The sequence below is a fragment of the Pseudomonas sp. NFPP24 genome, from assembly GCF_900112095.1.
Lineage (GTDB): Bacteria > Pseudomonadota > Gammaproteobacteria > Pseudomonadales > Pseudomonadaceae > Aquipseudomonas > Aquipseudomonas extremorientalis.
In genome coordinates, this window is sequence record NZ_FOKD01000010.1 from 1 (window position 1) to 230,686 (window position 230,686).

The 230,686-nt window shown below is 60.9% G+C and carries 184 protein-coding genes and 4 pseudogenes (1 of these 188 cut by a window edge); 100 read left to right on the forward strand and 88 right to left on the reverse strand.

Features of this window, described 5'->3' with window-relative positions; translation table 11 throughout:
- Positions 1 to 1,766: 1,766 nt before the first annotated feature.
- Positions 1,767 to 1,910 (reverse strand): annotated as a pseudogene (locus BM026_RS28990) (DNA polymerase V subunit UmuC); the annotation flags it as partial.
- Between the two features lie 345 nt (positions 1,911 to 2,255).
- Here BM026_RS28990 and BM026_RS20920 point away from each other — a divergent pair.
- From BM026_RS20920 to BM026_RS20935, 4 genes are all read left to right on the forward strand, one after another.
- On the forward strand, positions 2,256 to 2,555 hold the full coding sequence (locus tag BM026_RS20920; RefSeq protein WP_093513337.1) for a hypothetical protein: 300 nt from the start codon (positions 2,256 to 2,258) through the stop codon (positions 2,553 to 2,555).
- A 109-nt stretch (positions 2,556 to 2,664) separates the two neighbouring features.
- The gene (locus BM026_RS20925; RefSeq protein ID WP_093529917.1) at positions 2,665 to 3,285 is read left to right on the forward strand and encodes a LysE family translocator; all 621 of its coding nucleotides are present in this window, start codon (positions 2,665 to 2,667) and stop codon (positions 3,283 to 3,285) included.
- A gap of 3 nt (positions 3,286 to 3,288) precedes the next feature.
- Positions 3,289 to 3,681 carry an ester cyclase gene (locus tag BM026_RS20930; protein ID WP_093529919.1) on the forward strand — a complete coding sequence of 131 codons (393 nt, stop codon included), beginning with the start codon at positions 3,289 to 3,291 and terminating at the stop codon, positions 3,679 to 3,681.
- Between the two features lie 34 nt (positions 3,682 to 3,715).
- Positions 3,716 to 4,198: a VOC family protein gene (locus BM026_RS20935; RefSeq protein ID WP_093529921.1), complete on the forward strand. Its 483-nt coding sequence runs from the start codon at positions 3,716 to 3,718 to the stop codon at positions 4,196 to 4,198.
- Here BM026_RS20935 and BM026_RS20940 read toward each other — a convergent pair.
- Entirely contained in the window at positions 4,195 to 5,091 is an 897-nt protein-coding gene (locus BM026_RS20940) for an SGNH/GDSL hydrolase family protein (protein ID WP_093529923.1), read from the reverse strand. The genes BM026_RS20935 and BM026_RS20940 overlap by 4 nt on opposite strands.
- 207 nt (positions 5,092 to 5,298) lie before the next feature.
- Between BM026_RS20940 and BM026_RS20945 the strand changes: the two genes are divergently transcribed.
- From BM026_RS20945 to BM026_RS20960, 4 genes are all read left to right on the forward strand, one after another.
- Positions 5,299 to 6,690 (forward strand): hypothetical protein, encoded by a 1,392-nt coding sequence (locus tag BM026_RS20945; protein ID WP_093529925.1) that lies wholly within the window; start codon positions 5,299 to 5,301, stop codon positions 6,688 to 6,690.
- Between the two features lie 293 nt (positions 6,691 to 6,983).
- A complete protein-coding gene (gene dapA / locus BM026_RS20950) occupies positions 6,984 to 7,847 on the forward strand; it encodes a 4-hydroxy-tetrahydrodipicolinate synthase (RefSeq protein ID WP_092243979.1) in 864 nt (287 codons plus the stop codon).
- A 116-nt stretch (positions 7,848 to 7,963) separates the two neighbouring features.
- Positions 7,964 to 9,340: a pyridoxal-phosphate dependent enzyme gene (locus BM026_RS20955; protein WP_093513340.1), complete on the forward strand. Its 1,377-nt coding sequence runs from the start codon at positions 7,964 to 7,966 to the stop codon at positions 9,338 to 9,340.
- On the forward strand, positions 9,337 to 10,503 hold the full coding sequence (locus tag BM026_RS20960) for a cystathionine gamma-synthase (protein ID WP_092243985.1): 1,167 nt from the start codon (positions 9,337 to 9,339) through the stop codon (positions 10,501 to 10,503). Before BM026_RS20955 ends, BM026_RS20960 begins: the two co-directional genes overlap by 4 nt.
- Positions 10,504 to 10,743: 240 nt before the next feature.
- Here BM026_RS20960 and BM026_RS20970 read toward each other — a convergent pair whose 3' ends face one another.
- Entirely contained in the window at positions 10,744 to 12,942 is a 2,199-nt protein-coding gene (locus tag BM026_RS20970) for an OsmC domain/YcaO domain-containing protein (RefSeq protein WP_093513341.1), read from the reverse strand.
- 222 nt (positions 12,943 to 13,164) lie between these two features.
- Here BM026_RS20970 and BM026_RS20975 point away from each other — a divergent pair, with 222 nt between their 5' ends.
- Both BM026_RS20975 and BM026_RS20980 read left to right on the forward strand, forming a co-directional pair.
- A complete protein-coding gene (locus BM026_RS20975; protein ID WP_371914417.1) occupies positions 13,165 to 14,670 on the forward strand; it encodes a methyl-accepting chemotaxis protein in 1,506 nt (501 codons plus the stop codon).
- Positions 14,671 to 14,955: 285 nt separating this feature from the next.
- Positions 14,956 to 15,576, forward strand: coding sequence for a LysE family translocator (locus BM026_RS20980; protein ID WP_093529929.1), 621 nt, complete (start codon positions 14,956 to 14,958; stop codon positions 15,574 to 15,576).
- On the opposite strand, the gene BM026_RS20985 is transcribed toward BM026_RS20980, so the two are convergent.
- Positions 15,563 to 16,225 (reverse strand): O-methyltransferase, encoded by a 663-nt coding sequence (locus BM026_RS20985; protein WP_092243996.1) that lies wholly within the window; start codon positions 16,223 to 16,225, stop codon positions 15,563 to 15,565. The genes BM026_RS20980 and BM026_RS20985 overlap by 14 nt on opposite strands.
- Positions 16,226 to 16,336: 111 nt before the next feature.
- Here BM026_RS20985 and BM026_RS20990 point away from each other — a divergent pair, with 111 nt between their 5' ends.
- On the forward strand, positions 16,337 to 16,969 hold the full coding sequence (locus BM026_RS20990) for a TetR/AcrR family transcriptional regulator (RefSeq protein WP_093513344.1): 633 nt from the start codon (positions 16,337 to 16,339) through the stop codon (positions 16,967 to 16,969).
- 148 nt (positions 16,970 to 17,117) lie between these two features.
- Here BM026_RS20990 and BM026_RS20995 read toward each other — a convergent pair whose 3' ends face one another.
- Positions 17,118 to 17,630 carry a GNAT family N-acetyltransferase gene (locus tag BM026_RS20995; RefSeq protein ID WP_093529931.1) on the reverse strand — a complete coding sequence of 171 codons (513 nt, stop codon included), beginning with the start codon at positions 17,628 to 17,630 and terminating at the stop codon, positions 17,118 to 17,120.
- 162 nt (positions 17,631 to 17,792) lie between these two features.
- Between BM026_RS20995 and BM026_RS21000 the strand changes: the two genes are divergently transcribed.
- Complete coding sequence (locus BM026_RS21000; protein ID WP_093529933.1) at positions 17,793 to 18,353, forward strand: cysteine hydrolase family protein; 561 nt, start codon at positions 17,793 to 17,795, stop codon at positions 18,351 to 18,353.
- A gap of 143 nt (positions 18,354 to 18,496) precedes the next feature.
- Here the strand turns inward: BM026_RS21000 and BM026_RS21005 are convergent, their stop codons facing one another.
- Complete coding sequence (locus tag BM026_RS21005) at positions 18,497 to 19,999, reverse strand: FAD-dependent oxidoreductase (protein ID WP_093529935.1); 1,503 nt, start codon at positions 19,997 to 19,999, stop codon at positions 18,497 to 18,499.
- Positions 20,000 to 20,048: 49 nt separating this feature from the next.
- Between BM026_RS21005 and BM026_RS21010 the strand changes: the two genes are divergently transcribed.
- A complete protein-coding gene (locus BM026_RS21010) occupies positions 20,049 to 20,546 on the forward strand; it encodes a MarR family winged helix-turn-helix transcriptional regulator (protein WP_256575534.1) in 498 nt (165 codons plus the stop codon).
- A gap of 231 nt (positions 20,547 to 20,777) precedes the next feature.
- Here BM026_RS21010 and nirD read toward each other — a convergent pair whose 3' ends face one another.
- Entirely contained in the window at positions 20,778 to 21,140 is a 363-nt protein-coding gene (nirD, locus tag BM026_RS21015) for a nitrite reductase small subunit NirD (protein ID WP_093121166.1), read from the reverse strand.
- Positions 21,140 to 23,680: a nitrite reductase large subunit NirB gene (gene nirB / locus BM026_RS21020; RefSeq protein WP_093529939.1), complete on the reverse strand. Its 2,541-nt coding sequence runs from the start codon at positions 23,678 to 23,680 to the stop codon at positions 21,140 to 21,142. The genes nirD and nirB overlap by 1 nt, the downstream gene beginning before the upstream one ends.
- A gap of 580 nt (positions 23,681 to 24,260) precedes the next feature.
- Between nirB and BM026_RS21025 the strand changes: the two genes are divergently transcribed.
- The 3 genes and pseudogenes from BM026_RS21025 to BM026_RS29660 all read left to right on the forward strand — a co-directional run bounded on the left by BM026_RS21025 (position 24,261) and on the right by BM026_RS29660 (position 30,324).
- Positions 24,261 to 28,235, forward strand: coding sequence for a bifunctional nitrate reductase/sulfite reductase flavoprotein subunit alpha (locus BM026_RS21025; RefSeq protein WP_093529941.1), 3,975 nt, complete (start codon positions 24,261 to 24,263; stop codon positions 28,233 to 28,235).
- A 232-nt stretch (positions 28,236 to 28,467) separates the two neighbouring features.
- Positions 28,468 to 29,469 (forward strand): annotated as a pseudogene (locus BM026_RS29655) (cache domain-containing protein); the annotation flags it as partial.
- Between the two features lie 87 nt (positions 29,470 to 29,556).
- Positions 29,557 to 30,324, forward strand: coding sequence for a methyl-accepting chemotaxis protein (locus tag BM026_RS29660; protein ID WP_371322060.1), 768 nt, complete (start codon positions 29,557 to 29,559; stop codon positions 30,322 to 30,324).
- Between the two features lie 34 nt (positions 30,325 to 30,358).
- On the opposite strand, the gene BM026_RS21035 is transcribed toward BM026_RS29660, so the two are convergent.
- Genes BM026_RS21035 through BM026_RS21045 form a run of 3 tightly spaced genes read right to left on the reverse strand, consistent with a single transcriptional unit; the run spans position 30,359 to position 32,688 of the window.
- A complete protein-coding gene (locus BM026_RS21035; RefSeq protein WP_093529943.1) occupies positions 30,359 to 31,135 on the reverse strand; it encodes a nucleotidyltransferase domain-containing protein in 777 nt (258 codons plus the stop codon).
- Entirely contained in the window at positions 31,132 to 31,611 is a 480-nt protein-coding gene (locus tag BM026_RS21040; protein ID WP_093529945.1) for a P-loop nucleotide/nucleoside kinase family protein, read from the reverse strand. Before BM026_RS21040 ends, BM026_RS21035 begins: the two co-directional genes overlap by 4 nt.
- Positions 31,612 to 31,659: 48 nt before the next feature.
- Entirely contained in the window at positions 31,660 to 32,688 is a 1,029-nt protein-coding gene (locus BM026_RS21045) for an apurinic/apyrimidinic endonuclease family protein (protein WP_093121171.1), read from the reverse strand.
- Positions 32,689 to 32,862: 174 nt separating this feature from the next.
- On the opposite strand from BM026_RS21045, the gene BM026_RS21050 reads away from it, so the two are divergent.
- From BM026_RS21050 to BM026_RS21060, 3 genes are all read left to right on the forward strand, one after another.
- The gene (locus BM026_RS21050) at positions 32,863 to 33,276 is read left to right on the forward strand and encodes a DUF2231 domain-containing protein (RefSeq protein ID WP_071487887.1); all 414 of its coding nucleotides are present in this window, start codon (positions 32,863 to 32,865) and stop codon (positions 33,274 to 33,276) included.
- Positions 33,273 to 34,565 (forward strand): PQQ-dependent sugar dehydrogenase, encoded by a 1,293-nt coding sequence (locus BM026_RS21055; RefSeq protein WP_093529947.1) that lies wholly within the window; start codon positions 33,273 to 33,275, stop codon positions 34,563 to 34,565. The genes BM026_RS21050 and BM026_RS21055 overlap by 4 nt, the downstream gene beginning before the upstream one ends.
- 70 nt (positions 34,566 to 34,635) lie before the next feature.
- Positions 34,636 to 35,556 carry a bifunctional helix-turn-helix transcriptional regulator/GNAT family N-acetyltransferase gene (locus BM026_RS21060; RefSeq protein WP_092244025.1) on the forward strand — a complete coding sequence of 307 codons (921 nt, stop codon included), beginning with the start codon at positions 34,636 to 34,638 and terminating at the stop codon, positions 35,554 to 35,556.
- A 37-nt stretch (positions 35,557 to 35,593) separates the two neighbouring features.
- Here the strand turns inward: BM026_RS21060 and BM026_RS21065 are convergent, their stop codons facing one another.
- Both BM026_RS21065 and BM026_RS21070 read right to left on the reverse strand, forming a co-directional pair.
- Positions 35,594 to 36,997: an MFS transporter gene (locus BM026_RS21065; protein ID WP_092244027.1), complete on the reverse strand. Its 1,404-nt coding sequence runs from the start codon at positions 36,995 to 36,997 to the stop codon at positions 35,594 to 35,596.
- A gap of 143 nt (positions 36,998 to 37,140) precedes the next feature.
- The gene (locus BM026_RS21070; RefSeq protein WP_093529949.1) at positions 37,141 to 37,671 is read right to left on the reverse strand and encodes a GNAT family N-acetyltransferase; all 531 of its coding nucleotides are present in this window, start codon (positions 37,669 to 37,671) and stop codon (positions 37,141 to 37,143) included.
- Between the two features lie 153 nt (positions 37,672 to 37,824).
- Here BM026_RS21070 and proP point away from each other — a divergent pair, with 153 nt between their 5' ends.
- The 3 genes from proP to BM026_RS21085 all read left to right on the forward strand — a co-directional run bounded on the left by proP (position 37,825) and on the right by BM026_RS21085 (position 42,557).
- Entirely contained in the window at positions 37,825 to 39,327 is a 1,503-nt protein-coding gene (gene proP / locus BM026_RS21075) for a glycine betaine/L-proline transporter ProP (protein ID WP_093529951.1), read from the forward strand.
- A gap of 55 nt (positions 39,328 to 39,382) precedes the next feature.
- On the forward strand, positions 39,383 to 39,889 hold the full coding sequence (locus tag BM026_RS21080) for a GAF domain-containing protein (RefSeq protein WP_058424054.1): 507 nt from the start codon (positions 39,383 to 39,385) through the stop codon (positions 39,887 to 39,889).
- A gap of 73 nt (positions 39,890 to 39,962) precedes the next feature.
- Positions 39,963 to 42,557 (forward strand): bifunctional diguanylate cyclase/phosphodiesterase, encoded by a 2,595-nt coding sequence (locus BM026_RS21085; protein ID WP_093529953.1) that lies wholly within the window; start codon positions 39,963 to 39,965, stop codon positions 42,555 to 42,557.
- Here the strand turns inward: BM026_RS21085 and BM026_RS21090 are convergent.
- The gene (locus tag BM026_RS21090; RefSeq protein WP_092244036.1) at positions 42,514 to 43,335 is read right to left on the reverse strand and encodes an AraC family transcriptional regulator; all 822 of its coding nucleotides are present in this window, start codon (positions 43,333 to 43,335) and stop codon (positions 42,514 to 42,516) included. The two genes, BM026_RS21085 and BM026_RS21090, sit on opposite strands and share 44 nt — an antisense overlap.
- A gap of 98 nt (positions 43,336 to 43,433) precedes the next feature.
- Between BM026_RS21090 and BM026_RS21095 the strand changes: the two genes are divergently transcribed.
- Entirely contained in the window at positions 43,434 to 44,645 is a 1,212-nt protein-coding gene (locus BM026_RS21095) for an MFS transporter (RefSeq protein WP_092244039.1), read from the forward strand.
- A 109-nt stretch (positions 44,646 to 44,754) separates the two neighbouring features.
- The gene (locus BM026_RS21100; protein WP_093529955.1) at positions 44,755 to 45,921 is read left to right on the forward strand and encodes a GGDEF domain-containing protein; all 1,167 of its coding nucleotides are present in this window, start codon (positions 44,755 to 44,757) and stop codon (positions 45,919 to 45,921) included.
- On the opposite strand, the gene iolG is transcribed toward BM026_RS21100, so the two are convergent.
- Together iolG and BM026_RS21110 are read right to left on the reverse strand one after the other, a co-directional pair.
- Positions 45,918 to 46,922, reverse strand: coding sequence for an inositol 2-dehydrogenase (gene iolG / locus BM026_RS21105; protein ID WP_092244045.1), 1,005 nt, complete (start codon positions 46,920 to 46,922; stop codon positions 45,918 to 45,920). The genes BM026_RS21100 and iolG overlap by 4 nt on opposite strands.
- Before the next feature lie 33 nt (positions 46,923 to 46,955).
- Positions 46,956 to 47,981, reverse strand: coding sequence for a LacI family DNA-binding transcriptional regulator (locus BM026_RS21110; RefSeq protein WP_093529957.1), 1,026 nt, complete (start codon positions 47,979 to 47,981; stop codon positions 46,956 to 46,958).
- Positions 47,982 to 48,106: 125 nt separating this feature from the next.
- Between BM026_RS21110 and BM026_RS21115 the strand changes: the two genes are divergently transcribed.
- The 3 genes from BM026_RS21115 to BM026_RS21125 are packed head-to-tail and all read left to right on the forward strand — an operon-like array spanning position 48,107 to position 51,041.
- Positions 48,107 to 48,943, forward strand: coding sequence for an SDR family oxidoreductase (locus tag BM026_RS21115; RefSeq protein ID WP_093513359.1), 837 nt, complete (start codon positions 48,107 to 48,109; stop codon positions 48,941 to 48,943).
- A complete protein-coding gene (locus BM026_RS21120) occupies positions 48,943 to 50,076 on the forward strand; it encodes a phytanoyl-CoA dioxygenase family protein (protein ID WP_093529959.1) in 1,134 nt (377 codons plus the stop codon). Before BM026_RS21115 ends, BM026_RS21120 begins: the two co-directional genes overlap by 1 nt.
- Positions 50,077 to 50,117: 41 nt before the next feature.
- Complete coding sequence (locus BM026_RS21125) at positions 50,118 to 51,041, forward strand: sugar ABC transporter substrate-binding protein (protein WP_093513361.1); 924 nt, start codon at positions 50,118 to 50,120, stop codon at positions 51,039 to 51,041.
- Positions 51,042 to 51,220: 179 nt separating this feature from the next.
- Here the strand turns inward: BM026_RS21125 and BM026_RS21130 are convergent.
- Positions 51,221 to 51,337, reverse strand: a pseudogene (locus BM026_RS21130) (DUF2834 domain-containing protein); the annotation flags it as partial.
- Between BM026_RS21130 and BM026_RS21135 the strand changes: the two are divergent.
- Both BM026_RS21135 and BM026_RS21140 read left to right on the forward strand, forming a co-directional pair.
- Positions 51,331 to 51,765, forward strand: a pseudogene (locus BM026_RS21135) (transcriptional regulator); the annotation flags it as partial. The pseudogenes BM026_RS21130 and BM026_RS21135 sit on opposite strands and share 7 nt — an antisense overlap.
- 54 nt (positions 51,766 to 51,819) lie before the next feature.
- Positions 51,820 to 53,520 (forward strand): amidase, encoded by a 1,701-nt coding sequence (locus BM026_RS21140; protein ID WP_175507963.1) that lies wholly within the window; start codon positions 51,820 to 51,822, stop codon positions 53,518 to 53,520.
- Positions 53,521 to 53,579: 59 nt separating this feature from the next.
- Here BM026_RS21140 and BM026_RS21145 read toward each other — a convergent pair whose 3' ends face one another.
- A complete protein-coding gene (locus BM026_RS21145) occupies positions 53,580 to 54,050 on the reverse strand; it encodes a RidA family protein (protein WP_071487907.1) in 471 nt (156 codons plus the stop codon).
- Positions 54,047 to 54,265, reverse strand: coding sequence for a DUF6434 domain-containing protein (locus tag BM026_RS21150; RefSeq protein ID WP_093513363.1), 219 nt, complete (start codon positions 54,263 to 54,265; stop codon positions 54,047 to 54,049). The genes BM026_RS21145 and BM026_RS21150 overlap by 4 nt, the downstream gene beginning before the upstream one ends.
- 246 nt (positions 54,266 to 54,511) lie before the next feature.
- Here BM026_RS21150 and BM026_RS21155 point away from each other — a divergent pair, with 246 nt between their 5' ends.
- Positions 54,512 to 54,943 (forward strand): nuclear transport factor 2 family protein, encoded by a 432-nt coding sequence (locus BM026_RS21155; RefSeq protein WP_058424070.1) that lies wholly within the window; start codon positions 54,512 to 54,514, stop codon positions 54,941 to 54,943.
- A gap of 28 nt (positions 54,944 to 54,971) precedes the next feature.
- On the opposite strand, the gene BM026_RS21160 is transcribed toward BM026_RS21155, so the two are convergent.
- Positions 54,972 to 56,297, reverse strand: coding sequence for an aminotransferase-like domain-containing protein (locus tag BM026_RS21160; protein WP_092244074.1), 1,326 nt, complete (start codon positions 56,295 to 56,297; stop codon positions 54,972 to 54,974).
- Positions 56,298 to 56,387: 90 nt separating this feature from the next.
- Between BM026_RS21160 and BM026_RS21165 the strand changes: the two genes are divergently transcribed.
- Positions 56,388 to 57,278, forward strand: coding sequence for a DMT family transporter (locus tag BM026_RS21165; RefSeq protein ID WP_093121183.1), 891 nt, complete (start codon positions 56,388 to 56,390; stop codon positions 57,276 to 57,278).
- Here BM026_RS21165 and BM026_RS21170 read toward each other — a convergent pair.
- Positions 57,275 to 57,841 carry a YceI family protein gene (locus BM026_RS21170; protein WP_071487911.1) on the reverse strand — a complete coding sequence of 189 codons (567 nt, stop codon included), beginning with the start codon at positions 57,839 to 57,841 and terminating at the stop codon, positions 57,275 to 57,277. The two genes, BM026_RS21165 and BM026_RS21170, sit on opposite strands and share 4 nt — an antisense overlap.
- Positions 57,842 to 57,962: 121 nt before the next feature.
- Here BM026_RS21170 and BM026_RS21175 point away from each other — a divergent pair, with 121 nt between their 5' ends.
- Together BM026_RS21175 and yghX are read left to right on the forward strand one after the other, a co-directional pair.
- Complete coding sequence (locus tag BM026_RS21175) at positions 57,963 to 58,457, forward strand: PaaI family thioesterase (protein WP_071487912.1); 495 nt, start codon at positions 57,963 to 57,965, stop codon at positions 58,455 to 58,457.
- A 44-nt stretch (positions 58,458 to 58,501) separates the two neighbouring features.
- Positions 58,502 to 59,389, forward strand: a complete 888-nt coding sequence (yghX, locus tag BM026_RS21180) for a YghX family hydrolase (protein ID WP_093121184.1) — start codon at positions 58,502 to 58,504, stop codon at positions 59,387 to 59,389.
- 23 nt (positions 59,390 to 59,412) lie between these two features.
- Here the strand turns inward: yghX and BM026_RS21185 are convergent, their stop codons facing one another.
- Positions 59,413 to 60,597, reverse strand: coding sequence for a DUF2252 family protein (locus BM026_RS21185; RefSeq protein WP_093529961.1), 1,185 nt, complete (start codon positions 60,595 to 60,597; stop codon positions 59,413 to 59,415).
- Between the two features lie 76 nt (positions 60,598 to 60,673).
- A complete protein-coding gene (locus BM026_RS21190) occupies positions 60,674 to 61,552 on the reverse strand; it encodes a LysR family transcriptional regulator (protein WP_092244089.1) in 879 nt (292 codons plus the stop codon).
- 131 nt (positions 61,553 to 61,683) lie between these two features.
- Between BM026_RS21190 and ampC the strand changes: the two genes are divergently transcribed.
- Positions 61,684 to 62,826, forward strand: a complete 1,143-nt coding sequence (ampC, locus tag BM026_RS21195; protein WP_093121187.1) for a class C beta-lactamase — start codon at positions 61,684 to 61,686, stop codon at positions 62,824 to 62,826.
- A 46-nt stretch (positions 62,827 to 62,872) separates the two neighbouring features.
- On the opposite strand, the gene dctM is transcribed toward ampC, so the two are convergent.
- The 8 genes from dctM to BM026_RS21235 all read right to left on the reverse strand — a co-directional run bounded on the left by dctM (position 62,873) and on the right by BM026_RS21235 (position 71,407).
- Complete coding sequence (dctM, locus tag BM026_RS21200) at positions 62,873 to 64,153, reverse strand: C4-dicarboxylate TRAP transporter large permease protein DctM (protein WP_093121188.1); 1,281 nt, start codon at positions 64,151 to 64,153, stop codon at positions 62,873 to 62,875.
- Positions 64,153 to 64,785 (reverse strand): TRAP transporter small permease, encoded by a 633-nt coding sequence (locus BM026_RS21205; protein WP_092244098.1) that lies wholly within the window; start codon positions 64,783 to 64,785, stop codon positions 64,153 to 64,155. Before BM026_RS21205 ends, dctM begins: the two co-directional genes overlap by 1 nt.
- Positions 64,786 to 64,916: 131 nt before the next feature.
- Positions 64,917 to 65,900: a TRAP transporter substrate-binding protein gene (locus tag BM026_RS21210; RefSeq protein WP_093529963.1), complete on the reverse strand. Its 984-nt coding sequence runs from the start codon at positions 65,898 to 65,900 to the stop codon at positions 64,917 to 64,919.
- A gap of 72 nt (positions 65,901 to 65,972) precedes the next feature.
- Complete coding sequence (locus tag BM026_RS21215; protein WP_093529965.1) at positions 65,973 to 66,818, reverse strand: HpcH/HpaI aldolase/citrate lyase family protein; 846 nt, start codon at positions 66,816 to 66,818, stop codon at positions 65,973 to 65,975.
- A gap of 15 nt (positions 66,819 to 66,833) precedes the next feature.
- Entirely contained in the window at positions 66,834 to 68,027 is a 1,194-nt protein-coding gene (locus BM026_RS21220; protein WP_071487921.1) for a CaiB/BaiF CoA transferase family protein, read from the reverse strand.
- 9 nt (positions 68,028 to 68,036) lie between these two features.
- A complete protein-coding gene (locus BM026_RS21225; RefSeq protein WP_092244107.1) occupies positions 68,037 to 69,386 on the reverse strand; it encodes an MmgE/PrpD family protein in 1,350 nt (449 codons plus the stop codon).
- Positions 69,387 to 69,396: 10 nt separating this feature from the next.
- Positions 69,397 to 70,560 carry an acyl-CoA dehydrogenase family protein gene (locus tag BM026_RS21230; RefSeq protein WP_092244111.1) on the reverse strand — a complete coding sequence of 388 codons (1,164 nt, stop codon included), beginning with the start codon at positions 70,558 to 70,560 and terminating at the stop codon, positions 69,397 to 69,399.
- Between the two features lie 28 nt (positions 70,561 to 70,588).
- Positions 70,589 to 71,407 (reverse strand): HTD2 family dehydratase, encoded by an 819-nt coding sequence (locus BM026_RS21235; RefSeq protein WP_093121194.1) that lies wholly within the window; start codon positions 71,405 to 71,407, stop codon positions 70,589 to 70,591.
- A 131-nt stretch (positions 71,408 to 71,538) separates the two neighbouring features.
- On the opposite strand from BM026_RS21235, the gene BM026_RS21240 reads away from it, so the two are divergent.
- From BM026_RS21240 to BM026_RS21255, 4 genes are all read left to right on the forward strand, one after another.
- A complete protein-coding gene (locus BM026_RS21240) occupies positions 71,539 to 72,429 on the forward strand; it encodes a LysR family transcriptional regulator (RefSeq protein ID WP_092244118.1) in 891 nt (296 codons plus the stop codon).
- A gap of 33 nt (positions 72,430 to 72,462) precedes the next feature.
- Entirely contained in the window at positions 72,463 to 72,951 is a 489-nt protein-coding gene (locus tag BM026_RS21245; protein WP_092244121.1) for a GFA family protein, read from the forward strand.
- 94 nt (positions 72,952 to 73,045) lie between these two features.
- The gene (locus tag BM026_RS21250; protein ID WP_093529968.1) at positions 73,046 to 74,860 is read left to right on the forward strand and encodes a serine hydrolase domain-containing protein; all 1,815 of its coding nucleotides are present in this window, start codon (positions 73,046 to 73,048) and stop codon (positions 74,858 to 74,860) included.
- Positions 74,861 to 74,877: 17 nt separating this feature from the next.
- Complete coding sequence (locus tag BM026_RS21255; protein WP_093530063.1) at positions 74,878 to 75,669, forward strand: MipA/OmpV family protein; 792 nt, start codon at positions 74,878 to 74,880, stop codon at positions 75,667 to 75,669.
- A 106-nt stretch (positions 75,670 to 75,775) separates the two neighbouring features.
- On the opposite strand, the gene BM026_RS21260 is transcribed toward BM026_RS21255, so the two are convergent.
- A complete protein-coding gene (locus tag BM026_RS21260; protein WP_092244127.1) occupies positions 75,776 to 77,053 on the reverse strand; it encodes an ATP-binding protein in 1,278 nt (425 codons plus the stop codon).
- Positions 77,054 to 77,761 (reverse strand): winged helix-turn-helix domain-containing protein, encoded by a 708-nt coding sequence (locus BM026_RS21265; RefSeq protein ID WP_092244131.1) that lies wholly within the window; start codon positions 77,759 to 77,761, stop codon positions 77,054 to 77,056.
- Positions 77,762 to 77,918: 157 nt separating this feature from the next.
- Between BM026_RS21265 and BM026_RS21270 the strand changes: the two genes are divergently transcribed.
- Positions 77,919 to 79,118 (forward strand): MFS transporter, encoded by a 1,200-nt coding sequence (locus tag BM026_RS21270; protein ID WP_071487931.1) that lies wholly within the window; start codon positions 77,919 to 77,921, stop codon positions 79,116 to 79,118.
- Here BM026_RS21270 and BM026_RS21275 read toward each other — a convergent pair.
- Entirely contained in the window at positions 79,074 to 79,676 is a 603-nt protein-coding gene (locus tag BM026_RS21275; protein WP_071487932.1) for a MiaE family protein, read from the reverse strand. The two genes, BM026_RS21270 and BM026_RS21275, sit on opposite strands and share 45 nt — an antisense overlap.
- Before the next feature lie 154 nt (positions 79,677 to 79,830).
- On the opposite strand from BM026_RS21275, the gene BM026_RS21280 reads away from it, so the two are divergent.
- Positions 79,831 to 80,694 (forward strand): universal stress protein, encoded by an 864-nt coding sequence (locus BM026_RS21280; RefSeq protein ID WP_093529970.1) that lies wholly within the window; start codon positions 79,831 to 79,833, stop codon positions 80,692 to 80,694.
- A gap of 131 nt (positions 80,695 to 80,825) precedes the next feature.
- Here the strand turns inward: BM026_RS21280 and BM026_RS21285 are convergent, their stop codons facing one another.
- The gene (locus BM026_RS21285; RefSeq protein WP_092244140.1) at positions 80,826 to 81,296 is read right to left on the reverse strand and encodes a DUF1289 domain-containing protein; all 471 of its coding nucleotides are present in this window, start codon (positions 81,294 to 81,296) and stop codon (positions 80,826 to 80,828) included.
- A gap of 396 nt (positions 81,297 to 81,692) precedes the next feature.
- On the opposite strand from BM026_RS21285, the gene acnB reads away from it, so the two are divergent.
- On the forward strand, positions 81,693 to 84,302 hold the full coding sequence (gene acnB, locus BM026_RS21290) for a bifunctional aconitate hydratase 2/2-methylisocitrate dehydratase (protein WP_092244144.1): 2,610 nt from the start codon (positions 81,693 to 81,695) through the stop codon (positions 84,300 to 84,302).
- A gap of 177 nt (positions 84,303 to 84,479) precedes the next feature.
- Here acnB and BM026_RS21295 read toward each other — a convergent pair whose 3' ends face one another.
- On the reverse strand, positions 84,480 to 85,757 hold the full coding sequence (locus tag BM026_RS21295) for a serine/threonine transporter (protein WP_093121200.1): 1,278 nt from the start codon (positions 85,755 to 85,757) through the stop codon (positions 84,480 to 84,482).
- A gap of 284 nt (positions 85,758 to 86,041) precedes the next feature.
- Here BM026_RS21295 and BM026_RS21300 point away from each other — a divergent pair, with 284 nt between their 5' ends.
- From BM026_RS21300 to BM026_RS21325, 6 genes are all read left to right on the forward strand, one after another.
- Entirely contained in the window at positions 86,042 to 86,635 is a 594-nt protein-coding gene (locus BM026_RS21300; RefSeq protein ID WP_093513374.1) for a TetR/AcrR family transcriptional regulator, read from the forward strand.
- A gap of 144 nt (positions 86,636 to 86,779) precedes the next feature.
- Entirely contained in the window at positions 86,780 to 87,733 is a 954-nt protein-coding gene (locus tag BM026_RS21305; protein ID WP_092244153.1) for a 2-hydroxyacid dehydrogenase, read from the forward strand.
- Between the two features lie 129 nt (positions 87,734 to 87,862).
- Complete coding sequence (locus BM026_RS21310) at positions 87,863 to 88,930, forward strand: phosphotransferase family protein (RefSeq protein ID WP_092244157.1); 1,068 nt, start codon at positions 87,863 to 87,865, stop codon at positions 88,928 to 88,930.
- Between the two features lie 9 nt (positions 88,931 to 88,939).
- Positions 88,940 to 89,707: an SDR family oxidoreductase gene (locus BM026_RS21315; RefSeq protein ID WP_071487940.1), complete on the forward strand. Its 768-nt coding sequence runs from the start codon at positions 88,940 to 88,942 to the stop codon at positions 89,705 to 89,707.
- Positions 89,708 to 89,777: 70 nt separating this feature from the next.
- Positions 89,778 to 91,211 (forward strand): MocR-like pyridoxine biosynthesis transcription factor PdxR, encoded by a 1,434-nt coding sequence (locus tag BM026_RS21320; protein WP_093529972.1) that lies wholly within the window; start codon positions 89,778 to 89,780, stop codon positions 91,209 to 91,211.
- An 84-nt stretch (positions 91,212 to 91,295) separates the two neighbouring features.
- A complete protein-coding gene (locus BM026_RS21325) occupies positions 91,296 to 91,697 on the forward strand; it encodes a cupin domain-containing protein (RefSeq protein WP_093529974.1) in 402 nt (133 codons plus the stop codon).
- 136 nt (positions 91,698 to 91,833) lie between these two features.
- Here BM026_RS21325 and BM026_RS21330 read toward each other — a convergent pair whose 3' ends face one another.
- On the reverse strand, positions 91,834 to 92,463 hold the full coding sequence (locus tag BM026_RS21330) for a DNA-3-methyladenine glycosylase I (protein ID WP_093529976.1): 630 nt from the start codon (positions 92,461 to 92,463) through the stop codon (positions 91,834 to 91,836).
- Between the two features lie 217 nt (positions 92,464 to 92,680).
- On the opposite strand from BM026_RS21330, the gene BM026_RS21335 reads away from it, so the two are divergent.
- The 4 genes from BM026_RS21335 (at position 92,681) to BM026_RS21350 (ending at position 96,591) form a co-directional block, all read left to right on the forward strand.
- Entirely contained in the window at positions 92,681 to 94,006 is a 1,326-nt protein-coding gene (locus BM026_RS21335) for a C4-dicarboxylate transporter DctA (RefSeq protein ID WP_175486675.1), read from the forward strand.
- A 62-nt stretch (positions 94,007 to 94,068) separates the two neighbouring features.
- Complete coding sequence (locus tag BM026_RS21340) at positions 94,069 to 94,770, forward strand: FadR/GntR family transcriptional regulator (protein ID WP_092244184.1); 702 nt, start codon at positions 94,069 to 94,071, stop codon at positions 94,768 to 94,770.
- Positions 94,771 to 94,787: 17 nt separating this feature from the next.
- Positions 94,788 to 95,468 carry a GntR family transcriptional regulator gene (locus BM026_RS21345; protein WP_071487945.1) on the forward strand — a complete coding sequence of 227 codons (681 nt, stop codon included), beginning with the start codon at positions 94,788 to 94,790 and terminating at the stop codon, positions 95,466 to 95,468.
- A 97-nt stretch (positions 95,469 to 95,565) separates the two neighbouring features.
- Positions 95,566 to 96,591 carry an SEL1-like repeat protein gene (locus tag BM026_RS21350; protein WP_102642511.1) on the forward strand — a complete coding sequence of 342 codons (1,026 nt, stop codon included), beginning with the start codon at positions 95,566 to 95,568 and terminating at the stop codon, positions 96,589 to 96,591.
- Between the two features lie 91 nt (positions 96,592 to 96,682).
- Here the strand turns inward: BM026_RS21350 and BM026_RS21355 are convergent, their stop codons facing one another.
- Complete coding sequence (locus BM026_RS21355) at positions 96,683 to 101,542, reverse strand: NAD-glutamate dehydrogenase (protein WP_092244190.1); 4,860 nt, start codon at positions 101,540 to 101,542, stop codon at positions 96,683 to 96,685.
- A gap of 492 nt (positions 101,543 to 102,034) precedes the next feature.
- Here BM026_RS21355 and BM026_RS21360 point away from each other — a divergent pair, with 492 nt between their 5' ends.
- The 8 genes from BM026_RS21360 (at position 102,035) to BM026_RS21395 (ending at position 110,091) form a co-directional block, all read left to right on the forward strand.
- Complete coding sequence (locus BM026_RS21360; RefSeq protein ID WP_071487948.1) at positions 102,035 to 102,388, forward strand: hypothetical protein; 354 nt, start codon at positions 102,035 to 102,037, stop codon at positions 102,386 to 102,388.
- A 258-nt stretch (positions 102,389 to 102,646) separates the two neighbouring features.
- Positions 102,647 to 103,606 carry an AAA family ATPase gene (locus tag BM026_RS21365; RefSeq protein WP_003174327.1) on the forward strand — a complete coding sequence of 320 codons (960 nt, stop codon included), beginning with the start codon at positions 102,647 to 102,649 and terminating at the stop codon, positions 103,604 to 103,606.
- A 5-nt stretch (positions 103,607 to 103,611) separates the two neighbouring features.
- Positions 103,612 to 104,544 (forward strand): DUF58 domain-containing protein, encoded by a 933-nt coding sequence (locus tag BM026_RS21370; RefSeq protein WP_071487949.1) that lies wholly within the window; start codon positions 103,612 to 103,614, stop codon positions 104,542 to 104,544.
- Entirely contained in the window at positions 104,541 to 105,035 is a 495-nt protein-coding gene (locus BM026_RS21375) for a DUF4381 domain-containing protein (protein ID WP_071487950.1), read from the forward strand. Before BM026_RS21370 ends, BM026_RS21375 begins: the two co-directional genes overlap by 4 nt.
- Positions 105,028 to 106,116, forward strand: coding sequence for a vWA domain-containing protein (locus tag BM026_RS21380; protein ID WP_093121210.1), 1,089 nt, complete (start codon positions 105,028 to 105,030; stop codon positions 106,114 to 106,116). Before BM026_RS21375 ends, BM026_RS21380 begins: the two co-directional genes overlap by 8 nt.
- Positions 106,113 to 107,852 carry a tetratricopeptide repeat protein gene (locus tag BM026_RS21385; RefSeq protein ID WP_093529978.1) on the forward strand — a complete coding sequence of 580 codons (1,740 nt, stop codon included), beginning with the start codon at positions 106,113 to 106,115 and terminating at the stop codon, positions 107,850 to 107,852. Before BM026_RS21380 ends, BM026_RS21385 begins: the two co-directional genes overlap by 4 nt.
- Positions 107,849 to 109,489 (forward strand): BatD family protein, encoded by a 1,641-nt coding sequence (locus BM026_RS21390; RefSeq protein WP_093529980.1) that lies wholly within the window; start codon positions 107,849 to 107,851, stop codon positions 109,487 to 109,489. Before BM026_RS21385 ends, BM026_RS21390 begins: the two co-directional genes overlap by 4 nt.
- 74 nt (positions 109,490 to 109,563) lie before the next feature.
- On the forward strand, positions 109,564 to 110,091 hold the full coding sequence (locus tag BM026_RS21395) for a hypothetical protein (RefSeq protein ID WP_093513380.1): 528 nt from the start codon (positions 109,564 to 109,566) through the stop codon (positions 110,089 to 110,091).
- A 58-nt stretch (positions 110,092 to 110,149) separates the two neighbouring features.
- Here BM026_RS21395 and BM026_RS28995 read toward each other — a convergent pair whose 3' ends face one another.
- On the reverse strand, positions 110,150 to 110,530 hold the full coding sequence (locus BM026_RS28995) for a hypothetical protein (RefSeq protein ID WP_139217565.1): 381 nt from the start codon (positions 110,528 to 110,530) through the stop codon (positions 110,150 to 110,152).
- 425 nt (positions 110,531 to 110,955) lie between these two features.
- Here BM026_RS28995 and BM026_RS21400 point away from each other — a divergent pair, with 425 nt between their 5' ends.
- Genes BM026_RS21400 through BM026_RS21410 form a run of 3 tightly spaced genes read left to right on the forward strand, consistent with a single transcriptional unit; the run spans position 110,956 to position 116,422 of the window.
- Positions 110,956 to 112,197 carry an exonuclease SbcCD subunit D C-terminal domain-containing protein gene (locus tag BM026_RS21400; protein WP_071487955.1) on the forward strand — a complete coding sequence of 414 codons (1,242 nt, stop codon included), beginning with the start codon at positions 110,956 to 110,958 and terminating at the stop codon, positions 112,195 to 112,197.
- Complete coding sequence (locus tag BM026_RS21405) at positions 112,194 to 115,832, forward strand: AAA family ATPase (RefSeq protein WP_093529982.1); 3,639 nt, start codon at positions 112,194 to 112,196, stop codon at positions 115,830 to 115,832. Before BM026_RS21400 ends, BM026_RS21405 begins: the two co-directional genes overlap by 4 nt.
- Entirely contained in the window at positions 115,829 to 116,422 is a 594-nt protein-coding gene (locus BM026_RS21410; RefSeq protein WP_093529984.1) for a glutathione S-transferase, read from the forward strand. The genes BM026_RS21405 and BM026_RS21410 overlap by 4 nt, the downstream gene beginning before the upstream one ends.
- A gap of 128 nt (positions 116,423 to 116,550) precedes the next feature.
- On the opposite strand, the gene BM026_RS21415 is transcribed toward BM026_RS21410, so the two are convergent.
- The 3 genes from BM026_RS21415 to BM026_RS21425 all read right to left on the reverse strand — a co-directional run bounded on the left by BM026_RS21415 (position 116,551) and on the right by BM026_RS21425 (position 118,336).
- A complete protein-coding gene (locus BM026_RS21415) occupies positions 116,551 to 116,730 on the reverse strand; it encodes a hypothetical protein (protein ID WP_058424118.1) in 180 nt (59 codons plus the stop codon).
- Between the two features lie 156 nt (positions 116,731 to 116,886).
- A complete protein-coding gene (locus tag BM026_RS21420; RefSeq protein WP_093529986.1) occupies positions 116,887 to 118,062 on the reverse strand; it encodes a lactonase family protein in 1,176 nt (391 codons plus the stop codon).
- On the reverse strand, positions 118,049 to 118,336 hold the full coding sequence (locus BM026_RS21425) for a DUF5629 family protein (RefSeq protein ID WP_092244220.1): 288 nt from the start codon (positions 118,334 to 118,336) through the stop codon (positions 118,049 to 118,051). Before BM026_RS21425 ends, BM026_RS21420 begins: the two co-directional genes overlap by 14 nt.
- A gap of 141 nt (positions 118,337 to 118,477) precedes the next feature.
- Here BM026_RS21425 and BM026_RS21430 point away from each other — a divergent pair, with 141 nt between their 5' ends.
- Both BM026_RS21430 and BM026_RS21435 read left to right on the forward strand, forming a co-directional pair.
- Positions 118,478 to 123,391: a dermonecrotic toxin domain-containing protein gene (locus tag BM026_RS21430; protein WP_093529988.1), complete on the forward strand. Its 4,914-nt coding sequence runs from the start codon at positions 118,478 to 118,480 to the stop codon at positions 123,389 to 123,391.
- A 308-nt stretch (positions 123,392 to 123,699) separates the two neighbouring features.
- Positions 123,700 to 128,667, forward strand: coding sequence for a dermonecrotic toxin domain-containing protein (locus BM026_RS21435; RefSeq protein WP_256575536.1), 4,968 nt, complete (start codon positions 123,700 to 123,702; stop codon positions 128,665 to 128,667).
- Between the two features lie 46 nt (positions 128,668 to 128,713).
- Here BM026_RS21435 and BM026_RS21440 read toward each other — a convergent pair whose 3' ends face one another.
- Positions 128,714 to 131,089 carry an efflux RND transporter permease subunit gene (locus tag BM026_RS21440; RefSeq protein ID WP_092244229.1) on the reverse strand — a complete coding sequence of 792 codons (2,376 nt, stop codon included), beginning with the start codon at positions 131,087 to 131,089 and terminating at the stop codon, positions 128,714 to 128,716.
- Between the two features lie 30 nt (positions 131,090 to 131,119).
- The gene (locus BM026_RS21445) at positions 131,120 to 132,160 is read right to left on the reverse strand and encodes a WD40/YVTN/BNR-like repeat-containing protein (protein WP_092244232.1); all 1,041 of its coding nucleotides are present in this window, start codon (positions 132,158 to 132,160) and stop codon (positions 131,120 to 131,122) included.
- A gap of 307 nt (positions 132,161 to 132,467) precedes the next feature.
- On the opposite strand from BM026_RS21445, the gene BM026_RS21450 reads away from it, so the two are divergent.
- Complete coding sequence (locus tag BM026_RS21450) at positions 132,468 to 133,583, forward strand: Gfo/Idh/MocA family protein (protein WP_093529992.1); 1,116 nt, start codon at positions 132,468 to 132,470, stop codon at positions 133,581 to 133,583.
- Positions 133,584 to 133,652: 69 nt separating this feature from the next.
- On the opposite strand, the gene BM026_RS21455 is transcribed toward BM026_RS21450, so the two are convergent.
- The 11 genes from BM026_RS21455 to BM026_RS21505 form a co-directional block, all read right to left on the reverse strand.
- Positions 133,653 to 135,356: an AMP-binding protein gene (locus BM026_RS21455; RefSeq protein WP_071487964.1), complete on the reverse strand. Its 1,704-nt coding sequence runs from the start codon at positions 135,354 to 135,356 to the stop codon at positions 133,653 to 133,655.
- Between the two features lie 31 nt (positions 135,357 to 135,387).
- Positions 135,388 to 136,686 carry an acetyl-CoA C-acetyltransferase gene (locus tag BM026_RS21460; protein WP_093529994.1) on the reverse strand — a complete coding sequence of 433 codons (1,299 nt, stop codon included), beginning with the start codon at positions 136,684 to 136,686 and terminating at the stop codon, positions 135,388 to 135,390.
- A complete protein-coding gene (locus BM026_RS21465) occupies positions 136,683 to 137,573 on the reverse strand; it encodes a MaoC/PaaZ C-terminal domain-containing protein (RefSeq protein WP_093529996.1) in 891 nt (296 codons plus the stop codon). The genes BM026_RS21460 and BM026_RS21465 overlap by 4 nt, the downstream gene beginning before the upstream one ends.
- A 3-nt stretch (positions 137,574 to 137,576) precedes the next feature.
- Positions 137,577 to 138,920 (reverse strand): 3-oxoacyl-ACP reductase, encoded by a 1,344-nt coding sequence (locus BM026_RS21470; protein WP_093529998.1) that lies wholly within the window; start codon positions 138,918 to 138,920, stop codon positions 137,577 to 137,579.
- A gap of 88 nt (positions 138,921 to 139,008) precedes the next feature.
- Entirely contained in the window at positions 139,009 to 141,534 is a 2,526-nt protein-coding gene (locus tag BM026_RS21475) for an acyl-CoA dehydrogenase (protein ID WP_093530000.1), read from the reverse strand.
- Positions 141,535 to 141,797: 263 nt separating this feature from the next.
- Positions 141,798 to 143,255, reverse strand: coding sequence for an outer membrane protein transport protein (locus BM026_RS21480; RefSeq protein WP_093513384.1), 1,458 nt, complete (start codon positions 143,253 to 143,255; stop codon positions 141,798 to 141,800).
- 86 nt (positions 143,256 to 143,341) lie between these two features.
- Positions 143,342 to 143,857 (reverse strand): alkane oxidation protein activator PraB, encoded by a 516-nt coding sequence (praB, locus tag BM026_RS29515; protein WP_093530002.1) that lies wholly within the window; start codon positions 143,855 to 143,857, stop codon positions 143,342 to 143,344.
- A gap of 397 nt (positions 143,858 to 144,254) precedes the next feature.
- Positions 144,255 to 144,749 (reverse strand): alkane oxidation protein activator PraB, encoded by a 495-nt coding sequence (praB, locus tag BM026_RS21490; RefSeq protein ID WP_071487970.1) that lies wholly within the window; start codon positions 144,747 to 144,749, stop codon positions 144,255 to 144,257.
- 132 nt (positions 144,750 to 144,881) lie between these two features.
- Positions 144,882 to 145,376, reverse strand: coding sequence for an alkane oxidation protein activator PraA (gene praA / locus BM026_RS21495; RefSeq protein WP_071487971.1), 495 nt, complete (start codon positions 145,374 to 145,376; stop codon positions 144,882 to 144,884).
- Positions 145,377 to 145,509: 133 nt separating this feature from the next.
- Entirely contained in the window at positions 145,510 to 146,790 is a 1,281-nt protein-coding gene (locus tag BM026_RS21500; RefSeq protein WP_093530004.1) for an alkane 1-monooxygenase, read from the reverse strand.
- 294 nt (positions 146,791 to 147,084) lie between these two features.
- Positions 147,085 to 148,083, reverse strand: coding sequence for an alpha/beta fold hydrolase (locus BM026_RS21505; protein WP_170856066.1), 999 nt, complete (start codon positions 148,081 to 148,083; stop codon positions 147,085 to 147,087).
- A 266-nt stretch (positions 148,084 to 148,349) separates the two neighbouring features.
- Between BM026_RS21505 and BM026_RS21510 the strand changes: the two genes are divergently transcribed.
- Genes BM026_RS21510 through BM026_RS21520 form a run of 3 tightly spaced genes read left to right on the forward strand, consistent with a single transcriptional unit; the run spans position 148,350 to position 151,624 of the window.
- Positions 148,350 to 149,888: a flavin-containing monooxygenase gene (locus BM026_RS21510; RefSeq protein WP_092244262.1), complete on the forward strand. Its 1,539-nt coding sequence runs from the start codon at positions 148,350 to 148,352 to the stop codon at positions 149,886 to 149,888.
- Complete coding sequence (locus BM026_RS21515) at positions 149,885 to 150,775, forward strand: SDR family NAD(P)-dependent oxidoreductase (RefSeq protein ID WP_071487974.1); 891 nt, start codon at positions 149,885 to 149,887, stop codon at positions 150,773 to 150,775. Before BM026_RS21510 ends, BM026_RS21515 begins: the two co-directional genes overlap by 4 nt.
- Before the next feature lie 15 nt (positions 150,776 to 150,790).
- Positions 150,791 to 151,624: a metal-dependent hydrolase gene (locus BM026_RS21520; protein ID WP_092244265.1), complete on the forward strand. Its 834-nt coding sequence runs from the start codon at positions 150,791 to 150,793 to the stop codon at positions 151,622 to 151,624.
- Here BM026_RS21520 and BM026_RS21525 read toward each other — a convergent pair.
- Entirely contained in the window at positions 151,621 to 153,696 is a 2,076-nt protein-coding gene (locus tag BM026_RS21525) for an EAL domain-containing protein (protein WP_093530006.1), read from the reverse strand. The genes BM026_RS21520 and BM026_RS21525 overlap by 4 nt on opposite strands.
- 245 nt (positions 153,697 to 153,941) lie before the next feature.
- Between BM026_RS21525 and BM026_RS21530 the strand changes: the two genes are divergently transcribed.
- Positions 153,942 to 154,271 carry a DUF6388 family protein gene (locus BM026_RS21530; RefSeq protein ID WP_093530008.1) on the forward strand — a complete coding sequence of 110 codons (330 nt, stop codon included), beginning with the start codon at positions 153,942 to 153,944 and terminating at the stop codon, positions 154,269 to 154,271.
- 4 nt (positions 154,272 to 154,275) lie between these two features.
- Here BM026_RS21530 and BM026_RS21535 read toward each other — a convergent pair whose 3' ends face one another.
- Genes BM026_RS21535 through tssA form a run of 16 tightly spaced genes read right to left on the reverse strand, consistent with a single transcriptional unit; the run spans position 154,276 to position 173,998 of the window.
- Complete coding sequence (locus BM026_RS21535; protein ID WP_093121225.1) at positions 154,276 to 155,121, reverse strand: serine/threonine-protein kinase; 846 nt, start codon at positions 155,119 to 155,121, stop codon at positions 154,276 to 154,278.
- Entirely contained in the window at positions 155,118 to 155,831 is a 714-nt protein-coding gene (locus BM026_RS21540) for a PP2C family protein-serine/threonine phosphatase (RefSeq protein WP_092244274.1), read from the reverse strand. The genes BM026_RS21535 and BM026_RS21540 overlap by 4 nt, the downstream gene beginning before the upstream one ends.
- On the reverse strand, positions 155,828 to 159,202 hold the full coding sequence (gene tssM, locus BM026_RS21545; protein ID WP_093530010.1) for a type VI secretion system membrane subunit TssM: 3,375 nt from the start codon (positions 159,200 to 159,202) through the stop codon (positions 155,828 to 155,830). Before tssM ends, BM026_RS21540 begins: the two co-directional genes overlap by 4 nt.
- A 15-nt stretch (positions 159,203 to 159,217) precedes the next feature.
- Positions 159,218 to 160,081, reverse strand: coding sequence for a type IVB secretion system protein IcmH/DotU (gene icmH, locus BM026_RS21550; protein WP_071487980.1), 864 nt, complete (start codon positions 160,079 to 160,081; stop codon positions 159,218 to 159,220).
- Between the two features lie 4 nt (positions 160,082 to 160,085).
- Positions 160,086 to 161,414: a type VI secretion system baseplate subunit TssK gene (tssK, locus tag BM026_RS21555; protein WP_093530012.1), complete on the reverse strand. Its 1,329-nt coding sequence runs from the start codon at positions 161,412 to 161,414 to the stop codon at positions 160,086 to 160,088.
- 1 nt (position 161,415) lies between these two features.
- The gene (tssJ, locus tag BM026_RS21560; RefSeq protein ID WP_093530014.1) at positions 161,416 to 161,910 is read right to left on the reverse strand and encodes a type VI secretion system lipoprotein TssJ; all 495 of its coding nucleotides are present in this window, start codon (positions 161,908 to 161,910) and stop codon (positions 161,416 to 161,418) included.
- The gene (tagH, locus tag BM026_RS21565; protein ID WP_093530016.1) at positions 161,907 to 163,079 is read right to left on the reverse strand and encodes a type VI secretion system-associated FHA domain protein TagH; all 1,173 of its coding nucleotides are present in this window, start codon (positions 163,077 to 163,079) and stop codon (positions 161,907 to 161,909) included. The genes tssJ and tagH overlap by 4 nt, the downstream gene beginning before the upstream one ends.
- Positions 163,080 to 163,095: 16 nt before the next feature.
- The gene (locus BM026_RS29420; protein ID WP_081049244.1) at positions 163,096 to 163,227 is read right to left on the reverse strand and encodes a type VI secretion protein; all 132 of its coding nucleotides are present in this window, start codon (positions 163,225 to 163,227) and stop codon (positions 163,096 to 163,098) included.
- Positions 163,228 to 163,269: 42 nt separating this feature from the next.
- The gene (locus BM026_RS21575) at positions 163,270 to 164,805 is read right to left on the reverse strand and encodes a sigma-54 interaction domain-containing protein (protein WP_093530018.1); all 1,536 of its coding nucleotides are present in this window, start codon (positions 164,803 to 164,805) and stop codon (positions 163,270 to 163,272) included.
- Positions 164,802 to 167,234: an AAA family ATPase gene (locus BM026_RS21580; protein WP_093530020.1), complete on the reverse strand. Its 2,433-nt coding sequence runs from the start codon at positions 167,232 to 167,234 to the stop codon at positions 164,802 to 164,804. Before BM026_RS21580 ends, BM026_RS21575 begins: the two co-directional genes overlap by 4 nt.
- A gap of 12 nt (positions 167,235 to 167,246) precedes the next feature.
- The gene (tssG, locus tag BM026_RS21585) at positions 167,247 to 168,254 is read right to left on the reverse strand and encodes a type VI secretion system baseplate subunit TssG (protein ID WP_092244297.1); all 1,008 of its coding nucleotides are present in this window, start codon (positions 168,252 to 168,254) and stop codon (positions 167,247 to 167,249) included.
- Positions 168,218 to 170,005: a type VI secretion system baseplate subunit TssF gene (tssF, locus tag BM026_RS21590; protein WP_092244300.1), complete on the reverse strand. Its 1,788-nt coding sequence runs from the start codon at positions 170,003 to 170,005 to the stop codon at positions 168,218 to 168,220. Before tssF ends, tssG begins: the two co-directional genes overlap by 37 nt.
- Positions 169,995 to 170,414, reverse strand: coding sequence for a type VI secretion system baseplate subunit TssE (gene tssE, locus BM026_RS21595; protein WP_371914416.1), 420 nt, complete (start codon positions 170,412 to 170,414; stop codon positions 169,995 to 169,997). The genes tssF and tssE overlap by 11 nt, the downstream gene beginning before the upstream one ends.
- Positions 170,411 to 171,886: a type VI secretion system contractile sheath large subunit gene (gene tssC / locus BM026_RS21600; RefSeq protein ID WP_092244303.1), complete on the reverse strand. Its 1,476-nt coding sequence runs from the start codon at positions 171,884 to 171,886 to the stop codon at positions 170,411 to 170,413. Before tssC ends, tssE begins: the two co-directional genes overlap by 4 nt.
- A 28-nt stretch (positions 171,887 to 171,914) precedes the next feature.
- Positions 171,915 to 172,412, reverse strand: coding sequence for a type VI secretion system contractile sheath small subunit (gene tssB, locus BM026_RS21605; RefSeq protein WP_092244306.1), 498 nt, complete (start codon positions 172,410 to 172,412; stop codon positions 171,915 to 171,917).
- A gap of 32 nt (positions 172,413 to 172,444) precedes the next feature.
- Entirely contained in the window at positions 172,445 to 173,998 is a 1,554-nt protein-coding gene (gene tssA, locus BM026_RS21610) for a type VI secretion system protein TssA (protein WP_093530022.1), read from the reverse strand.
- Between the two features lie 476 nt (positions 173,999 to 174,474).
- Here tssA and BM026_RS21615 point away from each other — a divergent pair, with 476 nt between their 5' ends.
- Positions 174,475 to 174,990: an Hcp family type VI secretion system effector gene (locus BM026_RS21615; RefSeq protein ID WP_025858362.1), complete on the forward strand. Its 516-nt coding sequence runs from the start codon at positions 174,475 to 174,477 to the stop codon at positions 174,988 to 174,990.
- Between the two features lie 52 nt (positions 174,991 to 175,042).
- Here BM026_RS21615 and BM026_RS21620 read toward each other — a convergent pair whose 3' ends face one another.
- Complete coding sequence (locus tag BM026_RS21620; RefSeq protein WP_092244313.1) at positions 175,043 to 175,864, reverse strand: aldo/keto reductase; 822 nt, start codon at positions 175,862 to 175,864, stop codon at positions 175,043 to 175,045.
- Between the two features lie 106 nt (positions 175,865 to 175,970).
- On the opposite strand from BM026_RS21620, the gene BM026_RS21625 reads away from it, so the two are divergent.
- The 14 genes from BM026_RS21625 (at position 175,971) to BM026_RS21690 (ending at position 197,473) form a co-directional block, all read left to right on the forward strand.
- The gene (locus tag BM026_RS21625; protein ID WP_071487993.1) at positions 175,971 to 176,465 is read left to right on the forward strand and encodes a DUF1543 domain-containing protein; all 495 of its coding nucleotides are present in this window, start codon (positions 175,971 to 175,973) and stop codon (positions 176,463 to 176,465) included.
- Between the two features lie 157 nt (positions 176,466 to 176,622).
- Positions 176,623 to 176,904, forward strand: a complete 282-nt coding sequence (locus tag BM026_RS21630; RefSeq protein WP_003174386.1) for a peptidylprolyl isomerase — start codon at positions 176,623 to 176,625, stop codon at positions 176,902 to 176,904.
- Positions 176,905 to 177,034: 130 nt separating this feature from the next.
- Positions 177,035 to 178,894 (forward strand): extracellular solute-binding protein, encoded by a 1,860-nt coding sequence (locus BM026_RS21635; protein ID WP_071487994.1) that lies wholly within the window; start codon positions 177,035 to 177,037, stop codon positions 178,892 to 178,894.
- Positions 178,894 to 179,955 (forward strand): microcin C ABC transporter permease YejB, encoded by a 1,062-nt coding sequence (locus BM026_RS21640; protein ID WP_093513401.1) that lies wholly within the window; start codon positions 178,894 to 178,896, stop codon positions 179,953 to 179,955. Before BM026_RS21635 ends, BM026_RS21640 begins: the two co-directional genes overlap by 1 nt.
- Entirely contained in the window at positions 179,955 to 180,977 is a 1,023-nt protein-coding gene (locus BM026_RS21645; protein ID WP_071487996.1) for an ABC transporter permease, read from the forward strand. Before BM026_RS21640 ends, BM026_RS21645 begins: the two co-directional genes overlap by 1 nt.
- A 10-nt stretch (positions 180,978 to 180,987) precedes the next feature.
- Complete coding sequence (locus BM026_RS21650) at positions 180,988 to 182,562, forward strand: ABC transporter ATP-binding protein (RefSeq protein WP_092244322.1); 1,575 nt, start codon at positions 180,988 to 180,990, stop codon at positions 182,560 to 182,562.
- Positions 182,559 to 183,953: a sigma-54 interaction domain-containing protein gene (locus BM026_RS21655; protein ID WP_093530024.1), complete on the forward strand. Its 1,395-nt coding sequence runs from the start codon at positions 182,559 to 182,561 to the stop codon at positions 183,951 to 183,953. Before BM026_RS21650 ends, BM026_RS21655 begins: the two co-directional genes overlap by 4 nt.
- A 295-nt stretch (positions 183,954 to 184,248) precedes the next feature.
- Complete coding sequence (locus tag BM026_RS21660; protein ID WP_093530026.1) at positions 184,249 to 185,640, forward strand: GntP family permease; 1,392 nt, start codon at positions 184,249 to 184,251, stop codon at positions 185,638 to 185,640.
- Positions 185,641 to 185,647: 7 nt separating this feature from the next.
- Positions 185,648 to 186,421, forward strand: coding sequence for a 3-hydroxybutyrate dehydrogenase (locus tag BM026_RS21665; protein ID WP_093530028.1), 774 nt, complete (start codon positions 185,648 to 185,650; stop codon positions 186,419 to 186,421).
- Positions 186,422 to 186,581: 160 nt separating this feature from the next.
- Positions 186,582 to 188,540, forward strand: a complete 1,959-nt coding sequence (locus tag BM026_RS21670) for an acetoacetate--CoA ligase (RefSeq protein WP_093530030.1) — start codon at positions 186,582 to 186,584, stop codon at positions 188,538 to 188,540.
- Between the two features lie 135 nt (positions 188,541 to 188,675).
- Entirely contained in the window at positions 188,676 to 191,171 is a 2,496-nt protein-coding gene (locus BM026_RS21675; RefSeq protein WP_092244337.1) for a PAS domain-containing protein, read from the forward strand.
- Positions 191,172 to 191,214: 43 nt separating this feature from the next.
- On the forward strand, positions 191,215 to 191,490 hold the full coding sequence (locus BM026_RS21680) for a peptidylprolyl isomerase (protein ID WP_003174397.1): 276 nt from the start codon (positions 191,215 to 191,217) through the stop codon (positions 191,488 to 191,490).
- A gap of 110 nt (positions 191,491 to 191,600) precedes the next feature.
- The gene (locus BM026_RS21685; protein WP_093530032.1) at positions 191,601 to 196,271 is read left to right on the forward strand and encodes a dermonecrotic toxin domain-containing protein; all 4,671 of its coding nucleotides are present in this window, start codon (positions 191,601 to 191,603) and stop codon (positions 196,269 to 196,271) included.
- On the forward strand, positions 196,265 to 197,473 hold the full coding sequence (locus tag BM026_RS21690) for a glycosyltransferase (protein ID WP_093121243.1): 1,209 nt from the start codon (positions 196,265 to 196,267) through the stop codon (positions 197,471 to 197,473). The genes BM026_RS21685 and BM026_RS21690 overlap by 7 nt, the downstream gene beginning before the upstream one ends.
- Positions 197,474 to 197,650: 177 nt before the next feature.
- Here BM026_RS21690 and BM026_RS21695 read toward each other — a convergent pair whose 3' ends face one another.
- The 8 genes from BM026_RS21695 to BM026_RS21730 all read right to left on the reverse strand — a co-directional run bounded on the left by BM026_RS21695 (position 197,651) and on the right by BM026_RS21730 (position 204,187).
- Complete coding sequence (locus BM026_RS21695; protein WP_092244346.1) at positions 197,651 to 198,559, reverse strand: sugar kinase; 909 nt, start codon at positions 198,557 to 198,559, stop codon at positions 197,651 to 197,653.
- A gap of 117 nt (positions 198,560 to 198,676) precedes the next feature.
- Positions 198,677 to 199,885, reverse strand: coding sequence for an amino acid deaminase (locus BM026_RS21700; protein WP_093121244.1), 1,209 nt, complete (start codon positions 199,883 to 199,885; stop codon positions 198,677 to 198,679).
- A gap of 9 nt (positions 199,886 to 199,894) precedes the next feature.
- Positions 199,895 to 200,659, reverse strand: a complete 765-nt coding sequence (locus BM026_RS21705; protein ID WP_058424172.1) for an IclR family transcriptional regulator — start codon at positions 200,657 to 200,659, stop codon at positions 199,895 to 199,897.
- A 106-nt stretch (positions 200,660 to 200,765) separates the two neighbouring features.
- The gene (locus tag BM026_RS21710) at positions 200,766 to 201,155 is read right to left on the reverse strand and encodes a RidA family protein (RefSeq protein WP_010210958.1); all 390 of its coding nucleotides are present in this window, start codon (positions 201,153 to 201,155) and stop codon (positions 200,766 to 200,768) included.
- Positions 201,156 to 201,171: 16 nt separating this feature from the next.
- On the reverse strand, positions 201,172 to 201,954 hold the full coding sequence (locus tag BM026_RS21715; protein ID WP_071488005.1) for an amino acid ABC transporter ATP-binding protein: 783 nt from the start codon (positions 201,952 to 201,954) through the stop codon (positions 201,172 to 201,174).
- A complete protein-coding gene (locus BM026_RS21720; protein WP_016976586.1) occupies positions 201,951 to 202,613 on the reverse strand; it encodes an amino acid ABC transporter permease in 663 nt (220 codons plus the stop codon). Before BM026_RS21720 ends, BM026_RS21715 begins: the two co-directional genes overlap by 4 nt.
- Before the next feature lie 11 nt (positions 202,614 to 202,624).
- Entirely contained in the window at positions 202,625 to 203,287 is a 663-nt protein-coding gene (locus BM026_RS21725) for an amino acid ABC transporter permease (RefSeq protein ID WP_025857547.1), read from the reverse strand.
- Positions 203,288 to 203,338: 51 nt separating this feature from the next.
- Positions 203,339 to 204,187, reverse strand: a complete 849-nt coding sequence (locus BM026_RS21730; protein ID WP_092244352.1) for a transporter substrate-binding domain-containing protein — start codon at positions 204,185 to 204,187, stop codon at positions 203,339 to 203,341.
- Positions 204,188 to 204,520: 333 nt separating this feature from the next.
- Here BM026_RS21730 and BM026_RS21735 point away from each other — a divergent pair, with 333 nt between their 5' ends.
- Positions 204,521 to 204,769 carry a hypothetical protein gene (locus BM026_RS21735; RefSeq protein ID WP_093530034.1) on the forward strand — a complete coding sequence of 83 codons (249 nt, stop codon included), beginning with the start codon at positions 204,521 to 204,523 and terminating at the stop codon, positions 204,767 to 204,769.
- Between the two features lie 65 nt (positions 204,770 to 204,834).
- Positions 204,835 to 205,176: a thioredoxin domain-containing protein gene (locus BM026_RS21740; protein ID WP_093530036.1), complete on the forward strand. Its 342-nt coding sequence runs from the start codon at positions 204,835 to 204,837 to the stop codon at positions 205,174 to 205,176.
- On the opposite strand, the gene BM026_RS21745 is transcribed toward BM026_RS21740, so the two are convergent.
- Positions 205,160 to 206,722, reverse strand: coding sequence for a TerC family protein (locus BM026_RS21745; protein ID WP_092244361.1), 1,563 nt, complete (start codon positions 206,720 to 206,722; stop codon positions 205,160 to 205,162). The genes BM026_RS21740 and BM026_RS21745 overlap by 17 nt on opposite strands.
- Before the next feature lie 470 nt (positions 206,723 to 207,192).
- On the opposite strand from BM026_RS21745, the gene BM026_RS21750 reads away from it, so the two are divergent.
- A complete protein-coding gene (locus BM026_RS21750; RefSeq protein ID WP_092244364.1) occupies positions 207,193 to 208,200 on the forward strand; it encodes a substrate-binding domain-containing protein in 1,008 nt (335 codons plus the stop codon).
- 64 nt (positions 208,201 to 208,264) lie between these two features.
- Positions 208,265 to 209,380 carry an MDR/zinc-dependent alcohol dehydrogenase-like family protein gene (locus tag BM026_RS21755; RefSeq protein WP_093530038.1) on the forward strand — a complete coding sequence of 372 codons (1,116 nt, stop codon included), beginning with the start codon at positions 208,265 to 208,267 and terminating at the stop codon, positions 209,378 to 209,380.
- Here the strand turns inward: BM026_RS21755 and BM026_RS21760 are convergent.
- Positions 209,358 to 210,233 carry a LysR family transcriptional regulator gene (locus tag BM026_RS21760; RefSeq protein ID WP_092244370.1) on the reverse strand — a complete coding sequence of 292 codons (876 nt, stop codon included), beginning with the start codon at positions 210,231 to 210,233 and terminating at the stop codon, positions 209,358 to 209,360. The two genes, BM026_RS21755 and BM026_RS21760, sit on opposite strands and share 23 nt — an antisense overlap.
- Positions 210,234 to 210,384: 151 nt before the next feature.
- Between BM026_RS21760 and BM026_RS21765 the strand changes: the two genes are divergently transcribed.
- Positions 210,385 to 211,920 carry an MFS transporter gene (locus BM026_RS21765; protein WP_093530040.1) on the forward strand — a complete coding sequence of 512 codons (1,536 nt, stop codon included), beginning with the start codon at positions 210,385 to 210,387 and terminating at the stop codon, positions 211,918 to 211,920.
- Positions 211,921 to 211,926: 6 nt separating this feature from the next.
- Here the strand turns inward: BM026_RS21765 and sohB are convergent, their stop codons facing one another.
- Positions 211,927 to 212,952 (reverse strand): protease SohB, encoded by a 1,026-nt coding sequence (gene sohB, locus BM026_RS21770; RefSeq protein WP_071488016.1) that lies wholly within the window; start codon positions 212,950 to 212,952, stop codon positions 211,927 to 211,929.
- A gap of 195 nt (positions 212,953 to 213,147) precedes the next feature.
- Between sohB and BM026_RS21775 the strand changes: the two genes are divergently transcribed.
- Both BM026_RS21775 and BM026_RS21780 read left to right on the forward strand, forming a co-directional pair.
- On the forward strand, positions 213,148 to 213,858 hold the full coding sequence (locus BM026_RS21775; RefSeq protein WP_093530042.1) for a histidine phosphatase family protein: 711 nt from the start codon (positions 213,148 to 213,150) through the stop codon (positions 213,856 to 213,858).
- Between the two features lie 56 nt (positions 213,859 to 213,914).
- Positions 213,915 to 214,229: an SCP2 sterol-binding domain-containing protein gene (locus BM026_RS21780; RefSeq protein WP_093530044.1), complete on the forward strand. Its 315-nt coding sequence runs from the start codon at positions 213,915 to 213,917 to the stop codon at positions 214,227 to 214,229.
- Positions 214,230 to 214,276: 47 nt separating this feature from the next.
- Here the strand turns inward: BM026_RS21780 and BM026_RS21785 are convergent, their stop codons facing one another.
- Complete coding sequence (locus BM026_RS21785) at positions 214,277 to 216,910, reverse strand: MGH1-like glycoside hydrolase domain-containing protein (RefSeq protein ID WP_093530046.1); 2,634 nt, start codon at positions 216,908 to 216,910, stop codon at positions 214,277 to 214,279.
- A 69-nt stretch (positions 216,911 to 216,979) separates the two neighbouring features.
- On the reverse strand, positions 216,980 to 218,389 hold the full coding sequence (locus tag BM026_RS21790; RefSeq protein ID WP_092244382.1) for an OprD family outer membrane porin: 1,410 nt from the start codon (positions 218,387 to 218,389) through the stop codon (positions 216,980 to 216,982).
- Positions 218,390 to 218,679: 290 nt separating this feature from the next.
- Between BM026_RS21790 and BM026_RS21795 the strand changes: the two genes are divergently transcribed.
- The 8 genes from BM026_RS21795 to BM026_RS21815 all read left to right on the forward strand — a co-directional run bounded on the left by BM026_RS21795 (position 218,680) and on the right by BM026_RS21815 (position 227,883).
- Complete coding sequence (locus BM026_RS21795) at positions 218,680 to 220,056, forward strand: 2-oxoadipate dioxygenase/decarboxylase HglS (protein ID WP_093530048.1); 1,377 nt, start codon at positions 218,680 to 218,682, stop codon at positions 220,054 to 220,056.
- A gap of 68 nt (positions 220,057 to 220,124) precedes the next feature.
- Entirely contained in the window at positions 220,125 to 221,141 is a 1,017-nt protein-coding gene (locus tag BM026_RS21800; RefSeq protein WP_175507961.1) for an EamA family transporter, read from the forward strand.
- 439 nt (positions 221,142 to 221,580) lie between these two features.
- Positions 221,581 to 221,721 carry a hypothetical protein gene (locus BM026_RS29225; RefSeq protein WP_175507962.1) on the forward strand — a complete coding sequence of 47 codons (141 nt, stop codon included), beginning with the start codon at positions 221,581 to 221,583 and terminating at the stop codon, positions 221,719 to 221,721.
- 88 nt (positions 221,722 to 221,809) lie between these two features.
- Positions 221,810 to 222,796 carry a cupin-like domain-containing protein gene (locus BM026_RS21805; protein WP_093530052.1) on the forward strand — a complete coding sequence of 329 codons (987 nt, stop codon included), beginning with the start codon at positions 221,810 to 221,812 and terminating at the stop codon, positions 222,794 to 222,796.
- A gap of 146 nt (positions 222,797 to 222,942) precedes the next feature.
- Positions 222,943 to 224,175, forward strand: coding sequence for a hypothetical protein (locus BM026_RS29000; protein WP_139217567.1), 1,233 nt, complete (start codon positions 222,943 to 222,945; stop codon positions 224,173 to 224,175).
- 24 nt (positions 224,176 to 224,199) lie between these two features.
- Positions 224,200 to 225,633, forward strand: coding sequence for a hypothetical protein (locus BM026_RS29005; RefSeq protein WP_139217568.1), 1,434 nt, complete (start codon positions 224,200 to 224,202; stop codon positions 225,631 to 225,633).
- Positions 225,626 to 226,609, forward strand: coding sequence for a HesA/MoeB/ThiF family protein (locus BM026_RS21810; RefSeq protein WP_139217569.1), 984 nt, complete (start codon positions 225,626 to 225,628; stop codon positions 226,607 to 226,609). The genes BM026_RS29005 and BM026_RS21810 overlap by 8 nt, the downstream gene beginning before the upstream one ends.
- The gene (locus tag BM026_RS21815) at positions 226,606 to 227,883 is read left to right on the forward strand and encodes an MFS transporter (protein WP_256575541.1); all 1,278 of its coding nucleotides are present in this window, start codon (positions 226,606 to 226,608) and stop codon (positions 227,881 to 227,883) included. Before BM026_RS21810 ends, BM026_RS21815 begins: the two co-directional genes overlap by 4 nt.
- An 80-nt stretch (positions 227,884 to 227,963) precedes the next feature.
- On the opposite strand, the gene BM026_RS21820 is transcribed toward BM026_RS21815, so the two are convergent.
- Positions 227,964 to 228,188 carry a DUF465 domain-containing protein gene (locus tag BM026_RS21820; RefSeq protein ID WP_093530056.1) on the reverse strand — a complete coding sequence of 75 codons (225 nt, stop codon included), beginning with the start codon at positions 228,186 to 228,188 and terminating at the stop codon, positions 227,964 to 227,966.
- A 175-nt stretch (positions 228,189 to 228,363) separates the two neighbouring features.
- Here BM026_RS21820 and tkt point away from each other — a divergent pair, with 175 nt between their 5' ends.
- Positions 228,364 to 230,427 (forward strand): transketolase, encoded by a 2,064-nt coding sequence (tkt, locus tag BM026_RS21825; RefSeq protein WP_093530057.1) that lies wholly within the window; start codon positions 228,364 to 228,366, stop codon positions 230,425 to 230,427.
- A 126-nt stretch (positions 230,428 to 230,553) separates the two neighbouring features.
- Here the strand turns inward: tkt and uvrA are convergent, their stop codons facing one another.
- On the reverse strand, positions 230,554 to 230,686 hold the end of the coding sequence (uvrA, locus tag BM026_RS21830) for an excinuclease ABC subunit UvrA (RefSeq protein WP_093513413.1). 2,387 nt of this gene lie beyond the right edge of the window; 133 of the gene's 2,520 nt are visible here — the last part of the coding sequence; its start codon lies beyond the right edge, outside the window; it ends in the stop codon at positions 230,554 to 230,556.

The following is a 230,686-nucleotide window of genomic DNA, read 5'->3' on the forward strand; positions in this document are numbered from 1 at the left end:
CTGTCCCATCATGCTGCGTGCTTCCCTGCTGGCCGATGCGAGAATTTTGCCGCAGGCCAGACGGGGGAGCTACTTTTTCAACAGAATCGGCCGATTGCTGCCTATCCTGAGGTCAGCAGTAACAAGCAGACGGCACAAAGCGGCCTCCTATCAAAAGAGTCCGAGGGGACAGTCAAGCAGTGTCGACTTCATCCTTCTTGCCTGCTCTCCATCTAAAACTGAGCCTGTCATCGGAGTCAATTACAAACAGCCCTGACCAGATAGCCAACCAGAACTGAGCTGTCACAAGCGGGGAGAGTGCCATGAACTGCCCAATCCCTCGAAGGAGTGTTTGTATGACTGGTTTGCGGCGTCGGCCTGTTGCGTAAGGCGAATACACTCGATTTCGGGGAAGCCCAAAGCACAAACGCCAATAAATGGCGATTTCTCCCTTAGCAAACTTTATCGAGTTACAGTTCCACCAATGCCCCCACCGATACATCCACTTATCATTCAGGAGCCAATTTTGGGACAGGTATGAACGCATAGTATTACAAGGTGGCAGAGCCTCTCCGCTCGAAAGCCTTACAACACACTGCCGCAATTCAACCTCTTCGACTGAGAATGCTATTTCCTCTCGGGCGCCTCCAACAAAATCCAGAACCGGAACATTTATCAAATTCCAGATCATCGGGGTTCGGTCAACGTCACAGACAGATATTTTGTCCTGATAGCGAATGCCAGCGCCACGGGCTTCGAAATAAAAATCCACATTTGACAGCCTCTGGCCGGTCGATCTTAAGGCGAGCTTAGAGACATGTGGCTTGTGGTCTGTAGGCTGCGCCAGCCTCAAGGAATACTCGAGGTAGTCTCCTAATGGCTCCCACCGCGATCCGAGTCGATGGCGAGAATTCCATCTTCGATGTGATCCAACATAAGTCTTGTGTAGCAGCACCCTGGTTACACGCTGCCAAACCCAGGAAGCGGCCTTTACGATCAAGTTGAACGGAAGAGGCAGATCCAAATTAAACTCCAAAGCGTAAGCGCGCAGGACGGTCGGTTTTAGCATCTTATGCGTCACTAAACCATGAGACCTCCTGAATGGCCAGCAGCGACTAGGTGATATAGATGATCTGAAGAATCCACCAGCAGACTCACCGTCGAAGGTCTACGTGTTAGATCTGCTGGTCGAGTAGGATGCTTCTGGGGCCAATAAGTAAGCGAGATGCAAAGCGGGTCGGGATCCACCAGCAAACGGTGCATACCGACCTGTCCCAAGCACTCGAGATGCCGCGTTGCGTGGGTAGATTACGCTTTTGCGTTTTTTCGCCAGATTGCGTGAAAAGCCTTTCCACGCGGATAAACACCTGATTTCATGACACGGTGTTCAGCTGTTTCAGCGCGACACCTTGCTGAAAGCCCGGCTATTTCGTCGGGCTTTTGCTTTGTATTTATTCGTAGAAGTGTTCCCGCACAGAGGTGACCTCGATATTGTGCCTTTTTAAGATGTCACCCAGCCCTTTGTAGCCATTGTTAGGGATCTGGCAATTATCTACCAACGTCTCGTAGATCGTCTCCAGTTCGGGTTCCTCGTGACCACCTTCAAAAATCAATTCCTGCGTCTCACCGTCGCGGGTGTACATCACCTGCCAAATTGCCATCTGACATTCCTCAAGTATTCGGCCTACTAAGATACCAAAGGATCGTTCGGTGGAGCTCATTGAGGCAAAAATTATCAAGATGCATTTGGATTCCCATCTTAAATCTTGACCACCTGCACCTCCTTTGATGCTGTACACCTCAACCGCCGGCACCATCGCCTCGATCAGCCTCATCACGCGCTCGCTCATATCGCCGTACAGCGCATAGTTGGAGGAGAACGGGACAATGCCGTGCTGCTTGAGCTTGTGCTTGATCTGGAAATACGGCTCTAGACTAAGCAGTCCTGGACAATATGACCCTATGTGCGGCTTTGTGCGCCCCCCATACTCTTACAACCTTCCAGTTGCCCCCAAAAGCCAATGCCGCTTATAGTCCGCCCCGTCGCCCACATGGCGATCAGGTTTGGCGACCTGACTATCGGATGCAAAAGCACTGCGCTCTTTTGTAGATGCTGTTGCACACCTGCAAAGTTGTCTCAATGGCGGCTGTGCGCGGGAGACCTTCGGGTCTGCCGGGTTTCCGATACCGGTTCGCCAACCTGCGTACAGCTGTCACCCTATCGTTTGGCGACGATTAAGTGACGGTTAATGACTGCACTTATCGGAGTTTTCAAAATGGAACGTTACATCCCTCTCACTGGAATCGATCTGGTCCCAGCCTCTCTGTTCATTGACTCAGAAGCGCCGCTCGATGTACTGCAAGCGATGGCAGATTACCGCATTCGCACCGTCACTCAGGTGTTGGAAAACATTGCCTTTCGCAGCGAGTTGGAAGCTGATTCCGTCGTGCTTTCTGACTTCGCGCAGTTGCTGGCTATCCCCTTGCGAAATGGCTGCGACCTGATGGATATCATTGGGCAACGCTTACGGGCTGAGGTTTGTACCACTGACGAAGTACCTGCAAGCCAAAGCTAAGTCGGCTCACACGCGTGGGTGCCATAGCAGCCCCCACGCGCACATTGTCCAACCACCCCACTCCCCCTTATCCTCACACCTCCCCGTCCGCCGCGAATCCGGAGCTGCCATGGACCTCGCCACCCTCGCCCTATTCCTCCCCGCCTGCTTCGCCCTGAACATGGCGCCGGGCCCGAACAACCTGCTGTCCGTGAGCAATGCCACTCGCTATGGCTATCGCACCTCATGCCTTGCCGGTATCGGTCGCCTGCTGGCCTTCGCCGGCATGATCGCCCTCGCCTCTGCGGGCTTGGCGGTGGTGCTGCAGACGTCGGAGCTGTTGTTCTACGGAATCAAGATTCTGGGAGCGGCGTATCTGTTTTACCTGGCGTTGCAGTTGTGGCGCGCGAATCCCGAGGCCGAGGCGCAGGCGGGTATGCCCAAGGTCGGTTTGTGGGCATTGGCACGGCAGGAATTTTTAGTGGCGGCGGGCAATCCGAAGGCGATCCTGATCTTCACGGCCTTCCTGCCGCAATTCGTGGTGCCCGGCGAGCCGATTACGCCGCAGTTCGCGCTGCTGGGCGCGCTGTTTCTGGGACTGGAGTGGATCGCCATCAGTGCCTACGCCTATATGGGCCTGCATATGCGGCGCTGGTTTGCCGAGCCTCGGGGCAAGCGGATCTTCAATCGCTGCTGCGCCGGGTTGTTGTCGGCGGCGGCGTCGGTGTTGTTGATGGCGCGCAGGGCCTGAACCATGACTCGCGACGAACTCGCTGCCTTTTACCAAGGCTATATCGACTGCCTGAACCGTCAGGATTGGGAGCACTTGGGTGACTTCGTGCATCCGGACGTGACCTACAACGGCGAAGTCGTCGGCCTCGCCGGCTACCGCGCCATGCTGGAGCGGGATTTTCGCGAGATATCGGACCTGGTGTTCCGCATCCAGCTGCTGGTGGCCGACCCACCGACCGTGGCCAGTCGCCTGAACTTCAAGGTCACGCCCAGGGGCGAGTTCTTCGGGTTGCCGATCAATGGACGCCAGGTGACGTTCGACGAAAATGTGTTCTATGAGGTGGTCGACGGCACGTTCGCCCACGTCTGGTCGGTGATCGACAAAGCGACCATCGCGCAGCAACTGGGCGGCTAAACTCCACAGGGCCATTCTCACGTGGAGACCGATCATGACCCACAAAAACACGCTCTGCCTCTGGTACAACGGCACCGCCCTTGAGGCCGCGACCTTCTATGCCCTGACCTTTCCGGACAGCCGGGTGAATGCCGTGCACCTGGCGCCCGGCGATTATCCGTCCGGCAAACAGGGCGATGTATTGACCGTGGACTTCACCGTCTTGGGCATCCCCTGCATCGGCCTCAACGGCGGGCCGATCTTCCCGCATACCGAGGCGTTTTCGTTCCAGGTGGCCACCGATGACCAGGCCGAAACCGACCGTTACTGGAACGCCATCGTCGGCAACGGCGGCCAGGAAAGCGCCTGCGGCTGGTGCAAGGACAAGTGGGGACTGTCGTGGCAGATCACCCCACGCGTGCTGACCGATGCGGTGACCCACCCCGACCCGGCGACGGCAAAGCGCGCCTTTGACGCGATGATGACCATGAGAAAGATCGACATCGCGACGATTGAGGCGGCGATAGCGGTGGGCTAAGGCAGGGCATCCAGCATGGCGTTGGCCGCCAGGGCATGGACCTTGCGGGTGGGGTGCCATTCGTCCCAGTAATAATGCGCGTCGGGGTTGGCACACACCGGTTCAGCCTCCGGATAAGTGGCCTGGCACGGCGTATCGAGGTCGGTGAAACCATGGGCTGTCGGATTGGCGCGCAGTGTGTCGCTGAAAGCCAGGTGGTCGAAGTAGCTGACCTTCGCCGTACCGATCTGCGCCAGCACGGCCGGGAGTTTCTGCGCGAGCAACTGCTGGTATTTTTTCGCATTGTCGACCTGGTTGCCCTGCACCACCGCAGGCACATGGCTGAGGTCTGTGGTGCCCACCACCATCACATGCCGGGCACCCGCTGCCACCAGTTGCTCAGTGGCTTTGCGGATATTCGCCAGGCTCGATTCGCTCAGTGCCTCAAGGGTTTGCGAGCGGGAGAAGTCGGCCCACTCGAAAAAGTCATTGGCCGAGATGAAGATGAAGTACAGCGCCTTGGGGTCGGCCTTGTGGGACTTGGCAGCCTGCAAGTGCTCGGCGACCTGCCCCAATACGCCGGTGCCCTGGGAAGGCATCATCCAGGCGTAGTAATTGCCGTGGCCACTTTTGGCGCCGCCCACCGCGTAGTCGGTCAGCGGTGTGTGCAGAGCCTGGGCCAGGCCCTCGACGGCGGTCGGGCCGTTGCTCCAGCGCCCCTTCCAGTACAGCGGCCCAGGCAACGCCTGGGCGTCCTTGATGTGCTGTGCGGCGAGCTGTGTGGTGAGCGCTTCGCCCGCGCCGTTGTCGGAATAGCTGTCACCGAAGGCATACAGGTGATCGTAGGTCGAGGCGCCAAAGGCGGTCGAGGCGGACAGAGTCAGCAGAGCGGCCAAACACGCACGTCGGATCATTGCGTTTCTCCCGGAATGTCTGCACAGACTACCGGTTGGCGGCAACCACACAGGAACGATTGCGACGCGCACATATCCAGCGGCGGCCACATCACGGCTGTACAGCGACCACCCGGCTGGTTAGGCTTGGCGCCTGCAACATCCCGTTAAAGTTTCCGCGTCACCCGCCGTCACCCTGACATCCCGAATGGACTCAACGAGGCTCTCGTGCGTTTTATCACCCCGCTTTTGCTGATCGGTGGCATCGCCACCCTGGCCGGTTGCGCCACCCAGAAAACCCAGGTCGAAACCATGCTCGCCGGCGCCCTCGCCCAGCCCCTGGTGGAAAACAGCATCGTGCGCGAAGGCGACGTGCTCAGCTTCGAGCTGTTGATGCCTGGCGATCCGGGCGCCCTGCGCCGCACGTTGCAAGTCGAGGCCGCCTGTTCCTCGCCGCAACTGCACCTGCTGTACCTGGACGGTTCGCAACGGGTATACCCCGCCAGTGCCGGCCGCTACAGTTCGCCCCGCAGCTTGTCGCCGCAGTTGCGTGCAACCCTGGCCGCCAACCAGACCTTCGTCCGTGCCTGCGCGGAAACACCGAAGCCCGACTGGCGCCTGGTACAGACCAACGAGCGCGACAACCAGGTGCTGATCGACGCCAACAGTATCAAGAACGCCAACGGCGAAACGCGCTTCTGGGCCGCCTTCGACAACCCGACGGTGCTCAACGACCTGCCCTACAACGCCCCGTACGCGCAAAAACGCGAACACTTTGCGGTGTCGTGCAAAGGCGGCACCTACAAGCAGTTGGCCGGCTACGACATGGATGCCAACAACCGCGTCAGCGACGGCCGGGTCGACAGTTTCCCTACGCCGCAGAACATCGCTGGCAGCAATGCCGACTACGAATTGCTGTTCAACAAAATCTGCGTCAGCCCGGAAAAGATCGCCGCACTGCCCGCGTTCAAGCCGCGCATGAAAGCGCCGGCCACCATTGCCCTGACCTCGGTGCAACCGGCGGTGCTGGCGGCCATCGCCCAGTTGAACCTGGACAAGCCCACCCGCTCGTTCAAATACGTCCAGTTCGCGGGCACCAGCAACTACCGTGGCAAGACCAGCGATAACCAAAGCACGCAGTTCATCAGCCAGGACGCACCAAGCGGCCAGTTGGCCCTGGCCACCCGTGGCGACGGCTATGAGAGTCAGGCCGTGAGCTGGCGCAACCTGTTCCACCTGGTGTCCAAAGCCACCTACGGCGGTTCGGGCATGGCGGAAAGCTCGACCCTGACCCAACTGAGCTTCACCGGTAACTGGAAGGCCCTGCCCGTGGGCGAGACCGTCACCTACACCACCGTACGCTCCAGCCTCAACAGCCTGATCGGCAGCAGCACCAACACGCAGACCAACCGTTGCCAGGTCGAGCGTGAACTGCCGGCCAGCGAACTCAACGCGAAACTGGCGGGCAGCGCCAAGGCATTGTCCTGCCGAACCGACGACGACAAGTACAAGCGCGTCAACTACCTGTACTTCCTGACCGACTACGCCTACTTCTTTGAATCGAGCACCGACAAGAACGAGTTTTTCTACTCTGACTCGCGTATCGATAAATTCGAATAAGCCCCGTTGACACACTCTGCAATATTCCATGAAGATGGAGGCCTTGTTCAGGGTGTGTCAGCTTATGTCCGCAATGCCTTGCGTTAACCGTTCCGTCATTGGCTTGATTGCCAAGGCGCAAGGTTGCGTTGCGCACGCCCTCAAATCGAAGAAACAGTCGCTCATGTGACCGGGGCGCGCTGTCCCGTCAGATGAGCTGACAGGACATTGAGCGCGACGGTCTACTCTCCCTTGCACAATTGCCCCTGCCCTTCTGACGGTGACTCAAGCGGTCAATCATCAGGAGAAAGTGCATGTCATCGTTTCAAGGTATCTGGGTTCCCGTGGTCACGCCGTTCCATGACGGCGCCATTGATTTCATTGGCCTGCACCGCCTGGTCAACCACCTGCTGGAAAAACACGTGGCCGGGATCATGGTGTGCACCACCACCGGCGAAGCGGCGTCGCTGAGTCGGCAGGAACAATTGGCGGTGCTCGATGCGGTGTTGCAATGGGTGCCGGCGCACCGCGTGGTGATGGGCCTGGCGGGCTATAACCAGATTGAGCTGCTGCACTTTCAGCGTGAAATCCTGCAACGCCCGGTGGCTGGGCTTTTGGTGCCGGCGCCGAGTTACATCCGCCCGTCCCAGGCCGGCCTGGAAGCGTTCTTCCGCACCGTGGCCGATGCCTCCAGCGTGCCGATCATTCTGTACGACATTCCCTACCGCACCGGCGCCACGTTCGAGCAGGCCACCTTGCTCAACATCGTCGCCCACGAACGCATCGTGGCGATCAAGGACTGTGGCGGCAACCTGGACAATACCCTCGCGCTGCTGGCCAGCGGTGAGGTGGATGTGTTGTGTGGCGAAGACCTGCAGATCTTCAACGCGCTGTGCCTGGGCGCGACGGGCGCGATTGCAGCCTCGGCGCACGTCAACACGGAACAGTTCGTGACGCTTTGCCAGCAGGTACGCGACAACCAGTTGGCCGACGCGCGGGCAACGTTCATGCAGTTGGTGCCGCTGATCAACACGCTGTTCATGGAGCCCAACCCGGCACCGGTGAAAGCCGCCCTGGCCCTGCAAGGCTTGATCGGCAGCGAGTTGCGCGCACCGATGCAGGCAGCCAGCGTGGCAGTTGTCGCCCGTTTGCAGCAGGTGCAGAACCTGCTCGGCTAATGCGCCAAAAACAGACAACGAGCGGACCGTCCGGTTGCGACCGGACCGATCCCGGCCTATCGTCGAACCCAGGCTTTGCCTTTTGCTGTCCAACCCATCCGTATTCAGGTGACGACATGCCCACGCTGCCCCGCCCCGCCGTGCTCGAACTGATCGGCAACACGCCGCTGGTTCGGGTCAGCCGGTTCGATACCGGCCCTTGCACGCTGTTTCTCAAACTCGAATCCCAGAACCCCGGTGGCTCCATCAAGGACCGCATCGGCCTGGCCATGATCGACGCCGCCGAACGCGATGGCCGCCTGCGCCCCGGTGGCACCATCATCGAAGCCACCGCCGGCAACACCGGCCTGGGCCTGGCGCTGGTCGGCCGGGCCAAGGGCTATCGGGTGGTACTGGTGGTGCCCGACAAGATGTCCACGGAAAAAGTACTGCACCTCAAGGCCATGGGCGCGGAGGTGCATATCACCCGCTCCGATGTGGGCAAGGGCCATCCCGAGTATTACCAGGACGTGGCCGCACGCCTGGCCAGGGATATTCCGGATTCGTTCTTCGCCGACCAGTTCAACAACCCCGCCAACCCCCTGGCCCACGAAACCAGCACCGCGCCGGAGATCTGGGCACAAACCCAGCACGATGTGGATGCGATCGTGGTGGGCGTCGGCTCGGCCGGCACCCTCACCGGCCTGACGCGCTTCTTCAAGCGCGTGCAACCGGCACTGCAAATGGTGCTTGCCGACCCGGTGGGTTCGGTGATGGCCGAGTACAGCCGCAGCGGCAAGCTGGAAACGCCAGGCTCCTGGGCGGTAGAAGGCATCGGCGAAGACTTCATCCCGTCGATTGCCGACCTGTCCAGCGTGCGCCACGCTTATTCCATCAGCGATGAGGAGAGCTTCGATCACGCCCGGCAGTTGCTCAAGGCCGAGGGCATTCTCGGCGGTTCCTCCACCGGCACCCTGCTCGCCGCCGCCCTGCGTTATTGCCGCGAACAGACCACGCCCAAGCGTGTGGTCACCTTTGTCTGCGACACCGGCACGCGCTACCTGTCGAAGGTCTACAACGACCAATGGATGACCGACGCCGGCCTGTTGCACTACAAACACTACGGCGACCTGCGCGACCTGATTGCGCGGCGCTTCGAGGACGGCCGCGTGATCAGCGTGAGCCCCGACGACACCCTGCTCACCGCGTTCCAGCGCATGCGCCTGGCGGATGTCTCGCAACTACCGGTACTGGTGGACGGCCAGCAACTGGTCGGTGTGATCGACGAATCCGATATCCTGCTCGGCCTGCACCAGGACGCCAGCCACTTCACCCTGAACGTCGCCAGCGCCATGACCACGTCCCTGCAAACCCTGCCCCCCAGCGCCAGCCTCGCGCAATTGCAAGCGGAGCTGGATCGCGGCCTGGTCGCCATCATTGCCGACGCGTCGGGCTTCCATGGCCTGATCACCCGCGTCGACCTGCTCAACCACCTACGGAGATCCCTTGCATGAGTCAGTCCGATAAAAGTGCGTTTGCCACCCGCGTGATCCATGCCGGGCAATCTCCCGACCCAACCACCGGCGCGCTGATGCCGCCGATCTATGCCAACTCCACCTACCTGCAAGACAGCCCCGGCGTGCACAAGGGCTTTGACTATGGTCGCTCCCACAACCCTACGCGGTTTGCCCTGGAACGCTGCGTGGCCGACCTGGAAGGCGGCAGCCAGGCGTTTGCCTTTGCCTCCGGGCTGGCGGCGATTTCGACGGTGTTGGAGTTGTTGGACGCCGGCGCCCATGTCGTGTCCGGCAATGATTTGTACGGCGGCACCTTCCGCCTGTTCGACAAGGTGCGCCAACGCAGCGCCGGGCACCGCTTCAGCTTTGTCGACCTGAGTGACCTGTCGGCCTTTGAAGCGAGTCTGCAGGACGACACGCGCATGGTCTGGGTCGAAACCCCGAGCAACCCGCTGCTGAGCCTCACCGACCTCAGCGCCATCGCACGCATCTGCCGCGCTCGCGGGATCATCTGCGTGGCCGACAACACCTTCGCCAGCCCGTGGATCCAGCGCCCGCTGGAGCTGGGCTTTGATGTGGTGGTGCACTCCACCACCAAATACCTCAACGGCCATTCCGATGTGATCGGCGGCATTGCCATCGTCGGCGACAACCCCGAACTGGCCGAACGCCTGGGCTTTTTGCAGAACTCGGTCGGCGCCATCGCCGGGCCCTTCGACGCCTTCCTCACCCTGCGTGGCGTGAAAACCCTGGCCCTGCGCATGGAGCGCCATTGCAGCAACGCCCTCGACCTGGCCACCTGGCTGGACCAACAGCCGCAAGTGGCGCGGGTTTACTACCCGGGCCTCGCGTCCCACCCGCAGCATGAACTGGCGCGCAAACAGATGCGGGGGTTTGGCGGGATGATTTCAATCGACCTGAACAGCGACCTGGCCGGCGCCAGGCGCTTCCTGGAAAACGTCAGGATCTTCGCCCTGGCCGAAAGCCTGGGTGGTGTGGAAAGCCTGATCGAACACCCGGCGATCATGACCCACGCCAGCATCCCGGCGGCGACGCGGGCGCAGCTGGGGATTGGCGATGGGTTGGTGCGGTTGTCGGTGGGGGTTGAGGATGTGGAGGATCTGCGTGCGGACCTGGCGCAGGCCCTGGCGCTCATATAAACAGCTTGCCTTGATCTATGTGGCGAGCAGCCTGGTTGTGGCGAGCGGGCTTGCCCCGCGTTGGGTGGCGAAGCCGCCCCAATAAAAACGCCGCATTCTTTCAGGCAGAATGCGGCGTCTGGTTTTAGGGCTGCTTCGCAGCCCAACGCGGGGCAAGCCCGCTCACCACAACAGGCCCGCTCGCCACAACAAGCCTGCTCACCACAGCACACCTGCTCAGCACAGCAAGCCAGATAGGCGTCAGGCGGAGGTGATGTTGGCCCGCGCCGCATGCAGCTTCTTGTAGCTGTCGATCAAGCGCAGATGCCGGTCCAACCCTTCCAGCTTCATGCTGGTCGGCGTCAGGCCATAAAAGCGCACATCGCCCTTCACCGAGCCAATCACCGCATCCATCCGCTCATCGCCAAACATGCGGCGGAAGTTGGCTTCGTAGTCGGCCAGTTCCAGGTCGTCGTCCAGTTCCATCTCCAGCACCGCATTCATCGCCTGGTAGAACAGGCCGCGCTCGACGGTGTTGTCGTTGTATTGCAGGAACATCTCCACGCACTCCTTGGCCTCTTCATATTGTTGCAAGGCCAGGAAGATCAGCAGTTTCAGTTCCAGGATGGTCAGTTGGCCCCAGGCGGTGTTGTCGTCGAATTCGATGCCGATCAGGGTGGTGATATCCGTGTAGTCGTCCAGCTCGCTTTCGATCAGGCGCTCGACCAACGCCTGCAATTCTTCCTCGTCGAGGCGGTGCAGGTTGAGGATGTCCTCGCGGAAAAACAGCGCCTTGTTGGTGTTGTCCCAGATCAGGTCATCCACCGGGTAGATTTCCGAGTAGTCCGGCACCAGGATGCGGCAGGCGGTGGCGCCGAGGTGTTCGTACACGGCCATGTAGGACTCTTTGCCCATGCCTTCGAGAATGCCGAACAGGGTCGCGGCTTCCTGGGCATTCGAGTCTGCACCTTCGCCGGTGAAGTCCCACTCGACGAATTCGTAATCCGACCGGGCACTGAAGAAGCGCCACGACACCACGCCGCTGGAGTCGATGAAGTGCTCGACAAAGTTGTTGGGTTCGGTCACCGCCTGGCCTTCGAAGGTCGGCGGCGGCAAGTCGTTCAGGCCTTCGAAGCTGCGGCCTTGCAGCAGTTCGGTAAGGCTGCGCTCCAGGGCCACTTCCAGGCTTGGGTGGGCGCCGAAGGACGCAAACACGCCGCCGGTGCGCGGGTTCATCAGGGTCACGCACATCACCGGGAATTCGCCGCCCAGGGAGGCGTCTTTGACCAACACCGGGAACCCCTGGGCTTCAAGGCCCTGGATGCCGGCGAGGATGCCGGGGTACTTGGCCAGCACCTGCGCCGGTACGTCCGGCAAGGCGAACTCGCCTTCGATGATTTCACGCTTCACGGCACGCTCGAAGATCTCCGACAGGCACTGCACCTGGGCTTCGGCCAGGGTGTTGCCGGCGCTCATGCCGTTGCTGAGGTAGAGGTTCTCGATCAGGTTGGACGGGAAGTACACCACTTCGCCATCCGACTGGCGCACGAACGGCAGCGAAACGATGCCGCGTTGTTCATTGCCGGAGTTGGTATCGAACAGGTGCGAACCGCGCAGTTCGCCGTCGCGGTTGTAGATTTTCAGGCAGTAGGCATCCAGGATCTCGCTCGGCAGCTCGTCGTTGGGACCTGGCTGGAACCAGCGCTCATCCGGGTAATGCACGAACGGTGCGTTGGCCAGTTCCTCGCCCCAGAACTGATCGTTGTAGAAGAAATTGCAGTTGAGCCGCTCGATGAACTCGCCCAAGGCCGACGCCAGGGCGCCCTCCTTCGTCGCACCCTTGCCGTTGGTGAAGCACATCGGCGAATGCGCATCGCGGATGTGCAACGACCAGACGTTAGGCACGATATTGCGCCACGACGCGATCTCGATCTTCATGCCAAGGCCTGCGAGGATGCCGGACATGTTGGCGATGGTCTGTTCCAGCGGCAGGTCTTTGCCTGCGATGTAGGTGCCGCCCTCGGAAGTCGAATTCGGCATCAGCAACGCCTGGGCATCGGCGTCGAGGTTCTCGACTTCTTCGATGACAAACTCAGGCCCGGCCTGTACCACTTTCTTGACGGTGCAGCGGTCGATGGAACGCAAAATGCCCTGGCGGTCCTTCTCGGAGATATCCGCCGGCAACTCGACCTGGATCTTGAAGATCTGGTTGTAGCGGTTTTCCGGGTCGACGATGTTGTTCTGCGACAGGCGAATATTGTCGGTGGGGATATTGCGCGTCTGGCAGTACAACTTCACGAAGTACGCCGCGCACAGCGCTGACGACGCCAGGAAGTAATCGAACGGCCCCGGTGCCGAGCCATCGCCTTTGTAGCGAATGGGCTGGTCGGCAATCACCGTGAAGTCATCGAACTTGGCTTCAAGCCGGAGGTTGTCGAGAAAGTTGACCTTGATTTCCATGGGGGCACACCAGAATAACGGCTAAACAAAAATGGCCGCCATTATGAGGTGTTTCACCGCGAAGTTTCAGGCTTTTAACCAATGGCTGGCGAATTGGCCAATGTGGATTAACCTTTTTGCGTTTGGCGCCGATGGACTGAGGGCAACTAGGGAGTAGTCGGAATGCGCAATAACCAGCCCGTAACACAGCGTGAGATTTCCCTCGCGCCTTCGCAAAAACTCATCTCCGCCACGGATGTCCGAGGGGTCATCACTTACTGCAACGACGCCTTTGTCGACATCAGCGGCTTTGAACGCGCCGACCTGATCGGCGCGCCGCAGAACATCGTGCGCCATCCGGATGTGCCGCCCGCCGTGTTTGCGCACATGTGGGGTGCACTCAAGCAAGGCCTGCCGTGGATGGGCATCGTCAAGAACCGCTCGAAAAACGGCGATCACTATTGGGTCAACGCCTACGTCACGCCGATCTTCGATGGCAGCCAGGTCGTCGGTTTCGAGTCGGTGCGGGTCAAGCCCACGGCCGATGAAATCCGCCGGGCCCAGGCCCTGTATCAACGGATCAGCCAAGGCAAACCGGCCGTCCCGCGCCAGGACGCCTGGCTGCCGGCAGCACTCGGTTGCGTGCCTTACGTGGCCACCGCAGTGTCCGGTAGTCTCGCCGGTCTGTTCTTCGACGCGCCGCTCGCAATTGCCGTGGCCGTCGCCGTCGCGGTGCCGGTGGGCGTGCTCTGCTCACGCTGGCGCCAAGGCAGCACACTGCGCCTGCTGCAGGGCGTAGAACCTTCGACTTCGGACGCCTTGATCGCCCAGATGTACAGCGACGCCAGCGGGCCACAGGCACGCCTGGAAACTGCGTTCCAAAGCCAGGCCGCGCGCCTGAAAACCTGCCTCACGCGCCTGCAGGACAGTGCCGAACAATTGAGCGCCCTGGCCGGGCAATCCGATCAGTTGGCCACCGCCAGCTCCAAGGGCCTGGACCGCCAGCGCGTCGAAACCGAACAGGTCTCGGCCGCCGTCAACCAAATGGCCGCCACTACCCAGGAAGTCGCCAGCCACGTCCAGCGCACGGCGGATGCCACCCAGCAAGCCAATGTGCTGACCGGGCGCGGCCGTGAAGTGGCACGGGACACCCGTGAGGCCATCGAACGTTTGTCCAGCGTGGTCAGCGAAACCGGCGCGACCGTAGCGCAACTGGCGCGGGACAGCGACGAAATCGGCAGCGTGGTGGACGTGATCAAGGCCATTGCCGACCAGACCAATCTGCTGGCCCTCAACGCCGCCATCGAAGCAGCGCGGGCCGGTGAGCAAGGCCGTGGCTTTGCCGTGGTCGCCGATGAAGTGCGCCAACTGGCACAGCGCACGTCCCAGTCCACCACCCAGATCCACGGGCTGATTACCCAATTGCAGGCGTCGTCCAACAACGCCGTGCAAAGCATGGAGAACGGTCAACGCCAGGCCCAGGAAGGCGTGGCCTGGGTACTCGAAGCCGACCAGGCCCTGGTGGGTATCAGCGAGGCGGTGTCGCATATCACCGACATGACTACCCAGATCGCTGCCGCCACCGAGGAACAGAGCGCGGTAGCCGAAGAGATCAGCCGCAACATCACCACCATCGCCGAACTGGCCGACCAGACGTCGACCCAGGCCCGTCAATCCACGGACCTGAGCAAGGAACTGACGAACACTGCGTCCACCCAGTATGCGTTGGTGGAGCGGTTCAATCGCTGAGCCTTTGCTGAACACCTGGCTAGCCGGTTTGTTGTGGCTAGCCGGTGTCCTGTAGCTAACCGGTGACCTGTGGCGAGCGGGCTTGCCCCGCGTTGGGCTGCATAGCAGCCCCATCAATGAGAGCTGCGATGTGTCAGGTATTCCTCAGTGTCTGGTTTTGGGGCTGCTACGCAGCCCAACGCGGGGCAAGCCCGCTCGCCACAACAAGCCCGCTCGCCACAACAATTTCCTTCACTACAACATAGTATGCTTGGGTTCACCTCCGCCCAATCACGAAGCCCGCCCATGTCCATCACGGATAACCTCCTCGCCTTCACCTTCGCCGCCACCCTGCTGACGCTCACACCCGGCCTCGATACAGCCCTGGTGCTCAGGACCGGGGCGGTGGAAGGCAAGCGCCAGGCACTGCAAGCTACGCTGGGCATCAACGCCGGCTGCCTGCTGTGGGGCGCAGCGGTTGCCTTCGGTCTGGGCGCACTGATCGCTGTGTCGGAAGTCGCCTTCAACCTGCTCAAGTACTGCGGCGCCGCGTACCTGGCCTGGCTGGGGTTGAACATGCTGCTGCGTCCGCGCCGCTCACTGGCCAGCGCCGAGGTGCAGGGCAAGCCGGCCGGCAACTGGTTTATCAAGGGCATGCTGGGCAATGTGCTCAACCCCAAGGTGGGAATTTTCTATGTGTCGTTCCTGCCGCAGTTCATCCCCCAGGGCCAGCCGTTGATCCTGTGGACGTTCGGCCTGGTGGGCATCCATGTGCTGCTCGGCCTGGCGTGGTCACTGGTGTTGATGGGTGCCACGCAGCCGCTGTCCGGTTTCCTGCGCCGGGAAAAGGTCATCCAGTGGATGGACCGCACCACTGGAATGATCTTCATAGTGTTTGCAGCGCGGTTGGCATTCAGCAGGCGCTGAGCCGTATGGACAGTTCGATGTCATCGGCAAACGGTACAGACACGTAGCCGTTCTCCGGTGCGCGTACGTGGGCCAGGTATTCAGGGCAGTAATCGGTGTTGTCCGCCACCACCAGCGCGCCGGGGCGCAGGTGCTTTTCCACCAGGCCCAGCACGTCGCCATACAGCGTCTTGGCGCCGTCCAGCAGCAGCAAGTCCACGCTGTCCGGCAGGCCGCTGGCCAGGGTGACCAGTGCGTCGCCTTCGCGGATATGGATCAAGTCACTCACCCCGCCTTCGATGAAGTGCTCACGCGCCAGGGCAATCTTCGAGGCTTCGAATTCGCTGCCGATCAGCACACCGCCGCCGTTGTCACGCAGCGCAGCGGCCAGGTGCAAGGTGGACAGGCCGAACGACGTGCCAAACTCCACAATCGCCCGCGCCTTGCTGCTGCGCGCCAACAGGTAGAGCAGCTTGCCGGTGTCCCGCGAGACCGGCAGCCACAGGTCCTTGAGCAGCGAATACAGCGCCACGTATTCGGTCTTGCTGCGCATCAGCCGATCGCGTTCCTCCTTGGATACCGAGTTCACCAAGGGGCTGGTAGCGGCGCTGGCCTGGGTATAAAGACGTTCGATCAGGGGCGCCAAAGGCGCAGTGGTCAGGCTAGACATAATGGATTTCCGTAGGGTTGGGGCTAAGATGCGACTCATTCGTCGCATTAAAAGTATGCGAGTGATTCCCATCCTTCGCTATTCGCATTCGCCCTGCTTACGGAGCCCCGTATGACCCGCCGCCAGCCTCCGTGTATTTCCACGCGCAAACAGCCACAACAGGCGCGTTCCACCGAGCTGGTGGCGGCGATTCTCGAAGCGGCTGTTCAGGTTTTGGCCAAGGAAGGCGCCACCCGTTTCACCACCGCTCGGGTCGCTGAAAAGGCCGGCGTGAGCGTAGGGTCGGTGTACCAATACTTCCCCAACAAAGCGGCGATTCTGTTCCGTTTGCAGAGTGATGAGTGGCAACAGACCACCCGAATGCTGCGCAACATCCTGGAGAAACACGATGAAGCACCGCTGGATCGCCTGCGCACGTTGGTGCATGCCTTTATCCAGTCGGAATGCGAGGAAGCGCAGATGCGCGGGGCATTGAGCGATGCGGCGCCGCTGTATCGCGATGCACCGGAAGCGCTGGAAGTCCGGGCGGCGGGCCGGGAGACTTTCGAAGCGTTCATGCTGGAGCTGCTGCCCGAGGTGGCCGAGAACACACGCACATTGGCCTGCGACCTGATGCTTACCACGCTCAGCTCAGTGGGCAAGGAGTTCTCGTGCAGCCCGCGCACGACGGAAAAAATTGCTGTGTATGCCGAGGGAATGGCTGATATGTTTCGCGCCTATGTAAAGGCGCTCAACCCTCCGTGAAGCGCGGCAAAGCTTGTTGCAAGTTCGCTTTGGCGAAACGGCTTGGTAAGCCGCGGAAGATCCGGCGTTCGGCATACCCGGAGACCAGCAGGATCGCGGTTTCAGGCAACAATTGGAAATTTCACTGACAGTTTCTCCGACACCCGCGCTAAAAAGCCAACCGATACCGCACTTCTTCCAGTGTGACACCGCCCCTCTGGAGCGTACGCTCGCTGCCTGTGTCCTCGACACAGCCCGCCCTGCGATAAAACCGGATAGCTCGTTCATTCCGGCTCAAGACCCAAAGCGTCAAATCCTGGTACCCCTGCACCATCAAGTTCTGCAAGCCCGCTTTCCACAACGCCAGCCCCACGCCTGTTTGCCAGTACCCGGCCAACACATAGATGGCCATGACCTCACCAGTGTTTTTACCCGCAGCCTCCTCGTCACGGCTGGCACCGACCGATATCCAACCGACCACCTGCCCATCCACCTCCGCGACCCAAACCTTGGGCTCGTCCGCTTCAATCGAGCGCATCCAAAAGGATTCACGCTGCGCCAGGGTGGCTTGCAACCCGCTCAAATACTCGGCCGGCATCAGGTCACGGTAGGCGTCCTGCCAACTGCTGATATGCACCTGGGCAATGGCCCTTGCGTCGTCGGGTAATGCCTTGCGGATCATGCCGGTATTCCTTTTTCGAGCAATGGCCTTCCAGTAAACCCACGCCTCATGACCGTTTGTATTCGCCGGGTGGCGAGGGGGCTATCCGGCCTCGAACAAATCGCTGTCTGGGTGCCCAGGTTGGCTGATATGTTGCGAACCTCACGAGCAAAGGGATGCACCATGCCACCGTTAGCCAGCAATGCCGCACTGCTGATCATCGACATGCAGCAAGGCATGAACCAGCCGAAGCTGGGACGACGCAACAACCCCGGCGCCGAAGCGCAGATACAGCGCCTGCTGCAGGCGTGGCGGCAGTCCAACCGCACGGTGGTGCACATCCGCCACATATCCCGCTCGCCCGACTCGGTGTTCTGGCCGGGCCAACCGGGTTGCGAGTTCCAGCCGACCCTGCAACCGCTGGCGCATGAGCACGTGGTGGAAAAGAACGTCCCGGATGCTTTCACGGCCACGGGGCTGGAGCGCTGGCTGCATGTGCGTGGGGTCCGGCAACTGGTGATCGTGGGTGTGATTACCAACAACTCGGTCGAGGCCACCGCACGTTCGGGCGGCAACCTGGGTTTTGAGGTGACGGTGGTTGCCGACGCCTGCTACACCTTCGACCAGACCGATTTGTCCGGGCGCCTGTGGCCGGCCGAGGATGTGCATGCGCTGTCGCTGAGCAATCTGGCGATGGACTATGCCAAGGTTGTAGAGACCACTGAAATCCTGGATAGGTTGTGAGCATGACGCATCAGACCGGCAAGCGAATCGCCTTGCGCAGGTTTCCATGCTCGCTTTCGGCATGTGGCAGCGCATGCGTCCAGTCATAAAACGGCCCGCACGCGCCTCGATATCAGTTTATATGACGAACTGATCCAGAGTTATCAGGCCGCCGGGCTTATCCCGGCGTGAACCAACAGATAGGCCTCCAGTTCCTCTCGTTGCGCGGACGTTACAATCGCGCCGATATACCCATCAGGCCGCACCAGCACCCACCCGCCAATCGCCAGTTGGTAGGCACGTTGAAACTCACCTTGCTCGTCAATCACATCTCCCTCAGGCCCAACGATATGGACCTGCACGCCCGGCCAAGCGGGCACTGAATCACGCGTGACACCATACCCCAGCAGTGTCCAGTGCGTGCCCTGGAACAGATGGAACAGCCGCAGCGCCTGCCCGGCGGCACCTCGGACCGGCGCGTCCGGCGCCCGGTCGCCCGCTGCAACGCCTTTACGCACGGGGCTCTTCAACGCCAGTGAGGACTCGGGGTAGCCGATGTCCAGTTGATGCACTTCCCTGCCCCGGCGCAGTTCGCCATGCTGCATTTCTCCCAGCAGTCTGGTGGACAAGCCGAGCACGGAGGCAGCCACCGGCCGGCGCTCTTCTTCATAGGTATCGAGTAAAGCCTCAGGGGCGCCCTGCACCACCGCTGCCAGCTTCCAGCCGAGGTTGTAGGCGTCCTGCACACTGGTGTTGAGGCCCTGGCCACCGGTGGGCGGGTGGATATGCGCGGCGTCACCCACCAGCAGCACCCGGCGCAGGCGGTAGTGATCGGCCAGGCGTGCATTCATGGTGTAGGCCGATGACCAGCTCACGCTGTGCACCTGGACATCGGCGCGACCGGTGCGTTGGGCGATCAGCGCGGTGAGCCCTTCGGCGCTGAAGTCGATGTCGCCCTCGGCCGGGATCGGCCCCTGAAGCTGGAACAGGTCGGTGCCGGCCAGCGGGCAGATCGCAATCTGGCGTTGCATATCCCCTTCGCCAAAGCGATGCCAGGCCTCACGCGTCAGGCCGGTAAGCACCCCATCCGCCACCAGGGCGCGCACGCCCAGGGTCTTGCCGGGGAAGCCGATAGCCAGCGCATGCCGGACAAAGCTGCGACCACCATCGGCCCCCACCAGCCAGCGGGCACGCAGGCTTTCTTCTCCGCCCTGGCCGGCCAGCCTGGCGGTGACGCCATCGGCATCCTGTTCGAAGCCCACCAGCTCACAACCGAACTCAGGCCAGTGGCCCAGTTCAAGCAGGCGCTCGCGCATCACCTGTTCCGTCAGAAACTGCGGCACCATCAAGGGTTGCCGGTAGGGCTCGGCCGGTGTCGGCGCCTTGGATGCAGTGAATTCGGCATCGCTGTAGCTGCCATCGTCGCGGTAGCGCCGGTCAGTCGGATAGACTCCACCCACCGCCATCAAACGGTCGAGAATCCCCAGGTCCTCGAAGACTTCCTGGGACCTGGGCTGGATACCCTTACCACGTGAGCCCTGGAATGGCTGGTGGTTTTTTTCGATCAGGCGGAAGCTGATGCCCCTTCTCGCCAGGTCGATCGCCAGGGTCAGGCCGGCGGCACCGGCACCGCAAATCAGTACATCGACAGCCAATTGCGCTTTCATATGGATCACCTATATGTGCAATACGCACATATTAAGAGAGGCCAACACCGTGTCAATTAAAAGTGTGAAAAAGGCACATATATCCGCCCAGCTGCGTGACCTGCATGGCTCGTTGGTCGAGATCGTAGGGGTGATGAACCGCCCGCAACGCGACGAGGCGATGGTGCGCGAAGCCGGGATTTCCCTGGACCGCGCCCTGTTTCCGTTGCTGGTGCTGGTCGAGCGCCTGGGGCCGATTGGCGTGGTCGAACTCGCCGGCCGCGTGGGCCGTGACTACACCACGGTGAGCCGGCAGGTGGCGAAGCTGGAAAGCCAGGGGTTGGTTACGCGACAGGCAAGCGCACTCGACCGCCGAGTGCGCGAGTCGGTGATCACCGAGAAAGGCAAGGCCATGACCGACCGCGTCGATGACGCGCGGGAAAGGATCGGTATGTCGATCTTCTCCACCTGGGAGGAAGGCGATTTCGACAACCTGGTGCGACTGATGCGCAAGTTTGCCGAGGACATCAAGGAGGATTCCGTGCGTGCGACGAAGGGTATTTCCTGAAGCCATCCATTTGCAGGTTTGCTGTGGCGAGCGGGCTTGTTGTGGCGAGCGGGCTTGCCCCGCGTTGGGGCGCGAAGCGCCCCCCTCTCTCAGGACCACATCGCTGCTTCAGGTAGACCGAGGTGTTGGGATTGGGGCTGCTGCGCAGCCCAACGCGGGGCAAGCCCGCTCGCCACAACAAGCCCTTTCACCTCAGCAAGCCCGTTCACCTCAGCAAGCCCGCGCACGGCATCAATCCAACGCCAACTCCACCACCCCACCGTTCAACCGCACCGGCCATACCCGCAAGCGCTGCTCCGGCGCCTCCAGGCACTGCCCGTCTGCCAGGCGGTAATGCTGTTTGTAAATCGGCGCTGCCACCACCAGTTCACCCTTGATGCTGCCGATCAAACCGCGACCGATCACATTCGCCCCCGACTGCGGGTCGTGATTATCGATGGCATACAGCGTCTGCGCCTGCGCGCCCGGCAGGTAGAACAGTGCGACTTGCGCGCCGTCCAGCCACACCACCACGCCGGAGTTGCTCACCAGGTCTTGCTCGCGGCACACCTGCGTCCAGGTGGCCAGGTTGCGTTGGGTAGTGGCTTGGCTCATCAGGCAATCTCCTCGGTGACGGCAATCAGGTTGAGTTCGGCGGCCATGATTGGCCGGCGCTGGCCGCGTTCCTGGACGAAGTGGATGTCCGGGTCGGGGCGTTTGTCGTTGACGAAGGTGCGAAAGCGCTTGAGTTTTTCCGGGTCCTTGAGGGCGTTGGCCCACTCGCATTCGTAGCGGTCGACCACCCGTTGCATCTGCGCTTCGAGTTCGGCGCCCAGGCCCAGGCTGTCGTGCAGGATCACGTCCTTGAGAAAATCCAGGCCGCCTTCCAGGCTCTCGCGCCACACCGAGGTGCGCTGCAGCTTGTCGGCGGTGCGGATGTAGAACATCAGGAAGCGATCGATGTAGCGAATCAGCGTGGCGTCATCCAGGTCGGTGGCGAACAGCTCCGCATGGCGCGGGCGCATGCCGCCGTTGCCGGCGATGTAGAGGTTCCAGCCTTTCTCGGTGGCGATCACGCCCACGTCCTTGCTCTGGGCTTCGGCGCACTCGCGGGTGCAACCGGACACCGCGAACTTGAGCTTGTGCGGCGAACGCAGGCCCTTGTAGCGGTCTTCGATCAGCAGCGCCATTTTCACGCTGTCTTGCACGCCGTAGCGGCACCAGGTGCTGCCCACGCAGGACTTCACCGTACGCGTGGACTTGCCGTACGCATGGCCGGTCTCGAAACCGGCCGCGATCAATTCGCCCCAGATATCCGGCAACTCGTGCAGCTGTGCGCCAAACAGGTCGATGCGCTGGCCGCCGGTGATCTTGGTGTAGAGGTCATATTTCTTCGCCACTTCACCGATCACAATGAGTTTGTCCGCAGTGATCTCGCCACCCGGAATACGCGGCACCACCGAATAGGTGCCGTTCTTCTGCATGTTGGCCATGAACGTATCGTTGGTGTCCTGCAACGGCACTAGGGACGGGTCCATGATCGGCTGGTTCCAGCACGACGCCAGGATCGAGCCCACCGCCGGCTTGCACACGTCGCAACCAGTGTGACCACGGCCATGTTTGGCCAGCAGTTCGTCGAAGGTGACGATGCCTTCCACGCGCACCAGCGCGTACAGCTCCTGGCGGGTATGGGCAAAGTGTTCGCACAGGCTCTTATCGACACTCACGCCACGGGCGATCAGCTCATGCTCGAACACCTGCTTGAGCAACCCGGCGCAGCCGCCGCAACCGGTGCAGGCCTTGGTCTGCGACTTGAGCAGGCCGAGGTCGCTGCACCCGTCGTCGATGGCAGAGCAGATCGCGCCTTTGGTCACGTTATGGCAAGAGCACACGGTAGCCGATTCCGGCAGCGCGCCGGGACCGAGGGTGGGTGCGCCGCTGGAAGACGGCAGGATCAGGCTGGCCGGTTCGGACGGCAACGCGATGCCGTTCTGCATGTACTGCAGCAAGGTGTCGTAGTAGCTGTTATCGCCGACCAATACGGCACCGATCACCTGCTTGCCCGAAGCATCCACCACCAGGCGCCGATAGCTGGCACTGGCCTCGTCGATGAATTGGTAGCTGCGCGCCCCGGGCGTGTGGGCATGGGCGTCGCCGATGGAACCCACGTCCACGCCGAGCAGCTTGAGCTTGGTCGACATGTCGGCGCCCACAAACGGCTCGGCGGTTTGCGCGCAGAGCAGCGCGGCGACGCCTCGCGCCATCTGGTAGCCCGGCGCGACCAGGCCGAACAGGCTGCCGTTCCAGGAAGCGCACTCGCCAATCGCGTAGATATTCGGGTCGCAGCTCAGGCATTCATCGTTGATCACCACACCGCCACGCGGGCCGATGTCCAGGCCGGCCTTGCGGGCCAGTGCGTCCTGGGCGCGGATGCCGGCGGAGAACACGATCAGGTCGGTTTCGAGGAATTCGTCATTGGCAAAGTTCATGCGGTAGCGGTACTGCTCGCCGGCGCTGATCGACTGGGTCGCACGGGACAAATGCACGCCCACGCCCAGCCGCTCGATCTGCGCCTTGAGCGCCAGGCCGCCGAAGTCATCCAGTTGCACCGGCATCAGGCGCGGCGCGAACTCCACCACATGGGCTTCAAGGCCCAGGCTTTTCAGCGCATTGGCGGCTTCCAGGCCTAGCAGGCCACCGCCCACCACCACGCCGCGTCGGGCATTGGCGGCGGCCTTGCGGATCGCATCCAGGTCTTCAAGGGTGCGATACACCAGGCGTGAGTCGCCCTCGGCGCCTTCGATCGGCGGCACGAACGGATAGGAACCGGTGGCCAGTACCAGCTTGTCGTAGGCGACACAGCCGTCGGCGGTGATCACTTCACAGCGGGCGCGGTCGATCTCCAGCACCGGCACGCCCAGGTGCAGGGTCACCCCCGGCGTCTGGTACAGCGCAGCGTCGGACAGCGCCAGCGACTCGGCATCGCGCCCGGTGAAATACTCGGACAGATGCACCCGGTCATAGGCGCGCATCGGCTCCTCGCTGAACACGTGCAAACGGTAGTGAGCCAGCGCGCCGCGTTCGATCAGTTGCGCCACACAGTGGTGGCCGACCATGCCATTGCCGACGACGATCAAGGTTTTGAGAGAATTCATAGTAAGCACCTGACAACGCTCATCACGGTTTTAAAAGCAAAAAAAACGCCTGAAACCTTGCGGTTCCAGGCGTCTTTGCCTGTTCTTGTGCGGGTTCGGATCAGGCGACTGCGCCGGATTCACCGCTATTGCCCTGGTTGTCGATCGTCGTTGACCGAGGTGGGTTGATGGGGAGCTTGCAGGGTCTGTGCCAAGCGAAGACAAAGCCCGCACTCAAGGCATCACACGCAAAACAACGGCGATGAAACTGCGCGTAATCGCCTCCAACTGGTGCACCTCGCGTCATAAAAGTGCACAAACCCCTTCTGTGGCGAGCGGGCTTGCCCCGCGTTGGGCCGCGTAGCGGCCCTAAAGGAAAACGCCGCGATCTTTCTGGAAGCTCGCGGCGTCTGGATCAGGGCTGCTTCGCAGCCCAACGCGGGGCAAGCCCGCTTGCCACAAAAAAACCTGGCGCGTGACTTGCTAGGAACACTCCAACCAGGCAGTCAACGCAGACTGCCCTCTCACGACAAAGGCGCCGTGTAACCCCCGTTCTGAACGGAGGGTTACAAGGCGCCTTTTTTGTTTATACGGGTTTCAGATGGCCAACCAAAACATACGCAGTGTGTGTCCCTATTGTGGCGTGGGCTGCGGCATCATCCTGCAGGTCGAGCACAATAAAGTGGTCAAGGTGATCGGCGACAAGGCCCACCCCACCAACTTCGGGCGCCTGTGCACCAAGGGCACTACCTGCGGCCAGGCCATCGCCGAGTCCGGCCGCATGGAGAACGCCTATGTGCGCCAGGCCCGCGACCATGACCCCGTACGCCTCGGCATGGACAAGGCCATCAGCGAAACCGCCCGGCGCCTGCGCCAGACCCTCGACACACACGGCCCGGACGCGCTGGCCTTCTACGTATCAGGTCAGATGTCGCTGGAGTCCCAGTACCTGATCAACAAATTGGCCAAGGGCTTTGTGCGCACCGCCAACATCGAGTCCAACTCGCGCCTGTGCATGGCCAGCGCCGGCAGTGGCTACAAACTGTCCCTCGGTTCCGACGGCCCACCGGGCTCCTATGAAGACTTCGACCGCGCCGACCTGTTCTTCGTGATCGGCGCGAACATGGCCGACTGTCACCCCATCCTGTTCCTGCGCATGATGGACCGGGTCAAGGCCGGGGCGAAGCTGATCGTGGTCGACCCCCGGCGCAGCGCCACGGCAGACAAGGCCGACCTGTTCCTGCCGATCAACCCCGGCACCGACCTGGCCCTGCTCAATGGCCTGTTGCACCTGCTGGTGAAAAACGGCCATACCGATCCTGCCTTCATCGCGAACTTCACCGAAGGCTGGGAGGCGATGCCGCCATTTCTGGAGGACTATTGCCCCGAGCACGTCGCCGCCATCACCGGCCTCGCCGAAGCCGATATCCGCCAAGCCGCCGACTGGATCGGCCAGGCCACCGAGTGGATGAGCTGCTGGACCATGGGCCTCAACCAGAGCACCCACGGCACCTGGAACACCAACGCGCTGTGCAACCTGCACCTGGCCACCGGCGCCATTTGCCGCACAGGCAGCGGGCCGTTTTCCCTCACCGGCCAACCCAATGCCATGGGCGGCCGCGAGATGGGCTACATGGGCCCGGGCCTGCCGGGGCAGCGATCAGTGTTGGTGGACGCGGACCGCGCCTTCATCGAAAACCTGTGGCAAATCCCCCACGACAGCCTGCCGCGCCGGGCCGGCAGTGGCACCGTGGCGATGTTCGAGCAGATGGCCGCCGGCCGGATCAAGGCCTGCTGGATCATCTGCACCAACCCGGTGGCCAGCGTGCCCAACCGGCAAACCGTGATCAACGGCCTGCACACCGCCGAGCTGGTGATCAGCCAGGACGCCTTCCTCGACACCGAGACCAACCGCTACGCCGACATCCTGCTGCCCGGCGCACTGTGGGCCGAGGCCGAGGGCGTGATGATCAACTCCGAGCGCAACCTGACCCTGATGCAAAAGGCCGTGGACGCGCCCGGCGAGACCCTGCCCGACTGGCAGATCATCGCCCGGGTCGCCTGTGAGATGGGCTTTGCCGAGGCCTTCACCTACGCATCCGCCGCCGAGGTCTTTGAAGAAATCAAACAGGCCTGGAACCCCAAGACCGGCTACGACATCCGTGGCGCCAGCTACCCGCGCCTGCGTGAAAACCCTGTGCAATGGCCCTGCGCACCGGTTGAGGCAGCGCACCGCAACCCGATCCGCTACCGTCATGGCGGCACCCTCACCTTCGCCACCGAAAACGGCAAGGCGCGGTTCTTCGCTCGCGCGCATATGCCGCCCGCCGAGATGCCCGACGACGGGTTTCCCTTCGTGCTCAACACCGGTCGTGTGCAGCACCAGTGGCACACCCTGACCAAGACCGGCAAGATCGCCACCCTGAACAGACTCAACCCCGGCCCCTTCGTCGAACTGCACCCCGAAGACGCCGCCCGCCTGGGCATCAAGGACAAGGACCGGGTCGAAATACGCTCCCGGCGCGGTCACGCCGTGCTGCCCGCCGTGGTCACCGACCGCGTGCAGCCGGGCAACTGCTTTGCGCCGTTTCACTGGAACGATGTGTTCGGCGAACACCTGGCGATCAACGCAGTGACCCATGATGCGGTGGACCCGATTTCCCTGCAGCCGGAGTTCAAGTGCTGCGCCGTCGCCCTCAGCCGTGTCGAGCTGATCGACCACCAGTTCCTCGACCTCCCTTCCCCCGTAGCAGAGGACACCGCCATGTCGCGCCTCGACGCCTTCGCCGACATCACCGGCATCCGCCACCTATCGCCACCGCCCCTGAACGACAGCGAACGCACCTACCTCGCCGGCTTCCTCAGCGGCTTGCACACCAGCGCCGCGCGCCAGAGTTTCGGCGTACCGACCCTGCCGGCGACTGCGCCGCTGACCGAGGCGTCACGCTTATGGCTGAACGGCTTGCTCGCCGGCTTGTTCAGTCCTACAGCCCCCCTCGCCGCGCCCTCCCCGGCCGTCACCCTGCTGTGGGCCTCGCAGACTGGCAATGCCGAAGCCCTGGCCGAACGCTTTGCCAAGCGCCTGCGCGAAACAGGCATCAGCGTGGAACTGAGCGCGATGGCGGATTTCCCCGCGAGTAAACTGGCAAGCACCCACACCCTGGCGCTGATCAGCAGCACCTTTGGCGACGGCGACCCGCCCGACAACGGCGAAGGTTTCTGGCACAGCCTGCGCACCGCCGATACTCGCCTGGAGTCGTTGCGCTTTGCGGTATTGGCCTTGGGCGACGCCAACTACGAGCAGTTCTGCAACCACGGCAAGCAACTGGACCGGCGCCTGCTGGAACTGGGGGCAACGCGCCTGCTGGAACGGGTGGACTGCGACACTGAATTCGAAGCCGCCGCCGATGCCTGGCTGGCGCGGTTCCAGCAGGCACTCAACCCGGCAAAACCGGTGGCACCGGCCACCCCCGCCGGTAAAACCAAGCTGTACGGCTCGCGCCTGCTGCTCAACCGCCATCTCAACCCGCACAGCGCGCACAAGGAAACCCGCCAGTTCGCCCTGGACCTGGCCGACTCCGGGCTGACTTATGAAGCCGGGGATGCCCTGGGCATACGACCACGCAACTGCCCCGAACTGGTCAGCGAACTGCTCGACCTCACCCGCCTGAATGCCAGTACTTGCGTGAACATCGACACCTTCGGCGATGTGCCGTTGCAACAGGCCCTCACCCAGCACTTCGAAATCGCCCGGCCCAGCAGCGACACCCTGGCCTTCATCGCCGAGCGCAGCGCCAACCCGGGTCTCAAGCACTTGCTCAACCCCGAGCACAAGGCCGAACTCAATGACTGGCTGTGGGGTCGGCAACTGGCGGATGTGTTGCAGGAATACCCCATCGACTGTTCGGCGGATGAGCTGCTGGGCACTCTCAAGCGCCTGCAACCGCGCTTGTATTCGATCGCCTCCAGCGCCAAGGCGTACCCGCACGAGGTGCACCTCACCGTGGCCGCTGTGCGTTATGGCAAGCGCAAAGGCGTGTCGTCGACCTTCCTCGCCGACCGCGTCGGTGACGGGGAAGTGCCGCTGTTCGTGCAACCGTCGAAACACTTCCGCACGCCCAGCGACGCAGAGGTGCCGATGATCATGATCGGCCCCGGCACCGGCATCGCGCCGTTCCGTGGGTTCTTGCAGGAACGCCGGGCGCTGGGTCATCAGGGGCGCAACTGGCTGTTCTTCGGTGAACAGCACGCCGCCAGCGACTTCTACTACCAGGACGAGTTGCAAGGTATGCAGCGCGATGGCCTGCTCACCCACCTGAGCCTGGCGTTCTCTCGCGACCAGGCGCAAAAGGTGTATGTGCAGGACCGCATCCGCGATCAGGGCGCCGAGCTGTGGCGCTGGCTACAGGACGGCGCCAGGCTGTACGTCTGCGGCGATGCCAGCCACATGGCCAAGGACGTCGACCAGGCCTTGCGCCAGGTCGCGCAAACCCACGGCGGGCTTGGCGTGGAGGGCGCCGTGGAGTACTGGCGGCAGATGAGCGAACAGAAGCGTTATCTGCGTGACGTGTACTGATTGGATACAGAACAATATGCACTTTGTATTGTGTACAAAAAACCCTAAAGATTTATCGGTGCCAGGCCGAAACAGCAGTGATAGCAAATCGCCTGACTCCTGATCGAGGAATGCAGCGATTTGGCCGCCCTTCACGCTGATGGTTGTCTCGATGAAAATAAAAAATAAGCTGGTCCTGGCATTTGTCTCTGTTGCATTTATTCCGGTCAGCCTGGTGGCCGTGATTTCGGTCATGAACACGCGGACCCAGGCGGTGGATCAGTTCATCGATGGCAGCACCCGGGAGATTCGCCAGATCGACGGTAACATTCGCCAGTTCTTCGATGGCACGTTGCAAAACGTCGATCAGATGGCCACTGATCCTGTATACACTTCTGTCGGCACGCTGAAGAACTACCAGGCCGCCGATGCCGCCAGCCAACCGCTGCCGGCCGAGGCGCAAGCCGTGATCGAGCGCTTCGCACGCTTTGGCGCCACCCACCCGGCGGCAGCGATCCTGTCCATCGGCCTGGAAGACGGCACCTACGCCAAATGGCCGGATGACCCCCAACTGGCCAAATACGACCCGCGCACCCGCCCCTGGTACAAGGCGGCCATGGCCAGCCCCGGCAAAACCGTGCGCACCCCCGCGTATTACTACGACAAGGACGATGTAGCATTGGTGGGCACCGCCCGGGCGATGCTGGAAAACGGCAAGGCCAAGGGCGTGTTCGTGGTCAGCGTCTCCCTGAAAAACCTCACCGAGCTGGTCAAGAGCATCAAGCTGGGCGAAAGCGGCTACGTGATGCTGATCGAAGACGGCGTGGTGCTGGTGGACCCGCGTGACGCCGCCCACAGCTTCAAGCCGCTCAAGGACCTGGGCGCGCCCTACGCGCAGCTGGCCGACACGCCTCAGGGATCCACCGAGGTGGTGATCGATGGCGTGCGCTACATGGCCAACGTGTGGACCTCCCCCGGCCTTGGCTGGCGCTACATCGGCCTGATCGAACACCGTGAAGTCATGGCCGAAGCCACGCGCATGACCTACCTCACGGCCATCATCGTCGGCGTGCTGGTGCTGATCTTCGGGCTGATCGCGGCGGCGTTCTCCAAGGTCATCGTCAAGCCCATCGGCCAGGTCAGCACCGGCTTGCAGTCCATCGCCCAGGGCGAAGGCGACTTGCGCCACGAACTGCAGGTACAGGGCAAGGATGAAACCGCCGAGCTGGCCGGCTGGTTCAACAAGTTCCTCGCGGCGATCCGCCAACTGATCCAGCACATCGGCGCGGCGTCGGCCAATTTGCAGAACGCTTCCAAGGTCAACAGCGAGGTGGCGCACAATATGAACGAGGCGGCCGGACGCCAGCGCGAGGCCGTTGAATTGGTGTCGACCGCATTCAATGAAATGGTCGCCACCGCCAACGAAGTCGCCCGTTCCTGCAGCGGCGCCGCGGAGTCCGCCGAAAACGGCCACCGTCGCGTGGCCGAGGGCAAGCAGCAGATCGAAGTCACCACCGACAACGTCAATCGCCTGGGGCGCCGTCTCACCGAGTCGTCCCAGGCCATGGTCGAACTGGAAGCTGGCAGCCGCAGCATCAACCAGATCCTCGGCACCATCCGCGCGATTGCCGAACAGACCAACCTGCTGGCCCTCAACGCCGCCATCGAGGCCGCCCGTGCCGGTGACCAGGGCCGTGGCTTCGCGGTGGTGGCCGATGAAGTGCGTGCCCTGGCCAAGCGCACGTCCGACTCCACCGGCGAGATCGAGCAACTGCTCGGCACCCTGGAAAACAAGACCCAGGAAGTCACCCAGAAGATGGGCAGTTGCCTGGACTTGTCGCGGGCCAGTGTGTCATCCATCGAAAGTGCGCGGGACAGCTTCGAGGGTATCCAGACGTCGGTGAACGAGATCCGCGACCAGAACCTGCAGATTTCCGCCGCCGCCGAGGAACAACACAGCGTGGCCGAAGAGATCAACCGGCACATCCAGCAGATCTACGACGAGGCACGCCTGGTGGAGAGCCTGGCCAACTCGGCGCAGGACGACTCGGGGCGCTTGTCCACTCTATCGGATGAATTGAATGGATTGGTGGGGCGCTTCAAGTCCTGAGGAAGTCAGTGCTCTGGCGCCATATGGCAAACGCTCAAATGCGCGATTGCGCAACCATCCAGGCCTGGAACGCCTGAAGTCGAGCCGTGAATGTTTCACGGTCGGCACTCGGGTTCCGGGCCTCGAACAAAAAGAAGGCCACCTGAGTCATCTTGGATGGGTACTCCTTCACGAACAGCGCCACATGCATTTCCAGCGTATGCGGCCACGATGCCTGCTCACCGCAGAGTATCTGGGTGGCTCTGAGCAGCTTGCGTGACGCTTCGCGCTGCAGGCGGAGTCGCTCCTGCTCGTTGGCGGCATGTGCGATGCGGCCAAGGTAAGCGGTGAGCACCGCTTCAAAGTCACCGTTCACGGCCAGGGCAATATCCAGTGATGGCCGAAACCGCTCGAACTGCGCCGACAGATCATTGCCCCACACGCACCGGCAGTGGTGCTTGAGCCAGAATCCCCAGCTGTTGCTGTTTTCGATGGCCAGGACCTGTGCGCGGCTGCCGATATCGAAATCCACCTTGGTGACTTGCGGGTACCGCACGGCCAGGTCACATCGCACCCGCTCCAACCGCTCCAAAACTGCAGAGGTCGGCGGCTCACATAGCACCACCGTCAGATCAAGATCGGAAACGCCCGACAGCGCATCGCCACGCGCGACGCTGCCATAAAGATAAAGGCCGTCCACTCCCAAGTCAGGCTGCGAGAGCACGTTGCAGACAGCCTCGAGCAGTGGCTGAAATTCACGCTGCACGGGGACGTGGGGAACCGTAAGGATAAAGCCCTCGGCGTCCACCCCCGTGGATAGCGCCGGGCTCATGGGTGATGTCTCTCGATCACCAGGCCTTCAGCCTCGCTCGGTACCGTGAAATGGCGGGTAATCAGATCAAACTCAGCATCAGTGGCGGCAAAGTCATGCTCACCCTGGGCGTTGCGCGCATGCAGCCTGGCCCGGCAGGTGGCGTCATCCAGTTCCAGGTAGTGCAGGCAGTGCCGGGCCTTGGCGGCGTGTGCCAACCCCAGCAGCCATTCGCGACTGGCCACTGTATTGGCAGGGAAATCCAGCACCACGTCGAGGCCCGACTGCAGCACATTGACCACCAAGGGGCCCAGTACGCCGCGAATACGCTGGGCGCATTTGATGTAATCCGCAATGGCGTGGATTTCACCGGGGTAAAGCGTGGCGAGCCAGTGGTCTTCGCTGAGCACAATGGCAGCGTGCTCAGTGGCGAGGGTCTTGGCGAGTGTGGACTTGCCGGAGGCGATCTTGCCGCAGAGCAAATGCAGGGTTGGCATGGGGCGGTTCCTTATGTCAGTCCCGCCAGCATGACCGCCATGGATTGATCACACAACGCCCCGTTTCCAATGCTCGTGGAACGCCAGGGCCGCGACATTCTTGTCCTTGGCTTCGAGCATGATGTCGAAGCGGTCGAGAAACTGCAGCGCATAATCGTTGGTCCAGCGGTTCCACATCTGTGCGCTGTGGGCGTAGAGGTCGCGCTTGGACACCACCTGCAACAACGCGTCCATTTCCAGCTTGTGCTCGGCATCAAAGCCCAGCTCTTGCAGGCTCTCCGGGGGCTGGGAGTAATGCATGGTCGGTCGCACGCCGCGCCAGCTTTCAATCACCCGGGCGACCCGCTCCGAGTGGGGGTCGATGTAGTCGTTTTCGTTGATCCAGCAGTGGTGGATGTCCAGGACCACCGGTGCCAGGTCGGCGACTTGCAGGCAATGGTCCAGGCCATAGGTCTTTTCGTCGTTCTCGAACGTGATGCAGTTGCGCGCCACCTCCGACAGGCGCGACCACACGGCGCGGGTGCCTTCCACGCCGAGGCGGCCGGCGATATGCACGTTGCACTTGAGGTCCTGGAAGCGCCGGCCATAACCCATCATGCGGATCATGTCGGCGTGGTATTCGAATTCGGCGAGGCTGTTTTCCACCACGCCGGGGTTTTCCGAGCCGAGTACACAGTATTGGCCCGGGTGGAATGACAGGCGGATATCCGAGGCGCGGGCCAGCTCACCGATGGCGGCAAAACCCTCAACCAATTGACGCTCGATAGCCGGGTCCTTGTAGGCGCTGGCCACTTTGGGATGGCTGTAGAACGGCAACAGGTCGCTGCTCAAGCGCAGCATGCGCAGGGTCGAAGGCAATTCAGCGACATACGCCAGCAGGCGCAATTGAGCGGCCAGGTTGTGCGTGACCACTTCCACCAGTTTGTCCCGGGCCACCTGCGGTGTAACGCTGTCCATCCAACGCAACGTGGTGGTGCGCGGGTTGAACGGACCTTCGATCAGCTTTTGGGCGCTGGCCGACAGTAGCCGTTCGGGATGTTTGTATTGGCACGCGAAGCCAATGCGTGGGTGAGTCATGGAGGCGCCTGGCGTAGGAAAAAGGAGCGAATGATACGGGGTTAGTCCGGGGTAGACCCAGGCGGGTTCCCACTATTTCGAAACGTTTCACGCTGAACTTTCTCACCGGCGCTGCGTTCACTTCTTATGCGCTGCCCCGTCCAGGGGCGTTGTACAACAAGGAGCCGCCCCCGTATGACTACCCTCCCCGTTTACCGATATGCCCCAGGGCCGCTGCATGCGACCTTGCTCGCCGGCACCGTGCCGTTGTTTCTTGGTGCCTTGCTCAGCGACATTGCCTACACCCAGACCTACCAGATCCAATGGGCCAACTTCGCCTCCTGGCTGATTGCCGGCGCGTTGGTGTTCGCCGGTTTCGCGTTTCTGTTCGCGCTGGTCAACCTGCTGCGCGCCGAGCACAAGGCCGGTCAACCCACTCGCTATGTGCTGTTGCTGTTGGCCACTTGGGTACTGGGCCTGGTCAATGCCTTCCAGCATGCCAAGGACGCCTACGCCTCGATGCCCGGCGGCCTGATCCTGTCGGCCATTGTCTTGCTGCTGACGTTGGCGGCCACATGGACCGGCCTGCGTTCGGGAGGTGTCAAATGAAAACGTCCAGCACCCTGACCCTATTGAGCGCCGCGCTGTTGCTGAGTGCCTGCGGTGGCGAAGGCGACAAGACCCAGGCCCGTGGCCCCGATCCCAAGCTGCCGGAACAGCAAAGCAGCCTGTTGCCGAGCATGAAAATCGCCGAGCCTGCGCCCTGGGGCGAACAGAAACCCAAGGTGCCGGACGGCTACAGCATCACCGCGATTGCCACCGACCTGGCCATCCCGCGCCAGACCCTGGTGCTGCCCAACGGCGATATCCTGGTTGCCGAAGGCCGTGGCGGCAGTGCGGCCAAGCTCAAGCCCAAGGATGTGATCGCCAGCCTGATCAAGGCCGAGGGCAACACCAAGGTCAAGAGCGGCAACCGCCTGACCCTGCTGCGCGACGCCGATGGTGACGGCACCTACGAACTCAAGACCGTATTCGCCGACAACCTCAATGCGCCCTACGGCCTGGCGTTTGCCAACGGCAAACTCTACGTGGCCAACCAGGACGCACTGGTGAGCTTCGACTACGCTGACGGCCAGACCAAAGCCAGCGGCCCGCCGAGCACCGTCACCGACCTGCCGGCGCAGATCAACCATCACTGGACCAAGTCTCTGGCCGTGAGCGCCGATGGCAGCCAGCTTTATGTGGGCATCGGCTCCAACAGCAACGTCACCGAACGCGGCATGGAAGTGGAGATCGACCGTGCGATGGTCTGGCAGATCGATGCCGTCACCGGGGCGCACAAGCCCTACGCCACTGGCTTGCGCAACCCCACGGCACTGACCATCCAGCCGGACACCGGGCAACTGTGGACGGTGGTCAACGAGCGCGACGAACTGGGCCCGGACCTGGTGCCGGACTACCTGACCTCGGTGCGTGAAGGCGCGTTCTACGGCTGGCCGTACAGCTACTGGGGCCAGAACGTCGACCCACGCGCTCAACCGCAGAACCCAGCCAAGGTGGCCGCCGCGATCAAGCCGGATTACAGCCTGGGCTCCCACGTGGCCGCCCTTGGCGTGGACTTTTCCATCCCGCAGATGGGCGAGCAGTTTGCCGACGGTGTGTTCGTCGGCGAGCACGGCAGTTGGAACCGCGACAACCCGGTGGGCTACAAGGTGATCTTCGTGCCGTTCAGCAATGGCAAGCCGTCCGGTGAGCCCATCGACTTCGCCACCGGCTTTCGCGGCGACGACGGCAAGACCCGTGGGCGCCCGGTGGGTGTGACGGTGGACCCGAAAGGTGCGCTGATCATTGCCGATGACCTGGCCAATACCGTTTGGCGCGTGACGCGCAACCGCTAAACAAAATGTTTGACATGGTTGCCTGAAGCAACAATATTGTTGCCTAAGGCAACCATTCGAGCATTTCAGCATGTCCACCCCCTTGCTTGTCGAACGCGCCGGCATCGTGCGCGGCTTCAACCGCTTCTACACCCACCAGATCGGCGTGTTGCAGGAACACTTGCTGCAAAGCGACTACTCCCTGACTGAAATCCGCGTGATGTACGAATTGTCTTCCCGTGGTGACCTCACCAGCGCCGACCTGTGCCAGATGCTCGGCCTCGACGCGGGTTACCTGAGCCGGCTGACCAGTGGCTTTGAAAAGCGCGGCCTGATCCAGAAAGTCCGCTGCGCCACCGACGCCCGCGCCGTGCAATTGCATCTCACCGACCACGGCCGCGCCGTGCTGGCGCCGCTGGAGCAGCAAACCCAGCGCGAAGTCATCGCCCTGCTCGACAGCCTGCCCGAACCGCAACAGCAACAACTCACCGAAGCGATGAAGCGCATCCAGGCCCTGCTGCAAGGCACCGCGCCCAGCTATCTGCTGCGTGACCCGCAACCCGGCGACATGGGCCGCGTGGTGCAGCAGCAAACCGCGATCTATGCCCGTGAATACGGCTGGAATTGGGAATTCGAAGCGCTGGTGGCGGAGATCGTCGCCAAGTATCTGCGCGAATATGACCCCACGTGCGAGCGCTGCTGGATCGCGGAAAAGGACGGCGAGGTGGTGGGCTCGGTGTTCGTGATCCGTCATGACCAGACCACGGCCAAGCTGCGCATGCTCTACGTGGATGCCAGCGCACGGGGCATGGGTATCGGCCAGCGCCTGGTGGATGAGTGCGTACGCTTTGCCCGCCAGGTGGGCTACACACGCATGCTGCTGTGGACCGTGGATATTCTGACCGACGCGCGCAAGCTGTATCAGAAAGCCGGGTTCGAGCTGGTGGAGGAAGAGCCGATGGTCAGCTTCGGCAAAGCCCTGGTCAGCCAGACCTGGGCTCGCCCGCTGTGAAACAGCCCCGCGCCATGGCGGCGCGGGACGTGGAGCCTTACAGGTCAGTGATTTCCTTGTGGCGCGGCACCAACGTCTTCATCACGCTCCAGGCCACCAGGTAGGCCAGCGCACAGATCGCGAACATGATCATGTAGCCGGTATGGATGTCGTTGATGGACTTGTAGTAGTCGAACACCCAGCCACCGATCTTGGTCATGACCACGCCGCCCAGGCCGCCGGCCATGCCGCCGATACCGACCACCGAGGCCACGGTTTTCTGCGGGAACATGTCCGAGACGGTGGTGAAGATGTTGCACGACCACGCCTGGTGCGCCGAGGCGCCCACACCGATCAGCAGTACCGGCACCCAGAAGCCGATATAGCCCAACGGCTGCGCCAGCAACACCACCAGCGGGAACAATGCGATCACCAGCATGGCTTTCATGCGCCCGTCGTACGGTGCATCGCCGCGCGCCATGAAGTAGCTGGGGAACCAGCCGCCACCAATGCTGCCGACCATGGTCATGCTGTACAGCACCGCCAGCGGCATGACGATATCGGCGCCTTTCATACCGTATTGCGCCGACAGGTAAGTGGGCAGCCAGAACAGGAAGAACCACCACACGCCATCGGTCATGAACTTGCCGAAGGCAAAGGCCCAGGTCTGGCGATAGGTGAGCAACTTGAACCAGGAGACTTTTTTCTCCACGGCGCCGGCCGGTGACGGGGTGAACGGCTGCACGGTCTGGTCACTGCGGATATAGGCCAGTTCTGCGGCCGACAGGCGTTTTTGCTCCTCCGGCTTGCGGTAGAGCGCGATCCACACCGCGACCCACACGAAGCCGAGCCCGCCGATCACGATAAATGCCGCTTCCCAGCCCCACAGACCGGCAATCAATGGCACGCAGATCGGCGCCAGGATCGCGCCCACGTTGGCGCCGGAGTTGAAGATCCCGGTGGCCAGCGAGCGTTCTTTCTTGGGGAAATATTCGGCGGTGGCCTTGATCGCAATCGGGAAGTTGCCCGCCTCGCCAATCGCCAGTACCGCACGGGACAACATGAAGCCGGCAATCGACACCGGGATCACCGCCAGGCCGATCGCGCCGCTGATGACCGCGATGCCCTCGCCCATCGGCACCGAGAAGGCATGCATGATCGCGCCCGTGGACCAGATGCCAATCGCCACCACATAGGCCGCCTTGGTGCCGATCTTGTCGACGAAGCGCCCGGCGAACAGCATGGAGATCGCGTAGACAAACTGGAACACCGCCGCGATGTTCGCGTAGTCGGTGTTGCTCCAGCCAAATTGCGTGGACAACTGCGGTGCCAACAGGCTGAGCACCTGGCGGTCGAGGTAGTTGACGGTAGTCGCGAAGAACAGCATCGCGCAGATGGTCCAGCGATAGTTGCCTACCGCTTGGCCAACGCGGTGAGCGTGGATGGGCTCGTTCAAGTTCATGGCATCACTTTTTATTTTTGTTAGGTAGGACATATGTAACGTCATATGTCGTCGTACAACTGCGACTTTTATATCGGGCCGCCTACCGGCTGTCAATCTGAAAGATTGCCGTTTATCGAGGTTCTACGTGGGTCTGTAAAAGGTCAGGCAAATACAGTTGTAGGATGACAAATACGCATGACCAGGCTGGGCGCTTTGCCCGGTACATCGTCGAGCACACCAAAAGGCTGCATACCGATCTTTTCCAGCACCCGGATCGAGGCCCCATGATCCGGTCGCACCAGCCCGAACACCTCGGGCAACCCCAGGCTGTCGAATGCCAGCGCCAACGCGTCGTGCCCCAACTCGGTGGCATAGCCCTGCCCCCAGGCCTGCACCGCAAAACGGTAACCCAGGTTGATGCGCCGCTCGGTCAGGTAGTTGAGGGGCGCGATACCGCCGAAGCCGATGATGTGGTCCGGCGCCTCGCGCCGTGCAATCGCCCACCAGCCGTACCCTTGGGTCGCCCACTGTTCAAGCCAGTGATCCAGCAGACGCTGCGCCGCCTCCAGGCTGGCCATGGGGCCCGATGGGTTGAACAGGTTGGTCTGCGGGTCGCCGAAGATCGCGAACAATCGCTGCAGGTCGCCCGGCTGCGGCTGGCGGTAGACTAGGCGGGAATGGGCGGCTGGCATTCGCATAACTCGTGTGTGGAGGGACAAAGTTCAATCCATCTGCAAAAAAACGCAAAGAGTGGTGAATTATTTCATGTCCGCTTGTATCTGAAGTGACAGAGCGGTGCCATCGCAGTGATGGCGCCTCCCATGTTCTGTTTTAGAGTGCCCCGCATGAAATTACGTAAGAAAAGCGTCAAGCCCATCGGATTGAAAGACATCACCATCGTCGACGACACCAAGGTGCGCAAGGCGATCACCGCCGCCGCCTTGGGTAACGCCATGGAATGGTTCGACTTTGGCGTCTATGGGTTTGTCGCCTATGTGCTCGGTAAGGTGTTCTTCCCCGATGCCTCGCCCAGCGTACAAATGATCGCAGCACTGGGTACCTTCTCCGTGCCGTTCCTGATCCGTCCCCTGGGTGGCCTGTTCTTCGGTGCACTGGGTGATAAATACGGGCGGCAAAAGGTCCTGGCCGCGACCATCGTGATCATGTCCCTGAGCACCTTCGCCATCGGCCTGATCCCCTCCTACGCCTCGATTGGCATCTGGGCGCCGATCCTGCTGTTGCTGTGCAAAATGGCCCAGGGTTTCTCGGTGGGTGGCGAATACACCGGTGCGTCGATCTTCGTCGCGGAGTATGCGCCGGACCGCAAGCGCGGCTTCCTCGGCAGCTGGCTGGACTTCGGTTCCATCGCCGGCTTCGTGCTGGGTGCCGGTGTGGTGGTGTTGATTTCCAGCATCCTGGGCGAAGCCGACTTCGAGTCTTGGGGCTGGCGCCTGCCGTTCTTCCTTGCCCTGCCCCTGGGCATCATCGGCCTGTACCTGCGTCACGCCCTGGAGGAAACCCCGGCGTTCCAGCAGCACATGGACAAAATGGAACAGGGCGACCGCGAAGGCTTGACCCACGGCCCCAAAGTCTCGTTCAAGGAGGTCGCGACCAAGCACTGGCGCAGCCTGCTGACCTGCATCGGCATCGTCGCGGCCACCAACGTGACGTACTACATGCTGCTCACCTACATGCCGAGCTACCTGTCCCATAACCTGCACTACAAAGAAAACAGCGGCGTGCTGATCATCATCGCGATCATGGTCGGCATGCTGTTCGTGCAGCCGTTCATCGGTTTTGTCAGCGACAAGATCGGCCGCAAGCCGTTCATCATCGCTGGCAGTATCGGTCTGCTGTTCCTGTCCATTCCGGCGTTTATGCTGATCACCAGCGGCAAGATCGGCCTGATTTTCGCCGGCCTGCTGATCCTCGCGGTGATCCTCAACTTCTTCATCGGCGTAATGGCCTCCACACTCCCCGCGATGTTCCCCACTCACTTGCGCTACAGTGCATTGGCCAGTGCGTTCAATGTCTCGGTATTGATCGCCGGTGTCACGCCGACCGCCGTGGCCTGGCTGGTGGAAAGCACCGACAACCTGTACATGCCCGCCTACTACCTGATGGTGTTTGCGGTGGTCGGCCTGGTCACTGGCCTGACCATGAAGGAAACCGCCAACAAGCCATTGCGTGGCGCAGCGCCGTCGGCGTCGGACATGGAAGAAGCCAAGGAGTTGTTGCAGGAACATCACGACAACATCGAGCAAAAGATCGAAGATATCGACGCGCAGATTGCCGAATTGGAAGCCAAGCGCCAGACCCTGGTGCAGCAACATCCGCGTATCAACTGAAGCCTGACCCTGCATGGCGGCCCCACCCGCCGCCATGTTTCTGGAGAGTTCAACCATGGTTCCAAGCGTCACCGCACCACAGTCGTTGCTCAGCGCAGATGAACGCGCCGCCATTGCCGAAATAGAAGCCACCACCAGCATCCTGCAACTGGTTACCCGCCTGACCGGCATGCGCTTCGCCGGCATCGCCAAATTCACCGACCTGGAATGGGTGGTCTGCTCCGTGCATGACACCGTCGACATGGGCATTCATGTCGATGACGTGCTTGAGCTGGAAACAACGTTGTGCAGCGAGTTCTGTATCAACCCACAGACCCTGTTCATCCCGCAGATCAGCCAGAGCGGCCGCTTCGCCGCACGTCCGGTGGTCAAGCAATACGCCATCGAGAGCTATGCCGGTGCACCGATCTTCCTGCCCGACGGCCGTCTGTTCGGCGCGCTGTGTGCACTGGATTCGCGGGCAATGCTGTTCGAAGATCCCAACCTGCCGGAAACCCTCAGCCTGTTTGCTCGGCTGATCGGCTGCATTTTTTTCGCCAACCTGACGACCAGCGATACCTGAGCGTTCAGTTTTCCAGCAGCGCCGCCGATAACCAGGGATACCCCTGACTTGCAGCGCTGCCCTGCGGGAAACAATGCCGAACACTCTCGTCCCGATCACCCGAACGCTCTCCAACCGCACCAGCCTGTCGCTGACACGGACCTCACTGTTCAATTTCACGGCCCTGTTGGTCCTGGTATTTGCAGCAGCAGCCTACTCGCTGATCTACCTGGCCCATGACCTGGACCACGCCGAGCAAGAGGAAAACGCGTTTTACACGCGTAAAGCCGTGCAGTCCCTGGAAAAATCCCTGCGGGTGACCGTCAAGGACTACGCCTTCTGGAGCGATGCCTACAAGCACTTGCACCTCAAGGTGGATACCGATTGGGCCTACGGTCGCGGCAACGTCGGCGCCACACTGTTCCAGGATTTCGGCTTCCAGGGGCTGTTTGTGGTCAACGACGCCAACCGCACGGTGTACGCCGTAGTCGAAGGCGAGCTGCAACCCATTGACCTCAGCGACTGGCTCGCCCAGCCCATCACGCAGGTCCTCGAGCAGGCTCGTGCCGGAGCCGAACAGGAAACGCCGGTCACCGCCTTCATCAACGTGCGCGGCAGCCCGGCACTCGTGGCCGCAGCCGCCATCACGCCCGGCACCGACCCCACGGTGAAGGTGGATGGGCGCCCCGCGTCGGTACTGGTGTTTGTCGACATTCTCGACAGCGCCCACCTGGCCCTGATCGGCAATGATTTCGGGGTGAATCAACTGCATATCGCCAGCGCCGATGAGGTCGGCAATACCTTGCTGGTCCCCCTGGGCGAAAACGGTGCTGCCGGCAGCCTGCATTGGCAGCCGGCGCGCCCAGGCGTGCGGTTGATGGGTGTTGGCTTGCCGCTGCTGGGCCTGGCCGCATTGCTGGTATGCCTGATGACCTGGGTGATCCTGCGCCGCGCCAGTGCCGCTGCCCTCGCCCTGGATGCCAGCCATGCGTCGCTGCTAGACAGCCAGAATGCCCTGACTACCAGTGAAGCGCGCTTTCGCGATGTGGTGGAAGCCAGCTCCGATTGGGTCTGGGAAATCGACGCCGGCTGGCGTTTCACGTACTTGTCGGAGCGCTTCGAGAACGTAACCGGCCTGGCCCGTCATACCTGGATCGGCGCCGCCATCAACGAGCTCCTGGACACGGAAGCCGGCGCGCTTTCGCAATGGCTGAACACCCCCAGCCGTACCGCGGACCTCAGCGTGCAATGCCGCTACGTCGACGCCCACGGCCAGGAACGCACCACACGGCTCGCGGCAAGGCAAATGCCCTGTGGCGGTTTCCGCGGAACCGCCACCGACGTGACCGAGGAAGTCGAAGCACGGCGCCGCATTGAATTCCTGTCTCAGCACGACGCACTCACCGGGCTGGCGAACCGAACGCGCCTGCAAGCGTTCCTCGACGACAAGCTCAAGGCACTGCCGGCGTCGGGGCAGCCTTTGGTCATGCTCAGCCTGGACCTGGACCGCTTCAAACCGGTCAACGACCTGCTCGGGCACGCCGCGGGCGACCACGTGCTCAACGAAGTGTCGACCCGCCTGGCCGATTGCGTGCGCCACGGCGACCTGGTAGCCCGGGTGGGTGGCGATGAGTTTGTGATGATCCTCACGAATGCGGGGACCCAGGACGATGTCGAGTCCTTGTGCCTGCGCTTGATCGAGTCCGTTGAACAGGCGGTCAGGATCGGTGAGCAGGAAGTGTTCGTCAGCGCGAGTATCGGCATCGTGCTGGCCCCCGACGATGCCAGCGAAGCCACCGAACTGCTGCGTTATGCCGATATCGCGCTATACGAAGCCAAGGCTGCTGGCCGCAACACCTGGCGGTTTTACTCAGGGGAGATGAATGCACGGATCATCGAGCGTCGCCGCCTGGAAAGCGACCTGCGTTTTGCAATCAAGCACAACGAACTGCGCCTGCACTTCCAACCACGCTATCGCATTGCCGATGGGCGGATGGTCGGCGCCGAGGCGCTGGTGCGCTGGCAGCACCCACAGCGCGGGCTGATTCCACCCGACACCTTCATACCGATTGCCGAAGAGTCAGGGCTGATCCTGTCGCTGAGCGACTGGGTACTGCAAACCGCCTGCGCCTGCGCCGCCCAGTGGCCCGAAGCACTGTTTGTGTCGGTGAACCTGTCGTCCACGGAGTTCAAGCGTGGCGACCTGGTGGAGCGCATTCGCAACGCCCTCAAGACGTCGGGGATCGATCCGGCGCGGGTTGAACTGGAAATCACCGAAAGCGTGATGCTCGAAGACGCCGCGGGCGCACTGGCGGTAATGCACACCCTCAAACGCCTGGGCATACGTATTGCCATGGATGACTTCGGCACCGGGTACTCCTCGTTGAGCTACCTGCGGGCCTTCCCCTTCGACGGGTTGAAGATCGACCGCAGCTTCCTCAGCCGCCTGGAAGACAGTGAGGATGACAAGGCGATCATCCAGGCCATCGTCGGCCTGGGGCGTGCCCTGGCATTGACGGTGACCGCCGAGGGTATCGAGACCTCCGGGCACCTGGAGATGCTCCGGGCGGTGTCCTGTGACGAAGGCCAGGGCTACTACCTCAGTCGGCCGCTGGATATCGACACGTTCAACGGGCTGCTCGGCGCTAGCGGAAAAAATGGCTCGGTGTCTTGCCAAACTGTTTCCTGAACATGCTGGTGAACGCACTCGGGCTGTCATAACCCAGCTCCATGGCGATATCGATCACCTTCTCGCCCACCGCAATGCGCTCCAGCGCCAGCAGCAAACGCGCCTGCTGGCGCCATTGGCCGAAGGTCATGCCGGTTTCCTTGCGAAACAGGCGCTGGATGGTTTTCTGGTCCAGGTGCAGGCGCTCGCTCCAGTCCGCGACGGTGGAGGCATCGCCCGGCTCTTCCTGCAGCGCCAGGCAGATGCGTTGCAGGCGCGGGTCGGCGGGCTGCGGCAAGGACAGCGGTAACGCCGGCAGGATCGCCAGTTCGTCGAGGATCAGGTGCATGATCCGCGCATCCCGCGAGTCTTCGGCGTACGGCGGCTTCAGGCTCACGGACGCCTTGATCAGCTCGCTCAGCAACGGCGAGATACTCACGGTTTTCGGCTCGCCGGGCATGTTCGGGAAGCGATCCGGGCGCACAAACACGCTGCGCATTTTCAGGGTGCCCACGCAACGCAGGGAATGCACGTGCCCGGCGGGCATCCAGATGCCACGGTTGGGCGGCACGGTCCACTGGTTCAGCGCCGAGTACACCACCATCACGCCTTCGATGGCGTAGAGCAGTTGATGCTTCTCGTGGCTGTGGTCGGGGATCACCCAGTTTTCCGGGTAATCGGTGGCGGAACTGATGACAGCCCAGGCGCCTTCGTTGATTTCCTGGAGAAATTCGTTCAGAGGTTTGATCATTTCGCCCTTTTTGCGACAGTTGCCGCCCCAATTGCGCGAGACAGGCATTACTGACAAATCTAGCATGAACGCCGAATCATTTTGTAATGGATGGCCACCTTAAGAAGTGGCCGCCTCTGATTAGCTGCCTTGTATGGAATGCCTGCATGTCGACCCTTACCGCGTCACCCGCCGCTGCAACCACTGCACCCCAGGCCAGCCCGTTGGTCATGCGCATCCTCGGTGCCTGCGCCCTGGCCCACTTGATCAATGACCTGATCCAGGCTGTGCTGCCATCGATCTACCCGATGCTCAAGGCCAACTACGGCCTGACATTTACCCAGGTCGGGCTGATCACTCTGACCTTCCAGTTGACCGCCTCCCTGCTGCAACCCTGGATCGGCTATCACACCGACCGCCACCCCAAACCCTGGCTGCTGCCGGCGGGCATGGTGTGCACCCTGGTCGGCATCCTGATGCTGGCGTTTGTCGGCAGCTTCCCGGCGATCCTGCTGGCGGCGGGCCTGGTGGGCGTGGGCTCGTCGACCTTTCACCCGGAAACCTCCCGCGTCGCGCGCCTGGCCTCCGGCGGGCGCTACGGCCTGGCGCAGTCGACCTTCCAGGTCGGCGGCAACACCGGCAGCGCCTTGGGCCCTCTGCTCGCAGCGGCGATCATCATCCCCTACGGCCAGGGCCATATCGCCTGGTTCGGACTGTTTGCGGTGTTCGCCATCCTGGTGCTGTATGGCTTGAGCCGCTGGTACCGCCACCACCTCAACCTGTTCAAGCTCAAGCAAGGCGGCAAAGCCACCCATGGCCTGTCCAAAGGCCGCGTGACCTTTGCCCTGGTGGTGCTGGCCGTACTGGTGTTCTCCAAGTACTGGTACATGACCAGCCTGACCAGCTACTTCACCTTCTACCTGATCGAGAAATTCCAGCTGTCGGTCGCAAGCTCGCAGATGTATTTGTTCCTGTTCCTCGGCGCCGTGGCCGTCGGCACCTTCGCCGGCGGGCCGATCGGCGACAAGATCGGCCGCAAGAAAGTCATCTGGTTCTCGATCCTCGGCGCGGCACCGTTCACCCTGGCCCTGCCCTACGTCGACCTGTTCTGGACGGCGGTACTCAGCGTGGTGATCGGATTCATCATCGCGTCGGCCTTCTCGGCCATCGTGGTGTATGCCCAGGAACTGGTGCCCGGCAATGTGGGCATGATCGCCGGGATCTTCTTCGGCCTGATGTTCGGCTTCAGCGGGATTGGCGCGGCGCTGCTCGGTTTGCTGGCGGACACCCACGGCATCGAGTATGTCTACAAACTGTGCTCGTTCCTGCCGCTGGTGGGCATCCTGACCATCTTGCTGCCCTCGACCAAGGGCGCCTGACCTGCCGAACATCGCCTGGCCGTGTGCCATCACACGGAATGCTCTGAAAAACCTGCGTGTGCGCTTACAATCCCGGTTCTAAACGCACACCAGGCAGACCCGGCAAGACATGACGCTCGACCCTCCCACCATTTTGGCACTCACCGTTGCCCTGGCAGCCGCTGCCGCCCTGTACCTGGCCGTTGAATGGCGCAGTGTGCGCGAACCTTCGCTGCTGTGCTGGAGCGCCGGTTTCGCGACGATCACCGTCGGCTCCACCCTCGCCCTGCTGCGGCTCAATGGCTTGCTGATGATCGGCATCTGGTTCGCCAACGGCCTGCTGGTGACCGCGCACTTCCTGTTTTTACTGGGTGTGGCGCGGTTCACCCAAACGCGGCTGTCGCCCGTGTGGTTGCTGATGCTGCTGGTCTGGCTGGGCATGCTGATGTTGCCGGCCGATCCATCATGGTCCAAAGCCATGCTGGCGGTGCAGTCCCTGTTGGTGGCGCTGCCGACCCTGCGCGCCAGCTTCTTGCTGCGCCCCCACGGCAAGTCCCTGAGCATCGGCGCGGTGCAGTTGCGCTATGTGCTGCTGATCCATGGCGCGTTCTATGTGGCCAAGGCCCTGTCGGTGTTGATCCCTGGCACCTTGATCGACCTCGCGGCCTTCAAGGGCGAGATCATCCAGATCTCCCTGGTGGAAGGCGCCATGGCGATCATGCTCATCGCACTGTCGATGACCGGCTCCGAACGCTATCGCCGCGAACAGCAGATCGCCCGCCTCGCCGCCCGCGACCCGCTCACTGCCCTCTACAACCGTCGTGCCCTTGACCTGCGCGCACCACGCTTGCTCGCCCAGGTTTCACCCGCCCAACCGGGTGCCCTGCTGCTGATCGACATCGATAACTTCAAATCGGTCAACGACCTCCACGGCCACAGCGCCGGCGACCGCCTGCTGGTCGCCCTCAGCGAGATGATCCGCAGCGTGGTGCCCCAAGGCGCACTGGCCGCCCGCCTGGGCGGGGATGAATTCGTGATCCTGCTGAACCCGGCGTCCACCGAACAGATTGTCGAACTGGGCAGCAGCCTGCGCGACCAGTTCCAGCAACTGGCCGCACAGCACTTCACCACGCCGGCGCCGGTGACCCTGAGCATCGGCGCGAACCTGTTCGACCAGCCGTCGCCGAGTTTGACGGCGCTGATCGAGCAAGGGGATACCACGCTGTATGAGTCCAAGCGCGGTGGGCGCGATAGCATTCGCCTCGTCGACCGCACGGGCGCCAGCCCCTTTGGCTAAAGGTCGTAACTGACCGCCACCCCACGCCCAGTCCTCACCGACTCCAACGCACACTCCGCCAAATGCAACGCATACAACCCATCCCGCACGCTGGTGGGTAATGCTGTGCCGTTGTTCAATGCGTCGATGAACTGCGCCAGCTCATTGCGATACGCATCCGCATAGCGCTCCAGGAAAAAGTGCTGCAACGGCTCCAGCGCCTCGGTGTGTTCGGCACTCCAGTGGCGCAGGGTGCTGGGGCGGTGGTTGTCGGTGAGCAGCACGCCGGTGGCGCCGGAGACTTCGACGCGCTGGTCGTAGCCGTACACCGCCTGGCGGCAGCAGTTGATGTGGCATTGCTTGCCGGAGGCGGTGCGCAGCAGCACCATCACGCTGTCGTAGTCGTCGATCTCGGCCAGAGCGGGGTCGACCAGGCGGCTGGCGATGGCGCTGACTTCCACCGGTTCTTCGCCGAGCAGGTGGCGGGCGGTGTCGAAGTCATGGATGGTCATGTCGCGCAGGATGCCACCGGAGTGGGCCAGGTAGTCACGCGGGGCCAGGCCGGGGTCGCGGCTGGTGATGATGACTTGGCGCACCGCGCCGATCTGACCGGCATCGAGGGCCGCGCGCAGGCGCAGCATGTCGGGGTCGAAGCGCCGGTTGAAGCCGAGCATCACCCGGCCACCCTGGCGCTCCACGGCTTGGGCGGCGCTACGAGCCTTGACGATATCGAGGTCGATGGGCTTTTCGCAGAGCACCGCCTTGCCTGCGGCAACCGCCGCCAGCAGCAGGTCGATATGGGTGTCGGTGGGCGTACCGATCACCACGGCGTCGATGTCATTACGGGTAAGCACCGCGGCGCAATCGTAGGCCGCCTCACACCCCAGTTGGGTACTCAATGCATCGACCCCTTCGCGCCAGGGGTCGGCCACCAGCACCAGCGTGGCATTGGGATGGGCGGCGACATTGGCGGCGTGGATCCTGGCGATGCGCCCGGCACCCAGGACGGCGATTCTCAGCATGGTCGAACTCCTGATGTTGTTATTGAGGGAGATTCAGTCCGGCAGGTTGAACGGCGTGACGATCTGCACCTGGGACGGTGCAATCGGCCCGGCCTTCCATAGCCGGTGGTAGTGCAGGATGTGCAGGAACACGTGACGGGCATCGATCTGCAGGTTGTGATCGATGATCGCCGCGACCTTTTCTTCGCGCAGCAACTGGCGGTTTTCTTCGTCAAGGTCGTGACCGATAAACACCTCCAGTGGCCGATCCAGGGCCGCGAACGCGTCGACAATCGCGCGATTGCCGCCGCCGACGCTGTACACCGCCTTGAGCTCGGGATGCTGTTGCAGCGCCTGGGTCACCCGCTCGAAGGTGCGGTCGTACACCCCAAAGCCGCCGCTCACGTCCAGCACTCGCAGGTGCGCGGCACGCCCACGCAGCCAGGCACGAAAGCCCATCTCGCGCTCTTCTTCGCCACGGAACAGTTCGCTGCCAATCACCACCGCCACGTCCTGGGGCTGCGCCGGCAGCCAGCGCGACATCAGGTAGGCAGCGGTCTGGCCGGCGGTGCGGTTGTCCATGCCGACATAGCCGATGCGCTCGCTTTGCGGCAAATCCGTAACCAGGGTCACCACCGGAATCCCCGCCGCGATCAGTTGTTTGACCGCCAGGTTCACCGCCGGCTCATCGGCGGCCTTGAGCACCACGCCCTGGCTGCCGGTATCCAGGCAGCGCAGCAGTTGATCGTGCATGGCCTGGGGTTCGATCTCCTCGAACAGGTGAAAGCGCGGAGCAATGCGGAACGGCGCCAGGCTGCCCAGTTGTGCGGTAATCGCCGTCTGCACCGCGCTACTGAAGCGCTTGGGCGTGTGCATGATCACGTCGACGTGGAACGTGCGCCCTACCGCCAGGCCGTTGTTTTCCTGGGACTCCAACTCCTCCAGCGCCTGCTCGATACGCCGCCGGGTCTGGGCATGCACGCTGCCACGCTGATGCAGGACGCGGTCGACCGTAGCTTTGCTGACGCCGGCCTGCATCGCCAGTTGCTTGATGGAGAAGTGTTTGGCGCGTTCGAGCATGGAGCCTCGCATGAGGTGTTTTTGAGGTGTTTTTTGGGTATTACTGAGGTTTTGCAATGCTAGTCTCAGTTTTGTCCGGCGTCGAGCCGGACGATGCACAACAACAAAAACTCCTGGAGAACTGCATGCCTAACACCGATCTCGCCACGTCGTTCAGCGGCCAATACTTTGTCGTCACCGGCAGCACCCAGGGCCTGGGCGCGGCGGTCGCCCGTACCCTGGCGCAACGTGGCGCCGCCGGGCTGATCATCTGCGGGCGACGACGCGCCCAGGGTGAAGAGCAGGTGCGGCAGTTGGCCCAGCTGGATTGCCCGGCGTTTTTTGTCGAGGCGGACCTGGAGCAGGTCGAGGATTGCCGCGCGATCATCGATGCGGCGCGTACCCACTTCGGCACCTTGCATGGGCTGGTCAACTGCGCCGGGATGTCGGATCGCGGCACCATCCTGGACACCTCGCCCGAGCTGTTTGATCGGCTGATGGCGGTGAATGTGCGGGCGCCGTTTTTCCTGATGCAGGAGGCGCTGAAGCTGATGATCAGCAACGGCGTGGAAGGCGCGGTGGTGAATATCCAGAGCGTCACCGGGCACGGCGGGCAATCGTTCCTGAGTGCCTATGCCGCGTCCAAGGGCGCGCTGGCGATCCTCACCAAAAATGTGGCGTTCAGTGCCCTGCGCAATCGCATCCGGGTCAATGGCCTGAACATCGGCTGGATGGACACGCCCCACGAAGATGACATCCAGCGCCAGTACCACGGTGCCCAGGATGGCTGGCTGGAAAAGGCCGAGCGCGCACAGCCGTTCGGGCGCCTGCTCAAGCCTGAAGAAGTGGCGCGCAGCGTGGCCTTCCTGCTGTCCAGCGAGTCTGGAATGATGACCGGCTCGGTGATCGACCTGGAACAAGGCGTGGTCGGCTGTACCGACGGCGGCAGCCCGCAACCGAATCAGGCGCTGGGAGGTGTGTGATGTCGGCGTTCGTGACGGAACAGGCCGTGCGCCTGGCGGATTTCAATGACATCTGTGCGCAACGCGTGAGCCGAGAGGATTACCCTCTCTGCGCTCAAGTGCAGAGCAATGTGCCGATCTATCAGGCCCACACCCTGCGCAACAGCGACCGCCTGGCGGTGATGAATGAACTTCACCACCTGTTCCGCGAGGGGCCCGGGGTGATGGTGGTGCGCCGGGCCTATGAAGACCTGGAAGTGGTCGACCGCCACAGCCAGGTGTTCGAGGCGATCTTCGCCCATGAGGCGGCGCAGGGCGTGGCGGCCGATCACTTCGCCAAGGCCGGCAGCAACGGGCGCATCTGGAATTCATTGCAGAAAGCCGCGCTGCGGTCGCCGGCGTCGTTTGTGGAGTACTACGCCAACCCGCTGTTGGGGTTGATTGCCGAGGCGTGGCTGGGGCCGAGCTATCAGGTCACGGCGCAGGTCAACGTGGTGCATCCCGGTGGCCAGGCCCAGCAACCGCACCGCGATTACCACCTGGGCTTTCAGACCAATGATGAGGTGGAGCGCTTTCCCCTGCCCCTGCACCTGCTGTCCCAGTACCTGACGTTGCAAGGCGCGGTGGCGCACTCGGACATGCCGCTGGAAACCGGCCCGACTCAGTTGCTGCCGTTTTCCCAGCAATACGCCCTGGGTTACCTGGCGTGGCGGCGTCCGGAGTTTATCGACTATTTCCAGCAGCACGCCGTGCAACTGCCGCTGAACAAGGGCGACCTGCTGTTCTTCAACCCGGCGCTGTTCCATGCCGCCGGCACCAACCGCACAGCCGACCGCCAACGCATGGCCAACCTGTTGCAGATTTCCTCGGCGTTCGGCAAGCCCATGGAAGCCCTCGACCGCGACCGCATGATGCTGGCGGTGTACCCGGCCTTGCTGGACAACACCGCACTGGATGCCCAGGCCGTGGCGGCGGTGATCGCCTGCACCGCCGACGGCTATTCCTTCCCCACCAACCTCGACACCGACCCGCCCTTGAAGGGCCTGGCCCCGCAAACCGGGCAGCAACTGATGCAGCAAGCCCTCGACGAACGCTGGCCATTCCCGGCGTTTGCCGCTGCCGTGGAGCAACTGCGGACCAAGCGCCAGGCGTGAACCCTCTGTTTCAACAACAACAAAAACAACGGAGCACCATCATGAAGAAGCAACTCCTTGCGGCACTCCTGACCCTGGCGATAAGCCCCTGGGCGCTGGCCGACATCCGTATCGGCGTGAGCATCGCCCAGGTCGACGACGTCTTCCTCGCGCAGATGCGTGACTACATGGCCGCCCACGCCAAGCAACTGCCCGGCGTGACCCTGCAATTCGAAGACGCCCAGGGCGACGTGGTGCGCCAGCTCAACCAGGTGCAGAACTTCACCGCCCAGGGCATGGACGCGATTATCGTCAACCCGGTGGACACTGCTGCCACGCAAAAAATGACCGCCAACGCCCAGCAAGCCAAGACGCCGCTGGTGTACGTCAACCGCCGCCCGGATGCTCAGCAGTTGCCACCGGGCGTAGGGTATGTGGGCTCGGACGAGGTCAAGGCCGGTGAAATTCAGATGCGTTACCTGGCGCAAAAGATGGGTGGCAAGGGCAACCTGGCGATCATGCTCGGGCTTCTGTCCAACAACGCCACGCATAATCGGACGCTGGGGGTGAAGACCGTGCTCAAGGAGTATCCCGACATCAAGATCGTCGAGGAACAGAGCGCGGAGTGGCAGCGCAGCAAAGCGATTGACCTGATGAACAACTGGATCGTATCCGGGCGCAAAATCGACGCGGTGGCGGCGAACGCGGATGAGATGGCGATCGGCGCGGCCATGGCGATCAGCCAGGCGGGCATGCAGCCGGGCAAGGACATCCTGGTGGCGGGCAGCGACGGTGGGGCTGCCGGGCTGGATGCGGTGAAGAAAGGCCAGTTGCTGGTGACGGTGTATCAGGACAACAAGGGCCAGGCCGTGGGCTCGATCGACCTGGCGGTGAAGATGGTGAAGAAGGAGCCGTACACGCCTGAGCTGACCATTCCTTATCAGCAGATCACCAAGGACAACTACCAGGCCTTCCTCAACCCTTGAGCCGAACGAACCTGTTGTGGCGAGCGGGCTTGCCCCGCGTTGGGCTGCGAAGCGGCCCCAATAACTGATGTCGTGGTTCAACTGAAACACCGCAGCGGTTTTAAAAGGGGCCGCTTCGCAGCCCAACGCGGGGCAAGCCCGCTCGCCACATCAAGCCCTCTCACCCGAGGGAGTTTGCGTCAACCGGTCTTCTCGCTGAACGGTTCAAGCCCATTCACCACCAGATAAAGCAACGGCCCCACCGACACAAACACCGCCGTCAGCACAAAGTACGGCACCAGCGAAGCCAGCGACCGCCAGCACCGCCGTGTTGTTTGATCTGGCTGGCATCCCGTCCGATTCAGCCGAGGACTTTAACCTGCTGACCACGCTGCTGCAGTCGGGCGGCCTGGGCGATCACCTGATCAACGCCAACGAGGTCCGCACCCTCGCCTGGCAACGCGCCACCCGTGAGGCGCTGGGCAATCCTGAACTGGCCGCCCTGCTGGCGCGTTTACCGACGCCGGCCAGCACCGAGCTGCCCGCCGACATGCCACCGCTGGTGCTGACGCGCATCCGCTCAAGCCAGGGCGAACTGAGTTTTCTCTCCACCTTCACCACCTTCGGCATGCCCCAGGACATCACTCTTTCCTCCCTGCGCATCGAACATCTGATTCCTGCCGACGACGCCACTTGGCAGGTGATGCGCGCGGCCTATGCGAGTTATGCCGCGCTGGTTTTGTGAAATATCTGTACGTAGACTGCCGCCATACCCCCACCTGAAGGCGGCGAAAAAAACCTGATGCAAGTTACCGAAGTTTCCATTGCCCAATTGCGCGCGGCACTTGAATCCGGCCAGACCACGGCCGTTGAACTGGTAGAAGCCTACCTGGCGCGGATCGATGCCTATGACGGTCCGCAGACCGCCACGGCCTTGAACGCCGTGGTGGTGCGCAACCCCCGGGCGCTCGAAGAAGCCGAGGCGTCTGATGCGCGCCGGGCCAAAGGCGAAACCCTGGGGCCTTTGGATGGCATTCCCTACACCGCCAAGGACAGCTACCTGGTCAAGGGCCTGACGGCGGCCTCCGGCAGCCCGGCGTTTGCCGACCTGGTGGCCCAACGCGATGCGTTCACCATCGAGCGCCTGCGCGCCGGCGGCGCTATCTGCCTGGGCAAGACCAATATGCCGCCGATGGCCAATGGCGGCATGCAGCGTGGCGTCTATGGTCGGGCGGAAAGCCCGTACAACGCCAACTACCTGACGGCACCGTTTGCTTCGGGCTCGTCCAACGGTGCCGGCACGGCGACGGCAGCCAGTTTCTCGGCCTTTGGCCTGGCCGAAGAAACCTGGTCCAGCGGGCGCGGTCCGGCGTCCAACAACGGCCTGTGCGCCTACACGCCGTCCAGGGGGGTGATTTCGGTGCGCGGCAACTGGCCGCTCACACCCACCATGGACGTGGTGGTGCCCTACGCACGCACCATGGCCGACCTGCTGGAAGTGCTCGATGTGGTGGTGGCCGAAGACCCGGACACCCGTGGCGACCTGTGGCGCCTGCAGCCCTGGGTGCCGATCCCGAGCGTCGCCTCGGTGCGCCCGGCGTCTTACGCTGACCTGGCCGTGAGCGCGGCCTCCCTCGCAGGCAAGCGCTTTGGCGTACCGCGCATGTACATCAATGCCGACCCCGACGCCGGCACCAGCGAGAAACCCGGCATCGGCGGCCCCACCGGGCAGAAGATCAACACCCGCGCCAGCGTTATCGACCTGTGGAACGACGCCCGCCAAGCCTTGGTGGCGGCCGGCGCTGAAGTGATCGACGTGGATTTCCCGTTGGTGTCCAACTGCGAAGGCGACCGCCCCGGCGCGCCCACCGTGTTTACCCGTGGGCTGGTGTCCAAGGAATTCCTGCACGATGAACTGTGGGAACTCTCGGCCTGGGCCTTCGATGATTTCCTGCGCGCCAACGACGATCCAGCGCTCAACCGCCTGGCGGATGTGGACGGGCCGAAGATCTTCCCCCACGACCCGGGCACCCTGCCCAACCGCGAAGACGACCTGGCCGCCGGCATGGATGAGTACGTGCGCATGGCCCAGCGTGGCATCACCCCGTGGGACCGGATCAGCACCGTCCCCGATGGCCTGCGCGGCCTGGAACAGACGCGCCGGATCGACCTGGAAGACTGGATGGACAAGCTTGGCCTCGACGCCGTGCTGTTCCCCACCGTGGCCGACGTAGGCCCGGCTGACGCCGATGTGAACGAAGCCTCTGCCGACATCGCCTGGAGCAACGGTGTCTGGGTGGCCAACGGCAACCTTGCCATCCGCCACCTGGGCGTGCCGACCGTCACCGTGCCCATGGGCGTGATGGCCGATATCGGCATGCCGGTGGGGCTGACGTTTGCCGGGCGCGCCTATGATGACTCGGCGTTGCTGCGGTTTGCGTCGGCGTATGAGTCGACCGGCAGCAAGCGCCTGGTGCCGCCGCGTACTCCGGCACTCTAACTCAAGGCAGGGGCACGGCAATCAACAGGATTGCCGTGCCTAGAGTAATCATCGCTCGCTCAGCCGTGCGCCAGCGCAATCATGTCGATCTCCACCGCCGCCGACTTCGGCAGCTGCATCACGCCGATCGACGTCCGCGTATGCACCCCGGCGCTACCGAGAACCTCGTGCAACAGGTCCGACGCGCCGTTGGCCACTTCACTCTGCTGATCAAAATCCTCGGCACTGCGCACGTACACGGTGATGCGCGGGATGGCCTTGATCTGGTCCAGCGAACCCAGGGCTTGCTGGAGTAACCCCAGGCAGCGCAACGCGCTGATGCCAGCGGCGACTTGCGCCTGGGCCAGGGTCAGGCTGTCACCAACCTTGCCCGGCAGCACGATGGCATCGCCGACACGCGGGATCTGGCCGCTGATATACAGGTGGTTGCCATCGCGGACCAGCGGCGTGTAGTTGCCGCCGATCTTGAACTCATTCAACTGATAGCCGATACGCAATTGGGCGGCCTGGTATTTTTCGTCGCGGGTCATGGGCGTTTTTCCTCGTTGCGACGTTGCCACTCATCCACCATGTCGCCCAGGGTCTTGGGCCTGTCGTTGCGAATCCAGGCCATAAACGGCCGGTCGAACTTGAACCCCGGGCCGCAGTGCTCAAGCATGAAGCGGCGAACGTTCTGAGTGTTCTTGTAGTGCGGGGTGACGGGAGTAGTGCGGGTGATGGGGTCGCTGTGCCAGTCAAAATCCATGTTGTCTCTCGGGCGCCGTGGGGTTTCGGCGCTAGCATAGCGATGTGCTACCCGTGCAGGAAGCAAGGCGTGCATTGCTTGATGTCTTAGGACATCACATAAGCAGAAGATCTATTTATAACGCCATAAAGCCGAAGCTTTTCAGGCTATTTCAAAATTTCACTTTCCTTCCCCATCTGAAATACTGCATGGTTGTACGACGACTTAACCCGTCGTACCAGCCCCAACAACAATAAGGAAACACCCATGCAAAACGTCAAAGTGTTGATCGGTTTTCTGTGCCTGTTCAGCGGCTATGTCGCCGCAGCGCCTGCCCCAGCCGAAAAGGACGTGGCCCAAGCGGTCGACCAACTGACCCAGGCCATGCTGCACCTGGACCTCAAGCAGCTTCACGCACTGACCTCCGACAAGCTCACCTACGGCCACTCCAGCGGCAAGGTGCAGAACAAAGACCAATTCATTGCTGACCTGGAAACCCACACCAGCGCGTTCAAGACCCTGGAAATGCAAAACCAGACCATCACCCTGCAAGGCGACACCGCACTGGTGCGCAACCACTTCCATGCCCTGGCGGTGAACAGTGGCGTTGAAGTGCCCACCGATATCGACAACTTCCAGGTCTGGCAGAAGCAAAAAGGCAAATGGCTGCTGATCGGACGTCAGGCCTACAAGTACTGATGCCCAGCGGTGAGCCGCTGAAACCGGCTCACCACGCCACCCCCTTGCGCACCGTCAACAGCGCTTCGCGCAGCGCTGGCAGCGCAACCGAGCCCAAGGCCAGGCGCAGTGCGTGGGGCACATGGGCCGAAACGGCAAACGGCTCGGCGGTGGACACGGAAATGCCCTCGCGCTGCAAGCTCATGGCCACCTGATCGGCCCGCGCCTCTTCCCCGAGGGGCAACCACAGGAAATACGAGGACGGATGGCTCACGTAGGCCAGCCCCTTCAGCACCTGCGCCGCCAAGGTCTGCCGCGCCTGGGCATCCTGGCGCTTCTGTGCTTCCAGTTGCGCCACCGTACCATCTTCGAGCCAGGCCACCGCAATGGCGCTCATCACGCCCGGCACGTTCCAGGTGGTGGCCATGAGGGTGCGCTCCAGTGGTTTTACCCATTCCATTGGCGCTGCGACGAACCCGACACGTAACCCGGTCGCGACACTTTTCGACAGCCCGCCCACATACACCGTGCGCTCGGGTGCCAATGTCGCCAGCGGCGGCGGCGCGTCTTCGGCCAGGAACGCGTAGGCCGCGTCTTCGATGATCATCAGATTGTGCTGACGGGCGATCGACACCAGCTGTTCGCGCCGGGCCATGTCCATCACCCAGCCCAATGGATTGTGCAGGGTTGGCATGCTGTACACCGCGCGCACCGGGCGCTTGCGACACAGCTTGTGCAGCGCATCCAGGTCCGGCCCCAGCGGGGTGACCGGGATCGCGACGATTTCCAGGTGCAGGGTCTCGGCCAGCACCTTGAACCCCGAATAGGTCAAGGCATCCACGGCGATCACATCGCCAGGCTTGAGCAAGGCCATCAGCGTCACCGCCAGGCCGTGCTGGGCGCCGCTGACCAGCAGCACCTGCTCGGCGTCCACCCTCAACCCTCGACTGAGCAAATGCCGCGCAAACGCTGCGCGCTCATGCAAGCGGCCCGCATGGGGCTGGTAACGCAACAGGGCTTCGAGGTCGCCGGAGAGTGCCAACTGGCGCAACGCCATGCGCAACATATCCGCCTGGCCCGGCAACGAGGGGTAATTGAAGTTCAGGTCGAGCATGCCCGGCGCCACCGTCATCTGCCCGCTGCCCTGCCCCGGCGGCAGCGAGATTTCGCGCACGAAGGTGCCACGCCCGGCTTCACCGCTGACCAGTCCCATCCCCTCAAGCTCCGCATACACCCGGCTGGCGGTGACCAGCGCGAGGCCATGCTCGGCGGCCAGTTGCCGGTGGGTTGGCAGGCGTGTGCCGGGAGACATGGTTCCGCTGCGGATGGCTTGGGCAAAGGTATCGACCAACGACTTGTAGCGGGCACGGGGCATTGGGCTGTATCCATGACAATTTTTTGATTGTCTCAATCCTCACCCCTAGGATGACCGCAACGCAACCCCTCCTTGTCCGGACGCCTGATCATGGAACGCACCTCCTCTCTCGACACCTTGAATACCAGCGCCCAAGGCTGGATCAACGGCTTTATCGGCGTGGTGATCTTCAGTGGCTCCTTGCCCGCCACGCGCCTGGCCGTGATGGAGTTCGACCCGGTATTCCTCACCATGATCCGCGCGGCCATCGCCGCCCTGCTGGGCGTGTTGCTGCTGTGGCTGTTCAAGGAAAAACGCCCCGCCCGCCAGCAGTGGATGCCCCTGGCGATTGTCGCCCTGGGCGTGGTGATCGGCTTCCCGCTGCTCACCGCCCTGGCGTTGCAATACGTAACCTCGGCCCACTCCATCGTGTTCATCGGCTTGCTGCCATTGGCCACCGCAGTGTTTGGCGTGCTACGCGGCGGCGAGCGTCCGCGCCCGGTGTTCTGGCTGTTTTCGATCCTGGGCAGTGTGCTGGTGATGGGCTATGCCTTCGCCCAGGGCTTGAGCGCCGCGCCGGCCGGCGACCTGCTGATGCTGCTGGCGGTGCTGGTCTGCGGCCTGGGCTATGCCGAAGGCGCCAAGCTGTCACGCAGCCTCGGCGGCTGGCAGGTGATCTGCTGGGCGTTGGTGGTCTCGATACCGGTGGTGGGGCCACTGAGCCTGATACTGGCGCCCACGAGCTTCAGCGACATCACGCTGCCCGCCTGGCTCGGCCTGGGCTATGTGGCGTTGTTCAGCATGCTGATCGGCTTTGTGTTCTGGTATCGCGGCTTGGCCCAGGGCGGGATCGCCGCCGTCGGCCAGTTGCAATTGCTTCAACCGTTTTTCGGCCTGGCGCTGGCGGCGGGCCTGTTGCATGAGCAGGTCAGCCTGGGCATGGTGCTGGTCACCGTCGCGGTGATCGGCTGTGTGGCTGGCGCGAAGAAGTTCGCCCGTTAACGCTGCGGCGCGACCATCTTGAACTTGATGTTGATGTCATTGGACACCACGCTGTTGCCGGCCCACTCGCCCTCGCCGATCTTGAAGTCGCCACGCCTGAGGATGAACTCGCCGTCGAACACACCAATGCCGCCCTGCTCCTTGAGCACCACGTCGACGTCCACCGGCCGCGTGGTGCCCTTGATTGTCAGGTTACCGCTGACCGTGTAGCGGTTACCCCCCAGCGCCTTGACCCCGGTGGATTCATACACGCCCACCGGGTAGGTCGCGGTATCGAACCAGGAGGCGCGTTGCAGCTCATCGTTGGCGTCCGGGCTGCCGGCGTCGATGCTGGCGAGCTGTATCCTGAGCAAGGCATGCCCGGCTTCCGGCTGTTGCGTATCGAAGGTCAAGGTGCCCTCGAAGTCGCTGAAGGTGCCGTATACCCGCTGCCCCAATTGCTTGTAGGTGAAGCTGATCTGGCTGGCGGTGCGGTTGACGTCCTTGTACTCCACCGCCTGGGCGCCGGCGCCATAGGCAAGGATCAAGGCGAGGACGGCGACCGGGGACTTTCGAGGTTTCATACAGCACTCCGCAACAGGTAAGGACACAGTATCGAGCTGACACTTCATACCAGGGATTTATTCCCATCGGGCGTTTGTCCTGCTAAACAGAGTAGTCGCCCCACAACAATAAGGACGCTGCATGCACGCCCCTTCGCTCCAGGACACCACCGCGCCGGAAGGCATCTGCTACGGCTGCGGCGGCAGCAACCCCCATGGCCTGCATATCAAGAGCCGCTGGGACGCGGACGGTGTCCACCTGGTCGCCGAACACCTGCCCGAGGCCAGGTACAGCGGCTGGCCCGACCTGGTCTACGGTGGCCTGATCGCGATGCTGGTGGACTGCCATTCCAACTGGACCGCCATGGCCTACCACTACCGCGCCGAACACCGCGAACCCGGCAGCCTGCCGCGCATCGATTGCGTGACCGGCAACCTGGGCATCAAATTCATCAAGCCGACCCCCATGGGCGTCACCCTCACGCTGCGCGCCCGTGTCGAGGGCGACGTGGGGCGCAAAACCCGCGTGATCTGCGAGGTGTACGCCGGTGACGTGCTGACCGCGGTAGGCGACTCGATCTTCGTGCGCGTCGACACCGGCCAACTGGCCGCCGCCGCCCATGGCCGTGACAGCTGATCCTGGTCTACATTGATGGCCACCGCTAATCGAGGACTGCACCGATGACTCGTCTCACCGCGAAAGACTTTGCGCCCGAACTGCTGGAACTCTACGACGGCTACGCCCACGGCAAGCTCAACCGTCGCGAATTTCTCGACCGCGCCGCCCTGTTCACCTTTGGCGGCCTCACCGCCTCGGCCCTGCTCACAGCCCTGAGCCCCAACTACGCCCTGGCCGAACAGGTGAAATTCACCGACCCGGACATCGTCGCCGACTACATCACCTACCCGTCGCCCACAGGCAACGGCAACGTGCGCGGCTACCTGGTGCGCCCGGCCAAGGCGGCGGGCAAATTGCCGGCGGTGGTGGTGGTCCATGAAAACCGTGGCCTCAACCCTTACATCGAAGACGTCGCCCGGCGCCTGGCCAAGGCCGGTTTTATCGCGCTGGCACCGGATGGCCTGACCTCGGTGGGCGGCTACCCCGGTAACGACGAAAAAGGCGTGGAACTGCAACAGAAAGTCGACCCAACCAAGCTGATGAACGACTTCTTCGCCGCCATCGAATGGCTCATGCACCACGACAGCAGCACCGGCAAGGTCGGCATTACCGGTTTCTGTTATGGCGGTGGCGTGACCAATGCGGCGGCCGTGGCCTACCCGGAACTGGGCGCGGCCGTATCGTTCTATGGACGCCAGCCGGAAGCCAAGGACGTACCGCGCATCAAGGCGCCGATCATGCTGCATTACGGTGAGCTGGATACGCGGATCAATGAAGGCTGGCCGGCGTATGAAAAGGCCTTGAAAGCAGCCGGCACCACCTATGAGGCGTACATCTACAAGGGGGCCAACCACGGTTTCCACAATGATTCGACGCCGCGTTATGACGAAGCGGCGGCGAACCTGGCGTGGGAGCGCACACTGGGCTGGTTCCGCAAATATCTGGTTTGAGCGCGGGGCGCACAGGGATGGGCTCAATGTTCCAGTGCATAGCGCCGACAATGATCGAGATAACCCTGCTCATGGCTCCCCACCAGTTGCACCACGCTGGTCCACAGCCACGACGGCGCATCCAGCTGTCTGGAACGGTTCTCCTGCAACACCGCCATCCAGTCCTTGCGGGTGTCGCGGTCCATCTGCCGGGCATGGGCGACACCCACCACCCGCGCCAGGTAACCGGCGGCGTGCATGGCGTCGATCTCGCTCAATTCGTCCAATTCCAGCTTCATGTCCTGGGGCAGCAGTTCGCGGATGAAGAAACCGTTGTCCAGCATCCGCGTCGCCACCATGCGCTCCCCCAAACCCGGTGACAGTTGACGGGCACCCTCCACCACCCGGCGGCCATTGTCCCTGGGCATCTTCGCCCGTGCCACACGGGGCGCCGCCGCGCCGACGGCCTGCTTGATATCGATCAGGCAATATTCCTGGTCGTCCTTGTCGCCCACGCCGAGCAAGGCGGCATAACGCTGCAGGCCCAGGGAGCTGCAGCCCTTGACCCAATAGGCCGAATCCAGCAGCTCGACCCTGGCGTCCTTGGGGCGGCCTTTGAGTGACGTCACCAATTGATGGATGTCCGCGGAGGCACAGAGCGTTTGCAGCGCGTGCTTTTCGGCCCGCGACAGCGACCAGAAATGCTTGCCCAGCGGAATACTCGGGCGAGCGTTCTCGATGCGTTCACGCGCCAGGTTCTTCCAGGTGCGCGCCACGGCGCTGCGCATGCCCGCCTTGACCTGGGACGGACGCGGCGGCGCTTCGTCGGGCTTGTCTTGGAACGCCTGTTCGTAGCCCACCATCATTTCTTCGAGCATGCGCGCGGTGGTGACGCCGGGCAGGTCCGAGCCGCGTGCGGCGGTGGCCAGGGACAGCGCCAGGCGCACCAGGTCGTGGGCCGGGTTGCCGATCACCGTCTGGTCAAGGTCGCGGATATGCATATCGATGCGACCCTTGATATCGCCGGTAGGCCCCAGGTTGCCGGCGTGGCAGTCGCCGCAGATCCAGATCGCCGGGCCATGGGGCAAGCGGCGCCCGCTCTGGCTGTGCAGCCATTCGTAGAATTGCACGGTGCTGCCGCGCACGTAGGCGTGGGCAGAGCGGGCCATTTTCAGGTTGCGTAGTTGGGTCAGGTGCGGCAGGCGGGCGGAGGGGCGCGGTATCTTCATGGAAAAACTCAGTGCAGGTGTTGCGGTAGAGCGCTGGCCTTTGACAAATGTTTCATTATGTTTCAAAAAAAGCGTTTCAATCTTCCGCAGCCATATCCAGCAACCAGCCCTTGAACGCCAGCATCGCCGCCGTCTCGGCCCGCGACTGCAAGCGCGTCAACCAGTAACTGCCGGTGGTGATGCCGACATCGAACGGCTGGCGAATCACATCGCTCTCCAGTTGCCGCGCAAACATCATCGCTGGCGCCAAGGCCACGCCCAGGCCTTGCAAGGCCGCTTCCATCATCGCCAGCGAGGAATCGAACACGATACTGCGCGGCAGTAGGGTGTCGGCGGGCAAGCCGGCAGCCTGGAACCACAGGTTCCACTCATCGGCGCGGTAGGACCGCAGCAAGGTGTGTTTCAAGAGGTCGGCCGGTGCGTGCAGCTGTTCGGCCAGTTGCGGTATGCAGAGTACGGTAAGCGGGGCCTCCAGCAGTTCGCAGGCATCCGTACCGTGCCAGGCGCCGGCGCCGAAACGGACGGCGTAATCCAGGCCTTCGGCGGCCACGTCGACACGGTTGTTGTGGGTCGACAGGCGCAGGTCGATAAACGGGTAGCGCTGCTGAAAATCCGCCAGGCGTGGCAGCAACCAGCCGACCGCGAACGTGCCGACCGCACCGACGGTGAGGACCTCGCGGTAATGCCCGCCTTCAAATTGGCCGAGGGTGTGAGCAATGCGGTCGAAGGACTCGCGCAACACTGGCAGCAGGGTTTCACCTTCGCGCGTCAGCATCAGCCCTCGTGGCAGGCGTTTGAACAAGGTGACATTCAGTTGCGCCTCCAGGCTTTTCACCTGATGGCTGACCGCAGCCTGGGTCACACACAACTCGATGGCCGCCCGGGTAAAGCTCAAATGGCGGGCCGACGCCTCGAACGCGCGCAGGGCGTTGAGGGGCAAATGGGAACGCAGCATGTCCTACCCTAGATTTTCTAATGGCAGCTGCAAGATATCATCGTTTGTCGAAGGAACCGAACCTGACTAGATTTGCCACGCCTGCGCAGGCCCCGATCGTCAGTGCATCATTTACATGGAAGCGAATAACCATGAATTCCAACGTCAGAAATTTCCTGATTTCAGCCTTATTTATCAGCTCCGGCACCTGCATGGCCGCCACCGACCTGCGCCAGGTCGTAGACAGCAGCGTCGAACCCCTGATGCAGCAGCAAGGCATCGCCGGCCTATCGGTGGCGGTGGTGAACAAGGGCAAGGTGCAATACTTTAACTACGGCGTCGCCAACAAAGACATGCAACAACGCGTGACCGAAGACACGCTGTTCGAGATCGGCTCGGTGAGCAAGACCTTCACTGCCACCCTCGGCGGCTACGCTGCGGCAAGCGGCAAGCTGAAGCTGTCGGACATGGCCAGCCAGCATCTGGCCGCACTCAAGGGCAGTGCCTTCGACCGCATCAGCCTGCTGCAATTGGCCACCTACACCCCTGGCGGCCTGCCGCTGCAGTTTCCAGATGCCGCCGACAGTGCCGACACCATGCTCAATTATTTCCAGCACTGGAAACCCACTTACGCCCCAGGCGCACAGCGTCTGTATTCCAACCCCAGCATTGGCCTGTTCGGCTACCTCAGTGCGCAAAGCCTGGGCCAGCCGTTCAACGTCGCCATGGAGAAAACCCTGCTGCCCAAGCTGGGCCTGACGAACACCCATGTCAGCGTGCCGGCAGACAAAATCCCTACCTACGCCCAAGGCTACGACAAGGACCAGAAACCCGTGCGTGTCGGCCCCGGCGCGCTGGACAGCGAAGCCTATGGCATCAAGACCAGCACCCAGGACCTGGCGCAGTACGTGATGCTGAACATGCACCCGCAAACCCTGGAGAAACCGCTGCAACAGGCCATCGCCACCACCCACACCGGTTACTACACGGTGAACGGCATGACCCAGGGCCTGGGCTGGGAGTACTACCCCTACCCGATCACGCTGCAAGCGCTGATGGAGGGCAACTCCACACCGATGGCCATGGAGCCGCACACGGTGAAATGGTTGGCCCCGGCCCAGGCGCAGCCGGCCAACGTGCTGTACAACAAGACCGGCTCGACCCGTGGGTTCGGTGCCTATGTGGCCTATGTGCCGAGCAAGGACATGGGGGTGGTGATTCTGGCCAACAAGAACTACCCGAATGCCGAACGGGTGAAAGTGGCCCATGCGATCCTGAGTGCGCTGGACCACTGATGCACACGCCCCGCAGGAACCGGCAAGCCGGCTCCTGCACGTTGGGTTACATACCGAGCCAATGCGGCAGCGCCAGCGAAATGAACGGCAAGTACGTGACCATGATCAGGAACACCAACAGAATCATCAGCCACGGCATCGCCGCGCGGATGGTCTGCCCCAGGGTCAACCCGGTCACCGCCGAGGTCACGAACAGGTTCAGCCCCACCGGCGGGTGCACCAGGCCGATCTCCATGTTCACCACCATCACGATCCCCAGGTGGATCGGGTCGATGCCCAGCTTCATGGCAATCGGGAAGAAGATCGGCGCCAGGATCAGCACAATGGCCGACGGTTCCATGAAGCTGCCCGCTACCAGCAGCACTACGTTGACCATGATCAGGAAGCCAATCGGCGTCAGCCCTTCGGAGATCACCCACGCGGTGATTTCCTGGGGGATCTGTTCGGTGGTCAGCACATGGGCAAACAGCATGGCGTTGGCAATGATGAACATCAGCATGATTGCCAGGCGCCCGGACTCCAGCAGCACCTTGGGACAGTCGCGCAGCTTCATGTCCTTGTAGACGAACAACGCCACGAATGCCGAGTATACCGCCGCCACTGCGGCCGCTTCGGTCGGGGTAAACATGCCGCTGTAGATGCCGCCGAGGATGATCACCAGCAGCAACAGGCCCCAGAAGGCGCGGCGTGCGCAGGTCAGCCATTCGCGGAACGTCGCCCTCGGCTGGGCCGGCAGCTTCTTGATGCGTGCGACGATGTAGATGGCGATCATCAGCATCAGGCCCAGCAACAGCCCTGGAATTACCCCTGCCATGAACAGCTTGCCGACCGAGGTTTCAGTCGCCGCCGAATACACCACCATCACAATCGACGGCGGGATCAGGATGCCCAGGGTGCCGGCGTTACAGATGATCCCCGCACCGAACTCCTTCGGGTAACCGGAACGCACCATGCCCGCCACGGCAATCGACCCCACCGCCGCCACCGTCGCCGGTGACGAACCGGACAGCGCCGCAAACAGCATGCACGCCAACACCGCCGCAATCGCCAGGCCGCCACGAATATGCCCAACACAGGCGTTGGCAAAGTCGATCAGCCGCTGCGCCACCCCGCCGGTGGTCATGAACGCCCCGGACAACAGGAAGAACGGGATCGCCAGGAAGGTGTAGGCGTCGGAGGTCTCGAACAGCTTGATCGCCAGGGAACTCACCGAGTCCTGGCTGAACATCAGGATCGACACCGCACCGGACAGGCCCAGGGAAATCGCGATGGGCACGCCGAGGAACATGAACACGAACAACAACAGAAACAGACAGAGCACGGCCATCAGTGACGCTCCTCATGGCTGCCGGCCAATTTGCTGGCCTCACCGGCCTCGTCGGCCAAACCCAGCCCGACCTGACGGTGGGTAAGGATGCGGTAGAAAATTTCCAGGTAGCGGATAAACACCATGGCAAAACCGATGGGCACGATGATCACGATGTCACCGACGTCGATGCCGTACTGGTCGAGGTCTTCGGCGCCGATATGGGCGGTCATCACCGCGCTGACCCATTTGTAGCTGGCGATCATGAACAGCCCGGCATAGGCCAGGCAGCACAGGCAGGCGAACATCCCGAGCACGCGTTGCACCGGGCGCTTGGTCAGCTTGACCAGGGCGTCCACGCCGAGATGGCCGGCGGTGCGCACGCCGTAGGAAATACCGAAGAAAATCAGCCAGCCGAACATGGCCTTGGTCAGCGCCACGCTCCAGGTCATGTCCTGGGCCCAGGTCATGGTGTGGTCGCCCAGGGCACCGAAGAAGGTGCTGCTGAAGGCCCACTTGTCCGACAGGGCAAAGAACAGCGTGTAGATGTTGTTGAGCATGACGTAGACGAATGTCACCAGGGTCATGGCGGCCAGCAGGAAGGCAATGAAACCTTCCTCCAGGTGCTCCCAGACGCGCCTTAGCGTTTGCATGGCAAAACCTCGCGAAAGCAAATGAGATATCGATATGTGGGAGGGGGCTTACCCCCGATAGCGGTGGGTCAGAGACAGATGGGCAAGCTGACACACCGCAATCGGGGGCAAGCCCCCTCCCACATTGCGGGTTACCGATTGGAGGCGTCCGCAGCCTTGATCAGATCAGCCCCGATCTCACCTTCGAACTTCTGCCACACCGGGCGCATGGCTTCGCGCCAAAGCTGGCGTTGCTCCGGGGTCAGTTCGATGATTTCGCTGGTCTTGGCGTCGATGATCTTCTGCCTGGCCGACTGGTTCAGCGCTTCGGCCTGCTTGTTCACCTCGACGGTGACCTCGACCATGATCTGCTCCAGGGTGCTGCGGATGTCCGGTGGCAGGCCGTTCCAGAACTTGGCGTTGGTGATCACCATGTAGTCGATCAGGCCATGATTGGACTCGGTGAAGTACTTCTGCACCTCGTTGACCTTCTGGCTTTCATAGTTCGACCAGGTGTTCTCGGTACCGTTGACGGTGCCGGTCTGCAGCCCTTGGTACACCTCGGCGAAGCTCATCTTGCGCGGGTTGGCGCGGATCACCTTGAACTGCTCTTCCAGTACGCTGGAGGCCTGTACGCGGAACTTCAGGCCACGGGCGTCCTTGGGTTCATGCAGCGCTTTGTTGGCGGACAATTGCTTGAGGCCGTTGTGCCAATAGGCCAGGCCGAGGATGTTCTTGTCCTGCATCGAGGTCAGCAGTTCCTTGCCCTGGGCCGCCTGGAAACGGTCGACAGCAGCCAGGTCATTGAACAGGAACGGCAGGTCATAGATCTGCACCTGCCTGGTGTATTGCTCGAACTTGGCCAGGGACGGCGCCAGCATCTGCACGTCGCCCAGCAGCAGCGCTTCCATCTCCTTGCCATCGCCGAACAGCGACGAGTTCGGGTACACCTCGACCTTCACCTTGCCGGGCAGGCGTTCTTCGGCGAGCTTCTTGAACAACAGCGCGCCCTGGCCCTTGGGGGTGTTTTCGGCCACCACGTGGGCGAACTTGATCACGATCGGGTCCGCCGCCTGAGCCAGGCCTGCGGCAAACAAGGTGGCGGCGCACAGCAGCGCCCGGGAGAGCTTGAGCATGGAAAATCACCTTCTTATTGTTGTGTTGTAAGGCAAGGTGCCTGATGTGACGCGTGTAGTGAATTTCGAATTTTAGATACCTGCATTCGGAGTGGCCGAACGCTGCGCCTGGGCCGCCAACAACCTTTGTGCACGCAGCAACACCGGCGCATCCACCATCTGCCCATCGATCTGGTAGGCCCCTGCCCCATGGGCGCCGGCGTCCACCACCCGCTGCGCCCAGGCCAGGTCTGCGGCGCTCGGTGCCAATGCCTCATGGATCACCGCGACCTGCCTGGGATGGATACACAACGCCCCGGCAAAGCCCATTTCGTAGGCATGCCGGATGGAACGGCGCAGGCCCTCGGGGTCATCGATGGCCGGGTGGACGCCGTCCAACGGCGCGACCAGCCCGGCGGCGCGGGAGTGTACGATCAGCGCCAGGCGCGCCTGGTCCAGGGCGAACTGCGCAGCCGGGGAGTTGCTGCTCAGGTTCAGGTCCAGCGCCAGGTCCAGCCCACCAAACGACAGACGCTGCACCTGCGGCGCATGGGCGATCTCGGCCACAGCCAACAAGCCACGGGCGCTTTCGATAATCGGCCAGATCACTTTGCCGGTGGCGGCAACCACCGCCACCTGCGCGGCACTTTCAACCTTGGGCAGCAACACCCCCGCCACATTCGCATGGGCCTTGCAGAACGCCACATCCTCAAAATGCTCGGTATGTTCCGGCGCATTGATGCGCACCCACACCTGGGCAGCGGGGTTCGCCGTCAAAAACGCCCCGAGGTTATCCCGCGCCTGGCGCTTGAGCGGCTCTTCCACCGCGTCCTCGAAATCCACGATCACCGCATCGGCCCCACTGGCCAGGGCTTTGGAAAATCGTTCCGGTCGGCTACCGGGTACAAACAACGCCGAACGCACCAATGGCTTTGGCATGACACAATTCCTTATTCAGATAACGCCGCGCGCGCGCAGGCTGTCGATGGCATCGCCGGAGTAACCGAGCTGATCGAGAATGTCCTGGCTGTGTTGACCCAATGCCGGAACGCCGTCCATGCGTGGGGTGAACGCGGCATTGCGGGCCGGCGGCAACAGCGACGGCAGCGGACCGGCCGGGCTGTCGACCTCACGCCAGCTGTCGCGCGCCTTGAGTTGCGGGTGGTCCCACACGCCTTGCATATCGTTGACCCGGGCGCTGGCGATCTGCGCCTCCTCCAGGCGCTGGATCACCGCTTCGGCATCCAATTGCGCAAAGCGGTCGACGATGATCTGGCGTAACACTTCACGGTTGGCCGAGCGCTTGAAGTTGGCGCTGAAACGCTCGTCCGCCGCCAGTTCAGGCGTGAGCAGCACCTTGTCGCAAAACGCCGCCCATTCGCGCTCGTTCTGCAACCCCAGCATGACGGTGCCACCATCGCCAGTGGGGAACGGCCCATAGGGGTAGATCGTTGAGTGCGCAGCGCCGGCACGCGGTGGCTGCGGTGCGCCGTCGAAGGCGTAATACATCGGGTAGCCCATCCACTCCACCAGGCTTTCCAGCATGCTCACGTCGATGCGACTGCCCTTGCCGGTCTTGCCGCGCAGCAGCAGCGCCGAGAGGATGCCGCTGTAGGCGTACATGCCTGCCGAGATGTCGGCGATGGAACAACCAGCCTTGGCCATCTGGTCGTCGCCAGGGCCACCGGTCACCGAGAGAAAACCGCCTTCGCTCTGGATCAGCAGGTCGTAGGCCTTCTTTTTCTCGTACGGCCCGCCCTCGCCGTAGCCGGAAATATCGCAGACGATCAACCGTGGGAAACGCTCGTGCAGCGCCTCGAACGACAGGCCCATGCGCGCCGCCGCGCCGGGCGCCAGGTTCTGCACCAGCACATCGGCATCGGCGAGCAGGGTGCCGAGGATATCGCCTGCCTCGTCCTGCTTGAGGTCCAGGGTCAGGCTTTCCTTGGAACGGTTGGTCCACACGAAATGCGAGGCCAGGCCGCGCACGCGCTCGTCGTAGCCACGGGCAAAGTCGCCGGCGCCGGGGCGTTCGATCTTGATCACGCGGGCGCCCAGGTCTGCCAACTGGCGTGTGCAGAATGGCGCGGCAATCGCATGTTCCAGGCTGACAACGGTGATGCCGTCCAGCGGTCTCGGGTTAGTCATGACAGTTCCTCAGAGCCAGTGGGCCATGGACGTGGCGTTGCGCAAATTCCAGACCTTCTCGATCAGGGCGTTGGCCTGGGCCGGTGTGCGGGCGCCGCTGAACAGGCTCAGCCGCTGGAATTTATCCGCCAGCTCCGCGCGGCTCAGGGTGTTGCCCGGATCGCCCTTGGGCTCGTCGATAGCGCCATGCAGCGTGCGGCCATCCTGCGTGGTAACGGTGACGCGGCCGAGCCAGCGTTGTGGGTAGGCGCCGTCGACTTCGGGGTCGAGGGTCATGCTGACCTTGTCGCGAAAAGCCGAGACGGCTGGATCGGTCAATGCCAGCTCATGGAACTCGGTGAGACCGGCCTTGCCATGCACGCCAATCAAGCCCAGCACGGTGCCCATGGAGAACTTGGCCTGGTGCACGCTGGTCGGTACGTTCACGCGCCCCAGCACATCGATCGCGCCTTGATGCACGCGGGTTTCGACGCGGGCAATATCGGCGGCGGCGAGACGTTCGCGTTGCATCAGGTCCAGCAGCGCATCGGCGGCCGGATGGGTATGGCGGCACGAGGCGTGGAACTTGAACGAGGTTTCCAGCAGCGCCCAGCGACTGCCAAGGCCGGCGGACAACTTGCTCGGCTCGGCATCGCTGGACATGCCCGCCGCCAAGCCCTGGTCACCTTCCAGGATATTACGCGCCCCCGTCAGCCCATCCGCCGTCAGGTATGCGGCGAGCAACCCATCCGCTGCCGCCTTGGCGGTGTGCAGTTGTTTGGAGTCGGCGGCATCGCGCAGGAACTCCCACAAGCCAGCGGCCTGGGTGCCCGCGCTGCCGAGCAGGTTGATGAATTGTTCCTGGTTGAAATCCAGCAGCTTGCCCACCGCGACCGCCGCCGCCAACGTGCCGACGGTGGCCGTGGTGTGGAAGATGCGGTAATGGGAGCGCCCCATGAATTCGCCGATACGGATACCAGCCTCGTAGCCGGCCACCGAGGCCAGCAGCAAGTCGCGGCCGGATTTGCCCAGGTCCTGGGCGGCGGCCAGGGCAGCCGGAAACACCACGGTGGCCGGGTGCAACACGGAGCTGTTGTGCAGGTCATCCTGCTCCACCAGGTGCGACGAAGCACCGTTGACCAACGCGGCGAAGTAGGCGCTGCTGCCGGCGCCATTGACGATCACTTGCGCCGGGCCGTTGCTCGGCCCCATCTTCTGCGCATAACGCTCGAACAATGGAATCGGATGCGCGCCCTTGCTCGCCAGCGCCGAGGCCAGCCAGTCCAGGTACAAATCTTCGGTGCGCGCCAGGACGTTTTCGGGCAACTGTGCGTAGTGCAGGTCCGCCAGGAACCGACACAAGGCTTGGGTATGGCTCATGGTCGGGCCCTCAGAAGCTGCGTGGCAGTTCGAGTAAGTGCTCGGCCACGTAGGACAGGATCAGGTTGGTGGAGATCGGCGCCACCTGGTACAGGCGCGTCTCGCGGAATTTGCGCTCCACGTCGTACTCGCAGGCAAAGCCGAAACCGCCGTGGGTTTGCAGGCAGGCATTGGCCGCCTCCCAGGACGCCTTGGCCGCCAGGTACTTGGCCATGTTGGCGCTGGCGCCGGCCTGTTTACCGCTGTCGTATTCCTCGCAGGCACGCCAACGCATCAGGTCCGCCGCTTCGATCTCGATATGCGCCTCGGCAATCGGGAACTGCACACCCTGGTTCTGCCCGATGGGCCGGCCAAACACCACGCGGTCACGGGCATACGCGCTGGCTTTTTCGATAAACCAGCGGCCGTCGCCGATGCATTCGGCGGCGATCAACGTGCGTTCGGCGTTGAGGCCGTCGAGGATGTATTTGAAACCCTTGCCCTCTTCGCCGATCAGGCTGTCCAGCGGCAACTCCAGGTTGTCGAAGAACAGCTCGTTGGTCTCGTGGTTGACCATATTGGCGATGGGCTGCACGGTCAGGCCGTTGCCGATGGCTTCGCGCAGGTCCACCAGGAAGATCGACATGCCTTCGGATTTCTTCTTCACCTCGGCCAACGGCGTGGTGCGCGCCAGCAGGATCATCAGGTCGGAATGCTGGATCCGCGAGATCCACACCTTCTGGCCGTTGATCACGTATTTGTCACCGCGCTTGATCGCGGTGGTCTTGATTTTGGTGGTGTCGGTGCCGGTGGTGGGCTCGGTCACGCCCATCGATTGCAGGCGCAATTCGCCGCTGGCCAGCTTGGGCAGGTAGAAGCGTTTCTGCGCTTCGCTGCCGTGCCGCAATAGGGTGAACATGTTGTACATCTGGCCGTGCACGGTGCCGGAGTTGCCGCCGCAGCGGTTCACTTCTTCAAGGATTACCGAAGCTTCGGCCAGGCCCAGGCCGGAACCGCCGTATTCTTCGGGGATCATCGCCGACAGCCAGCCGGCGTCGGTCAGCGCCTTGACGAAGGCTTCGGGGAAGCCCTTCTCTTCATCGATCCGGCGCCAGTAAGCGGCATCGAATTCAGCGCACAAGGCGCGCACGCCGTCGCGGATGGCATTGAGTTCTTCGTTGTCATTCGGGTTCATCTGCGGCTCTCCGCCTGTTGTTCTTGGATTATTCGAAATGCACCTGGGCTTGCTGCGCCAGGCCATCGGTATTGCCGGCCCACAGTTGGGCTACGCCGGTCTCGGTGACGCGCCCGCCTACTTCAAAAGGTTGCGGCGCAATCAACGGGCGCACACCGCGATAGGCAAACCGGCGCAAGGTGGCTTCAGGATGGGCGCGGCAGAACGCGCGCAGGCCCAGGGTGGCGATCAGCGGCCCGTGCACCACCAACCCCGAATAGCCTTCGGTGCCGGTGACATAGGGGTAGTCGTAGTGAATGCGGTGGCCGTTGAAGGTCACCGCGCTGTAGCGAAACAGCAGGGTCGGCGTGGGGTCGACGGTTTCGGACCACTCGCCCTGCTCCAGCGCCTCGCCGCTGCCCGATTTGGGCGGCGTGGGTTCGCGGTAGACGATGTCCTGTTCCTCGCGGATCGCCAGGCGGCCTTGCTGGGAGTAGTCGTGGCGCACGGTGACGAACAGCAGCGCGCCGGTGCGGCCGGTCTTTTCTTCGACCTGGGTGATGGTCGACACCCGGGTCGCCGCCTCACCGGCACGCAGGGCATGCAGGAACTCGATGCGCCCACCGGCCCACATGCGATTGCGATTGTCGGCGGGCGGCAGGAAGCCGCCACGGGCCGGGTGGCCGTCGCTGCCCAGGGCGGTTTCCGGCAGTGGGTCCTGGAAGAAACACCACTGCCACAGCGGCGGGATATCCGCGCCATCCTCGGGCACGGCTTCGCCGAAGGTAGCGGCAATACGCTTGAGCAGGTTATGGCTGAGGTGGTCGTGGGCGGTTTCGCTTCGGCCGATCCAATCGGTGGCGCTCATCGGGTGCAGGTCCTCGGGCAGTGAGTGTCTGCCCCGGATCATGCAAGGACGCACCCGTTCCGGGAATTTGCATTTCAATAAACCAGCGTTCGGTTATGCTGAACGCCGCCATCCTGTCCCGGGAGTCTTGCATGCACTTCGATCTGGCCGACCTGCGCCTGTTTATCCACATCGCCGAATCCCCCAGCCTGACCCAGGGCGCCAAGCGCGCGTTCCTCTCGCCGGCCGCCGCCAGTGCGCGGATCAAGGCCCTCGAAGGCCAACTCGACACCCGCCTGCTGTACCGCGACAGCCGTGGCGTGGAGATCACCCCGGCCGGGGAGCGCCTGCTGCACCATGCGCGGTTGATCATGCGCCAGGTGGATTACCTGAAAAGCGAATTCACCCAATACGGCGTGGATTCGGCCGGGCATATCCGCATTTTTGCCAACACCACGGCGGTCACCGAGTTCTTGCCGGAGGTGCTGGCGGGCTTCCTGTCCCAGCGCCCTGGCGTAACGGTGGACCTGCAGGAGCGCCTGTCCCGCGACATCGTGCGTGGTGTGCTGGATGGCACCAGCGACATGGGCATCATCGCCGGCCCCGTGGAAGCCTCGGGGTTGCAGGTGCTGCACTTCAGCACGGATAAACTGGTGCTGATGGTGCCGGTGGGGCATGCACTGGCGCAACAACCCTCAGTCACCCTGGAACAGACCCTCGCCTACCAGCACATCGGCCTGCATGAAGGCAGCACCTTGCTGAGCTTCTTGCGTGAACACGTCGAGCGACTGGGCAAACACTTATCGCTGCGCATCCAGGTGTCGAGTTTCGAGGCGATCTGCCGCATGGTCGAAGCCGGCGTGGGCATCGGCATCATTCCCGAGTCCGCCGCAGTACGCCACAGCCGCACCATGCAACTGGTGGCGGTGAAGCTGGATGAGCCATGGGCAATCCGCGAGCGCAGCATCCTGGTGCGGGAGCTGGAGGCGTTACCCGGCACCATTCGGGCGTTGATTGCCACACTGATGCCGGAAAACGCCTAAGCTGATCAGTCACCTTGCCAAAGGAGTCAGCCCATGCAGCTCGAAGGATCCTGCCATTGCGGCGCCGTCACGTTCAGCCTCACCAGTGCCCACCCCTACCCTTACCAGCGCTGCTACTGCTCGATCTGTCGCAAGACCCAGGGCGGTGGCGGTTACGCGATCAACCTGGCCGGTAACACCGCGAGTTTGAAGGTGCGCGGACGCAAATCCATTACGATCTACCACGCCAGACTCAAGCCCGAAGGCGCCAGCCGTGCCCATGCGAGTAGCGCCGAGCGGCACTTCTGCTCGCAGTGCGGCAGCGCGCTGTGGGTGTTCAGCCCGGAATGGCCGGAGCTGATCCACCCGTTTGCCTCGGCCATCGACACACCATTGCCGGTGCCGCCGGACCATACGCACTTGATGCTGGGGTCGAAGGCGCCGTGGGTGGAGGTCACGTTGCGCAAGGGCGATCAGCAGTTCAATGAATATCCCGAAGAATCCATTGCCCAGTGGCATGAGCGGCATGGGCTGGCCCGTTAACACTCTTTGACAGTTTCTCGACAAAGCTGTCAAAGACCCCCAGGCGCCACGCCCCTAGCATTCGAGCATCCAAACCACCTGCCGGGTGCTCTTCATGCTTCGCACATTGCGCGGTATTCCATTGCTCGGTTGCCTGCTGGGCAGCATCGGCTGCCATGGGCAAGCCTCTGCCCCGCCGCCGATCCCCAAGGGCGACTACAGCGCGATCATCCGCTACCTGCAAACCCGCATTCCTCGGGACATGGCCCAGGCCAACGTGCCCGGTTTGTCGATTGCCCTGGTCAATGGCCAGGAGTTGATCTGGGCCGCTGGGTTCGGCTTGGCCGACAAAACACTGGGCGTGCCGGTGACGCCGAACACGGCGTTTCGCGCCGGTGCGATCTCCAAGCTGCTCACCGCCAGCGCGGCCCTGCAACTGGTTGAACAGCAGCGGCTGGCGCTGGATGCACCGATCCAACAGACATTTCGCGAGTTCTACGTGCGCTCGCGCTTCCACACCGACCAGCAGGCCGCCGACCGCGACATCACCTTGCGCCGCCTGCTCAGCCATCAATCCGGCCTGCCCAGCGAGCACCTGCGCGACCTGCGCAACAGCTATGCCATGGGGCAGATGCCGATGCGCCTGTCCGGCGTCTGGCTGAGTACACCGCCCGGCACCCAGGTGGCGTATTCCAACCTGGGTTATGCGCTGGTCGGCGCGGCGATCGAGCGCAGCAGCGGCAGAGCGTTCGAGGCCCAAATGCAACACAGCCTGCTCAAGCCGCTGGAGATGAACCAGGCGAGTTTTATCGGCACCGCCGCACAGGTGAGCTATCGCGCCCAGGGCTATCAGGACGGTATCGCCAGCACCGACGCGCAGGTGCGCGACCTGGCGGCCGGCGGCTTGTGGGCCAGCCCCAAGGACCTCAGCCATTACGTGCAGATGCTGTTCGCCGAGGGCCTGTACAAGGGCAACCGGGTAATGAACCAGCGCTCCATCGATGACATGTTTACCCAGCAAAACACCGGCAACGCCCTGGACTTCGATTGCCGGATCGGCCTGGCCTGGTTTCTCGCACCGTGCGGTGACGAGCCGGTCGGGCCTGGGGTGCGCACCTATCAGCACAGCGGTGGCGGCGATGATTTCGCCGCGCAGTTGACCCTGCTGCCAGACCAGCAACTGGCGGTGATCATCATGGCCAATGACAGCAACGCCGAAGACCTGGTTGCCACGTTGACCACCGACACCCTGCGCCTGATGCTCCAGGCGCAGACCGGCGAGCCGGTGTGCAGCGAAGACTGCCAGGCGCCCCGCCACGGGCTCAAGTTGCGCCAGGTGCCGGCCGCCGTCGACCGCCAGCGCCTGTCCGGGTTTTACGCCACCGCCTGGGGCGTATTCCGCATCCGGGACGACGCCGGTCGGCTGCGCGGTGAACTGGCCGGCTACGACTTCGAGCTGCTGCGTGACGATCACGGCTGGCTGCGCGCGCAGAAGAAAGTCTTGGGGTTCTGGCTCAAGGACCTCGGCGAACTCGGCCGCGTGCAGTTGGATGTGATCACCGTGCAGGGCCGGCAGATGCTCACCGCGCGCAGCCACGGCCAGCGCATCGCCATCGGTGAACGCATCGACCCGCCACCCTTGCCCATGGCCTGGGCCGACACCGTCGGGACCTACCAAGTGCTCAACACCCACGAGCCCGATGCGCCGTTGAGCGGCATCAGCGTGCGCCTGGAAGAAGGTTTCCTGGTGATTCGCGGCCAACTGCACGACGAGCCGCTGACCGACTACATCCTGCTGCCCGTGGACAACGCCCATGCCGTGCTCGCCGGCAACGGCTATGGCCTGGGCGACACCGTCAGCCGCCAGGTCAACGGCCTGAGCGCCTCGGGCTACTCCTTCAAACGTACCCATCCACCCTTGAGTTTCTGACCGACATGAAAACCCTGATGAGCCCCAAAAACCTCTGCCTGTCCCTCACCTCGCTGTGTTTGCTGGCAGGCGCCGACGCAGCACTGGCCGAAGACTGGACCTACAGCCTCAAAGCCGGCGTGGCCAATCTGCCGCGCTACAGCGGCAGTGACGAGCGCATGACTGCCCCGGTGTTCGGCGGCGCCATTGTCAGCCCCTGGGGAATTTTCCTCGATACCGACAAGGGCCTGGGCTGGGGCTACGAAGGCAACGCCTTGAGTTTCAGTGCGTATGTCGGCGCCAGCGCATCGCGCAAGGACAAGAACGAATCCCTGCACTTGGGCTCCAAGCGCCTCAAGGGCATGGGCGAAATCAAGTCACGCCCGCAACTGGGCGTGAGTGCCCACTACAATCTCGGCGGCGCCATTGTCGGCGCGACCCTGGAACACGCCCTCAAGGAAGATGACCACAAGGACAGCGGCAAGGCGTTCACCCATCTGGAATTGAGTCTGGGCACCACGCTGTACGAGGGGCGTTATGGCTCCGTCGATGCCAGCATCAACAGCCACTTTGGCGACCGTGACTATATGCAGACCTGGTACGGCGTCACCACCGGCCAAGCCGCGCGCAGCCGCTTCAAGGCCTACAAGGCCGGTGCCGGCAATATCAGCAATGGCCTGAACCTGGCCTGGAGCCTGCCGATCAGCGAGCACACCGAGTTCTCGACCTTGCTGGATGTGCAGTACCTGGCGGATGAAGCGGGCAAGAGCCCGATTGTGGAGCGACGGTTGCAGACGTCGGTGATGGGCGTGCTGGAATACACGTTCTGATTGGATAGGTGGGAGGGGGCTTGCCCCCGATGGCGGTGCATCAGTCCATATCGCTATCGGGGGCAAGCCCCCTCCCACACTTGGATCTCCATTGAATGTAAAAGCGCTATTCGGCGTACGCCCAGGTCATCCGGAACGACGCGCCGCCCCATTCCGAATCCTGCACTTGCACCTGGCCGCCGTGCCACTGCGACACCCGCTGCACCAGTGCCAGGCCCAGGCCGAAGCCACCGGTGCGACGGTCGCGGCTGTCGTCCAGGCGCATGAAGGGCTGGAAGATCTTCGAGCGGCCTTCCTCCGGCACGCCTGGGCCGTCATCACACACCCGCACTTCATAGCCACTGCCGAACTTGACCAGCGACACTTCCACACGCCGCTCGGCATACCGAATGGCATTGCGCAGCAAGTTGATCACCGCCCGCGCCATAAAACGCGGTTCGATCTGGATGTAGTCCACTTCGCAGGTGCGCAACGACAACTGGATACCGGCGGCTTCGGCCTCCAGCGCCACGCTGCCGATCACACTGTCGAGCCAACTGTGGGCCTCGATGCGCTCGCGGGTGACCTGGGTGGCGCCGCGCTCCAGGCTGGCGTAGGTGAGCAGTTCGGAGACCATTTCTTCCAGCTCGCCCAGGTCGGCATACATGTCGGCAATCAGTTCGCCGCGCAGACGCGGGTCGACTTGTTGCTTGAGCTGGTCGAGTTCGAACGACAGGCGCGCAATCGGCGTGCGCAGCTCGTGGGACACGGCGTTGGTCAGTTCGCGCTGGTTGGCGATCAGGCTTTCGATGCGTTCGGCCATCTGATTGAAGTGCCCCGCCAGCTCGCGCACGGTGGAACGGCGCGGCAGCAGGATGCGTGAACCGAGGTCGTTGTCACCGAAGCGTTGTGCGGCCAGGCGAATATGCTCCAGGTCGCGCCAGTGTGGGCGTACCCAGAAATACAGGACGATCGCCAGGCACACCCCGAGAAAACCATAGGCCCACAGGTAGAGCCACTTGGGCTCTTCCGGCAGTTTGATTTCCAGCAACTGCGGGCCACCGTCAATGCTGGCGAGGAACTCCATGAAATCACCGCGCACCACCAGCAAGTCAGCGGCCAGCAGTTGTGTCTCGCGTTCGGTGAGCGCCTGGGTGTCCTTCTGGACCAACCTCAAATGCAGCCCATAATGGGGCTGCAACTCGGCCAGCCGGGCCTGGCGTTGCTCGGCGCCGAGCGGACGCAGCTGTTCCACCAGGGCATACGCCGGGCCGCGCAAGGCTTCGCGGTTATAGGTTTCGTTGGCTTCGGGCAGCAGCTCGTCGAAGGTGTAGTTGACCAGCCAGATCGCCCCCGCCAGACCGAGGGCCAGGATCACATACAGGCGCAGAAACAGCCGCAGCATTTAAGCCTCCCACGCGAACGGGTTGAACAGGTAGCCCTTGCCCCAGATGGTCTTGATGCACACCGGTTCACGGGGGTTGTCGTTGAGCTTGCTGCGCAGTTTGCTGATGTACACGTCGACGCTACGGTTGAGGCCGTCGAACGCGATACCGCGCATGCGGTTGAGGATGTCATCGCGGGACAGGATCGTGCCTGAGTTGCTGGCCAGCAGCCATAACAGCTCGAATTCCATGGTGGTCAGATCGATCTTGTCATCCCCCAGGCTGACCCCCCGACAACTGCGATCGATGGCCAACCGCCCGAACGCCAGGGCACCACGCACCGTCGGCTCCGGGGCCTGGCGCCGTTGCAGGGCACGCAGGCGCGCCAGCAGCACGGGCGGCTTGATCGGTTTGATCACATAATCGTCGGCACCGGACTCCAGTCCCAGGATGTGGTCCAGGTCATCTTCCTTGGCCGTCAGGATCACAATCGGCGTGTCAGACACCGTGCGGATCCCACGGCACACATGCAGGCCACTCTGGCCAGGCAGCATCAGGTCCAGCACGACGATCTTCGGCTTGAACGCCAGGAACGCTGCAAGGGCCTCATCGCCCCGGTGCTCCACGCGCACCTCGAAGCCATGCTGCGCCAGGAAGTGCGCGATCAGCCCCGCGAGTTTTTCGTCGTCTTCAACGAGCAAGACCTTGCCCAGCCCCAGGTTTTCCATAAGTTCTCAGTGTGCAGACGCAGATTGAAGAGCGGGCATTATAAGTGGCAAGCTGCCCAACTTAAGCAACTGGCCAGCCGTTGCCGACGAAGCTTCATGCTTTTAAGAGTTTTTAACAAATACCCCGCACTCTTTAACGCCAGCCACAGGGAGTTGTATGCGCAAGGATTACCTGGCGTTCTTTGTTTCGCTGTTCCTCTCGCGGTTGGCGGACCAGATCCTGCTATTCATCGTGCCCCTGATCGTATTCCAGACCACGCAGAGTGTAGCCTGGGCCGGGCTGGCGTTCTTCGTCGAGTCGCTACCGCGTTACCTGGCGTTCCCGGTGTGTGGCGCCTTGTGCGATAAATTCGCGCCAGTGCGCCTGCTGCAGATCAGCCAGGTTTACCGGGCGCTGGCGTGTGTGCTCGCGGTGGTCTTGCATGGGGTGTTCGATGGCCTCTACTGGATTGTCCTGCTCTCGGCGTTGTGCGGGGTGCTGACGACCCAGGGCATCATGGCGCGGGAAGTGCTGATGCCGCACATCTTCGCGCACTACAGCTACGCCAAGACCCTCTCCTACTCGCAGATCGCCGACCAGAGCGGGCTGGTGCTGGGGCCGCTGGTGGCGGCGCTGATGCTGGAAGTCTGGGCCTGGCATTGGGTGGTGCTGGGGGTGGCCGGATTGTTTGTACTGGCCGACCTGGCGATGCGCGCGTGGCAACGCTCCAGCACGGCGCACCTGGAAACCTTCGAACAGCATCAGGATATCTGGCTGCAACCGCTGAAGATTGCGTTCGGGCATATCCGCAGCCTGCCGGACTTGAAACGGATCATCACCCTGGCCGTGGGGGTGAACCTGATCATTGGCGTCACCCTGGCCACATCGGCGGCGATGGTCACCGGCCACTTTGCAGCAGACAAGGACGCCTATGCCCTGCTGCAGGCAGCGGGTGCACTGGTGACCATCGGCATTCTGTTTTATCTGGCCCGGGCCGGCCTGCCGTTGAAAGTGCTGGGTGGCTTGTCGTATTCGATGATCGGGGTGGGGGCGTTGATCATGGCCGCAAGCCCCGGCGTATGGCTGTATGCCGTGGGTTTCCTGCTGGTGACCGGCTTCGACAAGATGTTCAACGTCTACCTGCGCAGCACCCGCCAGCGGGTGATCCCCGCGCAGGACTTCGGCAAGACCGTGGGCGTGATCACCCTGCTCAACAACCTGCCGCAACCCTTGGCGGGACTGGCGGTGGCGTTGCTGGCGGCGCCGCTGGGGACGCAGGCGGTGATCCTGCTGCTGGCCGGGATCGCCGCATTGCTCGGTGTGGCCGTGGCCTCAGGCTGGCACGCCACTGTGAAAGCGGAACTCGATGTCGGGTGACTCGATCAGGTCCTGCTCGGTCGCCCTGACCCGCTCGATCACCTGGGCGATGTCCTTGGCGTCGCCGTACTGGTACGCCAGCTTCAGGTAACCTTGGAAGTGCCGCGCCTCGCTCTTCAGCAGCCCGAAATAGAACTTGCCGAGTTCTTCGTCCAAATGCGGCACCAGGGCTTCGAAACGCTCGCAACTGCGCGCTTCGATAAAAGCACCGACCACCAGGGTGTCCACCAGTTTCACCGGTTCATGGCTGCGCACCACTTTGCGCAAGCCCGAGGCGTAGCGCCCGGCATGCAGCTGGCGCAGCTCGATCTTGCGCTTTTTCATCAGGCGCATGACTTGCTCGTGATGCACCAGCTCCTCGCGGGCCAGGCGCGACATCATGTTGATCAGGTCGACATGGCTGTAGTACTTGGCGATCAGGCTCAGGGCGGTGCTGGCGGCTTTGAATTCGCAGTTCTTGTGGTCGATCAGCAGGGTTTCCTGATCGGCCAGCGCGGCCTGGACCCAGGCATCAGGGGTGCGGCAACCGAGGAATTCGTGGATTTCTGGCAGGTTCATCGGGCTCACGGGCAAAAGGATCACAAAAGGCCGGCGATTATACCGACCCCGCCGCAGACCACCAGCCACCGGCCTTGATGTGCATCAACATGACGTGCGCGCGCCAGCAACTATAGTTGTTCCAGGCCCCGCCCTTTTTATGGAGATCCCGATCATGCAAGCCATCCGCAGCATTCTGGTGGTCATCGAACCCGAACATTCGGAAAGCCTGGCCCTCAAGCGCGCCAAGCTGATCGCCGGGGTCACCGACGCACACCTGCACTTGCTGGTGTGCGACAAGAAGCATGAGCACTCGGCGCTGCTGGCGCTGCTCAAGGCGGGACTGCAGGAAGACGGCTACCACGTCAGCACCGAGCAGGCATGGAATACCAGCCTGCATGAAACCATTATCGACGTGCAGCAGGCCGAAGGCTGCGGGCTGGTGATCAAGCAGCATTTCCCGGACAGTCCACTGAAAAAAGCCCTGCTGACGCCGGCGGACTGGAAGCTGCTGCGCTATTGCCCGAGCGCGGTATTGCTGGTCAAGACGTCTACACCCTGGACCGGCGGAAAGATCCTGGCGGCGATCGACGTAGGCAATACCGATGGCGAACACCGTTCGCTGCACAATTCGATCATTGACCATGGCTTTGATATCGCCAACCTGGCCAAGGCGCAGTTGCATGTGATCAGCGCACATCCGTCACCGATGCTGTCGGCGGCGGACCCGACGTTCCAACTCAAGGAAACCATCGAGGCGCGGTATCGCGAGCAATGCAGGGCGTTCCAGGCTGAGTTCGATGTGGATGACAAGCACCTGCATATTGAAGAAGGCCCTGCCGATGTACTGATCCCCTACCTTGCCCACCAATTGCCGGCGGCGGTCACCATCATCGGCACCGTGGGGCGCACAGGTCTTTCCGGGGCGCTGATCGGTAACACCGCAGAGGTGGTGCTGGATGCCCTGGAGAGTGATGTGCTGGTGCTGAAACCTGACGAAGTGATGGACCGTCTGGTGGAGCAGGCCACCAAGGCCTGATGCCGACCTTTCAAACAATGAAGATAAAAAGTGGGAGGGGGCTTGCCCCCGATGAGGGTGTGTCAGTTGATAAATCCCGGGCTGACACACTGCCATCGGGGGCAAGCCCCCTCCCACGGGGTTATCCGTTGTCAGGTGGAAAACACATCGCGCAGGAGACCCGGCGCGATATAGCGCTGGTAATGCGCCTCGGACAGGATAAAGAACTCACGGTCAATCGCATCGCGCAGGTCCGGCAACGGCCAATCGCGAAATTCCGGTAATAGCACCATCCCATACGCCTCCAGGTTGGAAATCACCCGCGCGCCCCGGGCGATCAACTGGTAGGCCCAGCAGTACTCGGACTGGTGCGGCACGAAGCGGATCTTGCGCTGTTCCAGCTGGCCGCGCAGGGTCTTGGGGTCGAAGACCTCCAGTTTGCCGGCCATCACCTGCACCAACAGCTGCTCCAATCGCAGCCAGACCGCGCGTTTTTCTTCCTCGTTATAGCCATTCCACTGGATCACTTCGTGGTGGAAGCGCTTGCAGCCACGGCACACCAGATCGCCGTAAACCGTGGAGCACAGGCCGACGCAGGGGGTCTTGATGGTTTGGTTGGACATGGGTAACGACACGCAGATCAGCAAAACAATGCGCCATGTTAGCCCTTTGTCTAAGCGTGATCACCCAGCAAACTTGGTCAGGCAACTTACCTTTAGAAATTTTTTGCCGTAGAATCATCCGGCCTTGTAAGGCGCCAATAATCCGCTGGAAGCTGTTTTCAAAGCGTCACGAGCACAGTCGTTCCTTCAGAACGGTGTTGGCGCGGGCCCTGACTCGGTAGGTCAGAGCCCTCGCCAACCCTCATCAGCTCCGTTCTGCAGGCGTAAAACTTTGAAAGCAGCTTCTGTGAGGAATGCCGGCAGCGCTGGCTTTGCGGCCCAAAAAGCCCCCGAGCGCATGCGTGCCGTTCATTTCTGGATGAGCGTCCCGTGGGACCACTGATGAGGGTAATAACTGTGCTTGAAGCCTACCGCAAACATATCGAAGAGCGCGCAGCCCTGGGTATTGTTCCCCAGCCGCTTAACGCCGAACAAACCGCAGGCCTGGTCGAGCTGCTGAAAAATCCTCCGGCTGGCGAAGAAGAATTCCTCGTTGACCTGATCACCAACCGCATTCCACCAGGCGTTGACGAAGCTGCCTACGTCAAGGCCGGTTTCCTGTCTGCCCTGGCCAAGGGCGAAGCCACTTCCCCCCTGATCGACAAGAAACGCGCCGTTGAACTGCTTGGCACCATGCAAGGCGGCTACAACATCGTGACCCTGGTCGAGCTGCTGGACGACGCCACACTGGCTCCCGTCGCCGCCGCCCAACTCAAGCACACCCTGCTGATGTTCGATGCGTTCCACGACGTGGCCGAAAAAGCCAAGAACGGCAACGAACACGCCAAAGCCGTGATCCAGTCCTGGGCTGACGGCGAGTGGTTCCGCAACCGCCCTACCCTGGCCGACAAGATCAGCCTGCGCGTATTCAAGGTGACCGGCGAAACCAATACCGACGACCTGTCCCCTGCGCCGGATGCCTGGTCCCGTCCCGACATCCCACTGCACGCCCTGGCCATGCTGAAAATGGCCCGTGAAGGCATTGTGCCGGACGAGCAAGGCAAGACCGGCCCGATGAAGCAGATCGAAGAAATGCGCGGCCAGGGCTTCCCGATCGCCTACGTCGGTGACGTGGTCGGTACCGGTTCCTCGCGTAAATCCGCGACCAACTCCGTACTGTGGTTCTTCGGCGACGACGTTCCGTACGTGCCGAACAAGCGCGCTGGCGGCTTCTGCTTCGGCAGCAAGATCGCCCCGATCTTCTACAACACCATGGAAGATGCCGGCGCACTGCCCATCGAATTCGACGTTTCCAACATCAACATGGGCGACGTGATCGACCTGTACCCGCATGCTGGCAAGGTCTGCAAACACGGCACCGACGAAGTCATCACCACCTTCGAAATGAAGACTCCGGTGCTGTTGGACGAAGTCCGCGCCGGTGGCCGTATCCCGCTGATCATCGGTCGCGGCCTGACCGACAAGGCCCGTGCCGAGCTGGGCCTGGGCCCAACCGACCTGTTCAAGCTGCCTGAAGCGCCTGTCGACACCGGCAAAGGCTTCACCCTGGCGCAGAAAATGGTCGGCAAGGCGTGCGGCCTGCCAGAAGGCAAAGGCGTTCGTCCTGGCACCTACTGCGAGCCGAAGATGACCACCGTGGGTTCCCAGGACACCACCGGTCCGATGACCCGTGACGAACTGAAAGACCTGGCGTGCCTGGGCTTCTCGACCGACCTGGTAATGCAGTCGTTCTGCCACACCGCGGCCTATCCAAAGCCGATCGACGTGACCACCCACCACACCCTGCCTGACTTCATCATGACCCGTGGCGGTGTATCGCTGCGTCCAGGCGACGGCATCATCCACAGCTGGCTGAACCGCATGCTGCTGCCGGACACCGTGGGTACCGGTGGTGACTCCCACACCCGTTTCCCGATGGGCATTTCGTTCCCGGCCGGTTCCGGTCTGGTTGCGTTCGCCGCAGCCACTGGCGTGATGCCACTGGACATGCCGGAATCGATCCTGGTGCGCTTCAAAGGCAAGATGAAGCCTGGCATCACCCTGCGTGACCTGGTTCATGCCATTCCTTACTACGCGATCCAGTCGGGTCTGCTGACTGTAGAGAAGAAAGGCAAGAAGAACGCCTTCTCCGGCCGCATCCTGGAAATCGAAGGCCTGAACGACCTGACGCTGGAACAGGCTTTCGAGCTGTCCGACGCCTCGGCAGAACGTTCGGCTGCCGGTTGCACCATCAAGCTGTCGAAAGAGTCGATCACCGAATACCTGAACTCCAACATCACCCTGCTGCGCTGGATGATCGGTGAAGGCTACGGCGATGCACGCACCCTGGAACGTCGCGCCCAAGCGATGGAAGCCTGGGTCAAGAACCCTGAGCTGATGGAAGCCGATGCCGACGCGGAATACGCCGAAATCATCGAGATCGACCTGGCCGACATCAACGAGCCGATCCTCTGCGCACCGAACGACCCGGACGATGCCCGCCTGCTGTCGAGCGTTGCCGGCGAGAAGATCGACGAAGTGTTCATCGGTTCGTGCATGACCAACATCGGTCACTTCCGTGCGGCCGGCAAGCTGCTGGAGCAGGTCAAGGGTCAGCTGCCAACCCGTCTGTGGCTGTCGCCGCCGACCAAGATGGACGCTCACCAACTGACCGAAGAAGGCTACTACGGCATCTACGGCAAGGCTGGCGCGCGCATGGAAATGCCGGGCTGCTCGCTGTGCATGGGTAACCAGGCACGTGTTGAGCCGAATTCGACCGTGGTGTCGACGTCGACCCGTAACTTCCCGAACCGTCTGGGTGACGGCGCCAACGTCTACCTGGCTTCGGCCGAGCTGGCGGCAGTGGCGTCTACCCTGGGTCGCCTGCCGACCGTCGAAGAGTACATGGGCTACGCAGCGAAACTCGACACCATGGCCAGTGACGTCTACCGCTACCTGAACTTCGACCAGATCGCCGAGTTCCGCAAGATCGCAGCAAGCGCCAACATCCCGGTGATTCAAGCCTAAGGTGTTGATGTGAAAAAACGCCGCGTATCGTGAGGTACGCGGCGTTTTTTATGCCTGGAATGCAGTACAAATGTGGGAGGGGGCTTGCCCCCGATAGCAGTGGGTCAGCCAATAAATCCGGCACTGAGACACCGCGATCGGGGGCAAGCCCCCTCCCACATTTTTACCGCTTCAGGTTTAAGCGAAGAACGAATAGACCACCGCAGTAATCGCCACCAGGCCCACCGCCGTGACGAACACATTGGACGCCTGCCCACGGTACTTGGCCATGGCCGGCACCTTGCGAATGGCATACATCGGCATCAGGAACAGAATCGAAGCAATGATCGGACCGCCCAGCGCCTCGATCATGCCGAGGATGCTCGGGTTCAACGTCGCCACGATCCAGCACACCACCAGCATGAACGCCGCCGTCATGCGGTCCAGGCGCTTGGCCTGCGGACGACGACCCGTCTTCAGCACCAGGCCCTTGAGACCTTCACTGGCGCCGATGTAATGGCCCAGGAACGACTTGGCAATCGCCACGAACGCAATCAACGGCGCTGCGAACTCGATGGTCGGGTTATTGAAGTGGTTGGCCAGGTACGACAGGATCGACAGGTTCTGCGCCTTCGCTTCGGCCAGTTGCGCCGGCGACAGGGTCAGCACGCAGCTGAACACGAAGAACAGCACCATCACCACCATCAACAGGTGCGCGCGGGACAGGATCTGCGAGCTGCGCTCATCGGCGTGGGCGCCGTACTGGCGCTTCTGGTCCACCGCAAAGGCCGAGATGATCGGCGAATGGTTGAACGAGAACACCATCACCGGGATCGCCAGCCACAACGTGTTGAGCAGTGCGGACGGTGCGGGGATGACGCTGGCGGTGCTGAGGATGCCGCCGTTCCAGTGCGGAATCAGGTACACCGCCAGGAACAGCAACGCGACGATGAACGGATACACCATCAGGCTCATGGCCTTGACGATCACTTGCTCGCCGCAACGCACCACGGCCAGCAGGCCGAGGATCAGCACGAACGACAGGATCGCCCGGGGCGGTGGTGCAATGTGCAGTTGGTGTTCCATGAAGCTGCCGACCGTGTTGGTCAACGCCACGCTGTAGATCAGCAGGATCGGGAAGATGGCGAAGAAGTACAGCAAGGTGATCAGCGCGCCGGCCTTGATGCCGAAGTGTTCTTCCACCACGTCGGTGATGTCGGAACCTTCACGGCCGGACAGCACGAAGCGGGTCAGGCCACGGTGGGCGAAGAAGGTCATCGGGAACGCCAGCAGCGCCAGGATCACCAGGGGCCAGAAGCCGCCCAGGCCCGCGTTGATCGGCAAGAACAGCGTACCGGCGCCAATGGCGGTACCGAACAGGCCAAGCATCCAGGTGGTGTCCTGGCGGCTCCAGCTTGTGAGGGTTGCAGGTGTCGTTGCATAGCGTTCGTCGACGCTATTGGCCTGATCATTCATCCGGTCGGATCTCCGCATTTACACGGCCGGGACGAGTCAGAAAAACCTGACAGGCAGCGCCCCGACCATAGAAGGGGCCGGATTGTCCGGGATTCTTCTGAAGAAGCAAAGACTTAGCTGAGGAACGGTGGTGCGGTGCAAGCCCGCAGGGGCGGCTGTAGACGGCGGTTTTCGGGGCCTGTGGCTGAAGGCAGAATATACATTCCCGTACCAATCTATTTTAGAATCACGGCTGTTACTGTAGTTTTTACACAACGCCCGCCGCTTATCCAGAGAGCCCCGTCATGCCTCGCGTCTCCCGCAAACAAGCCGATCTCAACCGCGAAATCATCGTCGAGGCCGCCACGCACCTGTTTCGTGAGCGCGGACTGCACGGTATCAGCCTGTCAGACGTGATGGCTGCTGCCGGCCTGACCCACGGCGGGTTCTACGGGCACTTCGCCTCCAAGGAAGCCCTGGCCACCGAAGCCTGCCAACAGGCATTCGAGCACGCCAACCTGGGCTGGCAGGCCAAAATCGAGCACAGCGACGATCAACAGGCCGCGCGCCAGGCGGTGCTGGGGCCCTACCTGACCGCCACCCACCGCGACAACCCCGGCGACGGCTGCCCGGTCTCGGCTTTCGCCCCGGACATGTGCCATGAACCGGCCGATACCGCTTTGCAGCGCACGTTTATAGAAGGCGTTGAAAAGTCCCTGGAGATCTTCGCCCAACTCGAGGACGGTGACCGTCAAGCCATGCTGGCCCAGTACGCAATGATGGTGGGCGCAGTGACCCTGGCACGTGCGACACGGGGCAATAGCCTGTCGGACGAGTTCCTGAAGGCTGCAAGAAATGCCCTCCTGCCCGTTGACAGCCCTTCCCCCGTCCCGGCATGACCAGGCCATGAACTTTTTCCGGCTCGTCCCTCACCCGTACCACCACGACCGCTTCCGGCGGCGGGCAAGCGCAGTCGAGACCCGCTTCTGACCGCACAAATACCGCATACTCCTCCCCTCAAACCCTTCAGGAAGAGCCTTCCGATGACCGCCACTGTTCTGGTCCTGGTTGAAACCATCAACGAATACCTGCCCATCATCGAGGGCAATGACTTTCATGTGATCCTCGCGCCGACACCCGCCGAACGCGCCGAAGCCATCAAGGCCCACGGCAGCCAGATCAAGGCGGTGCTGACCCGTGGTCCGCTGGGCTTGTACGCCGAGGAAATCGCCGCCCTGCCCCTGCTGGAAATCATCTGCGTGATCGGCGCCGGCTACGAACACGTCGACCTGCAGGCCGCCAGCAATCGCGGGATCGTGGTCACCAACGGCGCCGGGGTGAATGCGCCGTCGGTGGCCGATCACGCCATGGCGTTGCTGCTGGCGCTGGTGCGCGGCATCCCGCAGACCGACGCCGCGGTGCGTCGCAACGAATGGCCCAAAGTGATGCGCCCGTCCCTGGGCGGCAAGCAATTGGGCATTCTCGGGTTGGGCGCCGTAGGTATGGAGATCGCCAAGCGTGCCGCCCTGGGGTTCGGCATGCAAGTGAGCTATCACAACCGCCAGCCCCGTGACGATGTGGACTACACCTACTGCGCCACCGCCGTTGAACTGGCGCGGACCTCGGACTTCCTGATCCTGGCCACGCCGGGCGGTGCCAGCACCCGCCACCTGATCGACCGCCACGCCCTGGATGCCCTGGGGCCGAATGGCTACCTGGTCAATATCGGCCGTGGCAGCGTGGTAGTCACCGCCGACCTGGTCGCCGCCCTGGAGCAGCGTCGCATCGGTGGCGCCGCGCTGGATGTGTTCGACGATGAGCCCAAGGTGCCCGACGCGCTCAAGAAACTCGGCAATACCGTGCTCACCTCCCACGTGGCCGGGCTGTCGCCGGAAGCGGCCCATGACACCGTGCAGCGCGTGGCCGACAACCTGGTGGAGTACTTTGCCGGCCGCCCGGTGCTCACTCCGGTCGCCCTGCCCCCGCCTACGAAATGACCGATCAGGCACGCTGATCATCCTCCAACACGCTAACCTATTAAGCCGCCCCGACCTTGTCGCTGGGCGGCTGTGCGCATTAGATTAGGAAATAGTCCGAGGCCTTTAGAATAAGCAGAAGGGATAAGCATGGCGCTGAACGACCAATCGACCCAGATTCGCCCAGGCGAAGAGCTTGATGCCAGCCTGATCGATCCCTACCTCAAGGCCCATATCCCGGGCCTGGACGGCACGCCCAGGATCAGCCAGTTTCCCGGTGGCGCGTCGAACCTGACCTACCTGTTGGAATACCCCGGCCAGGAATTCGTGCTGCGTCGCCCACCCTTTGGCCACAAGGCCAAGTCCGCCCATGACATGGGCCGCGAATACCGCATTCTCAACCAGCTCAAGGACGGTTTCCCCTATTGCCCCAAGGCCTATGTGCATTGCACTGACGAGTCGGTGATCGGTGCCGAGTTCTATGTGATGGAGCGCGTCAACGGCATCATCCTGCGCTCCGACCTGCCGCCCGAACTGGGCCTGGATGCGACCAGGACCGAGGCGTTGTGCAAAAGCTTCATCGACAAGTTCGTGGAACTGCACCAGGTGGACTACCACGCCTGCGGCCTGGCCGACCTGGGCAAGCCCGACGGCTACGTGGCGCGCCAGATCCGCGGCTGGAGCGACCGCTACGAAAAGGCCCTGACCCCCGACGCACCAAGCTGGGAAGCCGTACGCGCCTGGCTCGACGACAAGATGCCGGCCGATCACCCCACGTCCAGCATCGTGCACAACGACTACCGCTTCGATAACGTGATCCTCGACCCGCACAACCCGATGCAGATCATCGGCGTGCTGGACTGGGAACTCACCACCCTCGGCGACCCGCTGATGGACCTGGGCAACACCCTCGCCTACTGGATCGAAGCGGCGGACCCGGCGCCGGTGCAGTTGATGCGCCGCCAGCCGAGCAACGCCCCCGGCATGCTCACTCGCCGTGAGTTCGTCGACTATTACGCCGAACGCTCGGGCATCCAGATCGACAATTTCGACTTCTACTACACCTACGGCCTGTTCCGCCTGGCCGGCATCGTGCAGCAGATCTACTACCGTTTCTTCCATGGCCAGACCCAGGACAAACGCTTTGCGCAGTTCATTCACATGAACAAGCTGCTCGAGCAGATGAGCCTGAACGTCATCAGCAAATCGTCCCTTTAAGGAACCGCTATGTCCAAGACCCACCTGTTCGACCTCGATGGCAAGATCGCATTCGTTTCCGGCGCCAGCCGTGGCATCGGCGAGGCCATCGCCAAGTTGCTGGCCCAGCAAGGCGCCCACGTGATCGTCTCCAGCCGCAAGCTGGAAGGCTGCCAGCACGTCGCCGATGCGATCATCGCCGACGGCGGCAAGGCCACGGCCATCGCCTGCCATATCGGTGAAATGGAGCAGATCACCCAGGTGTTCGCCGGTATCCGCGAGCAGTTCGGCCGCCTGGATATCCTGGTCAACAATGCCGCGACCAACCCGCAATTCTGCAACGTGCTGGACACCGACCTCGGTGCGTTCCAGAAGACCGTGGACGTGAACATCCGCGGCTACTTCTTCATGTCCGTGGAAGCCGGCAAGCTGATGCGCGAGAACGGCGGCGGCAGCATCATCAACGTCGCCTCGATCAACGGGATCTCGCCGGGTGTGTTCCAGGGCATCTACTCGGTGACCAAGGCAGCCGTGATCAACATGACCAAGGTGTTCGCCAAGGAATGCGCGGCGTTCGGCATTCGCTGCAACGCCTTGCTGCCGGGCCTGACCGACACCAAGTTCGCCTCGGCGCTGGTGAAGAACGATTCCATCCTGAAAATGGCCCTGGCGCAGATCCCGCTCAAGCGTGTGGCCGACCCGAGCGAGATGGCCGGTGCGGTGCTGTTCCTGGCCAGTGACGCGTCAAGCTACACCACCGGCGTATCGCTGAATGTGGACGGCGGTTTCCTGTCCTGAGTACACCTGGGTTTCTACAGATCGATTTGCGCGTAACCTTGGCGCAGATCGAACTGTCCCAGGATGAAACATGGAACTCCACATCGTCATCAACGGGCGCAAGGACCTGGCTGCCCAGCTTTATCAGCAGTTGCGTGAAGCCATCGCCACCGGCCGACTCGCGGCGGGCGCGCAATTGCCACCCAGCCGCCTGCTGGCCGAGCAATTGGGCGTATCGCGCAAGACCGTGTCCGACACCTACGCCACGTTGACCTATGAAGGCCTGCTGGTGGGCAAGATTGGCCGTGGCACCTTCGTCAATGCGTGGGCGCCACAGACGAATCGCGTGCAAACCGCCACCGACCTGGCCTGCGCCGCCAACCTGGCGAAATGGCAGGCACTGCCCTCGCCCATGCGTCATCCCACCCGCGACAGCACCTTGCGCTACGAATTTATCGGCGGTGCGACCAGCCGCCACCAGTTCCCCCTGGATGAATGGCGCCGCTGCACCCAGGACGCGCTGCGGCGCATTGCCCAGAACAGTGGCTTCTACAGCCAACCCGAAGGTTTGCCGGCGCTGCGCAGCGCAATCGCCGGGCACATCGCGTTCTCCCGTGGCGTCAACTGCCGCGACACCGACATCGTGGTCACCAACGGCGCGCAACAGGCGCTGGACCTGATTGCCCGCGTGGTACTGGAACCGGGCAGCGTTGTGGCGATGGAAGACCCCGGCTACAGCCCCGCCCGCCAGATGTTCATGGCGGTGGGCGCCCAGGTCGCCAGCGTGCCGGTGGATGAACAGGGCATCCGGGTCGACCTGATTCCCGACGGCACACGGCTGATCTATGTGACGCCCTCCCACCAGTTCCCCCTGGGCATGCCCATGAGCCTGGCGCGTCGTGAAGCCTTGCTGGCGCGGGCGTTCGAGCTGGGCGCGATCGTTATCGAGGACGATTACGACAGCGAATTCCGCTATGAGGGGCGGCCCACCGACTCGCTGCAAAGCCTGGACACCCGTGGTGTGGTGACCTATGTGGGCACCTTCTCGAAAACCCTGCTGCCCGAGTTGCGCCTGGGCTACGCAGTGCTGCCGCCGGCGATCTACGGCGCGGTGCTCAAGGCCAAGCAATTGACCGACCAGCACAGCTCCACCCTGCCCCAGTGGGCGTTGGCCAAGTTCATCAGCGAGGGCTACCTGCTCAAGCACATCCGCCGCTGCCACACGATCTACGCCGGGCGCCGCGAGCGGATCCTGCAGCGCCTGGCGGGGGATCTGTCGCCGTGGTTCGAAGCGGTGCCGACCGTGGCCGGGTTCCACATGGCGGCGCTGTGCAAGGTGCCGGTGGACATGCCGCTGCTGATGGAGCTCGCGCGCCAGGCAGAAGTGGGCTTGTATCCCCTGGATGTGTTCTTCCACGATGCGCCGGTACGTCCAGGCCTGATCATCGGCTTCGGTGCCATCGAGGCCCTGGACATCGACCCGGCGCTGGATACGGTCCGCGATATTCTCCAGCAGATTGGCTAGCGGATTTTCCGCCGGATTGGTCATTGGTCACTCAGGCCCCGCGGCGTAGGGTGAAGAGGTCTCGAACTACTCGGAAACCTCATCATGAAACGACTGCTCGCCGCCTCCCTGATGCTCGCCTCGCTCAGCGCCTTTGCTCACGAACCGGTGTACAACCAGGAGTCGATCAAGGTCTTGCAGGAGCATGCGCTGGCCAATGTCCCGGGCAAGAAAACCCTCATGCTCACCGTCGATTACGCCCCCGGGCAGGCCACCGTGCCCCACAGCCACACCGGCACCGCCGTCGCCTATGTGCTGGAAGGCGCGATCACTTCACGGGTGAATGACGAGCCCACGAAAACCTACAAGGTCGGCGAGTCGTTCTACGAGCCAGCGGGTTCCCGCCACTTTGAATCGAGCAATGCCAGCCAGACCAAGCCGGCCAGGTTGCTGGTGGTGATGGTGCTGGATGACAAGGCCGAGGTGCTTACCCCCCTGCCCAAGTAACCCACCACGCCACAAATCAGGAAGGTGGGAGGGGGCTTGCCCCCGATAGCAGAGTGTCAGCCAATGAATCTGCTACTGATACGCCGCCATCGGGGGCAAGCCCCCTCCCACATTTTGATTTGTATCGGTCAGTGACTCAGGGGCGTTTGAACTGGCGGCGCAGGCCTTCGATCCGCTCGCGACAAGCACAGCCTTCCAGGTGATCATTGACCATGCCCATCGCCTGCATCAACGCATACATCGTGGTCGGCCCAACGAACGTCCAACCGCGCTTCTTCAAGGCCTTGGACAATCGCACCGAGGCCGGCGACGTGGGATTGCCCGTCCAGTAAGCCATGTCCACCACCGCCGGCCGTTCATCCTCATCGGGTTCGAACGCCCACAACCAGCGCGCCAGCGAACCGGTCTCATCCACCAGCTCACACGCCCGGCGCGCATTGTTGATCGTGGACACGATCTTGGCCCGATTGCGCACAATGCCCGGGTCCTGCATCAACCGCGCGATATCTGCTTCGCCGTACTGCGCCACTCTTCTGAAATCAAAGCCCTCGAACGCCACTCGAAACTGTTCGCGCTTGCGCAAAATGGTGATCCACGCCATGCCCGCCTGAAAGCCCTCCAGGCAGATCTTCTCGTACAGCTGAATGTCATCCGCCACCGGCACGCCCCATTCGTCGTCGTGGTAACGCGGGTATTCCGGCGCCGCCGTGCGCCAGGTGCAGTGGGTCTGCCCGGTTTCGTCAGTGGTCAGTCCTGGTGTGTCCATCCATCACCTCATGTGCCGAGCAGCGGATGATAAGCGAAAAAAATTCCGCCCTGCCAACCGCTCAAGCATCGCCGTTACCGACCAACTGGTCAGACCGGGACCTGTCAACCGCCAAATAATTGCTTGTGATTTCAAAAATACTGGGCGTAGACTGGCCCCGCACTGGACTTACCGGTAAGACCACAACAATTAAGCCCTGGAACCACCAGGGCACCGAATAGAGATCCCTCCCATGCTCAGATGGTGCTCGCGTTCGATTTTCCTGCAAGTCGTGATTGGCCTGATGCTCGGCATCGCCTGCGGCCTGGCCCTTCCCGAATTCTCCTCGCAACTCAAACCCCTGGGTGACGGCTTTATCAAGCTGATCAAAATGCTGATCGGCCTGATCGTGTTCTGCGTGGTGGTCAGCGGCATTTCCGGCGCCGGCGACTTGAAGAAAGTCGGACGCATCGGCCTCAAGTCAGTGATCTACTTCGAGATCCTCACCACCGTCGCGCTGGTGATCGGCCTGGTCATGGCCTTCAGCACCGGCATCGGCCAAGGCGCCAATATCCATCTGGAACAATTGTCCTCCGCTGGTTTGAATGAACTGGCCGACAAGGGCCAGCACATCCGCGGCACCAGTCAGTTCCTGATGGACCTGATTCCCAACTCGGTCATCGGTGCCTTTGCCGACAACAACGTGCTGCAAGTGCTGCTGTTCTCGGTGCTGTTCGGCAGCGCGCTGAACCTGGTGGGCGAAGCGGCGTCGGGCATCTCGCGACTGATCAACGAACTGAGCCACATCATTTTCCGCATCATGGGCATGATCGTGCGCCTGGCGCCGATCGGTGTGTTCGGCGCGATCGCCTTCACCACCAGCACCTATGGCCTGGACTCCCTGCAACACCTGGGCAGCCTGGTGGGCCTGTTCTACCTGACGTGTCTTGCCTTTGTCGTACTGATCCTCGGCATGGTGATGCGCCTGTCGGGCCTGCGCATGTTGCCGCTGCTCAAGTACCTGCGTGAAGAACTGCTGATCGTGATGGGCACCGCTTCCTCTGACGCCGTGCTGCCACAGATCATGCGCAAGCTGGAGCACCTGGGCATTGGCAGTTCCACCGTGGGCCTGGTGATTCCAACGGGGTATTCGTTCAACCTCGATGGGTTCTCGATCTACCTGACCCTGGCCATTGTGTTTATCGCCAACGCCACTGGTACACCCCTGTCGATGACCGACCTGCTGACGATCCTGCTGGTGTCGTTGATCACCTCCAAGGGCGCCCACGGCATTCCGGGGTCGGCGCTGGTGATCCTGGCGGCGACCCTCACCGCGATCCCGGCGATTCCGGTGGTGGGCCTGGTGCTGGTGCTGGCGGTGGATTGGTTCATGGGCATCGGCCGTGCATTGACTAACCTGATCGGCAACTGCGTGGCGACCGTGGCCATTGCTCGCTGGGAAAAAGACATCGATATCCAGCGCGCCAACAAGGTGCTGGACGGTCAGCAAGGCTATGCCTTCCAGGCCAAGAAGCCGGTATTACCGGCGCATCAAGAGTTCTGAAATGTCGGAGGGGGCTTGCCCTCTCCCACACATCCATTTGCAAGATCAGGGAGACGCACGACGTGATCAGCACCTCAACCGTCGTCAATTCAGTCGTAGAAAAACTCCGCGCCGCCTTGGCGCGTGGTCAGTGGCGCCGGGGTGAAATGCTCCCCGGCCAACGCGAACTGGCCGAACAGATGGGCATCAGCCGCCCCAGCCTGCGTGAAGCGGTGATCGTGCTGGAGACCCTCGGCCTTGTGCGCTCCATGCCTGGCAAAGGCGTAGTGGTGCTGGAAACCAGCGTCAGCGAACCGCAATCCAGCGACGCGGTAGCCGACGCCAGCCTGGAAGACATCCTGCAACTGCGCTACACCCTCGAACCCTTCATTGTCGGCCTGGTAGCGCAGTCCATCAGCAGCAAGGAAGTCGGCCAACTGCGCCTGACCTTGATGGACATGCGCGAAGCCCTCGACGCGGGCGACGCCGAAGCCGGCATGAACGCCTACATCGGCTTTCACGAAGAGCTGTTCGCCCTTACCTCCAACCCGATCTTCCAGAACGTGGTGCAACAGACCAGCAATGCCCTCAAGCAAAGCGCCCAGGTACTGCGCAACTCGCCCGAACACCTGGCCGAACGCCTGCAGGAAAACGAAGCCGTAGTACGCGCCATCCGCAACAAGAACAGCGCCCTGGCCAGTGCCGAGATGCGGCGGCACATCCTTCGGGAAGGCCTGCGCATGGGTATTCGCTTGAACATCCCGGACGACCATCTGGGCAGCTGATTTTTTGGAGACAGGCCATGACCGCCCACGCCTTGCACTACGACCCTATCCTCCCGACCCTGCGCCTGGTCGCCGGTAAAAAGCCTTCAGTGGATGACATCTATCCGCGCTTGTTCGACGCCATCCTCGAACAGCGTATTGCCCCAGCCAGCCGTTTTACCGAAGAAGGCCTGGGCGAGACCTTTGGTGTGAGTCGCAGTGTGATCCGCCGGGTCCTGGCCAAGCTGTCCCATCAGCAAGTGATCATCCTGCGCCCCAACCAGCGCGCCCAGGTGGCAGCACCGGACGCACAACAGACCCGGGAAATTCTGGAAGCGCGGCGACTGACGGAAATCACCGTGGTGCAACTGGCCTGCGCCCAAGCCACTCCCGCGAAAATACGCCAGTTGCGCGACTTGATCACCAGGGAGCGCGAATGCATCGAGCGCGACCAGCGTGGGCCGGCGATTCGGTTATCCGGGGAGTTTCACCTGCAGCTGGCAAAGATCGCCGGTAACGAGCCGCTTGCACAGTTCCTCAACAGCCTGGTGCCGCTCACGTCACTCGCAATCGCTCGCTATGAAGCGCAAGCCTGTACCTACTGCGCATGGCAGGAGCATGGGGCAATTGCCGACGCCATTGAACAGCAGGACGTCACCCGCGCCGTCAACCTGATGACCCTGCACCTGAATCACCTGGAAAGACAACTGAATCAATGACGACGCCCCTCACCCCCTAGGTATGTACCGCCCGGATACCGACCTGCTCCATACCCTGTGTCTGCACAACTAAAGTGCCTAATCACAGGTCATCATCATGTATGTAGATACTCAAACCATGCCTGCGCTGTTCGCGCTGCTCACACAGCTGAATGCGCAGAAAAGCCTACTGGGTGAAACAATCAATGGATCACTGGGACAACTGAATGAGATCGCGACAAAGATCGGCTTTGAACTGCTCGCGCTTGAGAGCTATGACAAAGCCGAGCTATGCCTGACGATTGCCGCCGCCCAAGGCAAGGCTCAAGCCCAGTACGCAATGGCAACCTGCGTTACCCGCCGGGACGGTGGTTTTCGCATTGCCTCGCAAGAAACTCGCCAATGGCTGAGGCTGGCGGCGGCTCAAGACTACGTCCCGGCACTGATGCGTTTGGGCGATACCCAATCCCTGCGCAAAGCCGCTGAAATACTCACCCCCAAGGCGGAGGCCGGAGATACTCAGGCCATGAGCTTCCTGTTTAAACTCGACAAGGATGTGAATTGGTTGAAAAAAGCCGTTGCCCTCAACGATTCTTCAGCGCAATTCGAGCTCGCCGAGGCCTATCACGATACTCCGCAACTGATCCCCAACGCCGTGGAACGTCACGCACTGATCGAAGAGCTTCGGCAGAAAGCGGCCGACGGCGGTAGCGTGCCGGCGCTGGCTGAGCGTGTTTTCTCCCAAACGTCCACCGCAGACATTCTGGAAAAACAACAACGACTGGTCCAGCTCGCTTTATTGGGTCAACTCGATGCGTTGGTGGAATATGGGTATGCACTGGCAGGCATGCCGCAAATTAACCAAGGGCTGTCCCTTGTCGTGCAGCGACACACCGTGGCACCGCGGACGTACGGACTTGAAAGGGATTTCGCCAAGGCCTATGCAGTGCTGGGCATGGTTCTGCCGAAACTGACCAACCCCCTCGCGGCTGAAAACCTGCAACATGACATGGATGCTATTTGGCATCAAATGACGCCGCAACAGTATTCGGCCAGCGAAGCAATCCGCGTCAGCCTGCATGAACGTATAGAACACGTATTCAAATCCTTCGTCCCCTTCATCATCGTGGGCGCACCGCATTGATCCCAGAACATCTGGCGACATTGAAGGCCCCATAAAAAATCCCCGCATCATTCCATGCGGGGATTTTTGTTTTCAACGACGGATCAGACGTTTAAAGCACAGACTGACCACTCAACGCCAGGTCCAGCAACTCCCGGTTGGCCACCGCGTACATAGCGTAGTCCGTGCCGACCGCCGCACGAATTTCCACCATCATCGCCACCCAACGCTCGGCCATGTCCTTGTGCTGCTCAAGCCACAGGGCCACGCGGGCTTCCATGTCTTGTGGCGCGTCGGCCATTTGCAGGACGGAGATGGTGATCGCGCGTTGCTGCCAGTCCACATCGTCGCGGAACGCTTCGCGGGCCGCAGCCTGCCAGTTGTTGCCCACCGGCAGATCGCTGATCTGCTGCAGGTACCATGGCAAGTCCAAAGCGCTGCCAACGGCGAAGTAGGCCTTGGCCACTTCGGCGGCGTCATGCCCGGTCACGTCAGCGGCTTCGATGATCGGCAGCAAGGTGTACAGGTGGGTCGTGCCTGCAACCATGCGTGCCAACAACTCCGGCACGCCGGCTTCGGTGTAGGCCTGGTAGCGCTTCTGCCAGCCTTCGCGGGTCGGGCCTTCCAGCAGTTCGTCGAGCTTGAGGCCCAGCGCCGCCAGGTGCGGACCGAAGTGCGCGGTGTCACGGCCAGCGTCCTGCTCGTTGCGACGGCTGCGCAGGAACCAGCGCGTAGCACGACGACCCAGGCGCATCAGCTCATCCATCAGCTCCAGTTGCACCTCGGCGGAGACCTGGTGGTCCAGGGCTTCTATTTGGCGGAACCAGTGCGGGAGGTGGAAGATGTCACGCACGATCACATACGCGCCGGCCACGTTCGCCGGGCTCATGCCGGTCGACTCTTTGAGTCGCTGCACGAAGGTGATGCCCATGTGGTTGACCAGGTCGTTGGCGATCTGGGTGCTGACGATCTCGCGCTTGAGGCGGTGGCGACGCATGGCCTCACCGAACTTGGCGACCAGGCTCGGCGGGAACGCGGTCTCCATGTCGCGGGTCAGGTACTCGTCATCCGGTACCAGCGACTTGAGCAGCGCTTCCTTGAGGTCGATCTTGCTGTACGAGATCAGCACCGACAGCTCCGGACGGGTCAGGCCCTTGCCGTTCGCGGCGCGCTCGGTGAGCTGCTCCTCGGTCGGCAGGTACTCGATGGCGCGGTCCAGCTTGCCACGACCCTCCAGGTCGCTCATCAGGCGCTTGTACTCGGCAGCACGCTCGTAGGCACGGCGCGCCGCCAGGGACAGGGCCTGGGTCTGCTTGTAGTTGTTGCCCAACACCAGGTTGCCGACTTCTTCGGTCATGCTCGCCAGCAACTGGTTGCGTTGCTTGTCGGTCATGTCACCGGCCTGCACCACTTCGTTGAGCAGGATCTTGATGTTCACTTCGTGGTCGGAGCAGTCCACGCCACCGGCGTTGTCGATGAAGTCGGTGTTGGAACCGCCGCCATTGAGGCCGAATTCCACACGACCCAGCTGGGTCATGCCGAGGTTACCGCCCTCGCCCACCACCTTGCAGCGCAGCTCGTTGCCGTTGACGCGCAGGGCGTCGTTGGCCTTGTCGCCCACATCGGCGTGGCTTTCGCTGCTGGCCTTGACGTAAGTGCCAATACCGCCGTTCCACAACAGGTCTACCGGCGCCTTGAGCAAGGCATTCAGCAGTTCGGTCGGCGTCAGCTTGTCGGCCGAGATGTCGAAGCGTTCCTTCATCTGTGGCGAGATGGCAATGCTCTTCGCGCTGCGCGAGAAGATACCGCCGCCTTCGGACATGATGCTGGTGTCATAGTCGGTCCAGGCCGAACGCGGCAGCTCGAACAGGCGCTTGCGCTCGACGAAGCTGGTGGCCGGGTTCGGGTTCGGGTCAATGAAGATATGCAGGTGGTTGAAGGCCGCGACCAGTTGCAGCTTGTCGGACATCAACAGGCCGTTGCCGAACACGTCACCGGCCATGTCGCCGACGCCCACCACGGTGATGCTGTCTTCCTGCACATTGATGCCGCGCTCACGGAAGTGACGCTGCACGCCGACCCATGCGCCCTTGGCGGTGATGCCCATTTTCTTGTGGTCGTAACCGGCGGAACCACCGGAGGCGAACGCGTCACCCAGCCAGAAGCCGTAGTCGATGGCGATGCCGTTGGCGATGTCGGAGAAGGTCGCGGTGCCCTTGTCCGCCGCCACCACCAGGTACGGGTCATCGTCGTCATGGCGCACGACGTTGGCCGGTGGCACCAGGGCGCCGTCCTTGAGGTTATCGGTAATGTCCAGCAGGCCGGAAATGAAGATGCGGTAGCAGGCGATGCCCTCGGCCGCGATCTCGTCACGGCTGCCGCCCAGAGGCAGGCGACGCGGCAGGAAGCCGCCCTTCGCCCCCACCGGCACGATCACCGAGTTCTTCACTTGCTGGGCTTTGACCAGGCCAAGCACTTCGGTGCGGAAGTCTTCTTCACGGTCGGACCAGCGCAGGCCGCCGCGGGCGACGTTGCCGAAGCGCAGGTGCACGCCTTCGACCCGTGGCGAGTACACGAAGATTTCAAACTTCGGCACCGGCTTGGGCAATTCAGGGATCGCGTGCGGATTGAACTTGAAGCTGAAGTACGACTTGTTCTGCCCGTTGGCGTCGGTCTGGTAGAAGTTGGTACGCAGGGTCGCCTTGATCAGGTCCAGGTAGCGACGCAGGATGCGGTCTTCGTTGAGCACCTGGACATCGTCCAGGGCGGTGAGGATCGCTTGCTCCAGGCGTTGCTGCTTGTCTTCCAGGTCGTCGGCGGTGAGCTTGCGCGCCAAGTAGAAGCGGGTCTTGAACAACCGGGTCAACTCGCGGGCGATGTCGGTGTGGTTGTTCAGGGTGCTGGCGATGTAACCGAGGTCGAAGCCCAGGCGGATCTGCTTGAGGTAACGGGCGTAGGCGCGCAGCAGCGCGACGTCGCGCCATGGCAGGCCAGCGGTGAGCACCAGGCGGTTGAACGCATCGTTCTCGGCGTCGCCATGCACGATGTGCACGAACGCGTCCTGCAGGGTGTCGTTGAGTTGCTGGATATCCAGGTTCACGCCTTCGGCGGCGATGAACGCGAAGTCATGGATCCAGAACTCACGGCCATTGGCATGACGCAGACGGTACGGGAATTCGCCCAGCACACGCAGGCCGAGGTTTTCCAGGATCGGCAGCACGTCGGACAGCGCCAGCGGGGTGTCGGCGTGGTACAGCTTGCAATGCAGCTCGCGTTGGCCGGAGACCTGGCCCAGCGGCTGATAGAAGCTCATCACCAGCGGATTGGCTTCGGTGAGGCTGAGCAAGTGCTGCATGTCGACCACCGCCGAGTGCGCGGCAAAGCGCTCGCGGTAACCGGCCGGGAAGCCTTTCGGGAAGTCCGCCAGCACATTGGTGCCGTGGGCTTCTCCAAAGCTTTCCACCACCAGGCTGGAGTAGTCGTCCTGCCAGCTGCGGCAGGCCTGCACCACTTCCTTTTCCAGTTGCAGCGGGTCGATATCCAGGCGGTTCTTCGGATCAACCCGCAGAATCAGCTGCACACGGGCCAGCACGGATTCGGAGAAGAAGGTCCAGAACTCGCAGTCCGAGGCCTTCAGGCGATCCATCAATACTTGCTGGATCTTCTGGCGCACTTCGGTGGAATAGATGTCGCGTGGCACGTAGGCCAGGCAGTAGCAGAAACGACCGTACGGGTCCTTGCGCAGGAACACGCGGATCTTGTTGCGCTCCTGGATCTGCACGATCGACATCACAGTGCTGAACAACTCGTCGACCGGGGTCTGGAACAGGTCGTCACGGGGCAGCACTTCAACGACCTGGGCCAGCTCCTTGCCCAGGTGCGCCTTGGGCTGGAAGCCCGAGCGACGTTCGATTTCCGCGACCTTGCGGCGGATGTATGGAATGGCCCGTACGCTTTCGCCATACACCGAGGAGGTGTACAAGCCCATGAAGCGGTGTTCCTTGATGACCTTGCCGTCGGCGTCGATCTCACGGATCGACACGTAGTCCGGGTAGGCCGGGCGGTGCACGCGGCTCGGGTGCGCGGCCTTGGCGAAGGACAGCGCGGCTGGCTCACGCAGGTAGGCCACGGCGTAATCTTCGATGCGCAGATCGTCGGCGGTGAGGCCGGCGCGCAGCAGCTTGGTCAGACCGAGGAAGGAACCGGCGTCATATTCGATATGACCGCCGTCCGCCTCGTCACGTACCACGAACTCTTCATAGCCGAGGAAGGTGAAGTGGTTGCCCACCAGCCATTCCAGGAAGTTCTTGATCTCGGCTTTTTCTTCACCGTCGATAGCGAACTGGCTCGCATCGATACCGGCCAGCAGGTCCTGGACCTTGGCTTTCATCGGTTCGAAATCGGCCACGGCCACGCGCACTTCGCCCAGCACCTGCTCAAGCTCTTTGCTCAGCACGTTCAGTTCGGCGGCATTGGCGCAACGATCGATTTCCAGGTACATCAGCGATTCTTGCAGGATGCCTTCGCCCTGGGTGCCTTTTGGCAGGATTTCCAGCAACTCGCCCTTGGCGCCACGGCGTACGCTGAGCACGGTGGTCTGCAGGGTGTGGATGCTGTAGCCACGGCGGTTCAGCTCGGTGCGGACCGAGTCCACCAGGAAGGGCAGGTCATGGTGCAGCACTTCGACCGCGGTGTGGGTCGACTGCCAGCCATGACGTTCGTAATCGGGGTTGTAGACCCGCACTTGCGGTTGGGTATGGTCAAAGCGCTCAAGCAGGCGCCACGCAGAGAGGGTGCAACCGGCCAGGTCGGAAAGGCGACGCTGGGTCAGTTCGTCCAGGGAAATGATGCCGAAGAATTGTTCAGCGAACAGCGCCACTTGTGGCAGTGCCTGTTCACTGATGTGCTGCGCCAGTGCCGCTTGCAGTTGATGCTGGAAGTCGGCCTTGCTGGCTGCGGTGAAAAACGCCATCTGTGGTACTCCGCTTGGGCTTGTTATTGATGGAAGCGTCGCGTGTTATCCCCTTGCGGGGAGACCGTCAGCGCTGTTCGCTGGGTGACGAGTTAAGCACCATAAACGAATCAGGGTGACAGGTGGGTGAAGCTGGACAAGACAATGAGGTCACATACAACTTCCATAAGATGTGCACCTTGCCGGGTGACGGTACGACGGGCAGGTCAGGCGCCAGGCTCATGCACATCCGTTGCGCAGCTTAACGAGTGTGGGAAGCCAGCTGCTTGCGACGCTGCGACATATTCGGTCATCAGTAAGCAGGCACCGGGTTGCGACTTGGGCAACCCATCATTCCCGGGAGAAAAACCGGCTATTTCCACGCCGGCGAGTATCAGAAATGACCGATATTGCCCGCCAGGTCATGCACGGGGTATGACACAGGAAGCAGCACAAAATTCGCCGCAATGGCACAATTGCGCGCATTACGCCCTACCCCAGACAGGATTGCCCATGCTGCAACTGAAAACCGACGCCCTGATGGCCACGCCGTGCGACGACGAAGAAGACAACATGGCCATGCTCTGCTGCCACGGCAAGAACGGCGAAATGTTCATGCTCACCCGCTACCCTGATGAAGACGAAGTGGAGTTGACCTGGGATTACGAGCCCTCGACGCTGGATGGGCTGAAGGTCACGCTGAGTGACACTACCCTGCTGGTCGAATTGGCTGCCGGCGATGCCGATGCCTTGGGTGGCAAGGACCAGCTGGAGATTACCCACGCCACGGCGGCGTCGGATATGGCCGAAGTCGAGCAAACCCTGCAAAACATCCTGAAAGGCACCGGCACTTTCACCCGAATTTAAGCGGCACCCACAATCAAATGTGGGAGGGGCTTGCCCCCGATAGCGGCGAACCAGTTCCTGCATCTGCGTCTGACCCACTGCTATCGGGGGCAAGCCCCCTCCCACATCGACCGCGTTCCCACACACATTTCCTACAAGATTTGCCAAAAATACCCGTCACGCCGTTAGTCGCCACCCCCCTCGATGCTTTAAAGTAGACGCCCCAGGTCTTGGCATTTTTCACAACGCCAAGGCTCATCTCTCCAGGAACCGTCATCGATGGAACATCGTGAAGCGCTGCTTGCGCTGCGAACCTTTCTTTCTACGCAGATTCTCGGCCAGGAAAAACTCATCGATCGCCTGTTGATCGCCTTGCTCGCCGACGGCCATATGCTGGTGGAAGGCGCGCCAGGCCTGGCCAAGACCAAGGCCATCAAAGAGTTGGCCGAAGGGATCGAAGCGCAGTTCCATCGTATCCAGTTCACCCCCGACCTGTTGCCCGCCGACATCACCGGCACCGAAATCTATCGCCCGGAAACCGGCAGCTTCGTGTTCCAGCAGGGCCCGATCTTCCACAACCTGGTGCTGGCGGACGAAATCAACCGCGCCCCGGCCAAGGTGCAATCGGCCCTGCTGGAAGCCATGGCCGAGCGCCAGGTCAGCGTCGGGCGCAGTACCTATGACCTGTCGCCGCTGTTCCTGGTGATGGCCACGCAAAACCCCATCGAACAGGAAGGCACCTACCCCCTGCCGGAGGCCCAGCTCGACCGTTTCCTGATGCACGTCAAGATCGGCTTCCCCGACGCCGCCGTGGAGCGACGCATCCTGCAACAGGCCCGTGGCGAAGCGCTCAACGGCGAAACCAAGCCGGAACGTCGCGTCAGCCAGCAGGCGATCTTCGCCGCACGCAAGGAAATCCTCGGTCTGTACATGGCCGACGCGGTGGAGGAATACCTGGTGCAACTGGTCATGGCCACGCGCACGCCGGCCAAATTTGATCCGGAGATGGCCGAGTGGATCGCCTACGGCGCCAGCCCTCGCGGCTCCATCGCCCTCGACCGCTGCGCCCGCGCCCATGCCTGGCTGGCCGGTCGCGACTTCGTCAGCCCGGAAGACATCCAGGCGGTGCTGTTCGACGTGCTGCGCCATCGCATTATCCTGTCGTTCGAAGCCGAAGCCGCCGGCATCGACCAGGACCGCGTGGTGCAACGCATTCTCGACGTCGTTGCCGTCGCTTGAAACCCATGAACGCAGGCGATGGCATCCGCATCACGCTCAGCGAGTTGATCGAGATGCGCCATCGCGTGCGCGAAGTGCAGCTGTTTTCCACCCCAAGCCAGCGCAGCCCGCTGATCGGCCTGCACCACTCCAAACTGCGCGGACGCGGTGTGGACTTCGACCAGGTGCGCGTGTACCAGGCCGGGGACGATGTGCGCACCATCGACTGGCGCGTGACGGCGCGCACCCAGGAGCCGCACACCAAGCTGTTCCATGAAGAGCGCGAGCGGCCCATCTTCATCATGGTGGAGCAAAGCTGCCGGCTGTTTTTCGGCTCCGGGCAAATGTTCAAGTCGGTGCTGGCGGCACAGGCGGCCAGCCTGATCGGCTGGGCCGCGCTGGGCCACAACGACCGCGTGGGCGGGCTGGTGTTCGGCGATAGCGAGCACTACGAAATCAAGCCCCGGCGCAGCAAACAAAGCCTGCTGCAATTGCTCAACCGCCTGGTGCGAGTCAACCAGAGCCTGAACACCGAGAGCCGCCCCGAAGCCGACGCCCTCGGCATGGCCCTGCGTCGTGGCCGCGAAGTGCTGCGCCCCGGCAGCCTGGTGATTGTGATCTGCGATGAACGCGCGCTGACCGAGGGCGCCGAGCAACAACTCAGCCTGCTGTCACGCCACTGCGACCTTTTGCTGCTGCCGATCTCCGACCCGCTGGACCACGCCCTGCCCGCCGCCGGGCTGTTGCGCTTCGCCGAACGCGGCGCCCAGCTGGAACTGGACACACTCAACTTCGACCTGCGCCAGGCCTACAAGGCCCAGGCCGAAGCGCGCATTGCCCGCTGGGAACTGCTCGCGCAGAAACTGCGTGTGCTGTTGATGCCTTTGAGCACCCAGAGCGAAATGGTCGAGCAACTGCGCGAATACCTCAACCCGCAACGCCCGGTTAAAAAACAATGAGCAGCCTGGACCAACTGCAACCGCTGATCGCCCCGCCCGCCATCGGCTTCTGGCCGCCTGCGCCAGGTTGGTGGCTGTTGCTGCTGGTGATTCCGCTGCTCGGTTGGGGCCTGTGGTCCCTGCGCCGTTTCCTGCCGGCCCGCCGCCCCGTGGCTCGCGCCGAACAACCGCTGGACCCGCTGCGCATTGCCGCCCTGGCGGAACTGGCGCTGATGCCCAAACCCTACGACGGCGCGCCTGCCGGCGCCTGGCTGCAACAGCTCAACGGCCTGCTCAAGCGCCTGTGCCGCAACGACTACCCCTACAGCCAGAGCCACACCCTCAACGGCCGCAAATGGCTGGCGTTCCTCGACAACCGCTGCCCTGCCGCCGGCCTCACGCGCTGGATGGTGCTGGTGGAAGGCGCCTACAAACCCGAATGCAGACTCGACGACAAGGCCATCGCCGGCCTGACCCAAGCGGTCGATACCTGGATTCGCAAACATGTTTGAGTTCGCCTGGCCGTGGATCTTTGCCCTGTTGCCATTGCCCTGGTTGATGCGCCTGGTGCTGCCCGCCGCCGACAGTGGTGAGCCCGCATTGAAAGTCAGCTACCTCAGCGACCTCGAAGGCCTGGCCCGCCGCCGCGCCCGCGTCAACCTGCCGGGCTGGCGCCAGCAAGCGCCCTTCGTGGTGCTGTGGTTGCTGCTGTTGACCGCCGCCGCACGCCCGGAATGGCTCGGTGAGCCACTGCCCATCGCCGCCAGTGGCCGCGACCTGCTGGTGGCGGTAGACGTGTCCGGCTCCATGGATTTTCCCGATATGAACTGGCAGGACGAAGACGTGAGTCGCTTGAGCCTGGTCAAGCACCTGCTCGGCGACTTTCTTGAGGGCCGTGAGGGTGATCGCGTCGGCCTGATCCTGTTCGGCAGCCAGGCCTACCTGCAGGCACCGCTGACGTTCGACCGCCGCACCGTGCGCACCTGGCTGGATGAAGCGCGCATCGGCATTGCCGGCAAGAACACTGCGATTGGCGATGCCATCGGCCTGGCCTTGAAACGCCTGCGCCAGCGTCCGGCGCAGAGCCGCGTGCTGATCCTGGTCACTGACGGCGCCAACAATGCCGGGCAGATCGACCCGCTGACCGCTGCGCGCCTGGCGGCCGAAGAAGGCGTGAAGATCTACCCCATCGGCATCGGCGCCGACCCGGAGCAAACGGGTTCCCTGGGCATCCTTGGCGTCAACCCGAGCCTTGACCTCGACGAACCGGCGCTCAAGGCCATCGCCGAAGCCACCCACGGCCAGTACTTCCGAGCACGTGATGGCGAAGAGTTGCAAGCGATCAAGCAAACCCTCGACAAGCTCGAACCTGTCGAACAACAACCCACCCAGGCGCGGCCCGCCCTGGCCTTGTACAGCGCGCCGCTGGCCCTCGCGCTGGTGCTGAGCATGTTGCTGGTGATCCAGGAACGTTGGCCGAACAACGCCCTGCAACGCGTGTTCAATAAGCTGTCGAGCAAGGGGATTTTCCTGCAGCAACACCCGGAATGGCGCCAGCGCCTCAAACGCCTGCGTTTGCGGAGGCGTCGATGATCGACCTGTGGCCGCACTGGTTCCGTCCCTGGTGGTTGTTGCTGTTGCCGTTGCTCGGCTGGCTGCTGTGGCATCTGTGGCACCGGCAAAAGCGCGCCGGACGCTGGCAAATGATCCTGCCGCCGGCCTTCCACGCGGTATTGCTCAGCGGTGGCAACGGCCGCGAGAGCAAATCGCCCTGGGTGGTGCTGGGCATTGCCTGGCTGTTGGCAGTGCTGGCGTTGCTCGGCCCCAGTTGGCAAAGAGTCGAGCAGTCCAGCCAGAAACCGTCCGACCCATTGGTGGTGCTGCTGGAGCTGACCCCGGAAATGCTCGCCACCGACAGCCCGCCCAACCGCCTGGAGCAGGCGCGGCGCAAGCTGTACGACCTGTTGCAGGCGCGCACCGATGCGCAAACCGCCATTGTCGTCTATGCCGGCAGCGCCCACACGCTGGTGCCGCTGTCGGACGACCTGGCCACCAGCCGCAACCTGCTGGAGGCCTTGCGTCCCTCGATCATGCCCGAACCCGGCCACCGCGCCGACCTGGCCGTCGAGAAGGCCCTGGGTCTGCTCAAACAAGGCGGCCTCGGCCAGGGCCGCCTGTTGCTGATTGGTTCTTCGCTGTCCAAACAGGAGCGCCAGGGCATCCGCCTATTGCTGCAAAGCGGCCAGGCGCCGAGTTTGTCGATCCTCGGCATCGGCAGCCGCGAGGGCACGCCGGTGACCCAGGAAAGCGGCGAGTTCCTCAAGGACGAACAAGGCGCGATCCTGGTGCCGCGCCTGGACAGCCCGACCCTCAAGGCCTTCGCCAGCGAAATGGGTGGCCGCTACCGCGCTGCGCGGCTGGACGACAAGGACCTGCGCCAGCTCGGCGTGCTCGACCCACCGCAAACCCTGCGCAATGACGGCCAGTTGCTGCACCTCGACACCTGGGCCGACCAGGGCTACTGGCTGCTCCTGCCGCTGTTGCTGCTGGCCGCCTGCGCCGGTCGGCGCGGCTGGCTGTTCTGCCTGCCGTTGCTGCTGTTGATTGCACCGCAACCCAGCTACGCCTTCGGCCTGCAAGACCTGTGGCTGCGTCCCGACCAGCAGGGCCAATATCTGCTGAAGAAAAAACGCCCCGCCGAAGCCGCCGAACACTTCCAGGACCCGCAGTGGAAGGGCGTGGCGCTTTACGAGGCCGGCAACTATGCCGAGGCCATCAAGCTGTTTGCCGAAGGCAATGACGCCTACTCCCACTACAATCGGGGCAATGCGCTGGCAAAATCCGGGGAACTGGAAGCCGCTATCGACGCCTACGAGCAAGCCCTCGAAGCCCAGCCCGACCTGCAACCGGCGCTGAAAAACAAAGCGCTGGTAGAAACCCTTATGCAGGAACAGGCCCAGCCGGAGCCGTCTCCTGCGGCAAAAAACGAGGATGACGAAACCACCCAACCCGGCCAAACTGCGCAACCGGGCGCCACTGGGCAAAACGCCACAGGCGGCGAACAATCATCCCAAGGCCAGGGTGAGGCCGGCACTGGCGACACCAAGCCCGGCAACACGCCGCAAACCGCGGGCAATGAAGTACCGGGCAGCGAACTGGGCGACGAACAGACCACCACCCCACCGCTGCGGCCTAGCGATGCCAGCCTCGACGGTGAACATCGCCAGGCCCTGGAGCAATGGCTGCAGGAGATCCCGGACAACCCCGGCGAACTGCTGCGCCGCAAATTCTGGTACGAACAGCAACAACATCAGGACAAGACTCGATGAGCCGCCGCACCACCCTACTGCTTCTGCTCGCCTTGTCGGCCGGCCACGCCCAGGCGGCGAGCCTGGTCGCCAGCGTCGACCGCAGCCGCGTCAACTCCGGGGAAACGGTGGAACTGACGGTGGAGTCCAGCGACGTCACTCAGTTCGGCAAACCCGACCTGTCGCCGCTGGATGCGCAGTTCGAAGTCAGCGGCACGCGGCAGATCAACCAACTCACCACGCTGGGCGGCGACAACCACGCCACCACGCGCTGGATCATCACCCTGCTGCCCAGGGAAAACGGCACGGTGGTCATCCCGCCCCTGCAAGTGGGCGAACACAAGACCCAGCCGATCAGCCTGCAAGTGGTGGAGACCGCCAGCCAGAACACCGCTGCCGAGCTGGCGCCGGTATTTATCGAGGCCAACCTCGACCAGACCAGCGTCTATGTCCAGGCCCAGGCGCTGTTGACCGTGCGCGTCTACCACTCGGTGTCGCTGTATGACGACAGCAGCCTCACGCCGTTGCAGATTGCCGATGCGCGTGTGGAGCAGTTGGGCGAGTCGCGCACCTATGAAAAGGTCATCAACAGCATCCGCCACGGCGTGATCGAGACCCGCTACGCGATCTACCCGCAGCACAGCGGCACATTGGCGATCCCGACGCAGACCTTCAGCGCGACCCTGGTGGAATCGCGCCCGCCCCAGGAAAACACCCTGCAAGGCACCAAGCCGGGCAAGTTGATCCACGTGAGTTCCGCAGAGCTGCCGCTGGTGGTCAAACCCAAACCGGCGCTGTATCCCGCCGATACGCCGTGGTTGCCGGCACGCAGCCTGACCTTGAGCGAACACTGGAACCCGGAACCCGAGCATGTGCAGGTCGGCGACTCCCTGACCCGCAGCCTTACGGTCAAGGCCGAGGGTCTTTCCAGCGCACAACTGCCGGCGCTGCCCAGCACCGAAATCAACGGCCTGCGCCGTTACCCGGACCAGCCGGTGCTCGGCAACCAGACCAGCGACCATGGCCTGATCGGCAGCCGCGAAGACCGCGAGGCCCTGGTGCCCACTCGCGCCGGCAATCTGGAACTGCCCGCCGTGGACGTGGTGTGGTGGAACACCCACGAAGACCACCTCGAACGCACCAGCCTGCCGGCGCGCACCTTGCAGGTCGCCATCAACCCGAGCCTGGCCGTGGATACCCCCGCTACGCCGACGGTGATCACCGCGCCGGACGATGAACGCCTGTGGCTGTGGCAACTGAGTACGCTGATCCTGGCCTGCACCACCCTGCTGGGTTTTGGCCTGTGGTGGCGTGCACGTCGGCAACCGGCCGTGCAGCGCGCCGCACAGACCGGCCCGAGCCCGCGCACGCTGCTCGACGACCTTAAACGCGCCACCCAGGCCAACGACCCCCAAGCCACCCGCCAGGCCCTTGACGCCTGGGCGCGGCAACAGCCTGAAACCCTGGCGGATATGGCGGCGCGGTTTGTGCCGCTGTCGGACGCGTTGGACGGTTTGAATGGTGCACTGTATAGCGAGAGCGGGCATTTCTGGTTGGGTGAAGACCTGTGGCGTGCGGTGAAGGCGATTCCGATAGCTGAGCGCGAACCGGACCCGGCGGCGGATACCACCAGCCTGCCGCCGCTGTATCCCAAGTAGCCAAGGTCACTACTCAAGATAGGACAGGCATGGCCGATAAAACCATGTAGCTTTCGATTAATGGAGTTTTTAAAATGGCCATTACGTTGAATGTTTCCTATCCGCCATTAAGTAAGCAGACAGATGCTTATACCATCAAAAATCCGCAGCAAGTCACGAATGCATTCACCATTACCGAAGCCTCCGAGGCGTCGGATACATTGAAGCTTGGCGATCAGGAGAAGATCAGTCAGCTTAAGGAGTTTTTGAAAGATTATGATATGACGTCAATCAGTACCGCAGAATTGAAGAAAGTTGGCAGACGGCTTTTTGACGACGGAATGATCAGTGAGCGTGCATTTGGAATGTTCATTTCTGGTGACGGCGCATCCGATGCCAATGGGCGCCAGACAAATACCCATGTAAAATTTAACGGCATAGCGTTATTCAACGAACAACTGGAAGACACGGTAGCTTATTTTAAAACTGATCCACGAATCAGTAAGCGCGATGGTGCCATGGACCATTTACGAAGCATGGTCGAGGCCAATCAAGCTATCAACGCGCTGGCCTACTTCGTAAAATCAACGCATAGTAATTTATCAGTCAATGAGCGTGCTTAAATGCACAGCGTGAAGCACAGTGCGTCGGGGACTGCCCTGACGCACTGCCTTTAACCCCTCAGCGACCGTATCTGATCGTACCTGAGTAGGATTTCGGTACCGCTTCGTTGTTTTTCAGCCTGACTCGATAGTTACCAAACGGGCCTGAGTACGAGGCGTTACTGCCTATACTGAAAGTTTCCTTTTTCCACGTCCCGCCTACTTCACGCTCGATAAAAATCCCGGGAGTCCTTCCAGCCCCTCCTACTGTAACCATTGCATCAATGCTCGCCCCGTAACAGCCGTTGGCCGAGGTTATTGCAAATGGACCATGAGCAGTAATTTCCTCCTCAGGTGGTATGATTCCACTGTAACTATCAGTGATATAGAGACATAGCGCAGAGGCTGGCGTGGCAAACAACGTCAATACAGCAAGCAGCAATGCAATAAGGCTTTTCATAATAGTCTCCATCATTATTAAGAAAACACAAAAGCGCATCACACGAGGAGCGCGTTATTTGACCACTCCACGCTTGCCAGACTGCATGAATTTTTATCAAATTAAGCCAGCTGCTTCCTAAATCCTGGAAGGAAAGTCCTGTCATTTTTTAGTGCAGGAATAAGTAAGGCGTTTCCTAATCCTGCCGACCACTTATGGGATCGGCATTTAATAACATTTTACTTTGCGTTTTTTCAGAGAAATATTCTAACCCTTGGCACGGAGCGGGCTTGCTCGCAAAGGCGGTGTGTCAGATAGAAATGCACTGACTGACCCACCGCCATCGGGAACAAGCCGCCTCCCACATTGAATCTGTATCGCCTGGGGCAGCATGGTCGCATTACAGGTAAACTCCCCTCCTTTTCATCTATTCCACGGAGTTCGCCTTGCGTCTGTTTCACACCTCCGACTGGCACCTGGGTCAAAACCTCCACGGCCAGGAACGCGACTTCGAACACGCCTGTTTCCTCGAATGGCTGCTGGGCCAACTCAAGACCCATCAGCCGGACGCTCTGCTCATCGCCGGCGATATCTTCGACACGGTCAACCCGCCGCTCAAGGCCCAGGAGCGGCTGTATGACTTCATCATCAGCGCCCACGAACAAAACCCCAAGCTGACCATCGTGATGATCGCCGGCAACCACGACTCCGGCTCACGTATCGAGCTGCCGGCACCGTTGATGCGCCGCCTGCACACCCATGCCCTCGGCCGCGTGCTGTGGCTGGACGATGGCCAGCTCGACGCCGAACGGCTGCTGATCCCGCTGCCCGACGCCAAAGGCAAGGTTGCCGCGTGGTGCCTGGCGCTGCCCTTTTTGCGCCCGGCGGAAGTCACCGGCGCGCACCTGGGTGACGACTACCTGCGGGGTATCGGCCAGGTGCATGAATGGCTGATCGCCGCGGCCAATGCCAAGCGCAAAAAAGGCCAGGCGCTGATTGCCATCAGCCATGCGCACATGGCCGGTGGTTCGGTGTCGGAAGACTCCGAGCGCAGCCTGATCATCGGCAATGCCGAGGCGCTGCCGGCCAGCCTGTTCGATAAAAGTGTCGGCTATGTTGCCCTCGGCCATTTGCACAAGCCGCAAAAGGTCAATGGCGAAGAACGTATTCGCTACAGTGGCTCGCCGATCCCACTGTCGTTTTCCGAAATCGGCTACAAGCACCAGATCCTCGATGTGGTGTTCCAGGGCCAATGCCTGGTGAGCGTCGAACCCATCCTGATCCCGCGTTCGGTCGACCTGCAACGTCTGGAAGCCGCGCCCCTGGCGGATATCCTCAAGGCCCTGGCCGAGTTGCCGGACATCGACCTGCTGGCTGAAACCCAACGCCACCCCTGGCTCGAAGTGCGCGTCCTGCTCGACGAACCGCAGCCCGACCTGCGTCAGCAAATCGAAGCCGCGCTGCAAGGCAAGGCTGTGCGCCTGGTGCGCATCGCTGCCGAGTACGCCGGCAAGGGCCCCCGTGAGGACGAAGGCGACGACCGCCTGATCGAACTCGACCAGCTCACGCCCCAGGAATTGTTCAGCCGCGCCTGGCAGGACAGCTACGGCAGCGAGGTGGATGAACAGACCTTGAAGGACTTCGCCGTGTTGCTCCAGGAAGTGCAGCAAGAGGAGGAACAGCCATGAAGATCCTTGCCATCCGCCTGAAAAACCTCGCCTCCCTGGCCGGCCCGTTCGAGATCGACTTCACCGCCGAGCCCCTGGCCAGCGCCGGGTTGTTCGCGATTACCGGACCGACCGGCGCCGGTAAAAGCACCTTGCTCGATGCTTTGTGCCTGGCGTTGTTTGGCGCCGTGCCACGCCTGGGTGATACCGGCCAGGCGAAGATGCCGGATGCCGACAGCGACATCTCCATCGGTGACCCACGTACCCTGCTGCGCCGCGGCACCGGTGGCGGTTATGCCGAGGTGGATTTTGTCGGCGTCAGTGGCCGCCGCTACCGCGCGCGCTGGGAAGCCAATCGCGCGCGCGACAAGGCCAGCGGCAAGTTGCAGAACAGCCGCCAGAGCCTGATCGACCTGGACAGCGACCAACTGCTGGCCAGCCAGAAAACCGAATACAAGACCCAGCTGGAATTGGCCCTGGGCCTGAACTTCGAACAGTTCACCCGCGCCGTGTTGCTGGCGCAGAGCGAGTTCAGTGCGTTCCTCAAGGCCAACGACAACGAGCGCAGCGAACTGCTGGAAAAGCTCACCGACACGGCCCTGTACACCCAACTGGGCCGGCGTGCCTTCGACAAGGCCAAAGAGGCCCGGGACGCGCACAAACAGTTGCAGGACCAGGCCACCGGCGTGGTGCCCCTGGCCCCTGAAGCCCGTGCCGAGCTCGATCAACAATTCGATGCCGCGCAGCAACACCTCAAGACCCAACAGGCCCAACTCAAGCAACTGGAGCTTCAGCATACGTGGCTCAAGGAACTGCGCGAATGGCAGGAACGCCAACTCGCCGCCACCGAACAGCTGCAGCAGGCGCAGGCCGATTGGAGTAACCAGGACGCGCAACGCCAGGACCTGGGCCACCTGGAACAGTTGGCGCCGCAGCGTCATCTGTTCGTGCGCCAGGCGGAACTCGGCACACAGCTGGCGCCGTTGGCGGCGCAGATTCAGTCCCATACGCGGCAACAAGCCGAATTGCAGGCCCGCCAGGACCAGGCCCGGCAGCAACTGGCCAGCGCGCAAACCGCCTTGGCGCAAGCCCTGAAAAACCAGGCGGATGCCGCGCCTTTGCTGCGCCAGGCGTTCGACGAACACAGCACCCTCACCCACTTGACCAAAGAGCTGGTCAAGCGCACCGAGGACAAACAGCAACACGCAAGCGCCTGCACCGAAGGCCAGGCCCGGCTCACCGGCCTGCTGGAAAAACAGAGCGAAGTCGCAGAGCGCCTGCAACGCCTGGCCACCGAGCTTGAGCGCAGCGCCGCCCTCGCGCCCTTGAGTGATGCGTGGACCGCCTACCGCGACCGCCTGCAACAACTGATGCTGATCGGTAACCGCCTGAATAAAGGCCAGGCCGAACTGCCGCAATTGGAGCAACGTGCAACCCGCGCCGCCGAACAGTTCACCCAGCAACGCGAAGCACTGGACTTGCTGTACCAGGAGGCCGGTGCCGAGCCTCACGCCGTGGCCGAGCAGATCCAGTTGCTGGCCAGCCTGCTGCAAGACAATCGCAAACAGCAGCGTGCCTTCGAAGACCTGACGCGCCTGTGGGACCACCAGCAACAGCTGGATCAGCAAGCCGCCGGCCTGACGCAAAAGCTCACCGTGGCCCAACAGCAACGCGAGCAGTTGAACCAGACCGGCTTGCAAACCAAGGCCGAACTGACGGTGGCCGAACAAACGCTGAACGTGACCAGACAACTGCTGGAACGCCAGCGCCTGGCCCGCAGTGCCAGCGTCGAGGAGTTGCGCGAGCAGTTGCAGGACGATCAGCCCTGCCCGGTGTGCGGCAGCCACGAACACCCGTACCACCAGCCCGAAGCCCTGCTGCAAAGCCTCGGTCGTCATGACGAAAACGAAGAAGCCAGCGCGCAGAAAGCGGTGGACACCCTTAAGGAAAAACTCACCGAGTTGCGTGGCGAAGTGGGCGGTTTGATCGCCCAGCAAAAGGAATACCTGCAACAGCAGGAACACCTGGCGACGCAACAGCAAGCGCTGAAACCGAGCCTGGATGCACACCCGCTGTCCGCGTCGCTGTTCAATCAGGAACCGGCCAAGCGCAGCGCCTGGCTTGAGCAGCAACTGGGCCAGTTGACCCAAAGCATCACCCAGGATGAACAGCGCCAAGGCGCCCTGCTCAACCTGCAACAAAACGCCGGGCGCCTGCAGCAACAACTGCAAGCCGCCCAGGAAGCAAGCCAACAGGCCCGTCAATTGCTGGTGGACCAGCAGCGCGAGTTGGCCAGCGACCGCGAACGCCTTGAGCAGGAACTGAGTACCTTCACCAGCCTGCTGCCCGCAGACACCCTGGCAGGTCTGCGCGCCGAGCCCGCAGCCACCTTTATGCAGCTGGACCAGCAGGTCAGCCAGCGCCTGGAACAGCTGGGCCATCAGCGCGACGAATTGGCCGAGCAACAAGAGCGTCAACAGGCGATCGAGAAGGAACAGACCCACCAGCAGCATCGCCAACAGCAACTCGACGCCCTGCTCCAGCAAGTCACCGAACTGGCGACCCAACAGCAAGCGGCTCAGGAAAAACTCAACGCGTTGCTCGGTGAACACACCAGCGCCGAGCAGTGGCAGCAACAGTTGGAACACGCCGTGACACAGTCACGCCAGAGCGAAACCGACGCCAACCAACAACTGCAGGACATCCACAACGCCCTGATCCAACTGGCCGCCGACCTCAAGGCCCAGCAGGAACGCGAGCAGGCATTGCAGGCCGAACAGCACAGCCTCGACATGCGCCTGCACGACTGGCGCGCGCTGCACCCGGAACTCGACGACGCCGGCCTCGACCGTTTGCTGGCCTACGACGACGCCCAGGTCAGCCACTTGCGCCAGCAGTTGCAACACAGCGAGAAAGCCGTCGAACAGGCCAGGGTCCTGCTGCAAGAACGTGAGCAACGCCTCGCCGAACACCAAGCCCAGCACAATGGCAACTTCGAAGCCGATGAACTGGACACCGCCCTGGCCACGCTCAACCAACAGTTGGCCGAGGCCGAGAAACACTGCGCCGAACTGCGCGCGCGCCAGTCCGAAGACCAGCGCCGCCAGGACGCCAACCAGGCCTTTGCCGAACAGATCGCCAAGGCGTATGACGAATGGCAACGCTGGGCGCGCCTGAACGCACTGATCGGCTCAGCCACCGGTGACACCTTCCGCAAGATCGCCCAGGCCTACAACCTCGACCTGCTGGTGCACCACGCCAACGTGCAATTGCGCCAACTGGTGCGCCGCTATCGCCTCAAGCGCGGCGGCAGCATGTTGGGGCTACTGGTGATGGACACGGAAATGGGCGACGAACTGCGCTCGGTGCACTCGTTGTCCGGCGGCGAAACCTTCCTGGTGTCACTGGCGTTGGCCTTGGGCCTGGCGTCGATGGCATCCAGCACCTTGAAGATCGAGTCGCTGTTTATCGATGAAGGCTTCGGCAGCCTGGACCCGGAATCGCTGCAACTGGCGATGGACGCGCTGGACGGTTTGCAGGCCCAGGGGCGCAAGGTGGCGGTGATTTCCCACGTGCAGGAAATGCACGAACGCATTCCGGTACAAATCCAGGTCAAGCGCCAGGGTAATGGTTTGAGCACGCTGGAGGTGAAGTGAGCGAGGTGCTGCTGTATTCGTTCCGGCGTTGCCCGTATGCGATGCGGGCACGCCTGGCCTTGCGTTATTCAGGCGTGCCCGTACAGATCATCGAGGTCAGCCTCAAGGCCAAGCCGGCCGAGATGCTGGCACTGTCGCCCAAGGGTACGGTGCCGGTACTGAGCGTTGACGGACGCGTGATTGAAGAGAGCCTGGAGATCATGCAATGGGCCCTGGCCCAGCACGACCCGGATGATTGGCTGCTGCAGGGTGACCCGGCGGTATTGGCACTGATTGCCGAAAACGACCAGGGTTTCAAGTATCACTTGGATCGATACAAGTACGCCGACCGCTACCCGGAACACCCGATGGAACATTATCGGGGCGAGGGCGAGGTGTTCTTGCAGAAGCTGGAAGGCCTGCTGGGGGAACGCGCCTACTTGCTGGCAGAGCATCCGAGCCTGGCGGACATGGCCCTGGCGCCGTTTGTACGCCAGTTTGCCCACGTGGATCGGGAGTGGTTCGCCGGGACGCCGTATCAACGGTTACAAGCCTGGCTTCAGCGCGTCCTTACTTCACCGCTATTTATCGCCGTGATGACAAAACCCTGAGGCCGGCACAATCAAATGTGGGAGAGGGCTTGCCCCCCGATGACGGTGGATCAGTCAGCTAATCTGTAGCTGACCCACTGCTATCGGGGGCAAGCCCTCTCCCACATTTGATCTCAGTGACCTACCGCTTAGTGCTGGGTCTTGTGATCCAGTGCGGCGTAGAAGTTGGCACTCTGTTGCAAGTATTTCTGGGTATAGGCGCTGGTGCTGGATTTTTTGCCGGTGACTTCCACGCTGGCTGCGGCAGGCAGGGCAACGGTGGCGGAAACAGCGGAAGCGGCGATGATGGAGAAGAGGTTCAGATTCATGTCGGTAACCCTTGTGTTCGTTTGGTTGAGTGGCCGGGGAAGGCCTTGGAACCAAACTTACGCCCGAGGGCTGAACCTTAGAAATGCTTTGAAACAGTAGCCGCTATTAACAGAATTAATAGAAAGGGTCAGGCCCCGCACGGCGGGGCCTGTGGCTTATTGACGCACCAGGAACTTGAGGTCGCTGGGGGCATCGATCGGCAATTTCTGCACGGTTTTACCCAGCAGGCCGGTTTTGGGGTCGCGTTCGACCACGACGATTTCGTTGCTTTTCTGATTGGCGATCAGCAGGAACCGACCGCTGGGGTCCAGGCTGAATTCGCGTGGGTGGTCACCGTCCACCGAGCGACGTTGCAATTGCGTGAGGTGCGCGGTGGCCGGATCGATGCTGAACACCAGCAACTGGTTGGCCGTGCCACGGTTGCTCACGTAGAGGAATTGGCCGTCACTGGAGGCGTGCAACGCGGCACCGGCCTTGTCGGACACCGGCTGGCCGGCGGAGAAGTCCACCAGTTGCGTCTGGGTCAACTGGCCATCCTTGTAGTCGAACACTGCCACCTGCGCACTCATCTCGGTGGTCAGCCAGGCGTGCTTGCCATCGGCGCTGAACAACAGGTGACGCGGGCCGCTGCCTGGCGGCAGTTGCACCGAGGCCGGATTGGCCGGGGTCAATGGCAGCTCATGGTTGGCCTTGGGGTCGTAGCGGTAGGCAAACAGCTTGTCCGCCCCCAGGTCCTGTACAAACACGTACTTGCCATCCGGCGACGACACCACCGAGTGCACATGGTTGGACGCCTGGCGCTCAGGGTTCACGCGGCTGGCCGGGTGCCCGCTCAGTTGCACCGGAGGCGACAGCTTGCCCGTGGCATCGACCGGCAGCACCGCCAGGCTGCCACCCGGGTCCTCCACGACCGAATAGTTGGCGACGAACAGGTAGCGCCCATCGGCGGCCAAACTGGAATGGGTCGGCTCGTTGCCCAGGCTCTGCACCTGGTTGATCAGGGTCAATTGGCGAGTCTGCGGATCGATGCTGTAGCTGCTGACGCGCCCGACCGGGTCCTTCTGGCCGGGGCCGTTCTCATTGACCACGAACAGGTGCTTCTGGTCCTTGGAGATTGTCAGCCAGGACGGGTTGGCCGCTTTGGCCGCGAGCACCGGTTTACCGCTGAACTGGCCTGTGCGGCTGTCAAACTGCAGGCGATAGATCCCTTCACTGCTGCCGGCGGTGTAGCTGCCCACCAACAGTTCATAGGTATCGGCGGGCGCGGCTTGCACCGACATCGCTCCCACGCTGCCGGCCATCAGCAGCGGCCAGAATTTACGCATCATCATCCGCTTCATCCTCGTCGTTATTGTTGCCGGTGAAGGCGCTCATGCAGATCAGGCGGTGCTCGCCCGAATCACCGGTAAGGGTCCAGCTTTGCAAGGTGTCATCGAACGTCGCGGCGTTGACCTGTTCCAGGCTGAAACGCCAGCGTTTTTCTGCACGGCCGTCCATGGCGGTGATCAGCAGTTTTTCGTTGTCGAGTTCAAAATCAAAGGCATGCAGCCCATCGATTTCAAGCATGTCGCTGGTTTCAAGGACGGCAGGCAAATTCTCAGTCATCACAGTCTTTCATCAGGTTCAAAGCGCTAATCATAGGCCAGTTTGCCGCCAGGGCCTAAAACCATAGCGGGCTACCGCATGGCGACAACGCTGGGCATTACCTTGCAAGGACGCACTCTTATCCGACATCAAGGAACCCACATGCCTGTACAGCCCCCCGCCCCAGCGGCAAACCCCACGCGACAAGCGATTGCAGCGCAATTTCTCGGGCGCCCCACTTTGCGCACCGTCACCGCGCAAATGCTGGGCACCCACCTGGTGGAGAAGTACCCGCCCCTGACACTGCCCGTCGCCGACCTTCGGCTGGCCGTCCCCCGCGAAGGCGGCGGCCGCGCCCTGCTGCCGTTGCTGGACGTTGCCCTGGACCATATCGCCGACGGCAGTTTCCCCGAGCTGACGGCACGCCAGAACCTGGATTGCTACCTGAGCGATGCCACTGGCACCCGGCTCGGTTCTCATGAGAACGGAGAGCGCCGCGACTTCGACCTGCGGGTTATCGAAGCCCTCATCCGGGAGCTGCCACGGGTGCTGTTCATCGGTTTTCAAGAAGCCTTGGCTGCGTACTGGGGACAGGACAGCGACGCAGGGAGCGTCCGCTGGAAGTGGCTGGCCGATGTGCTGCAAGGTGTGTTGCTCGAGGTCGCCACACGCCAGACCGGCCTCGCTGCCCAGCACATTGAAATACTCAGCGCGTTGAACCGTTATCCCGACCGGGCATCGCGCACGCTCAGCCCCGCCCCCGCCAACGAGGTCCACGCCTACACCTTGGAAACCCACTTGCAACGCGCCGGCAAGCGGCTGACCGTACAAGGCACCGAGATCCTGGTGGTGCGCGGTAAGCAAGCACTGCTTTTTCGCCTGAACGGTGAGATCCAGACCTACCCCGACCTGGAAACCTTCGGCCAGGCGTGGGGCGAGCAGTTGCAACAGCGCTTTATGGCCGAGCGCATCACCTGGCAGCAGTACGAACCCGACGGCAATATTTTCGAAGTGCAAGCGGCGCTCATCCTGAACCAGCAGTTGGACGATCTCGCGACTCTCCAGCTTCCCGCCCAATCCACGCGGCAAGCAGTGGAACGCCTGTTTGCCGTCACCACCGACCCTGCGCAGTGGCTGGCGCCATCAAACGCCACGTCGCCGGCAACGGTGGCGGCCATCCAGGCCGCCCTGCCGGATCATCTGCAAGCCACCAGCGCCGCCAACCGCCTGGCCTACCGACACACCCTGCTGGAAAACGCCAGCCTCAAGCGCCAGACCCTTGGCGACGCCGACTTCGATAGCCTGGAAACACTGCGCGGCTATGCCACCGCGCATGTGAACCAGCAACTGTGCATGGACCGTGCGGTTGCCCAGGGCGGACTGCGCGCCTGCACCCATGAAGCGCTGGCGACCGGCTACGATGCTGGCGATCTGGAACTGACCTTTCATGTGCCGGTCGGTATCCTCGAAGGCGGTTACGTCGAACCGGTCGTCATGAACCTGGTCGACCTGGCCCTGAAGAACCTGTCCGGCCGCCCCAAAGGCCGCATGACAATACGCCATGTCAAAGGCCGCGCGATCGAAGCCTGGCTGACACCCGACTACCTCCTTCAACTGGTCCAGCGCGTCGACATCGGCAAAAACTACCCGGCTTACCTGCGCCGGGAGCTGATGGGGCAGACCGAAGCGGCACGCAAACGTCAACGCCTGTTTGAGCAACTGCGCCCCCTGCATCTGAAAACCCAGGCACTGGAGCGTTTGATCAAGGGCGAAGCCGGCCTCACCCAGCGTGGTTTCGAGTGCGTGAAAGCGCTGGTCAACCCCAACCCGCTGGAGCGCCGGGTCAATGGCGAGGATATTGTCATCCGGCCGCTGGCCTTTGTACGCAAGCCAGGCGCCACCGCGGATGTGGTGCGCAATATGTTCGTCATCGAACCCCGCGACACGCAGTCGGGACCGCACCTGCTGTATCGACCGGCCTATGCCGAGGCGCTGCTGGAATACCCCAATCGCCAGCAGTTGCTGGCGGCCATCGTGCAACCCGGCGACCTGCAGGAGAGCGTACTGACCTGGTTGCCGGACCAGGCCAGGGCGGTCTACAGCAACGGCGGTTTCAACGAGCCTCACTACGTGCGCATCGGCATGGGCTCGGAGTTCGACAACCTGCCCAGCGTGCCAAAGCCCGCCGAGCTGGCCGGTGCCGACGACGAAAGCAACGATGAAATAGGCCTGGCGCTGCGCAACGGCAGCCTCATGGAATATCTGTTCGGCAGTGAAACACAGCAACTGGTGGACCAGGCCGAAAGGGAGTCGACCTCCAACAGTGAAAGCCGCTGGGCGCTTATCCTTGAAGGCCTGCAACTGGGATTCAACACCCTGCTGCTGGTTGTACGCGGCCCCATGGCGGCAGTCGGTTGGCTGATGCAGGCCATGCATGGCGTAGTGAAGGACCTGCCGGCACTGGAGAGTGCCGATCCCACAGCCAGGGAGCTGGCGTGGATTGATCTGCTGCTCAATATCGGCATGGCGATGTTGCATCACGGATCGACCGGCGCGTCGCACGAAGAATCCCAGCGCGATGAACAGGCCACGATCCCTTTGCCCTTCAAGCACCCACTGCCAGGCCAGCGTCTGATCAGGCCGGCGGTGGTTGAACGAGGCGCTGTCGGCCTGCCTTCCGAGCCACCGGGGGGTGGTCGCACGCTGTTGGACTTTGATCGCTCCCTGGCCGGCGATGGCGCCTCGGCGGCGCTTTTCGAGCGACTGCGGGCCGTCAATGTGCCCTGGCCCACGCCGGCTCCCGAACCGGTCAATCTCGGGCCTTATCGGGGTTTGTACAAGATCAACGACCAATGGCATGCCTCGGTGGGAGGCTTGTTGTTCAGGGTCAACATCGTGCCGGGTTTCGGTGAAGTCTTTATCATTCACCCGCTCAAACCGGATCACCCGGGCATCAAGCTGAAAACCGACGGCAACGGCCATTGGACGCTGGACCGTGGTCTCAAGTTGCAGGGGGGCGGACGCAAGCGGTTGCAGGAGCTGCGCCATGAAAAACAACTTGAGAACGAAAGGTTGAAGGATCGCTTGCTCCAGCTCGCTCAGGAGGCGCAGTACCTCATGGTCCCCATTGATCAGGCAGGAGCGCAACTGGCATCCGCCCTCAAGGGCCTGGAGAAACAACTCAAGACCCTGCGAATCATTCAGGATCTGCTGCTCAAGTCTTCGCAAACCCAGCGTCCAGACCTGGAAATACGCCAACAGACTGAAATCTCCGAGTACAAACGCCTTCGCAACCAGTTTGGTGCATTGCTGCAGCACCTCGAAACTCAACTGTCCGAATCCCTGCCCGTGCGCTTTGAGTTGGCCACCTTGACCCGCCAGCTGGAGGCCGCCGCCATTGCCGACCTGCCCCTGATCAATGCGTCAACCATCCTGAAAGAGCTCTGGAACCAACAGTTGTTTCTCCACAAGATGCAATTGGAAGCGTTGGATTTTCATACCGCTACCGAGGCAGGCGAGCCATTGGCGGCATGGTACGAACGGATGCAACCGCGAATCGTCGCGGGAGACTCGACCCTCGTCGACGAAAACCTGCGGATGGTCACCGGTTACATCGACTACCTCGAACACATGACCACGCATTCCGCCACCATGGAAGCCACCCTCCAGCAACTGGGACAAGCATCGGCTGCAGCGCGCGCGGTACGGCAGGAATTGCTGGCAAGCATTCCAATCGTTGAATTGTTTTTCTCCGACAACCTCAAGCTCAGCGCGCTGGAACTGCTTGCCAGCCTGAGCCAACTACGCTTCAAGGTACCTTCATCACTGTCTGCGTTGCAGTGGTATTACAAGGCGCGTTATCAGGTGTGCGGGCTGGACATAGGCCTGAAATCCCACATCGAGGTACGCAGCAGTACCGAATACCCGTTGGCCGAGCAACGCAATGTCTACGAGACAGTTCTCGATAAATACCAGCAGGCCGAGTTCGCCCTGCGGGCCCTCAAGACGCTGAAGCCCGACGCCTTGGGGCCCGAAGCCGAACGTGTGCTCAAGGGCCTCGAATTCGCCAGGGCGTTGGCGCAAAACGAACTGGAGGCGGTGGTCAGAGAACAGGAAGACCTCAAGGTCGAACTGCCACTGTCCAAGACACTGCGTGCCAAGCCCCCGGCAAAGCGCGTGTTCAAGACCCGCAAAAAGGAATACCTGATCGGCGAGCTCAAGCCCGCCGACGCGCATAACGGCGAGGAACACATCACCATCACCGACACGTTGCTGGGTAAGACCCTGGCTTCGTATAACCAGCATACGGACGGTTGGGCCCCCATCGACGAGGCAACCACCTCGACGCCGGCCCCGCAGCTTCGCTCACTCGCGTCCCTCAAGAGTGAAGCCCAGGGATTGATCGGACAACGCCAGGACCTGGAGCAATTGGTCGCGGCGGACCAGGCGAAACTGGACAACCCCCTCACTCGCCAGGATGCCAATCCCGGCGAATGGGACACGCTGCTCAACGCGCAAGCCGAAAAACTTACCCAGCTCGCCAATGAAATCAAACGCGACCATCTCGACGCACCCACCGCCCAGAATCTGATTGACGAATGCCTGGCGCAAGCCAAGGACATCAATCGCTGGGCACAGCGCATCTGCAGCGATGCCTACAAACGCCAGTGGCCGACAATGGAAAGCGTCGCCTACCTCTGGGACCACCAGCAGATCGATATCAACCTCACGAGCCAGGCCGACCCGCAACGCCCGACCCTCAGTGGAGACTTCTTCACCGAATACGCGGTGTACGACAAGGCGCAAAAACCGCCGGTGGTGTTGTGGTACGCCCATTTCCACTACGCCACCGCCGACGCGCCGCCCGATGGCTATACGCGGGCCCATCTGAAATTGCCGGAGCAACGCAAACTCACCCAGAAGGATTTGCTCAAGGCCCATGTGCAGGATTACCTGAGCCGCGTGAAAGACCCGGGCAGCGAACCCGTGACGAAAATCGTCTACGTGCTCATCACTCCACCGCTGGACAACCTGTTCCTCAAGATAGCGCCCAAGCCCAAGGGTGTTCAGGCGTGAACAAGGCCGGCTGACCAGAGGATGGGGTATTAGCGTGGTCGCCAGCGGGTACGACGGTCGACGTGGCGGTCACGTACCCGTTGGCGCCGTCTGTTCACACACTGAAACAGGCGCGCTCAAGCGCGGTACGACAAGGCTTGGCAAACGTGTCGGCGGCGACTCGACACAGTTCAAAACGCTTTTTCGAAACCTTCGCTGCATCGAGCTTGTACTTTTCCAGGCGCTTATCAACCTGAAGCCAAGGAAGTGCCTTCATGCCATCAGTACACAGCGCCTATCGACTCAGTTCCGCCCTGTTCAGCCCTACGTTGCCGGCCATCGTCAGCCAGGTGCCCGTCACACACTCTCCCCCACTGGAGCGGCCAACCGCAGCGGCGAACCCCCGACGTGCCCGTCCTCCACTGCCAGGCCCGGGATCAAGGTTCCTTGCTCAGCTCACCCCAGGCACGCCAGTAACGCATGACTCGCCCGCCCGGGTAGTGGCTGACCAATTCGCAACACGGCCAACGGTACGTTCGGTGGTGGCCTCCCTGCTGAATGAAGCCGTGAGGCATCGATACCCCACACTGGAGTTCGACAGTGACAAGACCTCCGTGGCAGTGGCGACACAGTCCGATCCGCTGCAGTACCGGCTCAGGCCACTGGTGGACCTGGTGCTTGAACATCTGGCATCCGGCGCCGAACTGGACTTCAGCGACCGCTACGGCGAGCCGTGCAAGTGGGTCGACTCCACCAGCGGCAGCACGCTGAAAATCGTCGACAGCACAGGCAATCGTGCAACGCCCCTGGATACGCAGACCGTCGAGCTGGCCATCTGCAGCCTGAAATCCTGCCTGAAGGATGCCTACGCCCAAGCACTGAGCCAGTATTGGGGCCAGGACGCCTTCGTGCAGGCCACGGGAGCAGGCGCTTCCGTCAGCCGCTGGCGGTGGCTCAGCGACACCCTCTGCGACACCCTGCGTATCGCCGGCCTCAAGCAGCCCGGCCTGGATGAGCGGCAGCGCGCAACCCTGGATCAGGTCACGCGCTACCCGGATACCCGTGAACGAACCCAGGTCCACGGCGCGAACGCCGCCAAGGTATTCACCCTCGACTCTATCCTGAAACACGGCCAGACCCGCGCTGACGTGCTGAGCCCGGACCTGTTGATCACCCACGAGGTCGACGGCCATACCGTCGTTCTGCAAGTGACGAGCGCGGGCGTCGTCACGCCCTATGAGTCCCTGGAGCAGTTTGCCGTGGCCTGGGAGCGTCAGCTCGGCGCGCAGTTCAGCTTCGACCGCCTGAACTGGAAGCGCGTGGAGCCGGACGGCAACATCTTCGATATCCAGGCCGCCATTCTCCTGGACCGTCAATTGCAGAACCTCAATGCAATCAAGCTCCCCGCCCAGGGCAATGGGACCGATCTTGAACAACTGTTTTCCCAAGCCACCGATACCGCCGCGTGGTTCAGCACGACTTCGCAGTTGCCGCCCAACCGGCTGGAGCAGTTCAAGCGCAACCTGCCCGATTGGCTGGCAAAGGCCGGCGAAGCCGAGCGCTTTGCCTACCAACGCCATATCCTGGACCTGGCCAGCAGCGTGCGACGCCATCAGGGCCGAACCTTCCTTACCGACATCCCGGACCTGCGCACCTACGCCGAACAACAACTCGATGCAGAACTGGCACCCAAGGGCTACACCGCCAAGGACCTGGAAATCACCTTCAAAGTCCCCGTGGGCAACATGGGCAGCGGCTATATCGAACCGGTCAGGATGAGCCTGGTGGACATGGCGCTGGAGAATCTCGCGGGGCTGCCCAAGGGAGCCATGGATATTCGCTTGCGCGGACAGCCGGTGAACGATCCCCAGATGGCGCAGACACTCAAGGACCTGATCAGCAAAGTCGACATCGGCCAGCACTATCCGGCCCTGCTCAACCAGCAGTTGCTCAGTGACACTGCCCAGGCCCGGGAACGTGCCGCACTGTTCTGCGAGCAAGTGCCGATCCAACTGGCCATGCAGGCGCTGGAACTCAAGTTGAAGGGGCAAGCGGGGATCAGCGCGAAAGGCTACCAGTTTGTCGAAGCCATTGCTCAACCCGGCGCCGGCGCGCGCCGGGTCGACGGCCAGGAAATCACCGTGCGTCCCCTGGCGTTCCTGCGCAAGCCGGGGGCCACGCCGGATGTGGTCGCCAACATGTTCCTGATCGAGCCCGTGGACCCCGCGAAAGGCCCGCACATCCTGTACGGCCCGCAACTGTCCCCGAGCCTGCAAGAGTTTCCCAGCCGCGATGCGCTGCTGGCCGCGATCCAGGAACCCGGCACGCTGCAACAGCGCATCCTGGCCTGGCTGCCGGACGAAAAAACCCGTGCGATCTACGGTAACGGCGGGTTCAAGACACCCAACATCGCCCGTTACGGCGTGTTCAACGAATTCGACGCCCCCAGCCAGCCCGCTCCCACCACCTTGGCGGTCGGTGGTTACCCGGCGGCACAGCAGTTGCACCACGATGTACAGAACGGCGACCTGATGCAATATTTGTTCAACGCCAACGCTCGCAGCCTGGTGACGCTGGCCGATAACCAATCCACCTCCGACGCCCAGAGTCGCTGGGCGTCCTGCAAGGAGCTGGGATGGCTGCTGTTCAACACACTGCTGCCCGTTTTACGCGGCCCGGGCGCGATGGTTGGCTGGCTGATGCAGTTGGCCAGCCTCGAGCACGACATCAAAGAAGGCAGTGAACCGAATACCCGTGATCCGGCCGCCAACATGGTCGATCTGCTGGTCAATGTCGGCACATTGCTGAGCCACACCGCCGTCACAACCAAGCCGGTCCGCCCCGTGGGTGACGTGCCTTTTGCACAACGCACGGAAGTCGAAATTGCGCTACGTCGCACCGATGCCGTCAGTCCTCCCTCGCAAATATTGGTCGAAGAGGGTGACCCCGCGTCCGCCCCCGGATTCATCGACAGCCAACGGGCGTTTGACTTCGCCTATTCCAGCCCGCGAGACCTGAGCCCTGCCCAATGGGCACACGTGCAGACATTCAGCGTACCCGCCCCTGCCGAACCGGGCACGGCGATCACTGAAGGGAGCTTGAAAGGCCTGTACCGTATTGATGACAAACTGCATGCGCACATTGGCAACCTGTGGTTCCGCGTGGCACGGGACCTGGACGGGGTGTTCGTGATTGATCAGCAGGACAAGGCGCGCACAGGGCCGCCCCTGAAGCGCGATGACGCCGGCCGCTGGGATTTCGACCTCAGCCCCAAGCTCAGGGGGGGCATGCCCAAAGGCGGCATCGCACGTAAGATGGATGAAAACCTCAGGGCAGAGGCGCTGAAAGAGGCCGAGTTCGATCAGCAAACTGACAAAGTGAAGATGGCCTCGGATAGCTATCTCAAAACACTCAATGAGCTCAACAAAGACCTGGTTGGCGACAAAGACCTGGTTGGCTACGAAGGTGCCAGAAAGAAACTCATAACGCTATGGAAACTCACCCGAACGGACCCTTCGAGCGGACGTTTTGACGCTCAATATGCAGAACAACTGCGTACCACGGAAGCACTGAAAAGCAAGATCGACCAACATCTCACCCAGCTCGAACCCTACCTTGCTGAATTCCTGCAGCATGGCAGAAATGCCATCGAAGTCCTCCGGCCCAAAAAATTTGCTGACATCGATGATCTCCTGGAAAACAAGATGCGACGTTCGTTGCTTTATATGAGCATGTCAAAAGCGCTGAATAACTCGATTATCGTCTACAAACGACTGCTCCGAGAGAGCCAGGCGCACACCGCTCATGGCGAGCCCATGAACGAGCTGGTTCAAGAGCTTCGATCGGGTTCCGCAGCCGCGTACCCAAGAGTCATCGAAGGGACGAAAGCGATTTACCAGAACCGTGAAAAACTGTGGCAGGCCAAGCAAGCCTTCGCGACGTTGGAAGAAGAGTGGCGCAATGACTCCTCCTTCGCCGCCGCAGAAGTCGATCATTACCTTGACCGCATAACAACGCGGCCTCCGATCATCGTAGCGCTCGAAGAAAAGTTAACACTTTTGAAGACGCTCAAGATACTCAGCGTCAACCGGTTTGCCAGAATCGCAGAGGGGTCAGACGCTCAGTTTTATGCAAATCGCTTTCACACAACGTCGCTGGACGCAGTGAGTCGGGCGTTTAGGGATCTGCACGAATATAGCGGCTACACGCTCGATGAACGCAAAGCGTTATTGCAAACCATCATCGACACCTACAAACAGAGCCTGCACGACAGCACTGCCCTATCTGAAACAAGCCCTGAGCTGTGCCGTCCCGAGTACCAAAATGTATTCCACCAACGCCTGAACGAATTCATCGCCGCTGCCGAACGTGATCTGGCCGATGTCGTCCGGGAAGAACTGCAACTGACGCCCCCCCGACCCGCGAGCAAGAAACGCCCGCCCAAAACAAAGAAACAGCAGGTGTTCAAAACCCGTGACAAAAAGACACTAACAGGCACCTTGCGTGAACCCAAGACTGCGCCGTTCAACATCATTGACGTGAAAGATCCCCAGACGGGGGAGACCCTCGCCAGCTACAGCGAACATGTCACCGAAGGCAAATGGGTTCAGATAGTTGAGGGACAACCGTCCGCCCCCCAGCTTCCTCGTCCGCCGAAATCACTGGCGACCTACAAAGAGGAAGCCGCCACAGTGATGGTGGAAGCCGCGCAGAAAGAGGCGTCGATCAAGCATCAGAAAAAGAAACTCGAGAAACCCGAAACCCGGGACACCGTTGATCCATTGGATTGGCACGATATGCTGCAACAGCGCGCCGACAAGTTGCGAGAACTGGCCCAGCAAGCCGAGCACCACCAGGGAACGCGTCCGGAAACCGCTGAGCTCGTGGCCCGTTGGAGAAACGAGGCGGATGAGCTACAGCGCAAAGCACGGCAATATGCGGCGGATGGTTATTTCGCAGTGAAACCCAAGCCGGAGAATGTCGACTTCCTCTGGCGCAACGGCTTCGTCGATATCAACCTGGTGCGGCGCGATATACCCACCGCAAGCGGCGACGTCTTCACCGAGTACGTGGTCAGGAAAAAAGGCACTGTGGAGCCGTTGTGGTTTGCGCACTTTCACTACCCACAACCCGGCGCACCGCGTGACACGTACACGGCGGCGCACCTGAAGATACCCGCCCAGCGCTACCTGACCCAGAAAGACCTGGTCAACGAGCCGGGTTCTGCCGGGGCGGTGGATCTTGTCCGTGCGCAGATTGGCAAGCCACTGGATGAGAAACTGTTCCTGAAACTGTAACCCGCAAAAAAGCCGCACCCTGTGCGGCTTTTTCGGAGGCGGCGACTCAGTGCGCAAACAGCGAGTTGCCCTTCTGCCCCGCCAGTTTCTCCGGTTTGATCAGGAAACGCGCCAGGGCCGGCAACAGCCACAGCGCACCGAACATGTTCCACAGCAACATGAAGGTCAGCATCAGACCCATGTCGGCCTGGAACTTGATGGCCGAGAAAATCCAGGTGCACACGCCGATCGCCAGACACAGGCCGGTGAATAGCACGGCTTTACCGGTGGACTTGAGGGTCTGGTAATAGGCTTCTTGCAACGGCAAACCGGCACGCAGGAAGCTCTCCAGGCGGCTGTAGATGTAGATGCCGTAGTCCACGCCAATCCCCACGCCGAGGGCCACCACCGGCAAGGTCGCGACCTTGACGCCGATGCCCATGAATGCCATCAGCGCGTTGCCCAGCACCGAGGTCAGCACCAGCGGCAGCACGATGCACAGCGTCGCGGCCCAGGAGCGGAAGGTGATCATGCACATGGTCGCCACGCACAGGTACACCAGGATCAGGATGGTCAGTTCCGACTCCTTGATCACTTCGTTGGTGGCCGCTTCGATCCCGGCGTTACCGGCGGCGAGGATGAATTCCAGGCCGTCCTTGTTGTTTTCCCTGGCAAAGTCCTGCACGGCATGCACCGCACGGTCGAGGGTCTCGGCCTTGTGGTCGTTGAGGAACACCAGCACCGGCGCCAGGGAACAGTTGTTGTTGTACAGGCCATCGGCACGGGCGATGGAGTTGTTCAGCACATCCGGGTTGCGCGACAGGGTTTCCCATTTCAGGTTGCCCTCGTTCATGCCCTTGATCATCTGCTTGGACACGGTCACCAGCGAAATCGCCGACTGCACGCCCTCGGTGTTCTGCATCTTCCACATCAGTTGGTCGATGGGCGCCATGGCTTCATAGCGCGAGCAACCTTCGGCCTTGGTCTTGACCATCACCACCAGCACGTCGGAACTGGTGGAGTAATTGCTGATGATGAAGTTGTTGTCCTTGTTGTAGCGCGAGTCCGGGCGCAGCTCCGGCGCACCCTGGTCAAGGTCGCCGATCTTCAGGTTCTGGCTGTACCAGAGGCCGCCGCCAAAGGCGACAAGCGCCAGGGCGATGGAGATCGGCGCGACTTTCGGGTTGGCAAAATTCGACAGCAGGCGCCAGAACGAATGTTCGCGATTCGCGTCTTTCTTGCTCTTGGCGATGGCGCGCTTGCTGATACCGACATAGGAGATCGCTACCGGCAACAGGATCAGGTTGGTAAACACGATCACCGCTACGCCGATGGACGCGCCGATCGCCAGTTCACGGATTACACCGATGTCGATGATCAACAGCGTGATGAAGCCCACCGCGTCGGCCAGGATTGCGATCATCCCCGGCAGGAACAGTTGCCGGAAGGTACGCCGGGCGGCGGTCAGCGCATTGTCCGCCTCGCTGGACTGCAGCGCGATGCCGTTGATCTTCTGCACGCCGTGAGAGATCCCGATGGCGAAGATCAGGAACGGCACCAGCATCGAATAGGGATCAAGGCCGAAACCGAAGAAGTGCATCAACCCCAGCTGCCAGATCACCGCCACCAGCGTGGTGCTCAACACGGCGACTGTGCTGCGCAGGCAGTTGGTGAACCACAGCAGCAGGATCAGGGTGATAACGAACGCGATGCCGAAGAACATCACCACCATGACCAGGCCGTCGATCAGGTCACCGACCTTCTTGGCGAAGCCGACGATGTGGATCTTGACGTTGGGGTTCTGGGCTTCGAACTTGTCGCGGATCTTGTCTTCCAGTTCGTGGGAGAACTTGCGGTAGTCCAGGGCCAGCAACTTGCCCTGGTCCTGCGGGTCCGGGTAGGACTCCAACAGCGGGATGTCGACAATGCTCGACTTGAAATCGTTGGCCACCAGTCGCCCGACCTGGCCAGACTTGAGCACGTTGTTGCGCAGTTGATCGAGACTTTCCGGCGAGCCGTTGTAGCTCTGCGGGATCACTTCACCGCCGGCAAACCCCTCTTCGGTCACTTCGGTCCAGCGTACGCTGGGGCTCCACAGCGACTTGAGCCCCGAACGATCGACGCCGGAGATGTAGAACACCTCGTCGTTGATCTGCCGCAGAGTCTCCATGTACTCCCTGGTAAAAATATCACCGTCCCTGGCCTCCACCGAGATGCGCACCGTATTGCCCAGGTTGGCCAGGTCGTTGCGGTGTTCCATCATCTTTTCGATGAAGGGGTGCTTGAGGGGGATCATCTTTTCAAAACTGGTGGACGGGCGTATCAACGTTGCCTGCCAGAACAGGAAAATACTCACCAGCAGGCAGATCACGATCACTGCCGGGCGGTTGTTGAAGATCAGGCGCTCAAGAAAGGTCGCTTTATCGTTGTGATGACTGCTCATGGTTCCCCGCCTTCTTCTTATTTTGGCTCTTTATTTCAGGAGCAGTTCGGCGCCAGTCGGCGTGGCAACCCGCACCCCACCCTGCCCGGCCAGAATCAAGTTGCCGTTGCCGGCCGCCGTGACTGACGACAGCGAAATCCGGTCCGGACGGTTGAACACGCTGAAGGTCAGCCCATCGTCATGGCTGACCACCACACTGCCGCCGTTGCCCACCACGACGATGGCACCGTCATCCAGCAACGCCGCGCCCGACAAACCAAACTCCAGTGCTCCCCGCGCCGCGTTCAATTCGACCTGTTCCCAGGTACTGCCGAAATCCGTGGAGCGGTACAGGTTGCCGCGCAAGCCGTAGGCCAACAGCGTTTGCGCTTGGGCGGTGCCGATCACGCCAAACAACGAACCCTCGTAGGGGCCTTCGAGTTTTTCCCAGGTCTGGCCGTCGTCACTGGAGCGGAACATGCTGCCCTGCTCGCCGACGATGAACAGGCCGGCATCCTTGATGTGGGCAATGGCGTTGAGGTGATACTGGTCTTCGTTGTCGAGGCGGTCGCTGACGTCATTCCAGGTCTTGCCACCGTCGGTGGTTTCAATCAGCGCACCGTAGGCGCCCACGGCCAGGCCGTGGTTCGCGTCGTTGAACCACACATCGAGTAGAGGCGCTTCGCGCTTGAGGTCCTGATACTGCTGGCTCCAGGTCGCGCCACCGTCGGTGCTGGCGAGGATCTGTGCATCGTGGCCGACCGCCCAGCCTTGCTTGTCATCGACAAAAAACACCGCCGTGAGCAATTGCCGGGTGGGGACTTTGGCTTGGGTCCAGGTGCTGCCCTGGTCGTCCGAATAGAGGATGTGCCCGCGATCACCGACCGCCACCAGGCGCTTGCCTGCGTGGACCACGTCGATCATCAGGCCTTTGGCGGCCTTGGGGGATTCAATCGCAAAAGTGGTATCGCCGGCGGCCTGGACGGAGGTCGACAACGCGGCTGACGCTACCCCCAGTCCAAACAGCGAGAGCGCTGCGGCCAGCATCGCAACCCTGCGTGCGGCGCGTGGGCGGCAGACAACCCAACCCATGACAGGCTCACTCATAGACCCTTCTCCCATTTATTATTGTTATCGCTCGCCTTCCGGGGCCTTGGAACCTGCAATCTAGAGCGCCTGGAGGAAGCAGGGGCCATCCTATCGGGCTTTCGAATCGTCTGACAATCGGCGCTACGTTATCTTTTGTTAACTGAAGGCATTTGGCCCCATGGTGAATGTAGCTGCATTCGCCGGGGTGATTGCCAGCGCACAAATGAATTTTTATTCCATCTATTGAATTTAAGGAATTTTTATTCCATTAATAGCCTTCCTGAAAACAATAATCCAAAGGACCACGGCGATGCGTGAACTCGGAATCGGCTTGATCGGCACAGGCTTCATGGGCCGCGCCCATGCATTGGCATTCAATAACGCCCGTGCGGTATTCGAACTGCCGGTACACCTCAAGCTGGCCGCCCTGGCCGATGCCGACAGCGAACGCGCCCGGCGCTGTGCCACCGCCTGGGGGTTTACCCAGGCCCATGGCGATTGGCAGGCGCTGATCAATGATCCGAGCGTCGATGTGGTGGCTATCACCACGCCCAACCATTTGCACTATCCCATGGCCATGGCCGCGATAGCCGCGGGCAAGGCGGTGTACTGCGAAAAACCCCTGGCCGTGAGCCTGGAACAGGCCGACGCCATGCGCCGCGCCGCCAGTGCCGCCGGGGTGGTGACGCGGGTCGGCTACAACTACCAGCACAACCCGATGATCACACTGGCGCGGCAGATGATAGCCAGCGGCGAGCTCGGCGAAATCATCAGCTTCCAGGGCGAGTTCAGCGAGGACTTCATGGCCGACCCGGCCTCCCCGTGGTCATGGCGGTGCGAAGTCGAACATGCCGGTGGCGCCCTGGCGGACCTGGGCAGTCATTTGTTGTCGATGGCCCGTTATCTGGTGGGGGATGTGCTGAGCGTGTGCGCCGACACCCAGACCGTCCATGGCCAGCGCCCTGCCGTCAAAGGCAGCGCCGAGCTGAGATCCATCGCCGTGGATGACCAGGTGCATGCCCTGCTGCGTTTCGCCAATGGCGCACGTGGCACCGTCAGCAGCAGTTGGCTCAAGCACGGCTACAAGAACCACCTGAGTTTCGAGATCAGCGGGACGCAAGGCACCCTGGCGTTCGATCAGGAACGCTTGAATGAATTGCAGGTGTGCCGCGTGGGTCAGGAGGGGTTCCAGCGTTTGCTCGCCGGCCCTGCCCTGCCGGGTTATGCGGCGTTCAGCCCGGCGGCGGGGCATCAACTGGGGTACAACGAACTGAAGACGCTGGAGGTGCAGGAGTTGATTCTGGCGCTGGCAGGCCAAGGTGCGGATGGCACGGACTTTGAAGCAGCGTGGGAGGTTGAGCGACTGGCAACGGCGATTCGCGTGGCGGCCAAAGAAGAGCGCTGGGTAACCGTGAACGCCCTCTGAAACACAGCACAGGTCGATTGTGGGAGGGTGCTTGCCCCCTCCCACATTCGGATCATAGACAATTCGAGGTCAGCGCAAGGCCCGGCGCAGTACTTTGCCGACGGTGGTCTTGGGCAGTTCAGTGCTACGGAACTCCACGAACTTGGGCACCTTGTACCCTGTCAGGTACTCCCGGCAATGCGCCAGAATCTGCTCCTGCGTGAGGTTCGGGTCCTTGCGCACCACGATGATTTTCACCCTCTCCCCCGTCACGCCATCTTCCACCCCAATCGCCGCCACTTCGCCCACGCCTGGATGCAGCGCCACCACATCCTCGATTTCATTGGGGTACACGTTGAAGCCCGAGACCAGGATCATGTCCTTCTTGCGGTCCACCAGGCGGATATAGCCGCGCTCGTCCATTACGCCGATATCGCCGGTCGACAGCCAGCCGTCGGCGTCCAGCACCTCGGCGGTCGCCTCAGGGCGTTTCCAATAGCCCTGCATCACCTGCGGCCCGCGCACTTGCAGTTCGCCCTGCTCGCCGATGTCGGCCAGTTCGCCGTCTTCGCGCATGAAGCGCACCCAGGTCGACGGCAAGGGCACGCCGATGCTGCCGGTGAACTCCATCTCACGCATGCGCGCAATGTTGATCGGGCTGATGCTCACCACCGGCGAACACTCGGTCAGGCCGTAGCCTTCGATGATCGGCAGCCCGGTGACTTCTTTCCAGCGCTTGGCCACCGCCGTGTGGGTGGCCATGCCGCCGGCGATCACCATGCGCAGGTCGGAAAAGTCCCGCGCACAGAACTCCTTGTTCTCCAGCAAGCCGTTGAACAATGTGTTGACCCCGGCAATGCCGTTGAAACGCTCCTTGCGCAGGATCATCTGCACCCGTTTCACGTCCCGTGGGTTGGCGATCAGGATGTTGCGCCCGCCCAGGCACATGAACATCAGGCAATTCACCGTCAGGGAAAAGATGTGGTACAGCGGCAGCAAGGTGACGTTGGTTTCCTGCTTGTCCTGGTCCAGTTGGTCCCCCACCCACGCCTTGGCCTGCAGCAGGTTGGCGATGATATTGCGGTGGCTGAGCATCACGCCCTTGGCGTCGCCGGTGGTGCCGCCGGTGTATTGCAGAAACGCCAGGTCGTCCAGATGCATCCCCACTGGAAAATGGTTGAGTGCCCGCCCCTGTTTCAGCACTTGGTTGAAGCGCACCGAACCGCGCAGGTTGAACGCCGGCACCTGTTTTTGCACACGGCGCAGGATGAAATTCATCGCTGCGCCCTTGAAGGTGCCGAGCAGGTCACCGATGGCCGCGATCACCACGCGCTTGACGCTGCTGCCGGTGATGACTTTTTCCAGGGTGTGGGCGAAGTTCTCGAAAATCACCACGGTTTCTGCGCCGCTGTCCTTGAGCAGATGCTTGAGCTCATGGGCGGTGTACAGCGGGTTGACATTGACCACTACCGCACCGGCCAGGATCGTGCCCAACAGGCAGATCGGGTACTGCAAGCAGTTGGGCATCATCAGCGCCACGCGGTCGCCCTGTTTGACCCCCTGCCCCTGCAGCCAGGCCGCAAAAGCGTAGCCTTGCACCTGCCAGTCGGCATAGGTCATTTCGGTGCCGATGCTGACGTACGCGACCCGCTCGCGAAACTTATCCAGGTGCTCCAGGAACACCTCGCGCAACGACGGATAGTCCTCGATACCGGCATCGATATCCGCCGGGACGCCAGGCAGGTAAGCGTTCAACCAGACCCGTTCGGTGTGTTCCAGGCTTACAGCGTTCATGGCAGTCTCCTTGTTGTTGTTTTTGATAGAGCTACTTTTCGACGATGGCGGTAATGCCCAGCCCGCCCGCCGCGCAGATGGAAATCAGGCCGCGCCCACCACCGTTCTCATGGATGATCTTGGCCAGCGCCGCCAGTTGGCGGCCACCGGTGGCCGCGAACGGGTGGCCGCAACCGAGTGAGCCACCGTTGACGTTCATTTTTGCGCGGTCAATGGCCCCCAGCGGTGCCTCCAGGCCTAGGCGCTCGCGGCAATAATCGGCGTCTTCCCAGGCCTTGAGCGTGCACAGCACCTGGGCGGCAAAGGCTTCGTGGATCTCGAAGAAATCAAAGTCGTTGAAGCTCAAACCTTCACGCTGGAGCATGCGCGGCACTGCGTAGGCCGGGGCCATCAACAGGCCTTCGGTGCCGTCGACGAAGTTCACCGCGGCGGTTTCGCCGGTACGCAGGTAGGCCAGCACCGGCCAGCCGTGTTCGGCGGCCCACGCCTCGCTGGCCAACAACACCACCGAAGCGCCATCGGTCAGCGGCGTGGAATTGCCCGCCGTGAGCGTGCCGTCCTGGCGGTCGTAGGCCGGGGCCAGGCCGGCGAGTTTCTCCAGGCTGGCGTCGGCGCGCAGGTTGTTGTCCTTTGCCAGCCCGCGATGGGGGCTGATCAGATCGTCGAAGAAGCCGCGCTTGTAGGCCGCTTCCAGGCGCTGATGGCTGGTGAGGGTCAACTCATCCTGGGCCAGTCGCTTGATCTGCCAGCGCTTGGCCATTGCTTCGCAGTGCTCGCCCATGGACAAGCCGGTGCGTGGCTCGCCATTGCGCGGCAGCAATGGTTTGAAGAACATCGACGGCCGAACCTTGAGCAACGTCTTGAACTTGGCGCCCATGCCCTTGGCGCGGTTGGCAGCGAGCAAGGTGTGGCGCAGGGATTCGTTGATGCCGATCGGTGCGTCGGAGGTGGTATCGGAACCGCCAGCAACGCCCACCTCGATCTGGCCCAGGGCGATCTTGTTCGCCACCAGCAAGGCCGCTTCCAGGCCGGTGCCGCAGGCTTGCTGCACGTCGTAGGCCGGCGTGTCCGGGGACAAGGTGGTAGAGAGCAACGACTCACGTGCCAGGTTGAAATCCCGCGAGTGCTTGATCACCGCCCCGGCGGCAAACTCACCGAGGCGCTGGCCGTGCAGGTTGTAACGGTCGACCAGGCCCTGCAAGGCGGCCACCATCAGGTCCTGGTTGCTGTCGTGGGCGTACACCGTGTTGGAGCGGGCAAACGGGATGCGGTTGCCGCCGATAATCGCCACGCGGCGAGCCGGCGGCGGGTTGAAGCTGTAGTCACTCATCGAACGCTCTCATTCCAAATGAATAGGCCACGCATATGGGGCTTGTCGCCAGCGAAGTTGCGCACTTCGAATTCACGGCGCGGGCCGGTCACGGGGCGATTCCACAGCGCTACCTGGCCGGGCAGGAAGACCGGCAGCTTGAAGTCGCAATGAGCCTCGGCCTGGTCCAGCCCGCCGGGCGGTTGCTGGGCGGCGAGCGCCCGGCCCAGGGTCCACATGCCATGGGCGATGGCGCGGCGGAAACCGAAGAGTTTCGCGCCGATCAGCGAGGTGTGAATCGGGTTGAAATCCCCCGACACTTTGGCAAAACGCCGGCCCAGGTCAGCGGGCAACACCCAGCGTTGGGTGCGCAACAGACCCTCCTCCTGCAACGGCAACACGTCGTCCCACGGCTGGCCGACCGGGTCCTTGACGTCCCGGCGCAGGTACAGGCTGTCGCTCTCCCAGACCAGGGTGTCGGCGCCGTAGGCACGGGTGGCGATGCTCAGCGCCTGGCCTTTGGGATGGGCGACCCAGCGCTCGGCGTACACCTCCAGGCGCAACGCCTGGCCCGGGTGCAGGCGCTGGTGCTGGCGAATGCGATTGACCAGGTGCACCATGCCACTGGCCGGGTACGGGAAGCTTGGGCGCGTGAGCAGCATCAGGTGCAGCGGGAACGCCAGCACATGGGGATAGGACAACGGCACACCCTGCTCGCGGCGAAAGCCGCAGGCGCGGCCATAGGCCTCAATGCCGGCGCCGGACAACTCGGCCGCCGCGCGCACCAGGCGCTCCCTGGGCAGCACCGGTGCGCCGCCGAGTTTGGGTTTGCGCAAGGCGCGCACGCCATCCAGCAGCAAGCGGGTGCGCGATGGCGGCGGGTCGATAATCTGCGTCACATAGTCCATGGCTCAGGCCCCCAGCAGGCTTTGCCCGCACACGCGTACAACCTGGCCATTGACCCCGCCGGAAGCCGGGTGTGCCAGCCAGGCGATGGTCTCGGCCACATCAATCGGCTGACCGCCCTGGGACATCGAGTTCATGCGCCGCCCCGCTTCACGGATCATCAGCGGGATTTTTGCGGTCATCTGGGTCTCGATGAACCCGGGCGCCACCGCATTCACCGTGACCTGCTGCGCCGCTGCATGGGGTGCCAGGCCTTGCACCAGGCCAATCACACCGGCCTTGGAGGTGGCGTAATTGCTCTGACCGAGGTTGCCGGCGATGCCGGAGATCGACGACACGCACACGATGCGCCCGCCGGGATTGAGCCCCTGGTTGTCCAGCAACGCCTGGCTCAGTTGCAACGGTGCGTCGAGGTTGACGGCCAATACGCTGCGCCACGCCGCCTCGGGCATTTTGGCGATGGTTTTATCACGGGTGATCCCGGCGTTGTGCACCACCACATCAAACCCGCCGTATTGGCTGGTGTGGGCCTGCAACAAGCCGGCAGCGTCCGGGGCAGTGATGTCCAGCGGCAACGCGGAACCGCCAACGCTAGTGGCGGCTTGCTGCAATGCGTCTTGCGCCTGGGGCACGTCCACGCACACCACATGCGCGCCCTCCCGGGCTAACACCTGGGCAATCGCCAGGCCGATGCCACGGGAAGCGCCGGTGACCAGGGCGCGGCGGCCGGCGAAGGGTTTGTCCCAGTTGACCGTGACCTGGCCATCTACCGGTTGTTCCAGGCGCACCACTTGCCCGGACACATAGGCCGAGCGGCGCGACAGGAAGAAACGCAGGCTGCTGTCCAGCGCGTCTGCGGCACCAGGCGCCACGTAGATCAACTGCACGGTGATCGCCCGGCGCAACTCCTTGGCCAGCGAACGCACCAGTCCCTCGAGGGCGCGTTGGGCGATGGCCTGGGGCAAGTCCTGGCAATGTTCCGGCGCAGTGCCGAGCACCACCACACGGCCATGGTGGCCGATGCGTTTGGCGTTGGCGTGGAAGAATTCATACAGCTCGTCCAGCTGCTGCAGACTGGCCACGGCGCTGGCGTCAAACACTGCGCCCTGCACCTTGACCGTGGACGGTGCCTTGGGCGTGGCCGGGGTGGCCGTGACCGTGTCGGTGGCCGCGAACACACGCTGCACTTCAGTGGTCAGGCGCCCTGCCCCAGCGACGATCACCGGGTTGACCAGCCCGTGCTGGCCGCTGCGATGGCGTTGCAGCGGCAACGGTTGCGGTAAACCCATGGCCTGGGCCAGGCGACGGCCCCAGGGGGAATTGACGAACGAGAGGTAGCTGTCACTCATAGATAGATTCACTCACCACACATACATGCCGTGTAAACCCGGTCTGTGTGGGAGGGGATTGCCCCTCCCACATTGATTGGTTTTTTTCCTAATTGACCGAGGCGTTTTCGCTTTGGCTGGCGCGACGTTTCGTCGTCGGCTCCAGCGCTTGCTTGCGCTGTTGCAACGCCTCCAGCAAGCCGAAGTCCTGCGGGAAGTCGTCCACCTGAATGCCGTGGTCGGCGTATTCCACATAACGCCCGAGCAAGGTGTCTTCATCGTCGCTGATCAGGTCCAGTGCCCGCGCCTTGACGCGCCAGGTCGTGAACGCAGTGGCGCAGATCGGCATCGGCTCGATCAGGCCCTGCTTGACGGCGGATTTGAGCCGGGCCTCGATCAGCTCCACTTGCGGCAACAGGCGAAAGCCCAATTCGCCATAGGCCAGCTTGTCGATTTCCGGACGCGGAATGTAGGAATTGGCCAGCAGGCGATCGCGGGTTTCCCCCGGCGTCTGCACCACATCGGCCACCTGGGCCAGCAGGCGGTCCGACGGTTTGCGCAGCGGGATGCCGAAGGGAAACGTCAAGGCCTTCAGCACGGAGGCGGCGGCTTTCGACGGGTAATTGTCGAGCACTTCGGCCAGTGCTTCATGGGCGCGCAGCAAGGCGTCCTGGGCCGCCCAGTGCACCAGCGGCAAATCCGCCTGGGGCCGGCCGTCATCCTCGAAGCGCTTGAGCACGCAGGACAGGATGTACAGCTGCGACAGAATATCCCCCAGGCGCCCGGTGATACTTTCCTTGCGCTTGAGGGCTCCGCCCAGCACGCCCATGGAAATGTCCGAGACCAATGCCAGCACCACCGACAGGCGATTGGCCTGGCGGTAGTAGGACGCCAGCGCGGGGTCGGTCTTGGCGGGAGCAGAAATCAGCCGGCCGCCTGTAAGGGAATGCACCACCGCACGCACGGTGTTGGCCAGCACAAAACTCACATGGCCGAACATGGCACTGTCGAATGCTTCCAGCGCCTTGCGCCGATCAGGGTTGCGCGCCGCTTCCATCTCGCGGAACACATAGGGATGGCAACGGATCAGGCCCTGGCCAAAGATGATCAGGCAGCGCGTCATGATGTTCGCGCCTTCCACCGTAATGGCGATGGGGCTTTGCTGATAGGCGCGGGCCAGGAAGTTATTCGGGCCCATGCAGATGCCTTTGCCGGCGACGATGTCCATGCCGTCATTGACGATGATCCGCGCCCGTTCGGTAACGTGGTACTTGGCAATGGCCGAGATCACCGAAGGTTTTTCACCGGCATCCAGGGATGCTACCGACACCTTACGCACCGCATCACAGGCATACAGGTGCCCGGCCATGCGCGCCAAGGGCGCCTGTACCCCCTCGAACTTGCCGATGGGCAGGCCGAACTGTTTACGCATCGCCGCATACGCGGTTGTGCCGCGTACCGCGACCTTGCCCAGGCCGACGTTGGCCGATGGCAGGGAAATCGCGCGCCCGGCGGCCAGGCATTCCATCAGCATGCGCCAGCCGTTGCCGACTTGTTCGCGCCCGCCGATCACCCATTCCAGCGGGATGAACACATCCTTGCCGGTGGTAGGACCGTTCTGGAACACGGCGTTGAGTGGCCAATGGCGGCGACCGCTGTTGACGCCTGGGTGAGACGTAGGAATCAACGCGCAGGTGATGCCCAGCGAACCCGGCGCCCCCAGCAGCCCGTCCGGGTCTTCTGCGCGAAACGCCAGGCCGAGTACCGTGGCGATCGGACCAAGGGTGATATAGCGCTTGTCCCAGGTCACCCGGAAGCCCAGCACTTCCTCGCCTTCATGCATCCCTTTGCAGACGATGCCCAGATCGGGAATCGCCCCGGCATCGGAGCCGGCATACGGGCTGGTCAGGGCAAAGCACGGGATGTCTTCACCCCGTGCCAGACGCGGCAGGTAGTAATTGCGCTGGGCGTCGGTGCCGTAGTGCAGCAGCAGTTCGGCCGGGCCGAGGGAATTGGGCACCATCACCGAAATCGCCGCCGCCGAGCAGCGCGTCGACAGCTTCATCACCACCTGCGAGTGCGCATAGTGGGAAAAGCCTTTGCCGCCGTACTGCTTGGGAATGATCATGCCGAGGAACCCGGCGTCCTTGGTGTATTGCCAGCCCTCGGGGGACATGTCCTGCCAGACCTGGGTGGTTTCCCAATCGTTGGCGATGTCGCACAGGGTTTCCACTTCGTTGTCGAGGAAGGCCTGCTCTTCGGCGCTCAAGCTGGCGGGCGCGGCTTGCAACAGGCGCTGCCAGTCAGGCTTGCCGCTGAACAGCTCGGCGTCCCACCACACGGTGCCAGACTCGATGGCCGCGCGCTCGGTGTCGGACATGGCGGGCATGATTGTACGAAACAGCGCCAGAGCCTTGCTGGTGAGTAAGGTGCGGCGCAGGGGTTTGATGGTCATCAGCACTGCAGGCAGAAGCACCAGGAGCGCCGCGACGGTCATGCCGAAACCGGCGACCACGTTGAACAGATAACCGACTGCCAGCCAGATCAGGCCAGCGCCCAGCCAGTGAATGGCAGCGGCTTGTCGATACGCCAGGGCAATCGCAGCTGCGACACCCACCAATAACCAGATAACCATGGGGATACCTCTACTCGATCAGGGCGTGGCAAACACTATGCAGCTCGAAATGAGCGGCGGCGTGAAGCCACACTACAAACTCGGAAAAGCAAATTCAAATTTTATTTTGAAATTTTTATTTAATTCATTGGCGAAAAAATAGCGGCTGAACCCGTCAGCCTGCTCAAGTGATAGTGAAGAGCTCATCACTCCTGAATAGGAGGACGCTCACAGATAAGGGCAGCAAGATGCGCTTGATGCCCTTCTCCATCATCCTCTTAACGTCAGAACGCGTAGGTTGCCGAGAGACTGACCACATCGCCCGACGATTCTGCTTTACCGTCGAGGCTGGCGCCCCCCAGGCGATCGACGTTCTTGGTCTTCAGCTTGACCTCCTGTACGAACTGGTGGGAGTAGGCCACGTCAAAACTCAAGCCCTTGATCGCTTTCACATCGTACCCGGCTCCGAGTGAGAGGAAGGTGCGGTCGCCGTCCGGAATCCGTGGATCACGGGTCGAATTACGCGTTGGCGTCTGGTCAATAGCGACACCGGCACGCAGGGTCAACTCATCGGTAGCGCGGAAGTCGCCACCGACCGAATACATCCACGTATCTTTGTAGTTGTAAGGAATAGAGACGATATTGATATCGCCAGACTTCAGCGTGAGATCCTTGAACGATGACCATTGCGTCCACACCACACTCGCGCCCAAGGTGAAGCGGTCGTTGAATTGGTGTACCCAGTCAAAGCCAGCCGTGGCCGGAATATCGAGCTGGGTGCTGGCATGGGCACCATCGGGGAACAGTTTTAGGCCTGGGTAAGCCACTTCAACCAATGTTCCGTTGCCACCTATCGGGCTGGGTTGGGTCATCAAGGCATAGTTATACGCGTCCGCCCGAATATTGTACTTGCCCGTCATCTTGTTCTTGATCTTGGCATGATAGTTAAGGCCCAAGGTGTCTTGATCAGTCGGTTTCCAGGTCACACCGGTAAACCAGCCTGTCGAAATATTGTCGACCTTGACCCGCATCAGCGCGCCCCCCACGCCTGAGGGAAATTGGACACCACTCAGCTCAGGGCTGTTGGAAAGGGAAGCCGCGGAAAACAAATCGATGTTCTGGCTCACAAAACCTTTGCTGTGCTGAACAATCAAACCGCCACCAATGGAAAACTGATCATTGACCTTGAATGAAAGAGAGCCTGTCAACCCAACGGTTTCGATCTTTGTATCCACGGCAAAATCACGGAATTTGGAGTCCTCATTCCATGTCGAACGCATGCCTTGGGGCACCACCTGGCTCAAACCGAAAGCGAAGCGGTCGCCAAGTGGCATTACCATGAACCCTGTCGGCAACCACGCCGTAAACCCGCCTTGTCCCCCATCGTTGTTGTTCACCGCAGCCGCCGATATATCGGGAAAACCGTTGTCCCCAATTGGAATATTGGCAATAGGGTCGCCTTTGTAATCATTGGCGCTCCCCTTGTATTTGATCTTGATGCGCGCGTAATCGACCGTAAACTGTGCAACGTTATGTTCTACGAAAGCCATGGCTGCCGGGTTGTTGTACGCAGAACTCGGATCGTTCTTGAACAACGAACCGCCAGCAAATGCCCGACCCCAACCAGGTGCCCCATAAGTAGGCGTAGAGAAACCGCCGGCGTGTACAGGCGCGGCAGCCATCACCCCTCCCATTAATGCCAAGCCCAGCAGAACCTGTACCTGTTGTTTTTTATTATTCATACGGCACTCCTTATTGTTATCTCACTGAGTCGGCCCCAGCCGACTCGTGTTGCTACTTGGTTTTCCTGATTTGCTGTGCATCCCGCTCAGGGAAGCACGGTAATACCTGGGGCCACGGCGCCTAGGCTGACAATGGTGCAGCCACCTGTAAGTGCCTGGTTGCTCGCGCCCACACTCAAGCCGCCAGGTGTATTAGCCAGCGAGACAGAGACGGTGGATGGAGCACAATGAGTCGCAGGCCACGCGGGAGAGGTCGTCGCGTAGGTCAAGGCCATGCCGGTGATTTGACCAGTGGCGATGCTGGTAGGCGTCAACCGCCAGGGTAAATCAGTGGGCTGATACAGGGCACAGATCGCCCCTCCGGAAAGTGACACGGTGTTGATTTTCAGCCCTGCACCCTCTGGCTCCACCACGCCTGTAAATGCGAAGCTGCAGTTGACCGCAGCTCCAAATGTCGACGCGGATTTAATGGTTATAGTCCCGCCCGAACTGGTCGTTAAAATCGCGCCGGATGGACTGAAAGACGCCGCATTGGCAACCGCTCCCAGGCCAAGACACAACACTATCGAGCCTGCCTTTACGAGTGCTATCAAACTCTTCATTACCTTTTCTTCCCTGTGTGACGGTTGATATGAGCGTGAACTGTTATTCAAGGAATAAAAATAGCGTTGGACACTTCGACACTCATCTATACCACCGTACCGCCGCCAGCCGGCACTTGATGGGTTGCTGAAACATCAAGACCATCGGGGCCATTGCCAATACTCACGTTAATAGGCGGCCATCGGCACTGCCGCAGAACTAAATCAAGCAAACAAACACGTGCGATCACAGTCGTCTTTTGCACTTGACGTATTCCTCTCTGAACTAATGACAGCGTTCACTCGGTATAAATGGACACTCCACGTTCAAGGGAACACCTGGCGCCCCTCAACAAGCGCCTCAACAGAGACGCTTGTCTTCTTAAGGGGTGATCAGCCCTTTGTTCTCAAACAACCATCAAGGAACAATGGTCAACGTCGGCGATGGGGTGACGCTCAGGCTCACCACGGTGCAACTGCCACTCAGGGTCTGGTTGGCAGCGGTCAGCACACCACCGCTGTAGCCCACGGTAATAGTCGAAGGGCCGCAATTGGAGGCTGGGTACAGAATCGAGCTGGCGATGGTATAGCCGACGTTTGTCACCGAACCGGCGGCAGGGCCCGTGGCAGTCAGGGTCCAAGGCAAACCGGTGATCTTCGGCAGCGCGCACAGGCCGCCACCGGTGACCGCAACGCCAGTGATCTTGGCCACGCCTGTCGCATCGACATTCCCGGTAAACGTGGCACCACAGTTAACGGTGGCCTGGAAGGACGAAGGCGACTTCACCGAGATGGTGCCTGGCGCGGTGAAGCTCGTGTTTACAGGACTGATGCTGTACGCGTTCGCCATCGAAGCAGCACCCATGCAAACAGCCAAAGCAGACAACGATACGAGGGTTTTCAAGCTTTTCATTGTTTTTCCTCACATGTTATGGCGAAGTCATTTCGCCGGGGGTAATGGCCATGAACGAGAGGTCACGGTGAATCTGCAGAACTTCCCTTTCCAGCCAAATTTCAATTCAATTACCGCTGTAACATCCGACGGTTATTCAACAACTTTGAAGTTCGGCGGCATCTTGATCGACACCGTCTTGATCTTGCAGTCTTCGCCAATGGGTACATTGGCGGCTTCCAACTTGCCGGTGGCGTTATCCCAAGTGCCATCAGCCGTCGAAGGTCCGCACTTTCCGCCCAGACCGAATGCATGCACGTCGACGCTGATCTTCGACATGGAACCACTCTTGGTGTCTTTGGCGACTAACACCCACGGCAAGTTGATGGCTTCCACGCGGCTGCACTTGAGGCCGCCGTCGAATTCCACTTTGTCGACATTCACCGAAGAACCATCGGCCGCGACCTTGCCGGCCACCTTGATGGTGCAGTCGGCGCTGATCAGCGCACCCTTGGAGAAGCTGATGGGGCCTTGGGCGGTAAAGGCGCTGCCCGCCGGCTCGATGCGCGCAGCCTGGGCCTGGTGATAGGCAATCAGGCCCAGCGCGGCCAATACGATGTGAGTGGTGAACTTGGCAGGTGATTGCATGGTGTACGTCCTTCCCTTTAATTATTTTTGTTCGGGTCAAACCACTGTATTGCAACTCGTTTTGTAAACCTTGGGCAAAAGCAGCCTGCGCGGCACGCAGGCCCCGAGTACGCCAACAACCGGTTACTTGAACTTAGAACGGCTTGGCGCTGTTACTGTACTTCTCCAGGTACTTCAACCGCTGTGAGGGCTGAAGGTTGGTCAGGGTGATATCCCCGGCGTAATGATTGAGTACGCGATGATCCATGCGCCGCCGCCACAAGTACGGTACATAGGCCCAGACAATCATGCTCGCGTAGCCATAAGGGAGTTGAGGTGACTCATCAAAGTGGCGCAACGACTGATAACTACGGGTCGGGTTGGCATGGTGATCAGAGTGCCGTTGAAGTTGGAACAGAAAGATATTGGTGACAATACGGTTACTGTTCCATGAATGCCGTGGCGAGCAACGTTCATAACGACCATTGGGCAACTTCTGGCGCTTGAGGCCGTAGTGCTCCACATAATTCACTACTTCCAGCAGCGAGAAGCCGTAGATACCCTGGATGATCAGGAACGGAATCACCGCCGCGCCCAACCAGGCGATCATCGCGCCCCATAAGACCACGCTGTACATCCAGGCGCTGAGTACGCCGTTCTGCCAGTGCCAGGCCGGCAGACCAAGCTTGCGCAGGCGTTCGCGCTCCAGGTTCCACGCCGAGCGGGCGCTGAACCACACCGAGCGTGGCAGGAAGGCCCAGAAGCTTTCGCCCAACCGCGAGCTGGCCGGATCTTCCGGCGTCGCCACACGCACGTGATGGCCACGGTTGTGCTCGGTGTAGAAGTGCCCATAGAAGGTCGGTGCCAGGGTGACCTTGGCCAGGAACACTTCCAGTGGGTTGGGCTTGTGCCCCAATTCATGGGCCGTGTTGATCGCGATGCCAGTGGCGGCGCCGGTCGACATGGCCATGCCCAGGTAGGTGAACCAGCTCGGTTCGCCATGCAGTTGAGTACGTGCGGTGATGTAACTGGCGGCGTGGGACAGCCAGCTGGACGGCTCCAGGTTCGCGGCAGCCTGCAACAGGCCACCCTGGATGATCCAGTCGATTCCGCCCGCGGCGAGCCAGCCGGTGATCACCACCGAGGAGATGACAAACACCACGCCGGTGTAGACGATCCAGCGATAGTAGCGTTGGGATTCGAGGTGGCCGACAGCGGATTCGGGCGGGTTGCTCACGTCTTCACCGAGCAAGCCATCGATCAATGGGATCAGGCCGAAGATGACCAGTACACCGACCCACCAGAGTTGCTGGGTACCGGTGCTGATGGCCAGTGTGCCGGAGAGCAACGGAGTGGCCAGGGGCAGGATGCCCAGCCACCACAGGTGACGCTTGCCGTCGGTCCAGATGCTTGGGGCTGCCAGGGTCTGATTCATGGCAGCCTCCGTGTCATGGGGGCAGGAAACAGGTTCAGGGAGCGCTGAGTGCTCCAGGAAATCAACCATGCGATAAAAGACGTTTTTTTCATTTTTATTCGCTCTTAGGCATTTCAAAAATCATTTCAAAATAAACATTGAAATATTTTTTTAAAGAAATAGCGCGGAATCGTTAGGTCGTCAACTACTTTTTCGAAGCCTTTTTTACGTGACCGGGCAGTCTCTTTTTCAGCTGTTTGGTCAGGTCTCTAGGGCAAGCATTTCGGACGGTCCAACCCGCAACGAGGGCCACGATTATTTGTTCGCCAAGGCAAACGGCGGGTGCAGGATCGCGGCGGTTTGTGCTGGCCGCGCACGCTTGGCCAGCTGCTGCACCGCTTCCGCCACCCGTTCGGTGGCGGTGATCGGCAGCATATGTCCGCGCCCCTCCACCACTTGCAGCTTCAGGCCGGGCACCTTGTCGGCCAGGGCCTGGCCGTGTTTGCGAAAGTCCAGCACCTTGTCCCGTGCGCCGTAGATCAGGCTGATGGGCAGCGTCAGCTGCGGGTAGCGCTTGACCATGTCCGGCAGGTGGTCGTTGACCAGGGCGATCTCGCTGGAGGCCGCATAGAAGTTGTCAGGACGCATGCCCAACAGGCCGCCGCCACGGGTGGCGAAGTCCTGCGGGGCACTGTCCGGTGCGAACACGCCCTTGACCACCGAGCGTCTTGTCAACAGGCCCATGGGAACCGTCAGGGTGCGCGACACCCAGCGCCTGAGCCAGGCAGGCCGCACGGCCAGTGACCAGAACACCAGTGGCAAGGTCGGTTGCGGGTGCGTCAGGGGCGCCACCAGTATCAGCCCCGACACCGCATGGGGATGGTCGAGGGCCAGCGCCAGGGAAATCGCCCCACCGAGGGAATGCCCCAGCACCAGCGGTTTATCCAGGCCCAACGTATTGATAAAAGCCGCCACCTGACGCGCCTGGGCCGGCAAGTCTGCGGCAGTGCCTTTATGGCGCGTGGAATAGCCCGACCCCGGTCGGTCGAGGCTGATCACGCGAAAGTGCTCGCGCAACTGACCGGACAAGGCATAGGTCAGGTTGCGACTGCTGCCCATCAGGCCGTGAATCATCACCAGCGGCGGCCCCTTGCCTTCCTCGTAATAATGAAAGCGCTCGCCGTTCACCTCCAGAAAGCGTCCGTTGATCGGAACGGCGGCTTCGATACGCCGCGTCATCCACGTACTGAATCCCCACAACACGGCGCTCGCGCCTACCAACACAGCCGCAGCGATAACCCATTCAACAGCCATAGCTCGGTCCTCTGCATCCCTGCTGCCGGCGACCTGACCGGAATTGATCAAGGCCTCGGCCATCGTCCACACCCTGGACCCGAACGGCGTGCCTGTCCGTCGGACAAATGGCACATGAGGAACCTGGGACTAGCGTAGGCGATATTTTCAGGTAGATTATTTAAAATCTTTTTTAAAATAAGTAATTCAATTTTTCTTTGCAATGGTGTTCTATCTAAAAGACAAAACAAGAAAGGAGCACATCCGATGCCCACGAGGGACTGCTTATGAATGCCCAGAGTGATTCAATCGACATCGCCATCATCGGTTCCGGCTTTGCCGGCCTGTGCATGGCGATCAAGCTCAAGGAAGCCGGGTTCACCGACTTCTTTATCGCCGAACAGGCCGACACCCTCGGCGGCACCTGGCGGGACAATCATTACCCGGGCTGCGCCTGTGATGTGCAGTCCCATGTGTATTCGTTTTCCTTTGCACCCAACCCGGCCTGGACGCGGCAGTTCGCGCCGCAGGCGGAGATCCGTGCGTACCTGGAGCAATGCGCCACGCGCTTTGGATTGGCGCCCTATCTGCGCTTCGGCATGGGCCTGGAGCGAGCGGTGTTCGACGAGCACCTGCAACGCTGGCAATTGAGCTTCAGCGGTGGCCGCCAGGTCAGTGCGCGGGTGCTGGTGTCGGGCATGGGCGGCCTGTCGCGTCCGGCGTTACCGGATATTCCGGGGCTCGATCATTTCAAGGGCAAGCGCTTCCACTCCCAGCAGTGGGACCATGAATACTCCTTGAAAGGCAAGCGCGTCGCGGTGATCGGCACCGGCGCCAGTGCCATTCAGTTCGTACCGCAGATCGCGCCGCAAGTGGCCCACCTGGACCTGTTCCAGCGCACGCCACCGTGGATCATGCCCAAGCCTGACCGGGCGATTACGCCTTTCGAGCGCTGGCTGTTCAAGCACCTGCCCTTCACTCAGCGCTTGGTGCGCGGTGCTTTCTACTGGGCGCTGGAAGGCCGCGTGGTGGGCTTTGCCCTGCACCCAAGACTGATGAAAATGGTGCAGAAAATCGCCCTGCGTCATCTGCACAAACAAGTAGCCCGCCCATCCCTGCGCAAGACTCTGACCCCGGACTACACCATCGGCTGCAAACGCGTGCTGATCTCCAACGACTACTACCCCGCCTTGTCGCGCAGCAATGTCGAGGTGGTCACCGATCGCGTGCTGCGCATCGAAGCCGACGGCGTGATCACCGCCGACGGCATCAAGCACCCGGCCGATTGCCTGATCTTCGGCACCGGTTTCCAGGCCAGCGATCCCCTGCCCCGCGACTGCATCATCGGGCGCGGCGGTGTGGACCTGATGGACACCTGGCAAGACGGCGCCCATGCCTACAAGGGCACCACGGTGCCTGGCTATCCCAACCTGTTCCTGATCGTCGGGCCCAATACTGGCTTGGGGCATAACTCGATGATCCTGATGATCGAAGCCCAGGTGACTTACATCATGGGTGCCCTCCAGCACATGCAGCGGCACCGCATCGCCACGGTGGACGTCAAGGCGGCCGTGGAAAGCGCCTACAACCAACAGTTGCAAGCCAAGCTCAAGCGCACCATCTGGAACACCGGCGGTTGCCAGAGCTGGTACCTCGACCCTCGCACCGGCAGGAACACCACCTTGTGGCCCGGCTCGACCTGGCGCTTCAAGCAGGTCACCCGCCAGTTTGCGCTCAAGGATTACGTGGTCGACCAGTTGCCGGTCAACCTGCCCAGCCGCCCCGTGCCGGCCCCCCACTCCACCCCGGAAGGCAGCCTGTCATGAAGTCATTCAATGGCCGCGTAGCGGCAATTACCGGCGCCGCATCCGGCATGGGCCGCGCCCTGGCATTGGCCCTGGCGCGTGAAGGTTGCCACCTGGCGCTGGCAGATAAAAACAGCCAGGGGCTGGAGCAGACCCTGGCGCTGATCAAGACCTCGACCCTGGCCCCCGTGTCGGTCACCACCCAGGTACTGGATGTGTCCGATCGCCAGGCCATGGAGGAGTGGGCCGCACGCTGCGTGGCCGATCACGGCCAGGTCAACCTGGTGTTCAACAATGCCGGGGTGGCTCTGTCGAGCACGGTTGAAGGCGTAGACTATGCCGACCTGGAATGGATCGTCGGTATCAACTTCTGGGGCGTGGTGCATGGCACCAAAGCATTTCTGCCATACCTGAAAGCCTCGGGCGAAGGCCATGTGATCAATACGTCCAGCGTATTCGGTCTGTTCGCCCAGCCCGGCATGAGCGGCTATAACGCCACCAAGTTTGCGGTGCGCGGTTTCACCGAATCCCTGCGCCAGGAACTGGACCTGCAACGCTGCGGCGTGTCGGCCACCTGCGTGCACCCCGGTGGCATCCGCACCGATATCTGCCGCAGCAGCCGTATCGACGCGAACATGACGGGCTTCCTGATCCACAGCGAACAGCAGGCCCGCGCCGATTTCGAAAAGCTGTTCATCACCGACGCCGACCAGGCCGCCAAAGTGATCCTGCACGGCGTGCGCAAAAACAAGCGCCGCGTGCTGATCGGCCGCGACGCGTATTTCCTCGACCTGCTCGCCCGTTGCCTGCCCTCGGCCTATCAAGCCCTGGTGGTGTTCGCCAGCAAGCGCATGGCGCCCAAGCCGCGCACGCCGGTATTTGAAACCAACGACGAGCCCCACCTCTGAACAGGAGCACGCACTATGTTGCCGATCCGCCGTGACATCCATTTCGCCCTGCCCGCCGAGCGCATCAAGGACTGGCATGAACAGGGCCCGTTCATCACCCATTTCTTCAATGCCCTGTCGCTGCTGTTTCCCCAGGGCGAGCTGTTTTTCATGGACAGCGTGCGCCACTATCGCCAGGACATCGACGACCCCGCGCTTAAAAAAGAGATCCAGGGGTTCATCGGCCAGGAGGCCATGCACAGCCGCGAACACGTGGCCTACAACGACTTGCTGCAAGCCGCCGGGTTGCCGGCACATACGCTGGACCGGCGCTTGAAGTTCATCCTCGACTGGCAGAAAAAACACCTGCCTGCGTCCTTCAACCTGGCGGTGACCATTGCCCTTGAACACTACACGGCGATGCTGGCCGAAATCCTGTTGAGCGACCCGTCGCGCTTCGGCAATTCGCTCAAGGGCTATCAGCAGATGTGGTATTGGCACGCCCTGGAAGAAACCGAACACAAGGCCGTGGCGTTCGATGTATGGAACCGCGTGATCAAGCCCGGCCCCAAGCGCTATCTGCTGCGCACCGGCACCATGCTGACCACCACGGTGTTCTTCTGGCTGGTGGTGTTCGACTTTCACCTGCGCCTGCTGATTGCCGACCGCAAGTCGGGTGGGCACCTCAAGGGTTTCTGGCGCATGTTGAAGTTTCTGTATGGGCCGAAGGGTGTTTTCCCACGAATGCTGGTGCCGTGGCTGCACTACTTCAAACCCGGCTTTCACCCCTGGGACCACGACAATCGGGCGCGCCTGGCCGGGATCGATGGCCTGGTCGAGGAGATAGAGCAGACCCAGCGCGGGTATTAAGCCTGCGCCAAGGCGGCGCGTTCGCGTACGAACCCTTCCAACTGATCGCCCGGCAGTGCCTTGCTGAAATACCAGCCCTGGATAATCAATTCGGCGCCGGTATTCAGGAAGGCCAACTGCTCGGCAGTCTCCACTCCTTCCACCACCACGCCCAGGTTCAGCGCCTCACAGAAGCGCAGCATGCCGGTCATCACCTGGGCGCCCTTGGGGTCGTGCTGGGCCACCACGAAGCTGCGGTCGATCTTGATGAAGTCCACCGGGAACTGGTGCAGGTAACTCAGGGCCGAAAAGCCGGTGCCGAAGTCGTCGATATACACCTTGGCACCGATGGCCTGCAGCTTCTGGATAGTCTGGCGCGTGACCTGGATATCACTGACCAGGGCGTCCTCAGTGATCTCGACCGATACGTGCCCATGGGCCTGGGCCAGGATCTCCACCAGGCGTTCGCCGAAGGCGGCGTCGGTCAGGGTCGCGCTGGAAATATTGATGGTCATCGGCAGGGAAAAACCGAGTTTCTGCCACTTCTGGTACTGGCGAACCGCCTGGGATGCTACCCACACATCCACATCCGGCATCAACCGCGCCTGGGCCAGCCATTGCAGGAATTCCCACGGCGAATGCACCGTGCCCTGGGCGTCGCGGGCCCGCATCAGCGCTTCACACCCGGTGCACAGGCCTGTGCGGGTCGAGACCTGCGGCTGGAATTCAAGGTAGAACTCATAGTCGCTGATCTGCTGGATGCGGCTCAGTTCCACGGCCTGGCGCGCCAGGGTCTTGTGGGAGGCGAGTACCGGGTCCAGCTCGCGCAGACGGCCCTTTTCTTCAAGGCCACGGAAGGTCATGTCCAGGGACTTGAGGTACACCGTGCCCCCTTCACTGGCCTGGCGATGGATCGCCCGCACATACGGCGCGTACACCAGGGTGCCCAGGCCCAGCAGCGCCACTTGCAGCGCCACCGCCGCCAGGTCGCCGTGGGTACTCAGATAGGCATTGAGCAGCACCGGCGCGGTAAACGGCACGCTGACCACCGCCGGCGACACCCAGCCCATCTGCACCACCGTCAACGCCAGCATGGCATTCAACGCCGGGACGATCAGAAACGGTATGAACAAACGCGGGTTGAGGATGATCGGCAAGCCGAACAGCAGCACCTCGCTGACGTTGAACAGTGACAGCGGCAGGCTCGCCACCGCCAACAAGCGCATGGACTGGCTCCTGGAGAACAGCAGGATGGCCAGCAACAGGCACAATGCACCGCCCGAGCCACCGATAAACGCAAAGCTGCCCAACAGGCCACTGTTCAACACATATTTGACCGGCTCGCCCGCCGCCAGGGCCGTGCTGTTCAGCACCACGACCTGGTCCAGTACATCGAACAGCGGTTGCATGGCGTACACGCCGTGGATGCCGAAAAACCACAGCAGCGAATTCATCAGGGTCACGAACAGGCCGCTGCCGTAGGGCGACTCCAGCGCGTCCAGCACCTGGGGGCCTTGCAACTGCGCCACATACGGAATCTGCAGCAACAAGGACAGCACCACCACCAATGCCAGGGCGGTGATAGCGCCTGGCAGCACCATATTGATCGTGCCCCGCAGGTTGTGCCCCACCAGGTCTTCGTTGACCAGACGGGTCCAGCGGTAGCGGTGCAGCCAGGCAATTGCGGGAACGTTCAACAGCGGCGAGGCAATGGCGATAAACAGCACAAAGGTGGCCGAGGCCCTGGGGTAGTCCCGCAGGATGAATGTCGCCACCACCACATGGGCCAGGCACAGGAATGCCACGGGCAATTGGGGCAGGCGATGCTGGATCGCCAGCATGTAACCGATGGACGCGGCCACCAGCAGCGGGATCACGGAACTGATCTGGTTGTGCAGGCCGGCGAGGAACGCCACCACCTGAGCGTGGAAGCCAAGGACGCGAGCACATTCCGACAGAATCAGAAAGCCCGCCGAGACCAGCAGGCAAGGCAGGATCCACAACAGCCCTTCGCGGATCGCCCGCAGCGATTCAGTGCTGGCCAACGCAGCCAGGCGTTGGGTGAAGAAAAGCTTGAACAGCGTTTGCGCCATGACCCATCCCTCTGCCCATCGCCCACTGTCCCTGCAAGGCAGGGCTGGAAGCACCGGCTAACGCTACACGTCCTGGCCCAATGAGCGAAAGCCTTTTGCCATTCATCTGGGTGAATTTCCGAATCGGATAACAGGCCAGGCCCTGTTTTTTCCAAACAGTTGAGTTTTATGATCCAGGCCAATCGCTCAATCTGCTTCAATGACGCCTATCCGCCCTCCCCCTGACCTGTGTTTGGAGTAAGCCTTTGTCACAACCCGGTGATAACCACCAGCGCGCGCTGGACAGATTCCTCGATGAACACCCCGATGTCGCCGCCGAACTGGATACCCTGAATCCGCTGGCTGCCCAGGCCAGGGGCGAAACCCTGGCCCAGTACCGCGCCGAACGCTTGCATGAAGCCTTTGAAGCGCAAGCTGAACGCCAGGGCCTGTTTGCCTGGGAGCTGACCCTCAAACTGACCGCCGATTCCTGTGAGGCCTTTGACGCCCAGCGTCGTGAGGTACACAAGGAGGTGGCACAGATGGCGGGCCTGAGCTGGGTCGAGTACTGCCAACTGCACGACCTGCCCGGCTAACGCACTACCCCAGGAACCAGAGACGGCGCCCGCCGCCCAGCACTTCGCGCAACTCGGCGACCGACACCGTGCGTTGTTCAGGATCCATCGCCAGAGCCGAAGACACTGCAGGCCAGCAATGCCTGGGCAACTGCCTCGGCCTCGGCAGCGGCTGATGCTGCTGACGTTCGCCGGGGCGCCGTCCTTCGGCCAACTCATAGAGCACACTGGCAACCCCGTACAGATCGGCACGGGGTGAGGGAAGCCCTCCGGCCATCAGCTCCGGCGCTGCATACGCAGGGGTCCAGGCATTCAGGCGACTGCGGCTCAGGCCGGGCAATCCGGCCCTTGCCTGCGCTTCAGCATGCCCCAGGCCAAAATCGAACAGCCGTATCCCCTGCTCCCCCAGCATGATGTTCGCCGGTTTCACATCGCCATGCAGCACTCCTTGTCGGTGGGTGTAGGCCAGCGCATCCAGCAGTTGCAGGGCGATGGGTTGCAGCGCCTGCCACGCCATCCCTTGCGGGCATTCCGGGAGCAGGCGGTCCAGGGTCAGGCCGGGCATCACTTCCATGGTGAAGAATGCCAGCTGGTGCGCCGTGTCTACCTCGAACGAAAAGGCCCGGACCACATGTTCATGTCGCAGGCTCCGGGTCAGGGCGAACTCGCTGTACAGCAACACGTGGGCGTCGGTGGACGCACAGAGCGTCTCACCCAACAGCTTCAGCGCCACGCGCGCGTCCGGTTCGCCAAACGCCTCATGCAGCAGATCCCGGGCACGATAGACCACCCCCATGCCCCCTGAACCGAGAATTCGCTCCAGCTGGTAGCGTCCCGCAAGCAGGTTCGGCGGACCGGCTGCGGCGTTCATGGCTGCACCACCACCGCAGTGAGGTCATCCAGCGCAGGTCCACGCAACACGTCGCTGAACAACCGCTCCACTACCTGCCCGGGCGTGCCGGCATTCATCGCACGCCCCAGTTGCCGGTGGCTGAGCCCCTGGTACAAGCCATCACTGCACAGCAAGAACACATCGCCTGGATGGGGACGCAGTTCCAGTATCTCCAGACTCAGCGGTTTTCCGGCGCCAATGGCACGAGTCAAGGCACGGGCGTCTGGATGAGCGCGGGCCAGTTCCAGGCTCACATGCTGCTTGTCCATCAGTTGCTGTTGCAGGGAGTGGTCCCTGGACAGCTGATACAAACGCTGCCCTCGCCAGAGGTAGCATCGGCTGTCCCCTGCCCAGATGCACGCCGCGCGGTCACGCTCAAGCAACAGGACAACCACCGTACTGCCCATGACGCGTGCCAGGCCATCGGCCGCCTGCAACTGGCTGTCGAGCCCCCGCAGGCAGCGTTGGACGGCCTCGACCCGCTGGTCGAAGCTGCCTTGGCCTGGCAGCGCCGCGAGGCTGCTGACCACCCGTTGACTGGCCACATTCCCAGCATGGTGCCCTCCCATTCCATCGGCGACCGCCCAGCAACCGCGTTGCGGGCAATCGAGGAACCCATCCTCGTTACGCGCACGACGCTTGCCTTGCGCCGTGCGGCCAGCACTTCGCCAAGGGTGCGCGCGGTTCACAACTGCTCCGGCAGGCGGAAGCCGCGCCATGTGGCCATCTGGAACGGGCTGGGGCTGCGTTGGCTGGTGAGCAGGTAGTTGGCACGCAGGCCGGCCAGGTCGGCCTTGAGTATCTGTGCATCCCTGCCGCTGGCCGGCTCGTTTTGCATCAGTTCGAAAAGCCGGAACAACGACCAGGCTCCCCGGTCTTTTTCAATGCCCAGCGGTCGCTCGGTACCGCGCTCCAGTACCAGGCTGCTGCGCCCATTGTCCGCATCACTCGGCCAATGGAACGCCATCGGCACGATGGGACCGTGACGGTATTCCAATTGTTGATCGCCCACCCGCAGCGTCGCGCGGTTGACGGCCTGGTCCAGGCTGTAGGGCGCCAGCGTGAACAGAACGGCCCAATTCCCCTGGTCTGCGCTGAAGAACCCCTGGCGAATGACCTGCGCGCGTGTCAGCTGGTCGAGCAACGAACGTGAAACAGGCAAGCTGCGGCCCTCAAAGCCACGCAAACGATAGCGGCTCCCCTCGACACTGACGAACGGCCGCAGGTAGCTGTCATAGAAGTGCTCCATCACCCCCCGTGGTTTGAAGAACGACTGGAAATCACCCAGGGCAACATCGCTGCCGGCGTCGGCATTGAAGGGGTAGCGGTGCCGGATCGCCTTCACATAAAAGCCATACACCTCACTCTGATAACGCTGGTTCACGTACCCATAGGCGTCATCAAGCAGATGGCGCCAGGTTTGCTCGGCAATCCCGTCCAACCAGCCCTTGAGCGGCTGCGGCAAGCGAGCAGCAGCGTCACGCAGGTTACCCAACAGCGGCTGCTGTCCATCCATGCGTTGCCGGGCCATCTTGAATGCCGCGTGCTCGGGCGAACTGTCACGGTTCAGTGTCGAGACTTGCAAGTGCAACTCATCCAACAGGCGCAAGGCCTGGGTCAGCTCGGCCGTCGGGTTCTGCTCTTCATCTAGCAATTGGTGCAAGGGCTCGAAACGACGCAGCAATGCGCGCCGGGCAGTATCCGGCAGTGTTTGGCGCGGCAAGGCTCGGGTGAGCAAGCCAGACACCGGCGTGCCCAACTCAGCGACCTGCTGGCCCACCGCTCCAAACCGCTCATGGGTCGGCAGCAGTCGCGTGTGTTCACGCACTTGCCGCAACAGCAACACCAGCGCCGACTGGGCGGAAGTCAAGTTCGCGAGCTGCTGCGCATTGTGCCTCAGGTCGTCGCTTTCCAGCAGACTGACTCGACCCAGCGCATCACTCCAGATGTCGGCGTACTCGCTGAAGTAACGCTGTTCCAGCGCCAGCATCAGCTTGCGCAAGTCCACGACACTGAGGTCTGCGGCCTCCCCAAGCACCCAATTATCCTGGGCGATGGCATTGACCAACTGTGGCCCCTGGCTCTCGAAAAACTGCAGGTATTTACGGGTATAGAAACCCGGGATGGGGGGCTCAACCCTCGAAAACGCCGGGCTTTCGGCGAGGCGCAAGGGTTCCAGGTGCCGCGCTTGCTCGCGCAGTGTCCGGTAGACCACCTCTACCATTGGCTCACCGCGCAGCACCAGGCGGGCCTGGGCGACCAACTCATCATTCAGCGGGGCCAAAAAACCCTGTTCAACGAGCCGTGCAACGTATTCGTTCAGGCGTTTGTGTGTCGATGCATCCTCGATGTACCCAACAGTCCGCAGCCCCGCCACTTGCTCGGCCAACCAGGCCTTATCACGTCGCTCGGGCAGGTTGAGCATCAAGTAAGCGCGAAGGCTGTCCAGCAACTGCTCGCGATCACCCAGGCTGTCACGTACCTGTTGTTCGAGCCGCAGGGTCACGTAGGGGAGCAATTGCTGATGCAGGGCTTGTTCGTAGGCGCTGTTCAATGATGGCCGACTCAACTCGCCCTGATACAAGCCGCCCCGCTCAACCCAAGGTACCTGCGCCGCCGGTGGAAACACCTCCGTGGCCGCCAGGCGACTGTCCAACAGCGCGAGCAACGCCAGGCTGGCGTCCGCTTCGGGTTGGCCTACAGGCTTGGGGTTGATCAGCTCCCGCAGTTGCACCAGCCGCTGATAGTTGAATGCGTAACTGTGCGCCCACAGCGCCCCGGCCGTACCCACAACCAACGAGGCGGCCAGCGCCATCAACCCGTGGCGTCGACGTATGCGCTGTCGCTCCGGGGTACGCAGCCCGGCAAGACCGGCCTCGGCAAAAATCACCCGATTGAACAGGCCCTGGGCAAAATGGGCACGCACATCACCTGTCTTCGCACAGGTCAGGTAGAACCCGCGCAAGCCGTTGATTCGCTGGTAGCAATGAGCGGCAAACGCACTCTCGATAAACAGGCAGACGAACTCGCCCAGGCGAGCGAGATGCTGAGGAAAGCCCAGCATGCGGCCTCGGCGCTCAAGGTTGCGCTCCTGATGCAAGCGCGGGATCAGCTCGGCACCCACACGTTGCAACAAGGCGTCGAATGTTTCGCGCACCTCGGCGGTATCAGTGCCTGTCATGCCTGACACCAGGCGCTCACCCAGCCAGCCTTCTGCGGCATCGCCCTGCCGCGCATCAAAGAACTCGGCAAACCCGGCCAGCCGATCAAGCTGCGTCAGCACCAGATAAACCGGCACATCTACCTGCAGTGACTGCTGGATGTCCTGCAAGCGGTTACGCACATGGCGCGCGTGAAGCTCCAGGTCGTGTTCGTTGCTGCGCAACAGCGTATCGACTGACAGCGTCACCACCACGCCATCGAGCGGCCGTGCCCTGCGCCATGACTTGAGCATGTCCAGCATTGTCGACCATCCTGCTGCATCGACACTGTGGTCGGTCTGGCTCAGGTATCGACCGGCCATCTCGACCACCACCGCGTCGTCGGCAAAACACCAGTCACAGTAAGAGGTGGCGCCTGGCGGCATCGCGTGCGTCCGGTCGAGCGCCGCCGGCAACCCGGCAGCGGCCAGCAAGTCGGTCTTGCCGCTGCCCTGCTCGCCAATCAACAGGAACCAGGGCAGTTCCTGGCGCGAACGCTCACTGCGCTCGCCGTAGCGGTGTGAGGTTCTCAACGTCTGCAGCGCTTCCTTGAAGCGCCTGCGCACCTGCACCACTTCGTCATTGATCAACCCCTGCTGCTGAAGATGTTCCAGCTGCCCAGGCTGATCCAAACGCGCGGAGCGACGTGCCCCCACAACCACCATCGCCAACCCCCAGGACAGCAGCATTGCGCTGATGGTCAACAAACGGGCCGTCGAACCCTGCCAGAAACGGTAGTCGTCTACCGCCAGCAACGGCCCGACAAACCACACCAGCAGCGCACCGGCCAGCACCAACAACAGGCTCCATACCCAACTCTCGCGCAGCACCTTGCCCACGCGTCTGAAGAATGCGTTCATTCATTGCTCCCAGCGTTACAAGGGCGTCCGAGACGGCTCTGCCAGCGAAGATTGGAAAGCGTGCAACGTCGCCCTGCGCTCCTGGCCCAGCATCCAGGCGAACCCCGAATACACCACCAGCAGACACGCCAGCACGCAGGCTGCGGCCCAGGTAGCCGAGACAATGCGTATCCGTGCCTGAGAGGTCACGCCGGCGCCGGATACAAGGGTTAACGGCGGCTGATCACCGCGCACATGCCTGATCTGGCGATACACCGCGTCGTGTACAGTTTCGAGCTGCGCCCTTCCCCGTTCCATGACACGGTATTGGCCTTCGAACCCCAGGGACAGGCACAGGTACATCAATTCCAGCAGGGCCACATGCTTGACGGGGTCACGGGACAAACGCTCAAGCAGCTGGAAAAATTTTTCACCGCCAAAAGTTTCGTTGTGGAAACGGCTGAGCAGGCTGGTCTTCGACCAGTCGCTACGGCCGCCCCACGGCGTAGTGACCACGGCTTCATCAATGACACTGCACAGTACGTAACGCGCCGACATCACCTGACTGTTCTCGGCCCCCAGATACAAGGCATAGGCCTCGAACGCGTTGATGCCCGAGGAAAACTCCTCATTGAGTGCCGGCAGGCTTTCCCGGCCCGGGCTGGCCTTGAGTTGGACCACTTGCAGCAAGAGTTCCCAGGCCGCGGTCAACAGCACGTTGGGGCCACTCTTGAAGTGCCGTATGCCTTGCATCTGGGCGCAATAGATCATGCGGTCTTCCAGTTGCTCGAAGCGTGGCGGCGACGGGAAGTCCGTAACGGCTGCGTGCGCCGGTCCGAGACCCTCACGGTCAAGCAACACGGTTCTTTCGTCTTGCGGGTATTCACTGTCCATAGTCATGACGTCAGTTCCTGATAGCCCAGAAGTTGAGTTCCAGCTCGGCAAACTCGCCGCTGGCGTGGAAGGCGAAACCACCTGATTGCTCCAACTGCGCAATGTCACGGGGGCTGAGTTCGAGCATGAAATAGGTCTTGCCGGCGTGAAACGGGATCTGCCGCGGCGCTACCGGCAACGGCTTGACCTTGATCCCGGCCAGCTGCAGGTTGACCAGTTCGCGGATACGCTCCACCGGTCCGATCTTGAGATGGGCCGGCAGTCGATGACGTAGTTCCTCCGTATCGCACTGGGCAGTGGCCGCCAGGATGAAGGTGGCCGTACCGAGTAACTTGAGGTCGCTCACCGGGCATACCAGCACCCCGTACTGCCGTGGTTGCAGCGTCAACTCGACCGCCTGCTGTTCCAACACCAGCGACAGCGCCGCACGAAGGCCTTCCATCAATCCACGAAAGCTCGCGCCCTGATCGCCATGCCGGTATTGCGCCGGAAATTGCGCCCGTTTGCTGTCGTTGGAAAAGGTGCACAGCTCACCGAAAATCGACAGCAACTCCCGATATACCACCTCCGGCCGCACCTGGGTCTGGCTCAGGTAGTGACGCAATCTCAATTCCGCACGATTGATCAACTGCAGCATCAAAAAGTCGCCGACCTGTGCGCTGGCGCTAGCGCCGTTTCCCTGGATGCGCGCTGCAATCGCATCGCCACGGGTCGCCAGCAGGCTGGTGACTTCGTTGATGCAAGACGCCACATACCCCGAGCCCTGAAGGTAGATAAACGTTGGTACAAAATCCGCATCCAGCCTCACGCCGCCGTCCTGGGTCGAATCCACCACCCGGGCAACCTGGAGTTTCACGTAGAACGCGTCACCGGGCGGCTCACCCAGCATCAGGCGCAAGTCCGGGCGCGCGCATTTGATCTGGCAACGAGAGTCGACCCCGGCAGTTGAGTCACCGATTTCTGTATCACAGGCAACATAGCGCGCCAGGACATCGCGTTGCTCCTTCGAGCGCACCTCAACCTGATTGTCGGTCGCCAACGGCAGCGCCAGGTACACAGCCTGTCTGCCTGCATTGGCAGGCACCTGCAACATCAGCGGTTCCAGGGTGCCGCTCAGCTCGAACAGGCTGCCGTCCGGTAGCACTCCGGTGGCCTGGTTCACCACAATCTTGCCCAGGTTCAGGTACTGCACATCGACTTCCAGGCTCAGGAAACCCCAGGCATCACTGCTCAGCAGCCGGGTGTGGTTGAGTTGCCGATGGTAGTAGCGGTCGCTGTGCTGCAAGTGTTGGGGCCTCAGCAGCATGCCCTCTTGCCAGATAACGTTGTGGATCTGCATCTCAGTCCTCCGTCCTGTCAGGTTGAGGTGCCGCCATCCGGATACCCGTCTGGTCCAGCACGATGTCGGCACGGGTCAACTGTCCGGGAGCCAAAGGCAGCACCCATCGCCATTGCACATGGGGCAAGTCACGATAGGCCGCCAGCACGCCGACATAGCGACTGCGCGGCTCGACACTCAGCTTGAGCGCCAGCCGTTCGCCGGGACGCAGTTCCAGTTCCTCGCCGCTGACCCAATCCTTGGGCAGTGCCTGCTCGGCCCGGCCGTAGAGGCTGAAGAAATCGGCGTTTTCAAAGGCCACCGGATGCCGCAGCTCCAGCAATTGCACCACCACGGGCGAGGGGCGGCCGTGAAGGTCGGGATTGACCTCGTCGCTGGCCGTCAGAGTCAGGTCCAGCTTGGTCAGGGTGGAAAAAGGTGAAAGGGTGCTGCATCCCGCCAGCAACCCCAGCAGTAGCAGCGTGAATGAAACCGCGATCCGAGACAGGCCAATCATCCTGCGTACCCCGCGTGAAGGGTGGAGACCAGGCGTACCTGCTCCTCGTAGGCTTTGCAAAAATCATGACGCAGCACCTGCTCATCCAGGGGCTCGTCCTCAGTCAGTCGCCGATAATGACGTTGGTAGGCCCGCCAATGGGCGCCATCGCTGAAGAACCTGGGTGACTTGCCGTCACGTTCGAAGCGCAGCAGCAAGTGCCCAGGCGCAAAGGCCGCCAATGCACCGCGTATGGCAGCCCGACAGGCCACGACCAGAGCCAGTTGATGAACCTGCAAGTCTCGGTACGCCTGATCGACCGCTTGCTCGGCAGAGAACTGACAGGATTCATCGGCGCCGAGCAAAAACGCCAGGGCGGCATGGTTGTCGGCACAGTCTTTCAACGGGTTGCGGGTATTGAGCAGCGGAACCGCCAGTAAGCCGTGGACCTCACTGTTGAGTTCATCGCGGGTTCGCACGCTTTGCTGCAACCCTGCGAGGGTTTGCCTGAACAGGCCCGCCACCTTGATCGCCAGGGCTTCGCGCCCCGGCGTATCAAGCGCGTCCACCTGCATGCCCAATGCGTGGGCGAACTGCGCCCAGAATGCTTCCGAGGTTGCAGGTGGTGGTGTGACAGGGCCAGGTGACACGACGTCTCTGGCCGGCTCAGCCCATTGCGGCACGACCAGGTGATCGTGCTCCACCGTGCCCTGACGCAAGGTTTCGAAAGGTGCCTGTGGCGTTGTGCCCAACGCGTCCAGCTCTGCCGAGGAATTGCCGAGCCGTACCTCGCGATCCAATGCGTCGACAGGATCCAGCCCCAGGAACGCGTCGTCTGGAATCGTGTCTTGCCGAGCAAAACCCTGCCCTGCCTGCAACACCAGGCGGGCACGGATATCCAGCAACCCCAGTTGGTACACATCGCCGTCACTGATGAGCCGTGCCTGTCCTTTGCACAGGCGCTCCATACTGCCCGACACACCGATACCGTTGCTGCTGATATCCGTCAGGAAATAGCGGCCCTCTCTAAAACTGACCAGAGCGTGGTGACTGGAAATCAGACGGTTGGCATCCGGGAGCACCCAGTCACAACCCGACCCACGTCCGATCACGCCACCGACACCGTCAAATGTCTTGCGCTCAGGCGGCTCCCCGTTTGCGGTGCTACAGAGTTCAAACATCAATTGCATGACAGCAGCCCCCTGTTCAGTGCCCACGACGAGTCGCGTGGGGGTCACCCAACGGACGGTAGTCGGCGTCATCAAAGACATAATTGGCGTTACAGCCACTCAACAAACACAGCGCAAGCACCAGGGCTTGCCACGGATGAAAAGGCATCAGGTATCTCCCATGAAAATAAGCGGCCCGCACGTTCCCTGCTCAACACTCCTCGCGGGCGTCCCCCACGGGGATTTTCAAGCGCGCCAGGCGGTAAAGCAGCGTGCGCCGCGCAACGCCCAACTCACGTGCGGTACGGGTGCGATTGCCACGGTTCTTGTGCAGGCAATCGATCAGGAATACCCGCTCTACCCGCTCCAGGCGTTGGCGCAGCGTCGCATCGACTGCTCCGGTGGCAGCCGGCACCGGCAAGGACAGGTGTGCCGGCAAGATCACACCGTCGTCACAGAGCAGCACCGCACGTTCCACCAGGCACTTGAGTTCGCGGACATTGCCGGGGAAGGCGTGACCCGAGAGTTGATCAAGGGCTGCACTCGACCATTCCACCGGCACACGCCCGAGGTCGGCAGAGGCTTGATGCGCGAACTCCCGCGCCAACAGCAACACATCGCCGTCGCGCTCACGCAGGGGCGGCAGTTCGATGGGAAACTGCGCAAGCCGGTAGTAAAGGTCCTCGCGAAAACTGCCTTGGGCGACCATGGTGGCGAGGTCACGGTGGGTGGCGGCGATGATGCGTACATCCACCTTGTGGGCCGTACTGGCGCCCAACGGACGCACTTCGCCCTCCTGCAAGACCCGCAGCAATTTAGCCTGCAGCGACAGCGGCATATCACCGATTTCGTCGAGGAGCAGCGTGCCGCCGTCCGCGCTGTCAAACAGCCCGGCGTGGTTACGCTCGGCCCCTGTGAAAGCACCTTTGCGGTAACCGAACAGCTCACTCTCCAGCAGCCCTTCGGGAAACGCCGCACAGTTTTGCACCACAAATGCTTTGCTCCTGCGCGGCCCCGCAGAATGGATCGCCCGCGCCACGACCTCCTTGCCTGTACCGGTCTCGCCACGCAGTAACACGGTGTAGGGGGTATGCAGGACCTTGCCGATCAAACGATACGTCTCGTCCATAGCCAGGCTGCTGCCGATCAACCCGTACGCTGAACGTGGCGCCGGCATGTAAGCCTGGGGCTGGGCAACACATCCAGTGGCACACTGACACTGCAGTAAAGCGCGCTGCATCAAGGCAAGGCTGCCCAACTGGCTCAAGGCGGCGGTGTAGCCCTGCAGGTTTTTCCGATGCTGGCTGGCACACAGCAGTACCCCATTGATGCCCTTGCCTCGGTCAAACAACGGCACACATGACAACGCTTGCCAGGGGGCCCCCATGACCGGCAGGAAACCGTACTCGTACATGCTGCCTGAGTGTTCTTCCAGGCTAAGGGCAGTTTGCTGGTTGAGCACGTAGTGCAGCACCTGTTCATGCTGGAAATCCTTGGTACAGGCCGGATCGCCAGGGCAAGGCATGCCGTGCAAATGCTGGGCGATCAACTCAAGCCGGCCAGTGGATTCGTTGCGCCAGTACCATTGGCTGAGGTCACACTCGCTCAGTTGCGCCGCTGCGGCGACACACAAACCGGGGAGAGTGGCTGCGTCGTCCGCGCTGCCCAGGCGGATGAACCCGTCAAGCAGCGCATCGGCACAGACCGCCGAACGGGGCAGCAGGGTGAGCAGCCGATCCTCTCTCATTGGCTGAACTCACAGGTTGGAACGCCGTTAGCCGCCAGCCGGGCATGGACCTGTGACACAGGCTCACCTCGGGCCATGGCTTGCAACCGCCGATCGACCACCTGTGGCAACAAATGCAGCTCGATCCATTGATCGACGTAACGCGCGCCACTGTCATCGTGGGCGCACCGCTCGGCCATGTGTTCAACCAGCTCCGACGTGTAACTGAATGCCAGACTGCGCAGACTCAAGCGTTGCCCCAGGCGTTCGAGCTTGAGCCTTGCCAGGTCATGCAGGACGTCACCCGTGACCGGGTAATACGGCACGACACGCATCCTGGCCAATAACGCGGCTTTGAAGTAGTCCCGCAATTGCGGCAGGATCGCCTCATGCAGCGTTCGCACGTCAGGTCGTCCGCCACCTGCGCACAATTGCCCGATGCGCTCACTGCCCAGGTTGGACGTCATCAGGATCAGCGTGTTGCGAAAGTCGATTTCCCGCCCTTCTCCATCATTGGCCAGGCCCTTGTCGAAAATCTGGTAGAACAGGTTCAACACTTCTGGGTCGGCCTTCTCGACCTCATCGAGCAGCACTACCGAATACGGGCGTTGGCGCACAGCTTCCGTCAACACGCCGCCCTCGCCAAAACCGACATAACCGGGCGGTGCGCCAATCAACCGAGACAGGGAATGTTTTTCCTGGAACTCCGACATGTTGAGGGTGGTGACGAAGCGCTCACCGCCATACAGCAGGTCGCCAATGGCCAGCGCCGTCTCAGTCTTGCCCACGCCACTGGGGCCCACCAGCAGGAATACGCCGACCGGCGCATCAGCCTTGTTGAGCCCCGCAGCAACGGCACGCAGGTTGCGGTCCAGGGCCTGCACCGCTTGCTCCTGGCCGAGAATGCGCAGGCGCAGCGCATCGGCAAAACCCAGTGCCTGTTCACTGTGCTCAAGTGCCAGTTGTTCAACCGGGATCCCCGTCCATGCACTGATGACCTGAGCCACCAGGCGGGGGCACACCTGCTGCGTGGTTTGCTGCTGTGCAAGCCAGCGTTGCTCGAGGTCCAGGCGCTCGCCGTCCAGCGCCTCCATCCGCAGGTTCAGCGCGTGCAAGGTCTGTTCGTCCACGGGAAAGCCTTCGTCCCGGTCTCGGCTCAATGCCTGACGCTGCCGCGCCCCCGCCGCCTGTTCTGCATAAAGGTGTTGCAACGCCTCAGGCGCGGTCTCCCGGCGAGTGCTCAAACGAGCGCAAGCGGTATCCAGCACATCTACCGCCTTGTCGGGCAAATGACGCCCGGCCAAGTAACGGGCGCTCATCTGCGCCGCCGCGACCACCGCATCGTCGCGCACGTAAACACCATGACTGCGCTCATACACCGGGACTAATCCGCGCAGGATCGAGATCGCTTGCTCGACGCTGGGTTCTCCGACCCGAACAGGCTGGAAACGCCGCGCCAATGCCGGGTCTTTTTCAAAGTATTTCTTGTATTCCGTCCAGGTCGTTGCAGCGATGGTGCGCAACTTGCCGCGAGCCAGCACCGGCTTGAGCAGATTGGCGGCATCGGACGCACCCGCCTGCCCACCCGCCCCCACCAGCGTGTGCGCTTCATCGATAAACAGGATCACCGGTTTCACCGCGGCGTTGACCTCATCGATCACACCCTTCAGGCGTCGCTCGAACTCGCCTTTGATACTGGCACCGGCCTGGAGCAGGCCCATGTCCAAGGTCAGTAGCCGCACCTCCCTGAGAGACTCGGGCACCTGTGCAGTGGCCACACGCAACGCGAGGCCTTCGACAACGGCTGTCTTGCCCACTCCGGCTTCACCGACCAGGATTGGGTTGTTCTTGCGTCGACGCATGAGTATGTCGATCGACTGGCCGATCTCAACGTCACGACATAACACCGGGTCAATACGCCCTTCATGGGCCTGGCGTGTCAGGTCGTGAGTGAAGCGTTCCAGCAGTGATTCGCCCTGCGGCGCAGGGTCTGTACGAGGCGCCTGACCCGACACGAACGCCTGCACACGCTGTGCATCCAGCCGGCTCAGAAAAACCTGATAGGCGCTGCCCGCGTGCTGCCGCGGATGGCGCAAGAGCGCCAGCAACAGGGCGCCGTGATCGATTTCAATGTGTCGCAGTTCCAAATGAGCAACCATCGAAGCCTGTTGCAGCCATTGCACCAGTGCCTGGGCAAACACCGGATTGCGTGACGCACTGGCCTCCCCCTTGGGTTGCAGCGTGGCTTGCAGTTCTGCGGTTTCAATACCGGCATCCTTCAGCGCCCGCACCAGCAGGCCATCGCGATGCTCGAGCAGGGTCAACAGCAGGTCTTCCACCAGCACTTCACTGCCGCCGCGCATGACGCAGCGCTCGGCGGAACGCTCCAGGTCACTGCGGGCCTGGGGGGTCAATGCCTGGATAAGTTGTTGCAGGTCCACATTCATCATCCTGATTCATCCCTAATAAGCGTTGCCTGGCACAATGACCACACCGTCGGCGCACTCATGCGCCAGCCAACTGGTCCAGCCGAGGCGGCAGACGTTGTGTTCGCCGATGTGCAGCGGCCGGATCTCTTCCTTGGCCATGACCAGACGCACGTCATAGTCCAAAGGGTCCCGCGCCGTCAGGCGCACCAACGAACACAGCAGCGGGTAGTCCGCGCCGGTCGGCAAAAAACCATGGAATCGGTCCCACCCCACCCCCTGCAGATGCACCCTGAACTTGCCATTGCGATCAGCCACCTGGCTGCCCAGCACGTGGTCATGGCCAAGGGTGCTGTTGGCGGCGCCAAGCCGATTTCGCTGTGATTCGGCGATGACCACGCTGCGCAGGACCCATTGCTCGACGAACAAACGGCGGTGCTTGAAGTAGTAACGCAGCACCGTCTCGATCAAGGCCGAAGAATGCACCCGCAGGCTGAGCAACCCCAGGTAGGGCAACAGTCGCTTGCCGTTCAGTTGCGTGGCGCTGCGGACCTGCGGCCCTCTTAACCCGATCAACGCAAACATCTGCTCGGAGAAGGCATCACGGGCGCCTGCCTGGAAACACGCCCGATAGCGATATTTGCGCCAGATCGGCAGCATCAGCCGTTGCAGACGGTGATGGAACACGTCGAGGAAATCCCGGGTTGCGTTGCCACCCAATTCATCGACGCACGCCTGCTCAGCGTAAAACGCTGGCAATGGCGAACCCGCACCACACAGGCCCAGTACGTTAAGACGCAAACGCGCACGCAACTGGCCGTGCTCGATAAAAAACGCCACCCGGTCGATATCGTGACCGGGAAAACCCAGGCCCGGGTTGGCCTGGAACTCAAGCAAGTCGTACAGCGTGTCGTCATCCAGCAACGGATGGGCATCGCGCAGACGCTTGATGACCCGCAGGACCGCCTGAAACAGCGAGTACTCACGGATGACCCGGGTCAGTTGTGTCAAAGCGGGGGCTGCTGGCCCATCCGTGGTGACCATAGGTACACGTCTCCTTGTGTGCTGATGACTCTAAGTTCGTGGTAAGCGTTGAGGCTGGCGTACAGCGCGAAGAATTCGTTGAGCACCGAGGCGAACACAAACACCTCGCCCTCCCCCAGGAAGCCCTGGGGATCGATGGTCAAGTCAATGCGTAACCCTCGAATCGGCAAGCCGTGGAACAATTGGTCGACTGCTGTGTGGCTGACCGAGCGCATCGCGCCCAATCGCCGCTCGCTGACCTTCTGCGCCTGGCGATCGTGGTAGCGCGGCAAATCGTAGGTTTCGAGGATCACTTTCAAGGCATGGATGTCGGTCAGCGACAGGTAGTTGAGCGACATGTTGCTGATCAGCCGCCAGAGAAAGTCCCGGTCCAGAGGCGGAATAAAACTGGCTGTCGGTGCGCAGATATTCCGAAACGACAGCCCTTGCGGCGTCTGCTCGCAAGGCTGGTTGATGTCGCCGATCTGCAACTGTCGAGGCAGGTTGTGATTGGTGCACGTCAGCTCGATCGACAGTGTCTGCTGATCCAGCTCCAGACCGCTGCCCAACCCGAGCCAGGTATCCAGCCCGGTGTGCTGCGCCGATGGCCGCTGGCGAATGCTGTAACTCGCCGGTCCCTGGGAACGCGCGGTATCCCCCTCATGCTCGAAGGATTCAAAGGGCACGTAGGCCTGATACCCCAGCCCTCCGGGGTGCCAACCCGTGACGCTGTCTACGGAAAATACACTGGCGTTACCACGTGAGTACTCACCAGGGATCAGCAGGTATTCGTCCTGTTTTCCGTCCAGGCGGATAGGTACCGCGTCATGCTTGAACAGGTTGACGATGGGGGTGCAGTACAGCTTCACGTTATCCAGGGTGGGCTGCCCGGGTTCTCGCCATGGCCTGCCCAATCGGAAGCGCAACACTACGCCGCACACCTGCTTGAGCAGTTCGCCAGGTAATCGGTGCAGTACCCCCAACCCTCCCACATCGACAAACAGGTACTTGTCGGGAAAGGCAAAGTACTCCTGCAGATGGCGATAGCCGCCAAAAGTATTCGGCGGATACGGAATCAGTGCCTGCTCCTCGCTGAACCCCACCGGCTGAACCTGATCGGCGTCCAGAAGCAGCGATATCGCCTGCCCATCCTCCCCACTGACCGGCAAGCCATCCCGACCGAAAGGCAGCAACTCGATACCCTCCAGATGACGCAACAGACTCAGGTACAACGCCTGGCTGATGTAGCGATCTCCCGCCAGATGCAGACGTAGCTGATCGAAGTTCCACTCACTGAAGTTGCCTTCTGCACTCATCTCCAGGCGCAGGCTCAAACTGCCCCGCTCTGCCTGGGCGCTGTAGTCCAGCGCACTCAGTTGCAACGGTAGAACCTGAGTGGCGTAGCAGGTACGAAAGCGGCATCGTTCGTCATTGACTGCGACACTTTCAACCGGTGTATCGCGCGCGACCCACACGCCAGGGCCTGAGTGTTTCAGCGGATCGAACTGCAGGATGCTGAACGCCGGCAATGGACGCATGTAGTTGGGCCAGAGCAACTGCATCAGCGAATGCGTCAGCTCTGGAATCTCGTCATCCAGTTTCTGGCGCAAGCGCCCGGTGAGAAACGCAAAGCCTTCCAGTAACCGCTCTACGTCCGGGTCCTGACCCGCCTCCGCAAGAAAGGGAGCAAGCGCCGGATTGCGCTCGGAGAAGCGTCGACCGAGCTGTCGCAGTGCACTGAGTTCGCTCTGGTAGTAACGGTTAAAGGTCATCAGGCATGACCTCTACCCGGCCGGAATCAGAGAGCCGCGCGGTAAACACCACCGGTTGAGCGACACCCTTGACCAGCAGGGTGGCTTCGATAGCGAACGCAAGCGCCAGCGGGTCATGATCCCGTGGCAACATCATCACTTTTACCTGCTTCAAGCGCGGCTCGTACGCTCGGATAAAGCGCTCGATCAACAGACGTGACTGACTCAGTGATTCATGCAGGCTCTGATTCATATCATTGAGGTCGGGCATACCGTAGTCCGGCAATGTCTGAACGCTGCCGGCACGGATACTGAGCATTTTCCCCAGGTGGTTCGCGACAGATGTCACGCTACTGGCGGAGGTTGCCGCCGGACGCTCGAGGCGCTCGAACAGGCTTCGATAACCGCGCACTTCTTGGTACCTGCTCATTCTTTGTCGAGCTTGCCGACGAGGGATAGCGTGAAATCAGCGCCCATGTACTTGAAATGCGGTCGCACACTCAGGTTGACGCGGTACCAGCCGGGCTCACCCTCGACATCACTGACGACGATGCGTGCCGCCCGCAAGGGACGTCGCCCACGGACTTCAGCGCTGGGGTTTTCCTGGTCGGCGACGTACTGGCGAATCCATTTATTGAGTTCCAGCTCCAGGTCGGTGCGCTCCTTCCATGAACCCAATTGCTCACGCTGAAGGACCTTGAGGTAATGGGCCAGGCGATTGACCACCATCATGTATGGCAACTGGGTGCCCAGGCGGTAATTCAGCTCGGCTTCCTTGCCCTCGGGGCTGAGCCCGAAGTGTTTCGGCTTTTGCACCGAGCTGGCGGAAAAAAACGCCGCGTTGTCACTGCCCTTGCGCATCGTCAAGGCGATGAAGCCTTCTTGCGCCAGTTCGTATTCACGACGGTCGGACACCAGTACTTCGGTGGGGATCTTGGTTTCGATTTCCCCCATGCTCTGGAAGTGATGCAACGGCAAGTCTTCCACCGCTCCACCGCTTTGCGGGCCAATGATGTTCGGGCACCAGCGGAACCGCGCGAAACTGTCAGTCAGGCGCGTGGCGAAGGCGTAGGACGTGTTGCCCCACAGGTAGTGCTCGTGGCTGTTGACCACGTTTTCCTGGTAGGCAAAGGTCTTGACTGGACACTCAAGCGGATCATAGGGCGTGCGCAGCAGGAATCGCGGCACGGTCAAGCCGATGTAGCGCGCATCTTCGCTTTGGCGAAAGCTTTGCCACTTGGCAAATTGCGGGCCTTCGAAGTGATCCTTCAGGTCCTTGAGGTCGGGTAAACCGGTGAAACTTTCCAAGCCGAAGAACGCCGGCCCGGCGGCTGCGATAAATGGCGCATGGGCCATGCAGGCTACACTGGCGGCGTACTGCATCAGTTTTACATCAGGGGCGCTGGGGGATAGGAAGTAGTTGGCGATAATCGCGCCCACCGGCTGACCACCAAACTGCCCGTATTCCGCACTGTAGATGTGCTTGTACAAACCGGACTGGGTCACTTCCGGCGAGTCTTCAAAATCTTCCAGCAGGTCTTGCCGGGAGACGTTCAGCAGTTCGATCTTGATGTTCTCGCGAAAGTTGGTGCGATCGACCAGCAGTTGCAACCCCTTCCAGGACGCTTCCAGCGCCTGGAAGTCGGGATGGTGCAGTATCTCGTCCATCTGCAGGCTGAGCTTGGTGTCGATCTCGGCGATCATCCGGTCGACGAGGCGTTTCTTGACGGGCTCGCCACGGTTCTGGGGCTTGATCAACTCTTCGATGAACGCCGATACACCGCGCTTGGCAATGTCATAGGCGTCGTCGTCGGCGCTCAACAATGTCTGGGCAACGATGTTATCGAGGATGCTGTACTGATCAGCAAGTTGTGCCGGCAGCGAATGCGGTTGTGTCGTCATGGGGTCAGTGTCCTTTTACTGGAAAATGTCAGGCGTCGGGGCTGTCCAGCCCTAGTTCCGCCAGTACCCGTGCGCGGGACTCGTCATCGGCCAGGGCTTGCTCGATAGCCTTGCGAAAGCTCGGGGTGTTGCCCAATGGCCCCTTCAACGCCACAAGTGCCTCACGTAGGGCCATCAGCTTGTGCAACTCGGGTACCTGCTCCACCAGGTTCGCAGGGTTGAAATCCTTCATGCCGTTGATGCGTACCTGAATGGCCAACTCGTCGACGCCCGCCTCCTCCTGCAAACGGTTGGGCACGCTCAACGTCAAGCTCAATGCCTGCTTGGCCAACACGTCATCCAGGGTGTTCTTGTCGATTGCGATGGGCTTGCGATCTTCAAGCTTGCGCACATCCTCACGCTGGGTGAAATCGCCCAGTACCAACAGTTTCAATGGCAGCTCGACTTCTTCCTGCGCCCCGCCGATGGCGGGTTTGAACGTGATGTTGATACGTTCCTTGGGGGCTACCGAACCTTCTTTGGCCATGGTGTCTCTCCTTTTTCAAGTGGCTCGAAAGCCTATTCAAGTACCGCTTCCAGATCGAAGAGGCACAGCCTGCGATGGGTGTCTTCCTTGCGTTCGCGCACGGCATGGTTTTGTGGCAGCAGGTCGCAACAGCGGTGCAGGAGCTGCGTCACTTCCAGGGCCAGCTCCGGCTCCCAGCGCTCCAGGCCCATGCGTTGCAGTTCATGGTCAAGCTGTTCGAGCTGGATCTTCGCCAGCTCATGCTTGCCCGCCTGTATGCACAGACGCGCTTGGGCGAGCCGCCAATGAAAACGTGCGCGATCACTGCGCGCGGCCTGCATGCCTTGCTTGAGTTCTCGAATGGCAGACTTGAGTCCGTCCTGACGCAGCCGCGGTGTCAACGCCTGCAACGCGGTCGCCCAGGGCTCGGCGTTCGTATCGATCACTGCTGCGGGTAATTCGGACCGGTGCAGGTGACGGACAACCTGCTGGGAGATCCAGTCGCGAGTGGCTGCGTCGGCAAAGGGTGCGCCGTCGTGAAAGCGAAACTCCGGCAGGTCCGGCAAGCGTTGCAGCAACAGCGCGAAGGTCACTTCCAGCTCGGTCATGGCCAGGTCGGCCTGCAGGACCTCCAGGCATTCCCAGAGCATGCGCAGACCATCGAACCAGAACATCGCCCCGGCAAGACTGGCCTCAAGCTCAAGCACCAGGTCTGCGTGATGGCCTTGTGCAAAGCGCTCCTGATAACGTTTGAGCTTGTCGGGAGCTGGCCCGCGCAACGCGGTCACCTGCTCGTTATTGGCATTCGGGTAGCTGGCAAGTGCCAGCCATGCCAGTGTCCGACTCAAACGCAACGCGCGCAGGTCGGTGGCGTTCTGGCGCAGCCACCAGGCACAGAGCGGGCGGGCCTGCTCCTGCAAGGTACGGAGCACCTTGTGGGCGTCCTTTTCGCTCTCCACCGCCGCTTCGGACTTGCGCAATTGGCTGGCGGCCTGCTTGACTTGCTCGATAACTCCGCTCAATCCCGCCACCGGGGTATCGTCCTGCACTGCCCGCTCCAATCGCTGCGCCAATTGCCTGCGAACCGGCAACAGCAGCGGCGCATCATCCCCGAGGTGCTCGGCCCAAAGCTCATCCAGATGTACCAGGTGCTCCAGCAAGGCGCGGAACAAAGGCTGCTGGTTCTGGAGCGCCAGGCCCTGCGTGAACAGCGGCTCGAGGCGCAACACCAGCCATCCGAATGCAGCACCGCGGGTGCGCGGTTTTTCCGGGTAGAGCACCGACCACTGATGCTCACAGAGGTAGCGCAACAACCCGAGCCCCGCCAGCAGCCCCGGGTAGGATTCACGCTGGTGCAATGCCCAGGTCAACCACACAGCCACCCGCAGATCCTTGGACTGATGGCGCAGCAGGTTCTCGCTGGTTTCCAGCACCTTGTGCCAGTCGGGCTGGCTGCCGGCATGAATCGATTGTGCCTTGGCCAGCTCGGACTCCAGCACTTCATATTCACTCGAAAAGCGCATATCGCTGCCCGCAAAACTTGTTTGCGTACAGGGTGCTCGCGCAAGTTCAAGGTAATAATCATACCGACCATCCGAATAAGGCATTTGCCACCACACCAACTAAACATTCAAACAACAACAACTAGCCACACAAGTATCGCGTGTCTACCAGCCATCTTGATTTCGCAAAAAACTTGCGACGTCTTCGAACCTTAGTCATGCCCAAAACATTCAGCAAGCGATGGAACCGCACTTAGTCCTTTTCCTACAAAGCCAGTTGCCACAGGGTGCGCGCAGGATTTTGCGCACCTAACACTGCATAGCCACTCAGCTAATCGTCAAACTTCAGCATTTATCAACATTTCAATATGAGCAACTAAATGCGCACCCATGCGCAATCGAATACGCGCAATTAAGCCCAGTAGCAGCCTATCGCGCTGGATATTCGACCTTATACAACAGCATCACCCTGATTTCATTGGCGCCTGCACTTTCAGGCACGCTTCTTGTTATAGGTATTTGCCCAGCCGAAAAAACTTATCGGCTGGAACTACCTCATCAATCAGACAAGGAACCCCGTCATGCCAACACCCGCGTATCTCTCCATTACCGGTGTAAAACAAGGTTTGATCACGGCAGGCACGTTTACCCAGGACTCGGTAGGTAACATTTACCAGGAAGGCCATGAAGACCAGATCCTGGTCCAGGCTTTTTCTCATCAGGTGATCATTCCCCGCGACCCACAGTCAGGCCAGCCAACAGGTCAGCGCGTCCATAAACCCCTGATGATCAGCAAAGTGTTCGATAAGTCCTCGCCCTTGCTCTTCAGTGCATTGACCAGCGGCGAAGAGGTCAAGTGCCGGCTGGAGTGGCTGCGCACTTCGTCGGCCGGCACCCAGGAGCATTACTTCACCATCGAACTGGAGGGGGCGACCATCGTGGATATCCAGTCACGCATGCCCAACTGCCAGGACCCCGACAACGCCCACTTCACTCACTTGGAAGATGTGTATTTCACCTATCGCAAGATCGTGTGGACCCACGAAGTGTCCGGTACTTCGGGGTCGGATGACTGGCGCAGCCCGGTTGCAGGTTAAACCGGCTTGACACAGGCACGGCGCCAGGGAAGGCGCCATGCCTGTACGGCAACTACACCATCGCCAAAGGATGCTTGCGTTTCGGCGCGCCGAATACCCGATCGATCGCGTCCAGGTCGTGCTCATCCAACACCAGCTTGGCTGCAGCTGCGTTGAGTCGCACGTGCTCGGGTGTAACGGCCTTGGGGATGGCGATCACACCGTCCTGGCGCAACACCCAGGCCAGGGAAACCTGGGCGGGTGTGACCTCGTGGCGGCGGGCGATCTGCTTGAGGGTGGGGCTGGATAACAGTTCGCCGCCCTGGGCGATCGGGCAGTACGCCATCAAGGGCAAGTGGTGCTGTTGCCACCAGGGCAGCAGGTCGAATTCGATGCCGCGTTCTTCAATGTTGTACAACACTTGGTTGGTGGCGCAGGCCGGGGAGGCAAGTTCCTGCAGGTCGGCCACGTCGAAGTTGGAAACACCCCAGCGTCCGATCTTGCCCGCTTCGCGCAGGCGTTCGAAGGCTTCGACCGTTTCTTGCAGCGGGTACTGGCCGCGCCAGTGCAGCAGATACAGATCAATGTAGTCGGTGCCCAGGCGCTGGAGGCTGGCCTCACAGGCACGGGGCACGCCCTTGTGGCTGGCGTTGTGCGGGTAGACTTTGCTCACCAGGAACACCTGGTCGCGGCGGCCACGAATGGCCTCGCCGACGACCGTTTCAGCACCGCCCTCCCCGTACATTTCGGCGGTATCGATGAGGGTCATGCCCTCGTCGATGCCCAGTTGCAACGCCGCCACTTCGGCGCGGTGCTGGTCGGGATTTTCGCCCATGCGCCAGGTGCCCTGGCCGATGACAGGGACGGGAACGCCCGCCAGATCAATGGTACGCATGACAACCTCCTGATGAGTTCGCGGATCAACAGTGTGGCATTGGTCGGACAAAAGGGTTCAATCGAAGTATGGTTAGCCTCTGCCAAGTCGCCAGGAAGTCTCTGCAATGCTGTTTGTCGTCATGCTCGGGGGTAAGCACCCGCGGGCGAAAATTGAAGTTCACGATGTGGTGTTCGCCGTGGCGGACACGCTGGAAGCAGCCTACCCGCAACTGCGTGCCGACTGGTTCGGCAGCCCCAAGGGCATGCATATCGACTCGTGGATGGCGGTGGATGGCGTCGACGGCTGGAAAGTCGAACTCAGCCCCCTGGCCCCTGCCGCCGGCGCACATCACCTGTACTTCATCAACCTGGGCGGTTACGAAGCCAACAGCTTTGGCGAGGCCCACCACTACCTCCTGGTGGCCGCCCGCAATAAGCAGGAGGCCACGAACAAGGGCAAGCAACAGATGCTGCGTCACTGGTCCCAGGCCCACACCGATGGGGTACTGGACATCGACGACTGCCTGCCCATCGACCTGGTGGACGGTCGTTATATCCACCTGGTGCAGGGACCGCACCGACCGGTCATCCAGCAGAACGACTACATCGTCCTGACCTGAACCCTACCTGACAGTGCATGCGCAACTCATCGAATGGCTCCCCGTAGCGGCGCCATGGCCTGTACCTGAGCCACTCGGTTAATCGAGTGGAACTTTGCCAGGAAATAACCGCCTGAATCCGGTAGGCTCACCTTTTTTATTCAAGGAGTTACTTCCCATGGCCAAAGCCACCGCCCGTCACATCCTCGTTTCCACTGAAGACAAGTGCAACGAACTCAAGGCCCAAATCGAAGGCGGCGCCGATTTCGCAGAAGTCGCCAAAGCCAACTCCAGCTGCCCATCCAGCCGCCAAGGTGGTGACCTGGGTTCGTTCGGTCCAGGCCAGATGGTCAAGGAATTCGACACCGTCGTGTTCAGCGCCCCGGTCAACACCGTGCAAGGTCCGGTGAAGACCCAGTTCGGCTATCATCTGCTCGAAGTCACCAGCCGCCAGGACTGATCCCGTCTGTGCTGATGCAATAAACAACGGCCCGCCTTTTGGTGGGCCGTTGTGCATGTGATGACTGGCGACGCTCATGCCGTTAGCGTACAAATCCCTTTCCTTCTTCATACGGCGTTCAAGGCTGACAATGCGATTGGCTTTTTCTTACTTCTTGAGCTCGTCCCTGGCACTGCTGCTGACCAGCACTGCCGTGATCGCGGCACCTCAACCGTACCTGACGGTGTATGGCGAACCGGCCAAGTACCCCGCCGGCTTTACCCATTTCGACTACGCCAACCCTGACGCCCCCAAGGGTGGCAGCCTGCGCCGCTCGGCCATCGAGATCGGACGCTTCGACCATGTATTGCCATATATCGACAAAGGCATCGGCGTGTCCCAGGTTGACGGCTGGCTCTACGCGCCCCTGGCCCAGCGTTCCCTGGACGAGCCCTACACGGTCTACGGCCTGGTCGCCGAAAAAATGGAGCGCGCCGACGACGGCCTGTCGCTACGCTTTTTCCTCAACCCCAAGGCGCGCTTTGCCGATGGCAAGCCGATCACCGCCGAAGACGTGCGCTACAGCTTCGACCTGCTGATGACCCAGGGCAGCCTGCGCTTTCGCACCCTGTTCGCCGACGTCAAGCACGTCGAAGTCGAAGGCGAGCGCCAGGTGCGTTTCGACTTCTCCAGCAATGAAAACCGTACCCTGCCCCTGGACATCGCTACCCTGCCCGTCTTCCCCGAGCACTGGTGGAAGACCCGCGACTTTGCCAACGGCGGTGGCTATGAAGCCCCACTGGGCAGCGGTCCGTACAAAGTCAGCAAGATCGATTCCGGCAGTACCATCACCTTCACCCGTGATCCGAACTGGTGGGGCAAGGACTTGCCTGTCAGCCGTGGCCTGTACAACTTCGATCACCTGAGCCTGGAGTATTTCGGCGACACCGAAGTGGCCCGCCAGGTATTGCGCGGCGGTGCCTACGATTTCAACCGTGAGTTTTCCGCCACCGGGTATTCCATCGGCTACAACGGCCCGGCCCTGGATGACGGGCGCCTGCAACGTGCGCACCTGGCCAAGGAAATGCCGCAACCGGCCCAGGGTTATGTGTTCAACGTGCAAAAACCGATATTCAAGGACCGCCGCGTGCGCCAAGCCCTGGCGATGCTGTGGGATTTTGAATGGGCCAACCGGCAGATGATGCGCAATATGTACATCCGCCAGCAGAGTTACTTCTCCAACAGCCCGCTGGCCGCCAGCCAGCCGCCAACAAAAGAAGAGCTGGCGATTCTTGAACCCTTGCGTGGCCAGGTCCCCGACGAGGTGTTCAGCCAGGTGTTCAAGGCACCGGTCACCGATGGTAGCGGCATGATCCGCGACAAACAGTTGCAAGCCCTGGGCCTGTTGGAAGAAGCAGGCTGGAAGCCAGAGGGTGACAAATTGGTAAACGCCGAAGGCGAGCCGCTGGAATTCACGTTCCTTAACACTCAGAACGGCCTCGAACGTCTGTTGTTACCGTACAAACGTAACCTCGCGCAGATCGGTATTACCCTCAATATCCGCCGTATCGACTCCTCGCAATATGTGAATCGGATCATGGCCAGGGATTACGACATGATCGTCATTGGTTTCCCCGTCACCACGTCACCGGGCATGGAGCTGTACAACTATTTCGGCTCGGCCGCCGCCTACGATCCAGGCGCCAACAACTACGCCGTACTCAAGGACCCCGCCGTCGACAGCCTGATCAAGGGCCTGGTCAAGGCCGACACCCAGGCGCAGATGCTCACCTACGCCCACGCGCTGGACCGGGTGCTGCAATGGAATTACCTGTGGATCCCCAATTACTACCCGCCCGGCACATCCGCTGCATGGTGGAACCGTTTCGGCCGCCCGGCCATCGAGGCAAAGAACGACGAAGCCCTGGAAACCTGGTGGGAAATCAGCCCCACGCCGCTGACGAATGAGCAAATGAACGCTGAGCTGAAAAAACGCGGAGGTGCGCACTGATGTTTGCCTATATCGTGCGGCGCCTGCTGCTGATCATCCCGACGCTAGTGATCATCCTGCTGGTGAATTTCGTGATCGTGCAGGCCGCCCCGGGCGGCCCGGTGGAACAAGCCATCGCCCATCTGCAAGGGATCGGCGGCGGCGGCGTCGGCGGTTCCTCCGGTGAAGGCATCAGCAGCGGCTCCCGCGCCAGCCGTGGCCTGGACCCGAAGCTGATCGCTGACATCGAGAAACAGTATGGCTTCGACAAACCCGCGCCGGAACGCCTGTGGCTGATGCTCAAGAGCTATGCCCAGTTGGACTTCGGCAACAGTTTCTTTCGCGGCAAGACGGTGATCGAGCTGATCCTGGAAAAAATGCCCGTGACCATCTCCCTCGGCCTGTGGGCCACGTTGATCACCTACCTGGTGTCGATTCCCCTGGGGATTCGCAAGGCGGTGCGCCACGGCAGTAGCTTCGACGTGTGGAGCAGCACCGCGATTGTCGTCGGCTATGCGATGCCGGCATTCCTGTTCGCGATGTTCCTGATCGTAGTGTTTGCCGGTGGCACATCGTTGAACTGGTTCCCGGTGCGCGGTCTGGTGTCGGAAAACTTCGAAGAGCTGAGCACCGTGGGCAAGGTCGCCGATTACTTCTGGCATCTGGTATTGCCGGTCACCTCGCTGGTGATCGGCGGGTTTGCCACGCTGACCATCCTCACCAAGAACTCGTTCCTCAATGAAATCACGCGCCAGTACGTGGTGACCGCCCGCGCCAAGGGTTTGAGCGAACGACGCGTGCTCTACGGGCATGTGTTCCGCAATGCGATGTTGCTGGTGATCTCCGGAATTCCCCAGGCCTTTATTGCCGTGTTCTTTGCCGGTTCGCTGCTGATCGAGGTGATCTTCTCCCTCGACGGCCTGGGCCGCATGAGCTACGAGGCGGCTGTGTCCCGGGACTACCCTGTGGTATTCGGTTCGCTGTTCATCTTCACCTTGTTCGGCCTCTTGATAAAACTCATCGGTGACCTCTGCTACACCCTGGTGGACCCGCGTATCGACTTCGCCGCGAGGAACGCTTGATGCTTAACCTGTCTCCCGTGGCCCGTCGGCGTTTCGAGCGTTTCAAGAAAAACCGCCGCGGCTGGTGGTCGCTGTGGCTGTTTATCGGCCTGTTTATCCTGACCCTGGGCGGCGAGTTGATCGCCAATGACAAACCCTTGGTGCTGAGTTTCAAGAACGAGCTGTATTTTCCGGTGTTCAAGCGCTACACCGAGCAACAGTTCGGCGGCCAGTTGCCGTTCCAGGCTGACTATCGCAGTGACTACGTGCAAAAGCTGATCGAGCAGGACGGCGGCTGGATGCTGTTCCCGCCGATTCCGTTCAGCGACGACACGCCCAACTACGAGCTGACCCGCCCTGCCCCCAGCCCGCCTTCGACGGTGAACTGGCTGGGCACCGATGACCAGTCGCGGGATGTGCTGGCGCGGGTGATCTTTGGCGCCCGGGTATCGATCCTGTTTGCGCTGGCGCTCACCGCGATCAGCGCAGCCATCGGCATTGCCGCCGGCGCATTGCAGGGCTATTACGGCGGCTGGGTGGACCTGATCGGCCAGCGCGTGCTGGAGGTGTGGTCCGGATTGCCGGTGCTGTACCTGCTGATCATCCTGTCGGGCTTTGTGGAGCCGAACTTCTGGTGGCTGCTGGGGATCATGGCGCTGTTTTCCTGGCTGGCCCTGGTGGATGTCGTGCGCGCCGAGTTCCTGCGCGGGCGCAACCTGGAATACGTCAAGGCCGCACGGGCGCTGGGCCTGGGCGATGGCAAAATCATCCGTCGGCATATCCTGCCCAACGCCATGACGGCGACCTTGAGTTACCTGCCGTTTATCCTGACCGGCGCGATCTCCACCTTGAGCGCGCTGGACTTCCTCGGTTTCGGCATGCCCGCGGGTAGCGCGTCACTGGGCGAACTGATTGCCCAGGGCAAGCAGAACCTGCAAGCGCCCTGGCTGGGCCTGACAGCGTTTTTCACCTTGGCGCTGATCCTGTCGCTGCTGGTCTTTATCGGCGAGGCATTGCGTGATGCCTTCGACCCACGCTCATGAGTGACTGCCTATGAACCTGATCGAAATCCGCGACCTCAGCGTCGCGTTCAGTGGCCAGACCGTGGTGCGCAACCTGTGCCTGGACGTACGCCCCGGCGAGTGTTTGGCACTGGTGGGCGAGTCGGGCTCGGGCAAGTCGGTGACGGCCCACTCGATCCTGCAACTGCTGCCCGAGGCCGGTACTCAAACCACCGGTTCCATCAAGTACCGTGGCCAGGAACTGGTCGGCGCTTCAGCCGCCACCTTGCAGAAGCTACGTGGCAACCGCATTGCCATGATCTTCCAGGAGCCGATGACCTCGCTCAACCCCTTGCACAGCATCGAAAAGCAGATCGGCGAAACCCTGCTGCTGCACAAGGGCCTGGGCGGCAAGGCGGCGCAGGCGCGCATCCTCGAATTGCTCGAACTGGTGGGCATCCAGAAGCCCCAGGAACGCCTCAAGGCTTATCCGCACCAGCTCTCCGGTGGTCAGCGCCAACGGGTGATGATCGCCATGGCCCTGGCCTGCGAACCGGAACTGCTGATCGCCGACGAACCCACCACGGCGCTGGACGTGACCGTGCAGCGCAAGATCCTGCTGCTGCTCAAGTCCCTGCAACAACGCTTGGGCATGTCCCTGCTGCTGATCAGCCACGACCTCAACCTGGTGCGCAGCATTGCCCAGCGCGTGTGCGTGATGCGTGCCGGCGAGATCGTCGAGCAGGCCGACTGCCAGACACTGTTCAGCGCGCCGCAGCACCCCTACAGCCGCCTGCTGCTGGATGCTGAACCGGCCGGTAATGCCCTGTGCAGTGACGAACGCGAGACGGTATTGCAGGTGGATGACCTGACCGTGCAATTCCCCCTCGGCGGTGGTTTGTTCCGGCGCAAGACTTACTTGCGGGCGGTGGATGGCATCAGCCTGAGCGTGCAGCGCGGCAAGACCCTGGGGATTGTCGGCGAGTCCGGCTCGGGCAAGTCCACCCTGGGCCAGGCGATTTTGCGGCTTCTTGATTCCACGGGCAGTATCCGCTTCCAGGGTGAAGCCCTCGACCCGCTGAACCATAAGCAGATGCGCCCATGGCGCAAGCAGATGCAGGTGGTGTTCCAGGACCCCTACGGCAGCCTCAGCCCGCGCATGACCGTGGAGCAGATCATCAGCGAAGGCCTGGAGGTTCACGCACCGTGCAGCCTGGCCGACCGCGATGCACAGGTGGTGCAGGTGCTCAAGGACGTGGGCCTCGATCCCGCCAGCCGCCATCGCTACCCCCATGAGTTCTCCGGTGGTCAGCGCCAACGCATCGCCATCGCCCGCGCCCTGGTGCTCAAGCCGGCGCTGATGTTGCTCGACGAACCGACCTCGGCCCTCGACCGCACCGTGCAGAAACAAGTGGTGGCGCTACTGCGTGAGTTGCAGGAGAAATACGGCCTGACCTACCTGTTTATCAGCCACGACCTGGCCGTGGTGCGTGCCATGGCCCATGACATGATCGTGATCAAGGATGGCAAGGTGGTGGAGGCCGGCGCGAGCCACCAGGTGTTTGATGCACCGCAGCATCCTTACACCCAAGAGCTGCTGGCGGCGGCGTGCGGGCTGTCGTCATGAGTACCAGCCTCACGGATTACCAACAGGTTCGCGGCCTGGCTATCCAGTCGCTGTTCGAGATCATCGAGCAGTCCAGCGAAGGCACGGTGATTGTCGACCGCGACGCCAATATCGTGTGGATGAACGAGCGCTACGCCAAGCGCTTTGGCCTCAAGAGCGCCGACGAGGCCATCGGCCAGCCGTGCGAGCAGGTGATCTCCAATAGCCTGCTGCGCCAGGTGGTACGCAATGACCAGCCCATATTGCTGGACATCCAGGACACGCCCAAGGGCCCGTTGGTGGTGATGCGCTTGCCGATCCACAACGACGCCGGTGCGGTGATCGGTGCGATCGGCTTTGCCTTGTTTGATGAACTGCGCAACCTGTCGCCACTGATTGAGCGCTACCTGAGCATGCAGCAAGAACTGGCGTCGACGCGCTCCTTGCTGCGCTCGCGGCAGAGCAAATACAACTTCGCGCATTTTATCGGCACCAGCGCCGCCAGCCTCGAAGTGAAACGCCGGGCGCGGCGCAGTGCCAGCGCCGAATCGCCCGTGCTGCTGCTGGGTGAAACCGGTACCGGCAAGGAGCTGCTGGCCCAGGCGATTCATGGCGCGTCCAGCCGTGCGCACAAGGCCTTTGTCAGCATCAACAGCGCGGCGATTCCCGCTGACCTGCTGGAAGCCGAGTTCTTCGGCACCGCACCGGGAGCGTTTACCGGCGCTGACCGCAAGGGCCGCCCCGGCAAGTTCCAGATCGCCCAGGGCGGCACGCTGTTCCTCGACGAAATCGGTGACATGCCCCTGCCCTTGCAAAGCAAACTGCTGCGCGTGTTGCAGGAAAAGGAATTCGAGCCGGTGGGTTCCAACGAGATGCTGCACAGCGATGTGCGGGTGATCGCCGCCACCTCCATGGACCTGGAGGCGGCGATCAAGCGCGGCGAGTTCCGCGCGGATTTGTATTACCGGCTGAATGTGCTGCCGATCCAGGTGCCGCCGTTGCGTGAGCGGCTGGAGGATATTCCGGCGTTGAGCGAGGCGATTCTGGAGGAACTGCGCAGCCAGCATGAACTGGACCGCGAGGCCCTGGCACTGCTGGCGCAGCATGCGTGGCCGGGGAACATCCGTGAGCTGCGCAACGTGCTGGAGCGGGCGGCATTGCTCAGTGATGACCTGGTGTTGAATGCCGGGGAGATTCGGGCGGCGATTGGCACCTTTACCCCCGTGGAGCGTGGCAGTGCCGTCGCTACGGTCGAGGGCGAAAGCTTCAGTGCGGCGCGGGAGCGGTTTGATCGGCAGATCATCGCGGCGGCATTGAGCGCGTGCGAGGGAAATGTGGTGGAAGCGGCCAAGCGGTTGGGGCTCGGGCGGTCGACGCTGTACAAGAAGATGGTGGCGTTGGATATCAACTGATCTCAAAAAAGAGACACAAATTTCAATACAGAGACTAGCTAATGTGGGAGGGGGCTTGCCCCCGATGGCGGTGCTTCAGTTGGCTATTAGTTGGCTGACACACTGCCATCGGGGGCAAGCCCCCTCCCACATTTGTTTGTCACTTGTCTCAAGTTAGAGACAACATTCAGAGAAGCACACCAAATACAGAAAATTACTGTTTAATTTCAACAAGTTAAGAACATGGCACATATCTCGCTATAGCCCTCTCCTAAATCAACACCCCACAACAATAACAATCCGATGGAGACACACCATGAGTGTGATCATTGCCCTGGCAGCCCTGGCGCTGCTGATGCTGGCGGCCTACCGTGGCTATAGCGTTATCCTGTTTGCCCCCATCGCCGCCCTCGGCGCTGTCCTGCTCACCGACCCGTCCGCCGTCGCCCCTGCCTTTACCGGCGTGTTCATGGAGAAGATGGTCGGCTTTATCAAGCTGTATTTCCCGGTGTTCCTGCTCGGTGCAGTGTTCGGCAAGCTGATCGAGCTGTCGGGCTTCTCGCGCTCGATTGTGGCGGCAGCCATTCGTTTGCTCGGCACGCGCCAGGCGATGCTGGTGATCGTGCTGGTCTGCGCCCTGCTCACCTACGGCGGCGTATCGCTGTTCGTGGTGGTGTTTGCGGTGTATCCGTTTGCAGCGGAGATGTTCCGCCAAAGCAATATTCCCAAGCGCCTGATCCCGGCCACCATCGCCCTGGGTGCGTTTTCGTTCACCATGGACGCTCTGCCCGGCACCCCGCAGATCCAGAACATCATCCCCAGCACCTTCTTCAACACCACCGCCTGGGCCGCGCCGTGGCTGGGTTTGATCGGTACGATCTTCGTGTTCTGCGCCGGCATGCTCTACCTGGCACGCCAGCGCAACAAGGCGCAGCGTGCCGGTGAAGGCTATGGCACGGAGCTGCGCAACGAGCCGGAAACCGCCGAGAACCTGACCCTGCCCAATCCCTGGATCGCGCTGTCGCCACTGATCCTGGTCGGCGTGATGAACCTGTTGTTCACCCACTGGATCCCGCAGTGGTACGGCAAGACCCACAGCCTCAGCCTGCCCGGCATGAGTGTGCCGGTGACCACCGAAATCGCCAAGCTCACCGCGATCTGGGCGGTACAGGCGGCGTTGCTGGTAGGGATCATCGTGGTGCTGGTGTTCGGCTTCTCGGCGATCAAGAGCAAGCTGGCCGAAGGCAGCAAAAGCGCGGTCAGCGGTGCGCTGCTGGCGGCGATGAACACCGCCTCTGAATATGGCTTTGGCGCGGTGATCGCGTCGCTGCCGGGCTTTCTGGTGCTGGCCGACTGGCTCAAGGGCATTCCCAACCCGCTGGTCAATGAAGCGATCACCGTGACCCTGCTGGCCGGTATCACCGGTTCCGCGTCGGGCGGCATGAGCATCGCCCTGGCGGCGATGTCCGAGAGCTTTATTTCGGCGGCCCATGCGGCCAATATCCCCCTTGAAGTGCTGCACCGCGTCGCGGCCATGGCCAGCGGCGGCATGGACACCCTGCCCCACAACGGCGCGGTGATCACGCTGCTGGCGGTCACCGGCCTGACCCACCGCGAAGCCTACAAGGACATTTTCGGCATCACGCTCATCAAGACCCTCGCGGTGTTCGTGGTGATCGGTACTTTCTACGCCACCGGCATTGTGTGAGGTTTCCATGACGACATTGAACGGCAAGACCGCCCTGGTCACCGGCTCCACCAGCGGCATCGGCCTGGGCATCGCCTTGAGCCTGGCCAAGGCCGGCGCCAACCTGATCCTCAATGGCTTCGGTGACGCCAGCGCGGTGATCGCCCAGGTGCGGGTGTTCGGCGGTAAGGTCGGCCATCATCCGGCCGACGTCAGCGACCCGGCGCAGATCGCCGACATGATCGCCTACGCCGAGCGTGAATTCGGCGGCGTCGACATCCTGGTCAACAACGCCGGCATCCAGCATGTGGCTGCGGTGGAAGACTTCCCGGCCGAACGCTGGGACTCGATCATCGCGATCAACCTGTCCTCGGTGTTCCACAGCACACGTTTGAGCCTGCCGGGGATGAAGGCCAAGGGCTGGGGGCGTATTGTCAATATTGCCTCGGTGCATGGCCTGGTCGGGTCGGTGGGCAAGGCCGCGTATGTGGCGGCCAAGCATGGCGTGATCGGGTTGACCAAGGTGGTTGGCCTGGAGACCGCCACCAGCAATGTCACCTGCAACGCCATCTGCCCCGGCTGGGTGCTGACGCCACTGGTGCAGAAGCAGATCGATGATCGCGCCGCCAGTGGTATCGACCCGCAGCAGGCGCAGCACGACCTGTTGGCGGAGAAGCAACCGTCGCTGGAGTTTGTGACACCGCCGCAACTGGGTGAACTGGTGCTGTTTTTGTGCAGCGAAGCCGGTGCCCAGGTGCGCGGTGCGGCGTGGAATATCGACGGCGGCTGGCTGGCCCAGTAACAGCGGACACTGGCGTTCAAATGTGGGAGGGGGCTTGCCCCCGATAGCGGAGGGTCAGTCACCCCATGTATCAACTGGCACTCCCTCATCGGGGGCAAGCCCCCTCCCACATTTGAACTGTATTGTGTGGAAGACCTAGATAAGAACAAGAGACCTGCTGATGCCCGACATCCTCTGGCAACCCTCCCCGGAACGCATCGCCAACACGCGCATGGACCAGTTCCGGCGCTACATCAACCAGCGCTACAGCCTGCAGCTTGGCGACTACCCGGCGCTGCACCAGTGGAGCATCGACCAGCGCGCGGATTTCTGGCGGGCGATCGTGGACTATTTCGACGTGCAATTTCGCAGCCCGCCCACCGCGGTGCTGATCGAAGACGCCGAGATGCCCAGCGCCCGTTGGTTTCCCGGTGCGACGCTGAATTTTGCCGAACACCTGCTGCGCCGACGTGACGCTCACACCGCCGTCGTGGCTGTCGCAGAACACGGCCAACGCGAACAACTGACCTACGCCGAACTGGCCGCCCACGTCGCCGGCCTGCAACGCAGCCTGCGCGCTGCCGGCGTGACCCAGGGTGACCGCGTCGCGGCGTGTATGCCCAACACCTGGCAAACCCTGGTGGGCATGCTCGCCACCACCAGCCTGGGGGCGATCTGGTCCTGCTCGTCGCCGGACTTCGGCACCCAGGGCGTGATCGACCGTTTTGGCCAGATCGAGCCCAAGGTACTGATCACCTGCGCCGGCTACCGCTATGCCGGCAAGGATATCGACCAGACCGCCAAGCTCAATGAAATCCTCGCGCGCCTGCCGTCCCTGGAGCAGTTGATCATCGTGCCGTATGCGCGCCCCCAGGCCAGGATCGAGGACTATCAGACCCACGCCAGCGTCTGGCTGTGGCCGGACTTCTACCAACCCGGCGGCGAGCCTGACTTCGTCGCGGTGCCGTTCGACCATCCGCTGTACATCCTCTACTCCAGCGGCACCACCGGCGTGCCCAAGTGCATCATCCATGGCACCGGCGGCGTATTGCTCACCCACCTCAAGGAACACGGCCTGCATGCCGACCTGTCCCGCGAGGACTGCCTGTTCTACTACACCACCTGCGGCTGGATGATGTGGAACTGGCTGGTGTCGGTGCTGGCCATCGGCGCCACGGCGGTGCTGTATGACGGCTCACCGTTTCACCCCGGCCCCGAGCGCTTGATCGACCTGATCGATGCGGAACACATCAGCGTGTTCGGCACCAGCCCCAAGTTTCTCGCCACCCTGGAAAAAGCCGGCCTGCAACCGCGCCTCAGCCATGACCTGGGCAGCCTCAAAGCGCTGATCTCGACCGGCTCGCCGCTGTCGCCGCAGAGCTATGACTACGTGTACCGCGAAATCAAGGCCGAGCTGTGCCTGTCGTCCATGTCCGGCGGCACCGATATCGTCTCCTGCTTTGTGATCGGCAACCCGGTGCTGCCGGTGCGGCGCGGTGAAATGCAGTGCAAGAGCCTGGCGATGGCCATCGAAGTGTGGGACGACCAGGGCCGGCCGCTGGTCGGTGAAAAAGGCGAGCTGGTGTGCACCCGGCATTTCCCGGCCATGCCCATCGGGCTATGGAAGGATCCGGAGCGCAAGAAACTGCTCGCTTCGTATTTCAGCCAGTTTCCCGGCGTCTGGGCCCAAGGGGACTACGCCGAACAGCGCCCCAACGGCAGCCTGCTGATCCACGGGCGTTCCGACGCGGTACTTAACCCGGGCGGCGTGCGGATCGGCACCGCAGAGATCTATCGCCAGGTGGAAAAAATCCCCCAGGTGCTGGAAAGCCTGGCCATCGGCCAACGCTGGCAGGACGACGTGCGCGTGGTGCTGTTCGTGCGCCTCAATGACGGTATCGAACTGGACGAGGCCCTGGAACAGCAGATCCGCCAGGTGATCCGTGCCAACACCACACCGCGCCATGTGCCGGCCAAGATCCTCGCTGTCACTGATATCCCCCGCACCATCAGCGGCAAGATCGTCGAATTGGCAGTGCGTAATGTGGTGCACGGCGAGCCGGTGAAGAACACCGACGCCCTGGCCAACCCGCAGGCGCTTGATCAGTTCCGCGATCGCCCGGAACTGGCGCAAGGATGAAAGGTTTCAGCGCTGACGCACTCATTTGAAGACAAACCCCCAATGCATGCTATTTTTCGGGGGTAGTCACTCATTGCCGTCTGACGGGATAATGGGTGTTGTCATTTTTCAAAGCGTTACGCTCAGGGCTTTTTCATGATTGGAACATCCACCGGCAGCGAAGCCGCCGCATTGATTGCGCGGCTGGACTGGGCGCAAAGCCCTCTCGGTGAGGCCGGTGATTGGCCGCAAAGCCTGCGCACGGCGGTCGATATCGTGGTGCACTCGCCGATGCCGATGCTCCTGCTGTGGGGCAACCAGCTCACGCAGCTCTACAACGACGGGTTCGCCCAACTCGCGGGCAATAAACACCCTGGGGCCATGGGCCAGCCGGCGCACCAGACCTGGCCGGAGCTGGAAGGCTTTACCGGGCCAATCTACGACGCCGTGCTCAGCGGCCAGGTGCGCACCTTCAGCGAGCAGCGCTTCGTACTGCAACGCCACAATCGCGATACTGAAATCTGGCTGGACCTCACCTACAGCCCGGTCCGCGATGAAAGCGGCAGCGTTGCCGGCATCCTGGTCACCGCCATCGAAACCAATGAACGGCGCAAGGCCCAGCACAACACCGAACAGCGCCTGCAACTGGCATTGGCGGCCACCGACGCGGTCGGCACCTGGGACTGGGATATCGGCGAAGACCGTTTTATCGCTGACACGCACTTCGCCTACCTGCATGGTGTCGATCCCGACGATGCAAGCCGTTTGCCGATCAGCGACTACCTGCAAGGCGTGCACCCGGAAGACCGTGGCATGGTGGCGCGCAGCATCAAGCACTGCATCACCTTCGGCACCGAGTACGCCGAGGAATACCGCCTGCTGCAAGCCGATGGCCAAGTGCGCTGGGTATTCGCCCGCGGGCGCTGCTACAAGGATCATCAAGGCCGCCCCGCGCGTTTCCTGGGTGCTGCGCTGGACCTGACCGAGCGCAAACACACCGAGCAGGCCTTGCGCCAAAGCCAGAGCGAGTTGCAGCTGATCATCAACGCCATGCCGGTGTTGATCGGTTATGTCGACCACGAGCAGCGGTTCCGCCTGAACAACAGCGCTTACCTGGAATGGTACGGCATGACGCCCCAGGAGCTGTACGGCAAGACCATCCGCGAAGTGCTCGGCGACGAGGTGTATGCCGGGCGTGCAGACAAGATCGAGGCCGCACTCAAGGGCAAGGCCTGCAGCTTCATGACCATCACGCCACACCAGGACGGACGACCACGCCACGCCCTGATGAAGTACCTGCCACGCTTCAGCAATGACGGTTCGGTGAAGGGGTTCTACATCTTTGTGATCGATGAAACCGAACGCAAGCTCACCGAAGAAGCCCTGCGCCACCTCAATGAAAACCTCGAGGAACGCGTGGCCCAGCGCACCCAGGCGCTGGCCGAGGCCAACCAGCGCCTGCAAAACGAAATGTTCGAACGCGAACGCGCCGAAGATGCGCTGCGCCACGCCCAGAAGATGGAAGCGGTGGGCCAGCTCACCGGCGGTATCGCCCACGACTTCAACAATATGCTCACCGGCATCATCGGCAGCCTGGACCTGATGCAGCGCTACATCGCTGCCGGGCGCAGTGACGAGATCGGTCGTTTTACCGATGCCGCCGTATCCTCCGCACACCGTGCGGCCGCCCTCACCCACCGCTTGCTGGCGTTCTCGCGGCGCCAGTCCCTGGACCGTCGCCCGCTGGACCCGAACCAGTTGGTGGCGTCCCTGGAAGAGTTGTTCCGCCGCACCAAGGGCGCGCACATCAGCCTCAAGGTGCAGCTCGGCCATGACATCTGGCCGGTGAACACCGACGCCAGCCAACTGGAAAACGCCCTGCTCAACCTGGTGATCAACGCCCGCGACGCGATGCCCGACGGCGGTGAACTGCTGATCGAAACCGCCAACAGTTACCTGGACGGCACCGACATCACTACCCTGGAACCGGTCAAGGCCGGCGACTACGTGATGCTTGGCGTGTGCGATAACGGCACCGGCATGGCGCCGAAGATTCTGGCCAAGGCGTTCGACCCGTTCTTCACCACCAAACCCATCGGCCAGGGCACAGGCCTGGGGCTGTCGATGATCTACGGCTTTGCCCAGCAGTCCGGCGGGCATGTGACGATCCAGAGCGCGCCGGGCCAGGGCACCTGCGTGCGCCTGTATCTGCCGCGCCTGCATGGCACCTCCCTGGAAAGCGACCTGCCTGCCAGCCTCGGTGAAGCCCCGGTAGCCCTGGCCGGTGAAGCCGTGGTCGTGGTCGAAGATGACCCGGCAGTGCGCATGCTGGTGGTCAATGTGCTCGACGAACTGGGCTACACGGCGCACCAGGCGGGCGACGCCCGGGCTGCACTGCCGCTGCTGGAGTCGGATCTGCGTGTGGATCTGCTGGTGACTGACGTCGGCCTGCCGGGCATGAATGGCCGGCAGCTTGCGGAAATCGCCCGCCAGCACCGGCCGGGGCTGAAGGTACTGTTCATGACCGGTTACGCGGAAAAAGCCGCCGAGCGCCAGGGCTTCCTCGAAGACGGCATGGACATGGTGGCCAAGCCGTTTTCCATCGACCTGCTGGCGACAAAAATCCGCAGCATGATCAACGCCGACGAATGAGTTCAGGCATAATCGCGCGCCGTCGCACACCTGGTAGAGATCAATGAAAGCCCAAGCCCGTCATATCCTGGTGAAAACCAGCGAAGAAGCCGAACAGCTCAAACAGCGCATCGCCAAGGGCGAGGCGTTTGATGTGCTGGCCAAGAAGTACTCCACTTGCCCCTCGGGCAAGCGTGGCGGCGACCTGGGCGAAGTGCGGCCCGGGCAGATGGTGGGGGCGATTGATGCGGTGATCTTCAAGAAACCGGTGAAGGTGGTTCACGGGCCGATCAAGAGCAAGTTCGGGTATCACCTGGTGCAGGTGTTTTACCGGGATTAACCGGCTCTATTTGTATCGCTCGTCGTCGACCTGGACGAGATATAAATACTGCCGGGTGACTTTCCACACAGCCTACCTTGATCGCTATACCAGGACCAGGGAGGCCGGATGTGGACACCGCCAAAATACAACAACTCAGCATTCCAAGTTTGCTCTACGCGTTACATATTCCAAATGTGGCGGACCTGCCCAGCGATCAGGCACGCCAGTTTTTTCAGCGCCTGCTCACACGTTCCCATGTTATCGCCCTGCGTGCCCACGTCTTCTTCAAAACCCTTGATTTCGGCGACGAACACGCGCTGCCTGGCCTGTGCAGATTTCCGCCTTTTCAAACCCTGATTTCCACCGCAGTGACAATTCCCATCGAGAAGTTAACGTTTTCGCTGACCCTGGAATGTCTCTACAAACTCTCAGAAGCCCTCTGGCGCGGAGAGCTTCCAGCGCTGCTCTATCCCACCGCGATTCTTGACCGCACAGCACGGCAGTGTTTCAAGGATGAATTCATCAGCGCATTAACTAACAGCGAGACTTCAAGGAATTCAGCTTACCCTCTGGACCAGGACTCCCTTGCGTTGATCGCGAATATTATCGATATCTATCAACTGCGCGCCTTTCAGAAACTGGAGCTCAATGCGCTCACACTCCATCGTCACGATCCGCTCGACATTCTGAAACGCCAACCGCGCTTATCGCACAACTTGCAGCGGGAAATCACCACGTTCATCAGCAAATCCTTCAGTGCCACGACACACTCGACTTTTTACGCTGCGATCGTCCATGGCTATGTCGATGTCCCATCCAAAGACCGTAAGCCACCTGCCACCGATCGACTGATCATCTATACAAAACCCATCGCGTCGTTGGTAGCAGACTACCTTCGCACAGGTGTCAGGCCTCATCAGCAAACGGACACCCGGTGGACCTCATTGCAGATATCGGTTTATGAGGACACGAGCATCACCAGAGAAGATCGTCCCGCCCTGGTAACTGCCCAAGATTTATTGAAGCAGTCGCCGATCAACCACAGTCAATTCAATCTACATCCTTTCATCTCCGTTGATATCGGCACATTGGATGACTTTCTGGATCGCCTCGACAGGCTCCCCAAGTTGTACCAGCAGGATGTCATAAACTATTGGGCGCCCGTGACCTCTGAAAAGGGGGCCAAGACGATCTGGCGCAACCATCTCAAGCACGCTATCGAAACCACAGCCCGTATCGGGCTGGCGGACAGTACCCTGACGCACGACAGCCATACGCAGATCAATCAGATACTCAGCCAATCTTCCGCTCAAGCACTGCCCCCTGCAATCAGCACCTACACCTGTGCGTTCGTAGATCTTTTCAGCGGTAAGGCATTTCCCATCAGCGGCACATTCCTGATCGAACAGCAGGCATCAGCCTCAAAGCAAAACCGCCTTGTGGCGTTCGCCCTGAACACAGGCGCGGTGGAGTACGAAAGCTGGGAAGCATTCGAGAAGCGCCTGCTTTCCCAGATGGCTGATAGCAACAGTCGACCGCTATTACTGGACCATTTGAGCAAAAAAAGCGCTCTGAACATCGTTGATTTTTGCTCAACACAACCCGCTCGACTGGGTTTGAAAAAAATGCTCACAGCAGCTTACGTCGTTGACGAACTTGTGGAGGGTTTACTCGTCCAGCAGGCGGAAGATTTCCTGCACGACTTCACCGCGATAAAAAATGATACGTTGCCTGCCGGGCTCGAAGCATTTTGCAACGCACTAAATCCATCACTGGCCCAACACTTGACCAAACAGCACGCGCGCTGGATAAACCACCGCCAGACAAGCATGCTTGAACAGTTGCCCGGCAAAACGCTTTCTGATGCGTTAGTACTGACTTCCACTGCGCGCGCGCAGGATATCTACAGCAAAGATCTGGACTCACCCATACTGGACCTCTCGGCACTCAATAAGCTTGCGTTCAATGACACTAAATGCAGAGCGCTGATGATAGGCACCTTGAACACCGACAAAGTGGGTAACACTCTCAAAGGTGTCATGAGCCATGTCGTCAGTTATTTCTCTGCCGAGACACCTGTTCCCCTCTCTCTTCGCTTTCTTGCCCTGCAACGCATCTGCGCCTACCGCGATGAACGCCAGATTTTCAGTTGGCAGCACCCCGGCAGTCTTCGGCACAACTTCTATTACTTCATGCAGCTCTATGCGAGCAACGCCCCCAGCGATCGCCTAGGCTTACGACTCGAAAGCGTGGGCCTCAGGTTACTGGGCATGAAGCAATTACCCAGCGAGGGCGTTCACCCCTACTACTCCGCACGAGAGCTGACCCTCGCACAGGACCAATCTCCCGCGCTCGTTTCCATTTTGTGCAGTGAAATCAAAGCAACACCTGACCAGATTGATCTAACGGCATTAGCGTCTTACCTCAATCTGTCGTTATTGGCGGACTACGACCCTGAGCACATGATCTCACCAGCACAGCCACGTAACTATTCGCTATATCATGAGTTGCTGCTGGATCTTCCAGGCTTGCACAGACTGGGCAAAGCCCTTGGAAAAATCATTGCACCAGGCCGCAATGACGCGCAGACATCATTTAGGGCGCTCGCCATCTCGGTTATAACCGATTATCTCTACCCACCCACCGAACAAAAGCCCGGCTACATTTGTGGTTTGAACTTGCACAGCGTCGAGCTAGGGGAGTCTCCGGTAAGCCAGGTTCGCGAGACGCTTCGAGCGCATCTCAAACAACGCCTCCCGAAAAACGTAGACCGCCAAACCCAGCGGTTCGTCTTCACACTGCTCTGCGCTCGTTATGCACCGGAATTATTAGTGACCCAAGTGCCAGCCACCCTGCTGTACGGGCAAACCCTGGACAGTCTTCACTGGCGTCATGCGGTTGCATGCCTGGAAGCTGAACAGCCATGCTCTAGCCAAGGCCTGAGCTACGTGGAAATAGTCACCGCCTACTCGAATGCTCATTACGCGGGGTTGAGCGATGATAAGAAAACCGCTGTTGCTCTTTTAAAGCAGCTGCCCAGTCTGCACTTTGCCATGTGCCAGGGAGTCATTCCCGAAACCGAAATTGCCTGGGTCACCCATGCCGATAGCCTCAAGGCTGTCGCCTATGTCAGCGAACAAGAGGCCCTCGAGGCACAAACCTTTACTCATCTGGCGCAAGTACCACCTCAACGTAAAAGCATGGCAAGCAGCGCATTCAAAAAAGCCAATCCTGGTGTGGATGCGGAACAGATCATCGCGTTCACAGAAGCCGAGCTCAAGAAGTACTTCCATGTTCACCCCTCCGTCGCGGCAGACCGGCATATTGGACGCCGAATGCGTATGACCCTTCTGGAAAAGTACATGTCCTGTGTGTCCGGTGTGGGGTTTACAGAACAAGAGATTGGGGTAAAACCCTACCCACACGGCGCTTGCGAGTTACAAGCGCGGTTTGACCAACAATTTTCCATCTACAAGGACAACTTTCTAAGCGCCATGGTTGACCGCCTGGCACTCGCGCTGCACGGCACACCGCAATTGGACCGGGAGCGGATACTTAACGCTTACAAATACATAAAGGTATCGTTTGAAAACAGTCAGGGTAACTGGGAGGAAAGCCGCTTTGGGCTCATCGCCCTTTATAAAGAGAACGAGGACATCCAGTACGCCTATGAAATATTTTGCCCTTCAGGAACTGTCCGAGCGCTACCTCTCTCTGCTAAACGCGCTACCCGCATCCACGTGACGTCTTCTCCCCCCACACAGGATGCTCTGTGGCATGAGTTGCCGTATCTGTATATCTCTCCCTTGAATGAAGGGGCTTACCTCAGAGGTGCCCCAGATCAGAAAGAAAGTACGCCGTACTTAATGGTCAGCTTCTACACCGTCCGACGGCAGACACAGGGAATGTCCAGAGCACAAAAGATCCAATACTTGTGCAAAAAAATGGTGAACGCTGTATTCGGCAACATCATGGACCTTGCCTACCCCTATTTGAAGAGTCCTACGCCGTACGAGACCCATAAAGAGCGACTGTTTGCACGCGCGCAACTCATGGCGCGCTTTGTACTGCCTGGATATGCGCTTTATCAGGACATCAAGGCCGGAAAAGTAACACTGGGTACTATCATTACCACGGCCCTTGAAATGTTCAGCCTGTTACTGCCGTTTGTCGGACTTGGCATCAAGGCCCTTAGTATTTCCACGCGCCTTGGTCGGGTCATCATTCTTTCTAAGTCAACGAATTTTTCAAAGGTAGCCTTAACAGCAGCCAAGGCGATCCAACCGTTACAAAGTTCTTTACCCAATGTACTCCTGCGGTCTCTAGGTGCGGCTAATCCCTTCGGCGCCATTGCACTGTTATTTCAATACAGTCACAAAGGCATGCTGGCCATCAAGTTTTTACTTAGATTTACACGCGCCGAAATGTCGCAGGGGCCAACACTGTTCAAAACGCTTGCACACAGGCATCTTCCAGCACTTGAGTACCGCCCCCTCTCCGCTGTACCCACTGCGCAAGGCCGCGCGCAGTTCTTCAAACCTGACACCCGCACCGGCGACAACAAACTCAATATCCAACAACAATTCAAATTACACGCTCGTGCTGTCGACGTATCAGAGATAACAGCCGTCAACTCAATGTACGTAAAAGAAGGGAAAACCTATATTTATCTTCAGGGTAACATCTTCGCTGTGAGAAAACTGCACGGCACTGACGACTATCAACTTTACAACGACACTCACATCGGCCCTCGCGTCAAGTTCGATCACACTCGAAACAGGTGGGAGATACAATGTTGAACCCTGAACATCACTGCACCCCTCCTGTCAGCGCCCTACAACCCTTGGCGCCCCTTCATACCTCAAGAGTTCCGGTGGTTAAGTTTGAGCATCATCTATCTGTTCTTGATGCGGAGGGCGCGCCGATGAGTATCTGGTACGACGTGCAGCATGGCGTCTGGATGACACACCCTGATACCATTGACGGCGAACTCCTCACCCAAGCTGTATGGCTCACCCATGAGGGTTACTGGGACCGCGGAACGTTGGAAGACTGGCAAGCCATCAGGCACAAGTTGCCCCAGCCCACTGAATTCAGAAACGTGGAGCTTCCTGGCTATCCCGTGTTGCCCACGGATACACAACCGATTCCGCGAGAAATTCATAAAATATGGATAGGTACTTTACTTCCCAGTCAGAACCTCATTGACGCGCTTACCCGTAACGCCGCGCACACAGCGGGTTATAAGGTCATCGTCCATACCGATGTGAGTGATGACTTATTGATTCCCCTTACACAGATACTGAAAAACGCCGTACCCACGTTGACGATTGCTCCGTTGAACGGCACCGTGTTTTTTGAAGATTTCAAAAAACACGCCATCTATAAGCACTACCTGAATATCTCCACAGGCACCACAACCAACTACTCGGCAGCGTCTGACATATTACGCTACCCGCTCGCCAATCATTACGGAGGCATCTACATGGACATGGATGACTGCTTCACAACGAAGATAAGCGAGCAAGTGTTCATGGCGGCGAGCAATGATGTATTACTAGGCACTTTCATCAATGCGCCCCATGCAGACTTTTATGGTTACAACTCCAGTATTTTCGCCACTCACGCCAATAACCCGGTATTGGTCAAGGTAACGGAAGAGATGCTCAGCCGGTGCGACAAGCATAAGGATTTCTTTATCAAACCCAGACCGCACTTTACTGGCAAATACGATTCAACCTACGAAGCCTTAAAAACCTACTCAGCCGAGCTTTTTCAATTGACCGGTCCGCAAGTATTCAACGATGTACTAGCACGTGAACGACCGGATTATTACGGCGTACTGGTCCAGCGCTCCCGCAGCCATGGCACCAAGATTAACCCTGGTGTAGTTGACACCGCTTACTTTCATAAATTATCCAAGGTGACGGACCATTACTTCCCCTTTTTCGAAAGAGCCCGTGTGGTAATAGGCGTAGAGCACTCCTGGATCACAACGTGAAACGAGTTCACGGGCCGATCAAGAGCAAGTTCGGGTAGCACCTGGTGCAGGTGTTTTACCGGGATTGATGGGTTGGCTGCAGACCGCTACCGGGGGCAAGCCCCCTCCCACATTTGAATAGGTTCACAAATCAAACTGTGGGAGGGGGCTTGCCCCCGATCCGCCGCAGGCGACCATTCACCCCCGGGGAATCAGCGCCCCCGGCACCTGGATAACCCGACTGGCCAACCGATGCCCAGCCAATGCAGCCTGCTCCGGCGAGCTTCCCTTGAGCCGCCCGGCCAGGTACGCCGCACTGAACGAATCCCCCGCCGCTGTCGTGTCCACCACCTTTTCCACCTTGATCGCCGGCACGCAAAAGCGCTCGCCGTTGCAGCGTATCAGGCACGCATCCGCGCCACGCTTGAGCACCACCTCTTTAATATCCGGATACGCCGTCAACACCTGCTCGCTGTCGGGATAGCCAAACAGGGCACGCTCGTCATCCTCGGTGAGCAAGGCAATATCCACTTCGGCCAGGACACGCCCATACGCAGCACGCGCCGCCTCGACACTCGTCCACAGTCGCGGCCGGTAGTTGTTGTCGAACACCACCTTGCCCCCGCGCCGACGGGTTTCGATCAGGGTTTGCAGCAAGCGTTCGCGGCCGATTTCACCCAGCACGGCCAGGGTGATACCGCTGAAATACACCACGTCATAGCCCGGCAGCGCGGCCAGGATCGGCTCGGCTGCCGGCGTGGTGAAGCAGTCGCGCACGGCGGCTTCGTTGCGCCAATACAAGAATTTGCGCTCGCCGTTGGCATCGGTCTGGATGCAGTACAAACCCGGCAGACGTCCGGGCAGGCGCTGGACCATGCCCACCCCCAACCCTTCGTCAGTCCATTGCCGGCACATGGCATCGCTGAAGCTGTCATCGCCCAGGGCAGTGACGTAGTCGACACCGCCGGTATCGCCCAACTCGCGGCGCAGGTACACCGCCGCGTTCAGGGTGTCGCCGCCGAAGCTCTGGTGCAGGCTACCGTCGGCACGGTGTTGCAGTTCGATCATGCATTCGCCGATCAGGGCGATGCGGGGTTGGGTGCTCATAGCGATTGTCTCGGGAGTGACTGATGGCCTCATCGGGGGCAAGCCCCCTCCCACATTGGAATGGGTTCACACATCAAACTGTGGGAGGGGGCTTGCCCCCGATGGGATCGACGCGGTCTAGAAGCAGGTAGGCAGAGACTCAATCACCTGCAACTGCTCATCCACCAGGCAACCGACCTGCCACTTGTCGAAGGTCAGGCACGGGTGCGAAGTGCCAAAGGAAATGATGTCACCAATACGCAGTTCAACCCCCGGCGCCACCGTCATGAACGCATGCTGGTCCATCACCGCCGTCACCTTGCACGCGCTCACATCATCGCCTTCCGCTGGCAGGATACCGGCCTTGTAACGCTTGAGCGGCACCGGCAGGCCGGCATCATAGGCCACGTCGCGCTTGCCCAGGGCGATCACCGCAAAGCCCGGCTCGGGCAACGACTGCACATGAGCCCAGACTTCCAGGGCCGGGTGCAGGCCTTCATCGAGGTCGCTGCGGCGGTCGAGCACGCAGCATTGCGCTTCTTTGTAGATGCCATGGTCATGGGCCACGTAGCTGCCGGGGCGCAGCACACTGAGGAAGCGGCCGGCGGCGTTCTGTTCTTCGAACGACTCGGCGATCAGGTCGTACCAGGCCGAGCCCGACGCGGTGATGATGGGCTTGGGCAGGTCGAAAGAGCCGTTGTTCTGCAAATCCACCGCCAGGCGCACCAGGCTCGCGGCGAAATCGCGGATACCACTGATGGCGTGCTCGCCGTGGATCACGCCCTCATAGCCTTCGATACCGGTAAGGGCCAGGGCCGGCTGGGCCTTGATCGCCTTGGCCAGTTCGCGCACTTCCTGCTCGCTGCGGCAACCGCAACGGCCGCCGACCACGCCGTACTCGATCATCACGTTCAGGCGCAGGCCACGGGCGGCGAAGAACAGCCCCAGGTCGGCGACGTTGTCCGGGTGATCGACCATGCAGTGGAAGTCGAAGTCCTTGTCGGCCAGCAGGTCAGCGATCAATGCCATGTTCGGCGCGCCCACCAGTTGGTTGGCCATCAGCACGCGGCGCACGCCACCGGCATACGCGGCGCGGGTCTGCACGGCGTTGGCCAGGGTGATGCCCCAGGCGCCTGCCTCGATCTGACGCTGGAACAGCGCCGGCATCATGCTGGTCTTGCCGTGGGGCGCGAGCTGCGCGCCGCTCTTGCTGACAAAGTCCTGCATCCAGCGGATGTTGTGTTCCAGCGCATCGCGGTGCAGCACCAGGGCCGGCAGGCTGACGTCGCGGACCAGATGGGCACCGACGGCGGCGGCGCCTTTTTCAACGGCATTGATGGCAGACATGAAATGCTCCTATTCGTTGATGCGACGGGCCAGGTTGTTGGCACTTTCAATCAACACCCGGCGATAGTCGTTGTAATTTTTGATCGCATCGGCGCGCGGAGCGACGATGCACAGGGTCGCAATGCTGATGCCTTGCGCGTCCCGCACCGGGGCGGCAAAGCAATGGGTAAAGGTGTCGGCCACACTGTCGAAGGAAAAGAAACCATCGAGGGTGGCCTGACGGATTTGTGCCAGGAAGGTATCCAGCGGCAAGCGCTGGCCATCCGGCAGGATAAAGTCATCGTGATCGATCAGGTCGACGATCTGCTGGTCGCTCAAGTGCCCCAGCAACAGGCGCCCGGAAGCGGTCCAGGGGATCGGCGCGTTTTCGCCGATGTCCGAAGAAATACGAAAATGCCGCTCGCCCTCGCGCATCAGCGCCACCGTGTACTTGCGCCCGTTCAGCAGGCACATCTGCGCGGTTTCGTGGGTCTGGCTGACGATCTCCTGCAAGGCGTGGTCGGCCTCGCGGGTCAGGTCGAAATGCCGCAGGTGTGCCTGGCCCAGGAAATACAGCTGGCGGCCGAGGTAGACGTGACCGTCCTTGCCCACTGTTTCCAGGATGCGTCGCTCCAGCAGTGACGCGACCAATTCGTAGACGGTGGATTTGGGGCTGCCGATGCCGCTGGCAATATCATTCGGGCGCAGGGGCTGGCCGATTTCCTTGAGAAAATCGAGGATATCGAATGCCCGGTCCAGGCCTTTGGCACGGCGTTTGATGGTGTCTTCGGTCATGGCAGCCTTCGATTCCTGTAAAAATGCTGTGATCTGCGCAGATCCTTGTGGGAGGGGGCTTGCCCTCTCCCACATTGGATTTTCCGTGGTTTCAAGAATGGGGCATTTAGCCCTTTTTCTTGTAGGCCACGCAATCGATCTCCACCTTGCAGTCGACCATCATGTTCGCCTGCACACAGGCCCGCGCCGGGGCGTGTTCCGGGGTGAAGTATTCGCCGAAGACTTTGTTGAAACTCCAGAAGTCCCGCGGGTCCTCCAGCCATACCCCCACGCGCACCACATCTTTCAATTCGTAGCCAGCCTCTTCGAGGATCGCCACCACGTTGCGCATGGTCTGCCGGGTTTGCTCAATGATGCCGCCAGTGATGATTTCGCCATCCACCGCAGGCACCTGGCCCGAGACGTACAACCAACCGTCCGCTTCCACGGCGCGGGCGAAAGGACGGGGTTGGCCACCGCCGGCAGTACTGCCGGCACCATAACGAGTAATGCTCATAACAACAGGCTCCTGATTAAAAACGAATGTTCTTGAGAAATTCCGCCAGGCGCGGCGATTGCGGGCGCTCGAAGATGTCCTTCGAGGTGCCCTGCTCTTCAATGCGGCCCTGGTTCATAAACACGATCTTGTCCGAGACTTCATAGGCAAAGCGCATTTCGTGGGTGACCAGCAACATGGTCATGCCCTCTTCCGCCAGGCCCTTGATCACGCTGAGGACTTCGCCCACCAGCTCCGGGTCGAGGGCCGAGGTGACTTCGTCGAACAGCATCAGGCTGGGGTTCATGGCAATCGCGCGGGCAATCGCCACACGTTGTTGCTGGCCGCCCGACAACTGGCCGGGAAAGTGGTTACGACGCTCCAGAAGTCCTACACGATCCAACCATTTTTCCGCGAGCGCCACCGCCTCGTCCTTAGGCATTTTCTTAACTTTCAATAAGCCCAGGGTGACGTTTTGCAACGCCGTCAAATGCGGGAACAGGTTGAACTGCTGGAATGCCATGCCGGTCATGGCACGATGCTGGGCAATCACGCGCTCGGGGTGACGCACCCGCTTGCCGGCAACTTCGCTGTAGCCGATGGACTCGCCATCCAGGGTGATCTGCCCGCCCTGGAACTCCTCCAGCAGGTTGACGCAGCGCAACAGAGTGGTCTTGCCCGAGCCGCTGGAGCCGATCAGGGTCACCACGTTACCGCGCTGCATCGACAGGTCGACGCCCTTGAGCACTTCCACCTGGCCGTACTGCTTGCGCAGGCCGCTAATGTTCAGCAGTGGTGGGTTGGTTTGAGGTTGGTTCATGGCAAGGCCACCCGCTTTTCAATGTAGCGCCCGAATAACTCGATGGCGTAGTTGATGACAAAGAACATAAAGCCTGCGAACAGGTAAAACTCCAGGGTCATGAAGGTGCGTGCGATCACTTGCTGAGTGCTCAACAGCAACTCGGCCACGCCGATCACCGAGAGCAGGGTCGAGGCCTTGACGATTTCCGTGGAGGAGTTGACCCAGGTCGGCAGGATCTGGCGCAGCGCCTGGGGCAGCAACACATAACCCAGGGACTGATAGAACGTCAGGCCAATCGCCTTGCCCGCTTCCAGTTGCCCACGGGGAATGGCTTGCAGCGCACCGCGCACGATTTCCGAGACGTGGGAACCGCAGAACAGCGTCAACCCGACCGCACCGGCCTGGAACGCGGTGATCTGCCAACCGAGCGCCGGCAGCATGTAGAAGCACGCCAATACCAGCACAAACACCGGCGTGCCCCGGATCAGGTCGACGTACAGCCGGAACGGCGCACGCATCCAGAATTTGCCGTAGGTCAGGATCAACCCGGCGACTATGCCGATCAGGGTGCCAAAGATAATCGCCAATGCGGACACATAAACACTGGCCTGAAAACCCGCCCAGAGGGTATCCCGGGCGATCCACAACTCATGCAGCCAGCTGGGGGATTCGTACATGGAAACCTCTCTTAACGACGGATCGCCAGGCGCTGTTCCAGGTAACGGAGCAGCATGGCAATGAGGTAACAGGCGGCCACGTAGAGCGCGGTCGTGACCAGCCAGGTTTCAATAACCCGGTAGCTCTCGACGTTGATCTTGCGGGCGTAATAGGTCAGCTCCGGCACCGCGATGGCGGCGGCGAGCGAGGTGTCCTTGAACAGCGAAATGAAGTTGTTCGACAGCGCGGGCAACACATTGCGCAGCATCACCGGCACGGTGATGTAGGCACGGATACGCCACTCGCCCAGACCGATGGCCAGCCCGGCTTCACGCAAGCCCTTGGGAATATTCAGCAGCCCGGCGCGAAATACTTCGGTCAGATAAGCCCCGGCGTACAACGACAAGGTGATGATGAACGACGGGATCTTGTCCAGGCGGATGCCCAGGCTGGGCAAGGCGAAGTAGATCAGCAGGATCAGCACGAGGATCGGCGTATTGCGGATCACCGTCACATACACCGAGGCCAGCACGCGCAGTGCCTTGTGTTTCGACAGCATGGCAAATGCCATCATCAGGCCGATCACGCAGCCGATCGCGATCGACAGCAGCGCCAGCTCGAGGCCCAGGCCGAGCCCCGCCAGCAAGCTGGGGAAGTCGCGCCACACGGCGGCAAAGTTCAACTGATAGTTCATGGTCAGCAGTACCTGATTGGGGCGCCGTCAGCGACGCCCCAGGTTTTCGATTTACTTGAACTCAACCGGGAAGCCGATCGCAGGTTCCGGCAGATCCACGCCGAACCATTGCTTGAACGAGGCCTTGTAGGTGGGGAACTCCACGCCGGTCATGGCTTCATGCAGCGCGGTGTTGACGAAATTCAGCCAGTCCTGATCGCCACGCTTGACGGCGCACGCATAGGTTTGCGGGCTCCAGGCGTAGGCCGGGCTGCGGTAACGACCTGGGTTTTGCACCATCAGGTACTTGACCGAGGACTGGTCGGTGGCCGCGGCATCGGCGCGACCGGAGTTCACCGCCTGGTACATCAGGTCGACGCTGTCGTACTGGTCGACCTTGGCTTTGGGCAGGGCCTGGTGCACCAGCTCTTCGGCATACACGTTTTGCAGCACGGCCACGGTGACGCTGTCGCCGGCGGCCTGCAGGTCTTCGATCTCTTTGTACTTGCTGTTGTTGGGCAGCAGCAGGCCCACGCCTTCGCGGTAGTACGGCAGGGTGAAGGCCACCTGCTGCGCGCGGCTGGCGGTGACGGTGATGAACTGGCAACTCATGTCGACCTTGTCGGTCAGCAGGTTGGGAATCCGCGCATCAGAGGATTGCACCACGAACTCGACCTTGCTCGGGTCATTGAACAAGCCCTTGGCCACGATGCGGCCGATGTCGATATCAAAACCCTGCAACTTGCCATCCGCTCCCTGGAAGTGCCACGGCGCATTGGTACTGCCTGTACCCACGATCAGATGCCCACGTTTGAGCACATCATCGAGCTTGCTGTCCGCCGCTTGCGCTTGGCTTGCGAGGGAGGCCGATGCGGCGAAGAGAAAAACACACGCTTTGAATACGGAAGGTCGGTGATGCATGACAAGCACTCCAGGAGTTGTGTATTCCGCTATACCGGAACTTAGTATGTAACAACGGAATAGACAGCAGAAAGTGTGCCACACGCGCTAACAGAAAAACACGGCATGAATAAATCTGTTTTAGATCAGATAGATAAATGAAGATCCGTAACCAGGCGTTAAGCCAGCACTTGAAATCTCTTTGCTACCCAAGGCCCCACACGGCGGTGACAGGCCACACTTGCGTGCGCTACAGCAGTATTACCACGCACCGTTGCGGTGCGGCTGTCGCGTGGAAAAATCCCCGCGCTGGGCTAGCCTTGGCACATTCATTCCGACAAGGACTCCACCCCGATGACCTTCCGCCTCACCCTGGTTTTGCTGTCCCTTCTGGTGGCCGGCAGCGCTTCGGCCAGCAACGACCGACGCGAATGCAAGGCCGAACTGCGCAAGCTCAACGAAGCCCTGAGCACCAATTACACAAGCCAGAACCACCACGGCTACCGTCAGGCGAAGGCCTCAAGGGACAATCTGGAATACAAGAAATGCGCAAGCCAGGCGCGCAAAGCCCGCGAACGCTTGGAGCGTGACCGGGACCTGTGAAGGTTGACAGTAGACGACTGACGCCCCCCCGGCTTAGCGTGAGCCAGGCCTGGAGGGAAATATCGATGAGCTATGTGAATGCCGTGATTGCAGACAAAGCTGCGTTTGAGCGCGAACTGAACACCCCACAACCCGTATTTGTGGTTTTCATGTCACATGAATGCACGGCTTGCACTGATGCGATGCCGCGTTTCATGCGCATCAGCGAGCACTACAAGGAGCAGGTCAAAATCTTGATTCTTGATTGTATAGACACGCCTCCACACCCAAGGGTCGACCGTATCCCGATGCTGTTGATCTACCGCAATCAGGTACTGCTCGAAGCCCTTCCCGGCCTTGGCGAGCAAGCGCTGCGAAGCGCCTTCGAGCAATACAGCCAACTACCCGCCGTTACGCCTGGTGCATAGGCACCAGGCAAACCTGCGTCACCCGCCGCTCTTCCACCGCCGCCACCGTCATGCGCCAGCCCTCATGTTCCAGGCTATCGCCCACCACTGGCAGGCGGTCGAGCAGGCTCATGACCAGACCGGCCAGGGTCTGGTAGTCCTCGGTCGCCGTCGCCTTGAAACCGGTACGCTGGCGGACCAGGTTGAGGTTCAAGGCACCATTGGCGCGAAAGCCATCGCCTTCCTCGACGATATCCGGCCCCTCGATTTCACTGGCATCCGGCAACTCACCGGCAATGGACTCGAGAATGTCGGTCATGCTCAACACGCCCATAAAGTCACCGAATTCGTTGATGACGAACGCAATGTGCGTGGATTCCTGGCGCATCTGCTCCAGCGCATTGAGGACCGAAAAGCTGTCGAGCAAGTTGATCGCCCGACGCGCCAGGTGCTCCAGGTTCGGCTCGTTGCCGGCCAGGTACTCCTTGAGCAACTCCTTCTTGTGCACGAAGCCCAGCGGCTCATCGACGGCGCCATTGCGGATCAACGGCAGTCGCGAATAGGACGAGTGCATCAGTTTCAGGCGGATACTGTCGGGGTCGTCCGCCAGATCAATGCAGTCGACCTTGGCTCTCGGCGTCATCAGCGTGCGGATCGGTCGCTCGGCCAGTTGCAGCACGCCGCTGATCATCACGCGCTCACGTCGATCAAACAGCGGGCCCTGGGTGGCATCCGGCTCGCCGAGCAGGTCGGCCACCTCTTCACCCACCTCTTCCACCGCCAGGCTGCGACCGCCGAGCAGGCGCATCACAGCATGGGCGGTACGCTCGCGCACCGGCAACACGCCTTGCGCCGACTTCTTGCGGCGTGAACGGGCGATCTGGTTGAACACTTCGATCAGGATCGAGAAGCCGATGGCGGCGTACAGGTAACCCTTGGGAATATGGAACCCCAGGCCTTCGGCGGTCAGGGCGAAACCGATCATCATCAGGAAGCCCAGGCACAGCATGATCACCGTCGGGTGCGCGTTGACGAAGCGTGTCAGCGGCTTGCTCGCCACGATCATCAGGCCGATGGACACGATCACCGCGATCATCATCACCGCCAGTTCGTCCACCATGCCCACGGCGGTAATCACCGCATCCAGGGAGAACACCGCGTCGAGCACCACGATCTGTGCCACGATCGGCCAGAACATCGCGTAGGCCACATTGCCTGTGCGCTGGGCCACATGCCCCTCGAGGCGTTCATGCAATTCCATGGTGGCCTTGAACAGCAGGAACACACCACCAAACAGCATGATCAGGTCGCGGCCGGAGAAGCTCTTGTCGAACACCTCGAACAACGGCTGGGTGAGGGTCACCAACCAGGAAATACTCGCCAACAGGCCCAGGCGCATCAGCAACGCCAGGGACAGGCCGATCAAGCGCGCACGGTCACGCTGCTCCGGCGGCAGCTTGTCCGCCAGGATCGCGATAAACACCAGGTTGTCGATGCCCAGTACCAGTTCCAGCACAATCAAGGTCAACAGGCCGAGCCAGGCCGTTGGATCCGCTAACCATTCCATTTATTGAGTCTCTTCAGTCATCGATTTTCAGAATGCCGGGCACGGCAGAGTGCGGTCAGTAGACCGGTAAAAGGTTAGCAGTCGGAATACGGGGTGCTTCAGCGGGAACAACGACAGAGGATGTCTTGGGGAAAGACGACTGGGAGGCTCCGAGAGGGTGTTCATGCAAATCCTGCAATGACAAAAGGACTTGAATCGTACAGTCGAAAGGGAAAATCCCCACAACCCAAAACTATTACAAGATCTGTAAAACCTTCGAAACCAGCACGATCATTTGATCATTAAATGAAATTATTATCAGCATAAATACCTACTGATCGTTGGTACAAAGCCCTAAAAACCAATAAATCAGCCTATTTCTGCGTTTTATACGAAAGCATTTGACTGATCAGATTTTCATTTGATAAACATATGATCAGCACAAGGCAATGAATGAACGACTGACTACAACAATAAATGGGGTGCTCATCATGAAACTTGCTACGACCTTCGCCGCCGCTGCGGCCCTCTCCCTCCTCGCCAGCAGCATCGCCCTGGCCGCCGACGGCAAGACCTACAAGGTCGGCGCCGCGGTCTACGGCCTCAAGGGCCAATTCATGCAGAACTGGGTACGCGAACTCAAGGAGCACCCCGCCGTGAAAGACGGCACCGTGCAATTGACCGTATTCGACGGCAACTACGACGCGCTGACTCAGAACAACCAGATCGAAAACATGGTGACCCAGCACTACGACGCCATCCTCTTCGTGCCCATCGACACCAAGGCTGGCGTCGGCACCGTGAAGCAGGCCATGAGTAACGACGTGGTGGTCATCGCCTCCAATACGAAAGTTGCCGATGCCGCCGTCCCCTACGTGGGTAACGACGATGTAGAGGGCGGCCGCCTGCAGGCCCAGGCCATGGTCGACAAACTCAACGGCAAGGGCAATGTAGTGATCATCCAGGGCCCCATTGGCCAGTCGGCACAGATCGACCGGGAAAAAGGCGAGCTGGAAGTGCTGGGCAAGCACCCGGACATCAAGATCATCGAGAAAAAGACCGCCAACTGGGACCGCGCCCAGGCCATGGCGCTGACGGAGGACTGGCTGAACGCCCACCCCAAAGGCATCAACGGCGTCATCGCGCAGAACGACGACATGGCCCTCGGCGCGGTACAGGCCCTGAAATCCCACGGCCTGACGTCCAAAGATGTACCGGTTACCTCCATCGACGGCATGCCGGATGCTATCCAGGCCGCGAAAAAAGACGAAGTCACCACCTTCCTGCAGGATGCCCAGGCCCAGTCCCAGGGTGCGCTGGACGTGGCCCTGCGCGCCCTGGCCGGCAGCGACTACAAGCCCCGCTCGGTGATCTGGGAACGCTATGCCAAGGATGTGCAATGGGCTGACGGCACCGCGAAGAACTACATCCTGCCCTGGGTGCCAGTAACCAACGCCAACGCCGATGCGCTGTACAAGCAAGTCAGCGGCGCCAAGTAAGCCGTAGCCGGTTGATCGCTTCCCGCATGGGAGCGATCCGTTCATCTTTGTTGTGAGGCCTGCCATGTCCACCGTCACCGAACGCCCGCAAGAACACCTGCACCCCGTCATCCCGAAAACCATGCAGGCCGTGGTCTGCCATGGCCCGGAAGACTACCGGCTGGAAACCGTCGACGTGCCCACCCCCGGCCCCGAGGAAATCCTCACCAAGGTCGAGTTGTGCGGGATCTGCATGGGCGACATCAAGACCTATCGCGGCGCGCCGTCGTTCTGGGGCGACGCCGAGCAACCACGCTATGTGAAACCGCCGATGATCCCCGGCCATGAATTCGTGTGCCGCGTGGTCGCCCTGGGCCCCGGCGCGGACAAGCGCGGCGTGAAGATCGGCGACCGGGTCATTTCCGAGCAGATCGTGCCGTGCTGGGGCTGCCGCTTCTGCAACCACGGCCAGTACTGGATGTGCCAGAAACACGACCTGTATGGCTTCCAGAACAACGTGCAGGGCGCCATGGCCCAGTACATGATCTTCACCAAGGAAGGCATCATCCATAAAGTCCCGGACTCCATCGCCCCGGATGAAGCGATCCTGATCGAACCCCTGGCCTGCTCACTGCACGCTGCCGAGCGCGCCAATGTGGATTTCGACGATGTCGTGGTGGTCGCCGGCGCCGGCACCCTGGGCCTGGGCATCATTGGTGCGGTGCGCATGCGCAATCCGAAGAAACTCATCGTGCTGGACATGAAACCGGAACGCGCCGCCCTCGCCCTGCGCATGGGCGCCGACGAAGTGTGGAACCCGGCCGAAGTCGATGTACTGGCGAAGATCCGCGACATCACCGATGGCTACGGCTGCGACATCTACATCGAAGCCACCGGTCATCACAAGGCCGTGAACCAGGGCCTGGCGATGCTGCGCAAGCTGGGGCGGTTCGTCGAGTTCAGCGTGTTCAATGACGAGGCTACGGTGGATTGGTCGATCATCGGCGACCGCAAGGAACTGGATGTGCTCGGCTCGCACCTGGGGCCTTACATGTACCCGCGCGCCATCGACTTTATCGGCAACCGCAAGATCGACATGCGCGACGTGGTCACCCACAAGTTCGCCCTGGCGGACTTCAAGGAAGCGTTCGCAGTGATGGAGCGCGGCGACAAGTCCCTCAAGGTAGTGCTTGAGCCTTGACCAACTGTATGTACCGCACCACTGCCGGCGCTTTCTCGAAGCGCCGGTGGATCAACGACAACCAGGACGCTGCCTCGCTGCCCTGAATCGGGCGATACACCACTCCCGGCAAGCTCACATGCCCCACCACCGACGCCGGCACCACCGCCACGCCCTGCCCCAATGACACCAGCGCGACGACCGCCACCAACCCACCCGGCTGCGGCCCCAGGCGCGGCGCAAAACCACCTTGGGCCGCGACGTGCAGCGTGCCGCTGATCTGCTCCGGCAGGATGAAGGTCTCGTTTTGCAGATGCTCGCAGTAGATGACTTTCAAACCCAACAGCCATGAGTCCTGCGGCAACGCCAGCACAAAACCTTCACTGTCCAGGCGCACTGCTTCCACACCGTCCGGCAAGGTCATCGGCGAACGGACATAGCCGATATCGCAGCGCCCGTCCGCAACGGCACCCGGCAGTATGGCCATGGCACATTCACGCACGTTCACGCTGACATCGGGAAACGCCTGGCAGAACCCCTGCATCTGCCGCTGCAACACGCCGGAATACACGGCGGAAGCCACGTAGCCCAACTCCAGATGGCCGATCTCGCCACGCCCGGCACGCTGGGCATTGCGCTGGGCAAACTCGAACTGACGCACCGTCGCCTCCGCTTCGATCAGCAGCGCGGCACCGGCCTCGGTCAGGCTGACTTCCCGCTGCTGACGAACAAACAGACGTGTGCCCAGGCTGGTTTCCATGTCCTGGATCTGCCGACTCAAGGTCGGGGGTGCGATCCCCAGCTGCTCGGCGGCGCGGGTGAAATTGCGCTGACGGGCAACGGCCAGGAAATAGCGAAAATGACGGATGTCCATCTCTGGATTAGCTCAAAGGTAATGAAACGAGTCGGCCTGGCTAATAAAGCCACTGGGCAGCGCGGATATGCTGAGACAAACCACAACACTAGAGAGCCCTTGCGATGGTCGTCAACCGTACCCCCCCTCTTGCCTTTGAGGTAATTCAATCATGAGCCGGGTCAGCCCACGCCTGACCTTGCTGACTGCGTCCGGCGTCTGCTCGCTGATCGTGCTCGACACCAATATCGTCGCCGTGACCCTGCCGAGTATCGCCCGCGACCTGGGGGCGAACTTCGCCGATATCGAATGGGTGGTCAGCGCCTACATGCTGGCGTTCGCCGCGCTATTGCTTCCGGCCGGGAGCATTGCCGACCGGTTCGGGCGCAAGAAAACCCTGGTCTGGGGCCTGAGTATTTTCATCCTGGCGTCATTGGGTTGCGGGGCAGCACCCACCGCGCTGCTCCTCGATAGCGCCCGCGCGGTCAAAGGCGTGGGCGCGGCGCTGTTGCTCACATCCGCCCTCGCCTCCATCGGCCATACCTTCCACGACGAGGTGCAGCGCGCCAAGGCCTGGGCCTTCTGGGGCGCGTGCATGGGCGTGGCGATGACTGCCGCACCGACCTTGGGCGGCCTGATCACCCAGTACCTGGGCTGGCGCTGGATCTTCTACCTCAACTTGCCGGTGGGGCTGATGCTGATGAGTCTGGTCCTGCGCGCCATCCCGGAATCCCGCGACACCCAATCCGCGCGGCTCGATCCGTGGGGCAGCCTGGCGTTCAGCGCCAGCCTGCTGTGCCTGATCTGGGGGCTGATCGAAGCCAACCGCATCGGTTGGGACAACCCGTTGACCTACACCCGCCTGATCGGTGGCGCAGTCTTGCTGGGCGTGTTTGTACTCGTCGAACGGGTGCAGCGGCGGCCCATGGTCGACCTGCAACTGTTCCGCCACCCACGCTTTATCGGTGCGCTGTTGGGGATGTTCGCCTATGCCGGTTGTGCCCAGGTGATGATGACGCTGCTACCGTTCTACCTGCAGAACGGCCTGGGATTTTCCGCGATCGCCTCGGGCCTGGGCATGCTGCCGTTTGCGCTGACCATGCTGATCTGTCCGCGCATCGGCGCACGCCTGGCCGCACGCTTTGCCCCGGCGACAATGATGGCCGCCGGGTTGACCCTGGTGGGCAGCGGCAACCTCTTGAGTGCCTGGGCAGTGAACATCGGCGGCTACCTGCCCTTCGCCCTGGCGATTGCCATTACGGGCGCCGGTGCCGGCTTGCTCAATGGCGATACGCAAAAAAACATCATGGCCTGCGTACCACGGGACCGCGCGGGAATGGCGTCGGGCATGAGCACGACCATGCGCTTCAGCGCGATCATGTTGGCGATTGGGGTGTATGGGGCGTTGTTGAGCGGTCATAGCGAACAGCTGTTGAGTGCAAGCATTGGCGCGCAATGGCAGGCACAGGTAAACGCGATTGCGTCACGCGTGGTGCCCGGGGATATGCCGGCGGCGATGGGCTTGTTGCCGGAATCGGCACGGGCGGTGGTACAGCCGCTGGCACGGCAGGCCTTTGTGGGTGGCTTCAGCAGGGTGTTGTGGGTGGCGGGGTTGTTGGGGTTGCTCGGAGCGTTGGTGGTGGGGATGTTGATGAGCAAACCAATCCCAGCGGTGCAACAGGCTTCGATAAAACCTGCGCACCGCTGATCAGCCTTACCAGAACCGCTGCTGGGTCAACCGGTTCCACCAGGTCAACAGGACCCGGTCCACCGAACCGCTGGCCGCCAGGCCCACACGCTCCTGCAGGCTCTTGCGCTCGGCATAGTGCAGGTGGAACACCTCGGCGCTCTTGGCCTTGGTGGCCAGGTATTCGTCACTGGTTTGCAGTTCATCGACCAGTTGCTTGTCGAGGGCTGCAACACCCAGCCACACTTCTCCGGTGGCGACTTCATCGATTGCCAACTGCGGGCGATAACGCGACACGAAGTTCTTGAACAACTGGTGAGTGATGTCCAGGTCTTCCTGGAACTTCTCGCGGCCCTTCTCGGTGTTTTCGCCAAACACGGTGAGCGTGCGCTTGTACTCGCCAGCGGTCAGCACTTCGAAGTCGATGTCGTGCTTCTTCAGCAGGCGGTTGACGTTCGGCAACTGCGCCACCACGCCAATGGAGCCGAGGATGGCAAACGGCGCGCTGATGATCTTCTCGCCGATGCACGCCATCATGTAGCCGCCGCTGGCCGCGACCTTGTCGATGCACACGGTCAACGGCACGCCCGCCTGGCGGATACGCGCCAGTTGCGACGAGGCCAGGCCGTAGCTGTGGACCATGCCGCCGCCGCTTTCCAGGCGCAGCACCACTTCGTCTTTCGGGGTAGCCAGGCTCAACAAGGCGGTGATTTCGTGGCGCAGGCTTTCGGTGGCCGAGGCCTTGATGTCACCGTCGAAGTCCAGCACGAACACCCGTGGCTTGGCCTCGGCCTTCTGCTTGCCCTTCTTCTTTTCGGCCTTGCCTTCGGACTTGCGCAAGGCCTTGAGCTGGTCCTTGTCGAGCAGGCTCGACTCCAGGCGCTCACGCAGGCCTTTATAGAAATCATTGAGCTTGCTGACCTGCAACTGGCCGGCGGATTTGCGGCGCCCTTTACTGCGCAGCGCCGCGAAGCTGATCAATACCACCAGAATAGCGACCACCAGGGTGACGGTCTTCGCCAGAAAGCTCGCATATTCGGCCAAAAAATCCATGTTGCTCCTTACAAGTGCAGTGCGCCGGGCGCGGATTGCCCCAGCATACCGGCGGCACCGCGTTCGGGCCAGTGATCAAACCGCCAGCAACTACAGGCTCCAACGAGCTTTTAAAACAAGCGTATGTTTTTTCATTGACAGCTCGCAGGCATCCTCATAACCTCGCCAGACTTTCAACGTACCGGGAAAACGGACGTGGGCAGCATCTATCTGATTCGACATGGCCAGGCCTCCTTCGGTGCAGACGACTATGACGTCCTGTCGCCCGTCGGCGTGGAGCAGGCGCAAGTGCTCGGTCGCCACCTTGCGAACATGGGCCTGGTGTTCGACCGCTGCGTGGCCGGCGACCTGCGCCGCCAGCAGCACACCGCCAGCGCCGCCTTCGATCAGTACCACGCCCTCGGCCTGCCGGTGCCGGCGCTGGAAGTCGACAGCGCATTCAACGAATTCGATGCCGACGCAATCATCCGCGCCCTGCTTCCCGACCTGCTCACCACCGAACCCGAAGCCCTGGAGATCCTGCGCAATGCCGCGCAGAACCGCAGCGAATTCCAGCGAATCTTCGCGCTGATCATCGAGCGCTGGCTGGCCGGCACTTATGATCCACCGGGACTGGAAAGCTGGCTGGGCTTCGTGGAACGCGTGCAAGGTGGCCTGCAACGCATCCTTGAGGCAGCGGACAACACGCAGAAGATCGCGGTGTTCACCTCCGGCGGCACCATCACCGCCCTGCTCCACCTGATCACCCGAATGCCTGCCGCGCAAGCCTTCGAACTGAACTGGCAAATTGTTAACACCTCGCTCAACCAGCTGAAATTCCGCGGTCGCGAGGTGGCACTGGCTTCCTTCAACAGCCATACCCACTTGCAACTGTTGAAGGCGCCGCAGCTCATCACGTTCCGATGAACTGCGGCCAACCGTGACCCCAAGGTCACTGGACTCTACCCTAAAGGATCGAAACCATGACTGACGTAGCCAAAGCTGTAGAAGCAATGAAAGCCAAATTCAACCCAGCCGCCGCTGACGGCCTGGACCTGGTGTTCGGTTTCCGCATCGACGACACCGAGAACTTCTCGCTGGTAGTGAAAAACAACACCTGTGAATTGCTGGAAGGTGAAAACCCGGACGCCCAGGTCACCCTGGTGATGGACGCAGAAACCATGAAAGGCATCGTCAGCGGCGAGACCGACGGCATGCAAGCCTTCATGGGCGGCAAGCTGCGCACCGAAGGCGACATGATGCTGGCCATGAAGCTGAGCGAGCTGTTCCCTTCCTGATTCACGGGCAACCCTGAATCCCGATCCCGCCTTTACAGGCGGGATTTTTATTTGGGTTGCAGCAACAACGCCACCAACGCACTCCACCCGGTTTGATGCGAAGCCCCCAGCCCACGCCCGGTTTCGCCATGAAAGTACTCATGGAACAGCACCAGATCGCGACTTGCCGGATCCGCCTCCAACGGCGCATATCCCACCATCGACGGCCGGGAGCCGTTTTCATCCCTCAGGAACAACCGCGTCAGCCGCTGGCTCAGACTGTCGGCCACGTCCTCCAGGGACGCCAGATAACCACTGCCCGCCGGGTACTCCACCGAGAAGTTGTCCGCGTAATAACGGTGAAATTCGCGCAGCGACTCGATCAGCATGTAGTTCACCGGCATCCATAACGGCCCGCGCCAGTTGGAATTGCCACCGTACAGCCGCGAGTCGGATTCACCCGGCTGGTAGCTCGCACTGAGGGTGTTGCCATTCATCTTCAACGCCAGCGGTTGCTCGGCGAACGCCTTGGACAAGGAGCGCACGCCGAACGTCGACAAGAACTCCTGTTCATCGAGCATGCGCCGCAGCAGGTCTTTGGTCCGCTCGCCGCGCAGCAGCGCCAGCAACAGGCGATTACCCTGCCCCGGTTCGTTCCAGCGTGAAACCAGCCTGGCCAGGTCCGGCCGATGTTTCATGAACCCCAGCAGCCGCTCGCGCAACCCCTCCAGGCCTTCATGTTCACGCTGCTCCAGCACCAGTACGGCAAACAGCGGCATCAGGCCAACCATCGAACGCAGGCGCACCGGTTCGTTCTGGCCATCGGGGCGGTGCAGCACGTCGTAGAAGAACAGGTCCTGCTCATCCCACAGGCCTTCGGCGCTGTCGTCGACACGGTTGATGGCGCCGGCGATATACAGGAAGTGCTCGAAAAATTTCACCGCGATGTCAACGTATACCGCATTGCGCTTGGCCAGCTCCAGGCCGATGCGCATCAGGTCCAGTGCATAGGCCGCGACCCACGCCGTACCGTCGGCCTGATCCAGTTGATACCCCGGCGGCAGTGCGGCGGAGCGGTCGAACAAGGCGATATTGTCCAGCCCCAGGAAACCGCCCTGGAACAGGTTGCGGCCTTCGGCGTCCTTGCGGTTGACCCACCAGGAAAAATTCAGCAGCAGCTTGTGGAAGATCCGCTCAAGGAAATCCATATCGCCTACGCCGTTGAGCGTCTTGTCCTGCTGGTACACCCGCCAGCTGGCCCAGGCATGCACCGGCGGGTTGGCGTCGTCGAACCGCCATTCGTAGGCCGGCAACTGGCCGTTGGGGTGCATGAAGCGGTCTTTCACCAGCAGCAACAGCTGCTGCTTGGCGTACGCCGGATCGATCAGCGCCATGGCCACTGCCTGAAAGCCCTGGTCCCACGAGGCATACCACGGGTATTCCCAGGTGTCGGGCATGGAGAGGATATCGAAGTTGGACAGGTGGCGCCAATGGGTATTGCGGATATGCAGGCGCTCGGGCGGCGGCGCGGGTTGTGCGGGGTCGCCGTCGAGCCATTGATTGACGTCGAAATAGTACAGCTGCTTGGACCACAGCAACCCGGCCAGTGCCTGACGCTGCACATTGCGCGCATCGTCGTCGGCCATGCCACGTTGCAGGGCGGCGTAGAAGTCATCCGCTTCCTGGCGGCGTTGTTCGAACAGCTTGCGCGCGTTGACCTGTGGCGCGTCGACAGGGGCAAAGCGCAGGTAGAGCGTTTTACTTTCCATCCCGGCCAGTTCGACAACGAAACGCGCCGCGACTTTGGTACCGCTGTCACGCCGAATTGCCGAGTGAACACCCTCGACCACGTAATCGTTGATCCCGTCCTTGAACGGCCCCGGCGCCGGCTGCCCATCCAGCCTGGGGTAGTTGGTTTCGTTCTCGCAGAACAGCCACTCCAGCCCGTCCTGGCCCCAGGCGCCGAGATGACGGTCCGGCAGTTCCGGATGGCGTGCCAGCACCTGCTCCCCGTCCAACATCAACTGCGGCTTGGGCGCGTCAAAGGTCCAGCTCCAGTCATTGCGCGCCCACAGTTGCGGCAGCACCTGCAGCCGCGTCGGCTGGTCCGAGCGATTGTGCACGGTGACGCGCATGAAGATATCGTCGGGCTGGTGCTTGGCGTACTCGACGCTGACATCGCAGTAGCAGTTGTCTTCGAACACGCCGGTGTCGAGGATCTCGTACTCGGCATCAGCCAGCCCACGGCGGGCGTTTTCGCTGATCAGGTCGGCGTAGGGAAAGGCGGCATGGGGGTATTTGTAGAGCATGCGCATGTAGGCATGGCTCGGTACGCCGTCGACGAAAAAGTACAGTTCCTTGACGTCTTCACCGTGGTTGCCCTCGGCGTTGTCGAGACCGAACAGGCGTTCCTTGAGGATCGCGTCGCGCTCGTTCCACAGGGCCAGGCCCAGGCACCAGCGTTGCGCCTTGTCACTGAAACCGGCCAGGCCATCCTCGCCCCAGCGGTAGGCGCGGCTGCGTGCATGTTCATGGGGGAAGTAGGCCCAGGCGTCGCCGTCGGCGCTGTAGTCTTCGCGCACCGTGCCCCATTGGCGTTCGCTCAGATAGGGACCCCACTCGCGCCAGCGCTCGGCATCCTGCTGCGCCAGGCGCTGACCTTCGGTTGTCTCAAGCATTCGAGTGTCGGGTGTGGCCGTCATCGGGTCCTCCAGCGCCTACCAGGTGAGAGGCAGTGTAGAGCCCAATGACGCCCGGGTGCACATGAAGACTTAGAAGATGGCGTAGGTGTAGTTGAAGATCAGGCGGGTCTGGTCCTGGTCGGCGGTGCCGGTGTTCTTGCCGTGGTAGGTACCGGTACGGAAGGTGGTACCGAAGCCTTTCAGGGGACCTGCCTGCACCACGTAGTCCAGGCGGAAGTCGGCTTCGTTTTCCTTCTGGTCAGGGCCGCCGGCGACCTTGGCCTTGATGTCCGAACCGTCCAGGTAGGCCACGGACGCCTTCAGCCCAGGTACGTACGCCTTGAAGTCATAGGTGTATTGGCCAAAGTTGACCTGCTCGCCCGCGCGGGAGAACTGGCCGACCACGGCGTCGGTGAACAGGTAGAAGTCGCTGCCGCCGGCGCCTTGGGCATGCGGGTCGGCGAGGCTGCCCTGGTTGACCCAGACGAAACCGCCGTCGTCACCTACGCCAATGTGGCCGAGCATCAAGCTGCTGCCGCCCAGTTGGTAGGTGAAGGCCGCACTGTAGGTTTTGTTGTCGACTTCGCCGGCGTGTTTGGCGTAGCCACCGTTGTTGTTGAATTGGTAGCCGCTTTCGCCGTTCTTGCCGTCGCTGCGGCTGTCGAAGTAGCGCAGGTCGGTCTTGAACGACTGGTCATTGCCCAGCGGCAGGGTATGGACCAGGCCAACGTAGTTCTGTTTGTAGAAGTCTTGCAGTTGGGCGTAGTAGTACTGCAACGTCAGGTTTTTCGCGATCACGTTGTCGGAAGAACCAAACGGCTTGTAGTCCACCCCACCGAACTTGAAGCTGTCGCTGTCGCGAGTACCACCGGCCACGCTCAGGCCTGTGGAGTTGCTGGAAGCACGGCCTTCGGCGCGGTTCAGCTCACCACCGGTGAAGGTGACATTGGGAATGTCGTTGGAGGTCAGGATACCGCCATCAAAGGTCTGCGGTGCCACGCGACTGTCGTTGGACACCAGGATCGGCAGCACCGGCGCCAGGCCACCACCGACGTGCAACTCGGTCTGGGAAATACGGAACTTCACATTGCCGGCGGCGCGCCCGAAGGAGTCGGCCGGTTCAGTGCCATTGTTCCTGGTCGGGAAGAAGCTGTTGCCGTTACCCGCCAGGCCCGGACCCGCGGTGTGGCCGTCGCCACCGTCCAGGCGCAGGGCGCCGAAGGCCATGACATCGAAACCCAGGCCAACGGTGCCTTGGGTGAAGCCGGACTTGTAGTCAAAACGCAGCGCTGTGGCGGCTTCGCGCAGATCGTTGTTGGTGCCCGAGCGGTTATCCGCGCTGTAGTACATGGTCCGTGAGCTGACAGACGCATGGCTGTCTTCAAGGAAGCCGCTGTGACCGTTGCCGGTGCCCAGCGAGCCGAGCCCGAAGTCATCGGCGTAAGCCTGTTGTGCAAGAACGGCGGCGGTGATCGACAACGCCAGTGTAGAAATTTTCATTAACGACAGCCCCTAAACATTTTTTTATGTGTCTGGTGTGCATAACGGCGTTTTCATCCTTGCAAACGTGACGATTCTTTCACGCCGGCCGGGGCGGACTTCGTGAAGAATTAGTTAGGAAAAACGCCCGAAAATGAAATTTCACACGGGCCGTTTTTTGTCATCTTCACGTCATCTCATTCATTTGCAGAATGAAGTCCTGAAGAATCTTCGTTTGCAAGGCGGCGTTGCGCTCAACAAAATCCAGCAAAAGGCCACTATCCTCGCCCCCCGCCATCAGGAATTTTTCTATGCCCAGCACCGCACAGGTCAGCCCCGACGAGATCCGCAAGGGCTTTTCCAAGGCCATGTCCGACATGTACCGAGATGAAGTTCCGTTGTATGGCGCGCTGATGGAGCTGGTGGCCGAGACCAATGCGCACGTGCTCGACACCCAACCGCTGCTGGCGCAACAGCTGCAACGCACCGGCGAAATCCAGCGCCTGGACATGGAACGCCACGGCGCGATCCGCCTGGGCACCGCCACCGAGCTGGCCACCATCCGCCGCCTGTTCGCGGTGATGGGCATGCAGCCGGTGGGCTACTACGACCTGACCCCGGCTGGCGTGCCCGTACACTCCACCGCGTTTCGCGCCGTGCATGAACAGGCGTTGCAGACCAGCCCGTTTCGCGTGTTCACCTCATTGCTGCGCCTGGAACTGATCGAAAACCCCGACCTGCGCGCCTTCGCCGAAACCGCCCTGGCCAAGCGTTCGATCTTCACCCCCGGCGCCCTGGCGCTGATTGAACAAGCCGAAAACCAGGGCGGACTCAACGCCCAGGATGCCGACGAATTCATCCGCCAGGCCCTGGAAACCTTCCGCTGGCATCACACCGCCACCGTCACCGGCGCGCAGTACCAGCAACTGAGCGACCAGCACCGCCTGATCGCCGACGTGGTCGCCTTCAAGGGCCCGCACATCAACCACCTGACCCCACGCACCCTGGACATCGACCAGGTCCAGGCCGCCATGCCCGGCAAAGGCATCACCCCCAAGGCCGTGATCGAAGGCCCGCCGCGCCGCCACTGCCCGATCCTGCTGCGCCAGACCAGCTTCAAGGCCCTGGACGAACCCATCGCCTTCACCGACGCCCAAGGCAGCCACAGCGCACGCTTCGGCGAAATCGAACAACGCGGCGTGGCGTTGACGCCCAAAGGCCGCGCGCTCTACGACCAACTGCTGAACGCCGCCCGCGACGCACTGGGCGCCTTCCCCAACGAAGGCAACGCTGCGCGCTATGTCGAATTGATGGAGCAACACTTCCAGGCCTTTCCGGACAACCATGCCCAGATGCGCGAGCAGGGCCTGGCCTACTACCGCTACTTCCCCACCGAGCAAGGCCTGGCGGCACGCGGCAGCGCCGATCAACCACGCACCCTGGAGGCACTGATCGCCGCCGGCCACATCGACGTGGAACCGTTGGTGTATGAAGATTTTCTGCCGGTGAGCGCGGCGGGGATTTTCCAGTCGAACCTGGGGGATGCGGCGCAGAGTCACTATGTGGCCAACTCGAACCAGGCCGAATTCGAACAGGCACTGGGCCAGCGAACGATTGATGAATTGAAACTGTATGGCAAGACGCAGCAGCGCTCCATCGATGAATGCACCCAGGCGCTGCTGGCATGAACTGAAGTACCCATCCGGCTCACCAGCGCAATCCTTGCGCTGCAACAGTCCCCAGAGCCGGGTGGGCGATGGGCATGATAGGCAGTGAGTGGGATGATGTCTTTCAGTCAATTCTGAAAAAATGTGAACGGGGCGAACGTCCCTGTTCACTGCGCAATAAAACAACGATGCTGCAGCAGATTCCCCTGCGTGCGGCCGATATGACCAAGCCTTCATTTACCTATCTATTGGCGGCCTCCAGCGGCTTAGCTGCCAATATTCTCCTTGGGGTATCGTCGCTGTACTGGCGAGAGCTGAACGAACTCACGCCCCAGGTTCTGGTTGCCTACAGGGTCCTGCTATCCCTGCTCGCACTGGCTGTGATCATTGGGTTTGGCCAAGGCTTTCGTCACCTCGTAAAGCTCAATATCCGCACCTTAGGCCTGCACTGCACTGCTTCTTTTTTGGTAGCCGTTAACTGGGGATCCTTCATATGGGCATCCCTGCACGGCCATGTGCTTGAAAGTGGCTTCGGCTATTTGCTTGCCCCGTTTTTATCGATAACGATGGGCGTCTTTTTCTACCGCGAGAAGCTCAGGCCTGCACAGACTGTTTCAATGCTGACTATCATGGCCGCAGCCTTGCTGCTGGCGCTAACCAGCAGCGAGCTCAACCACTGGATTTACGTGCTGATCGCCGTCACTTGGGGGAGTTACACCTGCATCAAAAAAGCCACGCCGTTGAATGCGGTAGAGGGCTTGTTCGTCGAGACTCTGTTTTTAACACTCGCCATCGTGCTCGCTGTTGCGCTGCTTGGATGGAGCCTTGCCTGGCCAGATCCCATGTCAACTCAGGCTCAGTGGCTGATTCCCCTGGCAGGCGTAATATCGGTCGTGCCCTTGATAATGTTTGCCTACGCCATCGGCAGAATCCCACTTTCCCAGGCAGCCTTATTTCAATTCGTATTGCCCATCACGCAGCTTGTGATCGCTGTGTATGTGTACAAGCAACCGATCTCGATAAATGCGTTGCTCCTGTACTCATTCACGGTAGGCGTGCTGATAGTGCTCATGATTCATGAACTGGCGACTAAACAAAAACAATAGTTGCAACACAACAAGGCCAACCGCATAAATCTGGAGCCGTGACACTTTCAAAGCCCGGAAGGCTAAAACAGGTGAAGCGTTCGTTGTAGCGACGTCAGAAGCGTATGCCCCCCAACACGCTGACATCCGCTAACGACCTCAAACGAAATCAGGAGACTCGTCAACTCAGCTCATTATTGAACGTGTCGCAAACGCCCAGAAGACATGCGCGGAATATTGCAAGTCGCAACGAAGAAAAAACCTACAGAAAACCCAGCAGAAAAGTACTACACGAATTTAGGACGCGCTATGTTTGCAATCTGCAGCCTACATAGCTTTTACTCAATACGGCACTGATCTATTTGGTTCAAAAGAGGAAGGAACCACAGCGTGGCTCTTGATCAAAAATCAAAATCAATCAGTGACCACCTAATCTAAAATTCAAAAAGAGAACATAATAATGAAAAATGAAGAAGTGATTGAGTATGCACTAGAGACTGACAACACATTCTCTACCACAAATGAAAGTGAAGATATATCTATCTTCATGGATTTAGCAGATGATGAATTGATGCTTCAAGCTGTTTTTAGCCGTTGTTAATGGCTCGATAGCACCAAGACAAAAAAGGTCATTCGTTTAGTCTGACCTTTTTTAAAAACTAGAAAAATACTGAACAAGGAACACCGCCTTGTCAAACAAAAATATAAATCTTCTTGAAAGCATTGATGCTGGTGATGCAATGCTGTTCCAAGAAAAATACCTCATGAATGAAAAGCCAGTCATTTTAAAAGGAATGGGCAAGGATTGGCCCGCAATTAGACGTTGGTCCGCCGATTTTTTCAGGAATAATTATGGGCACATAAAAGTACCCGTTTGTTACTACAAGACAAAACAGCAAGAAGCTTATAAAAACCAAATCAAAATGCGTCTAAACGAATATATCAACCTAGCAGAAAAAAATGCCCCCCCTGACGATTACGCTGAGCCACCATATTTAGGCGGATGGATCTATCATAAGGAGGCTCCAGAACTCTTAGATGATATCGACATGACATTACCTTGCTTTCCTGAAAACTGGCTATACAAACTGCCAATTTCAATTTCAATACCGCCGACCAACTTAATTATCGGCTACCAATATGTATCGAGCCCCCTCCATACAGATTCTTTCTTCGTTAACTCTGTGCTGACTATGATTGCGGGTGTAAAGAAAGCACGCATGGTATCTCCATCGCACACATTTGCAGTTTCTAACGGGCTCGATTTATTTAATCCCAACGTTGCTAAAAACGTACTTGAGCAAGGTGCCGAAATTTTTGAAGGCACGATATCTGCGGGTGATGCATTTTATATCCCACCGGGTTGGTGGCATAACGTGATAAATATTGGATTCACGATTGCTGTTCAAAATTTACATGTAGACACGCACAGATTTCCACTTTTCGAACAGCAAATGCGCGGGTTTGTTCTACCCATATTAAGCAAAATCGAAGATTTAGGAGTTGAAGCCAGGAAGGAAATATCCAGCGCAGAACAAACATTATCACCCCCACCATCACACAAAACTGGTGATTTTATTAAGCACGAAAAAAATTATATTATGTTACTCAAGAAATCAACAGAAAAGTCCGAAAGTTTTCTAGATAATTACTATGAGCAAAATTCTATTAAATGAAGGAGCAACGCATCAATCAAACCCAAAAAACCTGCAATTACTGATTATTTTTGCACAAACAAAGTAAGCCGATATCAACCCAACCAACAAAAGATGTAAGAATTAAATATATTTACAAGCTTTCATCAAGGAAGCGGGGAGGCTGTGTGACTGAGGAAAATAAACTAATTAGAATTGCTGTGGATGCACCTCCTGGACCCTTACAATCTCCTCGCAACTATGGCGCACTGCAATTGGCTAGCTTTGGAGCACTCCCTCCACGAGCACCATTGTCTTCACCCATGCCAAACTTGAGTATAGAAGGCGGCTGCGACATAAACATTAAAGATGAAGGACACACATACATTCTTTCCCCAAAAAAAAATAATAATCACAAGTTGAATTATATTTCGGGAGAGGATTATTTGAGAGGTCTCGAATATCTGATCAGTCATGATGTCACCGTCCATCATCTAATCATGAGCAAAGCAAAGTTGGGATTAATGCAGGATGGCAGTGCCATTATCAATTTCCAGGATAAAGTTCCAGCCTTTGAAGGACTGCTATCATCTCCTGCGTGGATACCATTTCGTAATAATAAATGGCCGGGGGCAAGACAAATCTGTGAAATTGCCCCTAACCGGTGGGAGGCTTTTTGCCCCTATAACAGCATCCCGACCATTCTAATAGAAGTCATTAGAAATCCTGAAGAGAACATCACCTTATATGAAAAAGGAATTATTAATCAGACTGCAGACACCGCTACACCATTTAATTCACTCACATCAGGGAATGGACAACGTATCGTTAAAAAAACATCGCTTAGAGCTATTCTCGTTTTTTCAGGCGAGCTTCTTGGCGATGACAAAAAACAAATTCGCAGAAAAATAAAAAGCATTCTAAATAAAACCAACTGCGGAGAGCATGTGGGCTGGGCAAGAGTATCCACACTATCTGATGATCCATTGCCCTTAAGAAACCTAACACCTTTAGATTGGTCGCCTACAGCATCGAGAAATGGTCTCATTTTTGCTTATTCCGACTACTCCCCTAACGCTACGGTAGCTTGGTCTATTGCAACAACTCTTCAAAAAAATGGCATACCTTGCACTCCGGTTTCTGACAGCTATTCAGCGCCTAAAGTTAGAGCAGCTTTGCGGTTAATGATAGTTTCCGGACCAACCGATGATGCCTGGGGTAGGTACGCGTCGTTAATATTTTGTCCCGTTTGGCGAAGTGAACCACGAGCCCAAAAAAAATACATTCAAACATTAAAATCCCCAATATTTAACAATATGCACAGACGTTTGCTAGACGACATAATAGACGACATATGTCCAAGCGTAATAATTGGTGCAATCCCAAGTATTTGCTTGAGCAACGTCGACTTCAAAAACTGACACATCTATAACTTGAGTAACACCATGAAAACAATAAGTACAAAAATAGACCTATATATCCCCCCACCAAAAAACTCGAACAAGGTTTGCCAAGACATAGTTAAAACCTTTGGCTTATCCGAAGAAGGGTGGATGGAGTCTCTATCATGTATAGACATCCCTAAAGATGGGGTCATTCTAATAACAGGAGCAAGTGGTGTAGGTAAGAGTTTACTACTGGAAGATATCGCTCGAAATTTTTCGTCTATAAAAAAAATACCAACCTATATCGACAATGACAAATCTATCGCGGAAATAATATCGAATGAGGATGCAGGTGCTGTCATTCGTTATCTTTCAAAATTTGGCTTGGGGGAACCACGCATCCTCATTGGTCCTTTTTCCCATCTATCTGATGGACAAAAAGAACGTTTTCTCATTGCATTAGCCTTACTTCAAGGCATGGGACCACTTATTCTTGACGAATTTACTACACGATTGGATAGGCGCACTGCTCAAATAGTCGCAATAAACTTGGGAAAAATTCTTCGCTCCAACAAACAAAATGCCTTTATCGCAAGTTGCCATGATGACCTTGTCGATTTTTTAAAGCCTGACACTCACATTCAACTCTACCCCAATGGAAAACATCGCCTTTTTAACAGAAAACCAAAAAACACAAACACATTAGAAAGCTTAAAAATCACAATTAAAGAAGGCACTATAGACGACTATAAAAAACTCTCTCACTACCATTACGAAAATGACAACCCGGATGATCTAGATATATTAGCACCTCTAGTTGATCATATTGTCACAGCTCACTCCAAAGGGGAATTGATTGGTGTTAACTTATGTATTCGTCCATGGCCAAAGGCATTCGAGGTGTTCCCCGAGTTCTCGGAAATCAATAAATATGTATTGCAATCTTTCAGAGTTATTGTACACCCACAATATCGTGGCATTGGACTAACCAAAGCATTAGATACACTCCCCAACCCTAATACAAAAATACTATTATCATGGTCCGCATTTTCCTCTTACTACTCCTTCCCTATTCGTGCAAATTATCAAAGGCAAAACAGCCCATTTGAAATAATGAGCCACGCAGAGAAATTATTACAACAGTTTATTGAATTGCGACAAAAAGACAAAACAAAACCGCTCCACCTTATTAGTCAGTGTCGCCAACTCATCCATCAACTTACAAGCGAAGAAAGAAAAACACTGAAATCATTAACCATAAATGCAGCAAGCGAAAAAAGTTTGCGACTAACTCTATTTCAAAGAAAAGTATCTGGTTTGGAAACATCCACCAAGTCCATCAGTTTTATTAAATCTATTTTTTCAGGACTTTACTCCAAATCTAGTGACGAAGCATTGCCCATGTTGTTGGCTGAAACAGTTTATAGGGAGATGGCTATGTTTGTAAAAAACGTAGGAAATGTAAACACAATAGAGGAATGCATCTTTGATTGAAAAACATGAAAAATGGGTGCTGCGAGGTGATATTGTTATTATAAATGATAACAACCAACTTAAATTAATCACTGAAGATGGCATGAGACTCATCGGGAACCACCATCCCGACACCGCTAAACGGTTTCGTTTGCTTAGCACAACAGGAATTCCAATAAACTTTAAAAATGAACCGGATGAAAGTCTTCTCAAAAAACTAAAGAATGCCAATCTCATTCATGCCGTCGCACCTCTAGGGATGTCTCAGTTACAAAAAATGCAATGGTCGTGGAACGAAGCTATTGCACCAAATCAAAAATTTAGCCAGCAACTAAAAAACTCATCAGTAGTAATTGTCGGATGCGGCGGAACAGGATCTTTAGTTGCTCAAAGCCTTGCTGGCGCAGGCGTTGGTTCTTTTGTTCTGATTGACTTCGACAAAGTAAACATCAGCAACCTTAATCGTCAATTTGTATTTGGCATGCGCGACGTCGGTAAATTTAAGGCAGATATACTTGCCGAGCGACTAATAGAAAACCAACAAGTAATCAAAGCCAAACCTTTTATAGCCAAAATAACTTCCAGCCGACAACTCGCCAAGTTATCCCAGAGCACGGCGTTAATAATTTGCTGTGCTGATGAACCTAAGGGAGCTATTCAAACTTACGTAGCTACTGCTGCTATAAAAGCAGGCACATCAGCACTCTTCGGTGCAGTTGGCATCAACAACGGCATACTCGGGCCACTTCTAAAAGACAGATCTTCATTTCTGGCCTACCTAAGCTGGATTAGAGAGGTACGTAGCGCTTGTAGAAAAATAATTATTCCTGCTCGCTTTCCATCCAACGGAATAACAAACTCAATTATCGCCAACCTTTTGGCCTGGGAAGCCTTTCAACATTTGACCAATAGACCTTCAAGGCTAGATGCATGCACCGTGAGCTTGAATTTTCAATCTTTTGAGTTCACAAAAAAACAGGTGTTCAAAAAACAATGACCACACTAAAACTTTTAAAAAATAAGAACGACAATCTATATTACGTCTTGTCTATTTTCATGAACCTGGACGTCCAGAGAAGCTTATTTGTACTTTACCTACTGCAACTCGGTATCACCCAGGGCGAGATAGGTATCCTACAATCATTCTTGTTTTTTTCTTCAGTCGCGCTGGAAATCCCCTCTGGTTTACTCGCAGATCGATATGGTCGCAAGTGCACGCTTATCATCAGCTTTTTAGGCTTGTGTGTCAGTGGGATTGGTTTTTTGCTATTTTCGTCTTTTATTCCCTTCGCAATCATATTCTGCCTATTCGGTGCCAGCATTGCCATGGGGTCTGGTTCAGACAGAGCATTGCTTTATGACAACTTACTGGCTGAACATCGCGCTGATGAGTATCCTAAAATATTGTCACGCGCCCGTGCTATTGGTGCGATATCACTGAGCTTATCCATGCTTCTTGGCGGCGTCATACAAGACACGTTCTCTTGGAATGGAGTCTATATTTTTTTTGCGGCATCAAAACTCATCGGCGCCATCATTGTAGTATTCAACTCCGAAATCAAGCTTCCACCTATTTCACTAAACCCCAACAACGTAAATGAATTAAATACGACAACCGCAGAGGGTAGCTTTACTTCACTCATCAAATTTTTCAGCTCCAACAGAGGTGCTTTTCTGATACCTCTCTTTGTTGGATATGCTCTATTTGAACTCTCAACCATTCCTCTTTTCATCTACGGCCAGCCATTCTTCTCCCAGCAGGGTCTAGAAATACCTATTATTGCCGGCATTTATGCCGCCGTTGAAATCATATCGGCTGCCATGTTTATGGTTGCAGGATATATTTGCTCCAGATTCACGCTTGGGGTGATAGCCGTCACTACCACCCTCATTGTCACCGCACTGCTCTTCACCCTATCTTTGAATACCGGAACACTCTCTTCAGTCGCAGTATTTATTTTAATCATGTCACTCCCCGCCATCTATGAAACTGCCTACGAGACCTACATCAATGACAACATAGAGTCACGTATTCGAGCCTCCTGCCTCTCCGTTGCCAATCTAGTCAATTCGATCATCATCGGTATCTCCTACACTGTCTTCGGCGGGCTGCTGGATAGATATGGTTTCTCGTCGACGTTAATTGTTGTTGCAGGCGTCTGTTTTATGGGTCTCTTTTTTGCAAGTACTACCTTACTGCTAGGTGGGCAACAACGTCGTAAAAAGAGCAAAAAGCTTGAGTCAACCCGGTTTACTGGAGATGCGCCGTGACAGGCCTAAAGCCGGGTAGATAAAATACGTCCATAACCTTGTAGGAGCACGCTTGCTCCTACAAGGAGGCTCGGTTGTGATCAGCCCAACTTCGCCACGATGTCATCTTTGATCAACAAGCGTTTCTTCTTCAGCTTCTCCACTTCCTCGTCGCTGGCACTTGCCGACTCCGCCTTCAGCACCTCTTTGTCAGCGTCGTCGTACTGCGTGAGCAGCGAGTCCAGGCGTTTGTCGCTCGCCCTGCGTTCGTGAACGACTTCCTTGCTCAACCCCAAGTCCTGATACAGGTCGTGTTTCACTGGCATGGCGTACCTCCGCATGTTGATCAATGGCTTACGCCCTAGAAGCTAGACCATTGCGAGGGGTCTTGTCATGTTCAGGGTCAATACAGCCCCGTTCGTCGCGGCGCGGGCGTTTGGATCAAACCTTTGCCGCGCCCTGCCCTCCACTCTAGATAGCCACCCGAGGGAGAACGGTTTCATGACGCACGCTGCCACCGCTGTCGATACCCAATGCATCAACACCCTCCGCACCCTGGCCATGGATGCCGTGCAAAAGGCCAATTCCGGCCATCCGGGCACGCCCATGGGCCTGGCGCCGGTGGGTTATACGCTGTGGAGTCGTTTCCTGCGTTATCACCCGCAACATCCCGACTGGCCCAGCCGTGATCGGTTTGTGCTGTCCGTCGGCCATGCCTCGATGTTGCTGTATTCGCTGCTGCACCTGGCCGGTGTGGTGGAACTGGATGCCGACGGCAAGCGCACCGGCCAGGCCGCTGTCAGCCTGGACGATATCAAGCAGTTTCGCCAAGCGGGCTCCAAAACCCCCGGCCACCCCGAATACCGTATGACCACTGGGGTGGAGACCACCACCGGCCCGCTCGGCCAGGGCTGTGCCAACAGCGTCGGCATGGCGATGGCCGAGCGTTGGCTGGCCAAGCGCTTCAACCGCGAAGAAAAAACCCTGTTCGACTACAACGTCTACACCCTGTGCGGCGACGGCGACATGATGGAGGGCATCAGCGGCGAAGCGGCGTCCATGGCCGGGCATTTGAAACTGGACAAGCTGTGCTGGATCTATGACAACAACACCATCAGCATCGAAGGCCACACTGAGCTGGCGTTCAGCGAAGATGTGATCAAGCGCTTCCAGGCGTATGGGTGGCACACCCTGCATGTGACCGATGCCAACGACTTGCAAGCCCTGAGCAATGCCTTGGAGGCGTTCCATTGCAACCGCGGCGCGCCCACCCTGATTGTGGTCGACAGCGTGATCGGCTACGGCTCCCCGCACAAACACAACACGGCCGCCGCCCATGGCGAGCCCCTGGGCGAAGAGGAAATTCGCCTGACCAAGGCAGCCTATGGCTGGCCCGAGGATTCCAGCTTCCTGGTTCCCGATGAGGTGCGCACGCAATTGCGTGATGTTTTGCTTGAGCGCAGCGAGCCGCTGTATGAAAAGTGGAGCGAACACCTGTCCCAGCTGGAACAGTACGAACCGGAATTGGCCGATGAATTGAGGCGCATGCGTGCCGGGGAAATGCCGGAGCACTGGCAGAAACACCTACCGGATTTCGATACCGACGCCAAGGGCATCGCCAGTCGTGCCGCCGGCGGCAAGGTGCTGAATGCGTTTGCCGAACAGATCCCCTGGCTGCTGGGCGGCTCGGCCGACCTGTCACCGTCGACCAAGACCAACCTCACCTTCGACGGCGCCGGGCGTTTCAGCGCCGAGGACTACAGCGGGCGCAACCTGCACTTCGGCATTCGTGAACATGCCATGGGCGCCATCGCCAATGGCATGGCATTGTCCTACCTGCGGCCGTACACCTCGACCTTTCTGGTGTTCAGCGACTACATGAAGCCACCGATCCGCCTGGCGGCAATCATGGAACTGCCGGTGGTGTTCGTGTTTACCCATGATTCGATTGGCGTGGGTGAAGATGGGCCAACGCACCAGCCGATCGAGCATCTGACCCAGTTGCGCGCAACGCCGGGGCTGCTGACCTTGCGCCCCGGTGACGCGAATGAAACCCGCGAGCTGTGGAAGGTGGCGCTGGCACAGACCCATCGGCCAAGTTGCGTGGTGCTGTCGCGTCAACCGCTGCCGACGCTGGATCGTACGCGGTACGCGCCGGCATCCGGGGCCGCCAAGGGCGCTTACGTGCTGGCGGGTGCAGATGCGCCCCAGGTAATTCTGCTGGCCACAGGCAGCGAAGTCAGCCTGGCGGTGGCGGCGTATGAGCAGTTGGAAAACGAAGGGATTGCCGCGCAAGTGGTGTCCATGCCCAGCTGGGAGTTGTTCGAGGACCAGGACCAGACGTACCGCGACAGCGTGTTGCCGCCGGCGGTGAAAGCTCGGGTCGTCGTGGAGCAGGCAGGCCCCCTCGGCTGGGACCGGTATGTGGGGCAGACCGGCGCCAAGGTGGTGATGAACAGCTTTGGTGCGTCGGCGCCGTTGGCCCAGTTGCAGGAGCAGTTCGGGTTTACGGTTGAGAATGTTGTGAAGCAGGCGAAAGCACAGATCCAACTGACTCAACAGTGATCAGAAATGTAGGAGGGGCGGTGCGACGGTTCGACTTGCCCCCGATAGCGGTGTGTCAGTCGCATATCAGTTGACTGACACACTGTCATCGGGGGCAAGCCCCCTCCCACAAGTTCTCATCCGCTTTTAGTTCAGTTCTTTGGTCAGGAATGGCGCAGTCCGGCTGGCCTTGCTTTTGGCAACCTTCTGCGGCGTACCACTGGCCACCACCTTCCCGCCCATATCCCCCGCCCCCGGCCCGATATCGATCACCCAGTCA

Bases quoted from the DNA above. Each gene is read 5' to 3' on its own strand.
- tssG (WP_092244297.1), bottom strand. From the start codon at position 168,254: ATGGTCACCACGGATGGGCCAGCAGCCCCCGCTTTGACACAACTGACC.
- BM026_RS21225 (WP_092244107.1), bottom strand. From the start codon at position 69,386: ATGAGCCATACCCAAGCCTTGTGTCGGTTCCTGGCGGACCTGCACTAC.
- BM026_RS21465 (WP_093529996.1), bottom strand. From the start codon at position 137,573: ATGGACTATGTGACGCAGATTATCGACCCGCCGCCATCGCGCACCCGC.
- BM026_RS21125 (WP_093513361.1), top strand. From the start codon at position 50,118: ATGAAGAAGCAACTCCTTGCGGCACTCCTGACCCTGGCGATAAGCCCC.
- BM026_RS20925 (WP_093529917.1), top strand. From the start codon at position 2,665: ATGGACCTCGCCACCCTCGCCCTATTCCTCCCCGCCTGCTTCGCCCTG.
- BM026_RS21690 (WP_093121243.1), top strand. From the start codon at position 196,265: ATGTTGAACCCTGAACATCACTGCACCCCTCCTGTCAGCGCCCTACAA.
- BM026_RS21790 (WP_092244382.1), bottom strand. From the start codon at position 218,389: ATGAAAATTTCTACACTGGCGTTGTCGATCACCGCCGCCGTTCTTGCA.
- BM026_RS21240 (WP_092244118.1), top strand. From the start codon at position 71,539: ATGCACTTCGATCTGGCCGACCTGCGCCTGTTTATCCACATCGCCGAA.
- BM026_RS20995 (WP_093529931.1), bottom strand. From the start codon at position 17,630: ATGATCCGCAAGGCATTACCCGACGACGCAAGGGCCATTGCCCAGGTG.
- BM026_RS21695 (WP_092244346.1), bottom strand. From the start codon at position 198,559: ATGAGCACCCAACCCCGCATCGCCCTGATCGGCGAATGCATGATCGAA.
- praA (WP_071487971.1), bottom strand. From the start codon at position 145,376: ATGCAATCACCTGCCAAGTTCACCACTCACATCGTATTGGCCGCGCTG.
- BM026_RS21640 (WP_093513401.1), top strand. From the start codon at position 178,894: ATGTTTGCCTATATCGTGCGGCGCCTGCTGCTGATCATCCCGACGCTA.
- BM026_RS21705 (WP_058424172.1), bottom strand. From the start codon at position 200,659: ATGACCGAAGACACCATCAAACGCCGTGCCAAAGGCCTGGACCGGGCA.
- BM026_RS20980 (WP_093529929.1), top strand. From the start codon at position 14,956: ATGTCCATCACGGATAACCTCCTCGCCTTCACCTTCGCCGCCACCCTG.
- BM026_RS21500 (WP_093530004.1), bottom strand. From the start codon at position 146,790: ATGAATCAGACCCTGGCAGCCCCAAGCATCTGGACCGACGGCAAGCGT.
- BM026_RS21040 (WP_093529945.1), bottom strand. From the start codon at position 31,611: ATGCCAACCCTGCATTTGCTCTGCGGCAAGATCGCCTCCGGCAAGTCC.
- BM026_RS20960 (WP_092243985.1), top strand. From the start codon at position 9,337: ATGAGTCAGTCCGATAAAAGTGCGTTTGCCACCCGCGTGATCCATGCC.
- BM026_RS21355 (WP_092244190.1), bottom strand. From the start codon at position 101,542: ATGGCGTTTTTCACCGCAGCCAGCAAGGCCGACTTCCAGCATCAACTG.
- BM026_RS21035 (WP_093529943.1), bottom strand. From the start codon at position 31,135: ATGAGCCCGGCGCTATCCACGGGGGTGGACGCCGAGGGCTTTATCCTT.
- BM026_RS21725 (WP_025857547.1), bottom strand. From the start codon at position 203,287: ATGAACTATCAGTTGAACTTTGCCGCCGTGTGGCGCGACTTCCCCAGC.
- nirD (WP_093121166.1), bottom strand. From the start codon at position 21,140: ATGAGCCAAGCCACTACCCAACGCAACCTGGCCACCTGGACGCAGGTG.
- BM026_RS21295 (WP_093121200.1), bottom strand. From the start codon at position 85,757: ATGAATGATCAGGCCAATAGCGTCGACGAACGCTATGCAACGACACCT.
- BM026_RS21470 (WP_093529998.1), bottom strand. From the start codon at position 138,920: ATGAGTGACAGCTACCTCTCGTTCGTCAATTCCCCCTGGGGCCGTCGC.
- BM026_RS21365 (WP_003174327.1), top strand. From the start codon at position 102,647: ATGGAACATCGTGAAGCGCTGCTTGCGCTGCGAACCTTTCTTTCTACG.
- BM026_RS21440 (WP_092244229.1), bottom strand. From the start codon at position 131,089: ATGAGCAGTCATCACAACGATAAAGCGACCTTTCTTGAGCGCCTGATC.
- tssK (WP_093530012.1), bottom strand. From the start codon at position 161,414: ATGCAGATCCACAACGTTATCTGGCAAGAGGGCATGCTGCTGAGGCCC.
- BM026_RS21285 (WP_092244140.1), bottom strand. From the start codon at position 81,296: ATGTCCAACCAAACCATCAAGACCCCCTGCGTCGGCCTGTGCTCCACG.
- BM026_RS21375 (WP_071487950.1), top strand. From the start codon at position 104,541: ATGAGCAGCCTGGACCAACTGCAACCGCTGATCGCCCCGCCCGCCATC.
- BM026_RS21650 (WP_092244322.1), top strand. From the start codon at position 180,988: ATGAACCTGATCGAAATCCGCGACCTCAGCGTCGCGTTCAGTGGCCAG.
- BM026_RS21645 (WP_071487996.1), top strand. From the start codon at position 179,955: ATGCTTAACCTGTCTCCCGTGGCCCGTCGGCGTTTCGAGCGTTTCAAG.
- BM026_RS21525 (WP_093530006.1), bottom strand. From the start codon at position 153,696: ATGGCGCAAACGCTGTTCAAGCTTTTCTTCACCCAACGCCTGGCTGCG.
- BM026_RS21280 (WP_093529970.1), top strand. From the start codon at position 79,831: ATGCAAGCCATCCGCAGCATTCTGGTGGTCATCGAACCCGAACATTCG.
- BM026_RS21730 (WP_092244352.1), bottom strand. From the start codon at position 204,187: ATGCATCACCGACCTTCCGTATTCAAAGCGTGTGTTTTTCTCTTCGCC.
- tagH (WP_093530016.1), bottom strand. From the start codon at position 163,079: ATGCAATTGATGTTTGAACTCTGTAGCACCGCAAACGGGGAGCCGCCT.
- BM026_RS21795 (WP_093530048.1), top strand. From the start codon at position 218,680: ATGCCCAGCACCGCACAGGTCAGCCCCGACGAGATCCGCAAGGGCTTT.
- BM026_RS29005 (WP_139217568.1), top strand. From the start codon at position 224,200: ATGAAAACAATAAGTACAAAAATAGACCTATATATCCCCCCACCAAAA.
- BM026_RS21395 (WP_093513380.1), top strand. From the start codon at position 109,564: ATGGCCATTACGTTGAATGTTTCCTATCCGCCATTAAGTAAGCAGACA.
- BM026_RS21385 (WP_093529978.1), top strand. From the start codon at position 106,113: ATGATCGACCTGTGGCCGCACTGGTTCCGTCCCTGGTGGTTGTTGCTG.
- BM026_RS21155 (WP_058424070.1), top strand. From the start codon at position 54,512: ATGCAAAACGTCAAAGTGTTGATCGGTTTTCTGTGCCTGTTCAGCGGC.
- BM026_RS21625 (WP_071487993.1), top strand. From the start codon at position 175,971: ATGCTGTTTGTCGTCATGCTCGGGGGTAAGCACCCGCGGGCGAAAATT.
- BM026_RS21055 (WP_093529947.1), top strand. From the start codon at position 33,273: ATGAAAACGTCCAGCACCCTGACCCTATTGAGCGCCGCGCTGTTGCTG.
- BM026_RS21710 (WP_010210958.1), bottom strand. From the start codon at position 201,155: ATGAGCATTACTCGTTATGGTGCCGGCAGTACTGCCGGCGGTGGCCAA.
- BM026_RS21630 (WP_003174386.1), top strand. From the start codon at position 176,623: ATGGCCAAAGCCACCGCCCGTCACATCCTCGTTTCCACTGAAGACAAG.
- BM026_RS21145 (WP_071487907.1), bottom strand. From the start codon at position 54,050: ATGACCCGCGACGAAAAATACCAGGCCGCCCAATTGCGTATCGGCTAT.
- BM026_RS21150 (WP_093513363.1), bottom strand. From the start codon at position 54,265: ATGGATTTTGACTGGCACAGCGACCCCATCACCCGCACTACTCCCGTC.
- BM026_RS21820 (WP_093530056.1), bottom strand. From the start codon at position 228,188: ATGCCAGTGAAACACGACCTGTATCAGGACTTGGGGTTGAGCAAGGAA.
- BM026_RS21230 (WP_092244111.1), bottom strand. From the start codon at position 70,560: ATGAACCCGAATGACAACGAAGAACTCAATGCCATCCGCGACGGCGTG.
- BM026_RS20985 (WP_092243996.1), bottom strand. From the start codon at position 16,225: ATGTCTAGCCTGACCACTGCGCCTTTGGCGCCCCTGATCGAACGTCTT.
- BM026_RS21160 (WP_092244074.1), bottom strand. From the start codon at position 56,297: ATGCCCCGTGCCCGCTACAAGTCGTTGGTCGATACCTTTGCCCAAGCC.
- BM026_RS20940 (WP_093529923.1), bottom strand. From the start codon at position 5,091: ATGATCCGACGTGCGTGTTTGGCCGCTCTGCTGACTCTGTCCGCCTCG.
- BM026_RS21415 (WP_058424118.1), bottom strand. From the start codon at position 116,730: ATGAATCTGAACCTCTTCTCCATCATCGCCGCTTCCGCTGTTTCCGCC.
- BM026_RS21430 (WP_093529988.1), top strand. From the start codon at position 118,478: ATGCCTGTACAGCCCCCCGCCCCAGCGGCAAACCCCACGCGACAAGCG.
- BM026_RS29225 (WP_175507962.1), top strand. From the start codon at position 221,581: ATGAAAAATGAAGAAGTGATTGAGTATGCACTAGAGACTGACAACACA.
- BM026_RS21360 (WP_071487948.1), top strand. From the start codon at position 102,035: ATGCTGCAACTGAAAACCGACGCCCTGATGGCCACGCCGTGCGACGAC.
- BM026_RS21750 (WP_092244364.1), top strand. From the start codon at position 207,193: ATGAAACTTGCTACGACCTTCGCCGCCGCTGCGGCCCTCTCCCTCCTC.
- BM026_RS21095 (WP_092244039.1), top strand. From the start codon at position 43,434: ATGTCGACCCTTACCGCGTCACCCGCCGCTGCAACCACTGCACCCCAG.
- BM026_RS29420 (WP_081049244.1), bottom strand. From the start codon at position 163,227: ATGCCTTTTCATCCGTGGCAAGCCCTGGTGCTTGCGCTGTGTTTGTTG.
- BM026_RS21320 (WP_093529972.1), top strand. From the start codon at position 89,778: ATGGAACTCCACATCGTCATCAACGGGCGCAAGGACCTGGCTGCCCAG.
- BM026_RS21255 (WP_093530063.1), top strand. From the start codon at position 74,878: ATGAGCCCCAAAAACCTCTGCCTGTCCCTCACCTCGCTGTGTTTGCTG.
- icmH (WP_071487980.1), bottom strand. From the start codon at position 160,081: ATGACTATGGACAGTGAATACCCGCAAGACGAAAGAACCGTGTTGCTT.
- nirB (WP_093529939.1), bottom strand. From the start codon at position 23,680: ATGAATTCTCTCAAAACCTTGATCGTCGTCGGCAATGGCATGGTCGGC.
- BM026_RS21670 (WP_093530030.1), top strand. From the start codon at position 186,582: ATGCCCGACATCCTCTGGCAACCCTCCCCGGAACGCATCGCCAACACG.
- yghX (WP_093121184.1), top strand. From the start codon at position 58,502: ATGACTCGTCTCACCGCGAAAGACTTTGCGCCCGAACTGCTGGAACTC.
- iolG (WP_092244045.1), bottom strand. From the start codon at position 46,922: ATGCTGAGAATCGCCGTCCTGGGTGCCGGGCGCATCGCCAGGATCCAC.
- BM026_RS21080 (WP_058424054.1), top strand. From the start codon at position 39,383: ATGGTTCCAAGCGTCACCGCACCACAGTCGTTGCTCAGCGCAGATGAA.
- BM026_RS21235 (WP_093121194.1), bottom strand. From the start codon at position 71,407: ATGAGCGCCACCGATTGGATCGGCCGAAGCGAAACCGCCCACGACCAC.
- BM026_RS21455 (WP_071487964.1), bottom strand. From the start codon at position 135,356: ATGAACGCTGTAAGCCTGGAACACACCGAACGGGTCTGGTTGAACGCT.
- BM026_RS29660 (WP_371322060.1), top strand. From the start codon at position 29,557: ATGAACGAGGCGGCCGGACGCCAGCGCGAGGCCGTTGAATTGGTGTCG.
- BM026_RS21755 (WP_093530038.1), top strand. From the start codon at position 208,265: ATGTCCACCGTCACCGAACGCCCGCAAGAACACCTGCACCCCGTCATC.
- BM026_RS21120 (WP_093529959.1), top strand. From the start codon at position 48,943: ATGTCGGCGTTCGTGACGGAACAGGCCGTGCGCCTGGCGGATTTCAAT.
- BM026_RS21175 (WP_071487912.1), top strand. From the start codon at position 57,963: ATGCACGCCCCTTCGCTCCAGGACACCACCGCGCCGGAAGGCATCTGC.
- BM026_RS21740 (WP_093530036.1), top strand. From the start codon at position 204,835: ATGAGCTATGTGAATGCCGTGATTGCAGACAAAGCTGCGTTTGAGCGC.
- BM026_RS21720 (WP_016976586.1), bottom strand. From the start codon at position 202,613: ATGTACGAATCCCCCAGCTGGCTGCATGAGTTGTGGATCGCCCGGGAT.
- praB (WP_093530002.1), bottom strand. From the start codon at position 143,857: ATGAAGAGTTTGATAGCACTCGTAAAGGCAGGCTCGATAGTGTTGTGT.
- BM026_RS21800 (WP_175507961.1), top strand. From the start codon at position 220,125: ATGGGCATGATAGGCAGTGAGTGGGATGATGTCTTTCAGTCAATTCTG.
- BM026_RS21655 (WP_093530024.1), top strand. From the start codon at position 182,559: ATGAGTACCAGCCTCACGGATTACCAACAGGTTCGCGGCCTGGCTATC.
- BM026_RS21450 (WP_093529992.1), top strand. From the start codon at position 132,468: ATGCGTGAACTCGGAATCGGCTTGATCGGCACAGGCTTCATGGGCCGC.
- BM026_RS21715 (WP_071488005.1), bottom strand. From the start codon at position 201,954: ATGAACCAACCTCAAACCAACCCACCACTGCTGAACATTAGCGGCCTG.
- BM026_RS21305 (WP_092244153.1), top strand. From the start codon at position 86,780: ATGACCGCCACTGTTCTGGTCCTGGTTGAAACCATCAACGAATACCTG.
- BM026_RS21045 (WP_093121171.1), bottom strand. From the start codon at position 32,688: ATGACTCACCCACGCATTGGCTTCGCGTGCCAATACAAACATCCCGAA.
- BM026_RS21445 (WP_092244232.1), bottom strand. From the start codon at position 132,160: ATGGGTTGGGTTGTCTGCCGCCCACGCGCCGCACGCAGGGTTGCGATG.
- BM026_RS21270 (WP_071487931.1), top strand. From the start codon at position 77,919: ATGCGCAAGGATTACCTGGCGTTCTTTGTTTCGCTGTTCCTCTCGCGG.
- BM026_RS21310 (WP_092244157.1), top strand. From the start codon at position 87,863: ATGGCGCTGAACGACCAATCGACCCAGATTCGCCCAGGCGAAGAGCTT.
- BM026_RS21190 (WP_092244089.1), bottom strand. From the start codon at position 61,552: ATGCTGCGTTCCCATTTGCCCCTCAACGCCCTGCGCGCGTTCGAGGCG.
- BM026_RS21535 (WP_093121225.1), bottom strand. From the start codon at position 155,121: ATGAACGCCGCAGCCGGTCCGCCGAACCTGCTTGCGGGACGCTACCAG.
- BM026_RS21520 (WP_092244265.1), top strand. From the start codon at position 150,791: ATGTTGCCGATCCGCCGTGACATCCATTTCGCCCTGCCCGCCGAGCGC.
- BM026_RS21325 (WP_093529974.1), top strand. From the start codon at position 91,296: ATGAAACGACTGCTCGCCGCCTCCCTGATGCTCGCCTCGCTCAGCGCC.
- BM026_RS21780 (WP_093530044.1), top strand. From the start codon at position 213,915: ATGACTGACGTAGCCAAAGCTGTAGAAGCAATGAAAGCCAAATTCAAC.
- tkt (WP_093530057.1), top strand. From the start codon at position 228,364: ATGACGCACGCTGCCACCGCTGTCGATACCCAATGCATCAACACCCTC.
- BM026_RS21220 (WP_071487921.1), bottom strand. From the start codon at position 68,027: ATGACTAACCCGAGACCGCTGGACGGCATCACCGTTGTCAGCCTGGAA.
- BM026_RS21210 (WP_093529963.1), bottom strand. From the start codon at position 65,900: ATGCTCAAGCTCTCCCGGGCGCTGCTGTGCGCCGCCACCTTGTTTGCC.
- BM026_RS21265 (WP_092244131.1), bottom strand. From the start codon at position 77,761: ATGGAAAACCTGGGGCTGGGCAAGGTCTTGCTCGTTGAAGACGACGAA.
- dctM (WP_093121188.1), bottom strand. From the start codon at position 64,153: ATGGCCGTGCTCTGTCTGTTTCTGTTGTTGTTCGTGTTCATGTTCCTC.
- BM026_RS21580 (WP_093530020.1), bottom strand. From the start codon at position 167,234: ATGATGAATGTGGACCTGCAACAACTTATCCAGGCATTGACCCCCCAG.
- BM026_RS21300 (WP_093513374.1), top strand. From the start codon at position 86,042: ATGCCTCGCGTCTCCCGCAAACAAGCCGATCTCAACCGCGAAATCATC.
- proP (WP_093529951.1), top strand. From the start codon at position 37,825: ATGAAATTACGTAAGAAAAGCGTCAAGCCCATCGGATTGAAAGACATC.
- BM026_RS21785 (WP_093530046.1), bottom strand. From the start codon at position 216,910: ATGACGGCCACACCCGACACTCGAATGCTTGAGACAACCGAAGGTCAG.
- BM026_RS21635 (WP_071487994.1), top strand. From the start codon at position 177,035: ATGCGATTGGCTTTTTCTTACTTCTTGAGCTCGTCCCTGGCACTGCTG.
- BM026_RS21090 (WP_092244036.1), bottom strand. From the start codon at position 43,335: ATGCCTGTCTCGCGCAATTGGGGCGGCAACTGTCGCAAAAAGGGCGAA.
- BM026_RS21170 (WP_071487911.1), bottom strand. From the start codon at position 57,841: ATGAAACCTCGAAAGTCCCCGGTCGCCGTCCTCGCCTTGATCCTTGCC.
- BM026_RS21675 (WP_092244337.1), top strand. From the start codon at position 188,676: ATGATTGGAACATCCACCGGCAGCGAAGCCGCCGCATTGATTGCGCGG.
- BM026_RS21505 (WP_170856066.1), bottom strand. From the start codon at position 148,083: ATGGCTGTTGAATGGGTTATCGCTGCGGCTGTGTTGGTAGGCGCGAGC.
- tssA (WP_093530022.1), bottom strand. From the start codon at position 173,998: ATGCCTTATTCGGATGGTCGGTATGATTATTACCTTGAACTTGCGCGA.
- BM026_RS21250 (WP_093529968.1), top strand. From the start codon at position 73,046: ATGCTTCGCACATTGCGCGGTATTCCATTGCTCGGTTGCCTGCTGGGC.
- dapA (WP_092243979.1), top strand. From the start codon at position 6,984: ATGTCATCGTTTCAAGGTATCTGGGTTCCCGTGGTCACGCCGTTCCAT.
- BM026_RS20935 (WP_093529921.1), top strand. From the start codon at position 3,716: ATGACCCACAAAAACACGCTCTGCCTCTGGTACAACGGCACCGCCCTT.
- BM026_RS21205 (WP_092244098.1), bottom strand. From the start codon at position 64,785: ATGCAAACGCTAAGGCGCGTCTGGGAGCACCTGGAGGAAGGTTTCATT.
- tssC (WP_092244303.1), bottom strand. From the start codon at position 171,886: ATGACGACACAACCGCATTCGCTGCCGGCACAACTTGCTGATCAGTAC.
- BM026_RS21050 (WP_071487887.1), top strand. From the start codon at position 32,863: ATGACTACCCTCCCCGTTTACCGATATGCCCCAGGGCCGCTGCATGCG.
- BM026_RS21165 (WP_093121183.1), top strand. From the start codon at position 56,388: ATGGAACGCACCTCCTCTCTCGACACCTTGAATACCAGCGCCCAAGGC.
- BM026_RS20920 (WP_093513337.1), top strand. From the start codon at position 2,256: ATGGAACGTTACATCCCTCTCACTGGAATCGATCTGGTCCCAGCCTCT.
- BM026_RS21065 (WP_092244027.1), bottom strand. From the start codon at position 36,997: ATGAACTTGAACGAGCCCATCCACGCTCACCGCGTTGGCCAAGCGGTA.
- BM026_RS21215 (WP_093529965.1), bottom strand. From the start codon at position 66,818: ATGCCAAAGCCATTGGTGCGTTCGGCGTTGTTTGTACCCGGTAGCCGA.
- BM026_RS28995 (WP_139217565.1), bottom strand. From the start codon at position 110,530: ATGAAAAGCCTTATTGCATTGCTGCTTGCTGTATTGACGTTGTTTGCC.
- BM026_RS21005 (WP_093529935.1), bottom strand. From the start codon at position 19,999: ATGAAAGCGCAATTGGCTGTCGATGTACTGATTTGCGGTGCCGGTGCC.
- BM026_RS21350 (WP_102642511.1), top strand. From the start codon at position 95,566: ATGTATGTAGATACTCAAACCATGCCTGCGCTGTTCGCGCTGCTCACA.
- BM026_RS21420 (WP_093529986.1), bottom strand. From the start codon at position 118,062: ATGATGATGCGTAAATTCTGGCCGCTGCTGATGGCCGGCAGCGTGGGA.
- BM026_RS21245 (WP_092244121.1), top strand. From the start codon at position 72,463: ATGCAGCTCGAAGGATCCTGCCATTGCGGCGCCGTCACGTTCAGCCTC.
- BM026_RS21115 (WP_093513359.1), top strand. From the start codon at position 48,107: ATGCCTAACACCGATCTCGCCACGTCGTTCAGCGGCCAATACTTTGTC.
- BM026_RS21480 (WP_093513384.1), bottom strand. From the start codon at position 143,255: ATGAATAATAAAAAACAACAGGTACAGGTTCTGCTGGGCTTGGCATTA.
- BM026_RS21260 (WP_092244127.1), bottom strand. From the start codon at position 77,053: ATGCTGCGGCTGTTTCTGCGCCTGTATGTGATCCTGGCCCTCGGTCTG.
- BM026_RS21665 (WP_093530028.1), top strand. From the start codon at position 185,648: ATGACGACATTGAACGGCAAGACCGCCCTGGTCACCGGCTCCACCAGC.
- tssB (WP_092244306.1), bottom strand. From the start codon at position 172,412: ATGGCCAAAGAAGGTTCGGTAGCCCCCAAGGAACGTATCAACATCACG.
- BM026_RS21110 (WP_093529957.1), bottom strand. From the start codon at position 47,981: ATGCTCGAACGCGCCAAACACTTCTCCATCAAGCAACTGGCGATGCAG.
- BM026_RS21700 (WP_093121244.1), bottom strand. From the start codon at position 199,885: ATGTCTGCCATCAATGCCGTTGAAAAAGGCGCCGCCGCCGTCGGTGCC.
- BM026_RS21390 (WP_093529980.1), top strand. From the start codon at position 107,849: ATGAGCCGCCGCACCACCCTACTGCTTCTGCTCGCCTTGTCGGCCGGC.
- BM026_RS20970 (WP_093513341.1), bottom strand. From the start codon at position 12,942: ATGGAAATCAAGGTCAACTTTCTCGACAACCTCCGGCTTGAAGCCAAG.
- BM026_RS21100 (WP_093529955.1), top strand. From the start codon at position 44,755: ATGACGCTCGACCCTCCCACCATTTTGGCACTCACCGTTGCCCTGGCA.
- BM026_RS21575 (WP_093530018.1), bottom strand. From the start codon at position 164,805: ATGAGAGAGGATCGGCTGCTCACCCTGCTGCCCCGTTCGGCGGTCTGT.
- BM026_RS21345 (WP_071487945.1), top strand. From the start codon at position 94,788: ATGACCGCCCACGCCTTGCACTACGACCCTATCCTCCCGACCCTGCGC.
- BM026_RS21275 (WP_071487932.1), bottom strand. From the start codon at position 79,676: ATGAACCTGCCAGAAATCCACGAATTCCTCGGTTGCCGCACCCCTGAT.
- BM026_RS20990 (WP_093513344.1), top strand. From the start codon at position 16,337: ATGACCCGCCGCCAGCCTCCGTGTATTTCCACGCGCAAACAGCCACAA.
- BM026_RS21765 (WP_093530040.1), top strand. From the start codon at position 210,385: ATGAGCCGGGTCAGCCCACGCCTGACCTTGCTGACTGCGTCCGGCGTC.
- BM026_RS21735 (WP_093530034.1), top strand. From the start codon at position 204,521: ATGACCTTCCGCCTCACCCTGGTTTTGCTGTCCCTTCTGGTGGCCGGC.
- BM026_RS20930 (WP_093529919.1), top strand. From the start codon at position 3,289: ATGACTCGCGACGAACTCGCTGCCTTTTACCAAGGCTATATCGACTGC.
- BM026_RS21475 (WP_093530000.1), bottom strand. From the start codon at position 141,534: ATGGTTATCTGGTTATTGGTGGGTGTCGCAGCTGCGATTGCCCTGGCG.
- BM026_RS21370 (WP_071487949.1), top strand. From the start codon at position 103,612: ATGAACGCAGGCGATGGCATCCGCATCACGCTCAGCGAGTTGATCGAG.
- tssE (WP_371914416.1), bottom strand. From the start codon at position 170,414: ATGAGCAGGTACCAAGAAGTGCGCGGTTATCGAAGCCTGTTCGAGCGC.
- BM026_RS21185 (WP_093529961.1), bottom strand. From the start codon at position 60,597: ATGAAGATACCGCGCCCCTCCGCCCGCCTGCCGCACCTGACCCAACTA.
- BM026_RS21515 (WP_071487974.1), top strand. From the start codon at position 149,885: ATGAAGTCATTCAATGGCCGCGTAGCGGCAATTACCGGCGCCGCATCC.
- BM026_RS21760 (WP_092244370.1), bottom strand. From the start codon at position 210,233: ATGGACATCCGTCATTTTCGCTATTTCCTGGCCGTTGCCCGTCAGCGC.
- sohB (WP_071488016.1), bottom strand. From the start codon at position 212,952: ATGGATTTTTTGGCCGAATATGCGAGCTTTCTGGCGAAGACCGTCACC.
- BM026_RS21680 (WP_003174397.1), top strand. From the start codon at position 191,215: ATGAAAGCCCAAGCCCGTCATATCCTGGTGAAAACCAGCGAAGAAGCC.
- praB (WP_071487970.1), bottom strand. From the start codon at position 144,749: ATGAAAAGCTTGAAAACCCTCGTATCGTTGTCTGCTTTGGCTGTTTGC.
- BM026_RS21745 (WP_092244361.1), bottom strand. From the start codon at position 206,722: ATGGAATGGTTAGCGGATCCAACGGCCTGGCTCGGCCTGTTGACCTTG.
- BM026_RS21460 (WP_093529994.1), bottom strand. From the start codon at position 136,686: ATGAGTGACTACAGCTTCAACCCGCCGCCGGCTCGCCGCGTGGCGATT.
- BM026_RS21615 (WP_025858362.1), top strand. From the start codon at position 174,475: ATGCCAACACCCGCGTATCTCTCCATTACCGGTGTAAAACAAGGTTTG.
- BM026_RS20955 (WP_093513340.1), top strand. From the start codon at position 7,964: ATGCCCACGCTGCCCCGCCCCGCCGTGCTCGAACTGATCGGCAACACG.
- BM026_RS21000 (WP_093529933.1), top strand. From the start codon at position 17,793: ATGCCACCGTTAGCCAGCAATGCCGCACTGCTGATCATCGACATGCAG.
- BM026_RS21060 (WP_092244025.1), top strand. From the start codon at position 34,636: ATGTCCACCCCCTTGCTTGTCGAACGCGCCGGCATCGTGCGCGGCTTC.
- BM026_RS21815 (WP_256575541.1), top strand. From the start codon at position 226,606: ATGACCACACTAAAACTTTTAAAAAATAAGAACGACAATCTATATTAC.
- tssF (WP_092244300.1), bottom strand. From the start codon at position 170,005: ATGACCTTTAACCGTTACTACCAGAGCGAACTCAGTGCACTGCGACAG.
- BM026_RS21510 (WP_092244262.1), top strand. From the start codon at position 148,350: ATGAATGCCCAGAGTGATTCAATCGACATCGCCATCATCGGTTCCGGC.
- BM026_RS21085 (WP_093529953.1), top strand. From the start codon at position 39,963: ATGCCGAACACTCTCGTCCCGATCACCCGAACGCTCTCCAACCGCACC.
- BM026_RS21660 (WP_093530026.1), top strand. From the start codon at position 184,249: ATGAGTGTGATCATTGCCCTGGCAGCCCTGGCGCTGCTGATGCTGGCG.
- BM026_RS21070 (WP_093529949.1), bottom strand. From the start codon at position 37,671: ATGCCAGCCGCCCATTCCCGCCTAGTCTACCGCCAGCCGCAGCCGGGC.
- ampC (WP_093121187.1), top strand. From the start codon at position 61,684: ATGAATTCCAACGTCAGAAATTTCCTGATTTCAGCCTTATTTATCAGC.
- BM026_RS21330 (WP_093529976.1), bottom strand. From the start codon at position 92,463: ATGGACACACCAGGACTGACCACTGACGAAACCGGGCAGACCCACTGC.
- BM026_RS21380 (WP_093121210.1), top strand. From the start codon at position 105,028: ATGTTTGAGTTCGCCTGGCCGTGGATCTTTGCCCTGTTGCCATTGCCC.
- BM026_RS21620 (WP_092244313.1), bottom strand. From the start codon at position 175,864: ATGCGTACCATTGATCTGGCGGGCGTTCCCGTCCCTGTCATCGGCCAG.
- BM026_RS21405 (WP_093529982.1), top strand. From the start codon at position 112,194: ATGAAGATCCTTGCCATCCGCCTGAAAAACCTCGCCTCCCTGGCCGGC.
- BM026_RS21315 (WP_071487940.1), top strand. From the start codon at position 88,940: ATGTCCAAGACCCACCTGTTCGACCTCGATGGCAAGATCGCATTCGTT.
- BM026_RS21425 (WP_092244220.1), bottom strand. From the start codon at position 118,336: ATGACTGAGAATTTGCCTGCCGTCCTTGAAACCAGCGACATGCTTGAA.
- tssM (WP_093530010.1), bottom strand. From the start codon at position 159,202: ATGAACGCATTCTTCAGACGCGTGGGCAAGGTGCTGCGCGAGAGTTGG.
- BM026_RS21025 (WP_093529941.1), top strand. From the start codon at position 24,261: ATGGCCAACCAAAACATACGCAGTGTGTGTCCCTATTGTGGCGTGGGC.
- tssJ (WP_093530014.1), bottom strand. From the start codon at position 161,910: ATGATTGGCCTGTCTCGGATCGCGGTTTCATTCACGCTGCTACTGCTG.